The following is a 229,254-nucleotide window of genomic DNA, read 5'->3' as shown; positions in this document are numbered from 1 at the left end:
CCTGCCGGTCACCACCCACGCCACCACCGACGCCTGGATCCAGCGGGCCCTGCGCTGCGTGCACGCCTGCACCGCCGAGGCCGCCGCGCGCCTCGCGGGCTCGGCGACCGCCGACCCCGCTCCCCGGGTCGCCGAACTGGAAGCGCTCCTCGGGCGCGTACGGCTCTCGCTCGGCCCGCTCGTGCATCCGCTGAGCCCGCTCCGCGCCCGCAAGGCGCGGGCCGTGCAGGTGCTCGCCCTGCTCGACGTCTGCGCTCGCGAGGTGCGGGGGCTGGCCTCCGTCGCCGCGGACCCCGAGGCGTCCCACGACGCCCGGCTGGCCGCGGCCTGCTGGCGCGTGGAGGCCTCGGTGGAGGCGCTGACGGCCCCGGTGCGCGGGCGCCGCGCCTCGGCGGCGTTCGCCGGTGCCCAGGCCCCCGCCGGTGCCGCCGAACCCGCGCTGGCTCATCTCCACAGCTTGGAGCGGGCGCTCGCCGAGCTCGCCGCCCCGCTGCACAGCTCCCCGCGCGCCCCGCTGGCCGCCGCCTGAGCCGTCCCATGGAAGGCTCATATTGGTCTGGACCAAAAACCCCTGCCTGCTACCGTCGGTCGTGAAGATCGTGACGGAGCGAAGAGGGGTAGCGCGATGGGCGCGGACAGTGCCGTACGGGCGTTCATAGGGTCGTTCACCTCCGCGGGAGGCCAGGGGATCACCGTCGCCGACGTCGACAGGGACACCGGAGCGCTGTCCGTGCTCACGTCCACCGGCGTCGTCGCCGACCCGTCGTTCCTCGCCGTCGGCCGGGCCCCCGCGACGGGTGCCACCGTGCTGTACACGGTCAGCGAGACCTCCGAGGGTGCCGTCGCGGCGTTCACCGTCGACGAGGACGGCACGCCGCGGCCCCTCGGCGAGGCGCGTCCCGTGGACGGCAGCAGTCCCACCCACCTGTCCCTGGCCGCGGACCACCTGCTCACCGCCAACTACGGCTCCGGCAGTGTCACCGTGATCCCGGTGCGGCCCGACGGCTCGCCCGGCCCGGCCGCCGCCGTGCTGCGGCACGAGGGCAGCGGCCCGGACGCCGGACGCCAGGCGGGACCGCACGCGCACCAGGTGCTCCCCGACCCCTCGGGGAACTGGGTGCTGAGCGTGGACCTCGGCACCGACTCCGTGCGCGTCTGCGCCCTCGACCCCCGCACGGGCTCCCTGCTGCCGCACGCCGAGACGATGCTGCGTCCGGGGACCGGGCCGCGCCATCTCGCCTTTCACCCGTCCGGGGGACACGTCTACGTCCTGAACGAGCTGGAGCCGACCGTCACGGTGTGCCGCTGGGACGCGGCCGCAGGTCTGCTCGAACCAGTCGGTGAGACGCCCGTGCTGCCGCACGACGCGCACGGGGAAGAGGGCGGGGCGCGGACCTACCCGTCCGAGCTGGTGGTCTCCCACGACGGCAGGTTCCTGTGGACGGCCAACCGGGGGCACGACAGCATCTCCGTGCTCACGCTCGACGAGACGGCCGAGAAGCCCGTCCTGGCCGCCGCCGTGGGCTGCGGCGGGCGCTGGCCCCGCGACCTGGCGCTCGACCCCACGGGGCAGTGGCTGTACGCCGCGAACGAGCGCTCGGGGGACGTCTGCTGGTTCGCGGTGGACGCGGAGACGGGATTCCCGGCCCACGCGGGCTCCGTCGAGGTTCCGGCCGCTTCCTGTGTGGTCTTCGCCTGAGGAGACCGAGGCCCTGAGGGGCGGGGCCCTGGAACGGCATGCGGCGCGGACCGGCGGAAAGCCGGTCCGCGCCGCGTCGTTCGGGTACGGGTCAGGCGTGGATCAGTGGGCCTGGGCTCCCTGCGGCGTCGCCGGGGTGATCCCCAGCGTCGTCGCGTACAGCGAGAGCACGAGCTTGCCGATGGCCGGGTAGGCGCCGAGCGGCTCGGCGGTCGCGCAGCCGGCCTCCTTCGCGGCGGCGTCCAGCAGGCCCTCCTCGATCTCGGGGCCCACCAGGTACGGCGCGAGCGCGAGCTGCGCGGAACCGGAGTTCTGGAGCTGCGCGGCGATCGAGGCGATCGAGCCCTCGACGTCCAGGGCCGCGGCCATCACCGGCACCGCGAGGCGGGCGGCCAGCAGCATGCCGGTGATCCCGGCGGCCTGCACGGCCTCCTCGCCGCCGACCGTGGCCAGCACGATGCCGTCGGCCGCGGTCGCGACGGTGAACAGCCGCGCGCGGTCGGCGCGGGCCAGCCCGGCCTCCGAGAGACGCACGTGCAGCGCCTCGGCGAGCAGCGGGTGCGGACCCAGTACGTCGGTCAGTTCGGCCTGGGTGCCGCTGTCCATGACCGCCTGCCGTATGCGCCGCATCAGGGAGCTGTCGGGCCCCGCGAGGAGCGGCACGACGACGGCGGACGGGCCCGAGGGCTCGGCCACCTCGCGGCCGGCGGCGGTGGCCTGCTCGTAGCGCGCGGTGCGCTCGGTGGCGGCGTGGGCGAGCACGGAGGCGAGCGCGGGGTATTCGGCGTCGTCGCCGTCGAGATAACCGATCTGCGCGTTCAGGCCGGGCAGCTCGGAACGGGCAATGCTGATCACTTCCTCGGCCAGGCTGCGCGAGGCCGGGGAAGGGGTGCCGGGAACGGCGAGAACGAGCGCGGCAGCGCCCTCAGGTGCGACCACGGGCTCCGGGCGGCGGTGCCGTCCGGACTGGCGAGGTCGCGGCATTCGTACAGGCAGGCCGGAAGCGGGCCCAGTGGGGGTGCTCATGGCGCCGCATGCTACTGGTTTTGGGTACCCCTCTGTTCGGGGAGGGGGCGACCAGGCGTTATCTGTCCGTATATGTCTGTTGAACGGCATACCGGGCTACTGACCTGCTCTGTCCGTGCGTACGGGTGCTCGAATCGCCTACGTTACTCCCGGTACGAACAGCAGGGTCGGGTGGGGTGGGAGTCGCAGGCCGGACCCCGCCAGCGCCCGGGCGATCTCCAGCGCGCCGTGCAGCGGGTCACCGGCGGCGGGCACCACCCGCGCCTGCGGGACCTGCTGGGCCAGTTCGCCGCGCAGCGGCCCGAGAAGAGGCTCGCCCATACGGAACAGGCCACCGGTCAGGGCGACTTCGCACTCACCGGACCGGGGGTCCGGCGTCCGGGGGCACACCGCGGCGGCGGCCTCGGCGATGTGGGCGGCGGCCTCCCGCAGAATCCGCGCCGCGACCTCGTCGTCGGGGGAGCAGGCCGCGACCTCGGGGGCGAACGAGGCAAGCAGCGCGGGGCGGTCGGCACGCGGATAGAGCTCGCCCGGAAGGCCGGTGGCCGGTCCGAAGACGGCCTCGGCCCGCGCCAGCAGCGCGGGCGAACCCCCACGCCTGCCGTCGTGGGCGCGCATCGCCGCGTCGAGCCCCGCACGCCCGATCCAGGCGCCGCCGCCGCTGTCGCCCAGCAGGTGTCCCCAGCCGTCCGCCCTGCGCCAGGCCGTGAGGTCGGTGCCGAGCGCGATCATGCCGGTGCCGCCCGCGACGACCGCTCCGGGCCGCTGGCCGAGCGCTCCGGCGTACGCGGTCACGGCGTCGGCTGCGAGGGCGAGCCGCCGCACACCCAGCGCGTCGCCGAGAGCGGCGGGCACCTCGGCGCGCAGCTGGTCACCGAGCGTCGCCATCCCGGCGGCCCCGATCACCGCGGCGGAGACGGACGCCCCGGGACCCGCCCGCTCCAGCAGCCGTCGGGCCGCGGGCAGCAGCTGTTCCATCAGATGTCCGGCGTCGATGCCGCCCGGCCCCGTCCGCACCGGCTCGGCGCAGACGTCCGTACCGACCGGGTGCGTGGCGTCCGGGCCTCCCAGGGCCACTCGCAGCCCGGAGCCGCCCGAGTCCACCCCGAGGACGAACGGGCCATGGGGGCCGCTCACGGCAACCACCGCTCGGCGGGCCGTTGTTCGACCGCATCCATCACTGGGGACAACACCGCCTGGGCAACCTCATGGAACGGCTCCGGGACTGGAGGACTGACGACGCCGCGCAGCCTACCCCCGGGCGCCTCCCGGCGGGGACCGCATGATCACGTTGTCGGTGTAGGCCGGTAGGGTGACGCCTGTGGCAGCGCGACCGTTGAGTGAACTTGTGGAGCCCGGATGGGCTCAGGCCCTGGAGCCCGTGGCCGGCCGGATCGCGGCGATGGGGGATTTTCTCCGCGCTGAGATCGGAGCGGGCCGCACCTACCTGCCGTCGGGGGCGAACGTCCTGCGCGCCTTCCAGCAGCCCTTCGACGACGTGCGCGTCCTGATCGTGGGTCAGGACCCCTATCCGACCCCGGGCATGGCGATCGGGCTCAGCTTCGCGGTCGCCCCCGACGTACGGCGTCTCCCGGGCAGCCTGGAGAACATCTTCAGGGAGCTGCACGCGGACCTCGGCCTCCCGAGGCCTTCCAACGGAGACCTGACGCCGTGGACCCGGCAGGGGGTGCTGCTGCTCAACCGCGCGCTGACCACAGCGCCGGGCAGGCCCGCCGCCCACCGGGGCAAGGGCTGGGAAGAGGTGACCGAGCAGGCCATCCGCGCCCTGGCCGCGCGCGGCAAGCCCATGGTCTCCGTGCTGTGGGGGCGGGACGCACGCAACGTACGGCCGCTCCTCGGGGACCTGCCCGCGGTCGAGTCCGCTCATCCCTCTCCGATGTCGGCCGACCGCGGCTTCTTCGGCTCGCGGCCGTTCAGCCGCACCAACGACTTTTTGGTCGGGCTGGGAGAACAGCCGGTGGACTGGCGCCTCCCGTGAGCGGCCCCCGGGCCGTCGGCCGGACCCCGCACCAGCGGCGGTCCAAGACCGGTCCCCGGCGCCGTGCATAGGTTCCCGGGACCGGGGCACGCGACCCTGTGACCCGAGCTCCGGCAGGTGCACCCCCCCCCGCACCACCGTGAGCACCCGGCCCCACCGGCATCCCCCCGCCGGTGGGGCCGGCTTCTTCTCCGCATCCGGTCACGCCGACGGCCCGGACCGCACCCGGCACCGTCCTCGCCCCGAGGGCGGGGAGCCCGTCCGGGTGGCTCACCGGAGCCGAGGCGTCCCGGACACGGGACACCGGTCCGACGCTGCCCGCCGCCCGCGATCCGGGCTGTTAGCGTCCCCACTCCAACGGACCGGCCGGCCGGTCCGTGCCGTCGGCTCGGCAGAGGAGTGGTGTCCCATGCGTGTTCTCCTGGTCGGCGCGGGAGGGGTGGGCACGGCGATCACCCGGATCGCGGCCCGCCGGCCCTTCTTCGAGCACATGACGGTCGCCGACCACGACCGCGCACGGGCGGAGGCCGCCGTCGCCGCCCTCGGGGAGCGCGGGGAGCGCTTCGGAGCCGTACGGCTCGACGCCTCCGACCCGGCGGCCGTGCGCGCCGCACTCACCGAACACCGCTGCGACGTGCTGCTCAACGCCACCGACCCGCGCTTCGTCATGCCGCTGTTCGAGGCGGCTCTCGCCCAAGGGGCGCACTACCTCGACATGGCGATGTCGCTCTCCCGGCCCCACCCGTCCCGGCCGTACGAGGAGTGCGGCGTCAAACTCGGGGACGCGCAGTTCGACCGCGCGGCGGACTGGGAGGCCGCCGGGCGTCTCGCGCTGGTCGGCATGGGGGTCGAACCCGGGCTCTCGGACGTGTTCGCCCGCTACGCCTCCGACGAGCTCTTCGACGAGATCGAGGAGATCGGCATCCGCGACGGCGCCGACCTCACGGTGGAGGGCTACGACTTCGCCCCGTCCTTCAGTATCTGGACGACCATCGAGGAGTGCCTGAACCCACCGGTCGTCTACGAGGAGGGGCGGGGCTGGTTCACCACCGCCCCCTTCAGTGAACCGGAGGTCTTCGACTTCCCCGAGGGCATCGGGCCGGTCGAGTGCGTCAACGTCGAGCACGAGGAGGTGCTGCTCGTCCCCCGATGGCTGAAGGCCCGGCGCGTGACGTTCAAGTACGGCCTGGGAGACGAGTTCATCGGGGTGCTGCGCACCCTCCACAAGCTGGGCCTCGACCGTACGAACCCCGTCTCCGTGAAGAGCGGATCCGGCGATGTCCAGGTGTCACCGAGGGACGTGGTGGCCGCCTGCCTGCCCGATCCGGCCGGACTGGGGGATCGCATGCACGGCAGGACCTGCGCGGGCACCTGGGTGAAGGGCACCAAGGACGGGAAGCCCCGCGAGGTCTACCTGTACCACGTGGTCGACAACCAGTGGTCGATGCGTGAGTACGGTTCCCAGGCCGTGGTCTGGCAGACCGCGATCAACCCCGTGGCCGCGCTCGAACTGCTGGCGGGCGGCGCGTGGAGCGGCACCGGGGTGCTGGGCCCCGAGGCCATGCCGCCCCGGCCGTTCCTCGATCTCCTGGCGGAGTACGGCGCGCCCTGGGGCATGCGCGAGCAATGACGGCGATGAGAGGCCGGGGACACGTCTGTGGTGGCTCCGGGGGAGTCGTCGGACGTGCACACCAGGAATCAGGCCCATAGCATGCTGAAACACACATTCCGCCCGTGTGTCGTCCGCCTTTTCTGAGGCCTGTGACCCTAGTGAGGGAGCGTGGCAGAGGACCGTGCCGGGTCGGCACCGCCGGCCAGCTTGAAGCCGAACGCGATCGGCTTCGTCGACGCGCTCGTCATCGGACTGAACGCCACGTCGCCGGCCTACTCGGTGGCGGCGGTCATCGGTCCGATCGTGGCGCTCGTCGGTATCTACGCACCCGGAGTGCTGTTCGCCTCCTTCGTGCCCATGCTCCTCATCGCCGCGGCCTTCTACTACCTGAACAAGGTCGACCAGGACTGCGGGACGACCTTCTCCTGGGTCGCCCGCGCCCTGGGGCCGTGGACCGGATGGCTCGGAGGCTGGGCCATCGCCATGACCGGCGTGCTCGTCGTCGGGTCGCTGGCGGACGTCGCCGTCAGCTTCGGGCTGTTGGCCGTCGGCCTGGACAGCTGGGCCGAGAACACGTTCGTCCGCCAGCTGCTCACCGTGGTCCTGATCGTGGTGATGACCGGACTGTGCGTCATCGGGACCGAGCTCTCGGCCAAGGTGCAGAACGTCCTGATCCTGGCTCAGGTGGCGTTCCTCCTCGCCTTCGTGATCGTCGCGCTCTACCGCGTCTACGCGGGCACGACCGGCTTCGACTCCGTCACGCCCGCCGTCGAGTGGCTCAACCCCTTCGGGGAGGGTGGCGCGGCGCTCACGGGGGGTCTGTTGCTGGGGGTGTTCATCTACTGGGGCTGGGAGTCGTGCGTCAACCTCACCGAGGAGGTGAGGGACTCCGCGACCGCTCCCGGCCGGGCGGGCGTCTGGTCCACGGTCATCCTGCTGGTGACCTACCTGTCGGTCGGCTTCGCGGTCGTTGCCTTCGCCGGTCCTGCCTACCTCGCGGAGAACGCCGACGAGGAGGAGTTTATCTTCGCCCTGCTCGCCGGCGAGGTCATGGGGGGCTGGGACTGGATCGTGCTGCTCGCGGTCGCGACGTCGGCGCTCGCCTCGACCCAGACGACCATCATCCCGGCCTCGCGCACCGCTCTGTCGATGGCCCGCCGTCACGCGCTGCCCGCGCACTTCGCGCACATCAGCCCGCGGTTCCGGACCCCCGACGTGAGCACCTGGTGGGTCGCGGTCATCGCCATCGCCTGGTACCTCGTCGTCAACCAGATCAGCGAGAACGCCCTCTTCGACTCGCTGACGGCGCTGTCCCTCCTCATCGCCTTCTACTACGCGCTCACCGGAGTGGCGTGCGCGGTCTACTACCGCCGCCATCTCACCGAGAGCGCGCGCAACTTCTTCCTCATCGGCCTCGGCCCGGTGGTCGGAGCCGCTCTGCTGACCTGGCTGCTCGTCCGGTCGGTCATGGATATGTCGGACCCGGCCAACTCCTACAGCGGGACCTCCTGGTTCGGGCTGGGCCCGCCGCTCGTCATCGGCATCTGCGTCAGCCTTGTCGGTGTGGTGCTCATGGTGGTGCTGCGGTTCCGGTCGCCGGCCTTCTGGGCCGAGCGCCGCGGTGTGGTCGATCCCGGCCTCGTGCACGACAAGGAGCGCTGACATGTCCGTGGTCCTCGGGTACGACGAATCGCCGGGCGCCGCACGTGCCCTGAGGGCGGCGATCGAGGTGGCCTCCGCCTTCGGCGAGCGGCTCGTGCTGGTCTACGGGGCAGCCCCGCCCGGCCCCACCGGCGAGGAGTACCACGCCCACTACGACGCCATTCGCCAGGCCGGACGCACAGGGCTCGAGCGGGCGGTCACCGCGGCGGAGGCGGCCGAGGTGCCGACGACGGTCGAGGTCATCGACCTGAGTCCCGCACAGGCACTGATCGAAGCCGCCTCGCGCCACGCGGCGCGGGTCATCGTGGTGGGCAGCTGGGGCGAGAGCCCGATGCGGGGCGCGCTGCTCGGCTCGACCCCGCACAAGCTCCTGCACCTGTCGACCGTCCCGGTGCTCTGCGTGCCGACCGAGGAGTGAGCCGGCCGGAGGCCGCTGGGCGCGCCTACGGTCAGCTGAGCACCGCCGCCCGCACGCACAGCACGTCGGGCAGATGCGAGGCCAGCTGCTCCCAGCTGTCGCCGTCGTCCGCGCTCGCGTACAGCTCGCCGTTGCGATTGCCGAAGTAGACGCCCGCCGGGTCCGCGTCGTCCGTGCAGAGCGCGTCGCGCAGCACCGTGCCGTAGTGGTCGCCGTCCGGAAGGCCCCGGCTGAGCGGCTCCCAGGTCTCGCCCGCGTCGCGCGTACGGAACACCCGGCAGCGGTGACCGGCGGGGACGCGGTCCGCGTCGGCGTTGATCGGGAAGAGGTAGAACGTGTCCGCGCGGTGCGGGTGCGCCGCCGCGGCGAAGCCGAAGTCCGAGGGGAGGCCCGCCCCGATGTCCGTCCAGTGCTCCCCGGAGTCGTCGCTGCGGAACACGCCCCAGTGGTTCTGGAGATAGAGCCGGTCCGGGTCCGCCGCGTCCCGGGTGACCTTGTGCACGCACTGGCCGAACTCGGGGTCGGGGTCCGGCAGGAAGACCGCGGAGACGCCCTTGTTGGCCGGGTCCCAGCGCTCGCCGCCGTCCTTGGTGCGGAACACGCCCGCGGTGGACACCGCGACGGTCACCGCCGCCGGGTCCCTCGGGTCGGTCAGGATCGTGTGCAGGCCCTCGCCGCCCCCTCCCGGCACCCACTTGGACCGCGTCGGATGCTCCCAGAGCGGGCGGACCAGCTCGAAGGACTCGCCCCGGTCGTCCGACCGGAACAGCGCCGCGGGTTCGGTGCCCGCGTAGACGACGTCCGGGGCCTCGGGGCCCGCGGGGTGCAGCTGCCACACCCGCTCCAGCGACGCCTCGGTGAACGTGGGGAACTTCACGGCTGGTTGTTCCGGCTCGACCCAGGTCGCGCCCAGATCGTCGGAGTGGAAGACGGAGGGGCCCCAGTGCGCGCTGTCGCCGCCGGCCAGGAGCCGGGGCGTCCCGCCACGGGTGTCGATCCCGATCGAGTAGATCGCCTGGGCGTTGAAGTGAGGTTCACCGAACTCCCACGAGCCGCCGCGCCTGCGGCCGATGAAGAGCCCTTTGCGCGTGCCCACGGTGAGCAGGACTTCGGTCATGACAGAACCTCCCGAAACGCCGTTGTGCCGGACAGGTGCCAGTCTGCACCCGGGCACTGACAGCGGCCGGGAGATACGCCGTCGCCCCAGGTCACAGCGGTCGCGGCAAGGGCGAGGGTCGGTGGTCCGGGGTTGCTCGCCCCGGTCTCCCCGCAGTCCTGCGCGCACGGTCGGCCGACGGTCGCGCAGCGCGCAGGTCGGCACCCGTCGGCACTCACGTGCGCGGCCCCACACGGCACCCGTCGGCACTCACGTGCGCGGCCCCACACGGCACCCGCCCGTACCCAGCGGCGGCAGCCGCCCCGTACCCGGGCCCGGGCGGTCAACCCCAGGCAAGTCCGCCCGTATCCGGCCGGCGGAGGCAGGGGCCCGCGGCAGCCTGCTCGCCCCCCGTCAGCGCGCCGGCGGCGCCGTGCTGCTGCGGACCACCAGGCTCGTCGCCAGGTCCACCCTCGTCGTGGCCGGCTGCCTGCCCCGGCCGAGGTCGAGCACCAGACGGGTCGCGGTCTCGGCCATCTCTATCAGCGGCTGGCGCACCGTGGTCAGCGGCGGGCCGATCCAGCGGGTCAGCGGCAGGTCGTCGAAACCGACCACGCTGAGGTCGTCCGGGATGCGGAGACCCAGCTCGCGCGCGGCCTCGTACACACCGAGCGCCTGGAGGTCGTTCCCGGCGAAGATCGCCGTGGGCGGCTCCGGCAGGCGCAGCAGTTCCAGCGCCGCCGTATAGCCGTCCTCGTGGTTGAACTCGCCCTCCCGGACGAGCTCGGGGGCCATCGGGACGCCCGAGGTCTCCAGCGCGGCGCGGTAGCCGTCGAGGCGGGCGCGGCTGCACATCATGCGCGCCGGTCCGCCGACGATGCCGATCCTGCGGTGGCCCAGACCCGTCAGATGGCGGGTGGCGGCGAGGCCGCCCTGCCAGTTGGCCGCGCCGACCGAGAAGATGTCGTCCCCGGGGTCCCCCGCCGGATCGACGACGACGAACGGGATGGAGCGGCTGGTCAGCTGGGCGCGCTGAGCCGCGTCCAGGTCCGAGAGCACCAGGATCACTCCGGCCGGGCGGCGCGCCAGAACACCGTCCACCCAGGTCTGGCCCGGGGTCAGCCGGCCCGCGCTCTCCGAGAGCACCAGGCTCAGGCCCTCCTCCCGCGCGACGTTCTCGACGCCCCGGACGACCTCCATCGCCCAGGCGCTGTCCAGCTCGTGGAAGACCAGGTCGATGAGCTGGGACTGCTGGGAGGCGCCTCGCCTGCGGCGGTAACCGTGCTTCAGCAGCAGCTCCTCCACCCTCGTGCGCGTGGCAGGGGCGACGTCGGCGCGGCCGTTCAGCACTTTCGAAACTGTCGGAGCGGAAACTCCGGCCGCTCGGGCGATCTCCGCCAGCGTGGCGGTGCTCTCCGACGACTCGTCGACGGACGCCTTCTCCTGTTGGGGCTGGACCTTTGCAGGGCTCATGCACGAATCGTAGCTCCCTTGTCGCCGTACACACGCGTCCGGGCAAGGTTCGTAAATCCTTCCTCCCGCCCTCTTGACTGGCCCGAAACACGACCGTACGGTTCCGGCAACATTCGAAAGGCACGCCGAAACATTCGACAGAGGTGCGGTCATGCGGTCGGGGATATTCGCTCAGGGCACACGTACGACGAGATGGGCCGCAGCAGGCGCGGCGATGGCCATGGCCGGGCTGCTGGCCGGCTGCGGTTCAGGGGCCGGCGGGAGTGACAGCGGAACCATCACCGCCTACGTCTACGGCGACGACGCGGTCAAGGTTCAGCAGGCCGCGGTCGACACGTTCAACAAGACCTCGAAGGTCAAGGTGAAGCTGGTGTCGGTGCCCGGCACCGACTACGTCAACAAGCTGCGCAGCGCCATGGGGTCGCCCAGCGCTCCGGACGTCTTCTTCAACTGGGGCGGCGGCTCCATCAAGCCGTACGTCGACTCCAAGGACCTGGTGGACCTGACGTCGACGGTCAAGAACGACGCGACGCTGAAGGAGGGCTTCCTCCCCTCGATCATGACGGCCGGCAGCCTGGAGGGGAAGATCTACGGGGTGCCCATGCGCGGCATGCAGCCCGTGATGCTCTTCTACAACAAGACCCTCTTCGCCGAGCACAAGATCGAGCCGCCCAAGACCTGGGAAGACCTCCAGAAGGCCATCAAGACCTTCAAGGACGCCGGGATCACCCCCTTCGCGCTCGGCGGCTCCGACAAGTGGCCCGAACTGATGTGGATGGAATACCTGCTGGACCGGATCGGCGGTCCCGAGGTCTTCAAGAAGATCCAGGACGGCGACACCGACGGCTGGGGCGACCCGGCGGTGCTCAGGACGGCGCAGACCGTCAAGCAGCTGATCGACGACGGCGCCTTCGGCAAGAACTTCAACTCCGTCGACTACGGCAACGGCGGAGCCCCGACCCTGCTCAACAAGGGCAAGGCCGCCATGCACCTCATGGGCTCGTGGGAATACTCCACGCAGCTGGGCAAGGCCCCCGAGTTCGCCGAGAAGGACCTCGGCTGGACCGCCTTCCCGACGGTGGCCGGCGGCGTGGGCGACCCCGCGAACGTGGTGGGCAACCCGACCAACTACTGGTCCGTCAACGCCAGGACCAAGCACAAGGACGCCGCCGTCGACTTCCTGAAGGCCATGGCCTCGGAGTCCTACGCACAGGCCCTCGTCGACAACGGTGACGTTCCCACCACGTCCAACGCGGCCACGATGCTCAGCGGTTCCCCCAACCCGGAGTTCGCCACCTACCAGTACGAGATGGTGCAGAAGGCCCCGAGCTTCACCCTCTCGTGGGACCAGGCGCTCGAAGCCCAGTACGCCACGCCGCTGCTCACGGAGATCAGCAAGCTGTTCGCCGGCAAGAGCACTCCCGAACAGTTCGTCGAAGCGATGAAGGCCGCCAAGTAACGATGTCCCACCACACTCCGGTCGCGAAGAGGCACGGAGACGGGAAGGCGGCCGTCGGCAACGTCGGCCGCCCCCCGGTCGCCTGGGCCGTCCCCGGCATCCTCTTCTTCGCCCTCTTCGCGATCGTCCCCCTGGCGATCGCCGTCTACCTCTCCTTCTGCGAATGGGACGGGCTGGACTCCCCGACCCTGACCGGCCTGGACAACTGGACCAGGCTGTTCAAGGACTCCGAATTCGGCCAGGCCGCCTGGCTGAGCCTCCTGCTCACCACGATCAGCTGGGTCTTCCAGACCCCGGTGGCCCTGCTGCTAGGCGTGTGGGCCGCCGGCCGCCAGCGCAGCCGCGCCTTCCTGTCCGCGATCTTCTTCATCCCGCTGCTGCTCTCCACCACGGCGATCGCGATGCTCTTCCACGCCCTGCTGGACCCCAACTTCGGCGTGATCCAGACCATCGGACCCTGGATCGGCATCGACCCCAACGTCATGGGGTCGTCCACCGGCGCCCTGCTCGTGGTGGCGTTCGTCGGCGGCTGGCAGTTCATGCCCTTCCACACGCTGATCTACCAGGGCGGCGCCCGCCAGATCCCGGAAGTCCTCTACCAGGCCGCGTCCATCGACGGCGCGGGCATGGTGCGGCAGTTCTTCCACATCACGCTGCCGCAGCTGCGGCACACGATGACGACCTCGTCGGTCCTGATGATCGTCGGCTCGCTGACGTACTTCGACACCGTGCTCATCATGACCAAGGGCGGTCCCGGCACGGACACCACGATCCTGCCCTACCTGATGTACCGGACCGGCTTCCAGACGTACGACCTCGGCTACGCGGCGGCCATCGCCACGGCGCTCGTCGTCGTGGCCACCAGTATCTCGTTGATCATGGTCCGGCTCAGTGGCTTCGGGTCCATGCGGTCCACCCGGGAAGGTATGTGACGAGATGTCGATCGACACCCGCCCCGCTGCGCCGCAGCGCCGCGTGACATCCACCGCGCCGCGTCGCGACCGTACGGCCCGCCGGCGCAGGTCCCTGGGCAACCCGGTGGCCGGCATCGGTTCGCTGATCTGGCTGCTCATCGTCCTGGTGCCGCTCTACACCCTGGTCTCCGCGTCACTGATGCGGCAGGACGAGGCGCTGAACGGCGACCCGCTCGCGATTCCCACCGATCCCACGCTCGACAACTACAACACCGTGCTGGACAGCGGGTTCCTCTCGCTGATCGGTAACACCGCCGTTGTCGCAGTCGCCACGGTCGCGATCGTGCTGGTGCTCTCCGTCCCGGTGGCCTACGTGGCGGTACGCACCCGCAGCCGCCTCTCGTCGTTCGCCTTCCGGACCTTCCTGCTCGGCGTCGCGATCCCGGCGCAGGCGGTGATCGTGCCCCTGTACCTGATGATCGGGAAGATGGGGCTGTACGACACCCTGTGGGCGATCATCCTGCCCACCGCGGCCTTCGCGATGCCCGTCGCGGTCCTGGTGCTCAGCGGCACCATGCGCGATGTCTCCGAGGAGATGTACGAGGCGATGGCCCTCGACGGAGCGTCGCCCCTGCGCATGCTGTGGCAGCTGGCGGTACCGCTCTCCAAGGCGGGGATCAGCACGGTGGCGATCTTCTCCGCCCTGCAGGCGTGGAACGGCTTCCTGTTCCCGCTGATCCTGACGCAGTCGGAGGAGCAACGCGTCCTGACGCTGGGGCTGTTCAACTTCATGAGCCAGTTCGGAGTGAACATCCCCGCGGTTCTGGCAGCGATCGTCCTCTCCGTCATCCCCATCTTCGCCGTGTACCTCGTGGCCCGGCGGGCGCTGATCAACGGACTGATGGGCGTGGGCGGCAAGTAACACACCGACGCAGCCCCGGACCCACGCACTCATGAGAGGAACCCCTGCCGCCATGGCAATCCACCCTGTCCCGCAGGCCCGCCAGGCCGATCCGACCTCCGCCGTCGACGGCCCGTGGCGCGACCCTTCGCTCAGCCCCGAGGAGAGGGTGGCCGACCTGGCGGCCCGGATGACGCTCGAGGAGAAGTCCGCCCAGCTGTACGGAATCTGGGTGGGCGCCGACGCGGAGGGCGACGGAGTCGCGCCGCACCAGAACGACATGGTCGACCCGATCGACTTCGAGGACATCACCACGCGTGGACTCGGCCAGCTCACCCGGTCGTTCGGCACCGCCCCGGTGGACGCGGGCGTCGGCGCCGTCTCGCTGGCCAGGGCCCAGGCCCGGATCGTCGAGGGGAGCAGATTCGGCATCCCCGCGATCGCCCACGAGGAGTGCCTCGCCGGATTCACGACGCTGGGCGCGACCGCCTACCCGGTCCCGCTGGCCTGGGGCGCGGCCTGGGACACGGAGCTGGTCGCCGAGATGGCGCACCGCATCGGCAGCGACATGCGGTCGGTGGGCGTCCACCAGGGGCTCGCCCCGGTCCTGGACGTGGTGCGCGACCTGCGCTGGGGCCGCGTCGAGGAGACCGTCGGCGAGGACCCCTATCTGGTGGCCACCGTCGCCACGGCCTATGTGAAGGGCCTGGAGTCCGCGGGGATCGTCACCACGCTCAAGCACTTCGCGGGCTACTCCGCCTCGGCCGGCGCCCGCAACCTCGCCCCCGTCCGGGCCGGGTCCAGGGAGATGGCGGACGTGATCCTGCCGCCGTTCGAGATGGCGGTCCGTGACGGCGGAGCCCGCTCCGTGATGCACTCGTACGCCGAGATCGACGGGGTCCCCGTGGCCGCCGACCCCTCGCTGCTCACCGGACTCCTCCGCGACACCTGGGGCTTCCGCGGCACGGTCGTCGCCGACTACTTCGCGATCGGCTTCCTGGAGACCCTGCACAAGGTCGCCGCGGACCGGGGCGACGCCGCCCGGGTGGCCCTGACGGCGGGCGTCGACGTGGAACTGCCCACCGTGCGCAGCTACGGTGAGGCGCTCGTCGCCGCCGTACGGGACGGACTCGTGGCCGAGGAGCTGGTGGACCGCGCCGTGCACCGGGTCCTGCTGCAGAAGTGCGAGCTCGGCCTGCTCGACCCGGATCGGCAGGTCCTGCCGCCCGTGCTCGACGGCGTGGACCCGGAGCGGGCGCGCGGCACGGTGGACCTCGATCCGCCGCGGAACCGCGCCCTGGCCCGGCAGCTCGCCGAGCGGTCGTGCGTCCTGCTGGCCAACTCCGGGGGCGCTCTCCCGCTGAGCGGCACCGGACGGATCGCGGTCGTCGGCCCCCGCGCCGACGACCCGCTGGCCATGCTCGGCTGCTACTCCTTCCCGAGCCATGTCGGGGTCCAGCACCCCGAAGCGCCCATGGGCATCGAGATCCCGACGGTGCTGGAGTCGCTCCGCGAGGAGTTCCCCGGCGCCGGCATCGACTACGCGCAGGGCTGCGACGTGGACGGCACGGACGCCGACGGGATCGAGGCCGCCGTCGCGCTGGCCGCCGGGGCCGACGTCTGCGTGGCCGTTCTCGGCGACCGGGCCGGACTCTTCGGACGCGGCACGTCCGGAGAGGGCTGCGACGTGACCGACCTGGCGCTGCCCGGTCTCCAGGGCCGGTTCCTCGACGCGCTGCTCGCGACCGGCACCCCCGTGGTGCTGGTGCTGCTGACGGGACGTACGTACGCCCTCGGCGGGTACGCCGACCGGCTGGCCGGCTGTGTGCAGGCGTTCTTCCCGGGCGAGGAGGGCGGCCCGGCGCTGGCCGGGGTGCTCTCGGGGCGGGTCAACCCCTCCGGGCGCCTGCCCGTCGGCGTCCCCCGGGGCACCGGCGGGCAGCCGTGGACCTATCTGCAGCCGCCGCTCGGCCTGGCCAGCGGGGTCAGCAATCTGGACCCGAGCCCGCTCTACCCCTTCGGCCACGGACTCTCGTACACCTCGTTCGCCTGGGAGCCGGGCCCCGACGTCCCGGCCGAGCTGCCCACCGACGGCGAGACCGAGCTCGCGATCACGGTCCGCAACACCGGTGACCGCGACGGCGCCGAAGTGGTCCAGCTCTACGTCCACGACCCGGTCGCCCAGACCACCCGCCCCGAGGCCCGGCTCATCGGCTACGCCCGGGTACCGCTCGCCGCGGGGGAGTCCCGGAGGGTCGGTTTCCGGTTCCACCCGGACCTGGTCTCCTTCACCGGGACCGCGGGGCACCGGATCGTCGAGCCGGGCGACCTGGAGCTGCGTTTCGCCGCTTCCAGCGACCGGGCCGATGTCAGGCACACCGTACGGCTGCGTCTCACGGGACCGGAGCGCACCGTCGACCACCGGCGCCGCATGGTCTGCGAGACATCGGTCGACGCGCCGCTCGCACAGAAGTGACGTGCGGGGGGCCACGGCTCCCCGCACGCGCCCGCCCCGCGCACCCTCAGGGGTGCGCGGGGTGATGCCGAAACTTTCGAAAGCCACTCAGGCGCGCTCGGCCGGCGGCTTCGCGTCCGCGCGCCCTCACCGGAAGGTACCTGTCATGCTCAAGGCAACTCGCTCGGTCGCGGTGGGCTCCGCCGCCGCCGTGCTCCTCGTCTCGGCGTTCACCCTCTCCACCTCCGCCGCCGCCGACGACTCCGCGAGACACGGCGCGCAGGCCCCGCACAGCGCGGCACCGCAGACGCTCGGCGGCCTCGGGAAGAAGGCCGGTCTGCGCATCGGCACGGCCGTCAACACGACCGCGCTGGCCGAGAACGCCCCGTACCGCGCCAAGGTCGCGGGGGAGTTCTCCTCCGTCACCGCGGAGAACGTCATGAAGTGGGAGGCGGTCGAACCGCAGCGCGGCACCTACGACTGGGCCGCCGCCGACGAGCTCGTCGACTTCGCGAAGAAGAACAACCAGCTGGTCCGCGGCCACACCCTGGTCTGGCACAGCCAGCTGCCGGCCTGGCTGAACAACGGCGACTTCACCGCCGGTGAACTCCGGGAGATCCTGCGCCGGCACATCACCGACCAGGTCAGGCACTTCAAGGGCGACATCTGGCAGTGGGACGTCGTCAACGAGGCCTTCAACGACGACGGCACGCTGAGGGACAGCATCTGGCTGCGGAAGCTCGGCCCCGGCTACATCGCGGACGCCTTCCGCTGGGCCCACCAGGCGGACCCGAAGGCCCGGCTGTTCATCAACGACTACAACATCGAGGGCGTCAACGCGAAGAGCACCGCCCTCTACGACCTCGTCACCGAGCTGCGCAAGCAGCGCGTGCCGATCCACGGCGTGGGAGTCCAGGGCCACCTGGGCGTCCAGTACAGCGCGCCCCACGACATCGCCGACAACCTGGCGCGCTTCGACCGCCTCGGCCTGGAGACCGCGATCACCGAGGCCGACGTCCGGATGCCCATGCCGGCCGACAGCACCAAGCTCGAGGCCCAGGCCGAGGGCTACGGCGTCCTGCTGCGCGGCTGCCTCCTCACCCCGGGCTGCAACGACTTCACCGTATGGGGCTTCACCGACGCCTACTCCTGGGTGCCGGACACCTTCCCCGGCCAGGGCGCGGCCAACATCCTCGACGAGAACTACGCCCCCAAGCCCGCCTACGGCACCCTGCGCCAGACCCTGACGCTCGCCGCCGGCAGGCACTGAACCACACCATCCCCACAGGTACGGAAGAGGCGACGGAATGACGACGGACCTCCGGATCACCGGAGTGCGGATCACTCCGGTGGCCTTCCGGGACCCGGCGCTGCTCAACGCGGTCGGCGTGCACGAACCCTTCGCGCTGCGGGCGATCGTCGAAGTGGACACGGCCGAAGGGCTGGTCGGCCTCGGCGAGACCTACGCGGACGAGGGGCATCTGCGCCGGCTGCGGGCAGCCGCCGACGCGGTCACCGGCATGGACGTCCACGCGCTCGGCGCCATGCACCGCAAGGTGGCCGCGGCGCTGGCCGGTGACGACGGACCCGACGGGTCGGGGCTCACCGGGATGATCACCACGAGCAGCGCCGCCGACCGGGTCTTCTCACCCTTCGAGGTGGCCTGCCTGGACATCCAGGGCAAGGCGGCGGGCCGCCCCGTCAGCGATCTGCTGGGCGGCGCCGTACGGGAGTCCGTCCCGTTCAGCGCCTATCTCTTCTACAAGTGGGCGGGCCACCCCGGGGCGGAGCCGGACGACTGGGGCGAGGCCCTCGACCCCGGGGGGATCGTCGCCCAGGCCCGCCGCATGATCGACGGCTACGGCTTCTCCGCGATCAAGCTCAAGGGCGGCGTACGCCCTCCCGCCGAGGAGGCCGAGGCGGTGCTCGCCCTGCGGGACGCCTTCCCCGGGATGCCGCTCCGGCTGGATCCCAACGCTGCCTGGAGCGTGGACACATCGGTCGAGGTGGCCCGTCGCCTGGAGGGCGTCCTCGAATACCTGGAGGACCCCACGCCCGGTCTCGACGGGATGGCGGCGGTCGCGCGGGAGACCCCGATCCCGCTCGCCACCAACATGTGCGTCGTCGCCTTCGACCACCTCGCGCCCGCGGTCGAGCGGGGATCGGTCAAGGTCGTGCTCTCCGACCACCACTACTGGGGCGGCCTGCACCGGTCCAGGCTCCTCTCCGGGATCTGCGACACCTTCGGCATGGGGCTCTCGATGCACTCCAACTCGCATCTGGGTATCAGCCTGGCCGCGATGACCCATCTGGCCGCCGCCACGCCGAACCTCACCTACGCCTGCGACACCCACTGGCCGTGGAAGACCGAGGAGGTCGTGGCCCCCGGAGCGCTCACCTTCGCCGACGGCGCGGTGCGCGTCCCGCGTGGCCCCGGGCTCGGCGTCGAGCTGGACCGCGACGCCCTCGCCCGGCTGCACGAGCAGTACATCGTGTGCGGCCTGCGCAACCGGGACGACACCGGCTACATGCGCCGGACCGACCCCTCGTACGAGAAGAAGACGCCCCGCTGGTAATTCGCCGGGGCCCGCCGGTTCCCCGCCGGCCGCCCCGTCACGTACGCACACCGAGGAGTTCTGATGGCCCCGCTCGACTGGGCCGCCCTGGGCGGCTATTTCCTGGTGATGCTGCTCATCGGCCTCTGGTCGCACCGCCGTGTCGGCGATGTGAGCGACTACTTCACCGGAGGCGGCCGGATGCCCTGGTGGCTCTCCGGCATCTCCCACCACATGTCCGGCTACAGCGCGGCGGTCTTCGTCGCGTACGCCGCCATCGCCTACAGCTACGGCATCACCGTCTACGTCTGGGCCTTCCTGCCGCTCGCGTTCGGCACCGCGGTGGGCGCCTGGGTCTTCGCCCCGCGCTGGCAGCGGCTGCGCGCCCGCTACGCGGTCGCCTCGCCCCTGGAGTACCTCGCCAAGCGCTACAACGTGCCCACCCAGCAGGCCCTCGCCTGGAGCGGAGCTTTGCTGAAGGTCTTCGACGTGGCCGCCAAGTGGGCGTCCGTGGCCGTGCTGCTCAACGTCTTCACCGGCATGTCGATGACCACCGGAATCCTGATCACCGGCATCGTCACCCTGCTCTACTGCACCGTGGGCGGCCTGTGGGCCGACGCGCTCACCGACTTCGGGCAGTTCGTCATCCAGGGCGCCGCCGCGCTCGCCATGCTCTGGGTCGTGCTGGACCGTCTCGGAGACGGCCTCGCGGGTCTCGGCACCCTCTGGGACAGGCTTCCCGAGGGGCACGGGCAGCCGCTCGTCGGCCCGTACACCGCGGCCTTCCTCGGGGCGTACGTCGTGGTGAAGCTCTTCGAGTACAACGGCGGCATGTGGAACCTGGCCCAGCGGTACATGGCCACGGACTCGCCGAAGGCGGCCCGCCGTTCGGCCGGGCTCTCCGCCCTGCTGTACGTGTTCTGGCCGGCCGTGCTGCTGTTCCCGCCCGTCGCCGCGGCCGTCCTGCTGCCGGGCATCGCCGACCCCGAGAAGGTCTACGCGCTGATGGCGGAGTCGTATCTGCCCGCCGGGCTCGTCGGACTGACGCTGGCGGGGATGTTCTCCCACACCATGGCGATGGCCTCGTCCGACGCCAACGCGGTCTCCGCGGTCGTCACCCGCGACATCATCCCGGCCGTCGCCCGCCGGGCCCGCGACCTCTCCCCGGCGACCGGTCTGCTCGTCGCCCGGGTGTGCACGGTGGTCTTCATCGGCGTCAGCATGATCGTCGCGATCGAGGCGGACCACTTCGGCGGCGTACTGGGCATCATCGTCGGACTGGTCGCGGCCGTGATGGGCCCCATATCCATCCCGATGCTGCTGGGACTGCTGCCCGCCTTCCGGCGCTTCGGCCCACGGGCCGCCCTCTCCTCCTGGGCGCTGGGCCTGCTCGGGTACCTCCTGGTGAAGTTCGTGCTCGACAGCACGGACCAGACGCTCGTGATCGTCACCCCGCTCGCCACCTCGCTCGTGGTGTACATCGTCGTCGGGCTGATCACCCCGGAGCCCGACGACACCGCCGACGCGATCACCGCCGCGCTCTCGCCCTCGCCGGACGAGGGGCGCGCGCAGGCACCGGCCGCCGGCCGGCCCGCCGCGTCCCCCGCCGTACCCGAATGAGGGCGTAGGCCCGAACCGCACCTCCGCCAGGGGCTCACGCCCGTCCAATTTGTCATGTATGTGAACAAAATGGAGAGCAACATGGACAAGCACACCAGCCGCAGATCGGTCCTCGGGGCCGGACTCGGCATCACGGCGCTGACGGCGACACCGCTCGGAGCGCTGATGGGCCTGACCGGCCAGGCGTCGGCCGCGCCCGCCGGTTCCTCGGCGGTCCACCCCACCGACCCGGGCTCATACATCTCGTTCACCCCCAGCTCCGGTGCCTTTCCCCTGGTCAGGTCGGGCAGGGCGGCTCCGGTCGTGGTCAGCGCCACGGACCACGACGGCGTCGTACGGGTGGCGGGCGACCTCCGGGACGACATCGAGCGCGTCACGGGCGTCCGCCCCGCGCTCTCGAAGGACGCCGTGCCCCTGGGCCGCGAGATCGTCCTCGTGGGCACCATCGGCCGCAGCCCGCTGATCGACCGCCTGATCGCCGAGGGCAGGCTGAAGGCCTCCGGGATCACGGGCAAGTGGGAGACCAGCCTCCAGACCGTGGTCGAGAAGCCGTTGCCCGGAGTGGACCGCGCCTTCGTCATCGCCGGCAGCGACCAGCGCGGCACGATCTTCGGCGCGTACGACGTATCCCGGGGCATCGGGGTCTCGCCCTGGTACTGGTGGGACGACGTCACGCCCGTCCACCGCGACGCCCTGTACGTCCGGCCCGGCCTCCACAGCCAGGGCACCCCCGCCGTGAAGTACCGGGGCTTCTTCATCAACGACGAGAACCCTGCCCTGGGCACCTGGGCCCCCGCCTTCTTCGGCCCCGGCAAGGCTCCGGGCTTCGAGGGCGGGTTCAACGCCGCCTTCTACGCCAGGATCTTCGAAGTCATGCTGCGCCTCAAGGCCAACTACCTCTGGCCCGCCGTCTGGGGGCGCGCCTTCGCCGAGGACGACCCGCGGAACCACGCCACCGCCAAGGCCTACGGCGTCGTCATGGGCACCTCGCACGAGGCACCCATGATGCGGGGCATCGAGGAGTGGAACCGGCACGCAGTCGCCGCCGTGCGCGACAGCGCGGGCACCATCACCAAGCCCGGCCACGACCCCTACGGCGGCACCGGTGAGTGGTCCTTCCGCCGCAACGCCGACGCCATCAAGGCCTACTGGCGCGAGGGCATACGCCGCATGGCCGACGAGGACTTCGAGGGCGTGGTCACCCTCGGCATGCGCGGCAACGGCGATGTCAGCCTGCCGGACGGCGACGGCATCGAGCTGATGACCGAGATCATCGCCACCCAGCGCGAGATCCTCGCCGAGGAGCTCGGCGCCGAGGACGGCGTGCCGCAGGTGTGGACCCTCTACAAGGAGGTCCAGCACTACTGGGACCGCGGGCTGCGCGTCCCCGACGACATCACCGTCGTCCTCACCGACGACAACTGGGCCAACGTCCGCAAGCTGCCCGACCTGAAGAACGATGCCCGCGGCGGCGGTTACGGCCTGTACTACCACTTCGACTACGTCGGGGTCGGCCGCAACTACAAGTGGGTCGACACCGCGTCCCTCCCCAACATGTGGGACCAGCTCCACCAGAGCGCGGCCTACGGCAACCACGGTCTCTGGGTCACCAACGTGGGCGACCTCAAGGGCAACGAACTGCCCACCCAGTTCTTCCTGGAGTACGCCTGGAACCCCGGCCGCTGGCCCCTGGAGGCGCTCCCGGAGTGGGAGGAGCGGTACGCCGCGCAGAACTTCGGCGAGAAACAGGCCGAGGAGATCGCCGAGATCCTGCGCGCCTACGCCCGGCTGCAGTCCCGCCGCAAGCCCGAGCTGCTCAACCGGAAGATCACCCTCGACCCGGCGAAGGACCCGGCGAAGGACTCCTCGGCCATCGTCTACGACGACCGGGCCACACCCTTCAGCATCGTCGACTACCGCGAGCTGGAGCGGGTCACCGAGGACTGGCGGCGCCTGGACGCCGCGGCGGAACGCGTCCGGCGCGGTCTGCCGGCCTCCGCCCAGGACGCCTGGTACGAACTCGTGGGCTACGCCGTGCGGGCGACCGCCAACCTCTACGCCCTGCGCGAGGCGGAGTTCACCAACCTGCACTACGCACCGCAGGGCCGCGCGCTGACCAATCAGCTCGCCGCCACGGCCGAGTCGGGCCTCGCCGAGGACTTCGCCCTCGCCGACCGGTTCAATACCGAGGTGGCCGACGGGAAGTGGAACGGCTTCCAGACCCAGCCGCACATCGGTTACGGCGATGTGGACCGCTACGGCCCCAACGCCCCCTGGCAGCAGCCCGAGCTGAACAACGTCGCCCTCGCCGACGAGATCTTCCCCGCCGTCCGGCGCATCGAACTCCCGCACAGGGCCGAGATGGGCGTTGCGGTCGACGGCTCGTCCGCCTGGTGGCCGGGGGCCGGTGACGGGACCGAAGCGGTGCTGCCGGTCTTCAGCCCGTACCAGAGCCAGCCCGCGCAGTACGTCGAGGTGTTCAACCGGGGCACCGAACCCTTCGACTTCCGCATCCGTACGGGTGCCTCCTGGCTGATCGCCGACCGGACCCGCGGCCGGGTGGACGCCCAGACCAGGGTCACCTTCCGGGTGGACTGGTCGCGTGCGCCCAAGGGGGTCACGCGGGTCCCCGTCACGATCTCCGGACCCGGCGGCAGCGAGGTCGTGGTCCAGGCCGTGGCCGACCGGCCCCGCCTGGAGCGCGCGGAGCTCAGGGGATTCGTCGAGGCCAACGGTTACGTCTCCATCGAGGCCGACCACTTCCACCGGGCGGTCGGCCGCGACGGCATCTCCTGGCGGCGGATTCCGGACATCGGCCGCACCGGATCGGGCATGGAGCCCTTCCCGGTCACCGCCGGGCGCCAGGCCCCGGGCGGCCGGGGGCCCCGGCTGGAGTACCGCGTCAGCCTGTTCACCACCGGTCCGGTCACGGTCTGGGCGTATCTGTCGCCCCGCAACAACGCCCTGGCGTCCGACGGGCTCACGTACGCCGTCTCCTTCGACGACGAGGTGCCGCAGTCCGTCAACATCACCTCGGTCACGGGGGCGGACGACGGCACGATGAACACCCAGTGGGCCCGCAACACCTCGGACAACGTCAACCGCACCGGCACCGTGCACCACATCGGCCGGGCGGGGGCGCACGTCCTGAAATTCTGGATGGTGGACCCGACCGTGGTACTCCAGAACCTCGTGGTGGACACCGGCGGCCTCAAGCCCAGCTATCTGGGCCCGCCGGAGAGTCTCCGGCTGAGCTGACCGGAGCGGGACGAGCAGGACGAGGAGGCGGCAGGGATGAGCATCGAGATCCGGGACACCGAGGGACACGGTGCGACGCTGGAGGTGGCACCGGGACCGGCCGAGGGCCCCCTCCAGGTCGGAATCCTGATCAAGGGCACGCCCGCCGGCGCCTCCTGGTCCTGCACACCGGCCGCGGCCAGGGAACTGGCCGCGGCGCTCCTCGCGGCCGCCGCCGAGGCCGAGAACGCCCGCGCGGCGGAGCCCGTCACCGTCAAGGCGCGCGAGCTGCTGCGGGGCGACGTCCGCGACGCGGACCGGCTGATGACGGTGGAGGCGGTCAGGGCGGAGGGCGGACACGTCCAGGTGACATGGACATCGGGAAGCGGGCGCAGCTGGAGCCAGATGTACGACGCCGAGGCCGACATCCGTCTCCGGTGCAGGCTGCGGCCCGGGAGGTGACGGGCGAGGCACCCCTTCGTCATTCGACGATCGCCGTAGTACGGTATTCCTCGTAGTACGGTGAACTTCGTACGAAGCGGCGGTCCGGCATGCCCGGTCCGTCGTGCCGCCCTTCGCACCCCGTGAATCGGAGCCCCCTGTGAGTGCACTGTTCGAGCCCTACACCCTGCGGTCGCTGACCATTCCCAACCGCATCTGGATGGCCCCCATGTGCCAGTACAGCGCGGAAGGGACCGGCCCCGACGCGGGTGTGCCCAACGACTGGCACTTCACGCACTACGCCTCCCGCGCGGTCGGCGGCACCGGGCTCGTCCTCGTGGAGGCCACCGGCGTCAGCCCGGAGGGCCGGATCAGCGCCGCCGACCTCGGCATCTGGAACGACCGGCAGGTGGAGGCGTTCCGCCGTATCACCGCGTTCCTCGCCTCGCACGGCACGGTCCCCGGCATCCAGCTCGCGCACGCGGGGCGCAAGGCGTCGACCGGCCGCCCCTGGGCCGGCGGCGGCCCCGTCGCCGTGGACGACCCCGAGGGCTGGCGGCCGGTCGGCCCGAGCGCCGTCGCCTACGACGAGGGGCACACGGTGCCCGCCGAGCTCGGCACCGACGACATCCGGCGGATCGTGGGCGAGTTCGCCGACGCCGCCCGCAGGGCGCTCGACGCCGGCTTCCAGGTCGCCGAGATCCACGGGGCGCACGGCTATCTGATCGGCGAGTTCCTCTCCCCGGAAAGCAACCGCCGCACAGACGCCTACGGCGGCTCCTTCGAGAACCGCACCCGATTCGCCCTCGAGGTCGTCGACGCCGTGCGCGCCGTGTGGCCCGAGGAACTCCCGCTGTTCTTCCGCATCTCCGCCACGGACTGGCTGACGGAGAACCCGGAGGACCCGCGTGAGGGCTGGACGCCCGACGAGACCGTCCTCTTCGCCCGCGAGCTGCTCGCCCGCGGAGTGGACCTGCTCGACGTCTCGACCGGCGGGCTCGCGCCCCGGGCGAGCATCCCCGTCGAGCCGAACTACCAGGTGCCCTTCGCCGAGCGGGTGCGCACGGAGACGGGCCTCCCGGTGGCGGCCGTCGGGCTGATCACCGACCCCGTCCAGGCCGAGAAGATCCTGACCGAGGGCAGCGCGGACGCCGTCCTGATCGGCCGTGAAATGCTGCGCGACCCCTACTTCGCCCGCAACGCCTCGCGCGCCCTGGACGGCGACATCGAGCTGCCCCTGCCGTACGGCTACGCCGTGTGACCCGGCCTCAGTGGGTACGCTGAGCGGCGATGCCGATTCCCGAGGGCCCCACGCTGCGCGAACTGGCCGTACAAGCGCTCTCCTCGACGATGCGCGGATACGACCTGCTCGCCCCGAAGTTCGACCTGACGCCCTACCGGACCCCGGACCGTGTGCTCGACGCCGTCGCCGACGCGGTCCGGCCGCTCGGGCCCTTCGACCGGGGCCTGGACGTCTGCTGCGGCACCGGCGCGGGCGTGGGCGTCCTGCGGGAGCTCTGCCGGGAGCGGGTCACCGGCGTCGACTTCAGCGCCGGCATGCTCGGCGTGGCGCGGTCCGCGCACACCGGTCCCTCCGCACCTGCCCAGGGGCCGGCGGTGGACTGGGTGCGGGCCGACGCCCGGGCGCTGCCGTTCACGCCGGCGTTCGACCTGGCCCTGAGCTTCGGGGCGTTCGGCCACTTCCTGCCGGAGGAACGCCCCACGCTGTTCGACCAGGTGTACGCGTCGCTGCGGCCGGGCGGAGTGTTCGTCTTCCCGGTGGGCGCGCCGCCCGCGGTGGGTTCCCGGGCCTACTGGTCTCTCCTCGGCTTCGACGTGGCGATGCGGGTGCGCAACGCCCTGTGGCACCCGCGTTTCATCATGTACTACCGCACGTTCCCGCTCGCCGGTGTGGTGGACGACCTCGTACGCACCGGATTCGAGGTGCGGCTGCTGCCGCTGGAGGCGCTCGGCCGGAGGCCGGACGGCAGCCCCCGCGCCCGGCTCGTGGTGGCCGCCCGTGGATAAAATTACGATGACTCTCGTACAATGAAGGCCCCTGTACGAAGTGGAGCAAACGTGACGACGAACGCTGCTCGCGTGCTCGCCCATCCCTCGCGCGAGGAGATCCGCGTCGAGGGCGTGCTCCATGCCCTCTCGGACCCGGTCAGGCTCCGGATCGTGCGGCAGCTGGCCGGCGCGACCGACGACCTGGCCTGTTCCCGCTTCGACCTCCCGGTGTCCAAGTCCACCACCACGCACCACTTCAGGGTGCTCCGCGAGAACGGCGTCATCACGCAGTTCTACCGGGGGACGGCGAAGCTGAGCTGTGTGCGCACGGAGGACCTGGACGCCCTCTTCCCCGGCCTGCTGGACAGTGTCCTCGGGGCGGCCGACCTCCAGACGAAGCGGTTCGGCGAGGACTGACGCCGCGCCGGCGGGTCACCGGCCGGGTTCACCGCGTACCGCGACACCGGCCACATTCCTCGCGCCGTCCTCGTCGCGTCACCGGCCGCCTTCCTCGCACCGCCGCGGTCGTGCGACCGGCCGCCTTCCCCGCGCCGCCGCGGTCGTGTCACCGGCCGCCCTCGTCGCGTGCCGCGTCGAGCAGTCCCGGCCAGTCCGGGATCTTCACCTGCCCACGGCCCAGCGACCGGCCGAGCGCCGACTCGGCCCGCTCGATCGACAGCCAGCCGGCCCACTCCACAGGCCGCAGCCCCTGAGCCCGCAGCGCGGCCAGCGGGTCGGGGGAGACCTCCCGGCGGGCCAGCAGCGGAGCGTCCGCGAGCAGCGAGGCAACCGTCTCCTTCGCGCACGACCTGTTCGAGCCGATGACGCCCGTGGGGCCGCGCTTGATCCACCCGGCTACGTACTCCCCGGGCGACGCGACCCCGTCCCTGAGCACCCGGCCGCCCGCGTGCGGCACCGTGCCGCGCACCGGGTCGAAGGGCAGCCCGGGCAGCGGCGTCCCCCGGTAGCCCACGGCCCGCAGCACCAGCTGCGCCTCGATGTCCTCGTACGTCCCCGTGTCCCGCACGCCACCCGCCCCGTCCGGGACGGTCCGCGCGAACCGCACCCCGGACACCCGTCCGTCCCGCTCCAGCAGCTCGGCCGGGCGCAGGAAGAAGCGCAGCCGGATGCGGCGCTCCCGGCCGTCCGCCGGGGCGGGAGGCGGGGCGGCCGACCAGCCGCGCAGTACCTCCAGATTGCGCCGGACCACGGCGGGAAGGGGTGCCGCGCCAGGGCCGTCCGGGGGAGCGGTGCAGGCCGGATCCAGGGCGAGTTCCGCGCCGTCCACGACGATCCGTGCCCGCGGCAGCGCCCCGAGCTCGCGCAGCTCCTTGGTGGTGAACCTGGCCTGGGAGGGGCCGCGCCTGCCCACGATGTGCACCTCGCGCACCCGGCTCGCCCCGAGCGCGTCGAGTGCGGCCGGCGGCACGTCGGTACCCCGCAGCTCCGCCGCGCCCCGGGCCAGGATCCGGGCCACGTCCACCGCCACGTTGCCGATCCCGACCACCACGGCGGAACGCGCGCGGAGCGCGAAGCCCCCGGCGTCGGGATGGGCGCTGTACCAGGAGACGAACTCGGTGGCGGAGAAGCTGCCCGGCAGTCCCTCGCCGGGAACGGCGAGCGGCCGGTCGGCCGCCGCTCCGACGCAGTAGACCACCGCGTGGTACAGCTCCTTCAGCCGGGCGGGTGACAGCCCGCCCTCGCCGCCGACCTCCACATGGCCGGCGAAGGTGATCCGCTCGTCCTCCAGGACCGCCCGGAGGCTGCTCTGCAGCGACTTGATCTTCTCGTGGTCGGGCGCCACCCCGTAGCGCACCAGCCCGTACGGGGTGGGCAGCCGGTCCAGCACATCCACCCGCACGTCCGGAACCCGCGACTGCTGCAACAGGGCCTGGGCGGTGTAGACCCCGCTGGGACCCGAACCGACGACGGCGACACGGAGCACGGCGCACCTCTTCCCGCAGGATGCCTCCAGCATGGCACCGACGGGCGGAAGCGGGGAGGAGCGCGGGCCCGGTGGACCGGCGTGGTGCGTCAGGTCATCAGACCGCGCATCCGGTCGATCTCCACGGTCTGCTGGGCGACGACGTCGTTGGCCATCTCCTCCACCAGTACGTTGTTGCCGTCCGCCAGCGCCTCGGTCGCCATGGTCACCGCGCCCTGGTGGTGGGTGATCATCAGGTCCAGGAACAGCGTGTCGAAGGCCTTGCCGCGTGCGGCGCGCAACCGCTCGATCTGCTGGTCCGTCGCCATGCCGGGCATCGCGGCATGGTCCTCGTGCGTCTCCTCGCGGCCGTCCCCGCCGTTGTTCTTCAGCCAGCCTTCCATGGCGCCGATCTCGGGCTGCTGGCTTGCCGATATGCGCTTCGCGAGCCGTTCGACGGACGGTGAGGACGCCCGGCCGGGGACGAGTGCGGTGAGCACGATGGCCTGTTCGTGGTGCTCGATCATCATCCGGGCATAACGGAAGTCGGCGGAGTTGGGGGTGTCGTCGCCCACCTCCTTCGCCGCCTCCTCGGCCGACAGCGTCCTCGCGGGTTCGCCGGGCTTCCCCGGCGCCACGACCGAAGGGCCCTTGTCCGCCCCCGTGTTCGCCCCGGCGTCGTCGCTGCTCCCGTCGCAGCCCGACAGGACGATAACGGCAGCCGTGAGCGTGGCAGCCAGGGCGGCTGCGCGCGCGTGCGCGTTCCGACGGTGGATCAACACGCTGACCTCCATTGCCGCACGAGTGTGTCGCCGACCGTCCTAGCACCTTCCACCGGCCGGTGATCAAAAACTTCTATTACGTCTCTGTTGCCACCTGTTGGTGTGTACATGATATGGACGATACTGCCGGGGTCCATGCACCGTTCTTCGACGGACGGATACAAGGGAGGACACAGTGACCTCGTTGCACACCACCAGCGTGCGGCGCAGACGTCTAGGTGTGGCGGCAGCCGCGGCCGGGCTCATCGCCACACTGTTCACGGCCGGACCCGCGGCCGCGACCCCCGACCCGGGCGACACCGCCACCACCCGCAGCGGTGTCTCCGTGAGCGAGCAGGCCGAAGCACGCGCCGCGATCGAGAGCGGCGAGATACCCGGCGTGGACGAGATCGTCCACAGCTCCAACATCGAGCACCTCGCGAACATCCCCAAGGACGCGCTCAAGGGCACCAACTCGGACCTGGCCTTCCAGGGCGACTACGCGTTCGCCGGAAACTACGACGGCTTCCGGATCTTCGACATCCGCAACCCGAGGAAGCCGAGGACCGTCGCGCAGGTCCTGTGCCCCGGATCGCAGAACGACATCTCGGTCTCCGGGAACCTCCTCTTCCTGTCGACCGACTCCTCGCGCAGCGACAACTCCTGTGCCAGCACCACCCAGCCGGCCACGGAGAAGTCCTCCTGGGAGGGCATGAAGGTCTTCGACATCAGCGACAAGCGCAACCCGAAGTACGTCGCCGCCGTCGAGACCGCGTGCGGCTCCCACACCCACACGATCATTCCCGAGCGCAAGAGCGTCTACGTCTACGTCTCCTCCTACTCACCCAACGAGACGTTCCCGGACTGCCAGCCGCCGCACGACGGCATCTCCGTCATCAAGGTGCCGCGCAGTGCTCCCGAGGACGCCCGGATCGTGAACTTCCCCGTCCTCTTCCCGGACGGCGGAAACCCGGGCGCGCCGATCAACCCCGGCGTCTCGAAGACGACCGGATGCCACGACATCACCGTCCTGCCGTCGAAGGACCTGGCGGCCGGGGCGTGCATGGGTGACGGTCTGCTCTTCTCCATCAAGGACCCGGAGAACCCGAGGATCATCGACCGGGTCCAGGACAACGTGAACTTCGCGTTCTGGCACTCCGCGACCTTCAACCAGGGCGCGGACAAGGTGGTGTTCACCGACGAGCTCGGCGGCGGCGGTGCGGCCACCTGCAACGAGGCGACCGGACCGAACCGCGGGGCCGACGGTGTCTACGACATCACGGGCAAGGGCGACAACCGCAAGCTGGTCTTCCGCAGCTACTTCAAGATCGACCGCCCCCAGGCGGACACCGAGGTGTGCGTCGCGCACAACGGTTCGATCATCCCGGTCAAGGGCCGTGACCTGATGGTCCAGGCCTGGTACCAGGGCGGCGTCTCCGTGTGGGACTTCACCGACTCCTCCAAGCCGAAGGAGATCGCGTACTTCGAGCGCGGTCCCATCTCCACGGCGGCGGTCACCACGGCCGGCCCGTGGTCGGCGTACTACTACAACGGCTACATCTACTCCAACGACATCGCCAAGGGCTTCGACGTCCTGAAGCTCGACGACCGGCGGACGGACCCGGCGAAGAAGGTGCGGCTGAAGGAGCTCAACGTCCAGACGCAGCCGGACTACTTCGACCGCTGACCCACCCGCTTCCCACGCAGATGAACGCAAGCGCCCCGCCGGGAGTCTCCGCCCGGCGGGGCGCGTCTATCCGATTGACCCGTGGGCGGCACGGGGACATGCTGTACCCCTGATTCCGGCGATGCGGGGGATCGCCGGAATCAGGAGCGCCGTGCGCTGCCCGGAAGTCATCAGGGCGGGCGCGGAAGTCTTCGGAGGGCCGGACGGAAGGCAGGCGGCCGCGCGGAAGCTCAGGCCGCCGGGCGGACGCTCGTGCCCGCGGCGGTGGCCCACTCCACCAGCAGACGCTGGTACAGCCTCTCCTCGTCCGGGGACAGCAGTCCGCCCGAGCGCTGCCACAGGTCGCGAATCTCTTCGTTGACGACGGAGGCGGGGCGCGCGGTGACGGACGTGTTCGGATACGGGGACATGTCCACCAAACTAAACCCCCATCGGGTCGCGAGTCCCCTTCCGGGACAGGGATATCCCTCACACCGTCCGCCGGAATCCTTCACGAGGCGCGCGGAGCGTACCCCTCTCCCGTGCGATCGAGCAGGCCGAGGGACCTGAGCCCGTCCGGCCGCCGGGACACGGGCAGGTGGTCGACGAAACGCACCTCACACCCCACAGCCGCCGCCCCCGCGTCCGCCTCGCGGTCGTCACCGACCATGACCACATCCGCGGGATCGTGCCCCAGCAGCGTGCACGCCGTACGGAACAGCAGGGGGTCGGGCTTCTGGACACCGTGCTCGTAGGACAGGACATAGGCGTCGACCAGCTCGTCCAGGCCGTGCGCGCGGAAGACGGGGCGCAGATCCCAGCCGATGTTGCTCACGACACCGATCGACGTGCCGTTGTCACGCAGCCCGCGCAGCACGTCCGCCGCGTCGGGGTACGGCTGCCAGGCCGTCGGGTCCATATGGCGCTCGTACAGCGCGTCGTAGAGGACGGGGTCCGGAAGGGGGACCTGGCGCGCGGCGCCGGTGAAGGCCTCCCTGTGGGTCTTCGCGCTGCTGTCGCGAAGGGCCCAGACCTCGGCCAGCGCCGGGGGAACGGCCACGGGCCGGGGGCCTCCGGGCTGCGCACCGGCTTCCGCCAGCCGGTGCGCGAACCGCTCGAAGTCGTCCTGCTCCACGGCGATGCCCCGGGCGTCGAGGACGGCGCGCAGCCACGATGTGACCGGCTCGATCCGGAAGAGGGTCCCGGAGAAGTCGAAAAGTACACCCTTGATCCGCATGGTCCGATCATCGTGGCTCCGGGCGAGGCCCTACAAGGGCGGCTCCTCGCCACCCGCCGTGCGCCGCGCCGTGGACGCGCCGTATCCGGCGACGGAGAGCGCGACCACGGCTCCCGCGAGCAGCACCCCGCCCAGCACGTCGCTCATCCAGTGCACGCCCAGGTAGAGGCGTGTGAAGGCGACGCCGGCCACCGAGACCGCGGTGAGGATCAGTGAGCCCCACCACACGGCGGGAGGCGCACCGTGCAGGCGCAGCAGCCACATCAGGAGCCCGCAGGTCACCGCAGCCGTCATGGCGTGCCCCGAGGGGTAGGCCGCGTAGTTCGCCGAGTCCACGGGGTCGGGCCACCGGGGACGCTCCCGGCCCACCGCCGCCTTCAGGCCCTGCTGGAGCAGCGTCGCGAACAGGCTGGTCGCCGCCACCCACCCGGCCAGCACACGCGCCCCGCGCCACCACAGCAGGATCACGGCCGCGGCGGTCAGGGCGCGCATCGTCCAGGGGTCCCACACCCAGTCCGTCAGCACCCTGTTGACATGGACCAGCCCTGGTTCGGCCACCGCGTCACGGTGCAGGGCGTCGGCCACGACGCCGTCCAGAGACACCAGGGGGGACCAGCGCACCGCGACCAGCACGGTCAGGACGAGGGCCAGGGCGGCGCAGACCAGGCCGGTGACGAGGAAGGGAGGCCGGGCGCGCGGGAGATGGGGAGGGGAGTGCATGGGGACGATCCTCGCGGACGATGCGTCCGGGAGGCTAACCCAGCGCGCTGAGCCCCGGTACGAAGGCCACGAGCAGTGGCACGACGGGCACCAGCGCGGCAGCGGCCGTCAGCCGCAGCCGACGGCCCGCGGTGAGCCGCTCCACCGGCGCGAGCAGGCGGTTCACCCTGAGGGGCATGTGTGCGTCGGGCGTGGGACACGGGCCGAACACCCCGCGGTCCTCGTTGAGTTCGACCAGGGCGAGCGCGATCGTGAGGCGCCCGAAGCGCCTCGACGCCACGTCGTCCGCGGCCAGTTCGACGAGGTGGTGCATCTCGTCGCGGAACGCGGCGAACACCGGTACCTGCGGAAAGCCGGACGCGAGCGCGCCCGAGCAGTGCAGGAGCCAGTCGTGGCGCGCCTGAGCGTGCCCCTGCTCGTGCGCGAGCACCGCGTCGAGCTGACGGCCCTTGAGGCGTCCGAGTGCCGCGGTGGTGATGACCAGTTGAGGAGCCGCCCCCGGCAGCCACCACGCGTCCGGACGCTCGCCCTCCAGCACCACGAGGCGCCCGCTGCCGGGCTCCTCGCCGGGCATCAGCGGGGACCGGACCAGCAGTTCGCGTCGCCGCTGCCTGCGACGCACCCGGGCCCGGTGGATCTCCCGTACGAGCATGGCCGCGGTCCACACCCCGCCGAGTGCCAGCAGCACCGCGATGACCGCCGACCAAGGGCCGTACGCGCCCAGGGCGTACGCCTCGACCACGGCGTGCGGTGCGGGCGCGAAGACATGGCCGCGCACCGCCTGCCAGGCGGCTGCCGCGCTCAGCGTCATGGAGAGCCCGAAGGACAGCAGGACGCCCGCCACCACGCACTGCCAGACCCAGAGGGCCACGACCGGCTCGCGCTCCGGCCATCGGGCCCTCGCCATCAGGCCCGGGGCCACGACCGCGGCCAAGGCGCCGAGCAGCAGCAGCGCGAGGGAGACCAACATGGGCGTCAGCCTATGAGCGCCGCACTGTCCACGGGTATGGCCACGCGCGCCAAGTGACGCAGGACACGGTCCGACGGGCCAGCCGTCTCACAGGGTGAGCAGCATGGCGAACATGGCTATCCCCATCGTCAGCCTGCACGCCAGCGCCATCTCGGGCCTCGCGCCCCAGGCGGAGCCCGCCGTGCCGCCGGCGATCCCCCCGCCGGCCGGCACTCCGGCGGGTGCCGGAGCGGGTATCAGACGTCCCGCCGCACGCAGGACGTAGAGGGCGTAGTAGGCCAGCAGCGCCCCCGTCAGCACCGGGACGCCGCCGGCGGAGCCCGCCGCCCCCGCCCCGTGCGCCAGATGGCCGCCCGCCACGTGAGCCGCGCCCGGAGCCATCGCGACGGCCATGTAGACCATCGCCAGCGAACCGACCAGGTGATGCCAGTGGTGGCCGCCGCCCCGCGCGGCGTACACCAGCGCGCGCAGCGACGCGGCGCCGAACACGACGGCGTACACCGCCCACGTCCACTCCGGGAGGGGAAGCAGGGCGGCGGGCACCGCCATCGCGGCCATTCCGAAACCCATCACCGCCTCCCCGCGTGCCGCTCGGCGTTCCCGCTCGGTGCCTTCTCGGGTGCGCAGCAGGCAGTACGCCCCCGTGAACCCGCACAGCACCATGAGCAGCCAGCCGGACAGCGCCGGTCCGTGCACGGCGCACCTCCCCCTACGACGAATGACGCCGGTGTCGTCCCATCGATGCCCCGTTCCGCCTGCGCCTACCGGGGCGCATTGGAGTACTGGGGGAGCGCGCCCGGGCCTGCGGGGGGCGGCCGGGGCCGCGTTAGTCTCGGACGGCACCGTCGGCAGCAACACCACCGGAGAAAGCCACATGGACATCGCACCGGCCTCGGCCCGGGTACACCTCACCTTCCGCGACGCGACCGAGGCCGACGTGCCCGTCCTCGTGGGGCTCGTCGAATCCGCCTACCGGGGAGACGCGAGCCGGGCCGGATGGACCACCGAGGCGGACATCCTCCAGGGACAGCGCACCGACGCGGCCGGGGTGCGCGAGGTGCTGGAGAGCCCTTCGGGGCGGGTCCTCGTGGCCGAGCGGGACGGCGAGCCGGTCGCCTGCTGCCAGCTCGAACACCGGGGCGAGGCGGCCTACTTCGGCATGTTCGCGGTCCGGCCGGAGCTGCAGGGGGCGGGCCTGGGCAAGGTGATCATCGCCGAGGCGGAGCGCACGGCACGCGAGGACTGGGGTGTCGGCGAGATGCACATGACGGTGATCTCGGTCCGCGAGGAGCTGATCGCCTGGTACGAGCGCCGCGGCTACCGCCGTACGGGAAAGCTGACGCCCTTCCCGTACGGCGACGAGCGCTTCGGCATCCCGCAGCGCGACGACCTCGCCTTCGAGCTGCTGGTCAAGGACCTGTAGGACCGAGCGGGGCCGGGCGGCGCCGCGGACCGGGGTGGATCAGGCGGTGAAGCGGCCCGCCCTGCGGATCTCCGGATAGTCGGTCGTCGCGCCGTCCAGGCCCAGGGCGCGCACCAGACGCAGGTGGTCCTGGGTGTTCACCACCCAGCCGATCACCTTCAGGCCCTCCGTGTGCGCACGCTCGACCACCTCCAGGGTGAGGCGGCGGATGTTCAGGGCCAGGGTCGCCGCACCCACCGCCTTCGCCCGCTCCACCACATCGCTCTCCCAGCGGCTGGCGATGAGCACCGTCCGCACTCCCGGTACCAGCTGAGCGATCTCGGCGACCGCCTCGTCGTGGAACGAGGACACCTCGACCCGGCCGGCCAGATCGCGCCGCAGCATCACCTCGGCCAGCGCCCGGGCCGCGGCGACGTCCTTGATCTCGGCCTGGAGGGGTGAGCCGACCGCGTCGAGGACCTCCTCGAACACGGGCACCCTTTCGCCCCCGCCGGCGTCGAGCTCCCGGAGCTCCGCCAGCGTCTTGTCGGCGATCAGCCCCCGCCCGTCCGTCGTGCGCTCCACGTCGGCGTCGTGCATGACGGCGAGCGCGCCGTCCTTGCTCAGATGAAGATCCAGCTCGACGGCGTCCATGCCGGCCTGTTCCGCGCGCGTGAACGAGCGCAGCGTGTTCTCCGGCTCGACGCCCATGACCCCGCGATGACCGATGGTGAGAAAACTCAAGGCACTCCCGCTTTCCGTCCGTCGTTCCCGTCCAGCCTGCGGCTCCTACCCACAGGGAACCAGTTCTCGCGTGCGGGACCGAGTCCGCGCGGCCAGTCCGGCGGAAGAAGTTGTCCCAGGGATGTGTGGCAGGAAAAATAACGGTGACCATGGGGGGAGGGCAGGATAATTTTCTGTCCTCCACTTGTCCGAAGGAGCCGTACATGGATACGGTTACTTGACGCGAGGTTCTCCCGTGAAGGAAGTGTTATGACGGAAATTCTTGAGCATGCGACCGCCACCGGCGCGATAACTACTGCCCAGCGGGTCGTGGAGCATCCGGCATGGCCCTCGCTCAAGAGTGCCGTCGAAGAGCTCCGCCCCTGGCAGTCCAAGGACGGCTCCATCGACTTCACGGCGGAAGGAGCCCCCACCGCCGCGCAGGCCGAGGCCGTCGTCACCCGCGTGACCACCGCCGTCGAGCAGCTCTCCCCACTGCTCCCGCACGACGAGGCGTACCACCGCGCGCTCGTCGAGGACCTGCGCCGCTGGTCCGCCGACGGCTTCGGTGTCCCGGACTTCCTGGACTCGCTGCTCGCCTTCCAGCCCGCCCGGAACCGCGCCGACGGTGTCCAGCACCTGGTCGTTTTCGCGATGTACACCCAGAACGGCAACCCGGACCGCAACCTCGAAGCGGTCGTGCTGCGGATGGTCTGGCCCGAGTGGCTCGCCGATCTGGAGGCCACGCGCTACGACAACCCGCTGTTCTGCGGCATCACCTTCGAGGACTTCACCTCGGGCTACGACACCAACTCCGCGGTCCTCTTCCCCGAGACCATCGCCGTGCGCGAGGCGCCGGAGCGCTTCAGCTGGGGCGGCATCTTCTGCGACCGCGAGGCCGCCCGCTTCCGCCGCGTGACCGAGGCCTCCGTCGACCTGCTGGGCGTCGAGCTGCCCGACGACATCCGCGAGATGATCGGCGACCAGAAGCGCTGCGAGCAGGCGTTCGTGCTCTGGGACATGGTCCACGACCGCACCCACAGCCATGGCGACCTGCCGTTCGACCCCTTCATGATCAAGCAGCGCCAGCCGTTCTGGATGTACGGCCTGGAGGAGCTGCGCTGCGACCTCACCGCCTTCAAGGAGGCCGTGAAGCTGGAGAGCGAGGGCGTCGCCCAGGGCCGTGACGTCCAGTTCGCGGTGCTCTTCGACCGCATGTTCCGCTTCCCCGTCACCGGCGAGCGGGTACGCAACTACGACGGCCTCGGCGGTCAGCTGCTCTTCGCCTACCTCCACAAGCACGACGTCGTCCGCTGGACCGACAACACGCTCCGCATCGACTGGTCCCGCGCCCCGCAGGTCACCAACCAGCTCTGCGCGGAGATCGAGAAGCTCTACCGGGACGGCATCGACCGCCCCAAGCTCGTGCACTGGTTCGCGGCGTACGACCTGGTCGCGACCTATCTCGCCCCCCACCCGGGCTCCCGCTGGGCCAAGGGCCCGGACGCGCTGGACCTGGATCAGCCCCCTCGCAAGCTCGTCGACGACGTGCTTCCGGACGAGTTTCCCCTGAGCATGTTCTATGAGGCGCTTTCGAAGAAACTGAAGCATGTGATCGCCTCCACCAAGGGGATCACTGCGACGGATGCCGGGCGGGCAGCTGCGTGAGCGCGCGTTCCCAGGAGGCGGTGGCGATGAACGGAACAGGCAGGGCCGACAGCGGTGCGCTGGAGGGCGCGGTGGTCGCGGTGGCCGGAGCGGCGGGTCCCGCCGGCCGGGCGACGCTGCTCCGGCTCGCCGAGGCGGGCGCGACCGTGGTGGCGTCCGACGCCAATCCCGAGCGACTGGTGGAAGCCGTCGACGCGGCGCGGTACGCACACGGCGGGGCGACGGTCACCGGTGACACGGTCGACCTCCTCGATCTGGGGGCCACCCAGGAGTGGGTCGTCAAGACGGAGAAGGAGTTCGGCCGCGTCGACGGACTGGTCCACCTCGTGGGCGGCTGGCGCGGCGGCGCCGGCTTCGAGGACACCAGCCTCGCCGACTGGGACTTCCTCGAGAAGCTCCTGATCCGCACCGTCCAGTCCACCTCGCTCGCCTTCCAGGACGTGCTCCGGCGCAGCGACCGCGGCCGTTACGTGCTGATCAGCGCGGCCGGGGCGAGCAGCCCCACCGCGGGGAACGCCGCCTACGCGGCGTCCAAGGCGGCGGCCGAGGCGTGGACGCTCGCCCTCGCGGACTCCTTCCGCAAGGCGGGGGGCGACGCCGGCCCGAAGGCGGCTGCTGCGATCCTAGTGGTCAAGGCTCTGGTGCACGACGCGATGCGCGCCGAGCGCCCGAATGCGAAGTTCGCGGGCTTCACCGACGTCAAGGAGCTGGCCGAGGCCATCGCCGGAGTCTGGGACGAGCCCGCCGGAGAAGTGAACGGAAAGCGTCTGTGGCTGACCCCGCAACCGTAAGAACCGATGCGCGACGTCATCACGATCCGCAGGAGCGCGGCTTCGCGAGCGACAACTACGCGGGCGCGCATCCGGAGATCCTCGCCGCCCTCGCCCTCGCCAACGGCGGCCACCAGGTCGCCTACGGCGGGGACGACTACACGGAGCACCTCCAGCGGGTCATGCACAGCCACTTCGGCCCGACGGCCGAGGCTTTCCCGGTCTTCAACGGCACCGGGGCCAACGTCGTCGCCCTCCAGGCGCTGACGGACCGCTGGGGTGCGGTGATCTGCGCCGAGTCGGCCCACATCAACGTGGACGAGGGCGGCGCGCCGGAGCGGATGGGCGGACTGAAGCTGCTCACCGTCCCGACCCCGGACGGGAAGCTGACCCCCGAGCTCATCGACCGACAGGCGTACGGCTGGGACGACGAGCACCGCGCGATGCCGCAGGTCGTCTCGATCACCCAGAACACCGAGCTCGGCACCGTCTACACGCCCGACGAGATCCGCGCCATCTGCGAGCACGCCCATGAGCGGGGCATGAAGGTCCACCTCGACGGTGCCCGGATAGCCAACGCCGCCGCGTCGCTGGACGTGCCGATGCGCGCGTTCACCAATGTGGTCGGCGTCGACGTCCTCTCGTTCGGCGGCACCAAGAACGGCGCGCTCTTCGGCGAGGCGGTCGTCGTCCTGAACCCGGACTCGGTCCGGGCCATGAAGCACCTGCGCAAGCTGTCGATGCAGCTGGCCTCCAAGATGCGCTTCGTCTCGGTCCAGCTGGAGGCGCTGCTCTCGCGCGACCTGTGGCTGCGCAACGCCAGGCACTCCAACGCCATGGCGCAGCGCCTGGCCGAGGGGGTGCGCGCGGTGGACGGCGTGGAGATCCTCTATCCCGTCCAGGCGAACGCCGTCTTCGCGCGGCTGCCGCACGAGGTGTCGGAACGGCTGCAGAAGCGGTTCCGCTTCTACTTCTGGGACGAGGCGGCCGGCGATGTCCGGTGGATGTGCTCCTTCGACACCCGTGAGGAGGACGTCGACGCCTTCGTGCTCGCGCTCAAGGAAGAGATGGCCAGATAGCGAGGCGGAATATATATGCGGCCGACCGGAAAAGTATTGCACCTGGTCGGCCGCACCGCTACGCTTTCCGGGCATGGAGCTGATCCAGCACACTCCCGAAATTTCGGCGTATCTTGCCGAGGACGAGGTCATCGACCATCGCCATCCGCTCGTGCGGGATACCGCAGTGATCCTCGGGGCAGAGTCGGGTGATGCATATGCATACGCAGCTGCCGCCTTCGCGTTCGTACGCGACGTCGTGCCCCACTCGGTGGACACCGGTGACCCGCGGGTCACCTGGCGCGCCTCGGACGTGCTCGCCGCCCGTACCGGGATCTGTCACGCCAAGGCCCATGCCCTGACCGCCCTGCTCCGCGCCGGGGGCGTCCCCGCGGGCCTCTGCTATCAGCGGCTCTCCGACGAGGGCGCGGACCCCGTCGTCCACGGTCTGGTCGCGGTGCGGCTTCCCGGACGTGAGCGGTGGGTCCGGCAGGACCCGCGCGGCGGCGGGCCGGGGGGCGGTGTCCGGTTCTCGGCCGACGAGGAGCGGCTGGTCTGGGCTGCCCGGCCGGAGTTCGGCGAGATCGACTACCCGGTGGTCCACGACGTCCCGCATCCGGCGGTGCTGCGTGCGCTGCGCGGCGCGGGGGACCGGGCGGACCTGTCCCGGAACCTCCCCACCGAGCTCTGAGGCCGGGGCGTCCTCCGTCCGGTCGGAGGCCGGCGCACCTTCCACAGGCTCGCCTTCCACCGGCGACCCTTCCGCCAGGCGCCGTCCGTCGGTGCGCCCGCGGGAGGGCGGGGCCGCCGAGCCTCCGGTGGCGGTCACCGGCCTCGCCGAGCTGTCCGGGAAGCACACCGGCCCGTGGGGGCGCGATCCGCGCCCCCACGGGCCGGTGTGACGTTTCCTCCGCCTGTGGCGGCCGGGGTCAGCCGCGCTCGCGCACCTCGGCGGGCGTCGGAGCCGTACCACCCAGGTGGGCCGGGACCCACCAGGTGTCGCTCGCGTCCTTCGGGCGCACCGGGTAGGCGCGCTGGGCCGATTCGAGGAGCTCCTGGACGCGCTCGCGCAGCCGGCGGGTGATCGCGCCCGCGTACTGGTCGGCCGGGGCCTCCACGGCCTCGCCCACGCGGATGGTGATCGGGGTGTGGCTGCGGCGGAAGTTGCGCGGCCGGCCCTTGGTCCACAGGCGCTGGGTGCCCCACAGCGCCATCGGGATCAGCGGTACGCCGGCCTCCTGCGCCAGCCGCGCCGCGCCCGACTTGAAGCTCTTCAGGGTGAAGGACTGCGAGATGGTCGCCTCGGGGAACACGCCGACGATCTCACCCGCCCGGAGCGACGCGAGCGCGTGCGCGTAGGCGTCCTCGCCCTGGTTGCGGTCGACGGGGATGTGCTTCATTCCCCGCATCAGAGGGCCCGAGACCTTGTGCCGGAAGACCGAGTCCTTCGCCATGAAGCGGACGAGCCGCTTCTGCGGCAGGGCACCGAGTCCGGTGAAGATGAAGTCCAGATAGCTGATGTGGTTGCTGACCAGAACCGCGCCACCGGTCTTCGGGATGTGCTCCGAACCCTGGGTGTCGATCTTCAGGTCGAGCGCCTTGAACAGCGTGCGAGCGGCGCCGATGACCGGCCGATAGACGAGTTCTGCCATCTGGATGAAGACCCTTCTTCAATGCCTGGGGAGGGTTCTCCCGGCGGAAGTTACGCAGCCGTAGGTTTTCGGCATTGGGGCGATCGTGCCCCATGTGCGACGCCGTGGCCAGCCCCTAAGGCTCCGGCGCGAGAGATTCTCGTCACGTGAATCATCCGGGAATGTAATGAGGTCGCCCGGTGCTGACCCTCTGCGCAGAGCTCTCGGGAGGAGACAGGGATGGACGGGCAGATGGCGGACGGCAGGCTGGACGGGGTCCAACTCGGCGCGGAACTGGGGCAACGGGCGACTCTCGTCCAGTTCTCGAGCGCGTTCTGCCAACCCTGCCGCGCGACCCGGCGCACGCTCGCGGAGGTGGCCGGGATGGTCGAGGGCGTCGCCCATGTGGAGATCGACGCCGAGGCGCATCTCACTCTCGTGCGGCGGCTCGGCATCAGCCGGACGCCCACCGTCCTGGTGCTCGACGCGTCGGGCCGCATCGTCCGCAGGGCGGCCGGCCAGCCGCGTACGGCGGACGTGGTCGCGGCCCTGGGGCAGGCGATATGACGGACCGTGACGCTTCTCCCACATGACGGAACGCACTTGACTGTGCGCACCACGCATCGTCAGTCTGACGCTATGCCGCCACAACTCCTTCTCTTCGGCCGGGTCCATGTCGACCTGGTGCGCTACGCGAGCGCGCGCTGTCCGGGTGTCTGAAACACCCTCGGCCCCGTACGCCCCCTCGCAGAAGGACCTTTCCATGACGGCCTCGCCCGATCTCCGTTCTCCTCTCACGGCCACCCCCGAACTCCTCCGCTCCGTCTTCCGGCAGCACGCGGCCGGGGTCGCCGTGATCACCGCCGCGGGCGCGGGTCCGGTCGGCTTCACCGCCACCTCCCTCAACTCCGTGGCCGCCGAGCCGCCCCTCATCTCCTTCGGTGTGGGCACCTCGTCCTCCAGCTGGCCCGTGGTCGCGGAGGCGGAGCATGTGGGCGTGCACATACTCGGCGAGGGGCAGCAGGAGCTCGCCGCGAGGTTCGCCCGCAGTGGCGCCGACCGGTTCGGCCCGTCCACCGACTGGAGCACCGGTCCGGAGGGAGTTCCCCTCCTGGGCGGTGTGGTGGCCTGGTTGGTCTGCCGGGTGGTGGCCAGGATCCCGGCGGGCGACCACCGCATCGTGATCGCCCAGGTGGTCGCCGGGGACCCCTCGGGAGGCGGCCGCCCGCTGGTCTACCACCAGGGCCGTTTCACGGCTCTGCGAGACTGAGGGCGAGCAAGGCGTCACCGGGGCGCAGTCCGTTGGCTACGTCACAGTTCCAAGCGCTTGCTTATGGGTAACGTACTGGGTGTACTGGCGAGTAATATCGCACTGGGACCTCGGTCGCCCCGACCGGAAACCGCCCGATAAGGCGCCTATGCTGCGTGCAACAAGGCAGCCCAGAAATGACGATGCAGTAGGAGAGCCGGCGTGAGCTTGAGGATCGTTGTCTGTGTGAAGTACGTGCCCGACGCCACCGGCGACCGGCACTTCGCCGATGACCTGACCCTGGACCGTGACGACGTCGACGGTCTGCTGTCGGAGCTCGACGAGTACGCCGTCGAGCAGGCGCTGCAGATCGCCGACGAGGCGGACGACGCGGAGATCACCGTGCTCACGGTGGGCCCCGAGGACGCCAAGGACGCGCTGCGCAAGGCGCTGTCGATGGGCGCCGACAAGGCCGTCCACGTCGAGGACGACGACCTGCACGGCACCGACGTCATCGGCACGTCTCTGGTGCTGGCCAAGGCCATCGAGAAGACCGGTTACGACCTGGTCATCTGCGGCATGGCGTCGACCGACGGCACCATGGGCGTGCTGCCGGCACTGCTCGCGGAGCGCCTCGGTGTCCCGCAGGTCACGCTGCTCTCCGAGGTCTCGGTCGAGGACGGCACGGTCAAGGGCCGCCGCGACGGCGACTCCGCGAGCGAGCAGCTCGAGGCGTCCCTGCCGGCCGTGGTCTCCGTGACCGACCAGTCGGGCGAGGCCCGTTACCCCTCCTTCAAGGGCATCATGGCGGCCAAGAAGAAGCCGGTCGAGGCCCTGGACCTGGAGGACCTGGAGATCGAGGCGGACGAGGTCGGTCTCGGCGGCTCCTGGACCGCGGTCGACTCCGCGGCCGAGCGCCCCGCCCGCACCGCGGGCACGATCGTCAAGGACGAGGGTGAGGGCGGCAAGCAGCTGGCCGAGTTCCTCGCGGGCCAGAAGTTCATCTGAGCCCCGGCTGTTCCCTCCACCGCCCCGCACTTTCTCGCACGCAGGAGATTGAAGTCCCATGGCTGAAGTTCTCGTCTATGTCGACCACGTGGACGGTGCCGTCCGCAAGCCCACGCTGGAGCTGCTGACGCTCGCCCGCCGCATCGGTGAGCCCGTCGCCCTCGCGCTGGGCAACGGTGCCGCCGACACCGCCGCCGTGCTCGCCGAGCACGGCGCGGTCAAGGTGCTCACCGCGGACGCCGCCGAGTTCGCCGACTACCTCGTCGTACCCAAGGTCGACGCCCTCCAGGCCGCCTACGACGCGGTGTCCCCGGCCGCCGTGCTCCTGCCCTCCTCCGCGGAGGCCAAGGAGATCGCCGCGCGTCTCGCGCTGCGTATCGGCTCGGGCATCATCACCGACGCCGTCGACCTCGAGGCCGGTGCCGAGGGTCCGGTCGCGACGCAGTCGGCGTTCGCCGCCTCGTACACCACCAAGTCCCGTGTCTCCAAGGGCACTCCGGTCATCACGGTCAAGCCGAACTCGGCCGCCGTCGAGGCCGCCCCCGCCGCCGGCACCGTCGAGGCCCTCACGGTCTCCTTCTCGGCCACGGCGACCGGCACCAAGGTCCTCTCCCGCACCCCGCGCGAGTCGACGGGCCGCCCCGAGCTGACCGAGGCCGCGATCGTCGTCTCCGGCGGCCGTGGCGTCAACGGCGCGGAGAACTTCGCGATCATCGAGGCCCTCGCCGACTCGCTCGGTGCGGCCGTCGGCGCCTCGCGTGCCGCGGTCGACGCCGGCTGGTACCCGCACACCAACCAGGTCGGCCAGACCGGCAAGTCGGTCTCGCCGCAGCTGTACATCGCCTCCGGCATCTCCGGCGCGATCCAGCACCGCGCGGGCATGCAGACCTCGAAGACCATCGTCGCGGTCAACAAGGACGCCGAAGCCCCCATCTTCGACCTCGTCGACTACGGCGTCGTCGGCGACCTCTTCGACGTCGTCCCGCAGCTCACCGACGAGGTCAAGTCCCGCAAGGGCTGACCCGCGGGAAGCCAAGCCCGTACGACGGCCCGGGGCCGCGTGGTGTTCTCACCGCGCGGCCCCGGGCCGTTTCCGATCACCATTGACGCACGACCAGGCGCCTTATAACTTCACTATGCGGATGCAGGATTCCGGGAAGCGGAAATAGTCGAATCATGGAGGGTACGGTCATGGGTCAGCAGGAGAAGGTGGCAACGAGCCTCGCCGGCACGGTCGGTGAGGAGATCGGCGCCTCCCTCGCGGCGGTGGACGCCGAACTCGCCCGTCGTTACCCGGGAGACCCCGGCACACGCCAGCCCGTGCACACCGTCTACGTGTCCGCCGACGACTTCACCGCCACCACCCTGCGCTCCTGGGGCGAACAGGCGCTCGCCGCCCTCGACGAGCACGCTCCCGACGCCGCCGCTCTCGCCGGAATCCTCGGCATCCCGCAGGAGCTCGCCGGGCCCGTCCACGACCGGGTGCGCGCGAAGCTGGAGCGTGAACCCGTCGAAGACCTGCGCATCGACTTCGAGGACGGCTACGGGCCGCGCCCCGACGCCGAGGAGGACGAGGCCGCGGCCCGCGCGGCCCGACTGGTCGCCGCGGCGTACGGCGACGGGACCGCGGCCCCGTACATGGGCATCCGCATGAAGTGCATGGAAGCCGCCGTGCGTGACCGGGGCATCCGCACCACGGACATCTTCCTCACCGGGCTGATGCGGGCCGGAGGCCTGCCCGACGGGCTCGTGCTGACGCTGCCCAAGGTGACGTACCCCGAGCAGGTCACCGCCTTCGTGCGGCTGCTCGAAGCCTTCGAGGAGACCCATGGCCTGCCGGCCGGGCGCCTCGGGTTCGAGATCCAGATCGAGACCAGCCAGTCGATCCTGGCCGCCGACGGCACCGCCGCCGTGGCCCGCATGATCGACGCCGCGCGGGGCCGGGCGACCGGGCTGCACTACGGGACGTTCGACTACAGCGCCTGCGTCGGTGTCAGCCCCGCCTACCAGGCCAGTGACCACCCCGCAGCCGACCACGCCAAGGCTGTCATGCAGGTCGCGGCGGCCGGCACCGGCGTACGCGTCTGCGACGGCTCCACCAACGTGCTGCCCGTCGGGCCCGCCCAGCAGGTCCACGACGCCTGGCGCCTGCACTACGGCCTCACCCGCCGCGCCCTGGCCCGCGCCTACTACCAGGGCTGGGACATGCACCCGCGCCATCTGCCCACCCGCTACGCGGCCGTCTACACCTTCTACCGCGAGGGCCTGGGCCAGGCCGCGGCCCGGCTGGCCGCCTACGTCGCCAAGGCGGGCGGGGACGTCATGGACGAGCCCGCCACCGCCAAGGCGCTCAGCGGGTACCTGCTGCGCGGGATCGACTGCGGTGCCCTGGACGCCGAGGAGGTCACCGGGCTCACCGGTCTGACCCGCGCGGACCTGGACGGCTTCGCCTCACCCCGGCGCGGCGGTCTGACCGTGACGGCGCCGTAGCGGCTACGGCGCGGGAGGCAGTTCTCCCGAGCCACGGGGGATGAGCCGGGTCGGGAGCTCCACCCTGACAGGTGCGTGACCCGCGCCGTCGAGGCGGCGGAACAGGTGTTCCGCCGCCGTGCGGCCGACGGCCGCGGCGTCCTGGGAGATCACCGTGATGCCGAGCAGATCGGCCAGTTCGATGTCGTCGAAGCCGACCAGGGCGATCCGGCGTTCGCACTCCGCGAGGACACGCACGGCGGTGACCGTCACCCGGTTGTTGCCCGCGAACACCGCGGTCACCGGCTCGGGGCCGGAGAGCATGGTCTCGACCGCGGACCTGACCCGTGCCGGATCGGTCGGTCCGAGGGAGACCCAGGACTCGGCCACCTCGATCCCGGCGTCCGACAGGGCCTCGTGGTAACCGCGCAGTCGTTCCGTCGCGGTGTGGATGCGCGGCTGGTCGCCGACGAAGCCGATCCTGCGGTGGCCGTGCGCGATCAGATGGGCGACCCCGGCGCGTGCGCCGCCGAAGCTGTCCGACAGGACCATGTCCGCGTCGACCCGCCCTGCGGGGCGGTCGACGAACACCGTGGCGATGCCCGCCTTCATCTCGGGCTCCAGATAGCGGTGGTCGTCCCCCGCCGGGATCACGATGAGTCCGTCCACCCGGCGGGCGCAGAGCGCCAGGACGAGCTCCTGCTCGCGCTCCGGGTCCTCGGCGCTGGAGCCGTTGATCAGCAGGGCCCCGTGGGCGCGGGCCACTTCCTCAACGGCGCGGCTCAGCGGGCCGTAGAACGGGTCGGCGAGGTCCTCCAGGACCAGGCCGATGGACGCGGTGCGGCCCTTGCGGAGGACGCGCGCGCTGTCGTTGCGGCGGAAGCCGAGCGCCTCGATCGCCTCCTGCACGCGGCGCTCGGTGTCGGGGGTGACCCCGGGCTCGCTGTTCACCACCCGGGAGACCGTCTTGAGGCCCACACCGGCACGGGCCGCCACATCCTTCATGGTCGGCCTGTTGCCGTAGCGGGACTCGGAGTGACGGGCGGTCTCGGCCACGGTGCGCTGTCCTGTCGTCGGGAACGGGTGGTTCCGGCCCCCCGTAGGCGGGTCCGGGTGCTGTGGCGTCGAGCATAGGCCCTGGACAACGTTGTCAAGAGAATGGAGACTGGGTGGACCATAAGACTGAAGCCGCAGGTCCTGCGCCTCACCCCTCCGGAGAGTCCACACCGATGCATACCGACCTCGTCGCCGCGCTCGACATCGGCGGTACCAAGATCGCCGGGGCTCTGGTGGACGGCGGCGGATCCCTTCTCGTACGGGCCCAGCGGCCCACACCCGCACGGGAGGGAGCCGAGGCGGTGATGGGCGCCGTGAGCGACGTCCTCGCCGAACTCACGGCCTCCCCCCTCTGGCACCGGGCCGGCGCGGTCGGCATCGGCAGCGCCGGGCCCGTGGACGCCTCCGCGGGCACGGTCAGCCCGGTCAACGTCCCGGGCTGGCGCGGCTTTCCGCTGGTCGACCGCGTGGGCGCGGCGACGGGCGGCCTGCCGGTCGCGCTCGTGGGTGACGGGGTCGCGATGACGGCGGCCGAACACTGGCTGGGCGCGGCCCGGGGGTACGACAACGCGCTGTGCCTGGTCGTCTCCACCGGCGTCGGCGGCGGCCTCGTACTCGGCGGAAAGCTGCACCCCGGCCCCTCGGGCAACGCGGGCCACATCGGCCACATCAGCGTCGACCTGGACGGCGACCTCTGCCCGTGCGGTGCGCGCGGGTGCGTGGAACGCCTCGCCAGCGGCCCCAACATCGCCCGGCGGGCCCTGGAGAACGGCTGGCGGCCGGGCCCGGACGGTGACGTCACGGCAGCGGCCGTCGCCGCGTCCGCGCGGGCCGGGAACCCTGTCGCGGTCGCCTCCTTCGAGCGGGCCGCCCAGGCGCTCGCCGCCGGAATCGCCGCCACCGCCACGCTCGCCGACATCGACATCGCGGTGATCGGCGGGGGAGTCGCGGGCGCGGGCGAGGTGCTCTTCGCGCCGCTGCGCAGGTCCCTGCGCGACTACGCCACGCTCTCCTTCGTCGAGGGACTCACGGTGACCGCTGCCGTCATGGGCACCGACGCGGGCCTCGTGGGGGCGGCTGCGGCCGCTTCCACGGTGCGTCCCGGCGGCGCGAACGGCGTACGGGCCGTGGCCGCGCAGTAGGCGCGTGCGGGCCGGCGCTCCGCCCGATGGCGGGGACGGCTCCCGGTGGTACCTGTGGTACCTGTGGTGCCGGTAGTGAGCCTGTGGTGCTTGTGGTGCCGGGGTCAGCTGCTCCGGTCCGTGGGTTGCTGGGGCACCACCACCAGGAACGCGTCGCGCTCCATGTCCATCACCACCTCGGCGGGCGTCCCCTCGCCGCGGCGGGCCGCCGCGAACTCCTCCGCGGGCCGACTGCCGCGGGGCCCACCCGCGGGAAACTGCTCAAGTACCGTGCGGCGCACCGCGTACCCCCTCGTCGTTCCAGTGGCTGTCCGCTCCAACGACGGTCGGCGGCACCTCGTTACGGCCGGACTCGTACAGTGAACGCCCCTGCGGTCCTCCGGCGGCATCCCGGCGCAACCGCGCGCCCCGACGGGGTTTCCGCAGCGGGGTGTTGCGGGCAAGCCACAGGGGGCTACGGAAGAGGGGGACCCGTGATCGTCTGGATCAACGGTGCGTTCAGTGCGGGCAAGACCAGCGCCGCGTGCGAACTGATCGATCTGATCCCGAACAGCACCTTCTACGACCCGGAGCTGGTCGGAGCGGGACTGCGCGAGCTGCTTCCCCAGAAGAAGCTCGCCGAGGTGACCGACTTCCAGGACCTGCCGATCTGGCGGCGTCTGGTCGTCGACACGGCGGCGGCGCTTCTCGCCGAGCTCTCCGGGGTGCTGGTGGTGCCGATGACACTGCTGAGGCAGGACTACCGCGACGAGATCTTCGGCGGGCTCGCCTCGCGGCGGATTCCGGTGCGCCATGTACTGCTCTCACCTGAGGAAACGATCCTGCGTGAGCGGATAGCCGGGCGTGAGGAATTCCCCGGCGATCCCGAGCACAGCGAACGGATCCGGCAGTGGGCGTACGCGCACATGGAGCCCTACCGCGCGGCTCTCGGATGGATCGGCGCGGACGCCCTCACGATCGACACCAGCGCCCTCACTCCGTTCGAGACGGCGGAGCGCATAGCGGAGGCACTGCGCACCGGCGAGGCCAAGGAGTGCGGGATAGTCCAGACCCCCGAACCGCGTGCGGAGACCGTCGCGTCCGGGGTCCTGCTCTTCGACGAGCAGGACAGGGTTCTGCTCGTCGACCCCACCTACAAGCCGGGCTGGGAGTTTCCCGGGGGAGTGGTGGAGGCGGGCGAGGCCCCGGCCCAGGCCGGTGTCCGCGAGGTCGCCGAGGAACTGGGGCTCCGCCTCACCGCGGAGCCGAAGCTGCTGGTGGTCGACTGGGAGGCCCCGAAGCGGCCGGCGTACGGAGGGCTGCGCTTCCTGTTCGACGGCGGCCGACTGCACGGCGACGAGGCCGCACGGCTGCTCCTGCCGGGCGCGGAGCTGCGCGGCTGGCGGTTCGTCACCGAGGAGGAGGCGGCGCTCCTGCTCCCGCCGACCCGCTTCGAACGGCTCCGGTGGGCCCTGCGCGCCCGCGAGCGGTCCACCGTGCTGAACCTGGAGGCCGGAGTGCCGGTGGGCGACCAGGCGCACTGACGCGCAGCGTTGTCCACTTCACCGGCAGCCCGGCGGGTCCACCAGGCCCAGCGCGGATGGAGGAGATCTCCTCCGCCCGCAGCCACGTCACCGCGTGGCTGGACAGCGCCACCGGCCCCTCGGTGCCTCACGCCCGCCCGTTGGCTGCTGGCCGCCACCTTCGCGATCTGCGGCGCCACCACCAACGGCGTCATGTGGACCCACTTCACCCCCGCCGCCCACGACCACGGCATGGCCACCACCACCGCATCGACCCTGCTCGCACTCGTCGGCATCTTCAACGTCGCCGGCACCAGTGCCTCCGGCTGGCTCACCGCGGGGCCATCGGGCCACATCCCGGCGTCCACCCGCGCTGAGCGGGCGGACGCCGGGATCGGTCGATCAGCCGGCTCAGCCTCCGCAGCCACCGACCGAGATGGAGGACACCGAGTTGTCGTAGAGGAACAGAAGTTCCTGCTTGCCCCCCGCGGGGATGCTGAAGTGGTAGCCGTGGTAGTCGGCATCGGTGTAGATGCAGACCTGACCGCTGGTGAGGTTCCACACCGAACTGGCCCGGTCGTTCCACGCCCAGTCGATGTAGGGGATGTCCGCCGGCGCGAGTGCCAGTGCGTCCCCGGTGAGATCGTGGCCGTCGAAGAGGTAGACCTTGCCTCCCAGATAGCCGTCCTTGGGGTCAGCGGCGGACGCTGTCACCGGGGCCGCCAGCACGACGGTGGCAGCGATGGTAGCCGCCACCGCTGCACTTTTGACGGTCAGTTTCATGAGTAACCTTTCCCGTTGTTGCCTGTGGAAGAGCGGTCATGGTCGCCTCGTCCAGCTGTTGCTTCTCGAGGGTGTCCGGTCGTAAGACAGCCGCCGCGGGCAGGTGGTTCTCGCAGGTGATGTCGATCACAGATCTGGTCGTCGTGAGGGCGGCGACGGCCGGCACAGATCTGGTCGTCGTGAGGGCGGCGACGGCCGGCACAGATCTGGTCGTCGTGAGGGCGGCGACGGCCGGCCGGAGACAGCGCCTTCGACGGCGATGAACCGGCTGGAGCACAGGCCGGTGCGTGAGATCCTCACGCGCTTCGGGGACGGGCTGCCGGCCGGCCTTGTACTGGGCGTCGCGCACGTTCGGACGTTGTCGGCCTCGTCGACCACGACGCCCGGCGACGAGCCGGGCCGTCCGCACGCGGAGTGAGTGAGGTGCTCTCAGGTTGCCGCTTCGAGGAGGCGGTTGCCGACGGGGGTGGTGGTGTGGAGAGCGGTGTTGTGGTGCCTGGTGGTGTGCGAGAGGCCGGCAGTGCGGAGCACGGTCGCATGCTGGCTGGCACTGGCCGGAGAGATGCCGGCGTGGCGGGCGAGTTCGGTCGTGGTGCAGTTGGGGTGGCGGCTGATGGTCCACAGCACCACGGCACGGGTGTGGCCGAGGAGAGCGGTCAGGGAGTCGGGGATGGTGCTGAGAGCTCGTGCCGTGTCCGTGGGCGGCAGAAACGGGTCCGCGCCGTGGAGGCCGACGGGGTAGGTCACCCACGGCTGGGGTTCGGCGGTGTCGTCCACGGCGGGGTATTCCGATCCGAATACCGAGGGGATCAGGAGCAGACCGCGGCCTGCGAGATGGATGTCTCCATCGGTGCCGGAAGCCATGGTGAGTTCCAGCACTGGTTCTTTCCACCGGATGCAGCGGGGGTTGAGGCCGGCCAGCAAGGTGTGGAGTCCGCCCTGGGTGGCCTGGTGGGCGCGCAGGGCCCGATCCGCACGGCTGAGGGTATCGATGTGCTGCTGGTACGGGGCGATGACCTGCCGATGGGCGTGGGCGGCGGTGTCAGCCAATTCTGTGATCAGCCGCTTGTCGCTGCCGAGGGACCGCGTCCAGGCCGGCACGACACGCTGTTGACCGCGTTCGGACCAGGTCCTCATGTCGATACGGATACGGGTGGCAGGCGTAGCTCGCAGCCGGTCCAGCGCCTCTTCGAGACTGTCGGCAGTGGCGTGATCGAGAAAGCCTGCTGTCCACCCTGTCGGCGGGGTCAGATCGAACAGTCGACGCACCCTCGGCGAGAGACGACGCAGCGATTCCCTGCGCCAGGCACCGAACCGAACGGGATGGCTGCCTTCCTGCAGCAGTCGCAGCGCGATATCCAGCTCCAGCATGGGACGAGGAGCATCGGCCAGCCGGGTGCGGGCCAGATCTGCGGCTGTGAAGTGGATGCGTAAAGGCATACGCAGAGCCTGATCAAGATGTCGTTATTCGGGCTAGGCCAAATCACGTCGACCCTCAGTCGCCTGCTCAGCCAACCTTGCACGTGAGCGGGCACGGACACGGACTCGGAAACTGTCCTTTCGTGGCCGTTCGGGTTGCGGCGGACGGCCTTGGCACGGGGGGAGGGCCGTCCGTCCGCAGCCTCACCGGCTGCTCCTGCGCCGGATCAGGTGCGCAGGCGCGCACGCGGTGGACGGCCGCCCGGCTTCGGCGGGGACCGCTACAGGAGGCGCGACACCGTCGAGCGGGCGATCAGCCTCCCGACGTACTCCCGAGTGGTCGCCACTCGCTACGCCGAGCGCGGTGACGTCATCCTCGGCACCGTCACCGCGGCGGTCGTCGCGATCCGGTTTGGGGCATGAACGGTTAGGCGACCCAGCAGTAGACGTCCTGGTTCCGGCGCCGGGCGCTGCTGACGAGGGCAGCCAGACCGCCCACGATCACGTCGGCGATCTCCTCGCCGATGACCTCGCCGTCCTCCGCGCGCAGCCGAGTCCACGAGGCGGCGACGTCTCGCAACCTGGCGTGCCCGGCGTCCGCGAGTGCGGTGGACAGGCGGGGCGAGAGCGCGAAGACGACGCACCCGTCAGCGTCGTGGCCGGCGACGATGCGAGGCTCGCCGGCTTCGAAGAGTTCATGCAACGGGGCCCTGGGGGCTTGTCCGGGACGTCGCGGCGGTGGGGCGTCCGCCATCCGCCAGTTCCACCGAAAATCGTGCCCAGCGCAAGCGGTGTGGCGCACCATTCGTTCTGGCGGAAGTGACGCCCGGGGCCCCTCAGCGGGCGGCGGCGGCCCGCAGGACGGCCGCCGTGTCCGTGGTGAGCGGATCGCCGTGGCCGAAGCAGGCGACCGAGGGGGCCAGGGCAGCCAGCCGCCGGAAGGACGTCTGGGCCCGGGTGCGATCGGTGTTGAACACGCCGAGCATCACCCGGCCCACTCCGGCCACGGAGTCCCCGGTGAACAGCACTCCGTGGACCGGCAGATGAAGGCCGATGGAGCCGGGGGTGTGCCCGGGGGAGTGCGCCACCCTGGCACCGCCGCCGAAAGGTATGCCGGCGCCGTCCTCCAGCTCCCGGTCGACGCGGGTGGGAGGAGCCTCGGGAACCGTCAGCGCGTGGGCGTACAAAGGGCGTTCCCAGTCGTGCAGGTCGGGGTCGGGCGAGCGCTCCTCGCCCCGGACGACCGGGGCGTCGAGCCGGTGGGCCAGGATCTCGGCGCCGTGTCGGTCCGAGAGCTCCTGGGCCGCCCCGTAGTGGTCGCGGTGGCCGTGGGTGAGCACGATCCGCCGTATCCGGCCCGGGTCCAGGCCGAGCAGGCGGACGCCGCCCTCGATGGCGTCGGCCGCGTGCAAGTCGCCGGCGTCGACCAGGGTGAGGTCCCGGCCGTCACGCCAGAGATAGGCCTGCCCGATCGGGAAGCGGAACATGTGCAGGTGGGGTAGCACTTCGACGACGTCCATGCCATGAACGTACGCAGATGAAGTCGCCCACCGGCCGGAAATCTGCTGTGGGCGACTTCGCTCAGCGCGTACCCCAAGGGCCCCGCGCGGTGCCTCAGCTCTTCTTGGACTCCGCGTAGTTCCGCAGGAACAGAGCCTCGGCGACCGAGAGCCGTTCGAGCTCCTCGGGGGACACGCTCTCGTTCACGGCGTGGATCTGTGCCTCGGGCTCGCTCAGCCCGATGAGCAGGATCTCCGCCTGCGGATACAGCGCCGCCAGGGTGTTGCAGAGCGGAATGGACCCGCCCATGCCGGAGGACTGCATCTCCTCGCCCGGGTAGGCGAGCCGCATCGCCTCGGCCATCGAGGTGTACGCGGGGCTGCTGGTGTCGGCCCTGAACGGCTGCCCCTGGCCGACCTGTTCGACGGAGACCTTGGCGCCCCAGGGGGCGTGCGACCGGAGATGGGCGGTCAGCAGCTTCGTCGCTTCGGCCGCGTCCTGGCCCGGCGGCACCCGCAGGCTGATCTGCGCCCGGGCGCTCGCCTGGAGCGACGGCGTGGCTCCGACGACCGGCGGGCAGTCGATGCCGATGACGGTCACGGCGGGACGCGCCCAGATCCGGTCGGCGACCGTGCCCGTACCGATCAGCTCCACCCCGTCGAGCACCTTGGCGTCCGTGCGGAACTCTTCCTCCGGGTACTGCAGCCCGTCCCACGCCGCGTCCGTCGTGAGTCCGTCGACGGTGGTCGTGCCGTCCTCGGACCGCAGGGACGCCAGCAGCTGGATCATCGCGGCCAGCGCGTCCGGGGCCGCCCCGCCGAACTGCCCCGAGTGCAGATTCCCTTCGAGGGTGTCCAGCTCGACCCGCAGCATGGTCATACCGCGCAGCGTCGCGGTCACCGTGGGCAGTCCGACCCGGAAGTTGCCGGTGTCGCCGATGACGATCGTGTCGGCGGCCAGCAGCTCGGGGTGCGCCTCGGCGTACTGTTCGAGGCCGCCCGTCCCCTGCTCCTCCGAGCCCTCCGCGATCACCTTGACGGAGACCGGGACCCCGCCGTTCGCCTTGAGGGCGCGCAGCGCGAGCAGATGCATGATGAACCCGCCCTTGCAGTCCGCCGCGCCCCGGCCGAACCATCGGCCGTCGCGCTCGGTCAGCTCGAACGGCGGGGACAGCCAGGCCGCCTCGTCCAGCGGGGGCTGCACGTCGTAGTGCGCGTAGAGCAGCACGGTGGGAGCGCCGACCGGGCCGGGGAGGTAGCCGTACACCGACTGGCTGCCGTCCGGTGTGTCGAGCAGGGCGACGTCCTGGAAGTCCTCGGCCCGCAGGGCGTCGGCCACCCAGCCCGCCGCCGCCTCGCACTCGCTCCTGGGGAACTGCGCGGGGTCCGCCACCGACCGGAAAGCCACCAGCTCGGCCAGCTCCGCCTTCGCACGGGGCATCAGCGAGGCAACGGTCTCGGAAATCGGACGGGCGGTCATGGGCACGCTCCTCGTGGGTGCGACGTTAGGACTATGGCGCGGTGTGTACGCGACGGTGGGCGACGCCGTGGGTGCGACGTTCCGTGTACAACGAATTCATGGCTGATCCTCCCACAGCGGAGTTCGGCCGCGACGCGCCGTAGGATGCCGTGAGCAGCTGGGCCACTGGTCGGATCGGGAGCAGAAGCACATCGTGAGCAGCGAGAACGCAGACGCCGGACGTGAGCCGGAAGAGTCGTCGTCGGTACCGCAGGAGTCCTCGGTATGGGACGTCGTCGTGGTCGGCGCGGGTCCCGCCGGAGCTTCCGCGGCGTACGCGGCGGCCGTGGCGGGCCGTCGGGTGCTGTTGCTGGAGAAGGCGGAGATCCCCCGCTACAAGACGTGCGGCGGTGGAATCATCGGTTTCTCTCGGGATTCCCTGCCGCCGGGGTTCGAACTGCCCCTCAAGGACCGCATCCACGCGGTCACCTTCTCGCTCAACGGGAAGCTGTCCCGGACCCGCAGGTCCAAGCGCATGCTCTTCGGGCTGATCAACCGTCCGGAGTTCGACGCCGGGCTCGTCGAGGAGGCCCAGAAGGCGGGCGCCGAGCTGCGCACGGGTGTGGCGGTCTCGCGGGTGGAACAGCACGGTCCTGCCGTGCCGGACCGGCGCACGGTCGCCGTGGTGCTGGCCGACGGTGAGACGGTGCTCGCCCGCGCCGTCGTCGGCGCCGACGGAAGCGCGGGCCGTATAGGGGCTCATGTCGGTGTGAAGCTCGATCAGGTGGACCTCGGCCTCGAAGCGGAGATCCCGGTCCCGGAGACCGTCGCGGAGGACTGGGCGGGCCGGGTGCTCATCGACTGGGGGCCGATGCCCGGGAGTTACGGCTGGGTCTTCCCCAAGGGCGACACGCTGACCGTCGGGGTGATCTCGGCCCGCGGCGACGGGGCGGGCACCAAGCGGTATCTGGAGGACTTCGTCGGCCGGCTCGGCCTCGCCGGGTTCGAGCCGACGATCTCCTCCGGTCATCTGACCCGGTGCCGCAGCGAGGACTCGCCGCTCTCCCGCGGCCGGGTGGTGGTCTGTGGCGACGCCGCCGGGCTGCTGGAACCCTGGACCAGGGAGGGCATCTCCTTCGCTCTGCGTTCCGGGCGGCTCGCCGGTGAGTGGGCGGTGCGTATCGCGGAGGCGCACGACGCGGTCGACGCACGGCGTCAGGCGCTCAACTACGCGTTCGCGATCAAGGCGGGACTGGGGGTGGAGATGGGCGTCGGCCGGCGCATGCTCAAGCTGTTCGAGCGGCGCCCCGGTCTGCTGCACGCGGTCCTGACGGGCTTCCGCCCCGCGTGGAACGCGTTCGCGGGGATCACCCGGGGGACGACCTCGCTGGCCGAGCTGGTCCGTTCGCATCCGCTGGCCCAGCGCGCGCTGCATGTGATGGACCGCCAGGGATCGGATCGCGTCAGCTCTCGACAGTGATCCGGAACACCGGGTGGTCGGGGCAGGCGGCGAGGAGTTCGGCGTCGGTCGACTTCGCGGTGATGCCCTGGAAGTACTGGTTGACCTCCCAGCCCCAGCGCTGCAGATAGGCGCGGACGATCCGCACCTTCTGCTCGTCGTCCGCGATCTCCACGGCGGTGAACGCCCGGACCTTACGGCCGACCCTCAGCTCTCCGCCGCCGGCCACCCGCATGTTGCGCACCCACTGGGAGTGGCCGCGGGCGGAGACGAGGTACTGCGCGCCGTCGTAGGTGTGGGGGTTCACGGGGATGCGCTGGAGCTGACCGCTCTTGCGGCCGCGCACGGACATCTCGGCGGTGCCCAGCAGGCTGACCCCGAGGCGGGCGAGGCGGCCGATGTGGCTGTTCATCCAGACGTTGAAGGCGCTGCCCCGGAGGTAGTACGGCTGCTGCGACATGGTGGCTCCTGCCGATTGGGAGAGCGGTGCTCTCGCTTTAGAGCAGTGTGCACTGGTGTGGCGCTCCAAAGCAAGAGCAGTGCTCTCGTTTATGTTCAGTGATCTGATTTCGTGGCACACTTCTTCCCATGAGCACCATCCGAGGAGCCAGGGAACGAGCCCGCGTCGAAGTCACCGCAGCGATCAAGGACGAGGCCAGGAGACAGCTGGCGGAGGAAGGCGCCGCGAAGCTCTCCCTGCGCGCCGTCGCCCGTGAACTCGGCATGGTCTCGTCCGCGCTCTACCGCTACTTCCCCAGCCGGGACGACCTCCTGACGGCCCTCATCGTCGACGCCTACGACGCGGTGGGCGAGGTGGCGGAGGCCGCCCGGAAGACCCCCGGAGGCTCGGCCGGCCCCCACACCGGCCGCTGGGTCACCGTCGCCTGCGCAGTACGGGTCTGGGCGCTCGCCCACCCCCATGAGTACGCGCTGATCTACGGCTCGCCCGTCCCCGGCTACACCGCCCCGCAGGACACGGTGGGCCCGGCATCCCGGGTGGGCCTCGTCTTCATCGGCCTCGCACGCGACGCCCACCGCAGCGACGGCCTGGCCGTCCCCGAGGTCGACGCCGAGCTGCGTCCCGAGGCGGCGCGCATGGCGGCCGACCTGGCCCCCGACCTTCCGCCGGGCGCGGTGGCCGCCCTTGTCGCCGCGTGGGCACAGCTCTTCGGTCTGATCTCCTTCGAGCTCTTCGGCCAGTTCAACCGCGTGGTCGAGGCGCGTGAGCCGTTCTTCCGCCGGGCCGCCGGCGAGCTCGGGCGCTCGGTCGGCCTGCTGGACGGCGGGTCCGCCGGAGCCGCAGGCGGGGGAGCCTGAGGGGACAAGGCCCGGCCCGCGGCCCCGGCACGCGGAGCCGCCGGTCCGGGAGTTCGTGTGCGAGGAGGCGTCGGCTCGGAAGCCCGGTTCCGGACGAGCCGTTTGCTGGAGGCCGAGGGGCCGAGGTGAACCCGGGCCCTCGGACCCCGAGCCGGGCCCGGCCCCCGAGACCGCCCCGAGCCGAGGTGAATCCGGGCGCCCCCCGCCCCCGCGCCGAACCACCCCCAGGTCCGCCCGGGGTACTCCGCAGGGAGTACGCGGCACCACCACGCCCGGCTGACGCGCGCCGGTGCCCCGCGCGTCTAGCGTTGCCGGTATGCACCATCTGCGAGCGCACCCGCCCACGGACCCGGGCAAGGGCCCGGGCGGCCGTCCGGCCGGACACGGCCCGCCGTGGCGCCGGGGCTGCGCCGGCCGGCCGGTGCGCACCGGCCGCGGCCCAGGAAGACGCGCGGGCCAGGGCTCCGGAAGCTTCGGGGACACGCACCGGCGCGGCGTGCTCGAAAGGTTCGGCGGCCCGGGGCGGTTCGGGGACCCCGACCGGCGCGAGAACCGGATCCCGTGGGCCTCGACCATCGTGCTCGGAGTGATCGTGATGGTCGGGACGAACGTTGCCGCCCACGGTCAGGACAGGGAGCCGCTCGGCGTCGTCGCCGGGCTGCTGCTGTTCGCGGCGGTCGCCGTACTGCTCGTGCGTCATCGCCACCCCGTCCTCGCCGTCACCGGTACGTCGGCAGCGACGCTGGTCTACCTCGGGCTCGGCTATCCGTACGGCCCGGTCTTCTTCGCCGTGGCCGTCGGCTGCTTCAGCGCCATCGTCTCGGGGCACCGCAAGGCCGCATGGTGGTCGCTGGGCGCGCTGTGGGCAGGGCATCTGCTGTCCGCGCACTGGCTGTACCGATGGCTGCCGCCGGACGGCGACGGCCCCGCCCCCTGGGCGCAGGAGTTGGCCGTCACGGCCTGGGTCGCGGCGATCGTCGCCGCGGCGGAACTGCTCCGGGTGCGCCGCGAGCAGTGGGCGGCGGCCCGCGCGGAGCGTGCGGCGGCGGAGAAGCGGCGGGCCGACGAGGAGCGGCTGCGCATGGCACGCGAACTCCACGACGTCCTGGCCCACAGCATCTCCGTCATCAATGTCCAGGCCGGGGTCGGGCTGGCCCTGCTCGACACCGACCCCGAACAGGCCCGCACGGCACTGACCACGATCAAGTCCGCCAGCAAGGAGGCCCTCGGCGAGGTGCGCCAGGTCCTGGAGAACCTCCGTACCCCGGGCGACGCCCCCCGTTCCCCCGCCCCCGGCCTCGACCGCCTGCCCGAACTCGTCGACCAGGCCGCCGGGGCCGGACTCACCGTGACCGTCGAGCGGGACGGGACCCCGGGACCCCTGCCGCCGGGGACCGACCTCGCCGCCTTCCGTATCGTGCAGGAGGCGCTGACCAACGTGGTGCGGCACTCCGGATCGCGCACCGCCCTCGTCCGCATCACCCACGGGGGCTCGCACCTCGGGCTGTCGGTCGACGACGAGGGGCCCGCCACGGGCGGCGACGCGGGCGGCAGCGGGAACGGGCTCATCGGCATGCGGGAACGGGCCGCCGCGCTGGGTGGCACGATCGACGCCGGACCCCGGACCGACGGCGGTTTCCGGGTCACCGCGGAGCTTCCGCTGCGTCCCGGGGCCTCGCCGGACGGGGCGGAGAGGGAGGAGGCGCCGTGATCCGCGTACTGCTTGCGGACGACCAGTCGCTCGTCCGGGCCGGGTTCAGGGCCCTCCTGGACGCGCAGCCGGACATCGAGGTCGCGGGCGAGGCCGCCGACGGGGCACAGGCCGTACGCCTCGTCCGCGAACTGCACCCCGACGCGGTGCTCATGGACATCCGGATGCCGAAGCTGGACGGTCTGGCCGCGACCCGGGCCATCACCGGTGACGCCGCGCTGGGCGAGGTGAAGGTGGTCATGCTCACCACCTTCGAACTCGACGAGTACGTCTTCGAGGCCATCCGCTCCGGCGCCTCAGGGTTCCTGGTCAAGGACACCGAACCGGAGGAACTCCTGCGCGCCGTGCGCGCGGTGGTGGACGGGGACGCCCTCCTCTCGCCGGGGGTGACCCGGAGGCTGATCGCCGAGTTCGCCGCCCGCTCCAAGGAGCCCGCCTCGGCCACGGTCCTGGACGAACTGACCGAACGCGAGCGGGAGGTCATGGCCCTGGTCGGCATCGGCCTCTCCAACGAGGAGATCGCCCGCAGGCTCGTCGTCAGCCCGCTCACCGCGAAGACGCACGTCAGCCGTGCCATGGTCAAACTCGGCGCCCGGGACAGGGCGCAACTCGTGGTGCTGGCCTATGAGTCGGGGCTCGTACGGCCCGGCTGGCTGGGCTGAGCGAGCGGCTGGGCCGCACACAGGGAAGGGGCACGGCCGAGCAGGTCGTACGGCCCTGACACCCGCGCCCACGCCCCGCATGAGTGCACATGCATCTGTTTCCCGTGCATCTACCACGCGTGTCTCTGTTAGCGTTCCGCCATGGCAGTGAAGAAGTCCGAGCGTGCGCTCGTCGAGGAGTGGCGTGACCTGCTCGCGCTGCACGCCAGGACGCTGGGCGAGCTCGACCGCGCGCTCGACGGACACGGCCTGGGGGCCAGTGACTTCGAGGTGCTGGACATCCTCGCGGAGAGCACGGTGGCCGGCGCCGCCTGTCTCCGCGTCCAGGAGATCGCGTCCCGGGTCCATCTCAGCCAGAGCGCGCTGTCGCGTCTCGTGGCACGACTGGAGAAGGACGGTCTCGTACGCCGCGCGATGTGCAGCGAGGACCGCCGCGGTGTACGCGTGGAGCTCACGGACGAGGGCCGGGCCCGCCATGCGGCCGCCCGGCCCCTCCAGCGTGCGGTGCTGACCCGGATGCTGGGCGGCACCTGACCGCGAAGCGGCAGGAACGGGACCTCGGACAGGACTCCTGCGTTGCCCCCGCTGTCAGATGACCGCCGAGTTCTCGGCCCAGAGCGTGGCGACCGCACGGTCGCCCGACAGCTCGACGGACGAGAGCGGCAGGCGGTTCCACAGGGCCAGAAGCACGTCCTGGGCGGGCCCCGCCACCGTGCAGTCCGCCGGCGCTGCCGGCTCTTCGCCGCGTACCGTCCGGGGCGGATCGGCGGACAGGTGGACGGTCCACGCCGTGCCCGTGTCCGTGGCCCGCACCCTCATCGTGCGCGGGAAACCGGTGCGCACCCGGCTCTTGGCCCGGGAGTGGAAGCCGGCCAGCAGTTCGTCTATTCCGTCCACCGCGTGGCCCGGTGCCACGGGCGTCAGCGGGCCGCCGCGCGCCGACTCGGCGTCCACCCGGTGGATCCTTGTCTCGTGAGCCTGGCGGCGGGCCCAGAACGCCAGCGGGGACGGGGCGGCGAAGAACGTCCAGCACTCCAGGTCGGCGGGCGCCGCCCGCAGCGCCTCGACCAGCAGGCCGTGGCCCTCGGTGAACCAGTCCAGGAGCGCGTCGCCGTCCAGATCGGGTTCCCCACCCTCGGGGTGGTGCCTCCGATGCCCCTCGACGACGAAAGCGGTCGCCCAGCGGTGCACTGTTCCGGTGTGCCGCAGGAGGTCGCGCACGCGCCAGTCCGGGCACGTGGGGACAGGGGCGTCCGATCCCGCTTCGCGGGCGGCGGAGGCGAGTGAACGGCCCTCCGCGGACAGGGATGACAGGTGCTCCGATATCTCCACGCCCGCGATTGTGCCAGAACCGTCAGGCGCCCTGAGGGTGCGCCGAGCGGCCACCGCGGGGACCGCGCAACAGCCGCGAGAACCACCCCAGCGCGCATGCCTGCACGAGCACCGAGACGACCAGCGAGAGGTAGAGGAACCAGGCGGGACCGCTGTCCGCACCGGCCATGGAACCGCCGAGGAGGAAGACGAAAACGGTCGGCGCGGCGAGGAAGAACAGCCAGACGCCGGCGAACGAAGCGTCGTCGTGGGACACGAAGAGCGTGTCCACCGCGACGAACACCGCGACCGCCAGCACGAGCCCGAGATAGATCCGCGAAGCCGCGTTGCCGAAGGTCAGCCGTGCCGTCGCGTGCAGCCGCTGTCGTGCCGTCACCAGGTGACCCATGTCCCGCTCCCCTTGGATGGTCGGTGCTTCCATCGTGCGCCGGGGGAGCGGTTCGTGCCTGAGTACGTCTACTCAGTCGTTCAGGTGTTCGTCGCGTTGCGGGCCGTGTAGCCCAGTACGGCCGCCGTCGCGGCGAGCACCGTCACCGTCACGAGCGCCACCGGGAGCGAGATCCAGTCGGCGAGGAAGCCGATCACCGGCGGCCCCAGGAGCATGCCGCCATAGCCGAGGGTCGAGGCGGCGGCCACTCCGCTCGGGCCCGCCAGGGCGCCCGCCCTGCCGACCGCGACCGGAAATATGTTGGCCAGGCCCAGGCCGGCCGCGGCGAAGCCGAGCAGGGCGAGCCAGACGGTCGGGGCGAGCGCGCCGAGCAGCATGCCGGCCGCCGCGATCACCCCGCCCGTCACGAGCGTGCGGGTCTGCCCGAAGCGTTCGAGCAGGGTGGTGCCGCTGAGCCGGCCGATGGCCATGGCCAGCGCGAACAGGGAGTATCCGGCGGCGGCGAGACCGGCGTTCGCGTCCAGGTCCTGGCTGAGGTGCAGGGCGCCCCACTCGGCGAGTGCGCCCTCGCCGTACGCCGTGCAGAGTGCGATGACGCCGAAGAGCACCACGATCCGCCGTGCCCGCGCACTCATCCGCTGCGGCTTCTCCGGGCTGCCGGCCGACCGCTCCGGAGGGGGTGTGACGGCAGCCCGGCTGCTCAGCAGTACGGGCCCGGTCACCGCGGTGACGAGGAGTCCGACGCCGGTGAGGGCGAAGAGGTGGGCCGACGGCGAGAGGCTGCCCGCGACGAGTCCGCCGAGCCCGGCGCCTGCCATGCCGCCCAGACTGAACGCGGCGTGGAAGCTGGGCATCACGGGGCGCCGCAGTGCGGTGACCAGATCGACGGCGGCGCTGTTCATCGCGACGTTCATCCCGCCGTACGCGGCGCCGAAGAGCAGCAGTACGAGGCCCAGGGTGAGGGCCGAACCCATCTGTGCGGGAAGGGCGATACTCAACGACAGCAGCACACCGCAGACCACCGTGACGGCATGGCTTCCGTAACGCCGGCAGAGCCTGCCCGTCAGCATCATCGTGACCACCGCGCCCGCAGAGACGCCCAGCAGGGCGAGGCCGAGGGTGGAGGCGGTGGCGCCGGTCTGGTGCTTGATGGCCGGGATACGGACCACCCAGCCTGCGAACAGGAAGCCGTCGAGGGCGAAGAACACGGTCAGCGCGGTACGGAGGCGTGCGGACGGGGGTGGGGCGGTGTCTCCGCCAGATTCCCCCGACAGGGCCGTCCGCAGTTTGTTTAGTTGCGGCACAAAGTGAGCATAGAGGCGTCAGGACGCCGCACGCAAGACGGATGCCGCTGTGACCTCCCGGTGAACGCCGAGCGATGCCGGAGCGTCGGCAATGGCTCCGGATCATGGGAGACTCGCCCCCATGAACGGCAAGTCGACCACCACGCGGACGAAGTTGGAGAGGGGCCGCAGCGCGCTCGGGCCCGCCCTGGAGCTCGTGCACACCGGGCGCGCTCCCACTCGCGCCGTGCTCACGGCGGAGCTCGGTGTCACCCGGGCCACCGCCGGAGCGGTGGCCGCGGAGCTCGAAGCGCTCGGGCTCATCAAGGTCGACTCCAGCCCTGGTTCCGCGGCCGGTTCGCAGGGCCGCCCCTCGCACCGGCTCTCCGTCCTCGACAGCGGCCCGGTCGCGCTCGCCGCGCAGGTGCACTCCGACGGTTTCCGCGCCGCGCTCGTGGGGCTCGGTGGCCGGATCGTCGCGACCGCTCCCGGCTGCGTCGCCGTCATGGCCGACCCCGCGCAGGTACTCGGCGAGGTCGTCGACGCCGGTGCCCGCCTCCTCCGCGACAGCGGCCTGCGCTGCGTCGGCGCGGGGCTCGCCGTTCCCTCAGCCGTCGCGGAACCCGAGGGCACGGCCCTCAACCCCCTGCATCTCGCCTGGCCGGCCGGAGCACCCGTCCGGGAGATCTTCGCCGCCTGCGTACGTGAAGCGGGCATCGCCGGACCCGCCTTCACCGCGAACGACGTCAACCTCGCCGCGCTCGCCGAGCACCGGCACGGCGCGGGCCGCGGTGCCCAGCACCTGCTGTGCGTCGCCACGGGACACCGCGGCGTGGGCGGTGCGCTCGTCCTGGACGGCCGTCTGCACAGCGGGAGTTCAGGACTGGCCCTGGAGGTGGGCCACCTCACGGTGAACCCCGAGGGCCGCCCCTGCCACTGCGGAGGGCGCGGCTGCCTCGACGTCGAGACGGACCCCCTCGCCTTTCTGACCGCCGCCCGCCGCGAGCCCGGCCCCGAGGAGTCGCTGCTCAAGCAGTCGGGCGACCTGCTGCGCGCCGAGTACGGCGACCCGCAGGTAAGGGCCGCCGCCGAGGAACTGATCGACCGGCTCGGCCTCGGCCTCGCCGGCCTGGTCAACATCCTCAACCCGGACCGGATCATCCTCGGAGGACTCCACCGCGACCTCCTGGAAGCCGACCCCGAACGCCTGCGCGCGGTGGTCGCGGACCGCAGCCTGTGGGGCCGCAGTGGCAGCGTGCCGATCCTGGCCTGCACGCTGGACCACAACAGCCTCGTGGGCGCCGCCGAACTGGCCTGGCAGCCCGTGCTCGACGACCCGCTGGCCGCACTGGCCTGACCGGTCCCTACGTCCCAGAGGAGCGTGCGGGCCGGGCTCGGCCACACGTACTGCGGCGGGACCTTCCGGAGCGCCCCGGCCGTTGGGAGGCCGTTTCCCCGTCGCCCGCGGGGCGGTCACCCGGGCACCCCGGCCGACCACGCGCGTGCTGCGTCTCCCGCAGCCCCGGCTCCGGAGCTGGGTGGTTGGCACGGAAGCAGGCCCCAGGCCAGGGCGTACTCCCGCCGGTGTACGCGGACTGCCGCCGCCCGTACGACGCCCCGGCCCCTCTCCCGGAGACAGGCTCGTAGACGAAAGGAAGCGGACCGACCCCGACCGAGGAGCTGACCGAGATGAACACCCTGGCGCACACCGGAGGGCCCGGGCCCTGGATCCTCTTCTTCCCGTTCGTCTGGGCGGCCGTCGTCATCGGCGTCGTCACGCTGCTGCGCCGCACCGTCCGGCGCGGCCCCTGGCAGCAGCCGCACGGCGTCCGCCGGGGCGGCCCGCCCGGCGAGCAGTCGCCGATCGGCCTCCTGGGCCGACGGTTCGCCGCGGGCGAGATCGACGAGGACGAGTACTGGCGCAGGCTCTCCGTCCTGGACGAGCCCTACGGTCGGTACGACAACGGCGGCCCGTACGGCAAGGAGGGTCCGTAGGGCGACAGCGGCCCGTCGTGACGGCGTGAGCCATGGAACGCGGGAGCGCGTCGATCCGTTCGCGATCGACGCGCTCCCGTGCGCGTTCCGTGCGAGCGCCGCCCCGTTCCCGTCAGCCGACGACGGCCGACCGGGCCCGGATCCGTGCTGCCGCAGGCTCCAGGAGACCTCCGGGGGCAGAGTCGAACGGCCCGTCGGTCGTCGACCCGTACACCGGGAGAGGGGGAAGAGCGGTGGTGAAGGAGGGCGCGGGCAGGGTGAACCACACGACCTTCCCGGTGTCCTCGCTCGGTCGTACGCCCCAGCTCTCGCTGACCGCGGCGATCATCGCCAGTCCGCGCCCGGAGGTGGCGGAGAAGTCGGCGTCGCACACGGTCGGCAGCCGGGGGTCGTGGTCGTGGACGGAGACCGTCAGCCGGTCGAGCAGCAGCTCGATCTCGACGGTGCACGATTTGTCCGGCTGTGCGTGCCGGTGGACGTTGGTCAGCAGTTCGGTGACACCGAGCGCTGCCTGGTCGATCAGAGGATCGAGATGCCAGTAGCGCAGTTGCGCCGAAATTATTCTGCGGACCTGACCGATCCGCGACGGCAGAGCTTTGAGCTCCACCGCGCAGTGCCTGCTTGGCTCGCTGATCACGGCTGCGACTCCCCGAAATAGGTCCGGAAGAAGACGAAGGAACGGATCCAGCAGATGGCTGACTGCTGTTTCTGGTCATGCGTGGTCCGCCCTGAACGGCTTCCGGCGGGGCTGCTTCCGCTGTCACCGCCGGTGCACCATCAGTGACGTGTGACCAGCGTGACTCAGGGGGTTGGGCTCCGCAACTCGCGGTGCCCTTACCGCACCGTAGCGTCAGCTCCGGCGCCCCGCCGCGTTCCTCACCGCCTCCAGGAACCGCCGGACCGGTACGGCACCGCCCGGCCTGCGGTTGCGCTGGCCCATGGTCAGCCGGTAGCGCACCCCGTTGATGCGCGCGACCGCGGAGCCGGCGGCGGCGAACCACGGCCTCCCGGCGCTCACCGCCGTCACCGGGGCGCTGTCGATCTCGCGTCCGTTGCTCGTCAGCAGCGCGAGCCTGCCGTCCTTGATGATCACTTGACCCGCTCTGGTGAGCGACCGCGCCCACCGCCGGATCCGCACGTCGCTCGCGCTGAACTCCGCCGTGCTGAAATCCGCCGCGCTGAATTCCGTTTCGGCCATGGCGACTTCACCCCCCTTGTGCAGACTTCTGTAAGTCTGCCCCGCGCGAGGCGCGCGCACCAGGCCCCCTCGGGAACCGCTCCCTCCGGCGTACGGCTCCCGGACCGCGCGGAAGCCCGAGCCCTGGGCCAAGGGAGGGCTATGGGCCATCAAAGTAAACGTTTGCGCAGGTGGGGGGAATATCGTGGAAGTCGCGGAGCAGGACGTCACCCGAAGGAGAGCGCTGATGGACACCAGTGGGAACAGACCCGAGGGCGGCGTCATGGAAACCCTGGACGTCGACCGCAGCGATCCGGACTACCGGGCCTGGCTCAAGGAAGCCGTACGCAAGGTCCAGGCGGACGCAAACCGTTCTGCGGACACCCACCTGCTCCGCTTCCCGCTGCCCGAGCACTGGGGCATCGACCTCTATCTCAAGGACGAGTCGACGCATCTCACGGGCAGCCTGAAGCACCGGCTGGCCCGGTCGCTCTTCCTCTACGGACTCTGCAACGGCTGGATCCGGCGCGGCAAGCCGGTCATCGAGGCCTCCAGCGGCTCGACCGCCGTCTCGGAGGCGTACTTCGCGAAGCTGATCGGCGTGCCGTTCGTCGCGGTGATGCCCCGGACGACCAGCCCCGAGAAGTGCCGCCTGATCGAATTCCACGGCGGTCAGTGCCACTTCGTCGACGACTCGCGCCGTCTGTACGAGGAGTCGGCCGCCCTCGCGGCCGAGACCGGCGGGCACTACATGGACCAGTTCACCTACGCCGAACGCGCCACCGACTGGCGGGGCAACAACAACATCGCCGAATCCATCTACCAGCAACTGCGGCTGGAGCGGTATCCGGAGCCCGCCTGGATCGTCGCCACCGCCGGGACGGGCGGGACGTCCGCGACCATCGGGCGCTACGTCCGCTACATGCAGCACGACACGCGGATCTGCGTACCCGACCCGGAGAACTCCTGTTTCTTCGACGGCTGGGTCCACGGCGACCCGGAAGCGACCAGCGACTGCGGGTCGCGCATCGAGGGCATCGGCAGACCGCGCATGGAACCGAGCTTCGTGCCCGGAGCCATCGACCGGATGATGAAGGTGCCCGACGCGGCCAGTGTCGCGGCCGTACGGGTGCTGGAGCGCGCCATCGGCCGCAAGGCGGGCGGCTCCACGGGCACCGGGCTGTGGAGCGCCCTCAGGCTCGTCGCCGAGATGGTGGAGCGGGGCAGCACCGGGAGCGTCGTCGCCCTCTTCTGCGACCCGGGCGACCGCTACCTGGACAAGTACTACTCCGACGAGTGGCTGAGAGGGCAGGGCATGGACATCCGGCCGTACACCGAGACCATCGACCACTTCCTGGCCACGGGTGTCTGGCCCTGAGCCGGACGCAGGCCGGTCTAGTCCTCCAGCAGCGTGCCGAGCACCCGGCCGAAGATCCGCCGCCCGGCGCGCGCCACCAGAGGGTCGCCCCAGCCGGGGACCAGCCTCATCCGGACCTCCTCGACCCAGATCACATGCGAGCCCGAACCCGTCGGGCGCACGTCGATCGAGGCCCGGCCGCGCACCACGGAACCCCGCTTCTCCAACTGGCACAGCCCCGCCCGGCCCGCGGACGGCGGCGTCCACCGCACCACTTCCATCGGATCGTCGAAGCCCAGCGGCCCCACACCGGTCCGCGCCACGAAGACCGTCCCGGCCCGGGTGGGCAGCCCTGTGGGGACGGTGACCGAGGTGAACGGAACAGTGCCCCCGTGCCGCTCCCAGTCGGTCACCCGCCGCCACGCCTCGGCGGCGGGGAGGGGAGTGAAACGCTCGATGCGGAATACGGCCACACATCGATCCTAGGACGTCCGGGCCATCGCGGTACGCGGAGCGGAAGGCGAGCCGCCGACTACGCCTCCGGGGAGCCGCCCGCCACCATCAGGCCCGGCAGATGCTCCTCGATCTCCTCCCGGACCTCGTCCGGCAGGCCCGCGTCCGTGACGAAGGCGTCCACCTCGTCGAGCCCGGTGAAGGAACTCAGCCCGACCGTCCCCCACTTGGTGTGGTCGGCGACCACCACGACCCGCCGTGCGGCGCGTACGAGACGGCGGTTCGTCTCGGCCTCCGCGAGATTCGGCGTGGAGAGACCGGCCTCGACCGAGATCCCGTGCACCCCGATGAACAGCACATCGAAGTGGAGCGAGTCGATCGCACGGTCGGCGACCGGACCGACGAGCGAGTCCGAGGGCGTGCGGACCCCGCCCGTGAGCACCACCGTGGCAGCCCCGGCCCGTGCCGCGCCCGCCGCCGTCGGACGCTGCGCGCCGTGGAACACATCGGCGACCCGCACCGAATTGGTCACCACCGTCAGGCCCGGGACGTCGACGAGATGACGGGCCAGCGCGAACGTCGTCGTACCGCCCGAGAGCGCGATCGCGCTGCCGGGCACGACCATGGTGGCCGCCGTGCGCGCGATGTCCTCCTTGGCGCTCAGCTCCAGCGTCGACTTGGCCTCGAAGCCGGGCTCGTGCGTGCTCGCCTCGACGACCGGGACGGCTCCGCCGTGCACCTTCTCGATGACCCCCTGACGCGCCAGCGCGTCCAGGTCCCGGCGGATGGTCATGTCGGAGACGCTGAGTTTGCGGGTCAGCTCGTTGACCCTGACCCCGCCGCGCTTGCGCACATCGTCGAGAATGAGGGCGCGCCGCTGCTCGGCGAGCAGGTTCTGATTCTCGCTCAAGGCCGGGCCCGGTCCTTCCCTCTGTGGTACGCACGGTCCGGCAGCCGCCCTGCGGGACGTCCTCATCCTGCCACGCAGTGTCGCGGGCCGGTTCACTGGGGAGATTCGGTGAGAGCCCGGCGACGGGTGCCTTTCGTCCGCGATGGTGGTGACTGGGCATCAGCCCAAAACCCCAGCCGTCCCCCTCCCGCCGGCCGCGCGCCGGACGGTCCAGAGAGCGAGCCACCGAATTGGCCCCTGCCCCCCAGGCCGCGCCCGGCAGTGGCGCCGCGCTGGAACTGCTCGTCCACGGCGTCGGCGGAGCCACCCCGCAGGAGATGCTCGGCGATCCGCGTACGACCAGGATCACCGGTGACACCACGGCCGCGATCTACCGGCGTACCGAGGACGTGGGAGCCGAGCATCACCCGGAGCGACACCGGGAAGGACCGGTCGCCGAGGCATACTGCTGGTCCAACCTCACCTCCGGCAACGGCTCCCGGGCCCTCTGGCTGCTGCTGCTCCCGTTCATGGTGGTCAACCTCGCGCACTGGATGCGCCCCACCGCCCGGGGCCGCACCGGTGCGGTCCGGCTGTACGGGGTCCTGGTCAGGCTGGTCGCGCTCAGCCTCACCGTGCTCCTGACCGCCGCGGCCTGCGAGGTCGCGCTCGACCTGGTGGCCTGGCAGTGCGCGGGTACCCCGGGATGCGCCGGCCGGCGCTCCTGGCTGGGCTTCCTCTCCACCGAACAGGGCGGGTGGTTCTCCCAGCCCGGCCGCCGGCTCTCCGTCGCCGCGCTCGTGCCCGTCGCCGTGGTGGGGCTGCTCTGGTACCTGTCCAACCGCACCTGGAGCGCCTACGAGGCCCAGCGCCCCCTCACCTGGGAGGAAGAGGCCGAACCGGACGCCGAGGCCGCCGAGGCCGAGGAGGCGCAGGAAACGGCCGCACCACTGGTCCGCCCGGCCCTCGGCCGGCCCGGCTTCTGGTACGGCCGCAGGCTGGTGGCCCGGCTGCGCGCCGCGCACACCGCGGCCGGATTCCTCACGGTCGCCGCCGCCGTCGGAGGAACGGCGGCCCGGCACGACCGGGCCGCCGACAGCCCCGTACCCGAGGTGATCGGAGTCCTCTTCGAGGCAGCCCTCGTCCTCTGCGCCCTCTTCGTCGTCGCGGTCGTCTGCCACCGGGGGCGCAGCGAGCGGCGCGTCGACAACCTGCTCGACCGTGCCGTGATCACCTACCTCCCCGGCGCCGCCCTGGCCCTGCTGGCCACCGGCGTCGTGTACGCCGGATGGTCGCGACCCGGCTGGACGTCCTCGGGAACCCTGCCCGGCGAGACGGCCTTCCGTGTCCTCACCCTCGGCCAGGGCGTGCTCGTCGTCGTACTCGCCGCGGTGGCACTGACCCTGTACCGGCGCACACCCGAGCCGCGCACCACCCTGCGCGGACTCGGCGGCCCCGCCGTCGCGATGCTGGCCTGCGCGCTCGGCGGTGTGATGTCCGGGGGAATGTCCCAGCGCGTCGCCGACTGGCTCGACGGCCCCGGCACCCCCGGCATGGGTGCGGACTCCGCCATAGCGGGCCCGCCGGTGCTCCTCAGCTGGCAGGCCGCCGTCATCCCGGTCCTGCTGCTGCTCCTGCTGGTACCCGTCGTCTGGCTGGCGGCGCGCACCGTGCGGCGCGCCCGCCGGCTGGGACCCGTGATCGAGGCGGAGTACGAGGAGAAGCACCCCGAGCCCGGTCGCACCGGACAGATCGCGCGCATCAGGGCCGCCGCCGCCCTCACCGACTCCGCACCCGGCATCCTCGGCCTGCTCTCCGCCGCCACCCTGCTGCTCGGCGCCGCGGCGGTGACCGGGTCCTGGCTCACCGGAGAGGTCCCCGGCCTGGCCATGGACGGCACGGCCCCGTTCGTCGAATCGTTCGCCGAGGCGGCCCAGGCGACCGGCTCCTGGCTCATAGGGTTCGGCGTCATCGTGCTCGTCACCTGCGGCCGCCGCGCCTACCGGGACGCCTCGGCGCGGCGCACCATCGGCATCCTCTGGGACGTCGGTACGTTCTGGCCGCGCGCCGCCCACCCCTTCGCACCGCCCTGCTACGCCGAGCGCGCCGTTCCCGACCTCTCGTCCCGCATGTGCGCCTGGACGGGGAGCACCCGTGGCAGGCTCGTCATCTCCGGCCACTCCCAGGGCAGTGTGCTGGCCGCCGCCGCGGTCTGGCAGCTTCCCGACGCGGCCAGGCGCCGGGTCGCGCTGCTCACCTACGGCTCTCCGATCGAGCGGCTGTACGGGCGGTGGTTCCCCGCGTACTTCGGTCCGGCGGCCCTGGACGGGCTCCACAGGTCCGTCCACTGCTGGCGCAACCTCTGGCGTGCGACGGACCCGATCGGCGGACCGGTCAGGATCGACGAGGGGCAGGGCCCCGAGGTGGACCGCGGTCCGCTGAAGGACCCGCTCGTCTACGGCCGGACGCCCGAATTCCCGCTCCCCGAACCGGTCCTGGGACACTCCGACTACCAGGCCGACCCCGTCTTCGCCGTGGAGCGGGCCGCGCTCCTGGAGCGGCTCGGGCCCGTCGTTCCGCAGCAGGCGGCCGGCGGTGTCCAGGGGGCGGGCGCCGAGGCTCAGGGCAGCGCGGGAAGGTCCTCGGGATAGAGCATCGTCAGGTCGTCCGTGCTCGGCTCGGTGAGCTGGGCGACCCGGCCTGCGTGCCGCTCGACCATCGACTCGAAGGTCTGGCGGGCCGTCCGGCCGTTGCCGAAGGCCGGGCCCTTGGGAAGCGCCGTGAAGTACTTGAGCAGCGCTTCCCCGGTCCCCTCCGCCAGGCTGTACTCGTGCTCCTCGCTCTGCTGCCCGACGATCCGCAGGAGCTCCTCGGGCTCGTAGTCGCTGAAGGTGATGGTCCGGGAGAAGCGGGACGCCACACCGGGGTTGACGGTGAGGAAGCGCTCCATCTCGTGGGTGTATCCGGCCACGATGACCACCACCGCGTCCCGGTGGTCCTCCATCAGCTTCACCAGCGTGTCGATGGCCTCCCGGCCGAAGTCACGGCCGGAGTCCTCGGGCGACAGGGCGTACGCCTCGTCGACGAACAGCACCCCGCCGCGCGCCCGGTCGAACGCCTCCTGTGTGCGGATGGCCGTGGACCCGATGTGCTCACCGACCAGATCGACCCGGGACACCTCCACGAGGTGGCCGTGCTCCAGCACACCGAGCGAGGCCAGGATCTCGCCGTACAGCCTGGCCACGGTCGTCTTGCCCGTGCCGGGGGAGCCGGTGAAGACCAGGTGCCGGCGCACCGAGGCCGCCTTCAGGCCGGCCAGCTTGCGGCGGCGGCCCACCTCGATCATGTCGGTCAGCGCCCGCACCTCGCGCTTGACGCTGTCCAGGCCCACCAGGGCGTCGAGTTCACCGAGCACGGCGGCGGAGTCCCTGACCGGCTCGGCGGGCACCGGGGGCGCGGCGGCGGGCTCGGCCGTCCGCTGCCCGGGCATCGCCCCGAGCAGCCCGGGCGTGGTCTGCGTCGCCGTCAGGACCGTGGGCGGCGGCGCGGGCGCCGCACCGCGCAGACCGCTCTCGTCACTGGTGCAGTCCTGGGCCACCGGACCGCCCGTGTGCCCGTCGCCGTGCGCGGAGCCCTCCGGGAACTCGTAACCGCCGCGCGCGCACCGCTCGGTCCGGCAGCGGGTCAGGGTGGAGCGGCACCCGTCCATGACGTGGAAGCCGTATCCCTCGCTCCCCGTGACCCGGCAGCTGTCGAAGGTGCCCCGGCCCTCGGCCGAGACGTAGAAACCGGCCTCCGCGGGGGAGGTGACGGTGCAGCGCTCGATGGTCGGGTCGGCGCCCTTGGTGACGATGACACCGGTCTGCGCCGCGTCGATGGTGCAGTTGTTCAGTGTGCCGCCGCTGCCGTGGTCGCGGAACCACGCACCGGTCGACGCCTCGCGGATGCGGCAGTCGTCGAGCTGGGCGGTGGCCCCGTCGCTCACCGAGACCGCCGTGTTGCGGATCTGGGAGAGATCGCTGTCCACCACATCGGCGCGCGAGCCCCGGTCGAGGACGAAGAGGGCGTCGGGCACGTCGTGGACGCGGCACGAGTCGAGTATGACGGTGGCCCCGTCGCTGACCCAGACCGCCGGGTAGTCGCCCGTGCTGTCGTGGATCTCGCACTGGTTGGCGTCGACCCGGGTGCCCGGGTCCCACACGGAGAGGCCGTTGCGGCCGAACCTGCGCACGGTGGAGCGGGTCAGGGTGAGTACCGAGCGGGAGCGCAGATCGACCGCGTTCTCCGGGATGTCGTGGATGTCGCAGTCGGCGAGCGTGAGGACCGCGTCGGTGTCCAGGGTGACCCCGTCGGCGGAGGTGCGGTGCACCGTGCAGTCGGTGAGGTGCGCGGCGCCGCGCGAGGTGACCTGCACCCCGCTGCCCTTGATCTCGTACACCTCGCAGCCCACCGCCTCCAGGCCGCTGCCCTCCCCGGTCACACTCAGCCCCGCACCCGAGGAGTGATGCACCCGGCAGCGCTCCAGACGGGGATGCGCGCCGTCGCGCACGGAGACACCGGACTGCCCGGCCGAGACGATCTCGCACTCCTCGAACACGCCACCGGCGCCGTCGAGTACGGCGATGCCCACACCGGCCGGATTGTCTACGGTGCAGCGGCGGACCGTGGGCCGGGCCGCGCCCCGCACCTCCAGGCCGGCGGCCGACCGCGTCACGATGCGCAGATCCGTCAGCTCGGGCGCGCCCTCCTCGACCAGCAGGGCGGGGGCGGCCGAGTCCTGGCCCTCCACGTGCAGGTCCTGGACGACGGCGGAGGCGCGGACCGTCAGGGGCACCCCGTCGGCCGGCGCGATCCGTACGGAGCCCGAGGAACCCTCGGGACCGCGCAGGGTCACCGCCCGGCTGATGACGAGATTCTCCCGGTAGGTGCCGGGGGCGACGGTGAGCACGTCACCGTCCGCGGCGGCCTCCAGGGCAGCGGTGAGGGAAGCGTATTCGCCCGTGCGGCGACGCCATCGCGATGTGCCGGTGTGCGTCACCTGGACCGTGCCCTGTGCCATGGTGCTGCTGTGCCCCCACCTCGTGCTGTGTGCGCTGCCTCGTGCCCGTCCGCATGTGCGCGGTCCGCCCGTACTCCGGCAGACCGCCGCTCCGCCTTCCGAGGAGCTCGGCGGGCCGGTCCACCGTAGCGCGCATGACGGGCGCGAGTTGACGGGTCGGCCGCTGAAGCACCCTGCCGGGCCGAAGACGAGGGGGAGGGAAAGCGCTCCCGGTCAGCTACCGGTACCCGTTCTGCCCCAGTCCGGTCCCACTTCGGCCCAGGCGCGGTCGAGCCGGGCGTAGCGCCGCAGCGTCATGCGCCAGACCACGAGCCGGCGCGCTACTTCCGTCAGGCCGCCCGCGAGCAGGGTCACACCGATGCCCGCGAGCACCGCGTGGGTGTGGGCCGTGGAGGTGTCCATGGGGCGCATCGCGGGCCGCCCCTTCTCGTCCGTCCAGATCTTGATCCGGGTGCCGGGAGCGGTCTCCTCGGACGTGGTCGACACCGTGCCCGTGCGCGCCGTGCCGTCGGGGGCGCGCCAACCGGCCACCACCGAGGTGCGGGTGGACTCCTCCGTGACGGCGGCCTCGGGGTCCCGGGCGAAACGGGATGCGCCCGAGGACTCGCGGACCACGACGGCAGAGGTGAGACGGCGCTCCGCGTGCTGGGATCGCACCGCCTGCTGGAGCGCGTCGTCCGTCAGCGAACCGCACACCCAGCCGAGCACCGGCGCCGCCAGCACCATCACCAACAGGGCCAGCAGTGCCACCCACGCCTCGTGACGGTCGGTGGACCGGCACACCGGATTGTGCCTCCACCGCCGGATTCCCAGAACCGCTCGCACAGTTCATGCACCCCCTTCCCTGTCCGTGATAACCCGACGGACGCGCGAATACGTCCGCGGACGGAGAAGAGAGAGCAACCTCACGCCGCCAACACTCCCTCCGGCGCCGCTAGTTCCCCCAGCCGCGAGGCCCGGACCGTCAGCCGAGGACCCGCACCGGATCGCCCACCCGGATCACGCCGGTGCCCTCGGGAATCAGGTTCTGGCCGAAAAGGAGGTCCTTTCCGGCCCTGCGGTGGAGGGCGAGCGTACGCAGCGGCTCCTTGCCCCGCTCCGCCGTCCGCTGGTCGGTGGTCGTGATGACGCACCGGCCGCACGGCTTCACCACACGGAAGACGACCTCCCCGATCGCGATCCGCTTCCAGCCGTCCTCGGCCCAGGGCGCCGTGCCGTCCACCACCACGTTCGGCCGGAACCTGTTCATGGGCAGCGGACCCTCGTCGGGGTGGCCGCCCCGCGCGATCAGCGCGTTGAGGGCGTCGAGCGAGGCACGCGTGGTGAGCAGCAGCGGGAAGCCGTCGGCCAGCGACACGGTCTCGCCGGGCAGGCCGAACGCCGGATCGACGGGCCTGCGGTGCGACGGCGCGTCGAGATGGACGAGCCGGACCTCCGCACCGAGGCGCGTGCTGAACCATGCGTGTGCCGCCTCGGCGGCCTCCACCACCTCGACCTTGCTCCTGTGGAGCTGCGCGACGAGCAGGAGGCCCGGATCCGGCACCTCCACCCGCAGCGGCTCGCTCCCGGGTGCCGACAGCGACAACCCGCCACCGGGCAGCACCCGCGCCGACAGCTGCGCCATGCGCGGCTGCTGACGCTGGGTGACGACCGTGCCCTCTCCGTCGATCAGCATCCAGCGGCGGTCACCGTCGAGTCCCCATGGCTCGACGACGGCCTCGTCGGCCGCGCACGCGGCCAGCGACTTGACGGGATGGACGCGCACGGCGCTCAGAACTGCGGGAGGCATGCCCCCATCCTGCCAGCCGGCCCCCCGCCGAACGGGGCCCGGCAGCGCCGGTCAGTACCCCCGGCCCTGGTACGGACGGTTGTAGGGGTCCTCGTACGGCGACTGCGCGGGCGCCGGCCGCGGCGAGGCCGGGCGCATCGCCTCGTACCCGGTGCCGGGGCGCTGCGGCTGCTGCGGCGGCTGCTGCTGGTAGCCGCGCGGGGCGGAGGGCTGCTGGGGGATGTACGGCGCGGGCGCGTGCTGCAGCTGTGCGGGCTGCATCATCGGCGCCTGCTGCATCCCGGCGTTCTGGTACTGCGGCTGCGCCGCCTGCTGCGGGTAGCCGTAGGACCCGGTGTTCTGGGACGGGGCCGCGGGCAGGGCGGGCAGCGCCGAGGGAAGGGCCGGCAGGTAGCTGTTCCCGGTGTCGTAGGCGGCAGGGACCCGGATCGGTGCGATCTGAGGGGTCCCCCGCTCGGCGACCAGGGAGTCGTAGATCGGGGTGTCGGGGAACGACGGCGCGGCGTAGTAGCCGCTGCCGTAGGTGGAGCGGGGGGAGGTCATGACACATAAGTTAAGCCCACGATGTGCTGGTTGGGGAGTCCCAATCTTGGGGTTATCCGTTTTACGCTGGTTCTGTGTGCCGGACCCACCGAAATCGTTAATGCCTCTGTTAACGCGGAGGCTTTTCCGCGGGAGGGTCCGTGGTTAACGAGAAGTGGCGGAGAGGCTACAAAGGGCGACCCCCGCGCGCTCTCCCGGCGGAGGCTTTGATCGCGAGAGCCCGGAGGCCATGACCGTCGGACCCCGTCGCCCGCCCGAGCCGATCCCGCGCCTTCCCCGGGCTCCGGCACTGGGAAGACCCCGGGCGGAGTGATTCGCGTTCGTGCGCGACCATGATTTTCCCCGACGCCTCCGACCGCATACCGAGCCGTCCGGAGCGAATTGCGCGCGCGTTCGCGGAGCCCGAACTCGTCGCCGCCGAACACCCTTTGGCCGCGGGATGCACAGGGGCGGAAGCGGGGGACCCCGTCTCCGCCGGCCTCCGGGCGGGTCGGGCCCCGCGGAGCGTGCCGGGTAGGCTCGGCCGCGCACCGTCAGGAGTGGCGAAGCCGAGGGGGACGACACCGCCGTGCACGACGATCCGGCCTGGGGGCCGCTGCCCGTCCGCCACGCAGCCCTGCGATGGCTGCTGATCCCCGTGACCGTGGTGTTCCTGCCGTTCTGGTGGCTGGTGTGGATCCTCCTCGCGATCGCTTTCTCCGGCGTGGCGGCGGTGGCCCAGCTGATCGTCTACGTGGTGCCGAGGGCGGAGAAGGGCGCGGTACGCGTTTTCGACGCCACACTGGGTCAGGTGCCGTTCCTCCCGCTCTGGTGCGTGACCCCCGTGGCGTTGCTGAAGGAGGGCGACTCGGCGTACTACCGGGCGAGAGTGGACCGGCTCGTAGAGAAGAAGACCCGGCGGGTGGACACCCCTCCGTACGAACGCGATCTGGAACTCGGGGCCCACTTCTTCCGGGGGGCCGGGGCCGGTTACGTCCTGCGTGTCGCCTCGGAGCGGGGCTGGAGCCTCCACCCGGTGCTGCGCTCGCACCCCCGGCGCCGCCTCCGGCTGCGTCACAATGGCCGTCCACGGCCGGATCTGAGGACCTGACGGCCCGTCCGGGTCCCGGTACCCGCTTCGAAGGAGACGGCAATGAGACGGCACGCCGCACGGTGGCCGACAGGGATCGGCGCGTTCGTCCTGGGCTTGGCAGTCTTGACCGGCTGTGCCATCGACAAGGGCTCGGCACTTGCCGCGGACTTCGAGGAGAGCTGGGCCGGCACGCCGGACGTGGCGGACATCCGCACCACCAAGAACAACACCCTGCCCTTCAGCGGAACATCCACCGGCACGCTGGTTCTGGAGGACGGCACCCCGGCCGACCGCGTGAGGGAGCTGGCGGACGAACTGGGCGAGTACGTCGCCCGCAACGACGCGACCAGTGGCCGGATCACGGCGGGCGGCATCACCTTCTCCGTCGTCGCGGACAGGACCCGCACCCGTGAAGTCCTGGCGCTGTGGCAGTCGTTGGAGGCCGACGGCCAGGTCAAGGGCGCAGACATCGAGGACGCGCCGTGGAAGGGAGAGGCCGACCGCTGGCGGATCGACGTCGACGCGGCAGGGATGAAGGGCGGGATGGTGCTGTTCAAGGACATCTCCGCCGAGGGCGGCAGCCACCGGCCGCTCCCCGGAGTGACGGTCCTCAAGGTCGAGGGGCCGGGTCTCCTGGTGGAGAGTGCCTTCGGTGACCGTTTCCCCACCGAGGCGGTCGCCGCCTACGACGCGGTGAGCGCCCGGTATCCGGTCGCCGCGGCGACTCTGCGGCGCGACGCCGTGTCCGGATCGGCGGTACGCATCGTCGTGCCCCTGAGCGCGGACATCGAGCAGGCCGGGGAACTCGCCAGGAGTGCGGCGCCGAACCTCGGTGACGCCGTCGAGGTCGTCGGCGAGGGCCGGTGACACAGGGGGAACCGGTTCACGGGCTCTGAGCCGGCCGCTTCCCCAATGCGAGCGAACCCGGTCCGGACTGTGGGCTCACAGGTGGGCCGGGGATTAGGTTGACGGGAAACTCTCCGGGCATCCGGACTCGTGATGGGGGCGAGCATGACCATGCAAAAGGGAACCAATGTCGCGGTGCCGGCCCGCGCCGTGCGCGTCGAACTGGGCTGGCGTGCCTCCCCGGGCACGCCCGACGTGGATGCCTCGGCGCTCCTGCTCGTCTCCGGAAAGGTGCGCGGAGACGCGGACTTCGTCTTCTACAACCAGCCGGCGCACGCGTCGGGCGCGGTACGCCACGAAGGCAAGCGCACCGTCGGGGGCGGTGTCACGGACAGCCTCGCGGTCGACTTCGGGCGTATGGAGCCGGCGATCGACCGGGTCGTCGTCGCGGCCTCGGCCGACGGCGGGACCTTCGGCCGGGTGACCGGCCTGTACGTGAGGATCGTGGACGCGGCGAACGGCGCGGAGATCGCCCGCTTCGAGAGCGCCGACGCGACGGTCGAGACCGCCTTCATCCTCGGCGAGCTCTATCTGCGCCAGGGCGCCTGGAAGTTCCGTGCGGTGGGACAGGGCTACGACACCGGACTCGCGGGCCTGGCGACCGACTTCGGCATCTCCGTCAACGAGCCCCAGCCGGCGCCCCCGCAGACGCTTCCCCGGCCCCAGGCGCCCCCCGTCGCGCCCCAAGCGGCCCCCGCGCCGCCACCCGCACCCCCCGTCACCCAGGCCGTGAGGCTGACCAAGGTCACGCTGACGAAGGAAGCGCCCTCGGTCTCGCTCTCGAAACAGGGCGGTACCACCGGAGTGCTGCGCGTCAATCTCAACTGGGAAGTGCGCAAGCAGTTCAAGGGCTGGGGCGCGAAACTCGGCAGAGCTGTCGCCATGCACGGCGACCTCGATCTCGATCTCTGCGCGCTGTACGAACTCACCGACGGAAGCAAGGGGGTTGTGCAGGCGCTCGGAAACGCCTTCGGGTCTCTGCGCCAGCCGCCGTTTATCCATCTGGACGGCGACGACCGCACCGGCGCGGTCTCCACCGGAGAGAACCTCACGGTCAACCTCGACCACAAGGACCGGCTGCGCCGTGTTCTGATCTTCGTCACCATCTACGAAGGCGCCCGGAGTTTCGCCGATCTGCATGCCACGGTCACGCTCCAGCCGCAGAACGGTGCCGCGATCGACTTCTCTCTCGACGAATGCACCGTGCCTTCCACCGTGTGCGCCCTCGCTCTGATCACGGGCAACGGGGGAGACCTCACCGTGCAGCGCGAGGCCCGCTATCTCGTGCCCCAGCGGGGTGTGAGCCCGCAGCGGACCATAGACGCCGCCTACGGGTGGGGCATGAACTGGACCCCCGGACGCAAGTGACCCCTCCCGGTCCCCGCTGCCGTCCGGCGGGGCCCAGAGGTGCGGCGAGCGGCAGTGGGGGCCGCAGGGTGCCGTCGCCGTCGCCGGGTACGGCTCAGGGTTCCGGTGCGGCCTCGGGGCGGGCGTACGTACGCCCCTTCCAGGCCGCACCGAGGCCCCGGTAGTGCTGCACGGCGGAGTCCACCGTCATCAGGAGATAGAGGACCGCGGTGAACGGCAGCAGCGGTGCCAGCCAGAGAGACTGCCGGTAGTACCCCAGCATCGGCATGTACGTCCCCGCCATCACCGCCCAGGCCGCCCCGCCCGCCCAGGCCGCCACCGGGTCTCCCGTCAGCAGCCCGGCGAGCAGGGTGGCGGGCGGCGCGACATAGACCAGGCCCAGCCCGAACACCGTGCCCGCCAACAGCAGAGGGCTGTGCCGGAGTTGTGCGTAGGCGCTCCGCGAGACCATCCGCCACAGGTCGGCCAGCCGTGGATACGGCCGTACGCTGTCCACCCGCTCCGCGAGGCCCAGCCAGATCCTGCCCCCGGCGCGGCGGACCGCGCGGGCCAGCGACACGTCGTCGATCACCGCCTGGCGGATGGACTCCGGGAGCCGTGCCCGCTCGGCCGTTCCGGCACGCAGCAGTACGCAGCCGCCCGCCGCGGCGGCCGTCCGGGACCCGCGCCGGTTCACCCGCCGGAAGGGGTAGAGCTGCCCGAAGAAGTACACGAAGGCGGGCACGATCAGCCGCTCCCAGGTGCTCGCCACCCGGAGCCTGGCCATCTGCGAGACCAGATCGAAGCCGTCCGCGCCCTCGGTCCCCGCCGCGGCGACGAGCTCGCGCAAGCTGTCCGGCTCATGCGCGATGTCCGCGTCGGTCAGCAGCAGGAACTCGGGCTTCCGCTGCCGGGCCAGCGCCATCCCGTGCCGCAGGGCCCAGAGTTTGCCCGTCCAGCCCGGCTCCGGTTCGCCGGGCGACACCACCGTCAGTGGCAGTCCTCCGCAGCGTACGGACAGCGCGCGGGCCAGCTCGCCCGTGCCGTCGCCGCTGCAGTCGTCGACGAGGATGATCTCGGCCTCGCCCGGATAGTCCTGGGCGAGCAGCGACGGCAGGCTCCTCGGCAGGACCTCGGCCTCGTCGCGCGCGGGCACGACCACGGCCACGGACGGCCAGCGCTCCGGCTCGGCCTCGGTACGCACGGGCAGCCGCTGGTCGGTCCGCCAGAAGAACCCCTGCCCGAGCAGCAGCCAGACCCACACGACCAGCGAACCCACGGCGATCCAGGCAACGGCGCTCATCCGTCGAAGTGTGCACCACTCCGGCGGCGGCGCAAGGGTGGTCGACTATGGTGACCGGGTGAAGATCGCACTCATGGACTCGGGAATCGGCCTGCTCGCGGCAGCGGCCGCGGTACGCCGGCTTCGGCCCGACGCCGATCTGGTGGTGTCGTCGGATCCTGGTTCGATGCCCTGGGGGCCACGCACGCCCGAGGACGTGACCGGGCTTGCGCTCGCCGTGGCACGTGCCGCCGCGGCCCACCGGCCGGACGCCCTGATCGTCGCCTGCAACACCGCGTCCGTGCACGCCCTTCCCGCCCTGCGGGCCGAACTGGAGCCCGGCCTGCCGGTCATCGGCACGGTGCCCGCGATCAAGCCGGCCGCCGCGGGCGGCGGCCCCTTCGCCATCTGGGCCACCCCGGCGACCACGGGCAGTCCCTACCAGCGCGGGCTCATCCGTGAATTCGCCCGGGACGCGGACGTGACCGAGGTGCCCTGCCCGGGGCTGGCCGACGCCGTCGAGCACGCCGACGAGGAGGCGATCGACCGCGCGGTGGCGGCCGCCGCCGCCCTCACCCCGGCCGGGGTGACGGACCTGGTCCTCGGCTGCACCCACTACGAACTGGTCGCCGAACGCATCCGTGCCGCCGTGGAGGGCGACCGCCCCGGCCGCGCCCCGCTCGTGCTGCACGGCTCCGCCGAGGCGGTGGCGACCCAGGCCCTGCGCCGTATCGGAGCGGCTCCCGCTCCGTCGGCCGAACCGGTCGGCACCCTCACCGTGCTCCTCGCGGGACACGCCGGGGACCTGCCCGAACCCGCGATGGCCTACGCCGAGGGCCTGCTGCTCAAGGCCGTCAGCCCCGCGCTCTGACCGGTTCCGGCGCCCCGAGGGGCCGCGCGACCCCTCCCGGGCGCGCGGAACCCGGTTACGCTGCTTGGCATGACGGACCACCCCGGCAACGCGCGGCACGGTTCGAGCCAGGCCCCCAGTACGGTCTGGACGGGACGGGCCACCAATCGCTTCCAATGGCTGCTCGCGGCTGTGGGAGCCGGGTGCCTGGCGCTCGGCATCGAACTGGCGGTCGATTCGGCCTGGAGTGCCGGGATCGCCCCGCTGCTCATGTCCGTCATCGGCTGCGTCGCCGCAGGGCTCCTCATCCTCTTCGGCACCCTCGCCTTCGTGCATGTGGCCGTCAAGGTCGACGGCGACGCCCTCGAGGTCCGCTGCGGCCACGCGGGGCTTCCCCGGCGCCGCATCCTGCTCACCCATGTGGTGGGCGCGGACTTCGTCCCCAAGGTCACGCCCCGCCAGTGGGGCGGCTGGGGCTACCGCTGGCGCCCCGAGCAGGGCACCGCGGTCGTCGTACGCCGGGGGGAGGCGCTGGTGCTCCGGCTGGGCGACGGCAGGACTTTTACTGTGACGGTGGACAACGCGGAGGGCGCCGTGCGCTTCATCCGCGACCGGCTGCACCTCGCTCCCGCGGCGACGGGCCCTCCAGGAGCCTGAGGCCCGCACGGGCCGTGTGGTCCGGGCGCGCTCCGGTCGCCGCCTCGGCCTCGGGAGCGGGGCGTGCTCCTGTTGACCTGACCTGACCTGACCTGACCTCGGCCGTGGGATCAGGGCTAGGTCTCCTGCCCCGGCTGTGGGATCCGCCCGGGGCAGTCGTGCGTCTGCGAGGCGTACCGCGCTCCGGAGCGGGAGCGGCTGCCGCCCGCACAGCCGATCACCGTAGACTCCGCCAGGTGAGCGCCACCGTCACCACCGTCGATCCGCCGTCCGTCCCCGCGTCCCGCAGCAGGAAGCTGTGGCCGCGGCTCGTCCGGCCGGCCGCAGCCGTCCTCTCCGGTGCGCTGCTCTACGCGAGCTTCCCGCCCCGGCCTCTCTGGTGGCTGGTACTGCCCGGCTTCGCCCTGCTGGGCTGGGTCCTGAGCGCGCGCAGGCTGCGCGCGGCGCTGGGGCTCGGGCTCCTCGCGGGCCTCGGCTTCATGCTGCCGCTGCTGCACTGGACGGGCGAGGAGGTCGGCCCGGTCCCGTGGCTCGCGCTCGCGCTCGCCGAGGCCCTGTTCATCGCCGTGGGCTGCGTCGGGATCGCCGCGGTCTCCCGGCTCCCGTACTGGCCCGTCTGGGCCGCCGCCGTCTGGACACTGGACGAGGCGGTCAGGGCCCGGGTGCCGTTCGGCGGCTTCCCCTGGGGCAAGATCGCCTTCGGCCAGGCCGACAGCGCGTTCCTGCCGCTCGCCGCGCTCGGCGGCACGCCGCTGCTCTCCTTCGCCGTCGTCCTGTGCGGCTTCGGCCTCCTGGAGGCCGTGCGCCAGGTCCGCCGCTACCGCGCCGACGGCACCGTGCCGCGCGCCGCCGTGATCGCGGCGGCCGTCACCGTCGCCGCTCCCGTGGTCGCCGCGCTGGCCGCCCTCCCGCTGGTCGACGACTCGGCAGAGGACGGTACCGCCACCGTCGCCGCGATCCAGGGCAACGTGCCGCGCCTCGGGCTCGACTTCAACTCCCAGCGCCGGGCCGTCCTGGACAACCACGTGGCGCGTACGGAGCAGCTCGCCCGGGACGTCCAGGCGGGGAAGGAGCCCAAGCCCGACCTGGTCCTGTGGCCGGAGAACTCCTCCGACCTCGATCCGTACCGCAACGCCGACGCCACCGAGGCCATCGACCGGGCCGTGCGGGCCATCGGCGCCCCCACGGTCATCGGCGCGGTCCTCACACCGGACACCGGACCGCTGCGCAACACCCTGATCGAGTGGGACCCGAAGAGCGGCCCCGTCGACACCTACGACAAGCGGCACATCCAGCCGTTCGGCGAGTACATGCCGATGCGCTCCTTCGTGCGGATCTTCAGCAAGGACGTCGACCGGGTGCAGCGTGACTTCGGTCCGGGCAGCCAGGTCGGCGTGTTCGACCTGGCCGGAACCAAGGTCGGGCTCGTGACCTGCTACGAGGCCGCGTTCGACGACGCCGTGCGCGACACCGTGACGAACGGCGGCCAGTTCATCGCCGTACCGAGCAACAACGCGACCTTCGGGCGCAGCGAGATGACCTACCAGCAGCTGGCGATGAGCCAGGTGCGGGCGGTCGAGCACGGGCGGTCCGTCGTCGTGCCCGTCACGAGCGGTGTCAGTGCGGTGATCCGGCCGGACGGCACGATCGTGGAGCAGACCAGGATGTTCACCGCGGACGCCCTGGTGGACGAGGTGCCCCTGCGCTCCTCGCTGACGCCCGCGACCCGGCTGGGCGTCCTGCCGGAGGGCATCCTGTCGCTCCTCGCCGTGGCCGGTCTGGGCTGGGTGACCGTCCGCTCCGCGCGCGCCAGGAGGGCCCGCCGGGGCTGAACCTCTCCCGCCCGTACGGAATCCCCGCACGGTCGCCGTCTCAGGGCGTGCGCAGCCCCGTGACGAGGAATCCGACCAGGCGGCGGGGGTCGTACCCGGGATCGCTCTCCGCGCCGATGCAGAGGTTCCCGACGCCCCGCATCAGCTCGTACGCCGTCAGGTCGGCCCTGACCTCGCCCGCCTCGGCCGCGGCGTCGAGCAGCTCTGTGCACACGGGCACGAGCCGGTCGAGGAAGTAGGCGTGCAGCGCCTCGAAGCCGGTGTTGTCGGACTGCAGCGCGGCGGCGAGTCCGTGCTTCGTGACCAGGAAATCGACGAAGAGGCCGATCCAGCTTCCCAGCGCCGCGTGCGGGGTCGCGCTCGTCGCCAGCAGGGCCGGGCCCGCCTCGGCGCACGCCTCGACCTGGTGCCGGAAGACCCCGATGATCAGGTCCGCCCGCGTCGGGAAGTGGCGGTAGATCGTGGCCACCCCGACTCCCGCCCTGGCCGCGATGTCCCGTACCGGGGCCTCCACGCCCGACGCCACGAAGGCCGCCGCCGCGGCTTCGAGCAGCGTCATCTCGTTGCGCCGGGCATCCGCCCGCTTGCGCGGAGCCGTCCCTCCCGCGCCTGCCTCGCCGTCGTTCACCACGATCGCTCCTTCCGCCGCCGGCCCTTGCCAAGCGGAACCGTGTTCCGTATCGTTAGCGGAACCGGGTTCCGTTTGCTCATTCTGTCAGAGCGGGAGTCCCGGTACCAATCCATGCGTCGCCGTCAGGCTTCACCCGTGATGGAGGAACAGCTCATGCAGTACCGCACCTTGGGCCGCACCGGTGTGCAGGTCAGCACCCTCGCGCTCGGCGCCATGAATTTCGGCAGCATCGGCCGCACCAGCCAGGACGAGGCCACGGCGATCGTCGATGCCGCCCTGGACGCGGGGATCAACCTCATCGACACCGCCGACATGTACGGCGAGGGCGAGTCGGAGGAGATGGTCGGCAAGGCCGTCGCGGGCCGCCGGGACGACATCGTGCTCGCCACGAAAGCCACCATGCCGATGGGCGACGAGCGCAACCACAGGGGCGCCTCGCGCCGCTGGCTGGTCACCGAGCTGGACAACAGCCTGCGCCGTCTCGGCGTCGACCACGTCGATCTCTACCAGATCCACCGATGGGACCCGACCGTCAGCGACGAGGAGACGCTGTCGGCGCTGACCGATCTCCAGCGCGCGGGGAAGATCCGCTACTTCGGCTCCTCCACTTTCCCGGCCTACCGCCTCGTGCAGGCGCAGTGGGCCGCCCGCGAGCACCACCTGGGGCGTTACGTCACCGAACAGCCCAGCTACTCCATCCTGCAGCGTGGAATCGAGTCCCATGTGCTGCCCGTGACCGAGGAGTACGGGATCGGGGTGCTGGCGTGGAGCCCGTTGGCCTCGGGCTGGCTGTCGGGTGCGGTCCGCAAGGGCCGGCCGGTCACCACGAGCCGGTCGAAGGTCCTTCCGGAGCGCTTCGACCCCGCGATTCCCTCCAACAGGGCCAGGCTCGACGCCGTCGAGCGGCTGGCGGTGATCGCCGAAGAGGCCGGGCTGACGATGATCCAGCTCGCGCTGGGATTCGTGACCGCGCACCCCGCCGTGACCGCCGCCATCATCGGCCCCCGCACCACCGAACACCTGCGCACACAGCTCGCCGCCGCGGACACGGTCCTCCCCGCAGACGTGCTCGACGAGATCGACGCCGTCGTCGCTCCCGGCACCGACCTCGCCCCGCACGAGAAGTTCGACACCCCGCCGGCGCTGCTCGACCCGGCACTGCGGCGACGGTGACCCGCCGGGCGACCCCTCCGGATCCGAAAGGACCAACGACCATGCCGCACACACCCCGGCCGAGCTTCGGGATCATGACGGCGCCCTCGCAGGCCGACTACCAGGACATCCTGCGCGTCTGGCACGAGGCCGACGCGATCCAGGAGATCGAGCACGCATGGCTCTTCGACCACCTCATGCCCATCTTCGGCGACCTGGAAGGAACGGCCTACGAGGGCTGGACCCTGCTCTCGGCGCTCGCCGCCCGGACCCGGCGCCTGCGGCTCGGCGTGCTGGTGACCAGCAACCGGTTCAGGCCGCCCGCGATGCTGGCCAAGATCGCCACGACCGTGGACATCGTCTCCGGCGGCCGGCTGGACTTCGGAATCGGAGTCGGCTCACGCCCCGGTCATCCGGTGGCCCGCCGCGAGTACGAGGCGCACGGCCTGCCCTTCCACGATTCGGCACACGCCGTGGAGAGCCTCGCCGAAGCCTGCACGGTGATCCGGCGGCTGTGGACGGAAGAGAAGCCCTTCGACTTCCACGGCACCCACCACCGGCTCACCGGAGCATTCGGCAATCCCAAGCCCGTACAGCGGCCCCACCCTCCGGTCCTGATCGGCGGGCGCTCGTCCGCGACCCTCCGGGTGGTGGCCGAACACGCCGACCTGTGGAACATCCCGGGCGGTGACATCGAGGACGTCGTCAGCCGCAGCGCGCTGCTGGACCGCTACTGCGCGGAGATGGGCCGCGATCCCGCATCGATCACCCGATCGATCCACCTGCCCGTCTCCTACGACCGCCCCGGCGGGACGCGCGAGGCGATCGCGCAGGCGCTCGGGGCCGGCTTCACACACATCGTCCTCGGACTGCCGGCTCCCTGGCCCGCCGGCGTCGCACGGTGGGCGGCCGACGAGCTCATAGGCCCGTCGGCCCAGGTGCGAGGGCCCGGGTCCGAGACGCCACGGGCGGAAGGACCGCTGCCGGAACGCGCTCCGGCGGCCACGTAGGCTCGCCCCATGTCCACTCCTGAATTCATCCGCGACATCCGTGCCACCGCCGGTCACCAGCTGCTTCTGCTGCCGGGCGTCACCGCGATCGTCTTCGACGACGAGGGCCGGGTCCTGCTCGGCCGCCGGTCGGACACGGGCAAGTGGTCGGTCATCGGCGGCATCTCCGAGCCGGGCGAGGAGCCCGCGGCCACGGCGGAGCGCGAGGTCTACGAGGAGACGGCCGTGCACTGCGTCGCCGAACGGGTGGTGCTCACCCAGGCGTTGAAGCCCGTGCAGTACGCCAACGGGGACCGCTGCCAGTACCTCGACATCACCTTCCGCTGCCGGGCCACCGGCGGCGAGGCCAAGGTGAACGACGACGAGTCGCTGGAGGTCGCGTGGTTCGACGTCGATGCGCTGCCTCCGCTCAACGAGTTCTCGCTGTTCCGGATCAAGCAGTCCCTCACGGACGGCCCCACCTGGTTCGAGCCCACCGGGGCGGTCTGACGGATCCGGCTCCCGCCGGGGAGCCGGATCCGCCGGGCACCGTCGGTTCAGACGGAACGGGCGTCGGCGGGCAGCGCCGCGGACTCCGCGGTCTGCCTGTCGGTGCCCGGTTCGATGGCGGCGAGATCCCGGCTCCGGGTCTCCTTGGCGCAGACGATCGCCAGCACGGTGAGCAGCGCGGCGGCGATGACGTACAGGGAGATCGGGGTCGAGCTGTCGAAGTCGGCGAGCAGCGCGGTGGCGATGAGCGGCGCGGGGGCGCCGGCGGCGACCGACGAGAACTGGGCTCCGATCGACGCGCCCGAATAGCGCATCCGGGTCGCGAACATCTCCGCGAAGAACGCCGCCTGCGGTGCGTACATGGCGCCGTGGAAGACCAGGCCGATCGTGACGGCCAGGAGCAGGCTCCCGAAGCTGCCGGTGTCGATCAGCGCGAAGAACGGGAACATCCACACCCCCACACCGATCGCGCCGATCAGATAGACGGGCCTGCGACCGATCCGGTCGGAGAGCGCGCCCCACAGCGGGATCACGGCGAAGTGCACGGCGGAGGCGATGAGTACGGCGTTGAGAGCCGTCTGCTTGCTCAGCTCCACGGCCGTCGTCGCGTACACGAGGATGAACGCCGTGATCACGTAGTAGCTGATGTTCTCGGCCATCCGCGCACCCATGGCGATCAGCACATCGCGCCAGTGGTCCCGCAACACGGCGACCAGCGGCATCTTGTCCGCCGGTGCCTGGGCAGCCTTGCGCTGCTCCGCCTGAGCCAGCGCCGCCTTGAACACAGGTGATTCATCGACAGAGAGACGAATCCACAGACCGAGGATCACGAGTACGCCCGAGAGCAGGAAGGGAATGCGCCAGCCCCACGCCTCGAAGGCGGTTTCCGACATCAGGGCCGTGAGCGCGGAGAGCACTCCCGTCGCGAGCAACTGTCCTGCGGGCGCCCCGGTCTGGGGCCATGAGGCCCAGAACCCGCGCCGCTTCGCGTCCCCGTGTTCCGACACGAGCAGCACGGCGCCGCCCCACTCGCCGCCGAGGGCGAAGCCCTGGACCAGGCGCAGGACGGTGAGCAGGACGGGTGCGGCGGAACCGATCGTGGCGTGCGTCGGCAGGAGCCCGATGGCGAAGGTCGCACCACCCATCATCAACAGGCTCAGCACCAGCAGCTTCTTGCGCCCGAGCCGGTCTCCGTAGTGCCCGAACACCAGAGCGCCGAGGGGGCGCGCGGCGAACCCGACCGCGTAGGTGAGGAAGGAGAGAAGGGTACCGACGAGCGGATCGGAGTCGGGGAAGAACAGCTTGTTGAAGACCAGTGCGGCGGCGGAGCCGTAGAGGAAGAAGTCGTACCACTCCACGGTGGTCCCGACGAGGCTCGCTGCGACGATGCGGCGGAGGTTCGAGGGGGGTGGGGGAGCGGTTGCTGGGGCGGCCATGGATACCACTTCCGGACAGTTGGCGGGGACGTTTCCGTGTCGCCATACCGTAGGAAGGGCCAGGTCAGGGGCGTATGTGGCGGGACACCATAGTTCGAGGGCCAGCTATGAGTGCGGCCATCATGCCGGCGCGCGGAAGGGCGGTTCAGCGACGCGAAGGAGCCGTGGGCGGGTCCGGGCCCCCGTGGCTCCAGCCGTGCGCACGCGCAACGCCCGGTCCGACGGCGGTACCGGCCATGGGCCCGGGCGGAAGTCGCGGGCCGTGGAGCGGGTCGGTCCCGGCCGCACGGTTCCCTACACTCGCGGGGTGAACAACTACACCTGCACCCACTGTGGCAATGTCGGCTTGATGGACGGGTTCATCGAGGACGCCGGCGAGCACTCGCGCGGTTATGCGCGCTGGATCGAGGGTGCGTTGGAGCGGGGAGTCTTCGGCGGTGCCAAGAGGATGGGCCGGCCGCGTCGGCAGATAGAGGCGTTCCGCTGTCCCGGGTGCGGCCACCTCGAGTTGTTCGCCACCGGCCAGGTGTAGTCGGCCCTCGGGCGCACCGGCGTGTCGTGGCGGGCGTGTGGCATCAGCGCCCCCTCGCTCGGCCGTGGGTGAGGTCGCGGCGCCGTCCACGGGAATGGCAGGCTGTCCACCGACATCCATGAGGAAGGCCGGTCCGAACGCGGATGAACAGCAGTGCACTGACCGTCATGGAGCGTGCCGCGGGTCACCAGCAGCGCTTCGACTCGTCGTTCGAGAAGTACTTCGCCGGGCTCGGCGGTGACCTCAACGGCGCGAGGCTGGGCCGCTTTCCGCCCCGGTGCCTGGAACTGCTGGCGGAGTTGTCGCTGCGCGGCGGAAAGCGGGTGCGGGTCGCCCTGCTCCACGAGGCGGCTCGCCTCGTCGGGGAGGAGGAGATACCAGGGCTGCTGGAAGCCGCGCTGAGTCTTGAGCTGCTCCACAGCCACGCGCTCATCCTCGACGACATCATGGACGACTCACCCCTGCGCCGCGGGGGACCCTCGACGTTGTACGCGTGCCGCGCGGATCTCCCCGAGAACCCGCAGGCCGCGCTGGGCCTGGCCATGATGGTGGGGGATCTCGCCGGATTCCTGGCCCTGCGCGTGCTGTTCGATGCGGACCTCCCCGCCGATCGCAAACAGGCCCTGCTCGACGTCCAGCTCGGTGTGACGACGGATACCGTCATCGGTCAGATCCTCGACCTCGAACGCGACGTCATCTCCTCGGAGGACGAAGGCCTGTTGGAGACCGTGTGCGAGTACAAGACGTCCCGCTACTCCATTCTCGCCCCCCTGCGCCTCGGCCTGCTGGCCGCGGGCGAGGATCTGGCCGGGCACGAGGAGAGCCTGCACCGATACGCCATGCTGGCCGGCATCAGCGGCCAGATGCGTGACGACTACCTCGACCTCTTCGGCGACCCGGACGTCACCGGCAAACCCCTCGGTGCCGACCTGAGGGCCGGCCGCCTCACCTATCTGGTCCGTGACCTGCTCGCCGTCACGGACGCGGTGGAGCACGACACCATCAGGGCCGCTCTCGGGAGTTCCAGGTGCACACCGCGGGAGATCGACCGGATCCGCGACATCGCCTACCGCCACGACGTGCACGAGCGTCTGCAGTCGGCCATCGACCGCTACGCGGAAGCCGCCGCCACCGAGGCGGCCTCCTGGCGTCGGCACTGGCGTGAGGACGCCGTCGCCGTCTTCGAGCAACTGCCCGTGTGGAACACCAGGAGGGCCAAGTAGGCCCGTAGGTCCCACGCGTCGCCGCCTGGCGCATGGGTGGAGGGCCCGGACGTCGAGGCGAGGCGTCCCTCTCAGCCGTTGAACTGCCTGCCGTCCCACGGTGGCTCCCGGGCCGCCACAGCCGCAGGTTTCTCCATCCACCCCGGCCCTCACCCGGCAAAGCGCCCCGAACCGAGGAGGTCGGTCGGTCTACAGCGCCCTGAACGGGGGGAGTATGGGGGCATGGTCGGGGCGGGGAACACGCGCATTCTTCTTCGGGGTGGGTGGTGAGGCTGTGATTCTCACGGAAGAGCAGTGGGAGGCGCTGGATCCGGACAAGTACCTCGGATACGGACCACGGGAATTACCCTGCGCCGAGGACGCTCATGTCGACGCGGCGATCCGGGCGATCAACAGCACCGAGGACATGGAGGTGATCGTCAGGTTCACCCGGCATTCCACCTGGAAGGTATTCAAGGCTTTCGCCGCCCGCATGGCCTCACTCGGAGTGCGTCATCGAGACCCGGAGATCATCAGGCGCGGCGTGGTGGCATGCGGTGTCGCCCTGTCGAGGTCCGACGACCACCGCGAAGTGATCCTGTCCCTCGCGGTGCTCCATCGGGCCTGTGTCCTGATCGAGGAGGATCCCGCCGAGGTGTTCCGGGGCGCCGTCGGTGTCATGCCCCACTGGATTGCTGAAACAGTCGGTCAATTCCCCATGAGGGATGACCTTCGGATCGAGTCGTTCGGTTGGGCTGAAGGAGCGGACGGCTCAGGGTTCAGGTTCATCAACACGTGGTGGCTCCTCTACGGCCCCGCCCGATGACCGGCCGGCGCCTCACCCGTCACACGAGCCGGCCGCGCAACCCGGTGCGCCTACCGGCCCGGGGGTGACACCCAGGGAGCGAACCGCTGATCGGGCCCCGCGTCCTCGCGCCAGTACCGCAGAACCGTTTCCTGGACGATGTCGAGGCGCTCTGCTGCGATGAGGCACGTGGCCGACTCCTGTCCGCCGGCGTCGGCCTCGAAGGCGACCACGACGGGCGGCCTCTCTCCGAGCTCACGGCTGAGTTTCAGGAGCTCGTCGGGCGACGGGGACCGGAAGACCGGATCGTGGAAGCCGGACGGGCAGCGGACGAAGACCGGATCGCCGAAAACCAGTTCCAGGCCGTGATGGTAGGTCAAGTCGTGGCCGGCGGCCAGCCTGAGCTGTCCGCCCGTCCAGGCGACGACGTCCCAGTCCCACCAGGACCCTTCGGGAAGCTGGATCGCGGTATGCGCTCCTTCGGCGTCCACCGGCGGTCTCCTCGTCGCGTTCGAACAGGTCGGCACTCCGCACAGCGGACTGCGAGCCTACGGCTCGACGAGTGAGGACCCCGAGGTGCCGGGAAGCCTCGTCACCCGGCGGACCGGCCGGGGGTGATGCCGCCGACGTGCGTCACAACCATTGACAGTGCGGGGCCCCGCAGGAACACTCACATCGCCCCTCCGGTGAATGAAATTTCACCACGCGAACACTGTGAGCGAAGGGCCACCCGCACGCCACACCGCAGTGGCAGAAAGGGAGTGCTCCGTGACTCCGTCCCCACCCCCGCGCGATCGCTCGTTCCGTGGCGTCGCCCTGGTCATCGCCCTGTGCTGGATGGCCGTCTTCTTCGACGGCATGGACGTAAACATCTACGGCGCGACCATGCCGCACCTTCTCGCCGACGAGGATCTCGGCTTCACTCCGGGCCTCGCCGGCACCATCGGCAGCTGGACCACCTTCGGCATGCTGATCGGCGCCCTCGCCGCGGGTACGCTCACCGACTGGCTCGGACGCAAGCCCCTGGTCACCGGCAGCGTCGTGCTGTTCTCGCTGGGTTCCGCGCTGTGCGCGCTGGCCCCCGGGGCGGCCGTCTTCGGTGCCGGACGCTTCGTCTCGGGGCTGGGCCTCGGGGGTCTGATGCCGATCGGGCTGGCGATCGTCGCCGAGTTCGCCCCGCCCCGCCGGGCCGCGCTCGCGACCGGGCTCATGATGACCTCGTACCACGCGGGCGGCATGGCGGCCACCGGCATCGGTCTCGCGGTCGCCCCCGAGCACGGCTGGCGCTGGGTCTTCTGGGCGGGCGTGCTGCCCGCCGTCATCGCCGTACCGCTGGTGGTCAAGTGGCTGCCGGAGTCGCCCGGTGTGCTCTTCGCGCGGGGGCGTACGGAGGAGGCGTACGCCGTCGCCGACCGGTACGGCCTCGACCGCCCCGGTGTCCAGCAGGCGCCCGAGGCCGGCGCCAAGGGCCGCATGGCCGCGATCGGTGCGCTCTTCGCGCCGGGCACCCGCCTGGCCACCCCGCTGCTCTGGGTCGCGTCCTTCGCCGGTCTGCTCCTGGTCTACGGCGTCTCGACGTGGCTGCCCGAACTCATGCGCGCCTCCGGCTACTCGCTCTCCTCGTCCGTCACCTTCCTGATGGTGATCAACGCGGGCGGCATCGTCGGCATGCTCGTGGCGGGTCGTACGGCGGACCGCTTCGGCCCGGTGAAGATCTCGGCGATCTGGTTCCTGCTGACCGCCGCCGGTACGTTCCTGCTGCGCAACGAGCTTCCGCTGGGTGTGGCGTACGTGGTCGTCTTCGTCACGGGTGTCTGGCTGTTCAGCGCGCAGGTCATGGTCTACGCCGCCACCGCCCGCGTCTACGCCCCTCGTGAGCGTGCCACCGGCCTCGGCTGGGTCACCGGCGTCGGCCGCACCGGCGCCGTGGTCGGCCCGACTCTCGGCGGCGCGGTCCTGGCCGGCGGGAACGCGGGCCTGGGATTCACGACCTTCGCCGTGACCGCAGTCCTCGGAGCGGCGGCGATCTCCCTCGTCTCGCTGGTGACGGCGGGCCGCCGCCCGGTGGCCGAGACGTCGCTCGGCCGGTCGGCTCCGGCCGCGTGACGGGAGCCCCGGCTCCGACGGCCGCCTCCGCCCGGCCGGGCGGAGGCGGCCGTCGGCCTACTGCGGCTGGGTCGCGATCTGGATCAGGTTGCCGCAGGTGTCGTCGAGGACGGCGGTGGTGACCGGGCCCATCTCCAGGGGTTCCTGGGTGAAGCGGACGCCGAGGGCGCGCAGGCGCTCGTACTCCGCGTGCACGTCGTCGACGGCGAACTGGGCGAGCGGGATGCCGTCGCCGACGAGCGTGTCGCGGTAGGTCCTGACGACCGGGTGCCCGACCGGCTCCAGGAGGAGTTCCGTGCCGCCGGGCTCCTCGGGCGAGACGACGGTCAGCCACCGGTCCTTCTCGCCCAGCGGCACGTCGTGCTTCTTCACGAAGCCGAGGATCTCCGTGTAGAAGTGCAGGGCCCTGGCCTGGTCGTCGACGAAGACGCTGGTCAGATGGATTCTCATGGGGTGTTCTCCTCCGGTCCGGATGTGTCGTGCGCGAGCCACCGCTCGCCGATCTGCCGCAGCGGGGCCGTGTTGAGGTCGTGGAACTTGTAGCGGCCCACCCGCCTGGTCTCGACGAGCCCGGCGGCCTCCAGCACGGCGAGGTGCTGGGATATCGCCTGGCGCGAGATGCCGAGCCGATGCTTCATGGTCAGCCGCGAGCAGATCTCGAACAGCGTCTGCCCGGACTTCTCCGTGAGTTCGTCGAGGATGGTGCGACGGGTGGGGTCGGCCAGGGCTTTGAAGAGGTCGTCGGCCACGGCCACACCATAGGCAATCGTTCACTTGCCTATCAAGTCGCGATGTGCGTGTCTCCGGTCCAGACCAAAGCCTTGACAGGGTCGGCGTTCATTCCTTAAATCACGTGTTGAACTAAGTACTTCCCCGAAGGGAGAAGGAATGAGTTCCACGCGTTTCCCCAGACGCCTGGTCCTGTCTCTGGTCATGGCGCTCGGCCTCGCCTCGCTGTCCACCGGACTCACGCAGAACACTTCCACGTCGGCCACCGCGCCCACGACGGCCGCGGCGGCAACGGCGGCCGTCACGTTCGCCGACGAGTTCGACGGGCCGGCGGGTTCGGCTGTCGACGGTGGCAAGTGGCTGACCGAGACGGGCGACAACGTCAGCAACCACGAGCGGCAGTACTACACGGCGGGCACCAGCAACGCCGCGCTGGACGGCCAGGGCAATCTGGTCATCACCGCACGCAAGGAGAACCCTGGCAACTACCAGTGCTGGTACGGGAGATGCGAGTACACCTCGTCGCGTCTGAACACGTCGGGGAGGTTCACGTCGACGTACGGTCATGTCGAGAGCCGGATGAAGATCCCGCGCGGTCAGGGCATCTGGCCCGCGTTCTGGATGCTGGGCGCCGACATCGGCAGTGTGGGATGGCCCAACAGCGGTGAGATCGACATCATGGAGAATGTCGGCTTCGAGCCCGGCACCGTCCATGGAACCCTGCACGGTCCGGGGTACTCGGGTTCGGGCGGCATCGGCGCCGGTTACACGCTGCCGGGCGGGGCGGCGTTCGCCGACGACTTCCACACCTTCGCCGTGGACTGGGCGCCCGACTCGATCACCTGGTCGGTGGACGGCACGGTGTACCAGCGCCGTACGCCCGCCGATCTCAACGGCAACCGGTGGGTGTTCGACAAGCCGTTCTTCCTCATCCTGAACCTCGCGGTGGGCGGCTACTGGCCGGGCGACCCCGACGGCAGCACCACCTTCCCGCAGCAACTCGTCGTCGACTACGTCCGCGTGACCACCGGCGAACAGTCGGGCGGCGGGCCCATCACCGGCCTCGCGGGCAAGTGCGCGGACGTCGCGGCCGGCGCGACGGCGAACGGCACGGCGGTGCAGTTGTACGACTGCAACGGGACGGCGGCACAGAAGTGGACGGTCGGTTCCGACGGCACGATCCGTGCGCTGGGCAAGTGCCTGGACGTCGCTTCGGGCGGTACGGCCGACGGGACCCCGGTGCAGTTGTACGACTGCAACGGGACGGCGGCGCAGCAGTGGGCGACCCCCGCGGCCCGCGACATCGTGAACCCGCAGGCCGACAAGTGCCTGGACGTGAGCGGAGGCAACAGCGCCAACGGCACACGGCTGCAGATCTGGACCTGCACCGGAAGTGCCAACCAGAAATGGACGGTGACCCGGTGACGGTGGGCCGCCGGCGGTGACCCCGTGACGGCGGGCGGCCCGTAGGACCGCCCCGCGGGAAACACCGAGGCCGGTGCACCGGGACGAAGGCTCCGCGTCCCGGTGCACCGGCCGTCCCACTCCCTGTCAGAGCGGGTACTGCGCGGGCTCGCGGCGGAGCGTGATCCAGCGGGTCTCGGTGAACGCCTCGACATTCGCTTCGGCGCCGCCGTGGCGCGACCCGGTGCCCGAGGTCCTGACCCCGCCGAACGGGGCGTTCGCCTCGTCGTTCACGGTCTGGTCGTTGATGTGCACGATGCCGGTCGGAATGCGCTGGGCGAGTTCCAGGCCGGCCAGCCCGTCGGCCGTCACCACGCCGAGCGAGAGGCCGTACCCGGTGTCGGCGGCGAGGGCCACGGCCTCCTCGTCGGTCGAGTACGACACGACCGACACGACCGGGCCGAACACCTCCTCGCGGTACACCGTGGCCTCCCTGGGCGGAGAGGCGACCACCGTCGGGCGGTAGAAGAGCTCGTCGTAGGTGCCGCCGGCCGCGAGGGTCGCGCCCTGCTCCACGGCCTCCTCCACCCACGTGTGGATGCGGTCGCGCTGGGTCGCGTCGATCACGGGCCCCATGTGTACCTGGCCGGCCGCGGGGTTGCCGACGACCATCGAATCGGCCTTGGCGGCGAGCTTGGCGACGTAGTCGTCGAAGAGCGACTCGTGCACGATATGGCGGCCGATCGACATGCAGATCTGGCCCTGGTTGAGGTAGTTGCCCCAGGTGGCGAGGTTGACGGCCTTGTCGACGTCGGCGTCGTGGCGCACGATGAACGCCGAGTTGCCGCCCAGTTCGAGGTGGGCGCGCTTGAGGTGGCGCCCGGCCAGCTCACCGACCGCCTGGCCCGCCCGGGTGGAGCCCGTGAACGCGATCACGCGGACCCGCGGGTCCTCGACGATCGCCGCGCCCACCTCCGCGCCGCCCGGCAGAAGCTGCAGCAGGCCCTTCGGGAGGCCCGCCTCCTCGAAGATCCGCACCATCGTGACCCCGCCCGTGATGACCGTACGGGGGTCGGGCTTCAGCAGTACGGCGTTGCCGAGCGCGAGAGCGGGAGCGACGGCTCGGATGCCGAGGATCAGCGGCACGTTGAACGGCGAGATCACGCCGACGACACCGGCGGGAACCCGCTGGGCGAACGACAGACGGGGCTCCTCGCTGGACAGCAGCTGCCCCAGCGGATGGGACGGCAGGGCCGCGGCCTCGTAGCACTCCGACGCGGTCACCTTGACGGCGAATCCGGCGAACGGGGGGACCGACCCCACCTCGCGCACGTTCCAGTCGACGATCTCCTCGGCGTGCTGCTCCCACAGCCGGCCTGCCCGGCGGAGTACGGCGGCGCGCTGCGGATGCGGCAGAGCGGCCCACTTCTTCTGCGCGCGCTCGGCGCTCTCGGCGGCGCGGGCGACGTCCGACGTGTCGGCGAGGCCGATGGTGGCGAGAACCTCGCCGGTGGCAGGCTCGACCGAGTCGATCGTCCCGCCCGCGCCCTTGGTCCACTCGCCGTCGAGGTGGATTCGACCGGCGAACACCTGCGGGTCGATCAGCCGATCGGTTGTCTCCAGCACTGCGGTCATCAGAAGATCCTCTTCTCAGTGGTCGCCGGTGTTCCACTTCCAGGCTGTCATGGCCTGAACTGCTCTGCCGATGGCGGGACACCCCTCGGTTCCGCCGACAGCCCGGTGGACGTGGTTCCCCGCCTGGGCGTTCCGACCTGGCCGACAGCGCGAACTCCGTGGCGCGGGTGCGGGTTCCTCCCGGCCGAGGACATCGGCGTTTCGGCCAACCACCTTCACCGGGGATTCCTTGCGGGACAAGGGTCCGTGCACTCCGCACCCTCCGGCATCCGCTCAGGACCGGGGTTCTCGGAGCGGCTGAAAAACATGTGTTCGAAATCGGGCCCGGCTCGTTGGTCACCACGACGCAGCCACCACTGGAGGAGACACATTGACATCGGCTGGATCGAACCCGGTCCGTACCCTCCTGCACGCGTACCTGGATCACCATCCTGATGAGCGCGCCGTCCTGCGCCCCCTTCTGACGGCCCTCGACGAGGAGACCCAGGAGGGCGACGGACCCGGCATCACGTGTGGCGCCGTCGTCGTCGACCGTGATCGGCGCGTCCTGCACGTCCGTCCCGGAGGCATCGGACCCGCGGTCATACCGGGCCGCCGGGTGAGGCCGAGGGACGCCGCACCGGCGGCCGTGGCGCTCGGCGAGGTCGAGCAGCGGACGGGCCTGCGACGCGGCGACCTCTGCCACACCCCTCAGTACCTGGACGTGCCGATCGACATCGCGGTCCCGGAGTCCACCGGTCGGCACTACGACATCCGGTTCCTGTACTGCCTGGCCCACGAGGACCCCGTGACCCGGGGGAGCGGCACGGACGCGCACACGGACTGGCTTCCCCTCGACCAGGTCTCCTCCGCGTCACTGCGTACGAAGCTCCTCGACAGCGGCATCGACGGGATACCGCAGCCGGTGAACGCCTCGGCGCTGATCTTCGACGGCTGCGGACGGTATCTGCTGCACCTGCGTGACAACCATCCGCAGATCTGGGAGCCGGGGGCGTTCTCGCTGCTCGGCGGGGGCCGGGAGATCCAGGATCGGTCGCTGGAGGACACCCTCCGGCGTGAGCTCCGCGAGGAAGCGGGCCTGGACCTGCCTCTTCTGGAGCCCTTCGCGGTGGAGGGAGCCATCGGGGCGGACGGGCTGTGTGTGCCCATCCAGGTCTTCGCCGGCCGCTGGACCGGTGACCCCGACACCCTGCCGCTGACCGAGGGCGTCCTGCTGAGGTGGTTCCGTCCCGAGATGCTGCACCGGTTGCGGCTGAGCCCCTCGACGCGCGAACTCGTGCACAGGCATGCGGCCCGGCGCGGTGACGCCGCCGGCCGCCGTGAGGACGGCGCGCGCCCGCCGGGGACGGTGGAGGCGGCGGGAACGGCGGGGACCACGGAGGTGGCTGATGTGCCGGGCGTCCGGGGAACGGTGCCCAACGTCGTCGGAGCCCACCTCTACCTGGAGGACGACGAGGGGCGGGTGCTGCTCGGCCTCCGGCATCCCGACAGCGCGTACGCCGGGAGTACCTGGCACTTTCCGGCCGGGCACTGCGAGCAGGAGTCGGCCGTCTCCTGCCTGGTGCGGGAGGCCCGGGAGGAGACCGGCCTGGTCGTCGAACCGGCGGACGTGGAGTTCGTACACCTGGTGCACATCGTCCACACCTCGGGATCGCGCCCCCGGATGCAGCTCGTCTTCCGGGTCCGCCGCTGGCAGGGCACGCCGGAGGTCCGCGAACCCGACAAGTGCCTCGCCTGGCGGTGGTGGAGTCCCGACGCTCTGCCCGAGCCCCTCGTCCCGTACACACGGAAGGCGATCGAAGCGATCGGCGAAGGCCGGCTCTACACGGAGATGGGATGGGGAACGACATGATGAGCGCGACGACGGCGGGCAGCGGCCGCACGGGGGTGCCCGGTGCGCCGGTGGTACGCCGGGCCACGCCCGCCGACGCCGAGGGCATCGTCCGGCTGCGGTCCGACGTCGGCCTCTCCGGGCGCCTGGACGAGGAGTGGATCAGCCGGTGCAGTACCCAGATGACGGCCAGACTGGCCCCCGGCGGGGACGCCAGGGCGTTCGTCGTCGACGCCCCGGACGGTACGCCCGCCTCCTGCGCCCTCGGCCTGATCCATCCGGTGCTCCCGGAACCGTCCTGCCCCGGGGGACTCGCGGCGCGCGTGCACACCGTCGCCACACGGCCCGGCCACCGGCGCCGAGGGCTCGCCAGGGCGGTCCTGACCGCACTGGTCGACCGGCTGCACGCAGAGGGCGTCACCCTGTTCGAGTCGCACGCCGGTGACGAGGCGGCGGCGCTCCACCGCCGGCTGGGGTTCGCGGCAGGCCCCGCGCCGATGCGGATGACGCGGCTCGAGGAGCCGGTGCGACGGATCGACGAGCCGGAGACCGAGCGGACCTGGCTGCCCCCGGAGCAGTACGCCGAGACCCTCATGAAGGCCACCGGTTTCGCCTGTGTGTACTTCACCGACGCGGATGACCGGCCCCTCCAGCTGCGCTCCGTCTACAGCGCGACGCATCCGTGGCAGCTGGCCGGCGGCACGATGGACCCGGGCGAGCGGCCGTGGCAGACCGCCACCCGGGAGTGCCTGGAGGAGACGGGCATCGCGGTCGACGGCCCGCCACGGCTCCTGGCCGCGGTCTACGGGCTGCCCGGGGCGGAGTGGCCGTACAGCACCATGGGCGCGGTCTTCGACGGCGGCCGGCTCACGGATGAGCAGATCCGCCGCCTCGTCCTGGACCCGAGGGAGCACGACGAGGTCCGGGTCCTGCCGTTGCGCGAGTGGAAATCCCTGATGCCACGGCGGGACTTCGCCCGGCTGTGTGCGGTGGCGGAGGCCCGTCGTACCGGCGTGGCCGCCTACTACGACACATGGGACTGGGGGCAGGAGTGACCACGGCGCCGGACCGTCAGCGGTAGCCGGCCGTGTCGGCAGGCCTGCCGGGGTCCTGGACCTCCGTGAGATAGCGCCAGGCGTCGGGGCGGCTGCCGTCGAGGTCGGTGAAGCCGTACTCCTGGGCGAGGCCGCCGCTGGACAGCGACCGTCCGTTCCAGCGGCTCACCCGAGGGTCGGCGGCCAGGGCGGCGACGGCCCGGCCGACGTAGAAGGGGGTCTCGGAGATCCCGAAGTGCGGCTCGCGCTCCAGCGCGTCACGCCAGTTCTCCTCCTGGACACCGAAGTTGTCGAGCATGATCTCGGAGCGCAGCCACCCCGGCGTCAGGGCCACCGCCGTGGCGCCGCGTGGTCCCACCTCGTGGCCCAGGGCGAACGCCATCCGGAGCACGGACGCCTTGGCGAGGTCGTAGAAGAACGAGACCCGGTAGGTGTTCCTGTTGTACTCCGCGGTGCCGTCGGTCACCTCGACCACCAAACCCCCCTCGTGGCGCAGCAGCAGGGGCAGGGCGTGGTGGCTGGTGATCGCGTGGGTCTCGACCGCGAGCCTCAGCAGCCGAAGCCCCTTGTCGAGGTCGTGCTCCCAGACGGGTTTGTCCCATGCGAAGAGGTGCTCGCCGCCCCAGATGTCGTTCACCAGGACGTCCAGCCGGCCGTGCTCCGTCGCGATGCGGTCCACCAGCGCGGCGACCTGCGCCGGGTCCAGATGATCGGTGGGTACGGCGATGCCGAGGCCTCCCGCCTCCGTCACCAGTTCGGCGGTCCTCTCGATGGTCTCCGGGCGGTCGTACTCCGAACGCCTGGTCCGGGTCGTGCGGCCGGTGACGTACACGGTGGCTCCGGCCGCGCCGAGCTCGACCGCGATTCCCCGGCCCGCGCCCCGAGTCGCTCCCGCGACGAGGGCCACCTTGCCGTCCAGCTCTGCTGACATACGTATCCTCCGGGTCGTTGTGCGGCGCTGCGCCGGTGCACCGATGTTCGCGCCGAAACCGGACACCTTCTGTCGTGTTGGCGAAGGGCCCTTACCGGAACGGTCGAACGTTCCGGGAAGGGCCCTCGTCCTGGACGGCCGGTGGAGCGGGCGGTGGGTCAGCCGCGGCGCCTGCGCGCGACGACCAGCAGCGCCAGGGCGCCGGCCAGCACGCATCCCAGGGCGGTCAGGGCGAGCGCACCGCTGCCGCTCGCGCCGGTGTCGCCGAGTCCACCTTCGCCGTGGTCACCACCGTGGTCCCCACCGCCGTGGCCGCCCTCCCACGGGGGCTTCGTGGGGTGCGGGGACGGGGACGGATGCGGGGAGCCGCCCTCGTCCTTGTTGGTGAGGGTGCAGGTGACCGCGTCACCCCGGGCGATCGTCACCCGGCCGTCGGCGACCGGCACCTCGCCCCCGGTGCCGGTGCAGGCCCAGCCGGCCGACGTGTATCCCCCGGGGCCACCGGACTCGCCGAGCGTGTACGTCCCCCCGGGCACCGCCACGTCCGTGACCTCGGGGCTGCCGCTCGTACCGGAGAGGTCCCCGGGGCCGTCCGCCGTCAGGGTCCAGTCCTCGGGGCCGGCCGTCCCACCGTGCTTGTTGACGACGCGCTTGACGAGCGTCAGCCGCGCCTCGCAGCTCACGGTGTTGCGCACGGTGAACGCGTTCTCGGTTCCGGTGAGTTCGGCCTCGTAGGGGAGTGCCTCGTCGACCGTCCCGCCGTCGGCCTCCGTGACCCGGCTGCTCTCCACGGTGCAGGAGTCCGGCACGGTCGTGGTCTCGGCGATCGTCGTGGTGTCACCTACGGTGTACCCGTCGCGGGCCTCGCCCCAGTTCTGGGCGGTGGCCTCGGTTCCGGGGCCGGTCAGGGTGAGGTCCGCGCCGAAGCCGTCCGGCCTGTCCTCGTGGGCGTACGTCTCTCCGTCGATGCTCCATTCCTTCTCGACGGTGACCTCCGCGCCCGCGGTCTTCACGGGCCGGTTGTACATGACGCAGCTGATCGCGGAGAGCCGGGCGACATCGACGGAGAACGCCGGGGCCGCGGCCGTACCCGTGTTGGTGACCGGCACCGGTTCGCCGGTGTCGAGGTCGGTGCAGACGGCGTTCTGCCCGCGCCGCGTCACCAGGTCGAAGCCGGGCTGCTGGGTCTCGGCCACGCCGATGTCCGCCGAGTCGGTCCCGGCCGGGTAGGTGGGTTCGAAGGTCACGGCACCGGTGCCGTCCGACGAGGTCTCCTGGGTGTCGGGCAGCCCGCCCACGCCCGGTGTGGAGGTGGTCGCGGTGAACTCCCAGCCCTCGCCCGCAGGGCTCGCGCCGGTGACGTCCTCACCCGTGTTGTCCTCGGGCACGATCTGCTTGACGACCGAGAGCGTCCCGGCGCAGTTGGTGAGGGCGAGGTCGGTCAGGGCCTTGCCCGCGCCCGCGAAGTCGTCGGTCTGGTAGTAGTCGGCGGTCGTCGGGTTGGTCCCGTCGAAGGCCTCCGTGCCCGAGATCGCCCGGAGGTTCAGCCCGGAGACCCCTTCGACACCCTTGCCGACACCCACGGCGATGACGCGGGAGTCCTCGGCCTTGACGGAGTTGGCGGCGAAGATCCCGCCCTCGACGTCGGCGAAGTGGGTGTGCGAGCCGTCTCCCGAGCGCGGGTTGTTCCAGTACGTCGGGTTGCCGTCGGTGAGGACGACGACCGCGTCGTAGTGCGGCTCGGCCTTGGCCACCGCGTACAGGCCCTGGTCCCAGTTGGTGCCCGAGCCCAGGGTCCAGTCGCGGTACAGGTCCTTGAATGAGTCGGCGCCCGCCTGGGTCGAGACCGGCATCAGAGCGGGGTGGTTGGCCGTGCCCGTGCTCGGTGAACCCCGGTCGAAGGAGAAGAGCGCCAAGCGCGAGGGGGTCCCCGCCAGCGCATCCGTGAATCCGTCGGCCGCCGCCTTGAGGGACGGCAGCGCGCTGCCCACGGAGGCGGAGAGGTCCAGGACGAGCGCGATGTCCAGGCCGCAGCTCTCGGGCAGGCCGGGGTTCTGGCGCGACTGCTGCCAGATGCCGCCGGAGGCGACGTACGGGTTGGCGGCGTAGTCGGTGCTGAACATGAAGTCGCTGGTGGAGGAGTACGTCCGGCCGTCCTCCAGCGCCGGGGTGCGGAACCGGTACGGCGACCGCACCGAGTTCGACCCGCTGCCGTTGCCGGTCCGCAGATCGGGGTTCGTGTACCAGCCGTCGGGGACGCCGTCCTCGACCTGGCGGACGTAGTACCGCTCGCCCTCGTTGGCGCCGCCGTCGCCGGTGTCCGGGACGACGAAGCTGCAGTCGCCCTCGGCGTCCGAAGTGCACAGCGCCCAGGTGCCGTTGACGGGTGTGGTGGCGCCCTCGGACGCGTACAGAGCCAGTCGCACTCCGGCGAGCGGGCCGACGACCGAATCAGCCGTACGGTCGCCGCCCGTCCTCACCGTCACCACGGAACTGCCCGGCGTCGGCGCCGGCACGGTCGCGGGCGCCGCCCCCAGCAACGAGACGAGAGCGACGGCGCCCGCCAGGGCGCGTCCGGCCGCCCGGCGGGCGCCGGCACCGTGGCCGGAGCCCTGGACCACCGCATTGCTCAGCAAGCGCATGGGTTCCCCTCTGACGTTGTACGGGACACTCATGCAAGCAGGCGATATCAGCACTATGTGACTATTAGTCCGTTCGGGGGCGGTGGCGGGTTCACGGTGTGAACGCGTCACGGGACGGTGTACGGCAACCAGCTGAAACGGGAGCGAAGGCCCTTTGCCGCCTGTGCGATCCGGGGGGAGGGTCCTGGCTCATACACCCGAGGGTGAGGGTCCTGCACGCGTTTCGTGCTAAGCGCCGGGAGGAATGCGTGGTCGGCCTACGGTCGTGCCCATGCCTGATTCTCCTGACGCCACGTCACCGAACGCGGACCCCACGTCATCGACCGTTCCTCCGTCCCGGCGTGGAGTGCTGCGTGCCGCGGCCGTCGCAGGCGGAGCGCTCGCCGTCCCCGGAGGAGTCCTGGCGGCCGGTGCCCAGCCGTCCGCCGCGGCGACGCCGTCGGCCGTCCCCTCGGCGCCTCCCGAACTGCCCTCCGGGCTGGAGCCCTACCGCACCCCCTACATCAACTGGGCCGGAGAGATCACCCACCAGGGGCTCTGGGCCTGCGCTCCCCGCAGCGGTCAGGATCTCGCCGATCTCGCGAACTGGGCGCACGCCAACGGGTGGCGGCTGCGGGCGCGCGGCAAGGCGCACAACTGGTCGCCTCTGACCATCACCGGCCCCGCCGAATCGGACCGGCACGTGCTGCTCCTGGACACCACCGAGCACCTGACCCGCATGGAACTCGCGGACCCGCCCGCCGGTGCCCCCGGTGCCGTCCGGGCTCAGACCGGGGTGACCCTGGAGAGCCTGACGGCCTTCCTCGCCGACCACGGGCTCGGCGTCACGAACACCCCCGCACCGGGTGAGCTGACGCTCGGGGGCACGCTGGCCATCGACGCCCACGGCACCAGCGTGCCCGCGGTGGGGGAGGCCCCGCGTCCCGGCCACACCTACGGCACCCTGAGCAACCTCGTCCTCTCGCTCACCGCCGTCGTCTGGGACGCCGCCCGGTCCGCGTACGTGGTGCGTACCTTCCACCGGGGCTCCGACAAGGAGTGCGAGGCACTGGCCGCACACATCGGCCGCGGCCTCGTCGTCGAGGCGGTCCTCCAGGCCGGCGAGGAGGTTCCGCTGCGCTGCCGGAGCCGGGTCGATCTCACCAGCGACGAGCTCTTCGCGGCTCCGGGCAGCGCACTCGCCGCCCGGGGCAACACCTTCGCCGACTTCCTCGACAGCGCGGGCCGGGTGGAGGCCATCTGGTTCGCCTTCACGGACAAGCCCTGGCTGAAGGTGTGGAGCCTCAGCCCGGAGCGTCCCGCCACGGCCCGGGCCGTGCACCACCCGTACAACTATCCGTTCAGCGACTCGCTCCCCACACCGGTCGCACGGCTGGCCGGACGCCTGCTGGGCGAGGGCGCCTGGTATCTCGCCCCGGCCTTCGGCGCAGCGCAGTACACGGTTGCGGCGACGGGTCTCGCCGCCACCTTCTCCACGGACCTGTGGGGGGCCGCGCACAACCTGCAGTTCTACCTCCGCCCGACGACGCTGCGCGAGACCGCCAACGGGTACGCGATCCTCACCCGGCGCGCGGACGTGCAGCGCGTCATCTCGCAGTTCGCGGCCTACTACAGCGAGCAGCTGAAGACGCGGGCCGCGCGCGGCGAGTTCCCGGTCAACGGGCAGGTCGAGATCCGGGTGGGCGGACTGGACCGCCCCGAGGAGTCGGCGGCCCCCGGCGCCAGGCCGCCCCTGCTCTCCGTCGTACGGCCGCTCGCGGACCGGCCGGAGTTCGACTGCGCGGTGTGGATCGACGTCCTGACCCAGCCGTCGACACCCGGCGCCCACGCGTTCTACCGGGACCTGGAACGCTTCCTGCTCGCCACCTTCGACGGCGAGTACGCCCTCACCCGCGTCGAGTGGTCCAAGGGCTGGGCGTACACGGAGACGGAGGCATGGGCGGACCCGGAGGTCATCGGGACGACGGTCCCCGGCTCCTACGGGCCGGGGCAGTGGGCCGAGGCCGTCGGTGTGCTCGACCGTCTCGATCCGCACGGCGTCTTCGGGAACGCCTTCACCGACGGGCTGGTCCGCGTTTGACGCTGGTGCGTGACGTCCCCGCGGGGCCCGTATGTACGGGCCCCGCGTTGTCCGTGCCCCGCGCACAGGGGTGCCGGTGCGCGGGGCACGGACACGCGGACCGGGCCCGCGGATCACGCGTCGCGCCAGCCTCCGTCGACGCGGAGGGTCGTGCCGTTGATGTATCCGGACCCGGGGCCCGCCAGGTAGGTCACCAGCCGGGCGTAGTCGCCGACCCTGCCGATGCGGCCCGTGTCGTTGGGGGCCAGGTTGCCGACAGCGTGCGGTTCGATCTCCTCCCAGGTGTCACCCCATCCCTTCTCCCTGCCCAGGGTCGTCAGCATGTCCTCGGTGGCCGGCACGAGGATGCCGCCCGCCGCCACCGCGTTCGACGTGACCCCCGTGTGCGCGAGTTCGCGGGCGAGCGAGGCCGCGAGGTTGCCCCGGGCGGCGTTGGAAGCGGCGTAGTGCGGCTGGCTCGCCTGCGGCAGATGGCCGGTGACGCTGCTGATCTGGATCACCCGACCCCAGCCGCGCTCCCGCATTCCGGGGACGAGGCGCCGGATCATCCGCACGGCGGAGATGACGTTGATGTTGTAGATGCCGGCCCACTGCTCGGACGAGGTGCCCGACCAGTCCGCGGCGGGGTCGTAGACGCCCGCGTTGTTCACCAGGACGTCCACGGGGCCGGCGGCGAGCGCGGCGGCCGCGGCCTCGTCCGCTCCCGCGTCCGTGCCGATGTCGCCGATCGCGACGCTCGCGCTCCCGCCGGCCTCCCGGATGCCCTTCGCGACCGCCTCGGCCCGTCCCTCGTCACGTCCGTGCACGACCACCGAGGCGCCTTCGGCCGCCAGCTGTTCGGCGATCTCCTTGCCGAGCCCGGAGCTGGACCCCGTGACGAGGGCTCGCCTGCCTTCGAGTTGAAGATTCATCGGACGGCTTCCTTCCACCTGGACGATTCCCGACGGCGGCCCCGTGCCCGACGACGAGGGACCGGGCGCCGGGGTCCACGGTGCTCGGACAGAAATGGACCCGCAAGTCCAAAAGTGCCCCGGCCGGTGCTCACACCCTGCGGTGGAGGAGGAACTCGAGCAGCACCTCGATCTCGCACGCGGCCCGCGGAGCGAGGGGAACGCTCAGCAGACAGGCGCGGGCGGCGTCGAGGTGGTGACGGGCCTCGGTCAGGGTGGCGGTACGGCCGCCGCACGCCTCGACGAGCGCCGCCGCGCGGACCGTGCCCGCCTCGTCGAGGGGCTGCGGGGAGTTCAGCAGGGCGGAGAGCTCCCTGGCGTGGCGGCCCTGACCGGCGAGGGCGGCCAGCACGGGATACGTCTTCTTCCGCTGCCGCAGATCGCCGTGCACGGGTTTGCCCGTGACGGCCGGGTCGCCCCAGATGCCCAGCAGATCGTCCACGGCCTGGAAGGCCACCCCTAGATGGCGTCCCGCCCGGTCGAGCGCGGCGACGGTCCGGGCGGGGGCCCCGCCCAGCAGTCCGCCGAGCGCTGCCGAACAGCCCAGCAGGGTACCGGTCTTGAGCTCGGCCATGGCGCGGTACTCGTCGGTCCGGACCGCCTCGGGCCCTGTCCACGGGCGGGCCGCGAAGAGCAGGTCCTCCGCCTGGCCGCGCACGAGGCCGCTCAGCGTCCCGGACAGCCGGCCCACGGCCGCCGCGGTGTGCGGCCCCGGTGTCTCGGCGAGGGTCTGCACCGCGAGCGCGAAGAGCGCGTCCCCCGCGAGCACGGCGGGCCCGGTGCCGTATGCCTTCCACACGGTGTCCCGCTGCCGCCGCGTCCCGTCCTCGTCCATGATGTCGTCGTGCAGCAGCGAGAAGGTGTGGACCAGCTCGACGGCCACCGCACCGGCCACGGCGCTCTCCCCGGGCGCCCCGGCGGCCTCGGCGGACAGGACGGCGAGGGTCTGGCGCAGCCCCTTGCCCTCGAACGATCCGTCGGCGGGTCCTCCACCGACCTCGCACCAGCCCAGCGAGAACGCGGCCATCTCGCCCGGCCACGGGTGGAGCCGCTCTATCGCGGCGGACAACGAGGGGCGTACCAGGTCCCGGCAGCGGGCCAGTGTGCGGGCCGCGGCCCGCGCGGTCCCGGGGGCGTACGCCGTGCCTGTTTCGCGCGCCCCTTCGGCACGTACGGTCGTGGGCGAGGTCATCGGGCCGCCGCCTCCTCCACGCGGGGCGCGAGCCCGGGCAGCGGGCCCACTCCCAGCTCCGCCACCGCCTTGTCGACCATGTCCCGGGCGTGCCGCAGACCGATCCGGTCGAGGGTCCGCCGGAGCCCGGCCAGTTCAACCGCGGTCTCCGCCGGATTCCGCCCGAGCCGGGCCAGCGACTTGGTGAGCCCCAGCCGGGAGAGCGCGGCTCCCCGTGGTTCGTTCATCTCCTCGAACTCCCCGAGGGCCAGTTCGTAGGTGTCGCGGGCCTGCGTGTACTGCCCGGCCCGGTAGTGCACATTGGCCCGCATCTTGTGGTTGTACGCCAGCGCACTGGACAGCTTCATCTCGCGGCAGACGGCTTCGGCCTCGCTGAGCAGCGCCAGCGCACGCTCCACATCACCGTCGCGTACGGACACCACGTCGGCTATGCCGCGCAGCGCCCACGCCCGCCCCCGCCAGTCGTCGGCCCGGCCCGCCGTCACGGCCGCCTCCTCGAAGAGCGCCAGCGCCTTGTCGTAGGAGCCGGTGTTCCGGTGCATCTGGGCGATGCCCTCCAGAGCCCAGACCGTGTGCCTGGCCTCCCCGCGCTTCCTGGCCTCGGCGAGCAACCGCTCGTGCAGTTCGCCGACGGCCTGGTAGTCGCCCTGGATGCGCCCGGTCTCCGCGAGGCCGGCGAGCGAATAGCCGCGTACGACCACGTCGCCTCCCCGCTCGCCCAGTTCGGCCGCGAGCCCCAGCAGGCGGTACGCCAGTGCCAGCGAGCCCCGCTGGCGGGCGAGCGTGCCTCCGCTCCACAGTGCCCAGGCCATCGCCCCGAGATCCTCCGCCGAACGCGCCGCGCGGTAGCTCGACTTCCAGGCGGCGTCCGCCTCCTCCACCCTCCCCAGCCGTCGGCACGCTTCCGCGACGGCGAGTCCGCAGCGCGCCATCTCGCTCTGCTCCCCGGCGTGTTCGGCCGCTCTCAGCTCCTTGACGCCCTTCGCCAGTACCTCGGTGAGGGAGGAGTTCACCGACAACGAGCCGAGGGCTCCCTGATATTCGGGAGCGAACGCCTTGTCCGTCGGCCGATTCCGCTGAGTCACCCGTGCCACCCGCTCACTGTCTCGCTCGTGGTCCATATCGCTGATCAAGACGGTAGGAGCGCGCAGGGGTTCCACGAATCCGTCTCCGTGCCGGTCGTGGGTCATACCTGAGGGCCACGCAGGAGTGCCCCGGCTAGTCAGCGGGACGGACGTCGGCCGGGCGGGCCCGCCCGGCCGACGTCACCGGTGACCGACGCACCGGCCTGCGTGGAACGGGTGCCGCGGCCGTTCCCGGCCCACGCCCGGGTCCTCCCTGAGACGGACGCGCGGCAGGTCAGTCGTCGAGGTCGCCGAGGTCCACCGTGTCGCAGTAGATCACCCGTTCCTCCGGCTCGCCCGGGCCGTCGGCGCGGACCGACTCGGTCTCCTCGACCATCAGCCTCAGGCCCCGCCGCCGAGGCCCGCCGTGTCCGCCGGGCCCGCCGTGCCCCCGCCGTCCTCGGCGCCCGTGCCACCCGTGCCAGCGCTCCGGCAGCACGACCTCGCCGGTGAACACCGGCCGGTCGGACGTCTCCGCGTCCGCGGCCACGAGTTCGGTCCCGCTGCCCTCGACCGTCATCCAGCCGAGGTCCTCGTCCTCGACGGCCGGATGCCGCCGCTCCAGCCGGGCCCTCACCTTCGCGGGCGGGCTGCCGTCGGGGCGGTACGACGGTCCGGTCAGCGTGATGCCCAGGGACGGGTCCCCGCTGACGGTGAGTTCACGCCAGGGCAGCGTGCGCACGAGATCGCCCAGGACCACGGTCGAGATCTCCGCCCCCTTGATCGATTCGGGCTGCAGGCGCACCAGAGCGAGGCGTACGAAGGGGAGATAGGCATCACCGGTGTCGATGTCCAGGTCGCAGAACCAGCGTTGACGCGCCGTGTCGAACTGCGGGGTGAAGCCGAGCGCGGTGACCGTGGGAGCCCCTGCCGCCACGCCGCCGCCGGGGCCGGGAAGCGGGCGGGCCAGCGGGCCGACCGTCCTGACCGCGTTGGTGAACATCGCGGTCGTCGCGGGCCCCACGGGAGCGGAGCGGTGGATCGGGTCGCGTCCGATCAGGGTGATCACGGGCTCCATGTCGTGGGACGGGGAACCGGGCGCGTCGTCGATCAGGACGCCGAGGAGCTCTCCGTCGCCCGAGGAGTACCAGGGGCGGTCCAGGAAGACGCGGATGCCGCCGCCGCGCCGTCGCCGTACGACGGTTCCCGGTGGACTCTCCGGCTCGTCGAAGGCGAGGGTGGGCATGCAGTAGAGCACCCCGGGTGCGGCCGGCGGCGCGCTGCTGGGAACCGAGAGTTCCACCGTCCCGCCGGGGACGGTCAGCGCGCTCTGCTGGGCCGGGTCGGAGAAGGAGGCGGGGAAGTACTCGCCGAAGCGGCTGGTGGCCACCGGGTGGCAGCGCACCCGACGGTGCTTGGTGTCGCCGAACTCCAGTCTCCGGTAGGGCGGAGCGGAGGCGGCGTTGGCCGCCAGGGTCTCGGCCAGCTCGGTGCTGAAGGTCAGCAGCCCGTCGGTGAGGGTGCACGAGGGCGGAACCTTGTGCGGCTTGCCGTCGGGGCCGTTCGCGTCGGCCAGGGAGAGCGGCAGCGTGAGAGCCGGGGACGCGTTCGGCCGCTCGACGCGTCCGTCGGGTCCTTCGTCCGTGACATCGGTCCACTCGGCGAGCACATCGACCCGCTCGGTGCTTCCGGTGTGCACGGTGACGGCGCCGAGCAGGTGCTCGGTCGTCGCCGACGGGGCGCGGACCGGAGCGGTGCCGAACTGCAGCAGAGGCGCCGACAACGGGCGCTGCACGGCGTGGACCAGGGTGATCTCCTCGCCGGGGGTGAAGAGCCAGTGGCGGCTCTCGTGCGCCGAGGTCATCAGCCGGCCGACCTGCGCGTCATCGGTCGCGGACGACTCGCGGCACCATTCGGCGAGGCCGAGCACGGTGTCCTCGGCGGCGATCCGCGAACAGATCCTGACGGGCGCGACCGCGGCCTTCGGCAGCCGCACCGTCAGGACCCGCGTCTGCTCGTCGAACTGCGGCGGTCCCGTGCCCTCCGTGACGCGGATCCGGAAGGACGCGGGGCTGTGCCAGGTGTCGCCGTCCCAGCCCACCGCGAAGGGCTCGCCGGGAGGCAGGCCCGGAAGGCCGAAGAGCACGGCCCCGGTGGACAGCGGGTCGGGGAGGTAGGGCATCGGCACCTGGTCGCCGGTGTGCAGAACCAGGGGCGGGGTCTTCCCGCCGTCGGCCGAGTCGAGCCCCTCATGGGCCTGTGCCCCGGGCAGCGTCGCGTCGTCCAGCGAGCCGCTCTCGTGCAGGGCCAGCTGGTAGGCGGTGCTCCGCACGGCCGGGTCGCTCGAACCGATGGCGGCGTCCAGCAGCCCATGGCGTTCGACGCATTCGAGGGATGCCTTCGGCGCGACGACATGGCGTTCGTCGTGCGGCGCGTACGGACCGTGGGCGCCGCCGGTCACCAAGGGCGAGGCGTTGAAGTCGGCGGCGTACGCGTCCGGCGGCCGCTCGGGATCGCTGCGTACGACGAGCCGCTGGGTGCGGGCACCGTCGACCAGCGGAAGACGTGGAACCACCACGGGTGAGGGGACCGCTTCGAAGCGGCGGAAGACCTGCGGCCCGGCTGCCGGGAGTGCCAGATCGGCCCTCGCGGGCTCCTCCGCCATCAGGGTGTCGGCCTGGGCGGCGGTGAGCCCGTTGCCCGCCAGGTCGACGGTACGCACACGCACCCGGTAGGACCGGCCGAAACGCAGCCTCGGGAGTGTCCCCGGCCGGGCGACCGAGATGATCTCCAGCGGGACTCCGGGAGCGGCCGGGTTGCCGATGCGCTGGGGCTGGGTCGCCGGGTTCGCCGGGTCCGGGGCGTGCTCGTCGGCGCTCAGCACCTTGCCGGGGCGCGGGGCGGCCAGGGACCAGCCGTCCCAGGTGATGACGTTGTCGTGCAGATAGAGCCGCCCCTCGGTCTCGGGCCGGGTGGCCATGCTCACCTGGAAGAAGCCCTCGTCGGACGCGGTGAGCAGCGGGGCATGCGGCAGGCCCGGCGGGCAGTAGGCCACGTCGCGCTGCTGCAGCGAGAACCACCGGGCGCTGCCGTCGTCCCAGACGTCCAGCCGGTGCCCCCGGACCAGGTCCTCCGAGAACAGCTTCACCTGCCCCGTGGCGGCGGCGTCGGCCACGAGCTCGTCGGCCTTCCGCTTCTGTTCGTCGGCCGCCGCGAAGTCCTCGGCGATATGAGCCATGCGCTCGTTGCGCGCCAGGGTGAGACCTCCGGTCCGTACGACGGGCAGGCCCTTCGACCCCGGGTCGGTGGCGTCCAGTTGGAGGAGCGCCCCGTCCACGTCGGCCTGTTCGATCGAGAAGTCGGCCTGGGGGAGCGGAACCAGTCCCCGGACCGGCGGCGCCAGTGGGTCGGCCGGCTGGGTGGTGCGGGCCGCGGCGACGAACGCGTGCTTGGCCCGGTCGAGGACGTAGGCGGTGTGCGGGGTCACGTCGTGGCTCGGCTTCAGGTTCGGGTCGTCGCTCGTCAGCAGGGGCGTCCAGGTGGGCCGCACGGTGAGGAACAGGCTCCCCGCCGAGTCGGGAACCGCCTCCGCCGGGAGCTCGAAGTCCAGGATCAGGCCCAGGCGGCGCAGCAGCGCCGGGTGGTCGCTGAGCGAGGTGAGCATGCTGTGGAAGTCGGGCACCGGTGTCTCCAGCGGAGGATCGGTGTTCTCCGCGCCGGGTGCGAGGGTGGGGTGGTTCGAGGGCGGGTGGTGGAAGCCGAGCAGCCGCTTGTGGGTCTCCATCCCCTCGCCCGGCGAGGGCGCCAGGCCCTGCATCCCGCCTTCCGGGCTCATCGCGTCCAGCTCCTGGCGCAGGGGCGGTCGGTCGGGGAAGCGGGTGGCCGCCGTCGCGTAGATGTGCTGGGCGCTCCTGGTCATGGCCCGGGACGGACAGGTGGTCACCTCCCGTCCCGTGTACTGGTCGAAGGCGAAGGACTCCAGCACCGTGTCCGGGCGGAAGAGCCGCTGCCACAGCGACGGGTCGGGAGGCGTGCCGGACGGAGCGACCGGCCCGACGGGGAAGTCCTGCGGGGCCGTGACGCCGTCGGTGCTGGCGAACGCGAAGGAGACCGCCGCCACTTGCTCGGGCCAGCGCAGGAAGTCGGAGAAGGGGCCGAGTGTGCCCCGGTTGCCGGGCGGCGCGGCCTCGCCGGTGGAGAGCTGGGGCGCGACGAAGAGCGACACGAGGAGTTTCGTCCCGTCGGCGGAGAAACCGGCGGGGAGGACGGTCCAGGTGACGCGTTGCTGGAGGGGCATGGCTGGATGTCTCCTTTGACGGCCGGCTCAGGCCGCGAAGGCCAGGCAGTACGTGTCCCAGTCCTGCGGCTCCACGCACTGGGCGAATGTGGGGTCACCTGGCGCACCGGCGAAACTGCGCTCCAGGGTGAGGGAGACGGTCTTGCTGAAGAAGGCGATCCGCACGCTCACGGACAGGGTGCCTCGGCCGCGTATGACCGACTCGCCGCCCGACTTCTGGTAGGTCAGCTCCAGATAGAACTCCACCGTCACACTGACGATGCCCAGCACCGAGAGATAACCGGTGCACCGCAGATAGCCGCTCAGGGTGATGTTCTGGGACTGCGGGTCCGTGTTGTCGAGCTTGAAGTAGACGCCCGCCATGATCGAGACCCCGCCGCTGGCGATCCCCAGGTTCAGTGCGGCGGATCCTCCGAATTCGAGGGCTCCCTCGACGATCTCGATGCCCCTGGAGGAGACCTCCATGGCGAAGAACCCACCGCCGCCGAACAGGGAGACGCTGACGTTGAACGGGTTCCGGCGCTCGCAGACGGAGAACCTGAAGCGGATCGGGGAGTCCTCGAACGGGATGGTCAGGCCGGCGGACAGGGAGAGGTTCTGCAGGCTGAAGACGCCGACCCCGATGCTGGGTATCGCGAGGGTGTAGCCCGCTCTGATCCCGGCCGGGTCGATGTCGATGTACGCGCCCTTGCCGAAGCCGTCGGCGGGCAGGAGGCTCCGCAGGTTGTTGATGAACGACAGGGCGCCCTCGAAGACGAGCTCGAGGCCGGAGGCGTCGATGTCGGGCTTGCCGCCTGGGCTCGCGGTGAAGGCCAGACGGGCGATCCTCACCTCGACCAGTCCCGCGAACTTGATGACGAGACCCGTCAGTTCACCGCTGATGGACGACTTGTCCAGGGCGTCGGGTGAACGGACCGTGCGGGAGTCGAGGACGAGCGAGGCCTGGGAGAGGTCGAGGAACCCGGCGCTCTTGAGCGGTGGTTTCCACACGTAGCGGAGTTCCTTGCCCGCCCCGTCCGCCAGGTCGGTGACCCGCAGCAGGGGGACGGGCAGCAGGGACAGGGGATCGCCGCTGTTGATGATCTGGTCGATCCTGCTGTCGGAGAGCTGCGCGAGATCGGTCACCGCCGACTGAGGGATGACGCCGAGGATCTCGGGCAGGCTGACGAGCCCGAGCAGCTTCCCGATGTCGAACGCCTTCTTGATGTCGTCGAACGGCACATTCTCCGCGGCGGGAGCCTTCGAGAAGGTCTCGGGCAGTACCCCGGCCCGGCCGGTGATCTCGGAGACGGCGGCGTTGGGACTGGCGAGCCCGCCGGCCTGCTCCGCCTTGAGCAGCAGTTGCACCGGCGTGTTCATGGTCAGGTAGGCGCCCGAGGGGTTGTCGGTGAAACCCCGCTCCAGATAGGCGGAGTTCATACGGACCTGTACGCGCCCTCCGCCCGGCGCGAACGCCTCGACCGCCGGCTCACGCACCTCGGCCCCGGCCACGAACAGCACCGCGTCCAGAGGATGGTCCCCGCCGGCCGCGATGTGCTTCACGTCGAAGCGCAGCGCGTTCACGGGGTGGCAGGTGCTCCCCGGCATGTCCGGCAGGGGCTCCGCGATCGCCATCTCCTGGCCGTCCAGCGGGGCAAGAGCCTGCGCGTCGGCCGCGCCGAAGGAGGCGGGCGACGCCTGGGCGTGCGGGAAGGCCGGCTCGACGGAGCCGTCGCGGGCGTTCTTCCCCGGGACCAGGAGCAGGGGCATACGGAAGGTGACCTGGCGTCCCTCCTGGTCGGTTCCGGTCACCGGCAGCAGATAGTGCGTACCGGTCCCCTCCAGGGTCGCCCAGAAGGGGCCCTCCTGCTGCGGCCCGTTCAGCTTCGGGCTGACGCGCTCGTTGATGTGCAGGGAGCGCAGCGGCATTTCACGGCCCTGGTGGACGTATCCGGTACTCGCTCCGTAGGCGAGGTCGGGCTGCGGGAACTCCGCGTGGAACTCCGTGATGAGGCCGGCGACGACGCTGCCTCCCTGTGTCCCGGTGAAGATCCGCCGGGTCTCGGCGATCCACAGCGCCTGATGGCCCGTATGGCAGTAGTAGCGGTTCGCTGTCCGGTGGTACTGATCGCGTCCCAGGCCGGTGATGTGGTCGTATGCGGCCAGAGGCGGTTTCCTGCCGGCCTTGGTGAACTGAGTCTCCGACTCCGGGGGCAGCTCCCAGGCGCCGTGCAGATGGGCGGACGCGCCGAGCGGCGTGAGCCTGAACTGCTCCGCGTGCAGCGGGCCGTTGATGATCGTGATGGGCTTCCCGTCATTGTCGAACACCTCTTGCCTGCTGGTCTGGATGACGATGCCCTTCAGGTCGTCCTCCCTCAGGGGCTGCCCCTCGGGCATCGGCCCGCGGTCCGTCACCGTCGCCACCGCACGCAGCAGCGCCGCTCCGCCGCCCTCGGGGCCGAGCAGGCTGGTGTGCCAGAGCTCGGCGCGTCCGTCGGCTACGAACGGATCGGTCAGATGCTCCCAGCGGGAGAGAGCGTCGTCGTACGTGAGCAGGAGCCGCATGGGGAATTCGACGATCGTCCGCTGTACGCCGCCGAAGACGGACGTGGTGCCCGGGTCGGGAGCTCCGACGACGGGTACGGACTGGAGGACCAGCCGGGTCCAGTCGAGGAGTTCGGCGAGGGAGAGGCCGACACCGTCCATGTTGTCGGGCAGCGAGAAGGCGAGGGTGGAGGGCCGCGCGGACCACGCCTGCACGAGCGGTTCGCCGACCAGGGGAAGCGGCAGGGGCAGGGTTGCTTCGGCGACATGCTGGGGAGGCAGCGTCACCAGGATCTGGGCGGGGCCCGGTGCCCGGCGCAGGAGCCGACGGCCGTCGTAGCGGAGGTTCACCAGGGCGATGTCGAGGACCAGCAGGTCCTGCGGCCTGAGCACCCGGAACGGACCGCCGAGGGCCGGATCGTCCTCCTGGCCGGGGCGGTCGGGGTGGTCCGGGCGGTCGGGGTGGTCCGGGCGGCCGGGGTGGTCGGGGTGGCCGGGGTGGTCCGGCCGGCCCGGCCCGTCGTGCCGGTCACGGCCGTCCGGCCTGCCGTCGTGGGGACGGTCCGGGCGGAAGTCGCCGCCGCCCCGGTCGCCGTCGCCCCGGAAGCCGCCGCCGTCCCCGTCCCCGTGCCGGCCCCGGTCTCCACCCCCGCCCCTGCCTTCGCCTCGGCCCTCGCCCCTGTCCCCACGGCGGCCGTCACCGTCGTGGCCGCCACCGAACCCTCTCCCGCCTCCGCGCGGACCACCTCCGCCGCCCTGGGGCCGCCCACCTCCGTGCCGCGTCAGCAGAACCTCCCTCCAGAGCCTCAGGAGGGCGAGCTGGGTGCCGATGTGGAACATGCCGGTCTCCTGGCACGATTGGGGCCGGGGGCGCCGGCCGGTGTGCGGGGTGCGTCAGTCGAAGGGGACGGACTTGTGGGCCACGGCCCCGTTGCCATCCGCGTTCCGGACGACGTGGCCGCCCTGGAAACGGTTGTTGCGTCGCTCGGGAGGTCCCATCTCGTCGGAGACCGGGTAGCGGAGGAAGCTGCGCTCCCAGCCCATGTCCGCCCATGTCTGACGGATCGGACCGTGGACCTCGTGCGCGCCGGTCTCCGGGGTCCAGTAGATGGAGCCGCCCTCGAAGTGGTTGAAGCGGCCCACGCCGTCGGGGCACGGCGACTCGTCCGTCACCGGGTACCCGAGGAAGTTGCCGGAGCCCCCGAGACGGGCGTACTGGAGTCGGATGTCCCCGTGGACCTCGTGTGCGCCGGTCTGCGGCGACCAGTAGATCGAACCGTTCTGGTAGTCACGTGACCGGCCGCGCCCGTCGGGGTTCGCCCCCTCGTCGCTGCCCGCGCCGGTGTCGACCGGCTGACCGAGCCACTGGCTCTGTGCCCACTTCTCGTCGATGGCTGACATCGGACCTCCCTGTGACGGAAACACCGGCGGTACGAGCACCGGCGCCCTGGATGGATGAACTGCTGACGGGGCGTCATATGCCCTCATCTGAGGTCGGGGGAGTCGGCGGCCCTGCTGCCGGGCCCGCGGACGGAATCGAGCAGCGCCTGCCCCTGGTGATCGACGTACTTCGTGAACAACTGCTGCGAATAGCCGAAGACGATCGCCCACGCGATGATCTGCGCGGTGGAGTCGAGAGCGCTGAGGCCCGGAATGAACCCGCCGCGCATGAGCAGCAGGCCGAGTACGGCGGTCAGGGCGCCCAACGGGAGCTTGAGAAGGGCCAGGACCACGGGGACGTTGTACGGCATCGAGGTGCCCCGGATCCGGCGCAGCGCCGCCGCCGACGCGATGGCGGCGGAGAGTACACCCACGATCTCGATGACGAGGTAGTCGCCCGCCTGCGCGACCCCCGCGATCATTCCGCTCGTGAGGGGCTCGGACGGCGGATCGGGGACGACGACCTCGCTGGCCGTCGGACAGACGACGTTGAAACCGCCCTCGAACTCGGGCGTGAAGCAGAGCGGGACCAGCGCCTCCCAGACGACGGTGATCACCGCGACGGCCGCCGCGGCGATGGTCAGGCCGACCGTGACCGTGGCGACGATCCGTACGAAACTCCGCACCCGCAGACGCTCGTTCCACAGCAGTTTCCGGGCGAGACCGACCGTCTCGGCCAGGAACGCCCGCTCGCTGGGGCGGAGTTTGCGGTCGGCGTTGTGCTGCATCCCGCGCGCGATGTCGGTGACCCGGACCCTTCTGGGATCACTGGGCGCGAAGTGCTCCTCGACCAGGGCCACCATCTGGGGGAGCATCGCCTTGATGTCCTCGGCGGAAGCCATCCAGACCATGAGGTTCAGCGCCGCGTCCATGTGCGCCTGTGCGACGCCCAGATGGGCGGCGCGCCTTCTGCCGGGCCGGCTGACGAGAAGGGAGCGCTGGGCCTCCGCGAGCTCCCAGCGGGCTTTCGACGCGTAGTTCGTCACCACCCGCCGCCGGTCGGAATCGACGGACGCCCTGGTACTCAGGGCGTCGATGATGGCGTCGAGCTCCGTGATCCTCGCTCGCAGGCCCTCCTTCTGCTCCCAGGGGCCCACGTCGTCGCGGGGGGCGAGCCACTGCGCCAGGCTCTGCGGCTCGTCCGCGTCCGCGATGCTCCCGGCCGGTGGTGCGACGTCCGGTCCCGGCGGGACCTGGCCCGCGGCGGGCCCCTCGTCGGGCGCCGGCGTGCGGGCCGCTCGTCTCCTCGCGGCGCCGACGGTCCATGTGGCCATGAGGGTTCCTCCTCAGGAGACTCCCGGGTCTTCGCGGGAGCACGGGCGCGCGGTGGTCATACGCCGTCGGTCCGGTGTCCGGCCTCGGCGAGCCGTGCTGCGAGCGCGGTCAGCGTGTCACCGGTGCACTGTCCGGTCGGGGTCAGCCCCTGATCGCTCTGGAACGCGCTCACGGCGGCTCGGGTGTTCGGCCCGTCGATGCCGTCGGCCACCCCCGGGTCGTAGCCCAGCAGAGCCAGACCCTGCTGGATGCCCCGCAGGGTGCCGAGGTGGACGATCGTCCCGTCCTCACCGCCGCCTCCTCCGACGACCGGGGGTGAGCCGTCCTGGAGGAACTGGACGGACGTCGCCGCGTCGGAAGCGGCCGTACCCACGAAGAAGTCGTACATGTTGTCCACGCCCCGGTACTGGTCGTCGGGCGCGGGGGCGCCACCGAGGATCTCGGTCATCGCCATGTGGAGATGAGGGGTGGTGCCGCCGAAGCTGAGCACGGAGCCGAGCACATCGCCCCGGCTCACGGTGGTGTTGACGCCGATGCCGGGCGGGACGTCCTTCAGGTGCGTGTAGAAGCCGCCCATCATGTCGTTGGGCGAGCGCATGAACAGCTGTGCCCCGTAGATCTTGGGGGTGTCCGTGGAGGGGGCATGCGGCTGGAAGACGGTGACATGGGCGTCGAAAGCCGCACGGACCTGTGAGTCCTCCGTCGCGCCGAGGTCCATTCCGTATTCGATGTACCACTTCGCCGGGGGCGAATGTGTTCCGATGTGCGGTCCGCCGAGACCGCCGGTGAATCCTGCGGAAACGGGGCTGGACACTTCGATGTCGAACGCTGGCATGACGTCCTCCGGGCGATGGTCCACGTCGCGATGCGGTGGATGCTGATCCGGGTCCTTGCGCCGGACCAGGACGCCTTGCAAGCGTATGACGTCGGCAAGGTCGTCGCTACCGCATCGGACGCGGATTCCTCCTGCATTTCGACGCCAATTCAACTTTTACGGCAGAGAAGTTGGGGATTCATCGTTCGCGTGGCGTGGGAATCCATCGCGGGCAGGTCTATAGTCGGAATTGAACCCGCTTCGCCATTCCTCCCGCGCCGGAGAAGTGCCGGCGCGAGGGCGAGGTGACGGAACGTCAGTACGGGCAACTCCACTGGACCGCACCCGCACGTCGAGACGTCCGGCGGCTCCCGGTGGCCCTCGGCCGCCGCGGCGGCGGAAGGCACCGACATGGGATACGACGCGTGGAACGATCCGCCGTCCCGGACCCCGGTCTCGCGCGGGCCACGGCGCCTGGTGAGCGTCGAGCGGCCCGGTGTACGGATCGCTGTCCTGGGCGGCTTCGGAGTGTGGGTGGGCGGCGAACCGGTCGCCGTTCCCGGGGGATCGGAACGCGTGCTCGCCTTCGTCGCCCTGCGCTGCCGGGCCGCCGTCCCCCGGCACCTGATCGCGGGCACCCTGTGGCCCGAAGCCTCCGAGCACCGTGCCCACGCCGATCTGCGTGCGGCCCTGGCCCGCTCGCAGGCCGGCCGAACTGCCCTGGAGATCACCGCCGCCGAGGTGTGCCTCGCCCCCGGAACCACCGTGGACCTGCACCGCGCGCGCCGGACGGCACAATGCCTCCTGGACCCCGCAGGACCGCACCGGCTTCCCGAAGCCCCGCTGGACGCGGTCCGCGTCCTCTCGACCGACCTGCTGCCCGGCTGGTACGAGGACTGGGCGCTGTCAGAGGCCGAGGAGTGGCGCCAATTGCGTCTGCACGCCCTGGAGACGCTCGCCGCGCGGCTGGGGGCGGCCCGGCGGTGCGCCGAAGCCGTCACGGCCGCACAGGCGGCGGTGCACGCCGAGCCCCTGCGCGAGAGCGCCCAGACCTGTCTGGTCAGGGCCCATCTCGCGGACGGCAACCCCTCCGAAGCACTGAACGCGTTCACCCGGTACGCCCGTCGGCTGCACGAGGAGTTGGGCCTCGAGCCCACGGAGCGGCTGCACCGGCTGGCCGCGGGTGATGCCCGGCCCGCACGGGCGCCCTCCGCGTCACGGTCACGCGGCGGTCACGCGGAGGTCACGCGCCGCCGGGAAGAGTGGTAGGGGCAGAGGCAGGCCCGCCTCGGCTCCGGGGCGGGCTCGACATCTTCTTCCGAGGAGAACCATGGCCACCCCACTCTCAGCAGACCGGTTCCTCGCCGCGCTGCGTTCCGGAGGGCTCACCGTGGTCGAGCACCGGTCGTGGCGTACACACAACCGCAACCACAAAGGGCTCTGGGGTCCTGTGCACGGGGTGATGATCCACCACACGGTGACCTCCGGTACGACGGGGAGCGTGGACCTGTGCTGCAAGGGCCACTCCGCGCTGCCCGGACCCCTGTGCCACGGGGTCATCGCGAAGGACGGCACCGTCTACCTGGTCGGCTTCGGCCGTACCAACCACGCGGGTCTGGGTGACGGCGACGTCCTGCGCGCGGTGATCGACGAGACCGCCCTGCCACCGGACACGTCCGCCGACACGGACGGAAACGCACGCTTCTACGGCTTCGAGTGCGTCAATCTCGGCGACGGCCGCGACCCGTGGCCCGAAGCGCAGGTGGAGGCCATCGAGAAGGTGGCCACCGCCGTCTGCCGGGCCCACGGCTGGAGCGAGCGCAGCGTGATCGGCCACCGGGAATGGCAGCCCGGCAAGGTCGACCCCAGGGGGCTCGAGATGAAGGACCTCCGCCGGGGCACCCGCAAGCGCCTGGCCCTCGTGGTGCCCGGGGTCCCCGTGCACCACTAGCGGATCACCGACGGCCGGTCCCCGGACCGGCCGTCGGGCAGCGTTCCCGCCCGACGGCCGGATCACCGGGCTTTCCGTGGTCCGAGGACCGTCGGCCGGCCCCGGGCCGGTTCGGCCGGACCCACGAGCAGCTCCGTTCGGTCAGACCCCGAGCACCGTGAAGCCCGCGTCGGTGAGCCGTGAGCTCAACGCGGCGAGGGTCGCCGGGTCGTTGAAGGCCCCGTTCTGCTCCAGCCCGTGGTCGGCCTGGAACTGCCGGACGGCTGCCTGGGTCCGGGGCCCGTCACCACCGTCCTGGCGTCCCGGCCTGTAGACGATCAAGGCGAGCAGTGCTCCCTGCACCCCGAACACGTCGGAGAGGTCGAGCGCCAGCCGGTCGGCGGGCAGCCCCTGGTCCTCGACGCTCCGGGCCAGCAGGAAGTGCGACCGGTCGAGCTTGTTCCGGATCCTGATCGTTCCCTCGTCCGGAGTGAAGTGGCATTCGTCCGCCGCGCCGCTCCAGTCACGCACCGACACATGCTGCTGGAGCTTGGGGAACGTGAACGCGGGCCCCAGGGCCCAGCACATGCTCAGCGTCGCCAGCTGTGCGTTGGCCGGCCACGAGGCGAAGCCGGCGAAGTCGGGGCGGGCGGTGAGGAACGTCTCCATCTGGTCCAGCTTGGCGAACACATGGCGGTCGATCTCGTCGTCGTCCACGTGCAGCGAGGTGAACGGGGGCTGGAAGGCGAGGTGTCCCTGGGAGGCCAGATCGAGCCGCGCCTTGACGGCGTCCCACTCGGAGGCGACGAGGTCCGCCGAGACCGGGGAGCCGCCGGAGTCCCGCCACGCCAGCTCTTCGGCCAGCGCGAGCGAGGCCGACCGCTCCGCCGCGCTCGGGGCCGAGTTGGCCGCGGCGGTCTCATCGATCTTGTTGCCGATTCCCGTGCTCACCCAGCCCTTCTGGTCGAGGTACATGAAGTTGACACGGCCTTCGAGCGGGTCGTTGAACCTGATCCATTGGTCACGCACACATTGATGCATGGTGTCGTCCTCTACGTACCGCGTCGATGGGCGAATCCTTGGTCGGTGGTGCCCGGCAGTCGAGGGGAAGGACGATCAGCTCCACGGGGAGACGACGAGCCGGACGTTCGCACCCTCCCCGAGAATCGGCCAGGCGCTCTCGGGGAGGGGGATGTGCGCGATCCAGGTGCCGCTGCCGGGGTCCTCGTCGCTCAGCGGCTCTCCGCTGAGGTCGAGATCTCGTATGGCGCCGGGGACGGTGGAGTTCCACGCGGCCCAGATGCCCGCCCCGGACTGCCTCGTGCCGATGTCGACGATGAGTATGTCGTCGAAATCAGCGGCCTGTTCCAGGTGATCGTTGAACAGGAAGATTCCACGGCGCTCACGCAGTGTCAGCATCCGCAGATGCAGGGCGTAGCGCATCGCGGGGCTGTCGGGCGGACGTTCGAGCGCGCTGCCGAGGAACACGGTCGTCAGGGCGACTGCGCCGTCGGACCGCTCGTCGTCCGCCGCCTGTTCCGGCTCCTCCGGGGGCCTGCCCGACAGCTGGATCGGACACCAGTGGGACGCCAGCCGCTCGTGCATCACGATGGGCATGCCGCGCACGGACAGCTGCACCTCCGCCTGCCAGCCGACGCAGTCGCCCTCCGGAGGCAGCCGGTGGCCCACGAGGGAGGCCTCCACCCTGCGGTCGCCGAAGAGGAACCGGCGCAGGTTCTGGTACCCCTCCTCCGAGTTGACCAGCCCGTAACGGCCGCTGTGGCTGCGGTGCACGAAGGCGGTGTGCGCCCCCGGCACCCGGGCGTTCTCGATCTGCACCAGCCCGTCGCTCCTGGCCCCCACGGCAGCCGCCGAGAGGCCCCGCGCGACGTCGTAGTCCTGCGGATTCGTGCCCACCAGGCAGAACACCCGGTCCCTGGGGAAGGCTCCGTCGCCCTGGGGCATCTCGCGAGCGCTCCAGCCTTCGGGCGGGCCGTCCGGGTCCGTCTGCGCGGCGGGCGTCAGATACTCGTACATCCGCCGGGGGCCGAAGATGTCCGCACCGTTGATGCCCACGGCGTCGCGCACCTTCTCCAGCACTCCGAACCCGACGTCGAAGGCGATGCCGCCGTGCGGAGTGCCGTAGGTGAAGAGCTTGTCCACGCAGTCGGCGGGATCGCGGCCGAGGTCGGGCAGCACCTTCTGCAGCAGACAGCGGCAGATGAGACCGCCCATGGAGTGGGCCACGAGGTGGACGCGCGGGGCGCCGCTCTTGGCCTTGAGCGTGTCGATCAGTGTGAGGAGGTCCGACGCCGCGTCCTCCAGCCTGAACGCTGAGGGTTCGCCGCTCCAGGTGCTCGCCGAGGGGTCGTAGAAGCGATGTATCCAGACGCTGTCCGACGGAATCGTCTCGTGGCTCTGGAGATAGGCGTCCTGGCCGCCTTCGACGAGGATCTCGTATCCCTCGTCGAGATGCAGCCTCAGCAGGGGGCTTTCGAACTGGTGGAATCCGGGCTGGTTGTCGACGCCCACGCGCACATGGGTGGACCCCTCGTTGAATCCGTAGAAAGGGTCGTCGACAACGCTGTTGATCCCTGAAGTATCCCCGGCGAATCCGCGAACATAGACGAGGGGGAATTTCATCCGCTCAGATGTGACGTTCATGAGCTGCTCCGCGGCGTATGGCCGACGGTCCCCGAAATCGGGTGTCATGCGCCCGTTGAATCGTCAATCGGCAGCAGTGGGACCGCCGGGGGCGTCGAATTCATCTCAAGTGTATGACTCGGTTTCGGCCCGGACCACCGGGGGAGCCACGCCCTGACGAGGCGTCATATGCGGACCGGGGGCGTGCGCGCCACGCAGGGCCCTTCGCGAGTGCCGGGGCATCGAGTTCCGCGAACCGGAACGGCGCTTCGCGTCCTCCGGGCCGTCGCATGTGATCTCGCTCGGGTCGGGGGATGCCTACGAGAGCCGCCCGGTGCCGGGGGTTGCGGGCGGGTTGTGTAGCAGTTCCAGGACGCGGCGCAGATCGGGGTGTTTCCCGGTTCCCGCACGGCTGACGGTGAAGATGGTGCGGGAGACCGGCTGGAGCAGGGGGTGGAGGCTGAGGGACCCGGTGGTGTCGGGCAGGGCCATGCGCGGGATGAGGGCGGTGCCCGCTCCCGCGGCGACCAGGGCCGCCAGTACGGCGAAGTCGCTGCTGCGGGTTCTGATGTCCGGGACGAACCCGGCTGCGCCGCAGGCACGTTGGATCATTTCGTAGCAGGAGGTCTCCGGTCCTGGGGTGAGCCAGGGCAGGTGTGCCGTGTGGGACAGGTCCGCCGGCTGCCCGGGCGCCAGACCCAGCTCGCCGGCCTGGCGGGGGTGCAGGGCGAGCAGCACCGGTTCTTCCATGAGGACGGCCTGCTCGCACGTGGTGGGGAGGCTGCGGGGCAGCACGGTGTAGCTGTGGACCAGGGCGAGGTCGGTCGAGCGCTTGTGCAGTTCTTCGAGGGCTTCGTCCGGTTCCTGCACGGACAGCCGCAGCGACAGGCCCGGGGCCGGACCGAGGTCGGCCAGGTGTTGCCACAGAGGTGCGACGAGGGCGCGGGCGGCGGAGGCGAAGGCGGTGATCCGCACGATGCCGTGCCGGCCGCTCTGCAGGGCGGCCAGGCCGGCCTCGGCTGCCGCGAGTTCCGCCAGGATGATCTCGGCATGGGCCACCAGCAGTTCCCCGGCCGCGGTCAGCCGCAGGGTGCGTCCCCGCTTCTCCACCACCGGTGTGCCGGCCTCCTTCTGCAGGGCGGCGAGGTGCTGGGATACCGCTGGTGGAGTCAGGTGGAGAGCCTCCGCGGTGGCCGCGACGGTCCCGTACGCGGCGAGGTGCTGGAGGATGCGCAGACGGCGTACATCGAGCACGGTCTGCTCCTTTCCTGGTTTCGGGCCGGGCCGGAGCCGGTTCTCCGCGACGCGGTGCAGGGTCTCACCTCGTGGCGACCGGCCGGTCGGCCGCTGGGCGGCCGGGGGCGGCTCCCTGCTCCCCGCGGCGCTGCGCCGGCCCGCGCCGGTTGATCATGATCACTCCCGCGACGCCGATCGCTCCGCCCACCAGCTCGACGAAGTGGGGCACCTCGCCCAGCCAGACGAAGGAGATGATCAGGGCCGCTGGCGGGACCAGGTACAGGGCGGCGGTGGAGGCGGCGAGCGGCAGCCGGGCGACCGCGTAGGCCCAGATGACGAAGCCGAGAGCGGAGGGGAGCAGACCCAGATAGAGCGCCGAGGCCAGGGCGTCGGCCGGGGCGTGCAGGGTCGCGTGCCAGGTGGCGGGGCCCAGCGGCAGCGCGAAGACCGTGCCGGCGACCATCGCGTAGGTGGCGACCTCCAGGCCGGTGTAGTGGCGCAGCAGTGGCTTGGTGGCGACGTGGTACACCCCTTGGACCACAGCGGCGGCCAGGATGATGAGGGCGGAGGCGGTGAACCCGCCGGTGCCCCTGGCCATGCTGACGACGGCCGCGCCGGCCATCGCGACGACACTGCCGAGGACGATGTTGCGGCTCAGCCGTTCTCCGAGGAACAGACTTCCCAGCAGCACGCTGAAGGCGGGGACGATCGCGATCAACAGGCTCGCCGTACCGGCCGCGACCTCCACTTCGCCCCAGTTGAGCAGGAGCTGGTAGGCGGTGATCCCGGTCGCCCCGCACAAGGCGATCATGGGCAGATCGCGGGACCGGGGTATGCGGACCTTCGCGAACGGTGCCACCAGCAGCAGCGCACCGGCGGCGATCACGATCCGCAGGAACGACAGCGCCTGCACCCCCAGGCCGTCGATGCCGACCCGGATGGCGGGAAAGGCCGAGGCCCACAGGACCACGGTGCCGGTCAGGGCGAGGAAGCGGGGGGAGATCAGGCGTGAGGACATGCCGTCCAGCATCGCCGCCCGGAACGAAAAGTTCCATTTAGTCTTTGCGGTGGAAACCTTAAGTACTGCTTATTCGTGAGTCAGAGGTGCGCGGCTTGCTGCTCCTCGGTCGGGTCGTGGAAGCGCGGGGTGAGGCGGAGGCGGGGCGGCGCGAACGCGGAGGTCTGCTGTGCGCCCGCTCGGGATGCGGCGGGGCGTCACTGCGGTCAGCGTGGGGGAGTGCCGCAGCTGCTGAGAACCATGTGGATCCCCGTAGGTCTCATCGTCATGGCCGTGGTGATCGACCTCGTCACCCCGCAGGATGTGACGTCCGCGCCGCTCCTCATGGCGGCGCCCGTCGCCGCCGCGCCGCTCTGCGGCATCCGCGGGATCGTCGGGGTGGGGCTCGTCGCGATGGCCGTGCACGCGTTCCTCGCCTGGATCGACGGGACCTTCGGCTGGCGTGCTGGTGTGGCCAACCAGATCACCCTGGCGGGCGTCACGGTGCTCGCGGTGCTGATCCACCGGACTCTGCGCAGGCAGGACGCCCGCGCCCGGCGCGCCCAGTACGTCGCCGCGGTCGCCCAGCAGGCCGTGCTGCCCAGGCCGCCCTCCCGGCTGGGCGACCTGAGCATCGAGGCGCGGTACGTGCCCGCGGAGAGCGAGGCCGCGATCGGCGGGGACCTGTACGTCGTGCAGAGCACCCCGTACGGAATCCGGGTCATGGTCGGTGATGTGCGGGGCAAGGGGCTCGGGGCGGTCAGCGCCGTCAGCGCCGACCTCGGCGCCTTCCGGTACGCGGCGGACGAGGCCGAGGACCTTCCCCAGCTGGTGCGGCGACTGGAGCGGGCCCTGCTGCGGGAGGGGGAGCGGCGCGGTGGGCAGGAGCGGGCGGAGGGCTTCACCACCGCGCTCATCGCGGAGTTCTCCGAAGACCTGGCCTGGGTGCGGCTGATCAACCGTGGCCACCCGCCGCCCGTCGTCCTGGACGCGAGGGGCCGTGCGACACGCCTCGACTCCTCCGAGGAGGCGCCTCCGCTGGGAATGAGCGACCTGGGTGCCTGGTCCGCCCCCGTCGACAGCTTCCCGTTCCCGGCGGGCGCCACCCTGCTCTGCTTCACGGACGGCATCACCGAGGCGCGGGACGCCGCCGGGGACTTCTACGACCCCGTCGTCCGTCTGCCGCTCGCTCTCGGTGGGGTGCCGCGTTCCGGTCAAGGCCTGGCCCCGGGCCACATCCTGGACACGCTGATCGAGGATGTCCGGCGGCACACTGGCGGCCGGCCGCAGGACGATCAGGCGCTGCTCGCGCTGTCCCGTGCGCACTCCGGGGCGAATCTCGGTAAACCCTCTTGAATCGGGCGTAAATCTCCCCAACTGCCCTCCTCTCGTGCGCCCATAAGACGCTCGTTGACGTCCTCAAAGGAATTCGTATACTGGCCGAGCCCAATTGGGCAGTATCAATGGACATCTTGAGACGGGTGGTTCCTGATGAACGCGGAGCCGGGCGGCAGCCTCAGCCGACGGAACGTGCTGCGGATCGCTGGAGCGGGCATGGGCCTGCTGGCCGCCTCGGGTGTGCTCGCCGCTTGTGCGCCGCAGCCCGCGGCCTCCGGTGACGACGCCGCGGGGACCGGCTCCGGTACGGGGGCGCAGGGCGCCGACGTGAAGATCGACCAGCTCACGCTGGCCCTTCCCTCGTCCCTGTCCAGCCTCGATGTCGGCCGCGAATCCGGCGTGCTGAACTACCTGGTCGCCGCACTCGCCCAGGAATCACTGCTGTCGGTCAGCCCCTCGGGCGAGCTCGGACCCGGCCTCGCCTCGTCCTGGAAGCAGCCCGACGCCCGGACGTACGTCTACACCCTGCGCCGGGGCGTCGTCTTCGCGGACGGGACCCCGTTCACCGCCGACGACGTGGTCGCCTCCATCGAGGCCATCCGCGACCCGGACAACGGCTCCGCGCTCTCCTACGCCTACGCGGGCGTCAGCTCGGTCAAGGCCACCGGCGACCTGGAGGTGACGATCCGGCTCACCGCGCCCGACGCGATGTTCGCCTGGACCACCACCGCGGGCGGACTCCTCGTCAGCAGCCGTACCTTCCTCAAGCGCAACAAGGGCAAGGTCGGCACATCACAGACCCTGCTGCTCGGCACCGGTCCGTACCGCATCACCGAGTTCGCGGCCGACGACCACGTGCTGCTGGAGCGCAACGACGCGTGGTGGGGCGAGAAGCCCGCCGTGCAGAAGCTCAAGCTCTCCTTCGTCCCCGACGCCGGCACACGGCTCGTCGCGATGAAGTCCAAGGCCGTGGACGGCGCGCTCGGCCTCGCCTCGGACGAGGCCCGCAGCTGGGAGTCGGCCGCGCGTGTCACCTACACAGGTGACCGCTCGGTGGTCTCCCTGGCCTTCGACACCTCCAAGGCCCCCTTCGACGACATCCACGTCCGCCGCGCCTTCGCTCACGCCGCGGACCGCGCGGGCATGGTCAAGGGCCTGCTGCACGGCAAGGCCGAGGTCGCCGACGCCCTCCCGTCGCCCGACATGTGGGGCGACCTGATGCCGGCGGACCAGGTCCGCTCCGGTTACGACGCGATCCCCGCCCTCGGCTTCGACCTGGACGCCGCACGCGCGGAGCTCGCCAAGTCGGCGTCGAAGGACGGCTTCACGGCGGAGCTGCACTACCCGGGCAGCGGACCGCAGCTCGGCAAGGCGGCGCTGGCCCTGGCCGCGGCGCTGAAGAAGATCGGCATCACGCTGGACGTCAAGGAGATCACCCTCGAACAGTGGGTGTCGGAGCTCGGCTCCGGCAAGCAGCCGCTGCAGTTCCTGTGGTACTTCCCGGTCACCGGCGACCCGGCGGAGCTCGCCGACCCGTATCTCAACGCCGCCGCCACCGCCACGAACATCGCCCACTACGACAACGCCGCCGTGAACTCCGCGCTCGACAGCGCCAAGAAGTCCACGGACCCCGCCGAGCGCGGGAAGCTGCTGATGAAGGCGGTGCAGGAGGCGGGCCCCGATCTGCCCTACCTGCCGCTCTGGTGGGCCCAGAGCGCGACGGCGCTGTCCAAGGACATCGTGCTGCTGGAGCAGGGGCCGTACGCCCTCATCGGCCCCTGGGCGACCCGCGTCCGCAAGGCCGCCTGAGAGCCCGACCATCCCCACGGCGCCCCGCGCCGCGGTACCACGAACGGAGACACATGACCGGCACCGCCGTGCCATCGCAGCGGCACGCCGCACCCGCCGTGCGGCGTGCCCGCGAGGCGACGCTGCGGCTGACGCACCCGGTCGAAGCCCGGATCAGCCCCGACGGCCGGGCGGTCGCGGTCACCGCCGCGGGCCCGCTCCGCACCGAACTGGTGCTGTCGGCCGTCCCGGAGGCGTTCCACGACGCCCCCGGGGCGCCGGTGCCCGCGGGCCCCCGGGACGTCTCCGTGGACCGCCACAGCCCCCGCTGGCTGCCCGACTCCCGCACCCTCCTGCACATCGCGGAAGCGGCGGACGCCGGACACCCGGAGCTGGCCGCACTCGACACGAGGACCGGAGCCGTCCGCTCCGTCGCCACCGCCCCGGGCGCGGTGGAGGAACTCCTCGTCTCCGACGACGGCACCCGCGCGCTGCTCCTCTGCGCTGAGGACGGCGCCGAGCGCGACGGCATGAACCTGGGGCTGCCCGTGCGGCTCGGCGCCGCACCCGCCCCCGAACGCTTCACCGCGGGCAGCGGTCGCCGCTCCGTCTGGACGGTCGAACTGGCCGACGGCACGGTGCGCGCGGCGGGACCCGCCGGTCTGACGGTGTGGAACGTGGCCTGGCGCGGTGGCGCCACCGCCGTCGCCACGGTCTCCGAGGAGACCCTGCCCGCCGGCTACTACGACGCCCGGCTCGCCGAGCTCGACCTGTCGGCCCGCACCGCGCGCACCCTGCACATTCCGGACGGACAGCTCGCCGCGCCCGCGCTCTCCGCCGACGGACGGCTCGCGGCGGTGTGCGAGGGGATATCCATCGTCTCCGGCCGCCCTCTCCTGGCGGACCTCGGCTCCGGCACCGTTCGCACCCTGGAGGACGTCGAGGACGCCACCTGGCTCCAGTTCGACGACCGGGCCGAGCCCGGCACCCTCTGGCACGCGGGATGGGACGGCACCGGCTCCCTGGTCGGCCGCGCCGGCACACGGCTCTGGTCCGACGAGGCGACGCTGAGCGGAGCGGGCTTCCAGCCCGCGCTGTCGCTCGACGCGCCGGGCCGGCTCGCGGCGACGGTGCTCGACGCGCCCGGGCGCCCCGCCGAGGCGGTCGTCGCGCGCACTGACGGGCCCGGTGCCTGGGACTGGACTCCCGTCACCTCGCTCAACCCCGGTGCGGGACACGCGCCGACGCGGACCACCGCGACGACCTGGAGCTCCGACGACGGCCGGCAGGTCCGAGGGCTCCTGCTCCGGGCCGCCGGGCCCACCGGCGGCGAACCCCTTCCCCTCGCGGTGCTGGTGCACGGCGGACCGGCCTGGCTCTGGTCCTCCATGTACGCGCCGGGCGACGTGCTGGGCCTGGCCCCCGCACTGGCCGAGGCCGGCTATCTCGTCCTGCTCCCCAACCCGCGCGGCAGCAGCGGCGCCGGCCGGGAGCACGCGCGCGCGGTCGTCGGTGACGTCGGAGGCGGCGACCTGGAGGACGTGCTCTCCGGGGTCCGCCACCTCGTCGCCGAGGGCCTCGCCGACCCGGGCCGTGTCGCCGTGCTCGGCCACAGTTACGGGGGACACCTCGCCGCCCTCGCCGCCGCCAGGACCGACGTGTTCGCGGCAGCCGTCGTGGTGTCCGCCCCCACGGACTGGCTCAGCTTCACCCACACCAGCAACATCGGCGGCGGATACGACCGCACCTACCGCATCGGCTCCCCCCGGGACCCCCTGGAGTGGTGCCGGCGGTCCGCCGTGTTCGCCCAGGGCGGCAGCGGTACGCCGACGCTGATCGTGCACGGCGCGGAGGACCGGGTCACCCCGGTCGGCCAGGCCCACGAGCTCTACCGCTCGCTGCTGCGCGCCGGCCGGGCCCCCGCCGAACTGCTGGTGTACCCGGGCGAGGGCCACGAGTTCACCGACCCCGCCCACCTCCTCGACGCCGTCACCCGTGTCGGGGAATGGCTCGACACCCATCTCGGCGGGGCCACCCCGGCACCGCCGTCCCCAGCCGCCGCACCGGGGCCGGCTTCCCCCGGCCCGAACCCCCGTGCGGCTTCCCCGGCCGTGCCGGAGGACGACTTCCCCCGGTCCACCTCCGGCACGGCCACCCCCTCCGCCTCCGGCACGTCCGAGACGGTCTCCGGCACGTCCGAGCCGGCCCCCGGTACGGCCGATCCGCTGACCGGCACGTCCGAGGAGCGCCGATGACCGCCGTACGCGTGAGCGCACGTCTTCGCGCCGGGCTGCCCCTCGGCTTCGTGCTGCGCAGGATCGCGGGCACGGCCGTCCTGCTCCTCATCCTGTCCGTCGCCGTCTTCGCCCTGCTCCAGGCCGCCCCCGGCGACCCCGCGCAGACCCTGCTCGGCCCGCGGAGCGCGACCCCCGAGGCGCTGTCCGCCGTGCGCGCCCGCTACCACCTCGACAGCCCGCTGGCCGCCCAGTACTGGTACTGGCTCAGCGACGCGGTCCGGCTCGACCTGGGCACGTCCATCCGCACCGGCGAGAGCGTCGCCTCCGCGATCGGCGGCCGGCTCGTGCTGACCGGTCAGCTGGTCGGCCTCGGCCTGCTCGTCGCCCTCCTGCTCGGACTCCCGCTGGGTGTCCTGGCCGGGCTGCGCAACCGGCGCACCACCGACCGGGCGGTCCAGAGCCTGGGCGTGATCGCCCTCTCCACCCCTGCCTTCGCCAGCGGACTCGTGCTCATCTACGTGTTCTCGCTGATGCTGGGCTGGTTCCCCGCGTACGGCCCGGGCGAAGGCGGCGACCGCCTCACCCACCTCGTACTGCCCGGCGTGGCGCTCGGCCTCGCGGTCACGGCGGTGCTGCTCAAACTCACCCGCGCCGCGGTCGTACGCGAACTGGAGCGCGAACACGTCACCTTCGCCCGCGCCCGGGGCGTACGGGAGCGGGACATCCTGCTCCACTACGTGCTGCGCGGCACGCTGGTCCCGGTGCTCACCGGGGTGAGCCTCGTCATCGCCTACCTGCTCGCGGGCACCGTCATGGTGGAACAGGTCTTCGCCCTCCCGGGCCTCGGCTCGCTCCTCGTCGACTCCGTCACCTTCCGGGACGTGCCCGTCGTGCAGGCCGAGGCACTGCTGCTCGCGGCCCTCGTCTGCGCCGCCAACCTCGTCACCGATCTGGTCCAGCCCCTGCTGGACCCGCGTCTGCAGACGGCGCCGGCCCCGAAGGCGCCCCGGCCCGGAGCGCCCGAGGCGGCCCAGGGGCAGACCGTGCCCGCGCTCGCCGGAGCCATCGAGAAGGACGGCCGATGAGTACCCGCACACGCCGCTTCCCCGGCGCCTCCCCCCTGGTCCTGTGCGGCGGCGCCGTGCTGATCCTGCTGGCGCTCGCCGCAGCCCTGGGGCAGACGCTCCTGCCCGGCTGGGACACCCAGGACCTGGCCACCGGCGTCACGATGCCCGGCGCCGGACACCTGCTCGGCACCGACGAGCTGGGCCGCGACATCGCCTCCATGGTGGTCGCGGGCGCACGCTCCACGCTGGTCGGCGCGGCCCTCGTCGCGGCGGGCTCGATGGTCATCGGCAACGTGCTCGGGCTGCTCGCCGGCTACCGGGGCGGCTGGATCGACGCCCTCGTACGCCGATGGGCCGATCTGCTGCTCGCGCTCCCCGCCCTGCTGGTGACGATCGTCGTCGCGGGCATCGGCGGCGGCGGTTACACGCTCGCGGTCTGCGTGCTCGTGGTCCTCACCTCGCCCGCCGACATCCGGCTCGTCAGGTCCTCCGTCCTGGAACAGCGCCACCGGGCCTACGTCGAGGCCGCCGAGACGCTCGGGCTGTCGCGCTTCGCCGTGATGACCCGGCACATCTGGCCGAACGTCCTGCCGGTGGCCGTCGCCAACGCCCTGCTCAACTTCGCGGGAGCCGTCGTCGCGCTCAGCTCGCTCTCCTTCCTCGGCCTCGGAGTGCCGCCCGGCGCCCCCGACTGGGGACGCATGCTCTCCGAGAACCGCACGCTGCTGTACGACAACCCGTCCGCCGCGCTGGCACCCGCCGTGCTCATCGTCCTGGCGGCCGTGGCGCTCAACCTCCTCGGCGACCGGCTGTTCGAGGCGTTCTCCGACCGAGGGAGGTCCTGATGACAGCGCGCGGGGCAACCGTGTCCGCCGTCCCCACGAAGACCGCGGAGCCGGACGGGCCCCTGCTCGCCGTGGACGGGCTGAAGGTCGCGGCGACGGCGGGCTCCGACGGACCCGTCACCATCCTGGACGGCGTCTGTCTGACGGTCGGCCGGGGCGAGTGCGTCGGCATCGTCGGCGAGTCGGGCAGCGGCAAGTCACTGGCGATGCGCGCCGTCGCCGGACTGCTGCCCCCGGGCACGGCGGCCACCGGCGGTTCGGTACGGATCGCGGGCCAGGAGGTCCTGGAGCTCACCCCGCGAGCCCGCCACGCGCTGCGCGGACGCCGCGTCACCCTGCTGATGCAGGACCCGTTCACCATGCTCCACCCCCAGCTGACCTGCGGACGCCAGATCGCCGACGGTCTGCGCGAGCGCCACGGCGCACTCGGCGGACGCGCAAACGCGCCGGCCCGCCGCGCCGAGGTGGCGCGCAGGCTGGCCGAGGTGGGGCTCGGCCCCGAGATCGCCGACCGCCATCCGCACGAACTGTCCGGCGGCATGCGCCAGCGGGTCGCCGCCGCGGCGGCCCTCGCCGGGGACCCCGAACTGCTGATCGCCGACGAGCCCACGACCGCGCTCGACGCCGCGAACCAGCAGGCGGTCCTCGACCTCCTGCGCGGCCTCCAGCGTGACCGGGGCATGGGACTCGTCCTCATCAGCCACGACCTGCGGGTCGCGTTCTCCGCCTGCGACCGGGTGTACGTACTGTACGCGGGCGCGGTGCTGGAGCAGGGCCGGCCGGACGAGCTGGAGGCGTCGCCCGCTCATCCCTACACCGCCGGACTGCTGGCCTCCGAGCCCTCGGTCCGTACGCGCTTCGCCGAACTGCCCGCCCTGCCCGGCTTCGTGCCCCCGCCCGGGCAGCGCACCGGTGGCTGCCCGTTCGCCGGCCGGTGCGCCCACGCGGCGCCCGAGTGCCGGACCACCCCGCTCGCACTGCGGACCGTCGCGGGGAACCGGCAGTCCGCCTGCCTGCGGCTGCCCGAGATCGGCGACGCCCTGGCGGCGCCGGGCGACCGCGCACCCGCCACCGACGCCGCGCCCGCTCCCGTACGGGACGAGGAAGCGGTGCTGGCCGTCACCTCCGTGGACCGGACGTTCCGTTCGTCGGGCGGCGACCACCCTGCCCTGCGGGACGTGAGCCTCACGGTCGCCCCCGGCTCCGTGACGGCCCTGGTGGGGGAGTCCGGTTCGGGGAAGACGACGCTCGCCCGGATCGCCATCGGCCTGGAGACGTTCGACAGCGGAAGCGTACGGACCGGAGGCATCGCGCTGCCGCCGGGCCGCCGCCCCGGCACGGCGGACCGGCGCGCCCTCGCGGGCCAGGCGCAGATCGTCTTCCAGGACCCGTACTCCTCGCTCAACCCCCTGCGCACGGTGGGCGCGACGCTGCGCGAGGCGCTGGCCGCCCGGGCGGGAGGGCGTGCCCGTGACATCGCCGCCTCCGACGTGGAGCGGCTGCTCTCCCAGGTGGGACTGCCCCTCCCGTACGCCGCCCGCCGTCCGGCCGCGCTCTCCGGCGGAGAACGCCAGCGGGTGGCGCTTGCCAGGGCGCTGGCCGCCCGGCCCCGCCTGCTGATCTGCGACGAAGCGGTCGCGGCCCTCGACGTCTCGGTCCAGGCCCAGCTGCTGAACCTGCTGGACTCGCTCAGGCGCAGCGAGGGGTTCGCGATCCTCTTCATCACGCACGACCTGGCGGTGGTGCGGCAGATCGCCGACCGGGTGGCGGTCATGTACCAGGGGCGGATCGTCGAGGAGGGAAGCGTGACCGAGGTGCTCGACGCCCCGGTCCACTCGTGGACCGGGCGGATGCTCGACGCGCTGCCCGGACGGACGGCCGGCCAGGAGCCGACAGGCACCGACGAGGGCTGACGGCCCGACAGACGCACCGCTAGAGTGAGGGGCTGACCTGCGCCCGGCCGAGATCGCGAGGAGGAACGGAACGGTGGACACACCCGTCACGGCGACCCTGCCCGCACCGGCGCGCCCGCTGGCGCCGCAGGCCGGACCCGGGACCGTACGGTCGTCGCTGGCGTCCAACCTCAACCGCCGCAGGCTGGCCCGGGGGCTGAGCCTGCGTGAGCTCTCGGCCGCGACCGGGGTGAGCAAGGGGCTGCTCTCCCAGATCGAGCGCGCCGAGGCCAACCCGACGGTCGACGTGCTGGTGCGGATCGCCGACGTACTGGAGACCAGCGCCACGGACCTGCTGCGGCAGCCGATGCTGCGCCCCGAGATCGTCCGGGCCGGGGACCTGCACGAGCCGGACGACGAGACCTCGGTCAATCTGCTGTTCGCGGGCCGGGGCGAGGGCCGCATCGAGATCTACCGCTCACGGCTGCACCCGCACGACACCAGCCAGGTCAGCTCGCACGGCACGGACTCCGTCGAATACGTGACCGTGCTGTCCGGCAGGGCGACCCTGGTGGTGGACGACGTCCCCCACCAGCTGGAGACGGGCGACACCGCACGGTTCTCCGGGCTCAGCAGCCACTACTACACGACGCAGGACTCACCCGCCGTGACCCAGACGATCGTGAGCTACCCCGGCGACTGACGGTCACCGCGCCGGAGCGCCCGGCCGGGTCGGTCCCGGCCGGGCGCTCCGTGCGTCCGTCAGGCGCTTTCGGCGGTCGCGGTGCCCAGCGGGGGACCGGCGTCCTCGGACGCCGCCTCGTCGCGCCGTGACCGGTGGGCCATCCATGCGGCGACCAGGGCGCCCGAGATGTTGTGCCACACGGAGAACACCGCGGCGGGCAGGGCGGCCAGCGGGCTGAAGTGGGCGGTCGCCAGCGAGGCGGCGAGCCCGGAGTTCTGCATGCCGACCTCGAAGGCCATGGCGCGGCTGGCGGGCTTGCCCAGCCTGGCGGCCTTGCCCGCGGCGTAGCCCAGCGCGAGTCCGAGGCCGTTGTGCAGCACCACGGCTATCAGCACGGTGAGCGCGGCCGACTTGATCATGCTGGCGCTGCCCGCCACCACGGCGCAGACGATCGCGGCGACGGCCAGCGAGGACAGCCACGGCATGACGCCCAGCACCCGGTCGACGGCCTTGCCCGCGACGAGCCGCACCACCAGGCCGCCGAGGACCGGAAGCAGCACGGTCTTGAGGATGTCCGTGATCATCGAGCCGGCGTCCACCGGCAGATAGGCGCCGGCCAGCAGCAGCGTCAGCGGGGGCGTCACCAGCGGAGCCACCAGCGTGGAGACGGTGGCCACGGAGACCGAGAGCGCCACGTCGCCACGGGCCAGGAAGGTCACCACGTTCGACGCGGTGCCGCTCGGCGCGCAGCCGACCAGGATGAGACCGGCGGCGAGCTGCGGAGGCAGCCCGAGCAGATGGGCGATGGCCCAGCCGAGCCCCGGCATGATCACGTAGTGCGCGACGAGGCCGATCGCCACGGCCCACGGACGCTTCGCCACACCCCTGAAGTCGAGCGGGGTCATCGTCAGCCCCATGCAGAACATGACGATGCCCAGCAGGTACGGGACCGATTCCGTCCAGCCGGTGAACGTCCCGGGAGTGACGAGACCGGCCACGCCCGCCACGAGTACGAGGACGGGGAACACCGTGACGGCGCGCCTCGCCCCCTTGTCGTCGGACACGGCTTGATCAGGGGTTTTCTGTTCGGTTTGCACAGCCGCGATGAGACTCCCGGGGCCCCTGCCTCCGCAAACGCGTCTCATCATCCGGACGATGTGTCCAGGATGTGTGCAAGCGGCGAGCTCCTACTTGCCCGAACCGACCGGGTCCACCGTGATGCGCCGGGCCGAGCCCGTGTCCGCCGGAACGCTGACGGAGAGGGGCATGGTGTGCGAGTGGGTCTCGTCCGGCGGAGTCACGACCGCCGAGGTGAAGGTGGTGCCCGAACCGCCGCCGAGATTCGGCGGGAAGCGCAGGGAGAAGCGGGTGTCCTGACCGGGCGCCAGGATGACCGTCGGGGCCTTCCGGTCGCTGCGCACGGCGCTCACCGTGCCGTCCTCGCCCTTGAGGTCCAGGCCGGGGAATCCGCGCATCGAACAGGCACTGGGCCCGGTGTTCTCGAGGTGGATCAGTATCTCGCCCTCCGCCATGCCGCCGGAACTGCTGAAGGACAGGTGGGAGGTCAGGCAGAGGCCGCCCGCACCGGAGGAGGGCTCCCGCGCCGGTGCCGATGCCGTCGTGTCGCCGCCGCTGTCCGCACCCGGGCTCGCGGATCCCGGTGTGGATGGGGAGGCGGCGGAGGGTGAGGGCGGGGAGGCGGGTGCTTCGGCGGCGGCGTTGTCGCTGCCGCCCCGGCCGTCGCCGCCCTCGCCGTCGCACGCGGCGAGCGAGAGGGCCGCCGCGACGGCGACGACCGCTGCGGATGTCCTGTGAAGACGCATGAGCTCCCCCGGGGTGAGTCATCGGCTGTTCCGCACGGGCATGTACATGTCTAATACGGGCTCGTTCCCCTCCGGTGCGCTCCCATGCGCACCGAAGGCGGGCGGGTTCCCCGTTTGCCGTCCCGTACGCAGGACATGATCCGCTCGTGACGGAGAGTCGTGAAGCGCTGGAGTGGACGCCGAAGAGCGAGCGTCCCGGATTCGCCGGCCATCTGAGGGTGCGGTGCCGGACGTATGTTCAGCCCGACGGCAAGGACTCGGACTGGGACATCCTGGAGGGCTCGCCCACGGTCGCCGTCGTCGCGTTCACGGAGGACGGCGAGGGCATCCTCGTACGCCAGTACAGACCGGGACCCGGCAAGGTGCTGGCGGAACTGCCCGGTGGCGGGATCGAGCCGGGTGAGGACGTGCTGCACGCGGCGGTGCGGGAGCTCCTGGAGGAGACCGGATTCCGCGCGGGCACCGCCGAGGTCGTCATGCGGACGTACCTCGCGTCCTACGCGACCCACGTGCGGTACGGAGTGCTGGCCAGGGACTGCCGCAAGGTCGCCGAACCCACCCCGGACGCCGAGGAGTTCGTCGAGCCGGTCACCCTGGCGCGGGACGCGTACGTGGCCCACATCCTCGGCGGCGAGTACACGGACACCGACATGGGGCTCGCGGGCCTCCTCGCCGCCGGGCTGCTCCGCACGACGGACCGAGACACCCTCGCGCGCGGTGCTCCCCGCCGTGGTGCGAGGGTTGACCCGGGTGCAGAGGGCTGAGCCGGTCCGCCCCGCCCACCGCATCGGAGAGTGCACCAGCATGAAGATCGTCGACGCTACGGTGGTCGTCACCAGCCCCGGACGCAACTTCGTCACGCTGAAGCTGACGACGGACGAGGGCCTCACCGGCCTGGGCGACGCCACGCTCAACGGCAGGGAGATGGCCGTCGTCGGCTACCTCACCGACCACGTCGTCCCGCTGCTCACCGGTCTCGATCCGCACCGGATCGAGGACACCTGGCAGTTCCTCTACCGCGGGGCCTACTGGAGGCGCGGACCGGTGACGATGGCCGCGCTCGCCGCCGTCGACGTCGCCCTGTGGGACATCAAGGCCAAGGCCGCGGGGATGCCGCTCTACCAGCTCCTCGGAGGCGCGAGCCGTGAGCGCGTCCGCGCCTACGGGCACGCCAACGGCGCGGACATCCCGGAGCTGCTCGACTCGGTGCGGGCACGGCTCGCCGAGGGCTATCAGGCGGTACGCGTCCAGTCGGGCGTCCCCGGCCTGAAGGCCGTGTACGGGGTGCACACCACGGACGACGACGGCGCACCCGTAGCGCACCAGCAGGCCAGGCCGCTGGTCGAGGACTGGGACACCGACGCCTACCTGCGCCATGTCCCCGCCGTCTTCGAGGCGGTGCGCGCGGAGTTCGGCGCCGAACTGCCGCTGCTCCACGACGCGCACCACCGCCTCACACCGGCCCAGGCGGCACGGCTCGGCAAGGACCTGGAGCCGTACAGGCCGTTCTGGCTGGAGGACTGCACACCCGCCGAGAACCAGGAGGCCTTCCGCCTGGTGCGCCGCCACACCACCACTCCGCTGGCCGTGGGGGAGGTCTTCAACACCGTTCAGGACTACCAGACCCTGATCACGGAACAGCTGATCGACTACGTCAGGTCGGCCGTCACCCACTTCGGTGGCGTGACCCCGCTGCGGAAACTGTTCGACTTCGCCGCGCTGTACCAGATCAGGACGGCCGTGCACGGCCCCCAGGACATTTCCCCGGTGGGCATGGCGGCGGCCCTCCACCTCGACCTGGCCGTCCACAACTTCGGCATCCAGGAGTACGTGGGCCACCCGCCCCGGACCGAGGAGGTCTTCCGGCACGCCTACACCTTCACCGACGGGCACCTGCACCCCGGCGAGGCGCCCGGTATCGGGGTGGAGCTCGACGAGCGGGCGGCGGCCGCGCACCCGTACGAGGCCGCCTACCTGCCCGTCAACCGGCTCCAGGACGGCACGGTCCACGACTGGTGAGCGCTGCTCAGGCGGATGCCGGCCGCAGATCGGCGCCGCCCGCGCGCAGACCCTCGGCCGCCGCCTCCGCCAGGGAGCCGTCCGTCACGATGGTGTCGAACGCGCTGAGCGGGGCCACCCGGAACTTGCCGAACGTCCCGTACTTCGACGACCCGGCGACCAGCACGCTCGACCCCGTGCACTCCATCGCCGCCTGCTTGACCTCCACCTTCGCCGCCGACGGGGTGGTCACCCCGCGCAACAGGTCCCAGGAGCTGGTGCTGATGAAGGCGATGTCGAGCGCCAGCTGACGCAGGGTGGTGGCCGCGAGCCGGCCCACGCTCGACCTGTTGGACGGGTCCACCTGGCCGCCGATGTGTATGACGTCGAGGTGGGGCGACGCCATCAGCCGGTCCACGGTCGTGAAGTCGTTGGTGACGACCGTCAGCGACTCGTGGCGCGCGAGCAGCGGCACCATGGCCAGCAGCGTCGTGCCCGCGTCGAGATAGACCGTCATGCCCTCCCGGACGAGCCCGGCCGCCTCCGCGGCCATGGCCTGCTTCTCGGGCTGCTCCAGCAGTGCCTTGGCCTGGAAGCTGGGCTCGCTCTGGAGGTGGCTGGCGATCCGCGCGCCGCCGGGCACGGAGAACACCAGCCCCTGCCGCTCCAGTTCGGCGATGTCGCGGCGGACGGTCATGTGGGAGACGCCGAAGAGCTGGGTGATCTGCTGCACGCTCAGAACTCCGTCGCGGCGCAGATGCTTCAACAGGAGCTCGCGCCGTTGATCGGGGATCAGGGGCAACTGCTCTTCGTCGGCCACTGCTTCTTACCTTTCCTCACGCGGCCACCGCGGCCGCTGCTCGATTGTGCCGTCCCCGCGGGCGCGGCCCCAACAGGGCGCGGCGCTCAGGCCCCGACGAACGTGCTGAGCAGGAGCACTCCGCCGAGGCTGAGCAGCGACTGCAGCGACAGCATCAGCGTCCAGGTGCGGAACGTCTGGGCCACGGACAGCTGGTAGTACTCCTTGAACAGCCAGAACCCGGAGTCGTTGACATGCGACAGCATGACCGCGCCCGACGAGGTGGCCAGCACCAGCAGTTCGGGTGAGAGCCCCGGGTAGGCGCCGATGAGCGGGGCGACGATTCCGGTCGCGGCGGCGGTGGCCACCGTCGCCGAGCCGAGGCAGACGCGCAGCAGCGCGGCGACCAGCCAGGCCAGCAGCAGCGGGGGGATCGACCAGCCCACCGCGTAGTCCGAGATCAGCTTGTCGATGCCGGTCGCGGTGAGCATCGCCTTGAGGCCGCCGCCGGCGCCGAGGATGAGCACGATGCCGCCGACCGGGCCGAGGCCCTTGCCCGCCATCTTCTGGAGCTGGCCGAGCCCGAAGCCCGAACGCATGCCCAGGGCGAAGAAGGCGAAGATCACGGCGGCCAGCAGCGAGATGACCGAGGAGTCGCACGCCTCGAAGAACGCGTAGGGCAGCGAGCCCTCCGCGGTGTTCGAGGTGCCGACGGTGCCTATGAGCATCAGGACGGGCGGCAGCAGCACGGTGATCAGGGCCAGCACGAACGAGGCCGGCCGCTTGCGGTTCTCGGGCTCGGGACCCGTCTCGGGCACCGGGCCGTTGTCCAGGTCGGGGGCCGGACCGAACCAGCGGGAGGCCACCTTGGTCAGCAGTGGCCCGCTGACCACGGCGATCGGGATGCCGATGATCAGCCCGTAGAGGATGGTCAGCCCGGTGTTCGCCCCGTACGCCGAGACCGCGAGGGTGGGGGAGGGGTGCGGGGGCAGCAGGCCGTGCGAGATGTAGAGACCGGCGGCGAGCGGCAGCCCCACGTACAGCAGATGGGTCCCGGTGCGCTTGGCGACGGCGTACACGAGCGGTACGAGCATCACGAAGCTGACGTCGAAGAGGTGCGGCATCCCGATGAGCAGGGCGGCGGCCGTGATGGCCGTCGGTATCCACTTGACCGGCCGGGCGCCGATGAAGGCGGTGGCGATCCGGTCGGCACCGCCGGAGCCCAGCAGGATGCCGCCGAGGATGGTGCCCAGCCCGATGGTCGGCCCGGTGCTCTTCAGCGCGTCGCCGAAGCCGTCCTGGAAGTGCTCGACGGTGGCGCCCGGGCCGATGCCCGCGGTGAGCCCCAGCCCGAGCGCGGACAGCGCCAGGGCGAGGAAGGGGTGCAGTTTGGCCTTGGTGATCAGCAGGATCAGGACGACGACCGCGGCGGCGCCCAGCAGCAGGTTCTGGAGATCGTCGCTCATCATCGGCTCGCGTGGGGGACGGGGGACCCGGTGGCGCGGGAGGCGCGGCCGGCGGTCCAGGCGTGCAGCAGGTCCGGGTCGGTGCCGGCGAGGTCCCCGAGCGTGATCAGCTCGCCCGCGCGGACGTCACGCGCGAGCGTGGTGTGCGCGGCGAGGTACAGCGGCGCGGTGTCGGCGGGGGCGTCCTCGTCGCGCAGCAGGACCGCCTGGACGCCGGTGACGTCGTGGTGGTGGCCGCCCATGTCCAGCACGGTTCCGGCGGGCAGGTCCTGACGTGCGCGCCCTCCGAGCATCGCGTGGGCACGGGGCTCGGTGCCGCCCGAGGGGCGGCCGTGGAGGACGGCGGACAGCAGCGAGACGGGCGTCTCGACGCCCATCAGGTGGTACGGCAGATAGATCGCCGCGTAGCGGCCGTCCCCGCTGACGACGTGGCCCTTGCCGCGCAGGGTCTCCCACGTCACCGGGTCACCGGTCCGTACGACGACGAAGACACCGCCGGCGAACGATGCCTCGTCCGGCAGCCGCAGGGCGCTGAACACGTCGACCGCGCCCGCGCGGTGCAGCAGCCCGCCGTCCTCGCGCAGCGCGTAGACGTCGGCGAGCTCGGCGATGCGGGCGACCGGGTAGTGCAGGCGCTCGACGTCCGGCCGGAAGCCGGTGTTCGTCGCGACCACCGCCATCTCGCAGTAGTCGGCGGTTGCCCCGGTGGGCAGGGCGGCCACGGCCGCGGCCCGGGCGGCGAGCGTGGAGCGCACATCGGAGCCGAGGCTCAGCAGTCCGGCCAGCCCGGGGGCCGGGACCGTGGTGTCCAGCTGGGTCACCGACCCCGTGGCGGGGTCGAACACGAGGTCGTACTCGCTGGACTTGCCGATCGCCACGATGTCCAGGCCGAGCAGCTCGGCCCAGGTCACGAGGGCGATGAGGTTGGCGGGCTGGTCGCCGTCGGCGGTGGTGTAGACGACGCCGTGCTCGCGGGCGAGGTCGGCCAGGTGCAGCCCGGCCACGGAGTCGACCTCCTTGCTGACCATCGCGACGTGACGGCCGCCGGTCAGTGCCGCGCGGGCCATCGCGTATCCGTCGGCGGGGCTCCCGGTCGCCTCGACGAGGATGTCCCAGGGGGCGGCGGACAGCAGCGCGCCGTCCGCGACCAGCGCCACGGCCCCCGCCTCGACGGCCCGCGACACCTCGCCGGCGTCCGCGCAGACGCTCAGGCTCTCCGCCGCGTAGCCGAGCTCCACGAGCATCCCGCGCAGCCGCTCCACGTCACGGTCGCAGAGGACCGCGGGGGCCAGGCGCCCGATGCGCGGGGTCTGGGCGAGCAGGGTCCGGGCGAAGCCGCCGCCGGCTCCGGACAGTGCGTAGCGCACGGTCCGGTCGCCGGTTTCCGGCGAACAGATGATGCAGATTCATGGGCTCTCCTAGACGGGCACAAGCTCGGTTCAACGGCTCCGACGGCGCGGGCTCGGCAACGGCACGAGCACCCCAGGGGAGCGTGTTAACAAGAAGTATCAGCAGATCTCGCCTGCGTAAAGTCTGTTAACATTTTTTCACATCGAGGCTGCCGGGGAACGTCACCCGGCACCGCCCCCAACGCAAGGAGGTCCGATGCCGTCCCTCGGGGCCATCGCCGACGACTTCACCGGAGCAACCGATCTCGCCACCATGCTCGTCGCCCGGGGCCACCGGACCGTGGTGACCGTCGGCCCGGACGCCATGGACGGCGGGACGGGAGAGCCGGCGGTGCGTGACGCGGACGCGGTGGTGGTGGCCCTCAAGTCGCGCACCGCGCCCGTCGGGGAGGCGGTCGCCGCCTCCCTCGCGGCCCTGCGCGCCCTGCGCGGGGCCGGCTGCGAGCGCTTCTACTTCAAGTACTGCTCCACCTTCGACTCCACCCCGCGCGGCAACATCGGCCCGGTGGCCGACGCGCTTCTCGCGGAGCTGGGGGAGCGCCGCACAGTCGTCGTCCCCTCCTTCCCCGCCACCGGACGAACCGTCTACAAGGGCCGCCTCTTCGTCCACGAGGACCTTCTCGAAGAGAGCCCCATGCGGCACCACCCGCTCACCCCGATGCACGACTCCCACTTGGGCCGGCTGCTCGCCCCGCAGACCGGGCACCCCGTACGGCTCATCGGGCTCGACACCGTGCGCGCGGGCAGCGACGCGCTGCGGGCGGCCCTCGACGCCCCGGACCTCGCGGACGCGCTCGTCGTCGTGGACGCGGTGAGCGACGAGGACCTCGCGACCGTCTCCGCCGCCACCTCGCATCTCACCCTCGTCACCGGGGCCGCGGGCCTCGCCGTCGGACTCACCGGCCCGCACGCCGATGCTGCCCGTGCCATTCCCGCCTCCCGCCCCGGCGACCCGGGCGCCGTCCTCTCCGGGAGCGCCTCCTCCGCCACCCGCGCCCAGGTCGCCCACGCACGGGCCCGCCTTCCGCACCGCAAGCTCGATCCGGCCGCCCTGCGCGCCGACTTCGCCGGTACGGTCGCCGGCCTGGTGGGTTTCGCGCGCCGCGCCTGGGACGACGACCCGGCGAAGCCGCCCCTGATCTACGCCGTCGACGACCTCGCGGACCTGGAGCAGCCGGCTCCGCACGGAGGCCCCGCGACCTCGGAACTCGTCGAGCGGGCCCTCGCCGCCTGCGCCACCGACCTGGTCGCGGCGGGCCTCCGGCGGCTCCTCGTGGCCGGGGGTGAGACCAGCGGAGCCGTGGTCACCGCACTCGGAGTCCGCACCCTGTCCATCGGCTCGCCGATCGCCCCGGGCGTCACCTGGTCCCGCGCCGACTGCCGGGCGGGCGGGCGGGAGCACACCGTCGATCTCGCCCTGAAGTCCGGCAACTTCGGCGGGACGGACATCTTCACCGAGTCCTGGAGCGCGCTGGCATGAGCGACCCCCGCAACGAACTCGCCGCCGCGGGGGCCCGGCTGGCGGCGCTCGGGCTCAGCCCCGGCTCCTCGGGAAACCTCAGCGTCCGGTCCGGCGACCGGATCCTCATCACACCCACCGGCGCCGACCTCGCCCACGTCGACCCCGGAGGGCTCAGCGTCCTCGCGCTGGACGGCACCCACCTCGACGGACCGCGCCCGTCGAAGGAGTTCCCCCTGCACCGCGCCTTCTACCGGCGGGACGCCGGCACCCGGGCCGTCGTCCACCTCCACTCGCGGCAGGCCACCGCCGTCTCGTGCCTCCCGCCGTGGTCGCGGCGGAGCGCCGTGCCCCCGCTCACCCCGTACTTCGTGATGCGGGTCGGGCAGACCCCGCTCCTCCCCTACGCCCCGCCCGGTGACGCGGACCAGGCGGAGGAGCTGGCGCGGCTGCCCTTCCCGCTCCGCGCCGCCCTCCTCCAGAACCACGGCCCCGTCCTGGCCGGCACCACGATGGCCCGTGCCGTCGACGCGGCCGTCGAGCTGGAGGAGGTGTCCGCCCTGCTCCTCGCCCTCGGCGAGCGTTCCCCGCGGCTGCTCACGCCCGGGGAGGCGGCCGGGCTCGCGGAGACCTACGGCTCGCCGTGGGGTGATTGCTGAGGTCCCGTCGTGGCGGCGGCCGGGTGAGGCGTGTCTCACCCGGCCGTCGCCGCTTGCTATGCAACCAGTTGCATAGAACGATCGGGGTATGGCGCTCGAACACGCGATCCTCGTCTCCCTGCTGGAGCAGCCGGGCTCCGGCTACGAGCTGGCCCGGAGGTTCGAGCGGTCCATCGGGTACTTCTGGACCGCCACGCACCAGCAGATCTACCGCGTGCTCAAGCGCATGGAGAGCGACGGCCTGCTGGACGTGCGGGACGTCCCGCAGGAACGCAGGCCGGACAAGAAGGAGTACTCCGTCGCCGGCCCGGGCCGTGCCGCGCTCTCCCTCTGGCTGCACGAGCCGATCGAACCCGAGAGCCTGCGCCACGATCTCGCCGTGAAGATCCGCGGCGCGGCCTTCGACGACCCGGGCGCGCTGGTCCGCGAGGTCGAGCGGCACCACCAGGTGCACAGCGAACGGCTCGCCCACTACCTCGCCGGGGAACTGCGTGACTTCACCGGCCCCGAGGCCCCCGTACCGCTCGACGCCGGCCAGGAGCTCCAGCACGTCGTGCTGCGCGGCGGCATCGCGTACGAGCGGATGACCGTCGCCTGGCTCGACGACGTACTCGCCACGCTCGACCGGCTCGGCGGCGCACGCCCGCGCGCCTGAACCACCCGCACCCTCCCACCCGTACCCCTTCGGAAGGCGGACCACCATGGCCGACCCGCTGCTGTTCAACCCGCGTGCCTACGACCCGGCGCACTTCGACCCCGAGACGCGCAGGCTGCTCCGCGCCACCGTCGACTGGTTCGAGGCGCGCGGCAAGCGCCGGCTCATCGAGGACTACCGGTCCCGCGCCTGGCTGGGCGACTTCCTCGACTTCGCCGCGAAGGAAGGCCTGTTCGCCACCTTCCTCACCCCCGCGTCCGCCGCCGAGGGCGAGGACCAGCGCTGGGACACCGCCCGGATCGCCGCGCTCAACGAGATCTTCGGGTTCTACGGACTCGACTACTGGTACGCCTGGCAGGTGACCATCCTGGGTCTCGGCCCGGTCTGGCAGAGCGACAACGAGGCCGCGCGGAGCCGCGCGGCCCGGCTGCTCGCCGAGGGAGAGGTGTTCGCCTTCGGCCTGTCGGAGAAGGCGCACGGCGCCGACATCTACTCCACCGACATGCTCCTGGAGCCGGACGGCGACGGCGGCTTCCGTGCCACCGGCTCCAAGTACTACATAGGCAACGGCAACGCCGCCGGCCTCGTCTCCGTCTTCGGCCGCCGCACCGACGTCGAAGGCCCCGACGGCTACGTCTTCTTCGCGGCCGACAGCCGCCACCCGGACTACCACCTGGTGAAGAACGTCGTCGACTCCTCCAAGTACGTCAGCGAGTTCCGCCTCGACGGCTACCCGGTCGGCCCCGACGACGTCCTGCACACCGGCCGCGCCGCCTTCGACGCCGCCCTCAACACCGTCAACGTGGGCAAGTTCAACCTCTGCACCGCCTCGATCGGCATCTGCGAGCACGCGATGTACGAGGCCGTCACCCACGCCCACAACCGCATCCTCTACGGCCGTCCCGTCACCGCCTTCCCGCACGTGCGCCGTGAGCTGGCCGACGCCTACGTCCGGCTCGTCGGCATGAAGCTGTTCAGCGACCGCGCCGTCGACTACTTCCGCTCCGCCGGGCCCGACGACCGCCGGTACCTCCTGTTCAACCCGATGACGAAGATGAAGGTGACCACGGAGGGCGAGAAGGTCGTCGACCTGATGTGGGACGTCGTCGCGGCCAAGGGCTTCGAGAAGGACACCTACTTCGCCCAGGCCGCCGTGGAGATCCGGGGCCTGCCCAAGCTGGAGGGCACGGTCCACGTCAACCTCGCCCTCATCCTGAAGTTCATGCGCAACCACCTGCTGGACCCCGCGGGATACGAGCCCGTGGAGACCCGTCTGGACGCGGCGGACGACGCGTTCCTCTTCCGGCAGGGCCCGGCCCGCGGCCTCGGCTCCGTACGCTTCCACGACTGGCGCCCCGCCTACGACGCGTACGCCTCGGTGCCCAACGTCGCCCGCTTCCGGGAACAGGCGGACGCGCTCTGCGACTTCGTGTCCCGCATCGCGCCCGACGAGCGGCAGAGCCGGGACCTCGACTTCCTGCTCTCCGTCGGGCAGCTCTTCGCCCTGGTCGTCCACGGCCAGCTGATCCTGGAGCAGGCCCGGCTGACCGGTCTGGACGAGGACGTGCTCGACGAGTTGTTCTCCGTACTCGTCCGCGACTTCTCCGCGAACGCCGTCGAACTGCACGGCAAGGACTCCGCCACCGATGCGCAGCAGGACTGGGCCATCGCGGCGGTACGCCGTCCGGTCGTCGACGAGGCGCGCGCGGCCCGGGTCTGGGAGCGGGTCGAGGCGCTGTCGGGGGCGTACGAGATGAACGCGTAGCCCGGCCGGGGCTCTCCGTGCCGGCTCAGGGGCCGCGCACCACGTTCACCAGCGGTTCGCCGCGCAGCAGACGGCCGATGTTGCCGGCGATCTCCGCCGCACGGGCGGCGAAGGTGTCCGCGGTGTGGCCCGAGTTGTGGGGGGTCATGAGCACGTTGGACAGCTCGTGGAAGGGCAGCCGGCTCGGCGGGTCCGGCGGCCCCGACCACCACACGTCCAGGGCGGCGCCGCCGATGGTGCCGGAGCGGAGTGCCTCGTAGAGCGCCTCCTCCTGGACCACCGGGCCCCGGGCCACGTTCACCAGCAGCGACCCCGGCCCCATCGCCTTCAGCTCGTCGGGGCCGATCAGCCCGCGGGTGGCGGGGCCCAGGGGGACCGTCACCACCACGATGTCGGACTCGGCGAGGAGTTCGGGAAGCCGGTCGTCGCCACCGACCCAGTCCGGCCGCAGGCCGGTGGGGACCGGTGCGGTGGGGTCGCGCCGCACGGCGCGCACCCCGAGCCCGACCGCCTGGCAGAGCCGGGCGACCTCCGTGCCGGTCTCGCCGAATCCGATGATCCCGACCCGGCGGCCGCGCAGCGTCGACCCGAAGGGAAGTCCGGGGTCGACGGCGACGTTGCTCCAGCGCCCGTCGCGCAGCGCCCGGTCCGCCGTCAGCACGTCGCGGGAGAGCATCAGCGCGGACATCAGCACGTGCTCGGCGATGGAGGGTCCGTGGTGGTGGGTCGTCGCGACGGTCACCCCGGGGGCGAGCGCGTCGAACGGAATGCCGTCGTAGCCCGCGCCGACGACGTGCACGAGCCGCAGCCGTGCGGCCCGCCGGGCGTCCTCGGCCCCGAGCTTCGATCCGATGTACACCTCGACGTCGGGCAGGGCGCCGGAGATCCGGCCGGGGTCCCAGTCCCAGGCGTCCAGCCAGTCGTGCGTGCCCTCCGTGGCCGCCTTGAGCGGTTCGTGGAACCGGCTCAGGATGCGGTGACCGATCATGATGCGCACGACAGGGTCACCACCTGGGGGTCTTGGCCGAGAACGACGGGTCGAAACGCTGCATGTAGCCGGTGTCGTCGCGGTCGCGCAGTCCGCAGTCCAGGTACTGCCGGTGGAGCCGCGCGAGCGCCTCGCGGTCGAGCTCCACACCCAGGCCGGGGGCCGTCGGTACGGCGACGCCGCCCTCGCTGAACCGCAGCGGCGCGGTGTCCACCACGTCCTCGTCCTCCCGCTTCCAGGGCCAGTGCGTGTCGCAGGCGTACGTCAGGCGCGGGGTGGCCGCCGCCAGATGGGTCATCGCCGCGAGGCTGATGCCCAGGTGCGAGTTGGAGTGCATCGACATGCCGAGCCCGAAGGTCTCGCAGATCGCGGAGAGCTGGCCGCACCGCCGGAGCCCGCCCCAGAAGTGGTGGTCGGACAGGACGATGCCCACGGCTCCCTGTGCCACCGCCGGGGCCAGGTCGTCGAAGGAGACGACGCACATGTTGGTCGCCAGCGGGGTCGGTGTCCGCGCGGCCACGGACGCCATGCCCTCGATGCCGTCGGTCGGGTCCTCCAGATACTGCAGGACACCGTCCAGCTCGCGGGCGACGCGCAGGGAAGTCTCCGTGCTCCACGCGGCGTTGGGGTCGAGGCGCAGCGGATGGTCCGGGAACGCCTTCTTCAGCGCCCTGATCGCGGCCATCTCCTCGTCCGGCGGGAAGACGCCTCCCTTGAGCTTGATGGAGGAGAAGCCGTACACATCGATCATGCGGCGGGCCTGTTCGACCAGGCCCGCCGGGTCGAGGGCCGCGCCCCACTCGTCGTCGTCCTGCCCGGGGTGCCCGGCCCACTTGTAGAAGAGGTAGGCGCTGTAGGGCACCGAAGGACGGACGGCTCCGCCCAGCAGATCGGAGACGGGCCGGCCGACGAGCTTGCCCTGGACGTCCAGGCACGCGACGTCGAACGGCGACATGATCCGGTCCACGGTGCTGCTGCCGGTGACCATCCCCGACATGCCGTCGCCGCCCGCGGTGTCGGCTCCCAGTGCCCGCGTGGTGCGGGCGGTCAGATCGTTCAGGCTCCAGACGTCCATGCCGGTGAGCCCGGTGGCGGCGCGGCGCAGCCGCTCCAGGTGCACCGCGCCGCCGTAGGTCTCGCCGATGCCGCTGATCCCGCTCTCCGTGGTGATCTCCACGACGGTGCGCAGCGCGTACGGCTCGTGCACGCCGACGGTGTTCAGCAGGGGAGGGTCCCGGAAGGCCACGGGGGTCACGGTGACATCGGCGATGCGTTCGGAGGTGCGTGCCATGCAGGCCATCCTCAGGTGCTCGGCGTTCTCATGTGTAGACAGTATTTGTATGTGTGGATTCACTTCGGCGTCAATGGGACGAGGGAGAGGCTTCCGGTACCGGGGTCAGCAGGACTCCCTCGGTCATGAACCGCCGCACGTTGCGCAGGGCCAGATCGCCCATGGCCGCACGGGTCTCCCGGGTGGCGCTGGCGATGTGCGGGAGCAGGACCACCCGGTCCGACTCCAGCAGGGCCGGCGGGACGTGCGGTTCGTCGGTGAACACGTCGAGTGCCGCACCCGCGATCCGTCCCGTCCGCACCGCCGCGACCAGGGCGGGCTCGTCGACGACGCTGCCCCGCGCGACGTTGACCAGGAAGCCCTCGGGTCCGAGCGCGTCCAGCACCGCCGCGGAGACCAGCCCTTCGGTGCCCCGCCCGCCCGCGACGGTGACGACGAGCGCGTCGCACGCCTCCGCCAGGGCCTCGGCGGTGGGCAGATACCGGTAGCCGGTGCCGGGGACCGGTGTGCGCGTGCAGTAGGAGATCTCCGCGCCGAAGCCCTCGAGCCGCCGGGCGACGGCCCGGCCGATGCGGCCGAGGCCCAGGACCCCCACCCGCTTCCCGCTCATCCGGGTGGCGAGCGGGAAGGGGGCGGTGGCCCAGCCCCCGGCGCGTACGTACCGGTCGGCGGCCGACATCCGCCGCATCACGTCGATGAGGGCGCCCACCGCGAGATCGGCGACGCAATCGGTGAGCACGTCAGGGGTGTTGCTCACGTCGATGCCCCGCGCCCGGGCCCGGACCACGTCCGTCGTCTCGTATCCGACACCGAAATGGACGATGGCCCCCAGTCGTGGCAGCGCGTCCATCAAAGCGTTGTCCACCCCCGCCCGGGCGCTCGTCACCGCCGCCACCACGTCCTTGCCGTGGTCGCGCACGTAGGCCGCGGGGTCCGGCAGTTCCGTCAGCCGCACCGTGTGGAACCCGGAGGCCAGCGACTCCTCCAGGGCGGGGAGCAGGGGGGAGACCTGGAGGACGGTGTCCGGGGTGCTCGCGGGGGTCGATGAGCTCTGCAAGGTGGTGCTCCAGTCTTCGTCGAATGTTCCGGGAATGTGAGACGCCCGGCGGCGTCCGCTCCCCGTCCGGTGCGGGAGTCCGACCTTCCGCATGTCTTGACGCTGCTCCGGCGCCGGATTAGCTTCGCGTTCACGGATACGGACGGAGTGCGTAACTGTAGACAGCTTGTGGTGGTCGCCCTCATACCCCAGACCTCGGAACGCGACACATCAGCGATTCCCCGGAGACATGTGACGATGAAGTCCTTCGTTCCCCCCGCCCAGCGCGCCGCACCCAGGAAGCCCCGCAAGCTGACAGCGACACTGCTGGCGGGCGCCGTGCTGATGTCCAGCGGATGCGCCGTGGCGAACAGCGCCGCCGGCGAGACCGGCCGGGCCGACGGCAGCACCCTGCGGGTGGTGCTCACCCAGGAACCGCCCACCCTGGAACCCTGCGAGGCATCACTGACCGGCACCGGCGTGGTCGTCCGGTCCAACATCACCGAACCCCTGGTCGAACGAGATCCCACGTCCGGCGAGTTGAACCCCCTGCTCGCGACCGGCTGGAAGCGGACCGGGGACCGCACCTGGACCTTCGGCATCCGTTCCGGGGTGACCTTCCAGAACGGCGCGCCCTTCACCGCCGAGGACGCCGCCTTCTCCATCGACCGGGCGGTCAACTCCGACCTCGCCTGCAATGTCGAGGGCTATGTCTTCGGCAACGACGATCTCGAGGTGGAAGCGGTGAACGACGACGAACTGACCGTCACCACCGAGAAACCCGACCCCATCCTCCCGCTGCGCCTGAGCTTCGTGGAGATCGTGCCGCGCACGACCGACGCGGACGCCAAGGTGCGCATCCCGGTCGGCACCGGCCCCTACGCGGTGCGCTCCTGGCAGCCCGGAGCGGCGATCTCCCTCAGCCGCTTCGGCGACTACTGGGGCGAGGAACCGCCCTTCGCCCGGGCCCGGTACGTCTGGCGCAGCGATGCCAGTGTCCGCGCCGCCATGATCGACAAGCGTGAGGCGGAGATCGCCGTGGCGCTGGACCCGATGGAGGCGGAGAAGGACACGACGGCCGCCTACCCCAACAACGAGACGACCGCCCTGCGGCTGGACGGCCGCGAGGCACCGCTCGACGACCTGAGGGTACGCCGGGCCATCGACCTGGCCGTGGACCGCCAGGGCATCATCGACGCCCTGCTCGGCGGTCTGGCCGAACCGGCCGGCCAGCTGGTCCCGCCCGGAGTGGTGGGGCACAGCGACGCGATCGAACCCACCCGGCAGGACGTGGCGAAGGCCCGCGCCCTGGTCGAGGAGGCCTCGGCCGACGGCGTGCCCACCGGCAGGCAGATCACCCTGGTCGCCCGCAACGGCATGTTCTCGGGGGTGTCGGAGACCGCGGAGGCGCTCCAGTACCAGATGGAGCGGATCGGGCTGAACGTACGGGTGCGCATGGCCGACACCGCCACCCATCTCCAGTACCAGCTCCGCCCGCTGCCCGAGGACGTCGGCCCCATCGCCCTGCTGATCATGCACGGCAACCAGGCGGGCGACGCGGACTTCACCACCAGTCAGTACCTGCTGAGCGACGGCCCCCAGTCCACCTTCGGCACGAAGGCCCTCGACCGGCGCATCGCGGAGGCGGCCGGCCTCTCCGGGGAGAAGCGGCAGAAGGCCTACGCGGGACTGCTCGCGCAGCAGAACGCATCCGTCGTCCAGTACACCCACATCGCCCATATGAGCGGACTGCTGGGCCTGTCGCCGTCGATCCGGTACGAGCCGAACTCCGCCACCGGGGACGAACTGCGGCTGGCCGAGGTCGGCCCGGCCGAGGGGGCGAAGCACTGACATGATCACGTTTCTGCGCAAGCGCGTACTCTCCAGTGCCGTCCCCCTGGTCTGCGTCGTCCTCGGCGTGTTCCTCCTGGCCCGGATGACCGGCAACCCCGTCGACCTCTACCTCCCGCTGAGCGCCACGGCCGAGCAGCGCGCGGAGTTCTCCGCCGCGCAGGGCTTCGACCTCTCGATCCCGGCGCAGTTGTGGAACTACCTCGTCGACGCCGTGCGATTCGACTTCGGCACGTCGCTGCGGACCGGACAGTCCGCCGGCTCCATGGTGATCGACGCCTTCCCCGTCACCCTGCAACTCGCCGGTGTGACCATGCTGCTGGCGATCACCGGAGCGCTGGTGGTCGGCAGCCTCGCCGCGTACCGGCCCAACTCCCTGATCGACAGGATCGCCAGCCTGCTGTCCATGACGGCCGCGAGCATCCCCGACTTCTGGTTCGCCATCATGGGCGTGCTGGTCCTCGGGGTGAGCCTCGGGGTGCTGCCGACCTCGGGCACGATCGGGGGCCCCGAGATCTGGGTGCTGCCCATCGCGACCCTGCTGATCCGTCCCTTCGGCGTGCTGGTGCAGGTGGTCCGCGGCAGCATGGTCACCGCGCTCTCCGCGCCCTATGTGAAGGTCGCCCGGAGCAAGGGCGCCTCGCCCCGGCGGGTGGTCTTCGGCCACGCCCTGCGCAACGCCGTCACACCGGTGCTGACCGTGGCGGGCGACCTGACGGTGGGTCTGGTCAACGGCGCGGTGATCGTCGAGACGATCTTCGGCTGGCCGGGCATCGGCAAGCTGATGATCGACTCCATCCTCCAGCGCGACTTCGCGGTCCTCCAGGCGGCCGTCCTCATGACCGCCGTGACGATCTTCGCGCTGAACATCCTCGTCGACGTCTGCCACGCGCTGACCGACCCCCGAGTGCGTCAGGCGGTTCCGGCATGAGCGAAGGAAGCACCATGACCCGAGACGGCGCCCCCACCGCGGACGAGGACGCGCCCGCCCGCACGGTGCGGCCGAGCCGCTGGCGGATGCTCGGCCGGGACCGGGCCGCGGCCGTCGGCGCGGTGATCCTCGCCGTGGTCGCCCTCCTGGCCCTCTTCGGCGGGCTGTTCATCGGCGACCGCGCGCAGCGGCAGGACCTCGGCGCCTCCCTGCGGCCACCGTCCCTGGACGACGGGGTGTACGGGCTCCTCGGCACCGACGTCCTGGGGCGCAGCATGGTGGCCCGGCTGATCGAGGCGGCCGCCACGACGCTCTCCGTGGCGGTCCCGGCCGTGCTCTGCTCGCTGGTGATCGGTTCGGCGCTGGGCCTGTGGGCCGGCTACCACGGTGGCCGCCGCGAGAGCGTGGCCATGCGGATCGCCGACGTGATCCTCAGCTTCCCCTCGCTCCTGATCGCGGTGGTCGTGCTGTACGTCTTCTCGCCCAGCGCGCTGAACCTCGTGCTGATCCTGGCCGTGACGCGTGTCCCGGTGTATCTGCGGACCGCCCGCGCGGAGGCCGCTGAGCTGCGGAGCCGGCTGTTCGTCGACGCGGCCCGGACCTTCGGCACGGCCGGCCGGATGATCATCTACCGGCACATCCTGCCGGTCGCCCTGCCCACCCTGCTGACGGTCGCCACCCTCGACTTCTGCTTCGTGATGCTCACCGAGTCGTCGCTGAGCTTCCTGGGCATCGGGATCCAGCCGCCGGACGTGAGCTGGGGCCTGATGGTCGCCCAGGGGCGGCAGTACCTCCAGACCTCGTGGTGGATCACCGTGCTGCCGGGGCTGGCCATCGTGCTGACCACGGTGTCCGCCACGGTCCTCGCCGCCTGGGCCCGTATCGCCACCGATCCCGCGCAGCGCTGGCGCCTGACGCTGCCCAAGAAGCGCCGGACCGCCTCGGCCCCCGTACCTCCGGAGATGATCCCGTGACGACCACCACCCGTCCTTCCCCGTCCGGCACGGACACCCCGGCGCTCGCCGTCGAGGGACTCCGCGTGGACCTGGCCACGCCCACCGGGACGGTGCGCGCCGTCGACGGTGTCAGCTTCAGCGTCCGTCACGGACGCACCCTGGCCATCCTCGGCGAGTCCGGCTGCGGCAAGTCGATGACCGCCCTGTCCGTCGTCGGGCTGCTGGACCCCGCGGCCTCGGTGACCGGCGGCGCCGTCCGGGTCAGGGGCGAGGACACCCTCCGCATGAGTCCGGCACAGCGCCGCAAGCTGGCCGGTCCCGTCCTGTCGATCGTCTTCCAGGACGCCCTGACCGCCCTCAACCCGGTGCAGCCGGTCGGCAGACAGATCGGTGAACCCTTCCGCATCCATCACGGACTCTCCCGGCGCCAGGCCCACGAGAAGGCCGTCGAGCTGATGACGCGGGTGGGCATACCCGAACCGAGGCAGCGGGCCCGGTCCTACCCCCACCAGTTCTCCGGCGGCATGCGCCAGCGGCTGCTGATCGCGATGGCCGTGGCGCTCGCCCCCGACGTGCTCATCGCCGACGAACCGACCACCGCCCTCGACGTGACCGTGCAGGCGCAGATCATGCGGCTGCTGCGGGACCTCCAGGACGAGCGGGACATGGCCGTCGTGCTGATCACCCACGACCTGGCCGTGGTCGCCCAGCGCGCCGACGACGTGGTCGTGATGTACGCGGGCACGGTCGTGGAGAACGGACCGGTGCACGAGGTCTTCTCCGCTCCCCGCCACCCCTACACCCGTGGGCTCCTCGACTCCGTACCGGAGGACAGCGTGCGCGGGCGCCCGCTGCCCGCCGTCCCGGGCAGCCCGCCCGAGCTGAGCGCGGTGCCGTCCGGCTGCGTCTTCCAGGCCCGTTGCCCGTCGGTGCGGGAGCGCTGTGTCCAGGAACGGCCGTCGCTGCGTGCCGCGGGCGACGGCCGTTCGGCCGCCTGTCACTTCTCCGAGGAGCTCGCACGTGTCTGAGTCCCGTGCCATCACCGCCACGCCAGGGCCGGACGCGGCAGGTCTTCTGCAGAACCCCCCGCTGCTGGAGGTCCGGGGAGTCACCAAGACCTTCGGCAGCGCCCGGAGCCGGCTGACCGCTCTGGACGGTGTGGACATCCAGGTCGGCCGGGGGCAGACACTCGGGCTCGTCGGCGAGTCGGGCTGCGGAAAATCCACCCTGGCCCGGGTGCTGCTCGGACTGGAGCGCCCGGACACGGGCACCGTGCGGTTCGACGGGACCGACCCCTTCGCCCTGCGCGGCAAGGAACTGCTGGCCTGGCGCCGCCGCGTCCAGATGGTCTTCCAGGACCCGTTCGCCTCGCTCAACGCGCGCATGTCGGCCGCCGACCTGATCGGCGAGCCCTGGAGGACCCACCGCGACGTCGTACCGGGTGCCAGGGCCCGGGAGAAGCGGATCCTTGAACTGCTGTCCCTGGTGGGGCTCCGGGACAGCGACGCCCACCGCTTCCCCGCCGAGTTCTCCGGGGGGCAGCGCCAGCGCATCGGTATCGCACGCGCGCTGGCCCTCGACCCCGACCTCATCGTCTGCGACGAGCCCGTCTCCGCCCTCGACCTGTCGGTGCAGGCCCAGGTCCTGAACGTCCTCTCGGAGCTGCGCACCCGCCTCGGCGTCACCTATGTGTTCATCTCCCACGACCTCTCCGTGGTGCGCTACATCTCCGACCGGGTCACCGTGATGTACCTCGGCAAGGTCATCGAACAGGGGGACACGGAAAGCGTCTTCGAACGTCCCCAGCACCCGTACACCGCGGCACTGATGTCGGCGGCCCCGTCCCTGAGGCCCGCCCGCGACGCCCGACAGGAGATCCAGCTGAAGGGGGAGATCCCCTCACCCTTCGACATCCCCTCCGGATGCCGCTTCCGCACCCGCTGCCCGCGTGCCGAGGACCGGTGCGCGGTCCAGGAGCCACCGGTCGTCGTCAGGGAGACGGAGCATCCGGCCGAACCGCACACGGCACTGTGCCACTTCCCCCTGGAGGAAGGCGCCGCGTGGGCGTGAACGGTCCGGAGTTCGCCCTGCTCTGCGTCACCGTGGGGATCGGCGCGCTGCTCCAGGTCTCCATCGGCTTCGGCCTCGGCATGATCGCCGCACCGGTCTTCGCGCTCGTGGACCCGGAGCTGGCACCGGTCGCCGTCCTGCTGCTCGCCGGAGGGGTGACGGCCTCGGTGCTCGTACGGGAACGCGGCCGAGCAGATCTGCGCGGCTGCGGATGGGCCCTCGCCGGGCGGATACCGGGGGTGCTCGCGGGCACGCTTCTCGTCGTCGCCCTCCCCTCCCGGTACCTCGCCCTGCTCATCGCCGCGGTGGTCCTCGCCGGGGTCGCGGTGAGCATGGCCGGCTTCGTCCCGAGGCAGCGGCGGTCCGCCGTGGTCCTGGCCGGCATGGCCTCAGGAGTGATGGGCACGGCGACGTCCATCGGCGGTCCGCCCATGGCGATGGTGTGGCAGCGCCTGCGCGGTCCGGAACTGCGCGCCACGATGAGCGCGTTCTTCCTCGTGGGCTCCCTCATGAGCCTGGCCGCGCTGACCGCCGCCGGGACGGTCGGGGCGCATGCCCTGTGGGGCGCCCTGCTGCTCACCCCCGCCGCCGTCGCCGGGGTGCTCCTCTCCCGGCCGTTCACCCGCAGGCTCGACGTACGCCGCACCCGCACGGTCGCCACGGTGCTGGCGGTCGCGGGTGCGGCGGTGCTGGTGGCCCAGCAGTTCGTCTGACCGGCACGGCGCCTGTCGGTGACGGTCGGTCAGACGGTACGCAGGCGGGGTGCGGCTCCGTCAGCACCCGTGCCGGCACAGCGCTCTCCCGGCTGCTTGCCGACGGTCCGGCGGAGGGCGGGGGAGACCGCTGTCCGCATGCCGAGCATGGCGTCCGCGACGTCGAGGGCCTGCGGAACGGCCTGGGTGCCCGTCATCACGCACAGGGTGTAGGCGGCGTCCTCCGCCGCACGGGCGGTCGCGGCCGTGGAGCGGCGCGCGTCCTCGATACGGGCGTCGGCGTAGCGGGCCAGGGCCACTCGAAGGTCCTGAGGACCGGGTTTCAGCACAGCGGATTCCCCTCGTTCTGTTCGGATCCACGTCGGGTGCGGCGCGCCGGGACACGGGGCCGTCGTCCGGCCCGGCCGATCGGTGCGGTCACACGCCACTGTGTGACCAGGCGTCACGCGCCTACCCGCTCGCGGGCGGAGTACGCCCGCTCCTGCGTGTGCACCGTCGAACACCGGCCCGGGCGTTCTACCGTTCACCGATGCGGTCTGTCTCCTGGTGGGTCCTGTTCTCCTCGGTGTGTGCCCCGATCCTTCTCGTCGGCGGCTGGGCCGTCTCGGCGGAGCTCCAAGGGCCCGGTTACGATCCCGCGAGGGCCACGATCAGCATCCTCGCCGCCGACGGCGCCGACGGGTACTGGGTGATGACGTCCGCCCTGCTCGCCCTGGGAGCCTGCCACGTGGTCACCGCGTGCGGGCTGCGACCCGCCGCAGCGTTCGGACGGGTGGCGCTGGCCGGCGGCGGAGTCTCCGCGATGCTGCTGGCCCTGTTCCCGGCCCCGAGCAGTGGTGGCTCGTTCGCCCACGGCGTGGTCGTGGCCGTGGGCTTCTCGCTGCTCGCGGTGTGGCCGGTCCTCGCCGTGCGACGGGCCGCCTTCGTGCGCCGGAGCGCGCCGGCACGTGAACTGCCCGGCGGACCGCGTCCGGTGGACCCGCGCGCCGCGAGGACGGCGCCCTGGGGACTGCGGCCCGTGCCGTCCGTGGCGGCCGCCGCGCTGATGTGGATCGGGGGCGGCTGGTTCCTGCTCGCCCTGTTCTACCTCGACACGGCCGGGGCCGCCGAGCGCGTCATCACCTTCGCCCAGTCGTTGTGGCCGCTCGTCGTGGTCGTCTCGTGCTTCCGGCACGCCGACGACGAGGGACGGCTGGTGTGACCGTACGGCCGTGCGCGACCGGCCCGCCACCCGGTGGTGGGCCGGGGCGGCGGGCCGGTGGCACGGCGCTTCGTGCGGGTGGGCGGTTACGGCTTGCGGCCCACGGCCACGTATCCGGCGCTGACGATGTCGTCCTGGCCGGGAACGGGCTCACCGAGGCCGGGGTGCCAGGCCTCCGCCGCCACGATGCCGGGCTCGACGATGTCGAGCCGGTCGAAGAAGCGGGAGAACTGGTCGCGGGTGCGGGGCGCCAGGGTGAGCGTGTTGGCCTTGTACAGCTCGTCGACCTTGCGTGCCTCCTCGGGATGGAAGTCCGCGGTGAGGTGCGAGATCACCAGGTGGCTGCCCGGCGCCAGCACATCGGTCAGCCGGTCCACCAGCTCGTAGGCGCCGTCCTCGTCGCTCACGAAATGCAGCAGCGAGATCAGTGAGAGCGCGACGGGCTGGTCGAAGTCCAGCGTCTTCCCCGCGTGTTCGAGGATGGAGTCGACCTCCCTCGCGTCCGCCTGTACGTAGTCGATGGCACCCTCCGGCGTCCCCTTCAGCAGCGCTGCCGCGTGGGCCAGCACGATCGGGTCGTTGTCGCAGTAGACGACCCGGGTGGAGGGCGCCTCCTGCTGCGCCACCTGGTGGAGGTTGGGCTCGGTGGGTATGCCCGTGCCGATGTCGAGGAACTGCCGGATGCCCTGGCCGGTCAGCCAGCGGGTGGCCCGGTGCATGAACGCGCGGTTCACCTTCGCCATGACGGGGACGCCGGGTTCGACGAGGAGCATCTGCCTGCCCATCGCCTCGTCCACCGGATAGTTGTCCTTGCCGCCGAGGAACCAGTCGTACATCCGTGCGGGATGAGGTCTGCTGGTGTCGATGCGCAGGGCGGGGGCATCGTTCTCCGGTCGGGACATGGCGGACTCCTGGGTGTGCGCAACTGCGGATGATCAGCTTTCGAACAGAATAGGGAACCCGAGCGGTGAACGGGCCGGGGAGAGCCAACTCGCGGGCAGGAGACGGATAAAGTTTCGGTCCACCGGCCGGAAGCGGGGCGGCGTGTGGGGCCGCCGCCCCCGGGTGGTGGGTGGTGGTGGGTCAGCCGGCGGTGCAGGAGACGGTGGGCCAGGTCCAGTTGCCGTTGGCCTGGATGGTGGCGCCCCAGTTGTTGCCGTTGCCGTTGGGTTTGGCGGTGAGGACCTGGGAGCTGGGGTAGCTCGCGGTGGTGTTCCAGGTGGAGAGGACCTTGGCGGGGGAGGGGACGTTCATGGTGACGGTCCAGTTGCTGGAGCCGGTGACCGCGACGTTCAGGTTGTAGCGGTCGCTCCACTTCTGGCCGGCGGTCAGGGTGGCGGTGCAGCTCCCGGTGCCGCCCCCGCCGGTGCCGCCGCTGTCGGGCGCCACGGCGCGCCCGGTCTGCGGGGAGATCATGCCCGCGCAGAGTCCTCGGCTCGCCAGGCCCTGGGCGATGCGCGGGATCGCGGCGAGCGTGTTGGCCGGCCAGTCGTGCATGAGGATGACCTGGCCGTCGGTGAGCCGCGCGTTGGCCTGCACGATGGCGTCGGTGCTCGCGTTGTTCCAGTCCTGCGAGTCGACGTCCCAGATCACCTGCGTCAGACCGTACTTGGCGGCGACCGACTGCACCGTCGCGTTGGTCTCACCGTAGGGAGGGCGGAACAGCTTCGGCGTACCGCCCCCACCTGCGGCGACGGCCTGCTGGGTGCGCGAGATCTCGGAGTCGATCTGCGCCTGGCTCAGCTGGGTCAGATGCGGGTGGGTGTAGCTGTGGTTCGCGACCCACATCCCCGCGTCGACCTGGGCCTTGACCTGGGCCGGGTTGGCGGCGGCGTACTGGCCCTGGTTGAACATCGTGGCCCGCAGCCCGTTCTGCTTGAGGGCGTTGAGCAGCCCCGGGGTGCTGCCCGACGGGCCGTCGTCGAAGGTGAGGCCGACGTACCCGTTGCAGGCGGCGGCGGTGGCGGCGTGCGAGGGGGCGGTGTCGACGGCGACGGCGGCCGTCGCGGTCAGGGCGGCCACGGACAGTGCCGTGACCGCGGATCGTACGGACAGACGCGGGGTGGTCTGCATGGGGGTGGGTCCTCCTCGTCCAGGTGGGGCATCGGCGGGTCCGGAAGCGGGGCGGCGTGTGGGGCCGCCGCCCCCGGGTGGTGGGTGGTGGTGGGTCAGCCGGCGGTGCAGGAGACGGTGGGCCAGGTCCAGTTGCCGTTGGCCTGGATGGTGGCGCCCCAGTTGTTGCCGTTGCCGTTGGGTTTGGCGGTGAGGACCTGGGAGCTGGGGTAGCTCGCGGTGGTGTTCCAGGTGGAGAGGACCTTGGCGGGGGAGGGGACGTTCATGGTGACGGTCCAGTTGCTGGAGCCGGTGACCGCGACGTTCAGGTTGTAGCGGTCGCTCCACTTCTCGCCCGCCGTCACGGTGGCGGTGCAGCCTCCGCCGCCCCCTCCGCCGGTGCCGCCACCGCCGGAGGAACTGCCCACGGTGATATTGGAGTTGCCGCTGCTCTGGTAGCCCTCGGTGGCCATGATCATGTAGTTGAAGGTGCCCAGGTTCATTCCGTAGCGGGCCCACGCGTCGAAGTGGTTACCGGTGGTGATGGTGCCGCCGGTGCGCTTCGACTGCCGGACGCTCCAGAACTGCTTGAACGTCTTGGTGCCTTCGATGGACGGTGCGTTGACGCGCGTCGTCTCGTAGATGTCGTACGTGCCGCCGTCGCTGGTGACGGTGCCCTTGAACGTGCCGGTCGGGCGGTAGGTGCCCCAGTTGTCGACGATGTAGTACTCCACCAGCGGGTTCGTCGACCAGCCGTACAGCGTCAGATAGGCGTTGCCCGACGGGTTGAAGGTGCCCGAGTAGGTCACGCTCCTGCGGCCGCCGGTGCTCCAGCCCTTCCCGGCCACGAAGTTCCCGGTGTTGCTCCACGAGGTGCTGTAGCTGCCCGCGGACGCCAGGTTCATCGAGACCGAGCCGGGGCTGTCGGTCCAGAAGGAGTAGTAGTAGCCGTTGTCGGTGCCGGTCTGGTTGGAGTTCACGACCGTGTCGGCGTTGGCGGTGCCGGGCAGTGCCAGGACGGCCACGGTGGCCATCGCCAGGGCGAAGGCATTGCGGACGAACCGTCTGAACCTGCTGCTCGTACGGCTCGTCGACCGTGCGGGTGCGTCGTTCATGTGCGGCTTTCCTCCTCTTCCTCGTGGGGCCGGCCGGGTTCCGGGCGGCACGGGACGCCCTCCGCGGGGTGCCGGTGCGTGTGCGGCTGACGTCGGACCACGCGTCGTTCGGTGCGTCGGCGGTGCGTCGATCGAGCGGAACCCTGCCGGAGTGCCGGGCTCAAGTGGGCCCGGATCGACAGTGGTTGAGGTCTGTCGACGGCGAACAGTGTTGATCTGGCCCTGGCGGCTGTCAATGCTTTCGGCAGAGATTACGAAAGCGTCGATGTAGGGGCGAGCACAACGTCATTGCATTCCTGCAGTTCAGTAGAATGGTTGCTCGGTGTTGGCTCACTGAAATGCAAACGGGCGAGAGAATGTCGATCGGTTTGAGGGGCTAAGTAGTTCGAAAGTTTCGGTGTAATTTCGGTTCCGGATACGACGAACGACGGCCACCGCGCATCCCGATGCGCGGTGGCCGTCGTTCGTCGTGGACCCGTGCGGGCTGTCAGCCCTTGCCGAGGTCCTTGAGCGCGGTGTTGAGCTCCAGGACGTTGACCCGGGGCTCGCCCATGAAGCCGAGCATGCGGCCCTCGGTGTGCTCGGACACGAGATTCGCGACCTGCTCCACGGGAAGGCCGTTGCGCTGGGCGACGCGGTGGACCTGGAGCTCGGCGTAGGCCGGGGAGATGTCAGGGTCGAGGCCCGAGCCGGAGGAGGTGACGGCGTCAGCGGGCACGTCCTGCGGCCGGACCGTGTAGCCCGGGACGGAGTTGTCCGCCACGACGGCCGCCTTCGCGTCCGTGACCCACTCCACCAGCTCCGTGTTGTCCGCGGCCCGGTTGGTGGCGCCGGAGAGGATCAGCGAGTACTGGAGGTTGACGCTGTTGCTGCCCAGGCCGTTGGAGGGGCGCGGCTGGAACCACTTCAGATCCGGCCTCGCCGCCTCCTCCGGGTCGTCGGGGTTCTGCTTCGGCAGGTTGTAGGTCTGCCCGATCAGCGACGACCCGACGGTGCGCCCGCTCGCGTCGGTGATCTCGGAACCGTTGGCCTTGTCGTGGAAGAGCGCCTGCGCGACGCCCGTGACGGCGAGCGGGTAGAGGACGCCGCAGACGACGGTCAGGACGAGGAGGGCGCGCAGCCCCGCCCCCAGCAGCCGGGCGGTGTTCTTGAGTGAGGTGTTCATGGCTGATCAGCCGTTTCTGGGTCAGGAGAGCCCGGGAATGAGGGAGATGAGCAGATCGATGATCTTGATGCCGATGAACGGGGCGATCAGGCCGCCCAGCCCGTAGATCCCGAGATTGCGGCGGAGCATTCTGTCGGCGCTGGTCGGCCGGTAGCGGACACCCTTGAGGGCGAGCGGTACGAGGGCGATGATGATCAGCGCGTTGAAGATGACGGCCGACAGGATCGCGGACTCCGGTGACGCGAGGCCCATCACGTTGAGCTTGTCCAGACCGGGGTGGACCACCGCGAACATCGCCGGGATGATCGCGAAGTACTTCGCGACGTCGTTGGCGATCGAGAAGGTGGTCAGGGCGCCCCGGGTGATGAGGAGCTGCTTGCCGATCTCGACGATCTCGATGAGCTTCGTGGGGTTGGAGTCCAGGTCCACCATGTTCCCGGCCTCCTTCGCGGCCGAGGTGCCGGTGTTCATGGCCACGCCGACGTCCGCCTGGGCGAGCGCGGGGGCGTCGTTGGTGCCGTCACCCGTCATCGCGACGAGCTTGCCGCCCGCCTGCTCCCGCTTGATGAGGGCCATCTTGTCCTCGGGGGTGGCCTCCGCGAGGAAGTCGTCCACCCCCGCCTCCTCGGCGATCGCCTTGGCGGTCAGCGGGTTGTCGCCCGTGATCATGACGGTCTTGATGCCCATCCGGCGCAGCTCGTCGAACCGCTCCCGCATGCCGTCCTTGACGACGTCCTTGAGGTGGACGACACCCAGGACGCGGGCGCCCTCGGAGTCCTCGACGGCGACCAGAAGCGGTGTGCCGCCGGCTTGGGAGATCCGGTCGGCGAGCGCGCCGGCGTCATCGGCGACCTGGCCGCCCCGCTCCCTCACCCACGCGATCACCGAACCGGACGCGCCCTTGCGGGCCTTCTGACCCTCCAGGTCCACCCCCGACATACGGGTCTGAGCCGTGAAGGCGACCCAGGTCGCGTCGGCGAGCTCACCCTGATGGCGTTCGCGCAGGCCGTACTTCTCCTTCGCGAGCACCACGATCGAGCGGCCCTCGGGTGTCTCGTCGGCCAGCGACGACAGCTGCGCGGCGTCGGCCAGTTCGGCCTCGGTCGCTCCCCGTACGGGGATGAACGCGGCGGCCTGGCGGTTTCCGAGCGTGATCGTGCCGGTCTTGTCGAGCAGCAGCGTCGAGACGTCGCCCGCCGCCTCCACCGCGCGGCCCGACATGGCCAGGACGTTGCGCTGGACGAGCCGGTCCATGCCCGCGATGCCGATCGCGGAGAGGAGCGCGCCGATGGTCGTCGGGATCAGACAGACCAGCAGTGCGGTGAGCACGATCATCGACTGCCGGGCACCGGCGTAGACCGCGAACGGCTGGAGCGTCACGACGGCGAGCAGGAAGACGATGGTCAGCGACGCCAGCAGGATGTTGAGCGCGATCTCGTTGGGGGTCTTCTGCCGTGCCGCGCCCTCGACGAGGGCGATCATCCGGTCGATGAAGGTCTCGCCCGGCTTGGTGGTGATCCTGACGACGATCCGGTCGGACAGCACCTTCGTACCGCCGGTGACGGCACTGCGGTCGCCGCCGGACTCCCGGATGACCGGGGCGGACTCGCCCGTGATGGCCGACTCGTCCACCGATGCGACGCCCTCGGCCACGTCACCGTCGCCGGGGATGATGTCGCCGGCCTCGCAGACGACCAGGTCTCCGATACGCAGCTCGGTGCCGGGCACCTCCACCTCGGCACCGCCCTCGAGACGGCGGGCGAGCGTGTCGGTCTTGGCCTTGCGCAGGGTGTCGGCCTGGGCCTTGCCGCGGCCCTCCGCGACGGCCTCGGCGAGGTTGGCGAAGAGCGTGGTCAGCCACAGCCAGGCGGTGATGGCCCAGCCGAACCAGTCGCCCGGATCCCGGAGCGCCAGCAGGGTGGTGACCACGGAGCCGACGAGCACGACGAACATGACGGGGGACTTGACCATGACGCGCGGATCGAGCTTCCGCGCCGCGTCCGGAAGGGACCTGAGCAGCTGCTTCGGGTCGAAGAGCCCCCCGCCGACCTGGCCTGACGCGCTGGCGCCGGACAGGTCTTCGTGCGGGGCACGGGTGGGGGTGAGACTGCTCATGAGGCGAGTCCTTCGGCGAGCGGACCCAGCGCCAGGGCCGGGAAGTAGGTCAGTCCGGTGATGATGAGGATCGTGCCGACGAGCAGGCCCGCGTAGAGCGGCTTGTCGGTCCGCAGCGTGCCCGCGGTGGACGGCACGGGACGCTGCTCGGCGAGCGATCCGGCCAGCGCCAGGACGAAGACGATCGGCAGGAAGCGGCCGAGCAGCATCGCGATGCCGATGGTGGTGTTGAACCACTGGGTGTCGGCGTTGAGACCGGCGAAGGCGGAGCCGTTGTTGTTGGCGCCGGAGGTGTAGGCGTAGAGGATCTCGGAGAATCCGTGCGCGCCGCTGTTGGTCATCGAGTGGGGCGGAGTGGGCAGTGCCATCGCCACCGCGGTGAAGCAGAGCACCAGGGCGGGGGTGATCAGGATGTAGCACGCCGCGAGCTTGATCTGACGGGTGCCGATCTTCTTGCCGAGGTACTCGGGGGTACGGCCGACCATCAGACCCGCGATGAACACCGCGATGATCGCCATGATCAGCATGCCGTAGAGCCCGGAACCGACACCGCCCGGCGCGATCTCGCCCAACTGCATGCCGAGCATGGTGATGCCGCCGCCGAGCCCGGTGTACGAGGAGTGGAAGGAGTTGACGGCACCGGTCGACGTCAGGGTGGTCGCCACGGCGAAGATCGACGATCCGCCGATGCCGAAGCGGCTCTCCTTGCCCTCCATCGCACCGCCGGCGATCTCCAGCGCCGGGCCGTGGTGGGTGAACTCGGTCCACATCATCAGGGCCGTGAACCCGATCCAGATGGTGGCCATCGTGGCCAGGATCGTGTAGCCCTGCCGCAGGTTGCCGACCATGCGGCCGAACGTCCGGGTCAGCGCGATCGGGATGAGCAGGATCAGGAAGATCTCGAAGAGGTTGGAGAACGGGGTGGGGTTCTCGAAGGGGTGGGCGGAGTTGGCGTTGAAGTAACCGCCGCCGTTCGTCCCCAGCTCCTTGATGACCTCCTGCGAGGCGACCGCGCCGCCGTTCCACTCCTGGCTGCCGCCCATGAACTGCCCGACGTCGTGGATGCCGGAGAAGTTCTGGATGACACCGCACGCCACCAGCACGATCGCGCCGATCACCGCGATCGGCAGCAGGATGCGCAGGGTGCCGCGCACCAGGTCCGTCCAGAAGTTGCCCAGCTCGCCGGTGCGGGAGCGCGCGAAGCCGCGGACGAGGGCCACGGCCACGGCCATGCCGACGGCGGCCGAGACGAAGTTCTGCACCGCGAGGCCGCCGGTCTGCACGACGTGACCCATGGCCTGTTCGCCGTAGTACGACTGCCAGTTGGTGTTCGCCACGAAGGAGGCGGCCGTGTTGAACGCCTGGTCCGGGTCGATCGACACGAAACCGAGCGAACCGGGCAGGACACCCTGGAGCCGCTGGAGGCCGTAGAGAAAGAGGACGCTCACCGCGGAGAAGGCGAGAACGCCGCGCAGATAAGCGGGCCAGTGCATCGCGGCCGAAGGGTTGGCGCCGATGGCGCGGTAAATCCACTTCTCCGGCCGGTAATGCTTTTCGGAGGAGTAGACCCGGGCCATGTAGTCACCGAGCGGACGGTATGCCAGTGCGAGCGCGGCGATCAGCGCGAGCAACTGAAGCACACCCGCTGTTACGGGGCTCATATCGGTGCTCAGAACCTCTCCGGGTACACAAGTGCGAGGACGAGGTAGACCAGCAGGGAGACGGCCACGACCAGGCCGACGATGTTCTCGGCGGTCACAGCTTCGTCACCCCCCTCGCGATGAGAGCCACCAGTGCGAATACCGCGATCGTGGTGGCTACGAAGGCCAGATCGGCCATCGTGAGCTCCTGTGTGAAGTGAATGAGATGGAGTCGGCCGGTGCGGCCGATCAAAAGCAAACCGCAGGCTCGGTCACGTGTTCAGCGCTGTTGACGCCCTCCATACGGGGGTGGGGGACTTCTTGACGCGGTCCGTACGCGGAGATGGTGCGGCTGCGGTCGTTCCGGAATGCGAAGAGTGACGGCGGGAATACGCTGTCGGCGCCGCGTCGTCACTCTTCGTATCTCGCTCGTGTCCAGGAGCGGCCCTTTATCCGTAATGCTTTCGGCGGCGTCCTGATTTTCGGTGTCCCGGCCGGGGGAATCGTCCGGGGATTCCGGGCGTGCGCGTCCCCGACGCTTTCGCCGTACTGCCGCTCACCGGCCGGGCGGGCCGTCGTTCCCCCAGACGAACACCTCGGTGGCCGGTGCGCGTTCGGAGAACAGGCCACGGGGCGAGGCCTCGCGCAGAAGCCGCCGCAGATCCTCCTCGAACGCGTCCTGCCGCGCGCCGAACAGATGCGGGGCCGAGGAGGACAGCGAGAAGACGTAGGCGACGACGTCGTCGTGCGTACGCTCCAGGGCCTGCCCGGCGGGGACGACGAGGCGGCGGGGGCCTGTGAAGCCCGCGCCCGTGAGGACCGCCGCCTCGCCCCCGCGGGTCCCCTGGGGAAGCACTCCGCGGCCCGCGCGCCGTACCGGCCCCAGGAAATGCCTGATCGTCTCGTCGATCGCCGCGTACGGCACCGCCGGATACGGAAGCCCCTCGACGGGCCGGACCTCCGACTTCAGATCCGAGATGTGCACCAGCGATCCGCCGGGCCGCAGCATCTGCCTGAAGGTGCCCGCCACGAGCTCCTGGTCCATCCAGTGGAAGGACTGGCCGAAGACGGCGACGTCGAACACCCCGAGGCCCGCGGGCAGCTCCTCCGCGCGGGCGCGCACCCAGTGTGTTGTCCCTGCCAGGCCCGCCAGGTCCGCCGTGCGCGCCGCCTCGGTGAGCATTCCGGGGTCCGGGTCCACCCCGACGACGTCATCGAACAGATGCGCCAGTTCCAGGGCCAGTACGCCCGGCCCGCACCCCACGTCGATCAGGCGCCCTCGCCCATCGGGAGGCAGGGCGCCGGCGAGGGCGTCCGCCAGTCCGGGGGCGTACGGCAGCCTCCCGCGCCGGTAGTAGGCCGCCGTGCCGGAGAACAGCGAGTCGTCCCACTGCCAGTCGGCCCCCATGTGTTCCACCACCTCTGCCTCTCGCCACGGTGCCCCGCCCGCGAGGCGATGCGCCCTCGCCCCGCGAGGCGCCACCTTACGGGCGTGACCGCCGCGGAATCGGATGTGCGCCCCCGAGTGCGCGGGGCGCACATCCGCGCACCCTGAATGGCTGGACGCCTGCGTGCGCTGTCGAGGGCATGGTTCCGGCGAACGGCCTTGCCGTACGGGCCAGGCGTTCTTCCCCGGCCGTTGTCCTCGCGGCCGTGTGCCCCCGGTCGGGCCGGCCCCACGCTCCGACGGACGACGCGCGGTGACGCTCGCATTGCGATCGGTCACGCTATGTGCTCACATGTCACCGTCGGTTACGACTGGCCTATGCCCCATGCATATGCGTACCGCGCAGGTGTGCGGGCCGCCGTGCCTGCGCCGGGCCCGCACACCTCCGAGGAGTCCCATGTCCCGACCGCGTCTGTCCGCGATGATCTCGGCCTGCGCCGTCCTCTCCGCCCTGGCCGCCCCGCTGGTCCTCGCCAACCCCGTCGCCGCCCACGACGGCGGCTCCGATCCGCACGCCGCCGCCCACGACACCCAGCCCCGCCCCAGGGGCAAGGCGGTCGTGGACAAGGCGGAAGCCGCCGTGCTGGGCCAGGAGCACGCCGAGGAACACGCCAGAGCCCGTCTGCGTGCCGAGGACCTCGGCGACTACCCCCAGCCCATGCGCACCGGCCGGCTGAAGGAGCTCACCCGTTCCCAGGCGGCCCACAATGCCAGGTTCAGCCCGCGCGAGTACGGCGCGTTCAAGGAGTACTTCCCCTCGCCCGACTTCGCCGTGCATGTGGCCCAACTGCCCACCGGCAAGGTCCTGATGTTCTCCTTCGAGCGGATCGAGACCAATCCGACGAAGGAGACCGCCCCCACCCAGATCATCGGCAAGGCCAACGCGGGCCGGGCCTATCTCTGGGACCCGGGCGCGGGGAGCACCGCGAAGGCGTTCACCAAGGTGACCCCGCCGACGGTCGCGATGCCCGACGGCAAGGGCGAACCCCGGCCCGCCCCGTTCTTCTGCGCGGGCCACGCCTTCCTCCCCAACGGAATGCTCGGAGTGTTCGGCGGCAACCTCGGCGGCAACCACGGCGCCGGTGCGAAGCTCTCCCTCGTCTTCAACCCGTGGACCGAGTCCTGGTCGCTCAACGAGGAGATGTCCGTAGGCCGCTGGTATCCGAGCGCCGTCACCGGAGCCGACGGGCGGATCCTCATCATGTCCGGGCAGTCCGAGCTGGGCTGGGCCACCCCCACACCCCTCGTCGAGCGCTTCCCGGCGCTGAGCCGGCCCGTACCCACCGGCAGGAACGACGTCCCCACCGACGTGCCCGTCGACGTCTTCAAGGCGGACGCCCCCTACCGGAACGACTACCCGCACCTCTTCTCGTTGCGCGACGGCATGATCTACGGCCTCGGCCGGGACCAGGACCAGCAGTGGCGGTTCGATCCGGCCCGCGAGACCCGTACGAGCCTGCCCGACCGGCCGGGAGCGGCGCTGCGCACCTACGGCTCCGCCGTGCCGCTCCCGGCCGGGTTCAGGGGCCCCGACTCCGTCCTGGTCCTCGGCGGCGACCGCAAGGACCCGAACACGTACCAGCTGGTCGGCGACCAGTGGAAGACGAAGGAGGCGCGGGCGTTCGGCCGGACCCAGGACGACACCCTGATCCTTCCCGACGGCACCCTCTTCACCGTCAACGGTTCCTTCGACATCCGCGACTACGGCAACGGCCTCTACAACCCCAACGCCGACCTGAAGTACCGGCAGACCGAGACCCGTGACACCGACGGCAACTGGAAGCTCGGCCCCGCCCAGCGACTGCCCCGGGGCTATCACTCCAACGCCGTCGTCCTGCCCGACGGCCGGATCATGGTCACGGGCGACGAGGCCCAGCAGATCGCCAACGACCCCGACATCACCGACGACATGGACGGCAGCATCGAGATCTTCGAGCCGCCCTACCTGCACAACGGCGAGCGCCCCGACCTGTCGGCCGTACCGGGCCGGACACTCGCCTACGACAGCCGCTTCACCGTGCTCACTTCCACGCCCGAAGAGGTCGAGCGCGCCGTGTTCCTGGCCCCCACCACCGCGACCCACTCGGTCAACTTCAGCCAGCGCCACCTGGAGGCCCGCATCAAGAGCCGGGCCGACGGCTCCATCGAGCTGCAGGCGCCCCCGACGCCGGAGGCGGCGCCGCCGGGTTACTACATGCTCTTCCTCCTCAACGAGGACGGCGTTCCCAGCGTCGCCAAGTTCGTGTCCTTCGGGCCGCCCAGATGACCCCGTCCGGCTACGACGCGGCCGACCCACCCCGAGAGACGGAAGAAGAGGACCGCATGAACGATCTGGCGCTGCGGCAGAGCACGGAGATCCAGGGCGATGTGCTCGCCGGCTTCAAGAAGGACCACGTACAGCTGCTGTTCCTGAAGTTCGACGACGCCACACGGGCGCGCACCTGGCTGCGGCGGCTCAAGCCGCGCATCGCCACCACCCGGCAGGTCGCCACCTTCAACGCCGCCTTCAGCGCGGCCCGTTCCAACACCGGTGGTGACGACCCCAGGGCCATGAACGCCGTGTGGCGCAGTGTCAGTTTCACGCACGGCGGCATCCTCACCCTGACCGGCAAGGACCCCTTCCCGCAGACCTCGGAGGGCTCCACCCAGCACGCCTTCAAGCAGGGCTCGGCCGTGCGGGCAGGAATGCTTGGCGACACCGGCGACAACTCGCCCGAGAACTGGCTCTTCGGGGACAGCAACGCCCAGCCCGTCCACGCGGTGCTCACCATCGCCGCGGACAAGGTGGACGACCTGCGGGCCGCCCTCGCCCAGGAGCGGCAGGAGGCCTCGGTCCACAAGGTCGTCGTCATCTTCGAGCAGGACGGCGGAACCCTGCCCGGCGACCGCAGGGGCAAGGAACACTTCGGCTTCAAGGACGGCATCAGCGAGCCGGCCGTGAAGGGATTCGACCCACCCGACCCCGAGCGCCCCGAGTGGAAGAAGGGGAGTCCGGGCACCCGGATCATCCCCGGGGGCGAGTTCGTCATCGGTGAGGAGACGGTCAGCGGAACACCGTCCGACCTGCCGGAATGGGCGAAGAACGGCTCGTTCCACGTGGTGCGCAGGCTCGGCCAGGACGTTCCCGGCTGGTGGGCGCAGGTCGGGGCGCGGCTGAAGGAGCTGAAGAACGCGAAGGCCGTGCCCCCGGAGGCCACCACCGAGTGGCTGGCCGCCCGCATGGTCGGACGCTGGCGCTCCGGCACGCCCGTGGCGAAGTGCCCGTACGCCGACGTGCCGTTCGACCCGGAGTGTGCGAACGACAACGACATCAGCTTCGCGAACGACCTGGAGGGGGAGATCACCCCGCTCTTCTCCCACCTGCGCAAGACCAGTCCCCGCGACGGTCTCGCCCTGAAGGAGGGCGGCGAGCCCGTCCCCGAGAAGGGAGGTCTCGACGGCCGGCGCATCATGCGCCGCGGCATCCCCTTCGGGCGTCCCTTCGACCCGGCGGGGGACGCGGGTCACGGACCCGACGCCGCCCGGGGGCTGATCTTCGTCAGCTACCAGGCGGACCTCGTCCGGCAGTTCGAGTTCATCCAGCGGGACTGGGTGGTGGACACGAAGTTCCCCGACCGTGATCCCAGGGTCGGCGCCGACCCGATGATCGGCCCGACGACCGACGTCACCTTCGCGGGCAAGCAGGTGCGCTTCGAGCAGTTCGTCCGCACCGAGGGGGCGGTCTACGCCTTCACGCCCTCGCTCTCCACGCTCGACCGGCTGGCCGACGGCAAGCTGTCGGACGACTCCCCGAAGATCAAGGTCCGTGTCAACGAGAGGAACGGCAACCACGAGATCTCGGCCGTCTCCACCCTGGACATCGGGGACCGGATCGACGCGGGCAAGGCCAGGCTCGTCCTTCAGGACGACGGCAGACTCGTGGTCTTCGACGAGAACGAGGACCCCCGCTGGGCGTCGAAGAACCCCGCGACCAGGGGCGCTCGCGCCGTGTTCCAGGAGGACGGCAACCTCGTGATCTACACCCCCGACAACCAGCCCGTATGGGCGACGGGCACCGCCGGGAACCCCGGCGCGATGCTCGCGGTGCAGACCGACGGCAACGTGGTCGTCTACAACCGGGCGGGCACGCCCGTCTGGGCCACGAACACCCGGCACTGACCGGGAGGCCGCCGCACCGGCCCGCGCCGCGTCCCCCGCGGCCCGGGCCGGTGCGGTGTCCGCCGCTACCCTCCCGGCGGACACCGCACCGGTGTCCGCCGCTCCCGGCAGTCCCTCGTACTTAATGTCTCTGGCAGTTTGCCTAATACTCTTAGGTAAATGCATAATCGAGACAGCCGGAGGGGATGGTTGGCATGGCACGAGTGGGACTGACCGCGGAGCGCCTCACGCAGGCCGGAGCGGAACTCGCCGACGAGGTCGGCTTCGACAAGGTGACCGTCGCGGCACTCGCCCGGCAGTTCGGAGTGAAGGACGCGAGCCTCTACTCGCACGTGAAGAGCTCCCAGGACCTCAAGACGAGAATCGCCCTGCTGGCCCTGGCGGAGCTCGCCGACCGCGTGGCGGCAGCGCTGGCCGGGCGCGCGGGCAAGGACGCCCTGGAGGCGTTCGCGAACGCCTACCGCGACTACGCCGGGGAGCACCCCGGCCGCTACGCCGCGGCACAGCTCAGGCTGACCCCGGAGGCAGCGGCGGCCAGTGCCGGCGCGCGGCACTCCCAGATGACACGGGCGATCCTGCGCGGCTACGACCTCACGGAACCGGACCAGACGCACGCCGTCCGGCTGCTGGGCAGCGTCTTCCACGGCTACATCAGCCTGGAGAGCGGCGGCAGCTTCAGCCACAGCGCCCCCGGCACGGACGAGACCTGGTCCCGGGTCCTGGACGCGCTCGACGCCCTGCTGCGCAACTGGCCCGCGCCCTGACCCGGCCCCCTCACCACACGACAGGCCACCCGGAACGGACAGGCAGCGCACGATGAGCACCCACCCCGAGCTGATGACCACGCCCCTCACCGAGAAGCTCCTGCGCGGCGCCCTCGACCTGGAGCGGACCGAGCACGGCCTGCTGCCGCACCGGCTGCCCGCGCGCGCCCGCGCCCAGTACACCGACGGCCAGCTGGCCATGGCGGAGGCCCAGCCCTCCGGCGTACGGATAGCCCTGCGCACCCGCGCCACCGTCGTGGAGCTCGACACCCTGCCCACCCGGCGGGTGTACGTGGGCGCGCCGCCCCGCCCCGACGGGATCTACGACCTGCTGGTCGACGGCCGCCTCGCGGGCCGGGCCACCGCGACCGGAGGCAGGACCCTGACCGTCGACATGGCCACCGGATCCGCCGAGGTCCGGGAGGGCCCCGTCGGCACCCTGCGCTTCGACGGTCTCTCCGCCGAGCCGAAGGACGTCGAGATCTGGCTGCCGCACAACGAGGCCACCGAGCTGGTCGCCCTGCGTACGGACGCCCCCGTGGAGCCCGTGCCGGACCGCGGCCGGCCGGTCTGGCTGCACCACGGCAGTTCGATCAGCCACGGCTCGGACGCGGCGAGCCCGACGACGACCTGGCCCGCGCTGGCCGCCGCGCTCGGCGGTGTGGAGCTGGTCAACCTCGGCTTCGGGGGCAGCGCGCTGCTCGACCCGTTCACCGCCCGCGCGCTGCGCGACATCCCCGCCGACCGGATCAGCGTGAAGATCGGCATCAATCTGGTCAACACCGACCTGATGCGCCTGCGCGCCTTCACCCCGGCCGTCCACGGCTTCCTCGACACGATCCGCGAAGGCCACCCCGGTACCCCGCTGCTGGTCGTCTCACCCGTCCTCTGCCCCATCCACGAGGACACCCCGGGGCCCAGCGCGCCGGACCTCAGCGCCCTCGGCGAGGGGCGGCTGCGCTTCCGTGCGACGGGCGACCCCGCCGAGACCGCCGCGGGCAAGCTCACCCTGAGCGTCATCCGGGCCGAGCTCGCCCGCCTCGTCGAGCAGCGCGCGGCCGAGGACCCGAACCTGCACTACCTCGACGGCCGCGCGCTCTACGGCGAGGAGGACTCCGCCGAACTCCCGCTGCCGGACGGACTCCACCCCGACGCCGCCACACACCGCCGCATCGGCGAACGCTTCGCCGACCTGGCGTTCCGCGCCACCGGACCCCTCGCGGTGGTGGGACGCCGAGGCTGACACCGCACGGCCGCGGGCCGCGGGCCGCGGAACCGGCCCCGGTGCCACGCGGCCCGTGGCCCGTGGCACCGAAACGGCTTTCGCGCACGGCACACGGGCGCGTACCGTCGGGGCGCAGACCGACCCACGAGGAGCTGAGGCATGCCCGGTCGTCCCAGCGCGCGTTGACGTCGTAGGCCCTCACGGGCCCGTCATCGCGTGCTGCCCCTGTACGCGGCACAGCGATCCTTCCGGCCCCGGAGCTGTCGACGGGGCGGGCTTCGTTTCCCTGCGCCCCGAGGGGTCCTCGTGTCATCAGCTTCCTCCGCCGTGTCCGGTCCCGGCCGTCCTGCCCCGCCGGGCCTGTGGCGGGACCGCGACTTCCGCAGGCTCTGGGCGGGCCAGACCGCCTCCCAACTCGGCGAGCACACCGCCCTGGTGGTCATGCCGCTGTACGCCGTACTGACACTCGGCGCGGGTGCCGAGCAGGTCGGCGCCCTCCGCGCGGCGGGGCAGGTGCCGGTCCTGCTGCTCTCGCTGCTCGCCGGTGCGTGGGTGGACGGGTGGCGGACCCGGACCGTGATGGTCCTGACGGACGCCGGCCGAACCCTGGTGCTCGCCGGAGTCGTGGGGGCGGGCTTCCTGGGTGTGCTCGGTCTGCCGGTGCTGTTCACCGCCGCTCTGCTGGCCGGGGCCCTGTCCGTCCTCTTCGATGTGGCCTATCAGGCGTCACTCGTACGCCTGGTGCACCGAGACCAGCGACTGCGAGGCAACAGCGCGCTCGAAGGCAGCCGCTCGGCGGCGCAGTTCGGTGGTCCGGCCCTCGGGGGCGCGGCGGTGTCGTTCCTGTCGGCGACGGCAGGGGCCGCTGCCGCGGCGGGGTTCTTCGCCGTGTCCTTCCTCTCGATCAGGCGCATGCGACGCGACGAGGCCGTCCCCGCGCGTCCGGAACGGCCCCTCCGTGTGCGGCGGCGCATCAAGGAAGGGCTCGTCCTCGTCACCGCCGACGCCTCGCTGCGCACCGTGGGTCTCGCCTCGGCCGCCTTCCAGTTCTTCCTCGCCGCCACGACGACGGTCCATCTGCTCTTCCTGCCGCGCGAACTGCACCTGTCCGGCGCCGCTGTCGGTCTGGCGCTCGCCGCGACGGGGCCGGGCGCGCTGGTCGGCTCGCTGCTCGCCGCCCGGCTGCCCGCCCGGTTCGGGTTCGGACCGGTGCTGGTGACCGCCGCCCTGGCCGGCGACTCGGTGATGCTGTGCGTGCCGGCGCTGCGCGGATCCTCCGCCGTCACCCTCGGCGCCCTGATCGCCGTCAACTTCGTGTTCGGGGCCTCCGGCCAGCTGGTGAACGTGACGGTCATGGCGGTCCGGCAGGCACTCACCCCGGACGGCATGCAGGGCAGGGTGGCCGCGACGATCAACTTCGCCGGACTGGGCCTCGCCCCGCTCGGCTCGCTGCTCGGCGGACAGCTCGCGCAGGAGTGGGGGCTGCGCGGAGGCCTCCTGGTGGCGGCCTCCGGCATGCTCCTCTCCCCGGCGCTGATGGCCCTGTCCCCGCTGGCCCGCATCGGGCGGACGCTTCCGGCGGTCAGCGGACCGTGAAGACCCGTGGCTCGTACACCCGGCGGAGTCGAGGCGATAGCGCGCGTGCCGGCCACCGGTTCGTACGGTGTCCTGCCGGTGCAGGTGGAGGCTCCGGGCGGGGCGCGGTCGGGTCAAACGGCCGTGACGGGCAGAGGGGCGGTTGAGAGCCGGTAGCCGCACGCGCATGCTGGAACGGAGGAGGCATATCGATGTGTGTGGACGACCCGTCCAGGCCGTTTCTTTCGGATCGGGCCGGGAGCGGCGTCCGGTGCGTGCGAGCGCGCGGCGGAGGAGGGAGTCCATGCGGAGCATCGACGGCCGACGGCGACGCGGCGAGCGTGCGTGCCGGGCGTCGCGAGCCGGGCAGGATCCGAAAGAGACGGCCCAGGCGGGGAGGACGAGTGATGGGCCCATGAGCGCGGACGGGACGGGCCGCAGGGGCCCGCCTGCGGAGGGTGACGGGCCCGCACGGGCGGCCGTCGTCCCGCCGTCCGACGACGTGCGCTGCCGGATCCTGGAGCAGCTCCCGGTTCCGGTCGCCTACTTCGGCCGGGACCAGCTGCTCGCCATGGCCAACGGGGCGGCGTGCGTCTCCGTCGACAGGACCGAGGCGTCGATGCTCGGGCTGCGCCCCGGGGAGATCGAGCCCGGCCTGTATCTGGAGGGCGGGGAGGGCCTCGGGGAAGCCATCGAGCGGGTGATGCACTCGGGCGAGGGCGAGCCGTACGAGACGCACCTCGTGGTCCAGGACACCGAGCACATCTGGCAGGCGGCGCTGTCGCCCGTACGCGACGCCGCCGGCGAGGTGCAGGGTGTCTGCGTCGTGACGCTCGACACGACCGAGCAGTTCTGGGCGCGCCGGCGCCTGGCCGTTCTGAACAAGGCCAGCATGCGCATCGGCAGCACCCTCGACGTGGGCCGCACCGCCGAGGAACTGGCGGAGCTGGCCATCGAGGACTTCGCCGACTTCGTGACCGTCGACCTGCTGTCCGAGGTGCTGACCGGAGACGAGGCGCGCTCCGTGCTGCACCGGGAGAGGATCTCCTTCCACCGAGTGGCCCAGCGGTCCGTGCTCGCGGGCTGCCCCGAATCGGTCGTCCCGCTCGGCGAGACCCACGAATACAGCCGCAACTCCGTGGTGGGCGGCGCGCTGATCAGTGGAGAGCCGGCCCGCTACGCCGTCGACGAGGAGGCCCTGCGGAGCTGGACGGACGACCCCGCACGGGCGCGGAGCCTGCGCGTCAACAAGATCCATTCGGTACTGGTCGTCCCGCTGCGGGCCCGCGGCATCACCCTCGGCATCGCGCTGTTCTGCCGCCATCGGACCCCCGCCGGATTCGGCGCCGCGGACCTCCAGCTCGCGGCCGAGCTCGTCTCGCGGGCGGCCGTCTGCGTGGACAACGCCCGTCGTTACACCCGCGAGCGGGCCACGGCACTCGCCCTGCAGCGCAGCCTGCTGCCCCGCCGCGCCGCCCGTCAGAAGGCCGTCGACGTCACCGCGCGCTATCTCCCGAACACCGGGGGCGCGGGCTTCGGAGGGGACTGGTTCGACGTCATCCCGCTGTCCGGCGCACGGGTCGCCCTGATCGTCGGTGACGTCGTCGGCCACGGCCTGCACGCCTCCGCCACCATGGGCAGGCTCCGGACCGCCGTGCGGACGCTGGCCGACGTCGACCTCGCCCCCGAGGAACTGCTCACCCAGCTCGACGACCTGGCGACGACGCTCGACCGCGAACAGCCGCCCGACAGCGCCGAAGGCGCGACGGTCGCGGGCGCGACCTGTCTGTACGCCGTGTACGACCCGGCGACCGGGCACTGCACGATGGCCCGGGCGGGCCACCCCGAGCCGATGCTGGCCCGCCCCGACGGCACCGTCGAACAGCTCCGGCTGCCCCCGGGGCCGCCGCTCGGCACAGGCGGAGCGCCCTTCGAGGCGGCGGACTTCGAGGTGCCCGAGGGCAGCAGGCTCGCCCTCTTCACCGACGGACTGATCGAGGCGGCGGGCCGGGACGTCGACGACTCCCTCGCCGAGCTCCGCTCGCTGCTCGGCCGCTCCACACACTCCCTCGAAGACACCTGCGACGCCGTCATGGAGGCGCTCGTCCCCGAGCAGCCGAACGACGACGTCGCCCTTCTGCTGGCCCGCACCCGGCGCCTGGACGCGGGCCACTTCGTCTCGTGGGACCTGGTCGCCGATCCGGCCGTCGTGTCCAACGCCCGCAAACGCGCCTCGGCCCAACTCGTGGCATGGGGCCTGGACGACGCCGTGTTCACCACCGAACTGGTCGTCTCCGAGCTGGTCACCAACGCCATCCGCTACGGCGGGGACCCGATCCGGCTCCGGCTCATCAGGGACACCGCCCTCATCTGCGAGGTCGTCGACGGCAGCAGCACCGCCCCGCACCTGCGCCGCGCCCGGATCTTCGACGAGGGCGGACGCGGACTCCTGCTCGTCGCGAGCCTCACCGAGCGCTGGGGCACCCGCTACACCGCCACCGGCAAGACCATCTGGGCCGAACAGCCCCTGCCCGGGGCAGAGGAGGCGGAACTCGCCTGAGACCGGACGCCCCGTGGGGCGGGCGGGCGGCTCCCGGCGCGGGAGCCGCCCGCCCGGCGGTCAGGCCGCCGGTGCCGGGTAGGTCGGGTACTCCACGCCGGAGACGTGCTGGACGACCCGGATGACCTGGGAGGAGTAGCCGAACTCGTTGTCGTACCAGAGGTAGAGGATCGCGTTGTCGCCCTCGACCTTCGTGGCTCCGGCGTCGACGATCGATGCGTGGCGCGAGCCGATGAAGTCGCTCGACACCGCGTCGGGAGCGGTGATGAAGTCGATCTGGCGCCTGAGCGGCGAGGTCAGCGACACGTTGCGGAGGTAGTCGAGGACCTCCTCGCGGCTGGTGCCGCGCGCGAGCTGCAGATTCAGGATCGCGATCGAGACGTCCGGCACCGGGACGCGGATCGAGCTGCCGGTGATCTTCGCCTGGAGGTCGGGCAGCGCCTTGGTGACGGCGGAGGCGGCACCGGTCTCGGTGATCACCATGTTGAGCGGCGCCGAACGTCCGCGCCGGTCGGAGTTGTGGTAATTGTCCAGCAGGTTCTGGTCGTTGGTGAACGAGTGGACGGTCTCGACATGGCCGCGGAGTACGCCGTACTCGTCCGCCATCGCCTTCAGCGGCGGCACGATCGCGTTGGTGGTGCAGGAGGCGCAGGAGATGATCTGCTCGTCCGGCTTGATCATGTCGTGGTTCACGCCATGGACGATGTTGAGGACGTCCCCCTTGCCCGGGGCGGTGAGGACGACCTTCGCGATACCCGGGCGCAGGTGCTTGGAGAGGCCCTCGCGGTCGCGCCACCGGCCGGTGTTGTCGATCAGGATGGCGTCCTTGATGCCGTGCGCCGTGTAGTCGACCGAGGTCGGGTCGTCCGAGTAGATGACCTGGATCTCGTTGCCGTTGGCGATGATCCTGCTGTTCGCCTCGTCGACGGTGATCGTGCCCTGGAACTGGCCGTGGATCGAGTCGCGGCGCAGCAGCGACGCGCGCTTGACGATGTCCTGCCCGGCGCCCTGGCGTACGACGATGGCGCGCAGCCGCAGGCCGTTGCCCGAGCCGGTCTTCTCGATGAGCAGGCGGGCCAGGAGGCGGCCGATGCGGCCGAATCCGTAGAGCACGACGTCGCGCGACTCGCGGCGCTCCGTCTTGTTGGCGCCGGTGGCGCCGGCCACGGCCTCGGCGGTGAAGTCCTCCACCGAGAGGCCGCGGTCGTCGCTCCGGTAGGTCGCGGCGAGCATGCCGAGGTCGATCTGCGAAGGACCGAGGTCGAGCGCGGTGAGCGCGTGCAGGAACGGCAGCGTCTCGGTGACCGAGAGCTCCTCGCCGGCTATCTGCCGGGCGAAGCGGTGGGTCTTGAGAATGCTGACCACCGACTTGTTCACCAGGGAGCGGCTGTGGAGCAGGATCGTGACATCCCGCTCGCGGTGCAGCTTCCCGATGATCGGGATCATCGACTCCGCGATCTCCTCGCGGGTCTTCCAATTGGTGAACGAGTCCTCGGTGGCAGTCACAAGTCCATCTTTCGAGCTAGGCGGTGCTCATATGTTAACCGCACCCGATTTTGATCATGCAATCGGTGCCCTGACCTGTGCCCGCGCCCCCGGGTCCGGGCGCCTGTGCCCGAGTGCCTGACCGCCCCCGCACGCCGGCCGCTCCGGCTCCTACTCGGTGCGCAGAGCCGTGGCGGTCCGGGTCCTCGCGGCCCAGCCGGCGGGCAGGAGCGCACCCGTGGTGGCGATGAGCAGGCCGCCCAGGGCGAGCGGGAGCAGTTCGGCCGGGCCGTAGACGGCGATGACCGAGTCGGGCAGCCGGAGCCCCACGCCCTCGCCCATCTCGGGCAGCACCCAGCCGTGCAGGGCCACGCCGAGCGGCACGCCCAGGGCTCCCGCGGCCAGCCCGGTCACCACGACCGAGGTGACGACCATCGCGACGGTCTGCCGGGGCGTCATGCCCAGGGCCTTGTGGATCCCCAGCTCCCGGAAGCGCTCGCGGGTGTCGAGCAGCACGCTGTTGAGCACACCGAGCGCGGCGACGGCGACCAGCATCAGCGTGAGGACCACGGAGAGCGCGTTGAGCGTGACGGCCATGTCACCGCCGGAGCGGAGCCCGCCCTCCTGTGCCGTGGTCCCCAGCGGCGCGAGGTCCTCGTTCAGCGCGTCGACGTAGGCGGACACCCCGGTGCCCGGTGCGACCGCGATGTGATGGCTCGTGTCCGTCAGGTCGGGGTGTGCGGACGCGAGCGTCGCCACGTCGGTGAAGACCTGCATGCCGGCGTTGCGCGGGTCGAGGACCTCGCCGACGATCCGGACCGTGACCGGCTCGGCCAGACCGTTCACCGTGACGGTGTCGCCGACGCGGGTGCCGGTGGTGGCCAGGAAGGGGGTCGGGACCACGGCCTCGCCTGGCCCGTCGATCCAGCGGCCCGAGACCATCGTGTAGCCGCCCCAGGACGCGTCGTGGGTGAAGGCGATCACGTCGACGATGCCGGTCACGCCGGACAGGGTCGCGCGGATGGTCGCTGCGCTGTAGTACCTACCGGTTCCGGGATCGGCCTCGACCGCCGCGGCGACCGCGGCGGGGTCGGCCGCCGGCCGCTTCTCCTCGCCGGGGAGCGGGGGCGCGAAGTCCGGCGGGGGCGCGGGCACGGTGACATCGGCGACATCGTGCGCCCTGGCCTCCATCACCTCGCCGAGCGAGGCGGCCATCCCCACGGTGAACGTGACGGCGACGGTGCCGAACAGCACCGCGGTGCCCATGGCCAGCACCCGGGCGGGCCGTGCGAAGGGCCGGGTCAGGCCCAGTGCGACCGGCTGCGGCAACGGCAGCCGCCCGGCCAGGCGGGCGGCCCACCGCCCGCGCCCCGTCGAGGTGGTGCGCCCGACGGCGAGTGCGTCCACCGTACGAAGGCGCCCGGCCCGCCAGGCACTCGCCCACGCGGTCACCGCCACGAGGCCGAGCGCCCCGCCGGCCACCGTCAGGTCGACCCAGGGGGCGACGGTCAGGGACGAGGAGCCGTAGACCTCCCCGGTCTCCGCCAGCACGGGGACGGCCAGCAGATGGCCGGCCAGGACACCGAGGACCGTGCCGACGGCGGCCGGGACCAGCGCCTGGCCGACGTAGGCCCGTACGACCTGGGCCGGGGTGAAACCGACCGCCTTGAGGATGCCGATCCGGCGGGTCCCCGTGCCGACCGCCGCCGCGACGACGTTGCCGACGACGAGCACCGACATGACGAGGCCGAGCGTCCCGAACGCGACGAGGAACGGGATGTAGACGGCCGTGTCGCGCTCGGCGCTCTTCCTCACGGCCAGCCAGGACTGCTCGCCGACGACGGCCTCCGGCGGCAGGTCCCCGGCCACCGCCTCGCGGCCCGCGGCGATCGCGGCGCCGCTGTCCGCGTCGGCGAAGCGGTAGAGCATCTGGTAGCCGCCGCCCCCGGGAGCGGTGAGCGCCGGCATCTGGGACGGGACCACCCAGGCGTCGGCGGTCCCGGTGACCGACCGGGCCGTCCCGACCACCGTCAGCGCCGGGTCGCCGGGCAGGCCGGTAAGGACGACCTCCGCTCCCAGGACCGGGGCGAGCGGGGCTTTTGCGGACAGGACCAGCTCGCCGGGACGCGCCGGCCACCGCCCGTCGAGCAGCCTCACCTCGTCCACGTCCTCGCCGGGGCCGTCCCGGCCGACCACGGTCATCGGCCAGCCGGGGCTCCGCCCGTCCGGCTCCGGAGTGACCGTCGCCGTACGGAAGGGACCGGCCGCACCGCTCACACCTTCGGCGTCCGCGGACTCCGAAAGCCGCGCGGCGCTCACTTCGGCCGCGTCGAACTCGACGGACAGATGAGCGCCGTGCCGGTCCGCGAAGGCGTCGGAGAACGGCGCGCCGGAGACCACGAGCAGCGATCCGCCGAGGACGGACGCGGCCACCGCCATCATCGTGGCGAGCCCGATCACCAGCGTCTGCACCCGGCGCCTCCCCACCCCCGAACGCACCACCCTGCCGAGCGCACTCATCGGACGCCCTCGGGGGTGACGGCGTCCGACCGGACGTCGTCGGTGATCCGGCCGTCGGCGATCCGGACCGTACGGTTCGTGCAGGACCGGGCCAGAGCGAGATCGTGGGTGACCAGGACGATGGTCTGCCCCTCCGCGTTGAGGCCGGTGAGCAGCCCGGCGACGTCCTGTCCCGCCGCCGTGTCCAGGGCTCCTGTCGGCTCGTCGGCCAAGAGCACCGCGGGCCGGTTCATCAACGCCCGTGCCACCGCCACGCGCTGGCGCTCGCCGCCGGACAGCCGCCCCGGGCAGGAGCGCGCGTGCCGGGCGATGCCGAGCGTCTCGAGGAGTTCCGCCGCCCGGCGGTCCGCCTCCGCGCGGGACACACCCGCCAGCCGCGCGGGCAGGACGACGTTGTCGGCGACGGTCAGATCGTCGAGCAGGTTGAAGAACTGGAAGATCATGCCGATCCTGGACCGCCGGTACAGCGCGGCACCGGCCTCGCCCAGCCGGTCCACCCTCACCCCGTCCACGGTCACGGTCCCGGTGTCCGGCCGGTCCAGGCCCGCGATCAGGTTGAGCAGGGTGGACTTGCCGCTGCCGGAGGGGCCGAGGACCGCGACGGCCTCCCCGGACCGCACCGTGAACGATGCCTCGTGCAGCGCGGGCGGGCCGTCGCCGTAGCGGCGGCCCGCCCCCCGCAGTTCGATCACCGACGTGGTCATGGGGTGGCTCCTCGGGTCCGGGCTGCTGACCTCCCGAACGCTAGGAGCGGGCCCGGCCGTCACGCGTCGCCCGCCCGGACCCCGCGCGGTACCGCACCGGGATGATCCCCGGAGAAGTCATCCCTGCGATGTAGGCGGCTGATGCAGGCGCCGCGCCGGGAACGGTCACGGAGACGGACCCGAACGCCCCGCGCGGTGGCGACAATGAACCGGTGATGAACGTACGTACGGCGTCGACGTGGCTGCAAGAAGCGCTCCGTGACGCCCGGAGTCCGTCGGGCCCGCCCCCGCGGCCCACCCGGCGCGCCAGGCAGTTCGACGCGCTCCTGGCGCTGGTGCTCGGCATCACCACCCTCCACTACGCCGTCGACAACTGGAGGCAGCAGGCGGACGGGCTCCCACCCGGCGTGGTCCGCCATGTGCCGCCCTCCGGTCTCGACGGCCTGACCCTCATGGTGACCCTCGCGTTCGTCGCCTCGGCCGCGCTCGCGCTGCGCCGCCGCTACCCACTCGCCATTCTGTGCGTGGTGACGGCCGCGGCCCTGCTCACCCCGTACGACGTATCGCGGCTCACCTTCTACGCGTTCGTCGTCGCCGTCTACAGCGCCGCCGTCCACAGCCCCTACCGGGTGGCGACCCTGGCGGTGCTGCCGGTGGCGGTCGTGCTGGTCGGAACTGCCGGGAACTCGGTGAGACCGATCGTCCCCAACGAGTACGTCGCGCTGCTGATCCTGGCTCCGATGGCGGTGGCCGCCATCGGGGTGCGCACCTGGAGACTCCGGAGCGACGAGAGCCGCACCCGCCTCTCCGCCCTGGAACACGAGCAGACCGAGGCGCTGCGCCGGGCGGTCGAGCACGAGCGGGCCAGGATCGCCCGCGAACTGCACGACGTCGTCACCCACAACGTCAGCGTGATGATCATCCAGGCCGGTGCCGCGCGCACGGTCATGAAGACCTCTCCCGAGCAGGCCGGGGAGGCGTTGCTGGCCGTCGAGGCCGGCGGGCGGGCGGCCATGACCGAACTGCGTCACGTCATGGGCCTGCTCACCATGGGAGGCGAGGACCACGGCCCGGGCGAGGACGCGGACATGACCGGCACCGACGCGGGGCTGGCCCCGCAGCCCGGCCTCGGGCAGCTGGAGGCACTGGTCGGGCGGGTCCGGGACACCGGGCTGCCGGTCGGCCTCACCGTGACCGGTCCGCCACGCCCTCTCCCGCCGGGCGTGGAGCTCACCGCCTACCGCGTGGTCCAGGAAGCCCTGACCAACAGCGTGAAGCACGCGTCCGGCTCCACCGCCGCGGTGACCGTCGAGTACGGCCGGGAGCGGCTCCGCGTCGAAGTCACCGACACCGGTGGGCACATGGGCGAGAGGGCCCTCTCCGGGAACGGCCGGGGCCTGATCGGCCTGCGCGAGCGTCTCGCCGTCTACGAAGGAACCCTGGACACCGGCCGTCGCCCGACGGGGGGCTACCGTGTGGAAGCCCTGATCCCGCTGGAGGCACCGTGACCGAGCCGCTGCGCGTGCTCCTCGCCGACGACCAGACCCTCGTCCGTACCGGATTCCGGATGATCCTCGGAGCCGACGGCATCGATGTCGTCGCCGAGGCGGCCGACGGAGCCGAAGCGGTCGCAGCGGTCCGCCGCAGCCGGCCGGACGTGGTCCTGATGGACATCCGGATGCCCGGGACGGACGGCCTGGAGGCGACCCGCCGCATCCTCACGGGCGCCCCGGGCGAACCCCGCGTCATCATTCTGACCACCTTCGACCTCGACCGGTACGTCTACGCGGCGCTGGCCGCCGGTGCCAGCGGCTTCCTGCTCAAGGACGTCACCCCCGAACACCTGACCGCGGCCGTGCGTACGGTCCGTACGGGCGACGCCCTCCTGGCACCGGCCATCACGCGCCGGCTCGTGCAGCGGTTCGCCCGGCGCGGCAGCGACACCGATGCCCTCCACCGCGACCTCGCCTCGCTCACCCCGCGCGAACTGGAGGTCCTCGGCCTGCTGGCCCGGGGGCTGAGCAACGCGGAACTCGCCACCCGCCTCCGTCTGGCCGAGGCGACCGTCAAGACCCACGTCGCCCGCATCCTCGGGAAACTCGGCCTGCGCGACCGTGTCCAGGCCGTCATCGTCGCCTACGAGACGGGGCTGGTCAGTGTCGGCGGACGCGAGGCCGCCGGCCCCGCCGAGCAGCCCTGAGCCGCTGCGGCGGGGCGCCGGCGGACGGAGCCGCCCGCTCCCTCAGGCGTTCGACCTCTCCGGGGCCTCGGCCGTCGACGCTCCGGAAGCGATGCCGAACGAGGGGTCCGGCACCTCCTCGGGGCTGATCAGCGCGGAGGAACGGCCGTCCACGCCGACGGGGACGTCGCCGTCGATGGTGACGCGGCGCAGCTTGCGCTCGTGGGCGTCGGAGTCGTCCACGCCGTAGTGCTGGGTGGCACGGTTGTCCCAGATGGCGACGTCGCCGGTCTGCCACTGCCAGCGCACGGTGTTCTCCGGGCGCTCGATGTGGGACTGGAACAGATCGAGCAGCGCGCGGGAGTCGCGGCCGGTCAGTCCGCTGATGCGCTGGACGAAGTTGCCGAGGAGCAGGACGCGTTCGCCGGTCTCGGGGTGGACGCGCACCACCGGGTGCTCGGTGAGGAACTTCGTCGAGGTGAACACCTTCCGGTACTGGGCGAGCGCCTCGGGACGGGCCTCGGGACGCAGTGCCACGTAGTCGTAGTCGTTGGAGTGGACCGCGCGCAGGCCGTCGGCGAGCACCCGCAGCGGCTCGGGCAGACCGGCGTACGCCGCACCGGTGTTGGACCACAGGGTGTTGCCACCGTACGGCGGGATGACGACGGCCCGCAGGATCGAGAAGGCCGGGTAGGCCGGCACGAAGGTCACGTCCGTGTGCCACTGGTTGGCCCGGCCGCCGTGGTCGGAGTCGATGCCGAGGGAGTAACGGCCGTCCGCCGAAGGGACGGTGGGGTGGGCCACCGGGGTGCCGAGCAGCCGGCCGAAGGCCTCGTGGCTGTCCTCGTCCAGGTGGTTCTGGTCCCGGAGGAAGACGACCTTGTGGGCCAGCAGCGCGGCCCGGATCTCGGCGACCGTCGCGGGGTCGAGGTCTCCGCCGAGGCGCACCCCGGAGATGACGGCGCCGAGCCGGCCACCGATCTTCTGGACGGTGACGGTGGAGGCGGGGGCGGTGGTTGCTGAGGACATGAGACGGGATTCCCTTCGGGATTCGAAATCGCCGACGGCCGGCCTTTGATTGATCCTGGAGCGGAATTAATCGGCCGAGTCGGAGGCACATGATGGGGGCGCATGAGGTGCGGGGTGCCGAGGTGCGGCTGAACCGTGGTGCGGAGCGAGGACACCGAGTCGTACGGGACTTGGACGAGTCCTGGGGCGGTCGGATCGAGCCTTCGGGAGGCCGGATCGAGCCGGGGCGGTCTGATCAGGCCGCGGAACAGAGGCCCGGACACGCCACCGCGGTGGTGGGGCGGCCGGCGTGGGCGGGCCGCGCATCGGAAACGGCCGTCGCGAACATGCCCCGGAGACTTCCAGCGCCCCACCGCGGACGTCAAGCACCCGCCCCTGCCCCCGAGCGCGCCGGACGGTGGTTGAATCGGCGCTCGCACCACGTCGGCGCCACCCCGGACGACGCCCCGTCAAACCTGTTTTGAGCTGGGGTTCTTCCCTCGGTCGCGGAGGTGGTGCGCGGCCCGCAGGAGAAGCGGGCACGAGGCCCGGACCGATTTCACGCCGCCGTAATGCTGCGACCGCCGCGCGTCGCAGGACCTTTGAGGAAGGCCACCATGACAGCCGCCCCGCACATCTCCCGGGCGACCGGCGACGGCCGCCGCGAGGCCAACGCCGCCACGGTGCTGCGCACGGTGCTCGACCACGGGCCGGTCGCCCGCCGGACCATCGCCCAGCTCTGCGGGCTCAGTCCGGCCGCCGTCTCCCGGCAGTGCACCGACCTCGTCCGCCTCGGCCTGGTGCGGGAGCTGCCCGGACTGGTGGAGAGCCGCGGTGTGGGCAGGCCCCAGATCCCCATCGACCTGAACACCGGCACCGCCGGGGAGCACGGAACCGCCGGTCCGGTGGCCGGCGGCATCCACATCGGTGTGCCCGTCTCGACGTTCGGGCTGATGGACCTGCGGGGCCGGCTGCTCGCCCGGCGCCACCTCTCGCACGGCGGCCCGGCCGCCGGGGACCTGCCGCGCCGGGTCGCCGACGGGATGCGGGAGTTCCTCGACGACTCGGTCCGGGGCAGGCCGCTGCTGGGGGTGGGCGCCGCCCTCGGCGGCTGGGTCGACCCAGGCCTCGGGACGGCGGTGCGGCACGACGCGCTGGGCTGGCACCACCGCCCGCTGGCCGCCGAACTCGCCCGTGGCCTGGGCGGAACCGAGGTACGGATCGACAACCACGCCCGCGCGATCGCCCAGTCGGAGATCCTCTTCGGCCGGCCCGCGGCCCGTCGCAGCCTGGTCCACCTCTTCGTCGGGAACGTCGTCGACGCTGCCCTCGGAATCGCCGGGGTGGTCCACCAGGGGCCCGGGTCGGGAGCGGGCGACGTGGCCCACCTGCCCGTACCCGACTCCACGACTCCCTGCCCCTGCGGCAGGACCGGGTGCCTGGAGGCGACGGTCTCGAACACCGCGATCGCGCTGACCGCCGCGGGCCTGGGCATCGTGCCCGAGCCGGACGCGTTCCTCGTGGTGGACGCGGCGGCGGCCGGGGACAGGCGCGCGGACCGACTGCTGCGCCGGCGGGCCCGCGCGGTCGGCCGGGCGGTCGCTCTCCTCCTCGACGTCCTCAATCCCGACCTGGTCGTCGTCACCGAGCACTCCAGCCTGCTCAACCCCGCGTACCTGGAGGAGATACGAGGCGCCGCGATCGGCCTCTCCCATGTCTGCGGGGATCCCGAACGCATCGTGAGTCCGCATGCCGGGACGGCCGCCCTACCTGTCGCCGCGGGCACGATCCTGCTGAACCCGCTGTTCAGAAGCCCTCTGACGACCATCGAGCGCTAGGACTTGTCCGGTCGATCAAGTTCGTAGCCAGATGGTGAGGGCTGCCGCGGTCGCGGTGCCGAGGTAGACGTAGCCGCGCTTGTCGTAACGCGTGGCGACCGCCCGGAACTGCTTCAGGCGGTTGATCGCCCGCTCGACCGTGTTGCGCTTCTTGTAGCGGATCTCTGGGCACCCGGATCTTCTCCACGACCGGCTTGGACTGGGTGCAGTCCGCCCGCTGACCTGCAGTGACGATCAGGGACAGCGGACGGCAGCGGCCGTCCGCGCTCAGGTGCAGCTTGCTGGTGAACCCGCCGCGCGAGCGGCCCAGGCCCTCACCTCCAGCACCACCTCCACCAGGCGGGCGACCAGGCTCTGCCACAGCGTCTCGTCCTGGTGCTCCGGGCTTCCGGCCCCCTTTGAGGCAGGGGCCGGCGGTGGGTCGGTGCGGGCGCCGGCCGCATGCTGATGGGCGCGGACGATGGTGGAGTCGACCGAGATGTCCCAGTCGGTCTCGCCAGCCGCGTCGGCTGAGGCCTGGACCTGCTGGAGCAGTCGCTCCCAGGTGCCGTCGGCGGACCAGAGCCGGTGGCGTTCATAGACAGTTTTCCACTGTCCGAACCGTTCGGGCAGGTCACGCCACTGAACGCCGGTTCGCACCCGGTGCAGAATCCCGTCGATCACCTGCCGGTGATCACGCCACCGGCCACAACGCCTGTTGCTGACCGGCAGGAACGGCCGCAGCCGTTCCCATTCGGCATCACTCAGATCACCCCGCCCCATGCCCGCACTAACGCTCCGGCGGCGGAGCAGCCACTCGGTCGGGCTCCCGGGTACCGAGACATGCCAGAATCGGCAGATGGTGCTTGTAGGAGAGTTCTTCCTTGCCGGAGACGACGAGTCAGCAGTGCTGGTAGGACCGCGCAAGAGTCATGATTTTCCTGCCGTGACGTGTGACGGCATCTATCCGGATGACGCAGTTCCGAGGTGGGAAGCTCTGTTGACGGGGGCGGAGAGTCCGCTCCGGCACGTGGTGCCCATGGCCAACGATGGCTTCACTGTCTTCGCTGTTCCGCAGACGCTCTCGACGGCCTTGACCAGTGCAGGAACGGGTCAGCTCAGACGTACCGCTCTCACGTGGGCCGAGACCGTCTCCGAGATGGGCGATGAGTTTGGGCCGGGCAGTGCCGTTGACCTCCTTGAGCGTCTGTCAGCCCTAGCCGTGAGTCGTGCGGAGAGAGGCCTGAACCTGTACTGCTGGTACTTCGCGCCCTGACCTCAGCCCGTCGGCATTCCTGTAGTCGTGATCCCAGCCCTCGCTGGGACAGTGCGAGTGGCTTCTCGCCCCGGCGCACCTGGAGCGATCGGCCGGACAAGTCCTAGGTGTATTGCCCTGTGAGGTCGGGGACGCGGCTGGCGGTGCCGGGCGACGTCCGCCGTCAGAAGGGGAAACGCCTGCGTGCCCGGCGGCCGGCGGAGCCGCTGCTGCCCACGGCCTTGGAGCTGGAGCGGAAGGGCTTGCTGAAGATCCGGCCCAGGGCGCCCGGAGCCTTGCCACCCACACGCGATCCGACCCCCAGGGTCCGCTGCGTGCCGCGTTCGGGGTGGCGGGACAGGCGGGGCACGAAGAACGCGAGGACGGCCAGAACGATACAGACGGCGACTATGCCGACGATCACCATGATGCACTCCCGAGGTCGATGTGATCTGCCGTGTGCCCGGCCGGACGACCGGTATGCGCCGCCGGTACGGGCAGGGCCCGCACGGTGCAGGATGGGTCCGACCGCAGGCATCGGCCGTCGCGGCGCGGGCAGGTGTGAGACATGCTCGGAAGCCACGCACGGCCCGTGACGTACCCGCTCCACAGCCGGTCCCTTCCGGCACCAGGAGCGGCCAGGACCCCCGCACACCACGGCCGCGAGGGCCGACACCGGTTGCCCGGCCACCCCAAGGGGGCCTGGCACCGGCGCGTACTCGCCTACAGGCAGATCGAGTTGGTGCAGTCCTCGGGACGGAGCGCCGACGACCGCTGTCTGCTTCTGGTACTGGTGCGCAAGGTGGTCGGACACGTCGAATTCCGCCTCTGCGACTCCTGCTCGGAGGGGCTCATCACCGAGGTGAGCATCGAGAAGCGCTTCCACCGCAGCGGGCTGGGCACCAGGGCGCTCTCCCACCTCCGGGCCCGGTATCCCGGAGTCGTCTGGCGTACCACGCTCGACCGGCGCGTGACACGCGACCTCATGCGCCGGATGCGGGTCCTGCGGCAGGCGGAGGGCACCCGGTGCTCCCATGGGGGCGACCGGTCGGTCGAGTGATGTCGGGCTGATCGCCCGCGGCCACGCCGGTGATGCTCGGACACGCCTGCGGGCGGAGCAGGTTTCGCCGCGCCGGGCGGGAGTCCGGCCACCTGTGCGTCGCACGCGCGACCCTTCTGAGGGCTGCGTCCGAGCCAGGTGCGCACACTCGGCGGGCTTCCGTTCCTGTGCGCACTCACCGGGGTCAGGGCGGACCACAGCCCTTCGACTCGCTCATCCGGAGGGTCTGCTCCACCGACCCGCGGATGAAGCCCGGCCGGCCCGTCCGTCAATCCGCCGTCCGGCCGGACCCGCGCGGCGCGGCTCCGGTACGCGCGGGGAGCCTCCGGTCCGCAGAGGCGGAGGAGGTGTCCCGCACCGGCTCCTGCCCGTCCCGGGACGCCGTGCCGAGGATGGTGTCCAGGATCGTCCTCGAACTCTCCAGGAGGGCGATCGACTCGGTGACGCGGGCACGTTCGCGCCGAATCACCCCGACGAAGGTCGGGCAGCCGGCCGGCATCTCGAGCTCGCCCTTGCTGTGGACGCAGTGCACCACCTGGGCGATGACCGTGGTGGACAGCCCTGCGGCGAGCAGCGCCCGGACGTGGTTCACCCTCGCGACATCCGTCTCGGCGTAGTCGCGGTAGCCGTTGGCCGACCGGGTGGGCCGGAGCAGTCCCTGCTCCTCGTAGTAGCGCAACAGTCGCCTGCTCACGCCGGTTTCGCTCGCCAGGTCACCGATGCGCACCGGCTTCTCCTTGACCTTCACATGGATGTGACGCCCTACCGTCCTCAGTATCGCTTGTGGCGAAGTGGAGGAGTGCAATCATGTCAGGTGCGGTAATCATCGGGGCGGGGCCCGGGATCGGGCTGGCGGTCGCCCATCGGTTCGCACGGGAGGGCCTGCCGATCACGCTGATCTCGCGGCGTGAACAGCACGTGAAGGACGTGGCCCGCTCGGTGGCCTCCCACGGCGTTCCCGTCGTCGCGGTGCAGGCAGACAGCACCGACCGGGCCGAGCTGGACGCGGCGCTCGACGAGGCTGTCGACAGACATGGCGTTCCGCAGGTCGCCGTGTACAACGCGGCCCTTGTACGAGCGGACGTGCTGGGCGAGTTGTCGGTGCGCGAACACCTGGACGCATGGGCGGTCAACGTCATCGGAGCCGTCAACGCGGCAGCGCGCCTCGTGCCGGCCATGGCGGCCCGCGGGAGCGGCACGTTCCTCGCCACGGGCGGCATGCCGGAACCCAAGCCGCAGTACGTGAGCCTCTCCCTGGGCAAGTCGGGTCTCCGGACGCTGACCACACTGCTCGACCAGCAGTACGGAGCCGCCGGGGTGCATGTGGCCGCTGTCACCGTGGACGGCCCGGTGGCACCCGGCACCGACTTCGACCCCGACCGCATCGCGGAGCACTACTGGCGCCTGCACACACAGCCGCGCCGCCTCTGGACCCGGGAGGTGGTGTACTCCGGGGCCTCGTCGGCGCGTTGACACCCGGGCCCCGTCGTGCGCACCGCGGCGTCGTCGTCAGCCGGCGACTTCCCCGAGCTCCCGGGAGACTCTCCGCGCGCGGGTCCCCGTGCTACTGCGCCGGGTCGGGCCGTTCCCCCTCGGCGTCGAGGATCGAGATCTCCAGCTTGCGCAGCAGCCGGGCGATCTGCCGGCGCTCGGAGGGTGACAGCCCCGCGAGCATCCGGTTCTCGTTGTCGAGGTGCTCGGCGAACGCCGTGTCGACGGTGGCGAGGCCCTTCTCGGTGAGGCGGGAGTACACGACCCTGCGGTCCTGGGTGTCACGCTCACGGACGATGAGGCCGTCCTTCTCCAGGCGGTCGATCCGCAGGGTCACCCCCGCCGACGACACCAGCCCGGAGTCGGCGAGCTGCCCGGCCGTCAGCCGGTAGGGCTCGCCCGACCTGCGCAGCGCGGTCAGGACGTCGAAACCGGCGACCGACAGACCGTGCCGCTCGATGGACTCGGTCAGGCCGGTGCTGTAGCGCAGGAAGGAGCGGTGGAGCCGGGCGAGGACCTCGAGCGGACTCGTGTCCAGCTCCGGCCGCTCACGCGCCCAGTCCTCGATCACCTTCGCCACGGCGTCCTGGTCGCCAGGCCTTGATGCTGCCATCTCATCCCCTCGCACGGCTCCGGCCGGCGTCCCTCCGGCTTCTCACTGCACTGAGAATCTTACCGCTGAGGAGAAAGGTGGATCATCCGCGCGAGCGCCCCCGCAGCGCCCTGATCAGGACGACGGCCACGATCACGGCCGCCGCGGGCACGGCCGCCTTCCTGAGCAGCACCGGCAGCGCTGCCGCGCCGAGGTCCACGGCCTCCGGCTCGGCGGGGTGCGCGCCCGGAGCCGTGAGCCCGGCTCCCTCGACGCCGGGGCCGGGCTCGCGCAGGAGGTCCTCCAGACGTCCGGCGAACTGCTGGACCAGCCGGTCGCCGACCTCGGTCATGATGCCCCGGCCGAACTGCGCGGGGCGGCCGGTGATGTCGAGGTCCGTGCGCACATGGACCCGGGTGCCGTCGGCGCCCGGGGTCAGGGTCGCGGTGACCGTCGCGGACGCGGTGCCCGCGCCCCGGGTCTCGCTGCCGCTGAGGTCGAGGTGCATCGAGCGTGCCGCCTCGTCGCGGGTGACGGTGCCCTCGCCCCGGTAACTCATCTGGACCGCGCCGATCTTGACCTTGACGCGTCCGGTGAACGTGTCACCTTCGAGGGTGTCGAGCACGGCGCCGGGCATACAGGGTGCGACCCGGCCGAGGTCGTGGAAGAGCTTCCAGGCGTCGTCGGGGTCGGCCGGGACGGTGAACGAGTGGTCGAGCTGCATGGTGATTCCATCCTGAGGTTCAGAAGAGCGGTGGTGCGGTGTCAGGCGCCCTGGGCACCCGTGCCCGAGGAGCGGATCAGGTCGCGCACCCGGCTCGGTGAGAGCGGGCCACGGCGCACGATCACGCCGAAGGGGTGCAGGGCGTCCTCGACCGCGTTGGCGAGCAGGGCCTGCGGGGCTATCGCGCCGCCCTCGCCCAGTCCCTTGACGCCGAGGTCGTTCATCGGGCTCGGGGTGTGGAGCTCGTCCATGTCGAGATCGGGGATCTCCGACGAGGTCGGCACCAGGTAGTCCATGTAGGTGCCGGTCCGGGGCTGCCCGTCGGGCCCGTAGACCATCTCCTCGTACAGCGCGCCGCCGATGCCCTGTGCGATACCGCCGGTGACCTGGCCCTCCGCGATCATCGGGTTGACGATGACGCCCGCGTCGTGGACGACGACGTAGTGCAGGATCTCGACGCCGCCGGTGTGCTCGTCGACCTCGACGACGGCCGCGTGCGCCCCGCTCGCGACGGCGAAGCCCGGCGGACGGAAGTGGACGGTCTCGCTGAGCTCCGTGCCGTGCCGTCCGTCGGTGGGCTCGGGTGTGCCGGGCATCGGGGCCCGGCCGGCCAGCTCCGCCAGATCGATCGACGGGCCGCCCGGTTCCTTCGACGAGACCACCCCGTCGCTCAGGTCCAGCGCGTCCGCCGCGACACCGAGGCGGCGCGCCGCGGCGTCGATGATCTTCTCGCGGACCAGCCGGCCGGCCCGGTGGGTGGCGTTGCCCGCGTTGACCAGGGCGCGGCTGGCGATGGTGCCCACGCCGAACGGTGTGGCCTCGGTGTCGCCGCCGGTCACGTCGATGACGTCGACCGGCACCCCGATGGCGTCCGCGGCGATCTGCGCCATCGACGTACGGTGGCCCTGTCCCTGGGAGGGCGCCCCGATGGCGAGACGCACCCGGCCGCTGGCGGCGATGTCGATCCGGGCGGTCTCGAACGGCCCCAGGCCCGTGGCCTCGATGTACATCGCGAAGCCGATGCCGAGGTGCTTGCCGTTCCGGCCTCCCTCGCGCTGCCGGGCGCGCACCCCCTCCACGTCCGCCTTGGCCACGGCGCGGCGCAGGAGCTCGGGGAAGTCCCCGGAGTCGTAGGACTGCGGACTGCCGGAACGGTCCACCAGCCCGGTGGCGTACGGCATCTCGTCCGGACCGACGAGGTTGCGTGCCCTCAGCTCCTCGGGAGCCAGGCCCAGCGCGGCGGCCAGCCTGTCCATCGCGCGTTCCATCGCGAACACCGTCTCCGGCCTGCCCGCGCCCCGGTACGGCGTGGCGAAGGTGGTGTTGGTCAGGACACCGGTCACCTCGATGGCCACGTGCGGCACGCGGTAGGGGCCGAGCAGATGGCAGAGCGAGTTGTACGGCACGACGAGGCCCGTCATGTTGTACGCGCCGAAGTTCACCGTGATCCGGTCGCGTACGCCGACGATGCGGCCGTCGGCGTCCGCGGCGAGCTCGATGTCGTGGATCTGCTCACGGGCGTGCGAGGAGGCGGTGAGGTTCTCGTTGCGGTCCTCGCGCCACAGCACGGGGCGGCCGGTCAGCCGCGCGGCGTGCGGGATCAGGAGCTCCTCGACGTAGAGGATGCCCTTCTGCCCGAAGCCGCCGCCCACGTCGGCGGCGATGACATGGACCGCGTCGGTGGCGAGGCCGAGCGTGTGGGCGATGGCCTCGCGCAGCCGGTGGGGCGTCTGGGTCCCCGACCAGACGGTCAGCCGGCCGCTGTACGGGTCGACCTGGGCCGAGACCGCTCGGGTCTCGATCGGCGAGGCCACGTAGCGGTGCGCCTCGAAGCGCTCGCCGACCACCGTGTGCGCGGAGGAGAAGGCGGCGTCCGGGTCGCCGACGCGTGCGGTGACGGCCACCGCGGTGTTGTCCGGGAGGTCCTCGTGCAGCAGGGGCGCCCGTTCGGTCAGTGCCTCCTCGGGGTCGACGAGCACCGGCAGCGGGGCGTACCGGACGTCGATGAGTTCGAGTGCGTCCTCGGCGAGGTAGCGGTTCTCCGCCAGGACGAGGGCGACGGGCTGGCCTACGTACAGCACCTTCTCCGAGGCGAGCAGCGGCATGGGCGTCATCCGGACCGTCGGGTCCAGGATCCTGGCGAGGCCGGGGGGAGTGCGCAGCTCCTCCTTGTTGAGCATGTGCGGCAGCCCGGCCACGTCGTCGCCGGTCCACACGGCGACGACGCCCGGTGACTCCAGCGCGGCCTTCACATCGACGGACTCGATACGGGCGTGGGCGTGCGGGCTGCGCAGGAAGGCGGCCTCGACGCCTCCGGGGAGGGCGATGTCGTCGACGTAGCGGCCGTTTCCGCGCAGCAGCCTGTCGTCCTCGACGCGTGGGACGGACCGGCCGATCCAGTTGCCGTCCTGCCGTCCGGGGTCTCCATCGTGGGACATGCGGGTCACTCCCCGAAGCTCTCGTCGAGTGCCTGGCACACGGCACGGCGGATGTTGCGGTAGCCGGTGCACCGGCAGAGATGCCCGCTGAGGGCGTCGGCGACCTGCTCGGTGCCGGGCCGTTCGGGCTGTTCGGTCAGGGCCGTCGTCGTCATGACGAAGCCGGGGGTGCAGAAGCCGCACTGCATGCCGTGGCATTCGTGGAAGGCGCGCTGGACGGGGGTCAGCGGAGCGTCGCCCGGGGCGAGGCTCTCGACGGTGCGGACGGAGGCGCCCTCGCACTGCACGGCCAGCGTCAGACAGGTGCGCACCGGTTCGTCGTCGACGAGCACGGTGCACGCCCCGCACACCCCGTGTTCGCAGCCGACATGCGTGCCGGTCAGACCGAGCCGGTCGCGCAGGAAGTCGCTGAGCAGCAGCCGGGACTCGACCTCGGCGGTGATCCGCTCGCCGTTCACGGTGAGCGCGATCCGGTGCCAGCCGGAGGGCTCGGACAGCGGTGGGGTGCGGGCGGTGAGAGGGGTCGGGACGGAGGGGGTCATGAGCAGCGCTCCCAGGCGGTGGTACAGGCGCGGACGAGGAGATGGGCGGCGGTCTCGCGCCGGTGGGCGGCGCTCGCATGGACGTCGTCGGAGGGGGTGAGGCCCGCGAGCGCCGCACGCGCCGCCCCGGCCAGCGCCTCTTCGCCGGCATCGGTGCCGAGCAGCGCGTCCTCCACGGCGGCCAGGCGTACGGGGACGGGGCCCGCCCCGCTGAAGACGACGCGGGCACCTCCGACCGTGTCCGTGGTGGCGTCCCGCTCCAGCAGGACGGCCACCCCGACGGTCGCGAAATCGCCGTGTCTGCGGGTGAGTTCCTCGAACGCCCAGCCGGTCCGCGCCCCGGGCGCGGGCACGACGACCTCGGTGAGCAGCTCGTCGGGCTCGACGGCCGTGGAGAACGTGGCGACGAAGAAGTCCTCGGCGGACACGGTACGGCTGCCACCCGGCCCGGTGATCGCGAAGCGGGCGTCCAGTGCCCGTGCCGCGGTGGGGAGTTCGGCCGCCGGGTCGTGGTGGGCCAGGCTGCCGCAGACGGTGCCCCGGCTGCGGATCTGCGGGTGGCCGATGTGCCCGATCGCGGCGGCCAGCAGGGGCCATCCGCGCCGTACGGCCGGGTCGGCCGCGGCCCGGGCCTGCCTGACGGCCGCGCCGATGTGCAGGGCGCCCGAGGAGTCGACGGACAGCCGGGCCAGGTCGGGGATGCGGGTGATGTCCACGAGGAGTTCGGGGCGCGCGAGTCGCATGTTGAGCATGGGGATCAGGGACTGGCCGCCCGCCACGACCTTGGCGTCACGTGCCGGGTCGCCGAGGAGCGCGACCGCCTCGGCGACGGTGCGGGGGGCGGTGTAGTCGAAGGGTGTGGGTTTCAAATCTGCTGCCACCGGGCCTCTCGGATGGTCGTCACGCCGTGGCGCTCTCCACGTCCACGTGCGAATCGACACGCACAGATCTATCTAGTACCTGAAATGATTTACACTAAAGTTTCTCGTTGGCAAGAGGCTCCCGCAGATTTCACGTCCCGAAGTGAGCGAAATGCGACATGTCATCGACCAGGCGGCTGCCTGGCAGAGATCGGGCACCCGCTGTGTCATCGCGACCGTGGTGCGGACCTGGGGCTCGGCCCCGCACGGACCCGGAGCCTCCATGCTGGTGGCCGAGGACGGCCGCGTCGTGGGCAGCGTCTCCGGCGGCTGTGTCGAGGCCGCCGTCGTCGCCGAGGCCGAGGAGATCCTCTCGGGCGGACCGCCGGTCGTCCAGCGCTGGGGAGTCGGCGACGACGACGCCTTCGCGGTGGGCCTGACCTGCGGTGGGACGATCGAGGTGCTGATCCGGGAGGTGTGTCCCGAGGCGCCGCTCGGCCGGGTGTCGGCAGACCTCGCCGCAGGGGTCCCGGTCGCCCTGGTCACGGCGGTCGACGGCTCGGGGAGCCTCGCCGTGGGCGGCGGGACGGTGAGCGGCTCACTCGGCGATCCGGCCGTCGACCGCGCCGCCGTCCTGGCCGCCGAGGGCATGCTCGGCCGCGGCGCGAGCGGCCCGCTGACCGTCGGCGAGGGGCGGGAGGGCGGTGTGGCGGGCCCGGACTGCGTGCCGGAGCGCGAGCTGCTGGTGCAGTCCTTCGCACAACGGCCCCTGCTGCTGATCTTCGGCGCGGCCGAGTTCGCCCGGCCGCTGGCGCAGTTCGGCGCGGCGCTCGGGCACCGGGTGACGGTCTGCGACGCCAGGCCCTCCTTCGCGGACGCCGGGCGTTTCCCCGGGGCCGACGAGGTCGTCGTCGACCGCCCCGACCGCTGGTTCCGGGCCCACGAGGACCTCGTGGACGAGGCGACGGCGGTGTGCGTCCTGACCCACGACCACCGCTACGACCTCCCGGTGCTCACCCTGGCGCTGCGCAGCAGGGCGGGTTACGTGGGCGCCATGGGCAGCCGCCGGACGCACGAGGACCGGGTGGAGCGGCTGCTGGAGGCGGGTACGACCAGGGCCGAACTCGCCCGTCTGCGCTCGCCGATCGGCCTCGATCTCGGCGGCAGGGGGCCCGAGGAGACCGCGCTGTCCGTCCTGGCGGAGATCGTCGCCGTACGGCGCGGTGGCAGCGGTCTGCCGCTCGCCGCCGGCGCGGGTCCCGTGCACCGCGCATGACTCGTTTTGAACGACTGTTTTTATAAACATCCGTTTAATCTGATGCATGTGGATCCAGAGAGCAAGACCAAGAGCGGACGACGGCGCTCCGGCGGCAGTGCACGGGCCGAGGCCCCGGAGGCGGCCGCGCAGCGCAGGCCCGGCTCCCATGACCCCGAAGGCAACCGCCGGGCGGTGCTCGACGCGGCCCGGCGCCTCTTCGGCGCGCACGGCTACAAGGGCGTGGGGGTACGCGCCATCGCGGCCGACGCCGGGGTCACACCCGGCCTCGTGATGGCGTACTTCGGCACCAAGGACGGTCTCTTCCGCGAGGCGGTCGGCGACGGGGCGGGCGTCAGCGGCGATCTGCTCGCGGCGGCCGCCGGTGAGCCGGGAGATCTGCCGTGCGCCCTGGCCCGCGCCTATCTCGACCGCTGGGACCGGCTGCCCGCCGACGACCCCTGGCCCGCACTGATCCGCTCGGCGGTCAGCCATCCGCCGAGCGCCGGACTGCTGCGGACGATCCTCGACCGGCAGGTGGGCGAGCCGCTGGCCCAGGTGCTCGGCACGGGCGCCGATGCCGATGTGCGGACCTCGGTCGTCCGCAGTGTGCTGTTCGGCGTGATCATGGAGCGCTATCTCTTCGCGCACGAACCGGCCGCCTCCGTGCCGACCGAGGAGTTCGCCGCGGCACTGACGGACGTACTGGCCACGGCGTTCGGCGGGTCCCCGGACGGTCCCGGCGCCGGGACGCGCGCGCCGGGGGCGGCGGACCCCGGCCGGGGACCGCGTCCGGGACACCCCGCTCCCGGGGCGGCGGGGACGCCACCCGGGCAGCCGGCGGAGGAAGTCCCCGCGGCGCCCTCTCCGTCTTCCGGGGCGTCCTCCGAGTCCCCGGGGCCGCTCTTCGCGCTCCTGGACGACTGCGCCGCGCGTCATCAGCTCGCCGTCGGCCGGGCCGTGCGCGCGTACGGCATCAGCCTGCCCGCCTACGACGTGCTGGCCGCCCTCCGCGAGGCGGGGGCGCCCCACCGGCTGACGATGGGCGAGGTCGCTGCGGCCGGCGCGGTCCGCGCCGGAGGGCTCACCCAGCAGGCCGACAGGCTCGCGGAGGCCGGGCTCATCCGGCGGGAGCGCGACAGCGCCGACCGCAGGATCGTCCGGCTGTGCCTCACGGCCGAGGGCCTGGAACTGACCGGCCGGGTGGCGGCCGTCCGCGAGGCGCAGGAGCGGGAGCTGCTGGCCGGAATGGGGCCGGGGGAGAGGCGGCGGCTCACCGCGCTGCTGGGGACCCTGGGGCAGACGCTCGGGGCCGGTGGCCCGGAGCAGTGAACACTGCCCTCGGCCACCGGCCCCGGAGCGGAATCATCAGCTGTTCAGCTCCTCCAGCGTCCTGCCCTTGGTCTCGACGGCGAACCACGCGATCAGGGCGCCGACCGCTCCGACCACGGCGAGCTGCGCGAAGACCAGGGCCAGGCTGCCGCCCGCCCCGATGATCGCGCCCACGGTCACCGGGCCGAGGATGACGCCGATCCGGTTCCACAGGCCGCCGAACGCCGCACCCTTGGCCCGGTTGAACGTCGGGTACAGCTCGGGGGAGTAGAGGTACAGGCCCGCGTTGATCGCGTACAGGAAGAAGGTCGTACAGGAGGCGAACAGGGCGACCTGGCCGCCCGAGGTCGCGCCGGCGACGGCCAGCACGCCGAGCGAGAGCACGGTGCCGACGAACGCGCCGATGAGCGCGGGCCTGCGGCCGATGCGGTCGATCAGCATGGCCATCACGAAGGTGCCCAGCAGGCCGGTGACATTGCTGACCAGGGTGAAGACCAGGGCCGTGGTGAGGTCGAGGTCGAACTCCTTCGTGTAGAGCGAAGGCAGCCAGGTCGAGATGCCGTGGTTGACGTAGTACGCGACGAACCACAGGCCGGACAGCACCGCCGTACGCCGCAGATAGCGCCCCCGGAAGAGGTCCATCAGCGTGCCCTTGGGCTCGTTCTCGTCCGTGGACGGCACCGGCGCGGGAAGCTCCTCGGCGGTGGCCCGGGCGACCTCCGCCTCGATCCGGGCGATGGCGGCCTCCGCCTCCGCCGTACGCCCACGGGCCAGCAGCCAGCGCGGGGACTCCTCGACATGGCGGGGCAGCAGGGCGGCGATCAGCACCGGGAGGGCGCCGACGAGGAACATCGCGCGCCAGCCGAAGGCCGGCACCACCCAGACGGCGAGCAGTGTGGCCGCCGCGAGCCCGGCCGGGAAGATCATCTCGTACAGCAGGACGAAGCGGCCCCGCTTGTCGGAGCGGGCGATCTCGTTGATGTACGTGGCGGCGACCGGCACGACACCGCCGATACCGAGCCCCTGCACGAAGCGGAAGAGCGAGAAGGTCTCGATGCTGCCCGAGAAGGCCACGGCGAGACTGGCGAGGCCGGTCACCGCGACGCCCAGGGCGACGGTGCGCACCCGGCCGATGTGGTCGCCCAGCCAGCCGGCGGCGAGGGCGCCGAGCAGCATGCCGATCGAAGCGGAGGTGACCGCGAACGTGGCCTGCCCGGTGCTCAGGTGCCATTCCTTCATCAGGACGGGCAGCGCGGAGGCGGCCAGGAGCTGGTCGAAGGCCTCGAAGAAGGTCACGGCGCCGATGAGGAACCGGACCTTGATGTGCCAGCGCGAGTGCGGCAGTCGTTCAAGTCTCGCGGCAATGGAGCCTAGTGATGGCTTGCCGGCCACAGTCGTCATGGAGGGTGTCCTTCCGCGGGCAGTGAGTTGCGGAGACAGTAGGGTCCAATATCTAAGCGGTCAATAGTTAAGAGCTTAGGAAGCTGACTCCCGGCGACTCGGCCACCATCATCGGCGCCATGGATGTGGTGCTCAAGGACTTCCAGGCAACGATTTCACCTCGGGGTCTTGTGTCGAGAAACTTAAGCGCTTAGATTTCTAGCACTTCGGCAGTCCGGGGGCGGTAACCCGACGAGCCTGTCCGCACCCGGAGTCCACCCCCCTTCCCGCCTCGTCCGGAGGTCCACCCGTGCAGTTCCCCACCGAAATCCTGATCGCGGGCCAGTGGCGGCGCGGTGCGGGCGAGCCCGTCGACACCGTCGACCCGTCGACCGGCCGCGTCCTCGCCACCGTCCACTCCGCGTCGGCGGACGAGGTCGCCGAGGCGGCGCAGGCCGCCGCGGCGGCGGTGGCGGACCCGGCGTGGCGCGACCTGCTCGCCCACGACCGGGCCAGGCTGCTGCACCGGATCGGCGAGCTCACCGAGCAGTCCGCCGACGAGCTCTCCGCGCTCCAGACCGCCGACACCGGCAAGACGCTCACCGAGACCAGGGCGCTCGCGCTCAGCGCGGCGGGCACCTTCCGCTACATGGCGGCCGTCCTGGAGACGGCCGAGGACGCGGTCACCCCGTCCCGGGGCGCGTACGTCACCGTGAGCACGCACGAGCCGATCGGCGTCGTCGGCGCCATCAACCCCTGGAACTCCCCGATCGCCAGCGACGCGCAGAAGATCGCCCCCGCGCTCGCCGCCGGGAACGCCGTCATCCTCAAGCCCGCGGCGTGGACGCCCCTGGTCTCCCTGGCCCTCGGCCGGCTGATCTCCCGGGCGCTCGACGAGTTCGGGCTGCCCGCCGCGCTGCTCTCGGTCCTCCCGGGGAGCGGCCGGGTGGTCGGCGACGCCCTGGTGCGCCACCCCCTCGTCGGCCGCGTCGGATTCACCGGCGGCACGGAGACGGGGCGGTCCATCGCCGAGATCGCCGCCCGGAAGCTCATCCCCGCCTCGCTGGAGCTGGGCGGCAAGTCGCCGACCATCGTGCGCGCCGACGCCGACGTCGAACAGGCCCTGGCGGGAGTGCTGTTCGGGATCTTCTCGTCCAGCGGCCAGTCCTGCATCGCCGGTTCCCGGCTCTTCGTGGCCCGCGAGATCTACGACTCCTTCGTCGGCGAACTCGTCGAACGCGTACGCACCCTGCGCGTCGGGCCCGGCACCGACCCGGCCACCCAGGTCGGCCCGCTGGTGCACCACCGCCACCGCGACTCCGTCGCCGCCTACGTCGACCTCGCCCGCTCCGAGGGCGCCCGCGTGCTGTGCGGCGGATCGGCGCCCGAGGGCGAGCTCTACGAGGACGGGGCGTACTACCTGCCCACCGTGCTCGACGGGCTGGCGAACACCTCGCGCACCTGCCAGGAGGAGATCTTCGGCCCGGTCCTGGTCGCCCTGCCCTACGACGACGAGGACGACCTGGTCCGCCAGGCCAACGACTCCGTCTACGGCCTGGCCTGCGGCATCTGGACCCGAGACCTCCGGGCCGCCGGGGTGCTCGCCCGCCGGATCCAGGCGGGAACCGTCTGGATCAACACGTACAAGCAGTTCAGTGCCTCCACCCCCTTCAGCGGGTGGAAGGACAGCGGCCTCGGCACCGAGAAGGGCCGCGACGCGATCCGCGCCTACCAGCGCCAGAAGTCCCTGTACTGGGGCGTCTCGGACCACCCGCTCCCGTGGGCCAACTGACCCGGCACACCTGCCTTTCCCGGAGGAACCCCATGCAACCACCGCCCGGTCCGATCGCCCGGCTCCGCTCCCTGCGCTATGTCGAGCTGCACACCCCCGCCTTCACCGAGGCCGCCGACTTCTACGAGGACGTCTGGGGCCTGGAGACCGTCGAGTCCGACACCGGCGCCCGCTGGCTCCGCGGTACGAGCGACGAGCACCACGTGCTCCACCTCACCCAGCGGGACCGCGTCGGCCTCGGCCGGATCGCCTTCGCCGTCGCCACCCCGGCCGAGGTCGACCAGGCGGCCCGGCGCCTCGAGGCGCGCTCGATCGTGCCCGTCGCCGGACCCGGACCGCTGGACCAGGCCGGCGGGGGCTACGGGCTGCGCTTCACCGATCCCGAGGGACGCCTCATCGAGATCAGCGCCCAGGTCGAGGCCGTCACCCCGCGCGGCCGGGACGGCGCCGTACCCGTCGGCGTCACGCACGCCGTGCTCAACACCACCGACATCGACGCCGCCGTCGCCTTCTACTGCGATGTGCTCGGACTGCGCGTCTCCGACTGGTCCGAGCACCAGATGGCGTTCCTGCGCTGTAACAGCGACCACCACTGCATCGCCTTCAACCAGGCCGAGTGGACCTCGCTGAACCACGTGGCGTACGAGATGAGCTCGGTCGACCACTTCATGCGGGGCCTCGGACGGCTGCGCCACCACGGCATCACACCGCAGTGGGGGCCCGGAAGGCACGGGCCGGGCAACAACACCTTCTCCTACTTCACCGACCCCTCCGGGCTGGTCTGCGAATACACCTCGGAGGTCGCCCAGATCGTCGAGGACGCCTGGATCGCCCGGGTGTGGCGGCGGGTCCCCGAACTGTCCGACCTGTGGGGCACGGCCGGCGCGCCGTCCAAGGAGATCCGCTGCAGCATGGCGGGCTCCCCGGACCCCGGCCCGCTCGCTTCCCCCGACACCCCGGGCTCCGGCCCGCTCGCTCCCGTAGACGCCCAGGAGGCCACCGCATGAGCACCGTACGCAAGGTCGCCGTCGTCGGCTGGGGCGCCATCGGCCGGGTCGTCGGCACCGCGCTCGCCGAAGGGCGGATCGCCGGCGCCGAGCTCGTCCACATCATCGACAACCGCCCGCTCGGCGACGCCGCCCCCGTGCCCCAGGCCACCTTCGAGGAGGCCATGGAGGTCTGCGACCTGATCGTCGAGGCCGCCGGACAGGGCGTCGTACGCGAATGGGGCGAGCGGGTCCTGGCCTCCGGCACCGATCTGCTGATCGCCTCCACCGGCGCGCTGACCGACGACGAGCTCACGAAGCGGCTGCTCGCCGCGGGGCCCGGCCGGGTGTACTTCACGGGCGGCGCCGTCGGCGGCCTCGACCTGCTCCAGGCGGTTCGCTCACTCGGTCCGCTCGACGACGTCCGGCTGACCACCACCAAGCTGCCCTCGACCCTCGAACAGCCGTGGATGGACGCGGAGTTGCTGAACCGGATGCGGACGGCGACCGGCCCCGTCGAGGTCATGTCCGGAACCGCCCGCGAGGTGCCGGTCAAATTCCCCAAGTCGACGAACGTGGCCGCCTCGGTCGCGCTGGCCGTCGGCGACCTGGACACTGTGCGGGTCCAGGTCGTCGCCGACCCGGCGGCCCACCACACCCGCCATGTCATCGAGGCGTCCGGCGGACACGGCTCCTACCGCTTCGAGGTCGCGCACCTGCCCGACCCCGGCAACCCCGCCACCAGCCAGGTGGTGCCCTACGCCGTACTGCGCAGCCTCGCCGCCATAGCCGGCCGCACCGGGCAGATCCTGTGAGCGCCGCCCCCGTCCACGTCGAGGAGGCCGGCGACCGGGGCCCCCTGTTGCTCTGCCTGCACGGCATCGGCTCGTCCTCGGCGGCCTTCGCCCCGCAACTCGCCGAACTCTCCTCCTACGCACGGGTCGTGGCCTGGGACGCCCCCGGATACGCCAAGTCGCCCGACCCCGAGGCCCCGCTCGGCCTCGACGACTACGCCGACACGGCCGCCGCCCTCATCCGGGAGCGCGCCACCACCGCGCACGTCCTCGGCGTGTCCTGGGGCGGTGTGATCGCGCTGCGGCTCGCCACCCGCCACCCCGAGCTGGTCGCCTCGCTGATCATCGCCGACTCCAGCCCCGGATCGGGCACGGACGAGGCGAAGGCGCGGGGCATGCGGGCCAGGGCGGCCGACCTCGCCGAGCTCGGCCCCCGCGCCTTCGCCGAGGCCCGCGGCCCGCGCCTCGTCTCGCCTGCCGCGCCCGACGAGCTGGTGCGCCGCGTGGTGGACACCATGGCCGCCTCGGTACGGCTGCCGGGCTACGCCCACGCCGCCGAGTCCATGGCCTCCGCCGACCTGCGCGCCGAACTCCCCTCGATCGCCGCCCCCACCCTCGTCCTCTGCGGCGAACAGGACCGGGTCACCGGCATCGAGGCGAGCCAGGCCATCGCCGGGGCCATCCACAAGACCGCCTACGTGATCGTCAAGGACGCCGGTCACCTGGCCAACCAGGAGCAGCCGGGCCACTTCAACGCCTGGGTGCTCTCCCACCTCCACATCACCGCAGCCATCCCCGAACAGGAGCCCTCACCATGCCTCTGACCACCGACGCGTACGACAACGGCGACGACCTCTCCGCGTACACCGACTCCCTCATCGCCACCAAGGCCTCCCGGGTCGCCGACTTCGACACCCTCTCCTTCCAGGAGAAGGCCGGCCCGCAGTTCCGCCGCGGCCAGATCCGCTACGTCGGCTCCGGCGCCACCGGCAACCACGAGAGCGACAGCCGCATCCTCCCCTCCGGCGGCTTCACCTTCTCCAACATGCTGCTGCCGCCCGGCGCCGAGGGCCCGGCCCACACCCACCACGACGTCGAGGAGGCCTTCTTCGTCCTGGAGGGCGAGGTCAAGGTCGGCATCCACCGCGGCGCCGACGAGGCCGAGTACCGCACCCTGGGCTACCGCGACATGATCGTCGTCCCCGCCGGCGTGACCCGGTCCCTCAAGAACGAGGGCGACACCGACGCCCTGTTCTGCGTCGTCATCGGCACGCAGAAGCCGCAGGTGCCGACCTACCCCGAGTACTCGCCGATGCACGGCGTGACCCGTGGCTGACCTGCCCCCGGCAGGCCGGCGCACCGTCGTCGTCACCGGAGCGGGCCGTGGCCTGGGACTGGCCATGGCCCGCCGGGCGGGAACCGACGGCTTCCGGGTCGTCCTCGCCGAACTGGAGCGCGACCGGGGCGAGCACGCGGCCGACGGACTGCGCGCCGAGGGCATCGACGCCCACTTCGTGCGGTGCGACGTCGCCGACCCCGCGTCGGTCGGGGCGCTCGCCGAAGCGGTGCGCGGGCTCGGCCCGCTGTACGGCCTGGTCAACAACGCGGCGCTTGCCAACGGGGTGGGCGGAAGTGAGTTCCAGGACATCGACATCGAGGTCTGGGACCGGCTGATGGCGGTCAACGCCCGCAGCCCCTGGCTGGTGTCGAAGGCCCTGTACCCGCTCTTCACCGAGCCCGGCCGCATCGTCAACATCGCCTCGGACGCCGCCCTGTACGGCTCCCCGCGCCTCGCGCACTACATCGCCTCCAAGGGCGCCGTCATCGCGCTCACCCGGGCCATGGCGCGCGAGCTCGGTGAGAAGGGGATCACCGTCAACGCGGTGGCCCCCGGCCTCACCGAGTGCGAGGCGACCGAGACCGTGCCCGCCGAACGGCACGACCTCTACCGCATGAACCGGGCCATCTCCCGGCCGCAGCAGCCCGACGACCTCACGGGGATCGTCTCCTTCCTGCTCGGCGAGGAGTCCCGCTATCTGACCGGACAGGTGATCGCCGTCAACGGCGGCTTCACCATGAACTGAACCGCAGGAGAAACGAGTTATGGATCTGGGCCTCGCCGACCGCACGATCGTGGTCACCGGCGGCAGCTCGGGCGTCGGCCTGGCCACGGTCCGCGCCCTGCTCGACGAGGGCGCCCGCGTCGCCACCTGCGGCCGTGACGCCGACCGCCTCGCCAAGGCCGCCGCCGGCCTCGGCGCGGGGAGCGACCGCCTGCTCACCGGCGTCTGCGACGTACGCGACGCCGACGCCGTACGCGACTTCACCGCCCGCACCGCCGACGCGTTCGGCGGCATCGACGGCCTCGTCAACAACGCCGGGCAGTCCCGCATGAAGGGACTCGACGACTCCACCGCCGACGACTGGCGCGACGAGCTGGAGCTGAAGTTCGCCGGGGTGCTCAACCCGCTCCAGGCCGCGCGCCCCCACCTCGCCGCCTCCGGAGCGGCCGGCGTCGTCAACATCAACGCGGTCCTCGCCAAGCAGCCCGAGACCCGGCTGATCACCACGAGCGCCGCCCGCGCCGGCATCCTCAACCTCTCCAAGTCCCTCTCCGTCGAACTCGCCGGCGACGGGATCCGGGTCAATTCCGTCTGCCTCGGTCTCGTCGACACCGGGCAGTGGACCCGCCGCCACGCGGCCGCGGACTCCGGCCTGACCTACGAGGAGTGGCAGGCGGAACTGGCCGAGGACCGGGGCATCGCGCTGGGCCGCCTCGGCAGGGCCGAAGAAGTCGCCTACGCGGTCGTCGCCCTGCTCTCGCCCCGCGCCTCCTACATCACCGGCACCAGCATCGACGTCTGCGGCGGCGTCGGCCGCTCCATCCTCTGAGGAGACACCACCATGCGTCACGACAACGGAGGCGATCTCCTCGTCACCGTCCTGCGCGAACTCGGCATCGACACCGTCTTCGGCATCGTCAGCGTCCACAACCTGCCGCTCGTCGAAGCCGTCGACCGCGAGCTGAGGTTCGTACCCGTGCGGCACGAGGCATCGGCCGCCGACGCCTACGGCCGCGCCCGCGGCACCCTCGGCTGCGCCCTCACCTCGACCGGGACCGGCGCCGGCAACGCGGCGGGATCGCTGATCGAGGCGCTCAGCGCGGGCAGCTCCGTCCTGCACATCACCGGTCAGGTGGAGAGCGAGTTCCTGGGCAGCGGACGGGGGTTCATCCACGAGACCAAGGACCAGCTCGGCATGCTCACGGCCGTCTCCGCGTACGCCAGGAGCGTGCCGGACGCCGCACGGGCGGGCAGCATCCTGCGCGAGGCGGCCCGCGCGGCGCTCGCCTCACCGGGCGGACCCGCCAGCGTGGAATGGCCCATCGACCTCCAGTACGCGGCGCAGACCGACGAACCCGAGGACCACGCCGGGCCCGCGCCCCTCACCCCGGGCGCGGAGGAACTCGCCGCCGCCGGAGCCCTCCTGGCCTCCGCCCGGCGCCCCCTGATCTGGGCGGGCGGCGGTGCGAACACCGCGCGCGGCGAGCTGGCCGCCCTGCTGGAGGCCACCGGCGCGGGACTGATCACCTCGAACTCCGGGCGCGGCAGCGTGCCCGAGGACCACGAGCAGGTCATCGGCAACTTCGCCACCACGCCCGCCGTCCGCGCCTTGCTCGCCGACGCGGACGTCCTGCTGACCATCGGCACGCACTTCCGGTCGAACGAGACCGCCGACTACACGCTCGGGCTCCCCGGGGCGCACATCCAGATCGACGTCGACGCCGCCTCCATCGGCAGGGTCCACCCGGCCACCCACGCGCTGCACGCCGACGCGGCCGAGGCCCTCACCGGCCTGCTGCCGCACGCCGTGCCCGCCGAGCCCGGCTGGACGGACCGGATCGGCGCCGTACGCACCGAGGTGCGCGCGATCCTGCACGACAACATCGGCCCGCAGGCCGCGATCTGCGACGCGATCCGCGCCGCCCTGCCCCGCGAGGCCGTCGTCGCCCGCGACGTCACCATCCCCTCCAGCAGCTGGGGCAACAGGCTCCTGGAGATGTACGACCCCCGGGACAACGTCTTCCCGCGCGGCGGCGGCATCGGGCAGGGCCTGGGCATGGGCATCGGCGCCGCCCTCGCCCGCCCCGACGCGCCCACCGTCGTGATCGCGGGCGACGGAGGACTCGCCGTCCACCTCGGCGAGCTCCTCACCCTCGCCCAGGAGCGCCCCCGGCTGACCCTGATCGTCTTCAACGACGGCGGCTACGGAGTCCTGCGCAACATGCAGGACCGCCACAGCGAACGCCGCTCCGGGGTCGACCTGACGACGCCCGACTTCGCTCTCCTCGCCCAGGCGTGCGGACTGCCGTACGCCCGTATCGGTGCCGAGGAGGACGCGGCCCGGGTGATCGGCGAAGCCGTCGCCTCCGACGGACCGACGCTCGTCGAGGTCGACCTGGACTCGCTCGGCCCGATGAAGAACCCGTTCACCCCGCCCGTGCGCATCCCGGGCCAGTAGCCCGGCCGCCCGAACTGCCGGTAAGGAGGCAACAGACCATGAGTGAGGATTCGCTGCGGCTGATCGTCCGTCGTATGACCTGGGAGGCCGAGGGCGTCCTGTCCGTCGAGCTCGCCGATCCCGACGGCAAACCCCTGCCCGCCTGGACCCCCGGCGCGCACATCGACGTCCACGCCGGCGGTCAGGTCCGCCAGTACAGCCTGTGCGGCGACCCCCGCACCGCCGACGTCTACCGCGTCGGTGTGCTCAACGAGCCTGCTTCGCGCGGCGGTTCGCGCTTCGTGCACACCCAGCTGCGGCCCGGCCAGCAGATCACCGTCTCCGAGCCGCGCAACCACTTCGCGCTGGAGGACGCCGACGCCTACGTGTTCGTCGCTGGCGGCATCGGGATCACACCCCTGCTGGCCATGGCCAGGGAGGCCGCCCGCAGGGGCGCCCGGTGGCGCATGGTCTACGGCGGCAGGAGCCGGGCCTCCATGGCCTTCACCGGCGAACTCGACGCGCTCGGCGGCGACGTCACGCTCGTGCCGCAGGACGAACACGGCCACATCGACCTGGACTCCGTGCTCGCCGAACTGCCGGCGGGGACCCTCGTGTACTCCTGTGGTCCCGAGCCGCTGCTCGGAGCCGTCGAGGAGCGCTGCCCCGGTGACCGGCTGCGCCTGGAGCGGTTCGCCGCGCCGACGGTCGAACGCACCGGGGACGACGAGGCGTTCGAGGTCGAGTGCCGCACCTCGGGCGTGACGCTCACGGTCGGCGCGGGGACCTCCGTCCTGGAGGCCGCTGAGGGCGCCGGGCTCACCGTGGAGAACTCGTGCCGCGACGGGATCTGCGGCTCCTGCGAGACCCGGGTGCTCGAAGGAACCCCGGACCACCGCGACTTCCTGCTCAGCGAGGCCGAGCGGGCCGCGGGCACCTCGATGATGATCTGCGTCTCGCGGTGCGCCTCCGGCCGGCTCGTCCTCGACCTGTGACACCTTCCCCCGCACTTTCAGGAGACACCGTGAACGACACCTGGCCGTACCTGGAGATCCACCAGTCCCGTACGCACGAGCCGACGCCGTACGAGTACAAGCTCGCCGCGACGCTCGAGGACGTCTACACCCACGTGGGCCACGAGCTCGCCGACGTGGTGCGCGGACTCAACGCCCGCCAGGTCCACGCCGCCGACGGCAGCCCGTGGACCGAGGATTCCTTCCGCGCCGAGATGAACCGACTGGGAGCCTGACCATGACGCTGACGTCCTCCGCCACCGCGGAACACATCTACGCCACCGGTCTGCGCAACCAGTGGCACCCCGTCGTCCCCTCGGACTTCGTCGCCCCGGGCGCGATGCGCAAGGTGACCGCGCTCGGCGAGCAGTGGCTGCTGTTCCGCAAATCCGACGGCACGCTGTCCATGCTCGCCGACCGCTGCCCGCACCGCGGCGCCCCGCTGTCGCTCGGCAAACACCTCGGCGACCGGGTCGCCTGCTGGTACCACGGAGTCGAGGTCGAGACCGACGGCACGGTCTCCTCCGTCCCCGGGCTGCCCGGCTGCAGCCTGGAGGGCAAGCGGCTGGTGACCTCGCTGCCCGTGCGCGAGGTCTCGGGCGCGATCCTCGCCTACTTCGGCGACGAGGAGCACCCCGAGCCGGCCGAGCTGACCCTGCCGGAGCCGCTCACCGACCCGGACGTGGACGCCATCCTGTGCTACGCGGAGTGGAACGCGCCCTGGCGGTACGCCGTCGAGAACCTGCTCGACCCGATGCACGGCGCGTTCCTGCACCATGACTCGCACACGATGTTCGACGGCGACACCACGGCCAAGTTCCGCATCCGGGAGACCGCCCGCGGCTACTTCTTCGAGAAGACCGACCAGCGCGGTGTGAACTTCGACTGGGTGGAGCTCTGCCGCACCGGGGTGGACTGGGTCGACCTCTCCATCCCGTACCCGCCGTCCGCGGGGCCCGGCGGCGCGTTCGGCATCGTCGGGATGGTCTGCCCGGTGGACGAGGAGCGCAGCGGTGTCTTCTTCTGGCGCTACCGCCGTGTCCAGGACTGGCAGCGCGCCTCCTGGCGCTTCCTCTACCGGACGCTGATCGAGCAGCGCCACTGGGACGTCCTGGAGCAGGACCGCGTCATGCTGGAGTCCATGCCGGCCGACGCCGACCAGCGGGAGAACCTCTACCAGCACGACCTCGGCGTGGTACGGCTGCGCCGCCTCTACCGCGCGGCGGCCGAGGCCCAGTCGAAGGCGGGAGCCTGAGCGGCTCACCCCCGCCCGGTGACGGGAAGAGGGCCGGTGAGATCCCCGGCCCTCTTCCCGTCACACCCGGCGGACGAGGTGCGCGGCCCATGGACGGGCCCGTACGTCCCGTACTGGCACCCCTGAGCCACCCCGCTGCCGCCACTTCGTGAGCGGCGGCAGCACCGCGTCGGCGTCCCTCTCGTCCTCGCCGGGCCTCTCGCCCGGTCAGCCCGGTATCCGGCGGCCGCCCCTCGCCGCCGCCACCAGCTCCGGAACCGTCGCCAGCTTGACCCGGGGCCGTCCTTGCTTCAGCCCCAGCGCGAGTTCGGCCCGCTCGATCCGCGCCAGACCGCGGGCGTCCACGATCCGCCGGTTGCGGCGCCGTACGAGCCGCTGGAACGCCTTCGCCCCGTGCTCGGCCGACGGCAGCGCGCCGCCCACGGCATCCGCCAGCAGCGTGCCGACGGTCTCGGCCGCGCAGGTCCGGTTGGCCCCGATGCCGCCGGAGGGACCGCGCTTGATCCAGCCCACGACATAGGTGCCGGGACGGTCCTTCACACGGCCGCCCTCGTGCGGGACGGTGCCCGTCGCCTCGTCGAACGGCAGCCCGGCGACCGCCACCCCGCGCTGGCCGACGGCCCGCAGCAGCAGCCCGGCCGGGATCTCCCGGTCTCCGGCGCCGCCGGTGACCCGGACCGCGCGGACGGTGCCGTCGCCGAGCGCCTCCTCGGGCGAGGAGTGGAAGCGGAACACGATGCGGCGTCCCGCCGGAGGCGGAACCGACCAGTCGACCTCCTCGCGGGTGACCCCCTTCAGCAGCGCGGCCCTGTCGCCCGGCGCCGCGGCGTCGATCGCCGCACCGGTCCTCGGGTCGTGGTCGTCGACGACCAGCTCGACGCCGGGCAGATGCGTGAGCGCGAGCAGTTCGGACCGGGTGTACGCCGCGTCCCCGGGCCCCCGCCGGCCCAGCAGCACCACCTCGCGCACCGCGCCGTCGCGCAGGGCGTCCAGCGCGTGGTCCGCGATGTCCCCGGCGGCCAGCGCCCCGGGGTCCGAGACGAGGATGCGGGCCGCGTCCAGTGCCACATTGCCGTTGCCGACCACGACGGCCCGCTCCGCGGACAGGTCCACCGCGTCCGGAGCGACATCGGGATGGGCGTTGTACCAGGAGACGAACGTCGTCGCGCAGATGCTGCCGGCGAGGTCCTCACCGGGTATCCCGAGCCGCCGTCCGGCCGGGGCGCCGACCGCGTAGATCACCGCGTCGTGGTGCGCGGCGATCTCCTCCGGCGCGATCTCGCGGCCCACCTCCAGACCCAGGTGCATCCGCACGCGCGGATGCGTGTGGAAGCGGGCGAAGGTGTCACCCGCCTTCTTCGTCGACAGGTGGTCGGGCGCCACACCGTAGCGGATGAGCCCGCCCGCGACCGGCAGCCGGTCGATCAGCGTGACCTCGGCGGCGGTGTGCAGCAGCAGGTCCTCGGCCGCGTACATCCCTGCGGGCCCGGTGCCGACCACCGCGACCCGCAGCGGCGCGAAGTCCGCCGGGAGCTCGCGGTCGAAGGACGGCTCGCCCCACACGTGGAAGTTCGGCCCCGCGGGAGCCGGCGCGGCCTCCCGGTCCTCGAAGTACGCGGCGTTGAGCGGGCCGTACTCCTGCTGCGCGGCCGGCAGGCTGTCCAGGGGGAGGACGGCGTCGACCGGACAGGCGTCGGCGCAGGCACCGCAGTCGATGCAGGACCTCGGGTCGATGTACAGCATCTCCGTCCGGCCGAAGTCCGGCTCCTCCGGAGTCGGATGGATGCAGTTGACGGGGCACACCGAGACACAGGTGGCGTCGCTGCAGCACGTCTGGGTGATGGCGTAGGTCATGTCGTCCGCTCAGATCAGATGGGCGCGCTTGTAGAACACCAGGGCGGGCTTGGTCAGCAGCCGGGCCGAGGCCAGAAAGTCCATGAGGCCCGAGCAGCTGGAGCGCATCATCGACTTGTGGTGCTCATTGGCCTTGGCCTCGCCGATCGCACGCTCCGCGTCGAGCCCGGCGTTGGCGTAGACGCCCTTGTTCACCATGCTCGTGACGATGACGTACGACGCGATCGCGATGACCAGCGCGTTGATCCTGCGCCGGACGGGACCGGCACCGCTGAGGTGCTTGCGCGTCTCGGCGCGGGCGAACTTCATGTGCCGGGATTCCTCGACGACATGGATGTTGTTGATGGTGCGGACGAAGGGCACGACCCGCTCGTCCCGCATCCAGTCGCGCTGCATGACGTCGAGGACCTCCTCGGCGACGAGTATCGCCGCGTACGCCGCCTCGCCGAACGCCAGCGTCTTGAACGCCCGCCCCAGCTCCACCGCGAGCCGGTGCGGGCGGTAGGGCGGGGCGCCCAGCTTCTGCGCGCCCCGGGCGAACATGATCGAGTGCCGGCACTCCTCGGCGATCTCGGTGAGCGCCCACTGGACGTCCGCGCTCGTCGGGTCCTTCGCGTACACGTCGCGCAGCACCATCTGCTGCAGGATCATCTCGAACCAGATGCCGGTGCTCGCCACCGACGCGGCTTCCTGGCGGGTGAGTTCCTTGCGCTGCTCCTCGGTGAGCTCGGCCCAGTACGCCGTGCCGTAGAGAGTGCTCCACTCCGGGCTCGCACCGTGGAAGTCCTTGTCCAGCGGGGTGTCCCAGTCGACCTCGGTGGCGGGGTCGTAGGCGAGCACGGCGGCCGATTCGAGGAGACGACGGGTGAGGTCGTCCTCGGGCGGCCGGTCCTGCGCATCCGGTCGAACGGTGCTGCTTGCCATGGTGCGGCTCCTCGGTTCGTCAGCGGTGTTCCTTGGCGCTGTCACAATGCGTGGTTGCGGTGATGATTCGTCAACCGGCCTATGTCGCAAGCCCGTTGCTTCGGCAGCATGAGCGGAGGACCGGCGCCCCTTCCGCCGGGCAGCCGTCTCGTACCGCTTGTTAGACGGAAGGTATAGCAAGGATGCCGGGCGGGCCTACCCCCCAGTAAGAAATGTGCGCGCATCCCCGCGATTTCTCCCCGGGCAGCTCCGCGATTCCTCCTCGTGTACCCCGCCGACGGCACGCCGACCGACCCGATTCCGGGCGCGTAGGGGTGCGGGGAAGCGTTCTTGTTCGTGGTGTCGAACATTGTTCGCAATTTCAGCGCGAGTCATTGACGCCGGGTTGCACCGGGCCTACGGTCCCGTCCGAAGTAGCGGGCAGGCGTCGAGATTTCGAACATCCTGCCCTCCTTCGCCGCGTCCCCGCACCTCAGAGACGAGTCGAGACGAGCCGCCATGCAACCACCCCTTCTCAGCCGGCGCCGAGCCCTCGCGGGCGGTGCCGGCGCCCTGGCCGCCGCCGGAGCCCTGGGCTCCCTGTCCGGTTGTGCCGCCCCCGCCACCGCAGCAGGTCCGGGACAGACCCTGTTGCGGTTCTGGCATCTCTTCGGCGGCGGTGACGGCGTCAACATGCAGGGCATGCTGGACGACTTCCGCGGTGAGCACCCGGACATCGCCCTGGAGGCCTCGACCCTGCAGTGGGGCGCCCCGTACTACACCAAGCTCGGCATGGCCGGGGCCGGAGGCCGGGCCCCCGAGCTCGCCGCCCTGCACCTCGCCCGGCTCGCGGGCTTCGCCCCGGGCAGGCTCCTCGACCCGTTCGACCTCGATCTGCTGGCCGAGCACGGGGTGAAGGAGGAGGACTTCCCGCCGGACATCTGGCGCCGGGGCCAGGCGGGCGGCAAGCAGTACGCCGTACCGCTGGACACCCACCCCTTCGTCCTCTACTTCCAGACCGAGGTGTGCGAGAAGGCCGGACTGCTGTCGGGCGGGCGGCTCAAGCCGATCAACGGCGCCGAGGAGTTCGCCGACGCGCTGCGCGCCGCGAAGAAGGTGACCGGGCAGCCGGGGCTCGTGACCGAGACGCTCGGCCCCGACTGCATCACCCCGTGGCGGCTCTTCTCCAGCTTCTACGCCCAGACCGGCGGCAAGGTGCTCTCCGAGGACGGCAAGCGCCTCGCGCTCGACGACGCCAAGGCCCTCCAGGTGCTGGAATACCTGGCCCGGCTCGTCGAGGAGGGGCTGATGGTGCGCCGCGTCGACTACGCGGGGTCCATCGGGGTCTTCAACGGCGGGAAGACCGCCTTCCACCTCAACGGCGAATGGGAGATCACCACCTTCAAGACCACCGGGCTCCCGTTCTCCATGACCCGCATCCCCGCGCTCTTCGGCAGCGCGGCCACCCAGGCCGACTGCCACGCCTTCGTCCTGCCGCACCAGGCGGACCGCGGCGGAGCCACCAACGAGGCGGCCCACATCCTCGTCGCCTGGATGCTGAGCAACTCCGTGGCCTGGGCCAAGGGCGGCCATGTGCCCGCCTATCTGCCGGTGCTCGACGACCCGGCCTACCTCGCGCTCAAGCCGCAGTCCGAATACCGCGACGTGATCGACGACGTCGCCCTGGACGAGCCCGCCTGGTTCGCCGGCTCGGCCTCCCGGCTGTGGATCGAGCTCGGGGCCGTGTTCTCCGGGGTGCTCACCGGCTCCCGCAGCCCGCGCAACGCCCTGACCGAGGCCAAGGCCCGGCTGCGGACCCTCCTCGACACCCGCAACCCCCTTCCGGGAGCCGCGTCATGACCACGACCACCGCGGCGGCGACGGCACCCGCGTCGAAGCCCGCCGGGAGCACGGCCGGGCGGCCGGCCCGCTCCGTGCGCAGGAAGTGGACAGAACACGGCCTGGTGTTCATCGCGCCCTTCTTCCTCGTCTACGCCATGTTCCTGATCTGGCCGCTGATATCCGGCCTGGGCATGAGCCTGACCAGCGAGAACATCACCGGCTCCGGCGGTGAGTTCGTCGGCCTCGACAACTACGCCGAAGCGGTGCGCGACCCCGAGGTGTGGTCGTCGCTCTGGAACACCGTCTGGTTCACGGTGCTGTCCACCGTCCCCCTCGTCGTCGTCGGACTCGTCCTGGCGCTCCTCGCCCATCAGCTGCGCGTCGTCCAGTGGCTCTGGCGGCTCAGCTGGTTCGCCCCGTTCCTGCTGCCGTCCGGCGTCGTCTGCCTGCTGTTCGTGAACATGATCCTGCCGTCCGACTTCGGCCTCGCCGACCAGCTGCTCGCCTCCGTCGGGCTCACCCCGGAGATCGGCTGGCTGACCGACGAGCGCTACGCCATGCTCAGCATCGTGGCCACCACCGTCTGGTGGACCGTCGGTTTCAACTTCCTGCTGTACCTCGCCGCGCTCCAGGCCATCCCGGCGCATCTGTACGAGGCCGCGGAACTGGACGGGGCGGGCGCCTGGAAGCGCCTCCTGCACATCACCCTGCCGATGCTGCGCCGCACCACCGGACTGGTCGTCGTCCTCCAGGTGCTGGCCTCGCTGAAGATCTTCGACCAGGTCTACATCATGACCGGCGGCGGCCCCGACGAGTCCACCCGGCCGATCCTCCAGTACGTCTACCAGCAGGGCTTCACGGGCTACCGCATCGGCTACGCCTCCGCCGTCTCCTACATCTTCTTCGCCCTGATCCTGACCGTCTCCCTGGTGCAGCCGCTGCTGTCCCGGCGCCGAGCTGAGGAGGCCGCGAAGTGAGCGGTTCCGTCACCGTCATCCCGCCCCGCACCGGGGCCGAGGAAGCCGCGGGGCCCCGGGGGGCCGCCGCGGAAGGGGGCCGCCGGCCGCGGTGGACCCCCGGCAGGATCGTCCTGCTCGTCATCGCCCTGGTGCTGACGGCCGCCTGGCTCCTCCCGATCGCCTGGGCCGTCGCCACCTCCCTGAAGCCGGAGGGCGACACCGCGAAGACCCCGCTCTCCTGGATCGGTTCACGCGTCACCTTCGAGGCGTACTCCAAGGTGTGGGAGTCCGGCGACCTGCTCGTCTGGCTGATGAACTCGGCGTACATCTCCGTCATGACCACCCTGCTGACGGTCGTGACCTGCGCGATGGCCGCCTACGGCTTCACCCGCACCGACTTCCGGGGCCGTCGGCTGCTCTACGGCCTGGTGCTCGCCGGCATCATGGTGCCCCCGCAGGTCCTCATCGCGCCCCTGTTCCGCGAGATGGTCCAGCTCGGCCTGGTCGACACCTACTGGGGTGTGATCCTGCCCCAGGTCGCCGTGCCCGCCATGGTGTTCATCCTGGTCAAGTTCTTCGAGGGCGTGCCCCGGGAGCTGGAGGAGGCCGCCTTCGTCGACGGGGCGGGCCGCTGGCGGGTGTTCTGGACGATCGTGATTCCGCTCTCCCGGCCGGTGCTCGCCGCCGTGGCGATCTTCACCTTCATCTCCACCTGGAACAACTTCCTCTGGCCGTTCCTCGTGACCACCGACCCGGGCGGCATGACCCTGCCCGTCGGCCTCGTCAACGTCCAGTCGACCTTCGGTGTGCGGTACGCCCAGATCATGGCCTCGCTCGTGATCGCGGGGACACCGCTCCTGATCGTCTTCGCGTTCTTCCAGCGGCAGATCGTGCGGGGTATCGCGCACACCGGTCTCGCCGGCCAGTAGGGACCCGGCCCCATGGCCCGTACGGACGGCACGGCGTCCGTACGGGCCGTCACGCGTCACGCGATCGCCGCGCCCCTGGCCAGCAGCAGCGCCACGTCCACCGCCGCCACGGCCACCGTCCCCGCCAGTGCCGCCTTGCGCCATGCCCCGATCCGCCGCGAACCGGCGTACGCCGTCACCGCCACCAGGGCGCACAGGACGAGGGGGCCCCAGCCCCCGGGCGCCCCCGTGGGCACCGGTGCCAGCACCGCGGTCGCCGCCACCAGGGGCACCGGAAGCAGACGCCGCGTGCGCGCCTCGCCCCATCGCTGCGGCAGACCGCGGATGCCCGCCCGCAGATCCGCCTCGATGTCCGGCAGCACATCGGCGAGATGGGCCGCGACGCCCAGCAGCGCCCCCGCCGTCACCGCCCACCACGCGGGCCAGGGCCGGCCGGGCAGGCTCAGCGCGACCAGACAGGGCAGGCCGCCGAAGCCGATCGCGTACGGCAGCCAGGACAGCACCGTCTCCTTCAGCCTCAGGTTGTACGCCCAGGCCGCAAGGACCCCGGCCAGGTGCACCGCCCCGGCGGCGGCGCCGCACGCGAACGACAGCGCCGCGCACAGGACCAGGGCCGTGAACGCCGCGCCCCAGACCGTGCCGGCGCCCACCGCGCCCTGTGCCACCGGCTTGCCCGGGCGTGCGGCCTCGGCGTCGCGGCGGGCGTCGAAGGCGTCGTTGCACCAGCCCACCGAGAGCTGTCCCGCGAGCACCGCCGACGCGACCAGCGCGCAACGCCCGCCCCCGAGACCGGAGCTGACGGCCAGCGCGGTGACGAGCACGGTCACCGCCGTGACCGGACCCGGATGGCAGGACAGGGCCAGACCCCCGGCGAGCCGCGGCAGACGCGCGGCGGGGGAGGGGGACGAGAGCCCGTCCGTGGTGTCCACGGAGCGATCGTAGAGACGCCGGGGCGTACGAACATGGCAGCCGCGCTCCACATGTGCGCTGATTTGCCCCGTTCCGTAGGCAGGATATGGGCCATGACTTCTCCGAAGCGGTGGCCCGGATGACCCGCATCGCGGCCGTGCACGGAGTGCTGCCGCCGCACCGTCACAGTCAGCGCGCGGTCACCGACATGGTGGCGCGCACCTGCCTGCCCCCCGGCGCCGACCGCCGGGTGCTCGACCGGATCCACGCGAACGCCGGGGTCAGCGGCCGGAACACGGTCCTGCCGCTCGAGAGCTACGCCGGACTCGACGACTTCGGTGCGGCGAACGACGTGTTCATCGGCGCGGCCGTGGAGCTCGGCGCCGAAGCGGTCGGAGGCGCTCTGCGCAAGGCGGGGCTGCGGCCCGCGGACGTGGACCTGCTGATGTTCACCTCCGTCACGGGGATCGCGGCGCCCTCGATCGACGCGCGGCTGGTGGGGCGCGTCGGGCTGCGACCCGACGTGAAGCGGCTCCCCGTGTTCGGGCTCGGCTGCGTCGCCGGAGCCGCAGGGGTGGCGCGGCTGCACGACTATCTGCTCGGCAGACCGGACCAGGTGGCCGTCCTGCTCTCGGTCGAACTCTGCTCCCTGACCTTCCAGCGCCAGGACGCCACCCCCGCCAACCTGGTCGCCACCGCGCTGTTCGGCGACGGCGCCGCCGCGGTGGTCCTCGTCGGCGGCGACCGCCCCGCCCCGGCGGACGGACCCGAGGTGCTGGACACCCGCAGCCGGCTGTACCCGGAGACCGGGCACGTCATGGGCTGGGACATCCGCGGCTCGGGGTTCACCGTGGTCCTCGACCCGGCCGTCCCCGACGTCGTACGCCGGTATCTCGCCGACGACGTCACCGGCTTCCTGGAGGAGCACGGCCTGAAACCGAAGGACATCGCCCGTTGGGTGTGCCACCCCGGCGGCCCCAAGGTCCTGGAGGCCGTCACGGAGGTACTGGCCCTGCCCGACGGCGCCCTCGACGTGACCTGGACGTCGCTGGCCGAGGTCGGCAACCTGTCGTCGTCCTCGGTCCTGCACGTCCTGCGGGACACCATGGAACGGCGAAGGCCCGAGCCGGGGACCCCCGGTCTGCTGATGGCCATGGGCCCCGGCTTCTGCTGCGAACTGGTGCTGCTGCGCTGGTAGTCCGGAGGAACACATGATCTGGTACACCGCGCTGGTCCTGGCGGTCGCCGTCGAGCGCCTCGCCGAACTGGCGGTCGCGCTGCGCAACGCGCGCTGGAGCCTGGCCCGGGGCGGCACCGAGGCCGGACGCGGGCACTACCCCGCGATGGTGGCCCTGCACACCGCTCTGCTCGGCGCCTGCCTCGCCGAGACCTGGCTGGCACAACGGCCGTTCCTGCCCTGGCTCGGCTGGACGATGGTGGCGGTGGTGGCAGTCGCCCAGGGGCTGCGCTGGTGGTGCGTACGGACCCTGGGCCGCCGCTGGAACACCCGGGTGATCGTCGTCCCCGGCCTGCCCCTGGTGACCGGCGGCCCCTACCGCCTGATGCGCCACCCCAACTACGTGGCGGTCGCGGCCGAGGGCGCGGCTCTGCCACTGGTCCACGGCGCCTGGACGACCGCCGTCCTGTTCACCGTGCTCAACGCGGCGCTCATGGCCGTACGCATCCGATGCGAGGACGGCGCGCTGGCGGGCGTCGCCGGAACGGAGGCGCGCGCGTGATCGACATCCTGGTGGCGGGCGGCGGACCCGCGGGGCTCGCGGCGGCCATCCGCGCAGCCGCCGCGGGCCTGGAGGCCGTCGTCGTCGAACCCCGCCCGGCTCCCGTGGACAAGGCCTGCGGCGAGGGCATCATGCCCAGCGGAGTGGCGGCCCTGCGCGCCCTGGGGGTGACCCCGGAGGGCAGCGAACTGCGCGGAATCCGCTACATCGAGGGTCACCGGCGGGCCGAGGCGCCCTTCCGGGGCCACCCGGGCCTCGGCGTACGGCGGACCGCACTGCACGCGGCCCTGCACCGAAGGGCCGCGGACCTCGGCGTACGCGTCGTCGCGGGCAGGGTGGGGGAGGTGCGCCAGGGGCCCGGGGGCGTCACGGCGGCGGGCCTGACGGCGCGCTGGCTGATCGCGGCCGACGGTCTGCACTCGCCGGCACGCCGGGCCCTCGGTCTGGAGCGTCCCTGCGCGGCACCCCGCAGATACGGGCTGCGCCGCCACTACGGCATCGCGCCCTGGACGGACTTCGTGGAGGTGCACTGGTCGCGCCACGGCGAGGCGTACGTGACACCGGTGGGGGAGCAGCTGGTGGGTGTGGCCGTGCTCAGCCACCACCGGCGCAGCCATGAGCAGCACCTCGCGGCCTTCCCCGCTCTGGCCCGGGCGATCCGGGGACGCGAAGCCGGTCCCGTGCGCGGCGCGGGCCCCCTGCGCCGGACCGCGAGCGGACCGAGAGCCGGACGGGTCCTGCTCGTGGGCGACGCGGCGGGTTACGTCGACGCCCTCACCGGCGAGGGCGTCGCACTGGCCACGGCGACCGCCTCGGCGGCGGTCGACTGCCTCCTGGCCGGTCGGCCCGAGCTCTACCCCGCCCGGTGGCGGCAGCTGACGCGACGGCACCGTCTGCTCACCCAGGCCCTGCTGGCGGCCGCCCGGCACCCCCTGACCGCCGGGCTGATCGTGCCGGCCGCCCAGCGCATGCCCCCGTTGTTCGGCGCGGCGGTACGAGCCCTGCAATAGCCGCTCCGGCGCCAGGGCTGACATGCTGGCGGCGTGCCGACCTCCCCGCTTCTCCCGGAAGCGATAACCCCCGACCCGCCGCACCCCGGCATGCGTCCGCTGATGACCCAGTCCTGGCTGGACCTGGCCTTCCTGCACTGGGTGGCCGACCCCGCCGACGTGGCACCGCTGCTGCCCGCCGGAACGGAGCCCGACACCCTGGACGGCGTCACCTATGTCGGGCTCGTCGCCTTCCGCATGCACCGCGTCGGATGGCTCCGCCTCCCCGGAATCCCCTACCTCGGCAGTTTCCCCGAGACGAACGTACGGCTGTACTCGCGGGACGCCCGGGGACGGCGCGGTGTCGTCTTCCGCTCGCTCGACGCCTCCAGGCTCATCCCGGTGGCCGTCGCCAGGAGCGCCTTCCGGCTTCCGTACGTGTGGTCCCGGATGGATGTCAGGCGCGAGGCCGGCACACTCACCTACACCAGCAGCCGGCGCCTTCCCGGGCCACGGGGCGCCCACAGCAGGATCGTGCTGCGCACCGGCGGGCCGATCGCGGCCCCCACGGAACTCGAACACTTCCTGACCGCGCGCTGGGGGCTGCACAGCACCCTCCACGGCCGCCCGGTGTTCCTCCCGAACGCCCACCCCCGCTGGCCGCTGCACCGCGCCACGCTCCTGGAATGCGACGAGGACCTGGTGACCGCCGCGGGGCTGCCCGCACCCGTCGGGGAGCCGCGGAGCGTGCTCCATTCACCAGGAGTCGCAGTCCGCTTCGGCCGTCCTGTCCGCCTCTGACGCCGGTCGTGGTGGTTCCGGCCGGTCCGTCGTAGTGCGCAGCGAAGCGGCGAGGATGCGGGAAGCCGTGTAAAAAGGGGGGCATGGCCGGACGCTACGGCCGCCCGCGTTCGTTTCTCCGGATGAGAAGCCTCGCTGGTCAGGTCTTTCTCCTGCAGGTGGCGATCGTGGTGTTGCTCGTCGCTGCCTCCGTGACCGCACTCGTGCTGCAGTCACGGGCCGACAGCGAGCGCGAAGCCCGCAATCGCTCGGTCGCCGTGGCCGAGACCTTCGCCAATGCCCCCGGCACGGAGGCCGCCCTCCAGAGCCCAGACCCCACCGCCGAGCTCCAGCCGAGCGCCGAGGCGGCACGGATGGGCTCCGGCGTCGACTTCATCGTCGTCATGAACCTGGACGCCATCCGCTTCACCCACCCGCTGCCCGACCGGATCGGCAAGAAGTTCATCGGCGATGTGCAGCCCGCCCTGGAGGGCCACGTCGTCACCGAGAAGGTCGAGGGAACCATCGGCCCTCTCATCCAGGCCGTGGTGCCCGTGACCGGCGCGAACGGCGAGGTCGTCGGCCTGGTGTCCGCCGGGATCACCATCGAGAACGTCAGCGGGGTCACCCAGAGCCAGCTTCCCCTGCTCCTCGGCACCGCAGGGGGCATCCTGCTGCTGACCACGGGCGGCACCGCGCTCGTGACCCGACGGCTCAAACGCCAGACGCGTGGCCTCGGCCCGACCGAGATGACCCGCATGTACGAGCACCACGACGCCGTGCTGCACGCCGTGCGGGAGGGCGTGGTCATCGTCAGCGGCGACGGCAGGCTCCTGCTGGCCAACGACGAGGCCCGAAGGCTCCTCGGCCTCCCCCTGGACGTCGAGGGCGCGCCCGTCGACCGGCTCGGGCTCGACCCGGTGATCGCCGGGCTGCTCGCCTCGGGACGCAGCGCGACCGACGAGGTGCACTCCGTGGGCGACCGGCTGCTGGCGGTCAGCCAGCGGGCCACCGACCGCAACGGCGGACCCCCCGGCAGTGTCACGACCCTGCGCGACACCACGGAGCTCCAGGCCCTGTCCGGCAAGGCAGCCATGGCGCGCGGACGGCTCAAGCTGCTCTACGACGCCGGCACCGAGATCGGCACCACCCTGGACGTCATGCGCACCTGCGAGGAGCTGTCCGACTTCGCCACGGCCAGGTTCGCCGACTACGCCACCGTCGACGTGGCCGAGGAGGTGCTGCGCGGCGAGGAGCCCACCTCCGCCGGGGTCGCCGGCCGGGGGCTGAGGCGCTCCGCCCTCAGCGGCGCACGCGGCGACACGGGGCTCCATCCGCTGGGCGCGGTGATGCGCTTCCGGCCGACCACGGACATCGGCGCGGCGCTGCTCAGGGGAGAGGCCGTCCTCGACCCCGACCTGTCGGCCCGCTCCGGCTGGCAGGAGCAGCAGCCGCAACGCGCCGACCGCATGGTCGAGAGCGGCTTCCACACACTCATCGCCGTACCGATGCGGGCCAGAGGGGTGATCCTGGGCGTGGCCATGTTCTGGCGTGCCGAGAGGCCCGAGCCGTTCGAGGACGAGGACCTCTCCGTCGCCGAGGAACTCGTCGCCCGCGCCGCCGTGAGCATCGACAACGCCCGCCGCTACTCGCGCGAGCACAACGTGGCCGTCACCCTGCAGCGCAGCCTGCTGCCGCGCGGCCTCCCCGACCAGAGCGCCATCGACGCCGCCTACCGCTACCTGCCCGCACAGGCGGGGCTCGGCGGGCTCGGAGGGGTCGGCGGCGACTGGTTCGACATCATCCCGCTGCCCGGCGCCAGGGTCGCCCTCGTGGTCGGCGACGTGGTCGGGCACGGCCTCCACGCGGCCGCCACCATGGGGCGCCTGCGCACGGCCGTGCACAACTTCTCCACCCTGGACCTGCCGCCCGACGAACTGCTGTGGCACCTCGACGAGCTCGTCGCCCGCATCGACCAGGACGAGACCGCCGACGGCTCCGAGGGAAGCGGTGTCACCGGGGCCACCTGCCTCTACGCGATCTACGACCCGGCCTCCGGGCGCTGCACCATGGCGCGGGCCGGCCATCTCCAGCCGGTCGTCGTCAGCCCCGAGGGCGAGGCCGTCTTCGCGGACGTGCCCGGTGGCCCGCCCCTGGGCCTCGGCGGCATGCCCTTCGAGACCCTCGACGTACAGCTTCCGCAGAACAGCCGGCTGGTGCTGTACACGGACGGGCTCGTCGAGGACCGGCACCGCGACATCGACGAGGGCCTGGAGATGCTGCGCGAGGCCCTGGCCGGGCACCCGGACCGGCCGCCGGAGGAGACCTGCGAGGCCGTCCTGCGGGCCCTGGTGCCCGCCAAGGCCCGTGACGACGTGGCACTGCTCGTCGGACGCACCCTCCGTCTCGCCGCCGAGGACGTGGCGGAGTGGGACGTGCCGTCCGATCCGTCGGCGGTCGCCCGGGTCCGCTCCGACGTGTCCCGCAAGCTGGCGGAGTGGGATCTCGTCGAGGAGGCGTTCACGACCGAGCTGATCCTCAGCGAACTGGTCACCAACGCCATCCGCTACGCCACCGGCCCCATCCGCGTACGCCTGATCCGCGACAGGACACTGATCTGCGAGGTGTCCGACCGCAGCAGCACCTCGCCCCATCTGCGCCAGGCGGCCAGCATGGACGAGGGGGGCCGGGGACTCTTCCTCGTCGCCCAGCTGGCCGAACGCTGGGGCACCCGCTACACCGACGACGGAGGCAAGGTCATCTGGACGGAACAGGTGCTCCAGCCGGGGATGAACGGCCCGGAGTGACCGGCCGCGCGCCGTCCGGTCGCAGGGCCTCGGCCGTCAGGTCACCTGCGGCAGTGCAGGAAGAGATGGGGCTCGGGCACGGCCGCCGGATGGGACGGCGTGAACACCGTGTCCTCCTGGTGCGCGACGGCGAGCCCGGCTTCCGTCGCGAGCCTCCGGAACGCCTCGGGGCCGAAGCTCGTCACCCGTACCTCCTGGCCCATGAAGACGGCGCTCACGCCCTCCACGTCCAGCGGCACCGTCGCCAGGACCAGATGGCCGCCGGGACGGAGGACCCCCGCCAGACGGCGCACGAGCGCGCGCTGCTCCTCGCGCGTCATCTGCAGGAGCGAGAAGTAGACGCAGACCGCCTCGAAGCCCTCCTCCAGCGCGGTGTCGCGGATGTCGGCGCAGCGGAAGGTCGCCCCGGGGACGCCGCGCGTCGCGAGGTCCACCATGACGGGCGAGACATCGATGCCCAGCACCTCGTGCCCCGCACCGGCCAGGGTGTACGCGGTCGGCCGGCCCGTCCCGCTGCCGACGTCCAGGACCCGGCTGTGCGGGGCGAGCTGCTCCAGCAGCCGTTCCAGCGAGGCGCGGTGGGCGTCCGAGCCGGCGAAGGCCCGCTCGTAATCGGCACCGATGGCGTCGAACGCCTCGGCTGCCGGGTGCTGGTGGCCTTCGGTCATGGGACGTCCCCTTCCGGACCGGTCGTGCGCGAAGTCTGACACATCGGCACCCCGGCGTACGGGCCTTGCCGCGGCCCCCGGGAACACCTCGCCCGGGGACCGCGACGCGGGACGTATGTCAGGGAGCGGTCACCAGGTCGTGCTTGGGGACGGTCACCGTGCGGGCGCCGGGCCTGCCGCCCAGGACCACCTTCCGCAGCGCGCTGTTGTTGCCGAGGTTCGTCTCCTTGAGCCGGTTCTCCGGATTGGCCAGCACCTGGATGAAGTACGTCCCGTTCGGCAGACCGGTGATGTCGAAGGACTGGCCCGGAAGGTCCTGGGTGTAGGTGTCACCGGAACCCACGTCGAGCACCTCCCGCACGGAGATGGAGTTCTCCTGACCGCAGGCCGTGGAGAGATCGGTGTTGCCCGGGTGCCAGTTGGCGTTCTTCACCGTGTAGTCGACCGCGTCGGTGTTCGCCAGGCAGAAGGCCTCCTTGCCGCTGCGCACGGTCTCCTTCTTGTCCGCCTTCAGCAGCCGGTAGCTCGCGAAGTCCGTGAAGTGCCAGTGCTCATGACCCGGCCGGGGGTCCCACTCCATGGTGCCGGTCGGGGTGTAGCCGACCTGCTTGCCGGAGGCGTCGTAGAAGTACTGGTAGGCGTCCATCAGCGCGTTGCCCGGCTTGCGGAGGCCGTCCACCACCAGCTGCGCGGGGCCCGCGTTCCACACGTTGGCGCTGAAGGCCAGGTAGTCCTTGCCCGGCGCGCCACCGGTGGTCTGACCGATCGTGATGCCGTAGGCGGGCAGCGAACGCAGATCGGGCTTCGGCACGTCCGGCACGGAAGCCCTGCCCGTGGGACGCCGCGCCTCGGGCGCCGCCGCGGGGGCCTGCCGGGAGCCGTCCGTACGGCCCGGAGCGTCGCCCTGCGCCGACCGGAAGCCCAGGCGCTTGTCGGCCCACGGCACGGCCGCGGGCGCGGGCGGGTGGGGTCCGTGGCCCACGTTGTACGAGGGACCGGCTCCGGTGGTCGCGGACACCGGAGCCGGGGTGCGCGTCGCGGCGTGGCCGGCATGGCTCGTGTGTCCGGCGTGCCCGGACGCGTCACGGCTGCCCCGGGCGGTCGAGGAGGGGTTCTCCTCCTCCCAACTGCGCTCGCGCACCGTCACCTTGACGGTCTGCGGCTTGCCGGTGACCCCGAACAGCTTCCGGTAGCGCGGGGCCACGGCCACCTCGGCGGTGTACTGCCCGGCCGGCAGGACGACGGGCTGTGCGTAGTAGCCGGCGTACGTGTTGGACGCCCAGCCCTTCTCGACACCCCACACCGAGCCGAGCGTGAAGGGGTTCGTCGGGCAGCTCTCGGGATACTTCGACGTGGCCGGGGCCTCGGGCAGGATCCTGCCCGAGGCGTTGTTCGGGCAGAACGACTCCGAACGGTTCACCACGATCTTTCCCGCCGCGTCCCTGACCGTGATCCGGACGAAGCCCGGCAGCCCGGAGAAGTCCTTCACCGTGCCCGCGGGCAGGACCCTGGTGCGGGTCCTGGCCCCGGTGCGGATCACCTGGGTGGCGACGACCGGATCCTTGTAGCTCTTCCGGGTCACCCGCAGTTCCAGCGGGGCGCCGGAGGCGGTGAGATACGTCCCGAGGTCCAGGTAGACACCCGGGTCCTCCTTCCAGGAGTCGAGTGTCACCGACTTCGAGGCGGCGACCAGGCCGAGCTGCGGGACGCCTGACGCCTTCGCGGCGCCGGGCGTGGCGCCGGAGACTCCGGCGGTCACGGTGATCACCGCGGCGGCGGCGACCGCCGGACGCCACAGGCGGTTGCGGGGGGTTCTGGTGCTCATCGCTCTCCGATGTCCGAGTGCCCCGTGGGGCGGTGGATGCGCTCAGCCTGTGAGAGAGGACTTTCACGGCGGAGGTTGTCCGAAGGGACATGAGACATGGAATGTTGGCCGAAATCAGCCTGGAGGGGAACATTCCGGCATGGCTCGGCCGGAATTCCTCCCGATGAGCGACGGATGTGCTAAACGTCCAAGGCCGTCCCGTACAGCCGCTCCACCCTCAGCCGGATGACGATCCTGCGCTCGGCGACCAGCTGCTCGAAGAACGCGTCCTCGTCCTCGGGCTTCGCGGCCGTCGGGATCATCGACAGCAGCTCCCGGCCGACCGCGTCGCCGGGAGCCGTCGTGATCGCGGACACCTCCGCCGTGCCCTCGGCGACGGCGAACGACCAGACGTCGTCACCCTGGACATGCAGCGCCGCGTGCGGGTCGCGCCGCACGTGCTGGATCTTGACGCGGTCGGCCGTGGTGGACAGCCGCACCACGCGGGCCTCGGGGTCCCAGCTGTAGAGCATGGTGGTCAGGTGCGGGTGTCCGCTCTTCCTGACGGTGGCGAGCGTGCCGAACTGCTGCCGTGCGAGCAGCTCGGAGAGGGCTGCGTCGGACAGGGCGCGAGGTGCTGGTCCTTGAGTCATGCCGTGGTCAACTTCCTTGACCGCCACGGCATTCCGCGCGCTCCCGCCCACGTCCACCCTGGGTCCCCGCTCACGGATGCCGGCCTTCCCGGTGCGCGGTCCGGGCCCGTGTGAGCACCGTTCGGGCGGCAAACGGGCACGGTCATCGGCGAAGCGGGCACAGCCGGGCCGTCCCGCCACCCCCGTCACGCGGACCACCAGCGCGGGACCCCGAGGAGATTCGGGCACGAACGGGCACAGCCCGTGGCGCGAAGACGCTGGTCCAACAGCCGATGCTGCTTGTACAAACGATGCGTGGGCCCGAACGGACGCCGGGCCCACGGCAGATCCGCACTAGCGCAGGGATGGTGTCGTGGGCACCGAGGCACGCCGACGAGGAATTCTGGAAGCCGCCCGGCAGGACGGTTCGGTCGACGTGAACCGGCTGGCCGAACGGTTCCAGGTGGCCAAGGAGACGATCAGGCGCGATCTGCACACCCTGGAGGAGCACGGTCTCGTACGGCGTACCCACGGCGGTGCGTACCCGGTCGAGAGCGCGGGGTTCGAGACGACGCTCGCGATGCGCACCACGCATCACGTGCCGCAGAAGTCCCGGATCGCGAAGGCCGCCGCCG

202 protein-coding genes and 3 pseudogenes (2 of these 205 cut by a window edge) are annotated in these 229,254 nt (G+C 71.8%); 116 read left to right on the top strand and 89 right to left on the bottom strand.

The window, feature by feature from the left end:
* Together AMK10_RS23375 and AMK10_RS23370 are read left to right on the top strand one after the other, a co-directional pair.
* Window positions 1–529, top strand: the 3' portion of a protein-coding gene (locus tag AMK10_RS23375; RefSeq protein WP_073749856.1) for an FUSC family protein. 983 nt of this gene lie to the left of the window's left edge; 529 of the gene's 1,512 nt are visible here — the last part of the coding sequence; its start codon lies beyond the left edge, outside the window; the stop codon is at window positions 527–529.
* 96 nt (window positions 530–625) lie between these two features.
* On the top strand, window positions 626–1,699 hold the full coding sequence (locus AMK10_RS23370; protein ID WP_073749855.1) for a lactonase family protein: 1,074 nt from the start codon (window positions 626–628) through the stop codon (window positions 1,697–1,699).
* A gap of 102 nt (window positions 1,700–1,801) precedes the next feature.
* Here the strand turns inward: AMK10_RS23370 and AMK10_RS23365 are convergent, their stop codons facing one another.
* Complete coding sequence (locus tag AMK10_RS23365; RefSeq protein ID WP_079180840.1) at window positions 1,802–2,725, bottom strand: sirohydrochlorin chelatase; 924 nt, start codon at window positions 2,723–2,725, stop codon at window positions 1,802–1,804.
* A 138-nt stretch (window positions 2,726–2,863) separates the two neighbouring features.
* The gene (locus AMK10_RS23360; protein WP_073749853.1) at window positions 2,864–3,871 is read right to left on the bottom strand and encodes an N-acetylglucosamine kinase; all 1,008 of its coding nucleotides are present in this window, start codon (window positions 3,869–3,871) and stop codon (window positions 2,864–2,866) included.
* A 175-nt stretch (window positions 3,872–4,046) separates the two neighbouring features.
* Here AMK10_RS23360 and AMK10_RS23355 point away from each other — a divergent pair, with 175 nt between their 5' ends.
* From AMK10_RS23355 to AMK10_RS23340, 4 genes are all read left to right on the top strand, one after another.
* Window positions 4,047–4,724, top strand: a complete 678-nt coding sequence (locus tag AMK10_RS23355) for a uracil-DNA glycosylase (RefSeq protein WP_073749852.1) — start codon at window positions 4,047–4,049, stop codon at window positions 4,722–4,724.
* 409 nt (window positions 4,725–5,133) lie between these two features.
* Window positions 5,134–6,354, top strand: coding sequence for a saccharopine dehydrogenase family protein (locus AMK10_RS23350; protein ID WP_073749851.1), 1,221 nt, complete (start codon window positions 5,134–5,136; stop codon window positions 6,352–6,354).
* Between the two features lie 150 nt (window positions 6,355–6,504).
* Complete coding sequence (locus AMK10_RS23345) at window positions 6,505–7,998, top strand: APC family permease (protein WP_073749850.1); 1,494 nt, start codon at window positions 6,505–6,507, stop codon at window positions 7,996–7,998.
* A 1-nt stretch (window position 7,999) separates the two neighbouring features.
* Complete coding sequence (locus AMK10_RS23340; protein ID WP_073749849.1) at window positions 8,000–8,416, top strand: universal stress protein; 417 nt, start codon at window positions 8,000–8,002, stop codon at window positions 8,414–8,416.
* A 31-nt stretch (window positions 8,417–8,447) separates the two neighbouring features.
* Here the strand turns inward: AMK10_RS23340 and AMK10_RS23335 are convergent, their stop codons facing one another.
* Together AMK10_RS23335 and AMK10_RS23330 are read right to left on the bottom strand one after the other, a co-directional pair.
* Window positions 8,448–9,533, bottom strand: coding sequence for a WD40/YVTN/BNR-like repeat-containing protein (locus AMK10_RS23335; RefSeq protein ID WP_073749848.1), 1,086 nt, complete (start codon window positions 9,531–9,533; stop codon window positions 8,448–8,450).
* Between the two features lie 393 nt (window positions 9,534–9,926).
* A complete protein-coding gene (locus AMK10_RS23330) occupies window positions 9,927–10,985 on the bottom strand; it encodes a LacI family DNA-binding transcriptional regulator (protein WP_073749847.1) in 1,059 nt (352 codons plus the stop codon).
* A gap of 214 nt (window positions 10,986–11,199) precedes the next feature.
* Here AMK10_RS23330 and AMK10_RS23325 point away from each other — a divergent pair, with 214 nt between their 5' ends.
* The 12 genes from AMK10_RS23325 (at window position 11,200) to AMK10_RS23270 (ending at window position 26,994) form a co-directional block, all read left to right on the top strand.
* Entirely contained in the window at window positions 11,200–12,444 is a 1,245-nt protein-coding gene (locus AMK10_RS23325) for an extracellular solute-binding protein (protein ID WP_107428483.1), read from the top strand.
* Between the two features lie 2 nt (window positions 12,445–12,446).
* The gene (locus AMK10_RS23320; protein ID WP_073749845.1) at window positions 12,447–13,376 is read left to right on the top strand and encodes a carbohydrate ABC transporter permease; all 930 of its coding nucleotides are present in this window, start codon (window positions 12,447–12,449) and stop codon (window positions 13,374–13,376) included.
* A 4-nt stretch (window positions 13,377–13,380) separates the two neighbouring features.
* Window positions 13,381–14,280 (top strand): carbohydrate ABC transporter permease, encoded by a 900-nt coding sequence (locus AMK10_RS23315; RefSeq protein ID WP_073749844.1) that lies wholly within the window; start codon window positions 13,381–13,383, stop codon window positions 14,278–14,280.
* A 52-nt stretch (window positions 14,281–14,332) separates the two neighbouring features.
* Complete coding sequence (locus AMK10_RS23310; RefSeq protein ID WP_073749843.1) at window positions 14,333–16,735, top strand: glycoside hydrolase family 3 N-terminal domain-containing protein; 2,403 nt, start codon at window positions 14,333–14,335, stop codon at window positions 16,733–16,735.
* A gap of 145 nt (window positions 16,736–16,880) precedes the next feature.
* Complete coding sequence (locus tag AMK10_RS23305) at window positions 16,881–17,984, top strand: endo-1,4-beta-xylanase (protein WP_073749842.1); 1,104 nt, start codon at window positions 16,881–16,883, stop codon at window positions 17,982–17,984.
* 37 nt (window positions 17,985–18,021) lie between these two features.
* A complete protein-coding gene (locus AMK10_RS23300) occupies window positions 18,022–19,290 on the top strand; it encodes a glucarate dehydratase family protein (RefSeq protein ID WP_073749841.1) in 1,269 nt (422 codons plus the stop codon).
* Window positions 19,291–19,353: 63 nt separating this feature from the next.
* Window positions 19,354–20,889, top strand: a complete 1,536-nt coding sequence (locus tag AMK10_RS23295) for a sodium:solute symporter family protein (RefSeq protein WP_073749840.1) — start codon at window positions 19,354–19,356, stop codon at window positions 20,887–20,889.
* A gap of 81 nt (window positions 20,890–20,970) precedes the next feature.
* A complete protein-coding gene (locus tag AMK10_RS23290) occupies window positions 20,971–24,147 on the top strand; it encodes a glycosyl hydrolase 115 family protein (protein WP_382567576.1) in 3,177 nt (1,058 codons plus the stop codon).
* A 36-nt stretch (window positions 24,148–24,183) separates the two neighbouring features.
* Window positions 24,184–24,588 (top strand): hypothetical protein, encoded by a 405-nt coding sequence (locus tag AMK10_RS23285; protein WP_073749838.1) that lies wholly within the window; start codon window positions 24,184–24,186, stop codon window positions 24,586–24,588.
* 139 nt (window positions 24,589–24,727) lie between these two features.
* Window positions 24,728–25,828: an NADH:flavin oxidoreductase/NADH oxidase gene (locus AMK10_RS23280; RefSeq protein WP_073749837.1), complete on the top strand. Its 1,101-nt coding sequence runs from the start codon at window positions 24,728–24,730 to the stop codon at window positions 25,826–25,828.
* Between the two features lie 29 nt (window positions 25,829–25,857).
* Window positions 25,858–26,595, top strand: a complete 738-nt coding sequence (locus AMK10_RS23275) for a class I SAM-dependent methyltransferase (protein ID WP_073749836.1) — start codon at window positions 25,858–25,860, stop codon at window positions 26,593–26,595.
* Window positions 26,596–26,616: 21 nt separating this feature from the next.
* Window positions 26,617–26,994: an ArsR/SmtB family transcription factor gene (locus AMK10_RS23270; protein WP_198959766.1), complete on the top strand. Its 378-nt coding sequence runs from the start codon at window positions 26,617–26,619 to the stop codon at window positions 26,992–26,994.
* A gap of 148 nt (window positions 26,995–27,142) precedes the next feature.
* Here AMK10_RS23270 and AMK10_RS23265 read toward each other — a convergent pair whose 3' ends face one another.
* A complete protein-coding gene (locus AMK10_RS23265) occupies window positions 27,143–28,522 on the bottom strand; it encodes an FAD-dependent oxidoreductase (RefSeq protein WP_073749834.1) in 1,380 nt (459 codons plus the stop codon).
* 89 nt (window positions 28,523–28,611) lie between these two features.
* On the bottom strand, window positions 28,612–29,295 hold the full coding sequence (locus AMK10_RS23260) for a DUF305 domain-containing protein (protein WP_073749833.1): 684 nt from the start codon (window positions 29,293–29,295) through the stop codon (window positions 28,612–28,614).
* A gap of 163 nt (window positions 29,296–29,458) precedes the next feature.
* On the opposite strand from AMK10_RS23260, the gene AMK10_RS23255 reads away from it, so the two are divergent.
* Complete coding sequence (locus AMK10_RS23255) at window positions 29,459–30,949, top strand: LVIVD repeat-containing protein (RefSeq protein ID WP_073749832.1); 1,491 nt, start codon at window positions 29,459–29,461, stop codon at window positions 30,947–30,949.
* A 230-nt stretch (window positions 30,950–31,179) separates the two neighbouring features.
* Here AMK10_RS23255 and AMK10_RS23250 read toward each other — a convergent pair whose 3' ends face one another.
* From AMK10_RS23250 to AMK10_RS23230, 5 genes are all read right to left on the bottom strand, one after another.
* Window positions 31,180–31,359 carry a hypothetical protein gene (locus tag AMK10_RS23250; RefSeq protein ID WP_073750170.1) on the bottom strand — a complete coding sequence of 60 codons (180 nt, stop codon included), beginning with the start codon at window positions 31,357–31,359 and terminating at the stop codon, window positions 31,180–31,182.
* 80 nt (window positions 31,360–31,439) lie between these two features.
* Window positions 31,440–32,165 (bottom strand): HAD family hydrolase, encoded by a 726-nt coding sequence (locus AMK10_RS23245; RefSeq protein ID WP_073749831.1) that lies wholly within the window; start codon window positions 32,163–32,165, stop codon window positions 31,440–31,442.
* A 30-nt stretch (window positions 32,166–32,195) separates the two neighbouring features.
* Window positions 32,196–32,885 carry a phosphatase PAP2 family protein gene (locus tag AMK10_RS23240; protein ID WP_073749830.1) on the bottom strand — a complete coding sequence of 230 codons (690 nt, stop codon included), beginning with the start codon at window positions 32,883–32,885 and terminating at the stop codon, window positions 32,196–32,198.
* A gap of 34 nt (window positions 32,886–32,919) precedes the next feature.
* Window positions 32,920–33,855: a M56 family metallopeptidase gene (locus AMK10_RS23235; protein ID WP_073749829.1), complete on the bottom strand. Its 936-nt coding sequence runs from the start codon at window positions 33,853–33,855 to the stop codon at window positions 32,920–32,922.
* 87 nt (window positions 33,856–33,942) lie between these two features.
* On the bottom strand, window positions 33,943–34,551 hold the full coding sequence (locus AMK10_RS23230; RefSeq protein WP_073749828.1) for a DUF5134 domain-containing protein: 609 nt from the start codon (window positions 34,549–34,551) through the stop codon (window positions 33,943–33,945).
* 178 nt (window positions 34,552–34,729) lie between these two features.
* Here AMK10_RS23230 and AMK10_RS23225 point away from each other — a divergent pair, with 178 nt between their 5' ends.
* Entirely contained in the window at window positions 34,730–35,278 is a 549-nt protein-coding gene (locus AMK10_RS23225; protein ID WP_073749827.1) for a GNAT family N-acetyltransferase, read from the top strand.
* Window positions 35,279–35,317: 39 nt separating this feature from the next.
* Here AMK10_RS23225 and AMK10_RS23220 read toward each other — a convergent pair whose 3' ends face one another.
* The gene (locus AMK10_RS23220; RefSeq protein ID WP_073749826.1) at window positions 35,318–35,968 is read right to left on the bottom strand and encodes a glycerophosphodiester phosphodiesterase; all 651 of its coding nucleotides are present in this window, start codon (window positions 35,966–35,968) and stop codon (window positions 35,318–35,320) included.
* Between the two features lie 282 nt (window positions 35,969–36,250).
* On the opposite strand from AMK10_RS23220, the gene AMK10_RS23215 reads away from it, so the two are divergent.
* From AMK10_RS23215 to AMK10_RS23200, 4 genes are all read left to right on the top strand, one after another.
* Window positions 36,251–37,648 carry a DUF6421 family protein gene (locus AMK10_RS23215; RefSeq protein ID WP_073749825.1) on the top strand — a complete coding sequence of 466 codons (1,398 nt, stop codon included), beginning with the start codon at window positions 36,251–36,253 and terminating at the stop codon, window positions 37,646–37,648.
* Window positions 37,649–37,674: 26 nt separating this feature from the next.
* On the top strand, window positions 37,675–38,439 hold the full coding sequence (locus tag AMK10_RS23210; protein WP_073749824.1) for an SDR family oxidoreductase: 765 nt from the start codon (window positions 37,675–37,677) through the stop codon (window positions 38,437–38,439).
* Window positions 38,418–39,497, top strand: a complete 1,080-nt coding sequence (locus tag AMK10_RS23205) for a threonine aldolase family protein (RefSeq protein ID WP_073749823.1) — start codon at window positions 38,418–38,420, stop codon at window positions 39,495–39,497. The genes AMK10_RS23210 and AMK10_RS23205 overlap by 22 nt, the downstream gene beginning before the upstream one ends.
* Window positions 39,498–39,570: 73 nt before the next feature.
* Window positions 39,571–40,167 (top strand): transglutaminase-like domain-containing protein, encoded by a 597-nt coding sequence (locus AMK10_RS23200; RefSeq protein WP_073749822.1) that lies wholly within the window; start codon window positions 39,571–39,573, stop codon window positions 40,165–40,167.
* Between the two features lie 238 nt (window positions 40,168–40,405).
* On the opposite strand, the gene AMK10_RS23195 is transcribed toward AMK10_RS23200, so the two are convergent.
* The gene (locus AMK10_RS23195) at window positions 40,406–41,128 is read right to left on the bottom strand and encodes a lysophospholipid acyltransferase family protein (RefSeq protein ID WP_073749821.1); all 723 of its coding nucleotides are present in this window, start codon (window positions 41,126–41,128) and stop codon (window positions 40,406–40,408) included.
* 219 nt (window positions 41,129–41,347) lie between these two features.
* Here AMK10_RS23195 and AMK10_RS23190 point away from each other — a divergent pair, with 219 nt between their 5' ends.
* The 6 genes from AMK10_RS23190 to AMK10_RS23170 all read left to right on the top strand — a co-directional run bounded on the left by AMK10_RS23190 (window position 41,348) and on the right by AMK10_RS23170 (window position 45,854).
* Window positions 41,348–41,674, top strand: a complete 327-nt coding sequence (locus AMK10_RS23190) for a TlpA family protein disulfide reductase (RefSeq protein ID WP_073749820.1) — start codon at window positions 41,348–41,350, stop codon at window positions 41,672–41,674.
* A 72-nt stretch (window positions 41,675–41,746) separates the two neighbouring features.
* Entirely contained in the window at window positions 41,747–41,827 is an 81-nt protein-coding gene (locus tag AMK10_RS38725; protein WP_382567217.1) for a putative leader peptide, read from the top strand.
* Window positions 41,828–41,870: 43 nt separating this feature from the next.
* A complete protein-coding gene (locus AMK10_RS23185; RefSeq protein WP_073749819.1) occupies window positions 41,871–42,377 on the top strand; it encodes a flavin reductase family protein in 507 nt (168 codons plus the stop codon).
* A 201-nt stretch (window positions 42,378–42,578) separates the two neighbouring features.
* Window positions 42,579–43,364: an electron transfer flavoprotein subunit beta/FixA family protein gene (locus tag AMK10_RS23180; protein WP_073749818.1), complete on the top strand. Its 786-nt coding sequence runs from the start codon at window positions 42,579–42,581 to the stop codon at window positions 43,362–43,364.
* A gap of 58 nt (window positions 43,365–43,422) precedes the next feature.
* On the top strand, window positions 43,423–44,385 hold the full coding sequence (locus AMK10_RS23175; protein ID WP_073749817.1) for an electron transfer flavoprotein subunit alpha/FixB family protein: 963 nt from the start codon (window positions 43,423–43,425) through the stop codon (window positions 44,383–44,385).
* A gap of 170 nt (window positions 44,386–44,555) precedes the next feature.
* Complete coding sequence (locus AMK10_RS23170; RefSeq protein ID WP_073750169.1) at window positions 44,556–45,854, top strand: DUF6986 family protein; 1,299 nt, start codon at window positions 44,556–44,558, stop codon at window positions 45,852–45,854.
* A 3-nt stretch (window positions 45,855–45,857) separates the two neighbouring features.
* On the opposite strand, the gene AMK10_RS23165 is transcribed toward AMK10_RS23170, so the two are convergent.
* Window positions 45,858–46,889, bottom strand: coding sequence for a LacI family DNA-binding transcriptional regulator (locus AMK10_RS23165; RefSeq protein ID WP_073749816.1), 1,032 nt, complete (start codon window positions 46,887–46,889; stop codon window positions 45,858–45,860).
* A 173-nt stretch (window positions 46,890–47,062) separates the two neighbouring features.
* Between AMK10_RS23165 and AMK10_RS23160 the strand changes: the two genes are divergently transcribed.
* On the top strand, window positions 47,063–48,031 hold the full coding sequence (locus tag AMK10_RS23160; protein ID WP_073749815.1) for an ROK family protein: 969 nt from the start codon (window positions 47,063–47,065) through the stop codon (window positions 48,029–48,031).
* Window positions 48,032–48,135: 104 nt separating this feature from the next.
* On the opposite strand, the gene AMK10_RS37745 is transcribed toward AMK10_RS23160, so the two are convergent.
* The gene (locus tag AMK10_RS37745) at window positions 48,136–48,312 is read right to left on the bottom strand and encodes a hypothetical protein (RefSeq protein WP_198959765.1); all 177 of its coding nucleotides are present in this window, start codon (window positions 48,310–48,312) and stop codon (window positions 48,136–48,138) included.
* A gap of 192 nt (window positions 48,313–48,504) precedes the next feature.
* Between AMK10_RS37745 and AMK10_RS23155 the strand changes: the two genes are divergently transcribed.
* Together AMK10_RS23155 and AMK10_RS38170 are read left to right on the top strand one after the other, a co-directional pair.
* The gene (locus AMK10_RS23155) at window positions 48,505–49,554 is read left to right on the top strand and encodes an NUDIX hydrolase (RefSeq protein ID WP_073749814.1); all 1,050 of its coding nucleotides are present in this window, start codon (window positions 48,505–48,507) and stop codon (window positions 49,552–49,554) included.
* A 132-nt stretch (window positions 49,555–49,686) separates the two neighbouring features.
* Window positions 49,687–49,869 (top strand): annotated as a pseudogene (locus AMK10_RS38170) (MFS transporter); the annotation flags it as partial.
* 75 nt (window positions 49,870–49,944) lie between these two features.
* On the opposite strand, the gene AMK10_RS23145 reads toward AMK10_RS38170, so the two are convergent.
* Both AMK10_RS23145 and AMK10_RS23135 read right to left on the bottom strand, forming a co-directional pair.
* Window positions 49,945–50,289, bottom strand: coding sequence for a peptidase inhibitor family I36 protein (locus AMK10_RS23145; protein ID WP_073749813.1), 345 nt, complete (start codon window positions 50,287–50,289; stop codon window positions 49,945–49,947).
* A gap of 456 nt (window positions 50,290–50,745) precedes the next feature.
* Window positions 50,746–51,687, bottom strand: coding sequence for a winged helix-turn-helix domain-containing protein (locus AMK10_RS23135; protein ID WP_158070895.1), 942 nt, complete (start codon window positions 51,685–51,687; stop codon window positions 50,746–50,748).
* Between the two features lie 279 nt (window positions 51,688–51,966).
* Here AMK10_RS23135 and AMK10_RS23130 point away from each other — a divergent pair, with 279 nt between their 5' ends.
* The gene (locus AMK10_RS23130; RefSeq protein WP_079180837.1) at window positions 51,967–52,158 is read left to right on the top strand and encodes a hypothetical protein; all 192 of its coding nucleotides are present in this window, start codon (window positions 51,967–51,969) and stop codon (window positions 52,156–52,158) included.
* Between the two features lie 4 nt (window positions 52,159–52,162).
* On the opposite strand, the gene AMK10_RS23125 is transcribed toward AMK10_RS23130, so the two are convergent.
* The 3 genes from AMK10_RS23125 to AMK10_RS23115 form a co-directional block, all read right to left on the bottom strand.
* Window positions 52,163–52,438 carry a hypothetical protein gene (locus AMK10_RS23125; protein WP_241839639.1) on the bottom strand — a complete coding sequence of 92 codons (276 nt, stop codon included), beginning with the start codon at window positions 52,436–52,438 and terminating at the stop codon, window positions 52,163–52,165.
* A gap of 133 nt (window positions 52,439–52,571) precedes the next feature.
* Window positions 52,572–53,255, bottom strand: a complete 684-nt coding sequence (locus AMK10_RS23120; RefSeq protein ID WP_073749809.1) for an MBL fold metallo-hydrolase — start codon at window positions 53,253–53,255, stop codon at window positions 52,572–52,574.
* Window positions 53,256–53,349: 94 nt separating this feature from the next.
* On the bottom strand, window positions 53,350–54,714 hold the full coding sequence (locus AMK10_RS23115; protein ID WP_073749808.1) for a dipeptidase: 1,365 nt from the start codon (window positions 54,712–54,714) through the stop codon (window positions 53,350–53,352).
* 193 nt (window positions 54,715–54,907) lie between these two features.
* Between AMK10_RS23115 and AMK10_RS23110 the strand changes: the two genes are divergently transcribed.
* Window positions 54,908–56,173 (top strand): geranylgeranyl reductase family protein, encoded by a 1,266-nt coding sequence (locus AMK10_RS23110; protein WP_073749807.1) that lies wholly within the window; start codon window positions 54,908–54,910, stop codon window positions 56,171–56,173.
* On the opposite strand, the gene AMK10_RS23105 is transcribed toward AMK10_RS23110, so the two are convergent.
* Window positions 56,157–56,612, bottom strand: a complete 456-nt coding sequence (locus AMK10_RS23105; RefSeq protein WP_073749806.1) for a nitroreductase/quinone reductase family protein — start codon at window positions 56,610–56,612, stop codon at window positions 56,157–56,159. The two genes, AMK10_RS23110 and AMK10_RS23105, sit on opposite strands and share 17 nt — an antisense overlap.
* A 128-nt stretch (window positions 56,613–56,740) precedes the next feature.
* On the opposite strand from AMK10_RS23105, the gene AMK10_RS23100 reads away from it, so the two are divergent.
* The 4 genes from AMK10_RS23100 (at window position 56,741) to AMK10_RS23085 (ending at window position 60,376) form a co-directional block, all read left to right on the top strand.
* Complete coding sequence (locus AMK10_RS23100; protein ID WP_073749805.1) at window positions 56,741–57,469, top strand: TetR/AcrR family transcriptional regulator; 729 nt, start codon at window positions 56,741–56,743, stop codon at window positions 57,467–57,469.
* 316 nt (window positions 57,470–57,785) lie between these two features.
* Complete coding sequence (locus AMK10_RS23095) at window positions 57,786–59,180, top strand: sensor histidine kinase (RefSeq protein ID WP_382567196.1); 1,395 nt, start codon at window positions 57,786–57,788, stop codon at window positions 59,178–59,180.
* Window positions 59,177–59,842 (top strand): response regulator, encoded by a 666-nt coding sequence (locus AMK10_RS23090; RefSeq protein WP_073749803.1) that lies wholly within the window; start codon window positions 59,177–59,179, stop codon window positions 59,840–59,842. The genes AMK10_RS23095 and AMK10_RS23090 overlap by 4 nt, the downstream gene beginning before the upstream one ends.
* Before the next feature lie 141 nt (window positions 59,843–59,983).
* Window positions 59,984–60,376 (top strand): MarR family transcriptional regulator, encoded by a 393-nt coding sequence (locus tag AMK10_RS23085; RefSeq protein ID WP_073749802.1) that lies wholly within the window; start codon window positions 59,984–59,986, stop codon window positions 60,374–60,376.
* 54 nt (window positions 60,377–60,430) lie between these two features.
* Here AMK10_RS23085 and AMK10_RS23080 read toward each other — a convergent pair whose 3' ends face one another.
* From AMK10_RS23080 to AMK10_RS23070, 3 genes are all read right to left on the bottom strand, one after another.
* Window positions 60,431–61,174 carry a maleylpyruvate isomerase family mycothiol-dependent enzyme gene (locus AMK10_RS23080; protein WP_073749801.1) on the bottom strand — a complete coding sequence of 248 codons (744 nt, stop codon included), beginning with the start codon at window positions 61,172–61,174 and terminating at the stop codon, window positions 60,431–60,433.
* 22 nt (window positions 61,175–61,196) lie between these two features.
* On the bottom strand, window positions 61,197–61,562 hold the full coding sequence (locus AMK10_RS23075; RefSeq protein ID WP_073749800.1) for an SCO4225 family membrane protein: 366 nt from the start codon (window positions 61,560–61,562) through the stop codon (window positions 61,197–61,199).
* Window positions 61,563–61,642: 80 nt separating this feature from the next.
* A complete protein-coding gene (locus AMK10_RS23070; protein WP_073749799.1) occupies window positions 61,643–62,866 on the bottom strand; it encodes an MFS transporter in 1,224 nt (407 codons plus the stop codon).
* A 121-nt stretch (window positions 62,867–62,987) separates the two neighbouring features.
* Here AMK10_RS23070 and AMK10_RS23065 point away from each other — a divergent pair, with 121 nt between their 5' ends.
* Together AMK10_RS23065 and AMK10_RS23060 are read left to right on the top strand one after the other, a co-directional pair.
* The gene (locus AMK10_RS23065; RefSeq protein ID WP_073749798.1) at window positions 62,988–64,202 is read left to right on the top strand and encodes an ROK family protein; all 1,215 of its coding nucleotides are present in this window, start codon (window positions 62,988–62,990) and stop codon (window positions 64,200–64,202) included.
* 332 nt (window positions 64,203–64,534) lie between these two features.
* Window positions 64,535–64,840 carry an SHOCT domain-containing protein gene (locus AMK10_RS23060; RefSeq protein ID WP_073749797.1) on the top strand — a complete coding sequence of 102 codons (306 nt, stop codon included), beginning with the start codon at window positions 64,535–64,537 and terminating at the stop codon, window positions 64,838–64,840.
* A gap of 112 nt (window positions 64,841–64,952) precedes the next feature.
* Here AMK10_RS23060 and AMK10_RS23055 read toward each other — a convergent pair whose 3' ends face one another.
* Window positions 64,953–65,477: an ATP-binding protein gene (locus AMK10_RS23055; RefSeq protein ID WP_198959764.1), complete on the bottom strand. Its 525-nt coding sequence runs from the start codon at window positions 65,475–65,477 to the stop codon at window positions 64,953–64,955.
* Window positions 65,478–65,690: 213 nt separating this feature from the next.
* The gene (locus AMK10_RS23050) at window positions 65,691–66,038 is read right to left on the bottom strand and encodes a hypothetical protein (protein WP_073749795.1); all 348 of its coding nucleotides are present in this window, start codon (window positions 66,036–66,038) and stop codon (window positions 65,691–65,693) included.
* 226 nt (window positions 66,039–66,264) lie between these two features.
* Between AMK10_RS23050 and AMK10_RS23045 the strand changes: the two genes are divergently transcribed.
* Window positions 66,265–67,395 (top strand): PLP-dependent cysteine synthase family protein, encoded by a 1,131-nt coding sequence (locus AMK10_RS23045; protein ID WP_073749794.1) that lies wholly within the window; start codon window positions 66,265–66,267, stop codon window positions 67,393–67,395.
* 17 nt (window positions 67,396–67,412) lie between these two features.
* On the opposite strand, the gene AMK10_RS23040 is transcribed toward AMK10_RS23045, so the two are convergent.
* Window positions 67,413–67,847 (bottom strand): SRPBCC family protein, encoded by a 435-nt coding sequence (locus AMK10_RS23040; protein ID WP_073749793.1) that lies wholly within the window; start codon window positions 67,845–67,847, stop codon window positions 67,413–67,415.
* A 59-nt stretch (window positions 67,848–67,906) separates the two neighbouring features.
* Entirely contained in the window at window positions 67,907–68,737 is an 831-nt protein-coding gene (locus AMK10_RS23035; RefSeq protein ID WP_073749792.1) for a DeoR/GlpR family DNA-binding transcription regulator, read from the bottom strand.
* 317 nt (window positions 68,738–69,054) lie between these two features.
* Here AMK10_RS23035 and AMK10_RS23030 point away from each other — a divergent pair, with 317 nt between their 5' ends.
* Window positions 69,055–71,367, top strand: coding sequence for a hypothetical protein (locus AMK10_RS23030; protein ID WP_241839668.1), 2,313 nt, complete (start codon window positions 69,055–69,057; stop codon window positions 71,365–71,367).
* On the opposite strand, the gene AMK10_RS23025 is transcribed toward AMK10_RS23030, so the two are convergent.
* The 4 genes from AMK10_RS23025 to AMK10_RS23010 form a co-directional block, all read right to left on the bottom strand.
* Window positions 71,337–73,775, bottom strand: coding sequence for a right-handed parallel beta-helix repeat-containing protein (locus AMK10_RS23025; RefSeq protein WP_073749790.1), 2,439 nt, complete (start codon window positions 73,773–73,775; stop codon window positions 71,337–71,339). The two genes, AMK10_RS23030 and AMK10_RS23025, sit on opposite strands and share 31 nt — an antisense overlap.
* 213 nt (window positions 73,776–73,988) lie before the next feature.
* Window positions 73,989–74,600, bottom strand: a complete 612-nt coding sequence (locus AMK10_RS23020) for an Rv1733c family protein (protein WP_073749789.1) — start codon at window positions 74,598–74,600, stop codon at window positions 73,989–73,991.
* A gap of 139 nt (window positions 74,601–74,739) precedes the next feature.
* Window positions 74,740–75,564 carry an MOSC domain-containing protein gene (locus AMK10_RS23015; RefSeq protein ID WP_073749788.1) on the bottom strand — a complete coding sequence of 275 codons (825 nt, stop codon included), beginning with the start codon at window positions 75,562–75,564 and terminating at the stop codon, window positions 74,740–74,742.
* A 51-nt stretch (window positions 75,565–75,615) separates the two neighbouring features.
* Window positions 75,616–76,107, bottom strand: coding sequence for a DUF6643 family protein (locus tag AMK10_RS23010; RefSeq protein ID WP_073749787.1), 492 nt, complete (start codon window positions 76,105–76,107; stop codon window positions 75,616–75,618).
* A gap of 568 nt (window positions 76,108–76,675) precedes the next feature.
* On the opposite strand from AMK10_RS23010, the gene AMK10_RS23005 reads away from it, so the two are divergent.
* The 3 genes from AMK10_RS23005 (at window position 76,676) to AMK10_RS22995 (ending at window position 79,453) form a co-directional block, all read left to right on the top strand.
* Window positions 76,676–77,197, top strand: a complete 522-nt coding sequence (locus tag AMK10_RS23005) for a hypothetical protein (RefSeq protein WP_073749786.1) — start codon at window positions 76,676–76,678, stop codon at window positions 77,195–77,197.
* 96 nt (window positions 77,198–77,293) lie between these two features.
* Window positions 77,294–78,046, top strand: coding sequence for a hypothetical protein (locus AMK10_RS23000; RefSeq protein ID WP_143194978.1), 753 nt, complete (start codon window positions 77,294–77,296; stop codon window positions 78,044–78,046).
* A 132-nt stretch (window positions 78,047–78,178) separates the two neighbouring features.
* Window positions 78,179–79,453: a TerD family protein gene (locus AMK10_RS22995; RefSeq protein ID WP_073749784.1), complete on the top strand. Its 1,275-nt coding sequence runs from the start codon at window positions 78,179–78,181 to the stop codon at window positions 79,451–79,453.
* Between the two features lie 94 nt (window positions 79,454–79,547).
* On the opposite strand, the gene AMK10_RS22990 is transcribed toward AMK10_RS22995, so the two are convergent.
* Window positions 79,548–80,735 carry a glycosyltransferase gene (locus AMK10_RS22990; protein ID WP_073749783.1) on the bottom strand — a complete coding sequence of 396 codons (1,188 nt, stop codon included), beginning with the start codon at window positions 80,733–80,735 and terminating at the stop codon, window positions 79,548–79,550.
* Window positions 80,736–80,793: 58 nt separating this feature from the next.
* Here AMK10_RS22990 and AMK10_RS22985 point away from each other — a divergent pair, with 58 nt between their 5' ends.
* The 3 genes from AMK10_RS22985 to lnt all read left to right on the top strand — a co-directional run bounded on the left by AMK10_RS22985 (window position 80,794) and on the right by lnt (window position 84,053).
* Window positions 80,794–81,585: a glutamate racemase gene (locus AMK10_RS22985; RefSeq protein ID WP_073749782.1), complete on the top strand. Its 792-nt coding sequence runs from the start codon at window positions 80,794–80,796 to the stop codon at window positions 81,583–81,585.
* A gap of 69 nt (window positions 81,586–81,654) precedes the next feature.
* Window positions 81,655–82,221, top strand: a complete 567-nt coding sequence (locus AMK10_RS22980) for a hypothetical protein (RefSeq protein ID WP_073749781.1) — start codon at window positions 81,655–81,657, stop codon at window positions 82,219–82,221.
* Window positions 82,222–82,457: 236 nt separating this feature from the next.
* Window positions 82,458–84,053: an apolipoprotein N-acyltransferase gene (gene lnt, locus AMK10_RS22975; protein ID WP_073749780.1), complete on the top strand. Its 1,596-nt coding sequence runs from the start codon at window positions 82,458–82,460 to the stop codon at window positions 84,051–84,053.
* 40 nt (window positions 84,054–84,093) lie between these two features.
* Here the strand turns inward: lnt and AMK10_RS22970 are convergent, their stop codons facing one another.
* Window positions 84,094–84,681, bottom strand: a complete 588-nt coding sequence (locus tag AMK10_RS22970) for a TetR/AcrR family transcriptional regulator (RefSeq protein ID WP_073749779.1) — start codon at window positions 84,679–84,681, stop codon at window positions 84,094–84,096.
* A 156-nt stretch (window positions 84,682–84,837) separates the two neighbouring features.
* On the opposite strand from AMK10_RS22970, the gene AMK10_RS22965 reads away from it, so the two are divergent.
* The 3 genes from AMK10_RS22965 to AMK10_RS22955 are packed head-to-tail and all read left to right on the top strand — an operon-like array spanning window position 84,838 to window position 87,335.
* Window positions 84,838–85,857, top strand: coding sequence for an aldo/keto reductase (locus AMK10_RS22965; protein ID WP_073749778.1), 1,020 nt, complete (start codon window positions 84,838–84,840; stop codon window positions 85,855–85,857).
* Between the two features lie 41 nt (window positions 85,858–85,898).
* On the top strand, window positions 85,899–86,846 hold the full coding sequence (locus AMK10_RS22960) for an LLM class flavin-dependent oxidoreductase (protein WP_079180836.1): 948 nt from the start codon (window positions 85,899–85,901) through the stop codon (window positions 86,844–86,846).
* Window positions 86,847–86,855: 9 nt separating this feature from the next.
* Window positions 86,856–87,335, top strand: coding sequence for an NUDIX hydrolase (locus AMK10_RS22955; protein ID WP_073749777.1), 480 nt, complete (start codon window positions 86,856–86,858; stop codon window positions 87,333–87,335).
* A gap of 47 nt (window positions 87,336–87,382) precedes the next feature.
* On the opposite strand, the gene AMK10_RS22950 is transcribed toward AMK10_RS22955, so the two are convergent.
* Window positions 87,383–88,771 (bottom strand): MFS transporter, encoded by a 1,389-nt coding sequence (locus tag AMK10_RS22950; RefSeq protein WP_073749776.1) that lies wholly within the window; start codon window positions 88,769–88,771, stop codon window positions 87,383–87,385.
* 307 nt (window positions 88,772–89,078) lie between these two features.
* On the opposite strand from AMK10_RS22950, the gene AMK10_RS22945 reads away from it, so the two are divergent.
* From AMK10_RS22945 to AMK10_RS22935, 3 genes are all read left to right on the top strand, one after another.
* Complete coding sequence (locus tag AMK10_RS22945) at window positions 89,079–89,303, top strand: hypothetical protein (protein WP_073750168.1); 225 nt, start codon at window positions 89,079–89,081, stop codon at window positions 89,301–89,303.
* A 143-nt stretch (window positions 89,304–89,446) separates the two neighbouring features.
* A complete protein-coding gene (locus tag AMK10_RS22940; protein ID WP_073749775.1) occupies window positions 89,447–90,526 on the top strand; it encodes a polyprenyl synthetase family protein in 1,080 nt (359 codons plus the stop codon).
* Window positions 90,527–90,800: 274 nt separating this feature from the next.
* Complete coding sequence (locus tag AMK10_RS22935) at window positions 90,801–91,331, top strand: hypothetical protein (protein ID WP_073749774.1); 531 nt, start codon at window positions 90,801–90,803, stop codon at window positions 91,329–91,331.
* A 50-nt stretch (window positions 91,332–91,381) separates the two neighbouring features.
* Here AMK10_RS22935 and AMK10_RS22930 read toward each other — a convergent pair whose 3' ends face one another.
* Window positions 91,382–91,801, bottom strand: a complete 420-nt coding sequence (locus AMK10_RS22930; protein WP_073749773.1) for a hypothetical protein — start codon at window positions 91,799–91,801, stop codon at window positions 91,382–91,384.
* A 277-nt stretch (window positions 91,802–92,078) separates the two neighbouring features.
* Between AMK10_RS22930 and AMK10_RS22925 the strand changes: the two genes are divergently transcribed.
* Complete coding sequence (locus tag AMK10_RS22925; protein WP_073749772.1) at window positions 92,079–93,416, top strand: MFS transporter; 1,338 nt, start codon at window positions 92,079–92,081, stop codon at window positions 93,414–93,416.
* Window positions 93,417–93,473: 57 nt separating this feature from the next.
* Here AMK10_RS22925 and AMK10_RS22920 read toward each other — a convergent pair whose 3' ends face one another.
* Window positions 93,474–93,866 carry a VOC family protein gene (locus AMK10_RS22920; protein WP_073749771.1) on the bottom strand — a complete coding sequence of 131 codons (393 nt, stop codon included), beginning with the start codon at window positions 93,864–93,866 and terminating at the stop codon, window positions 93,474–93,476.
* Window positions 93,863–94,165, bottom strand: coding sequence for an ArsR/SmtB family transcription factor (locus AMK10_RS22915; protein ID WP_073750167.1), 303 nt, complete (start codon window positions 94,163–94,165; stop codon window positions 93,863–93,865). Before AMK10_RS22915 ends, AMK10_RS22920 begins: the two co-directional genes overlap by 4 nt.
* A gap of 139 nt (window positions 94,166–94,304) precedes the next feature.
* Between AMK10_RS22915 and AMK10_RS22910 the strand changes: the two genes are divergently transcribed.
* The gene (locus AMK10_RS22910; RefSeq protein ID WP_073749770.1) at window positions 94,305–95,570 is read left to right on the top strand and encodes a glycoside hydrolase family 16 protein; all 1,266 of its coding nucleotides are present in this window, start codon (window positions 94,305–94,307) and stop codon (window positions 95,568–95,570) included.
* Window positions 95,571–95,696: 126 nt separating this feature from the next.
* On the opposite strand, the gene AMK10_RS22905 is transcribed toward AMK10_RS22910, so the two are convergent.
* Window positions 95,697–97,184 carry a benzaldehyde dehydrogenase gene (locus tag AMK10_RS22905; RefSeq protein WP_073749769.1) on the bottom strand — a complete coding sequence of 496 codons (1,488 nt, stop codon included), beginning with the start codon at window positions 97,182–97,184 and terminating at the stop codon, window positions 95,697–95,699.
* 370 nt (window positions 97,185–97,554) lie between these two features.
* On the opposite strand from AMK10_RS22905, the gene AMK10_RS22900 reads away from it, so the two are divergent.
* Window positions 97,555–99,036: an NUDIX hydrolase gene (locus AMK10_RS22900; RefSeq protein WP_073749768.1), complete on the top strand. Its 1,482-nt coding sequence runs from the start codon at window positions 97,555–97,557 to the stop codon at window positions 99,034–99,036.
* On the top strand, window positions 99,021–100,070 hold the full coding sequence (locus AMK10_RS22895; protein WP_107428481.1) for a GNAT family N-acetyltransferase: 1,050 nt from the start codon (window positions 99,021–99,023) through the stop codon (window positions 100,068–100,070). Before AMK10_RS22900 ends, AMK10_RS22895 begins: the two co-directional genes overlap by 16 nt.
* Window positions 100,071–100,086: 16 nt before the next feature.
* Here AMK10_RS22895 and AMK10_RS22890 read toward each other — a convergent pair whose 3' ends face one another.
* Both AMK10_RS22890 and AMK10_RS22885 read right to left on the bottom strand, forming a co-directional pair.
* Window positions 100,087–101,001, bottom strand: coding sequence for an SDR family oxidoreductase (locus AMK10_RS22890; RefSeq protein WP_073749767.1), 915 nt, complete (start codon window positions 100,999–101,001; stop codon window positions 100,087–100,089).
* 158 nt (window positions 101,002–101,159) lie between these two features.
* Window positions 101,160–103,643: a VWA domain-containing protein gene (locus tag AMK10_RS22885; protein ID WP_073749766.1), complete on the bottom strand. Its 2,484-nt coding sequence runs from the start codon at window positions 103,641–103,643 to the stop codon at window positions 101,160–101,162.
* A 271-nt stretch (window positions 103,644–103,914) separates the two neighbouring features.
* On the opposite strand from AMK10_RS22885, the gene AMK10_RS22880 reads away from it, so the two are divergent.
* Window positions 103,915–105,723, top strand: coding sequence for a cholesterol oxidase substrate-binding domain-containing protein (locus AMK10_RS22880; protein ID WP_073749765.1), 1,809 nt, complete (start codon window positions 103,915–103,917; stop codon window positions 105,721–105,723).
* Between the two features lie 113 nt (window positions 105,724–105,836).
* Here AMK10_RS22880 and AMK10_RS22875 read toward each other — a convergent pair whose 3' ends face one another.
* The 8 genes from AMK10_RS22875 to AMK10_RS22840 all read right to left on the bottom strand — a co-directional run bounded on the left by AMK10_RS22875 (window position 105,837) and on the right by AMK10_RS22840 (window position 119,299).
* Complete coding sequence (locus AMK10_RS22875; protein ID WP_073749764.1) at window positions 105,837–106,634, bottom strand: SDR family NAD(P)-dependent oxidoreductase; 798 nt, start codon at window positions 106,632–106,634, stop codon at window positions 105,837–105,839.
* Between the two features lie 130 nt (window positions 106,635–106,764).
* Entirely contained in the window at window positions 106,765–107,865 is a 1,101-nt protein-coding gene (locus AMK10_RS22870; RefSeq protein ID WP_073749763.1) for a polyprenyl synthetase family protein, read from the bottom strand.
* Complete coding sequence (locus AMK10_RS22865; protein ID WP_241839637.1) at window positions 107,862–108,950, bottom strand: tetratricopeptide repeat protein; 1,089 nt, start codon at window positions 108,948–108,950, stop codon at window positions 107,862–107,864. The genes AMK10_RS22870 and AMK10_RS22865 overlap by 4 nt, the downstream gene beginning before the upstream one ends.
* Window positions 108,951–109,224: 274 nt before the next feature.
* A complete protein-coding gene (locus AMK10_RS22860; RefSeq protein WP_073749762.1) occupies window positions 109,225–113,226 on the bottom strand; it encodes a hypothetical protein in 4,002 nt (1,333 codons plus the stop codon).
* 27 nt (window positions 113,227–113,253) lie between these two features.
* Window positions 113,254–116,589, bottom strand: a complete 3,336-nt coding sequence (locus AMK10_RS22855) for a hypothetical protein (RefSeq protein ID WP_073749761.1) — start codon at window positions 116,587–116,589, stop codon at window positions 113,254–113,256.
* A 54-nt stretch (window positions 116,590–116,643) separates the two neighbouring features.
* Window positions 116,644–117,150: an LGFP repeat-containing protein gene (locus AMK10_RS22850; protein WP_073749760.1), complete on the bottom strand. Its 507-nt coding sequence runs from the start codon at window positions 117,148–117,150 to the stop codon at window positions 116,644–116,646.
* Between the two features lie 83 nt (window positions 117,151–117,233).
* On the bottom strand, window positions 117,234–118,463 hold the full coding sequence (locus AMK10_RS22845; protein WP_079180833.1) for a hypothetical protein: 1,230 nt from the start codon (window positions 118,461–118,463) through the stop codon (window positions 117,234–117,236).
* Window positions 118,464–118,519: 56 nt separating this feature from the next.
* Window positions 118,520–119,299 carry a peptidoglycan-binding protein gene (locus AMK10_RS22840; RefSeq protein ID WP_143194977.1) on the bottom strand — a complete coding sequence of 260 codons (780 nt, stop codon included), beginning with the start codon at window positions 119,297–119,299 and terminating at the stop codon, window positions 118,520–118,522.
* Window positions 119,300–119,689: 390 nt separating this feature from the next.
* Between AMK10_RS22840 and AMK10_RS22835 the strand changes: the two genes are divergently transcribed.
* Window positions 119,690–120,547, top strand: a complete 858-nt coding sequence (locus AMK10_RS22835; RefSeq protein ID WP_079180832.1) for an AfsR/SARP family transcriptional regulator — start codon at window positions 119,690–119,692, stop codon at window positions 120,545–120,547.
* Window positions 120,548–120,608: 61 nt separating this feature from the next.
* Complete coding sequence (locus AMK10_RS22830; protein ID WP_073749758.1) at window positions 120,609–121,229, top strand: N-acetylmuramoyl-L-alanine amidase; 621 nt, start codon at window positions 120,609–120,611, stop codon at window positions 121,227–121,229.
* A 141-nt stretch (window positions 121,230–121,370) separates the two neighbouring features.
* Here the strand turns inward: AMK10_RS22830 and AMK10_RS37740 are convergent, their stop codons facing one another.
* The 4 genes from AMK10_RS37740 to AMK10_RS22810 form a co-directional block, all read right to left on the bottom strand.
* Window positions 121,371–122,237 (bottom strand): peptidoglycan-binding domain-containing protein, encoded by an 867-nt coding sequence (locus tag AMK10_RS37740; RefSeq protein ID WP_073749757.1) that lies wholly within the window; start codon window positions 122,235–122,237, stop codon window positions 121,371–121,373.
* Window positions 122,238–122,324: 87 nt separating this feature from the next.
* Window positions 122,325–123,872 carry an esterase/lipase family protein gene (locus AMK10_RS22820; RefSeq protein ID WP_241839636.1) on the bottom strand — a complete coding sequence of 516 codons (1,548 nt, stop codon included), beginning with the start codon at window positions 123,870–123,872 and terminating at the stop codon, window positions 122,325–122,327.
* A 297-nt stretch (window positions 123,873–124,169) separates the two neighbouring features.
* On the bottom strand, window positions 124,170–125,105 hold the full coding sequence (locus AMK10_RS22815) for a LysR family transcriptional regulator (RefSeq protein ID WP_073749755.1): 936 nt from the start codon (window positions 125,103–125,105) through the stop codon (window positions 124,170–124,172).
* Between the two features lie 64 nt (window positions 125,106–125,169).
* A complete protein-coding gene (locus AMK10_RS22810; protein WP_073750162.1) occupies window positions 125,170–126,105 on the bottom strand; it encodes a DMT family transporter in 936 nt (311 codons plus the stop codon).
* Window positions 126,106–126,345: 240 nt separating this feature from the next.
* Here AMK10_RS22810 and AMK10_RS22805 point away from each other — a divergent pair, with 240 nt between their 5' ends.
* From AMK10_RS22805 to AMK10_RS22775, 7 genes are all read left to right on the top strand, one after another.
* Window positions 126,346–127,440, top strand: coding sequence for a PP2C family protein-serine/threonine phosphatase (locus AMK10_RS22805; protein ID WP_073749754.1), 1,095 nt, complete (start codon window positions 126,346–126,348; stop codon window positions 127,438–127,440).
* A 135-nt stretch (window positions 127,441–127,575) separates the two neighbouring features.
* On the top strand, window positions 127,576–129,231 hold the full coding sequence (locus tag AMK10_RS22800; RefSeq protein ID WP_073749753.1) for an ABC transporter substrate-binding protein: 1,656 nt from the start codon (window positions 127,576–127,578) through the stop codon (window positions 129,229–129,231).
* 53 nt (window positions 129,232–129,284) lie between these two features.
* Window positions 129,285–131,465: an alpha/beta hydrolase family protein gene (locus AMK10_RS22795; protein ID WP_073749752.1), complete on the top strand. Its 2,181-nt coding sequence runs from the start codon at window positions 129,285–129,287 to the stop codon at window positions 131,463–131,465.
* Window positions 131,462–132,532, top strand: a complete 1,071-nt coding sequence (locus AMK10_RS22790; protein ID WP_079180831.1) for an ABC transporter permease — start codon at window positions 131,462–131,464, stop codon at window positions 132,530–132,532. The genes AMK10_RS22795 and AMK10_RS22790 overlap by 4 nt, the downstream gene beginning before the upstream one ends.
* Complete coding sequence (locus AMK10_RS22785; protein WP_073749751.1) at window positions 132,529–133,359, top strand: ABC transporter permease; 831 nt, start codon at window positions 132,529–132,531, stop codon at window positions 133,357–133,359. The genes AMK10_RS22790 and AMK10_RS22785 overlap by 4 nt, the downstream gene beginning before the upstream one ends.
* Window positions 133,359–135,272 carry an ABC transporter ATP-binding protein gene (locus AMK10_RS22780; RefSeq protein WP_073749750.1) on the top strand — a complete coding sequence of 638 codons (1,914 nt, stop codon included), beginning with the start codon at window positions 133,359–133,361 and terminating at the stop codon, window positions 135,270–135,272. The genes AMK10_RS22785 and AMK10_RS22780 overlap by 1 nt, the downstream gene beginning before the upstream one ends.
* A gap of 73 nt (window positions 135,273–135,345) precedes the next feature.
* Window positions 135,346–135,954, top strand: a complete 609-nt coding sequence (locus tag AMK10_RS22775) for a helix-turn-helix domain-containing protein (RefSeq protein ID WP_241839635.1) — start codon at window positions 135,346–135,348, stop codon at window positions 135,952–135,954.
* A gap of 59 nt (window positions 135,955–136,013) precedes the next feature.
* Here AMK10_RS22775 and AMK10_RS22770 read toward each other — a convergent pair whose 3' ends face one another.
* Both AMK10_RS22770 and AMK10_RS36675 read right to left on the bottom strand, forming a co-directional pair.
* Complete coding sequence (locus AMK10_RS22770; RefSeq protein WP_073749749.1) at window positions 136,014–137,033, bottom strand: bile acid:sodium symporter family protein; 1,020 nt, start codon at window positions 137,031–137,033, stop codon at window positions 136,014–136,016.
* A 90-nt stretch (window positions 137,034–137,123) separates the two neighbouring features.
* Window positions 137,124–137,759: a DUF4232 domain-containing protein gene (locus AMK10_RS36675; RefSeq protein WP_079180830.1), complete on the bottom strand. Its 636-nt coding sequence runs from the start codon at window positions 137,757–137,759 to the stop codon at window positions 137,124–137,126.
* A 146-nt stretch (window positions 137,760–137,905) separates the two neighbouring features.
* Here AMK10_RS36675 and AMK10_RS22760 point away from each other — a divergent pair, with 146 nt between their 5' ends.
* Both AMK10_RS22760 and manD read left to right on the top strand, forming a co-directional pair.
* On the top strand, window positions 137,906–138,523 hold the full coding sequence (locus tag AMK10_RS22760; RefSeq protein ID WP_079180829.1) for an NUDIX hydrolase: 618 nt from the start codon (window positions 137,906–137,908) through the stop codon (window positions 138,521–138,523).
* Window positions 138,524–138,563: 40 nt separating this feature from the next.
* Complete coding sequence (gene manD / locus AMK10_RS22755; protein ID WP_073749748.1) at window positions 138,564–139,778, top strand: D-mannonate dehydratase ManD; 1,215 nt, start codon at window positions 138,564–138,566, stop codon at window positions 139,776–139,778.
* Between the two features lie 7 nt (window positions 139,779–139,785).
* Here manD and AMK10_RS22750 read toward each other — a convergent pair whose 3' ends face one another.
* From AMK10_RS22750 to AMK10_RS22740, 3 genes and pseudogenes are all read right to left on the bottom strand, one after another.
* Entirely contained in the window at window positions 139,786–140,577 is a 792-nt protein-coding gene (locus tag AMK10_RS22750) for a DeoR/GlpR family DNA-binding transcription regulator (RefSeq protein ID WP_073749747.1), read from the bottom strand.
* An 86-nt stretch (window positions 140,578–140,663) separates the two neighbouring features.
* The gene (locus AMK10_RS22745; protein ID WP_073749746.1) at window positions 140,664–142,022 is read right to left on the bottom strand and encodes a GntT/GntP/DsdX family permease; all 1,359 of its coding nucleotides are present in this window, start codon (window positions 142,020–142,022) and stop codon (window positions 140,664–140,666) included.
* Window positions 142,022–143,432 (bottom strand): annotated as a pseudogene (locus AMK10_RS22740) (homoserine dehydrogenase). The gene AMK10_RS22745 and the pseudogene AMK10_RS22740 overlap by 1 nt, the downstream one beginning before the upstream one ends.
* A 195-nt stretch (window positions 143,433–143,627) precedes the next feature.
* Here AMK10_RS22740 and otnK point away from each other — a divergent pair.
* From otnK to AMK10_RS22720, 4 genes are all read left to right on the top strand, one after another.
* A complete protein-coding gene (gene otnK / locus AMK10_RS22735; RefSeq protein ID WP_073749744.1) occupies window positions 143,628–144,911 on the top strand; it encodes a 3-oxo-tetronate kinase in 1,284 nt (427 codons plus the stop codon).
* Window positions 144,908–145,549, top strand: coding sequence for a class II aldolase/adducin family protein (locus AMK10_RS22730; RefSeq protein ID WP_073749743.1), 642 nt, complete (start codon window positions 144,908–144,910; stop codon window positions 145,547–145,549). Before otnK ends, AMK10_RS22730 begins: the two co-directional genes overlap by 4 nt.
* A gap of 88 nt (window positions 145,550–145,637) precedes the next feature.
* Window positions 145,638–146,204: a PadR family transcriptional regulator gene (locus AMK10_RS22725; RefSeq protein ID WP_073749742.1), complete on the top strand. Its 567-nt coding sequence runs from the start codon at window positions 145,638–145,640 to the stop codon at window positions 146,202–146,204.
* Window positions 146,205–146,250: 46 nt separating this feature from the next.
* Complete coding sequence (locus tag AMK10_RS22720; RefSeq protein ID WP_073749741.1) at window positions 146,251–147,969, top strand: acyl-CoA dehydrogenase family protein; 1,719 nt, start codon at window positions 146,251–146,253, stop codon at window positions 147,967–147,969.
* Between the two features lie 25 nt (window positions 147,970–147,994).
* Here the strand turns inward: AMK10_RS22720 and AMK10_RS22715 are convergent, their stop codons facing one another.
* From AMK10_RS22715 to AMK10_RS22705, 3 genes are all read right to left on the bottom strand, one after another.
* Entirely contained in the window at window positions 147,995–148,957 is a 963-nt protein-coding gene (locus tag AMK10_RS22715; protein ID WP_073750159.1) for a 2-hydroxyacid dehydrogenase, read from the bottom strand.
* A gap of 16 nt (window positions 148,958–148,973) precedes the next feature.
* Window positions 148,974–150,248 (bottom strand): glucarate dehydratase family protein, encoded by a 1,275-nt coding sequence (locus AMK10_RS22710; protein ID WP_073749740.1) that lies wholly within the window; start codon window positions 150,246–150,248, stop codon window positions 148,974–148,976.
* A gap of 70 nt (window positions 150,249–150,318) precedes the next feature.
* Window positions 150,319–151,305, bottom strand: coding sequence for a 2-hydroxyacid dehydrogenase (locus AMK10_RS22705; protein ID WP_073749739.1), 987 nt, complete (start codon window positions 151,303–151,305; stop codon window positions 150,319–150,321).
* Between the two features lie 237 nt (window positions 151,306–151,542).
* Here AMK10_RS22705 and AMK10_RS22700 point away from each other — a divergent pair, with 237 nt between their 5' ends.
* The 6 genes from AMK10_RS22700 to AMK10_RS22675 are packed head-to-tail and all read left to right on the top strand — an operon-like array spanning window position 151,543 to window position 157,805.
* Window positions 151,543–153,135 (top strand): ABC transporter substrate-binding protein, encoded by a 1,593-nt coding sequence (locus AMK10_RS22700; RefSeq protein WP_079180826.1) that lies wholly within the window; start codon window positions 151,543–151,545, stop codon window positions 153,133–153,135.
* A gap of 1 nt (window position 153,136) precedes the next feature.
* Window positions 153,137–154,066: an ABC transporter permease gene (locus AMK10_RS22695; protein WP_073749738.1), complete on the top strand. Its 930-nt coding sequence runs from the start codon at window positions 153,137–153,139 to the stop codon at window positions 154,064–154,066.
* 14 nt (window positions 154,067–154,080) lie between these two features.
* Complete coding sequence (locus AMK10_RS22690) at window positions 154,081–155,040, top strand: ABC transporter permease (protein ID WP_073749737.1); 960 nt, start codon at window positions 154,081–154,083, stop codon at window positions 155,038–155,040.
* Window positions 155,037–156,050, top strand: a complete 1,014-nt coding sequence (locus AMK10_RS22685) for an ABC transporter ATP-binding protein (protein WP_073749736.1) — start codon at window positions 155,037–155,039, stop codon at window positions 156,048–156,050. Before AMK10_RS22690 ends, AMK10_RS22685 begins: the two co-directional genes overlap by 4 nt.
* Window positions 156,043–157,092, top strand: a complete 1,050-nt coding sequence (locus AMK10_RS22680) for an ABC transporter ATP-binding protein (RefSeq protein WP_382567143.1) — start codon at window positions 156,043–156,045, stop codon at window positions 157,090–157,092. Before AMK10_RS22685 ends, AMK10_RS22680 begins: the two co-directional genes overlap by 8 nt.
* Window positions 157,083–157,805: a sulfite exporter TauE/SafE family protein gene (locus AMK10_RS22675; protein WP_107428479.1), complete on the top strand. Its 723-nt coding sequence runs from the start codon at window positions 157,083–157,085 to the stop codon at window positions 157,803–157,805. The genes AMK10_RS22680 and AMK10_RS22675 overlap by 10 nt, the downstream gene beginning before the upstream one ends.
* 29 nt (window positions 157,806–157,834) lie before the next feature.
* On the opposite strand, the gene AMK10_RS22670 is transcribed toward AMK10_RS22675, so the two are convergent.
* Window positions 157,835–158,134 (bottom strand): DUF5133 domain-containing protein, encoded by a 300-nt coding sequence (locus AMK10_RS22670; RefSeq protein WP_079180864.1) that lies wholly within the window; start codon window positions 158,132–158,134, stop codon window positions 157,835–157,837.
* A gap of 200 nt (window positions 158,135–158,334) precedes the next feature.
* Here AMK10_RS22670 and AMK10_RS22665 point away from each other — a divergent pair, with 200 nt between their 5' ends.
* The gene (locus tag AMK10_RS22665; protein WP_073749735.1) at window positions 158,335–159,006 is read left to right on the top strand and encodes a DUF998 domain-containing protein; all 672 of its coding nucleotides are present in this window, start codon (window positions 158,335–158,337) and stop codon (window positions 159,004–159,006) included.
* Window positions 159,007–159,092: 86 nt separating this feature from the next.
* Here AMK10_RS22665 and AMK10_RS22660 read toward each other — a convergent pair whose 3' ends face one another.
* The 8 genes from AMK10_RS22660 to AMK10_RS22625 all read right to left on the bottom strand — a co-directional run bounded on the left by AMK10_RS22660 (window position 159,093) and on the right by AMK10_RS22625 (window position 168,501).
* Window positions 159,093–159,908 (bottom strand): SAM-dependent methyltransferase, encoded by an 816-nt coding sequence (locus AMK10_RS22660; protein ID WP_073749734.1) that lies wholly within the window; start codon window positions 159,906–159,908, stop codon window positions 159,093–159,095.
* A 181-nt stretch (window positions 159,909–160,089) separates the two neighbouring features.
* Complete coding sequence (locus tag AMK10_RS22655) at window positions 160,090–161,079, bottom strand: polysaccharide deacetylase family protein (protein ID WP_073749733.1); 990 nt, start codon at window positions 161,077–161,079, stop codon at window positions 160,090–160,092.
* 95 nt (window positions 161,080–161,174) lie between these two features.
* Complete coding sequence (locus AMK10_RS22650; RefSeq protein ID WP_158070903.1) at window positions 161,175–162,092, bottom strand: glycoside hydrolase family 11 protein; 918 nt, start codon at window positions 162,090–162,092, stop codon at window positions 161,175–161,177.
* A gap of 568 nt (window positions 162,093–162,660) precedes the next feature.
* Window positions 162,661–163,338 carry a potassium-transporting ATPase subunit C gene (locus AMK10_RS22645; RefSeq protein ID WP_073749731.1) on the bottom strand — a complete coding sequence of 226 codons (678 nt, stop codon included), beginning with the start codon at window positions 163,336–163,338 and terminating at the stop codon, window positions 162,661–162,663.
* Between the two features lie 21 nt (window positions 163,339–163,359).
* Window positions 163,360–165,453, bottom strand: a complete 2,094-nt coding sequence (kdpB, locus tag AMK10_RS22640) for a potassium-transporting ATPase subunit KdpB (protein ID WP_073749730.1) — start codon at window positions 165,451–165,453, stop codon at window positions 163,360–163,362.
* The gene (gene kdpA, locus AMK10_RS22635; RefSeq protein WP_073749729.1) at window positions 165,450–167,114 is read right to left on the bottom strand and encodes a potassium-transporting ATPase subunit KdpA; all 1,665 of its coding nucleotides are present in this window, start codon (window positions 167,112–167,114) and stop codon (window positions 165,450–165,452) included. The genes kdpB and kdpA overlap by 4 nt, the downstream gene beginning before the upstream one ends.
* An 8-nt stretch (window positions 167,115–167,122) precedes the next feature.
* Window positions 167,123–167,212: a K(+)-transporting ATPase subunit F gene (kdpF, locus tag AMK10_RS36670; RefSeq protein WP_104790977.1), complete on the bottom strand. Its 90-nt coding sequence runs from the start codon at window positions 167,210–167,212 to the stop codon at window positions 167,123–167,125.
* 437 nt (window positions 167,213–167,649) lie between these two features.
* Complete coding sequence (locus AMK10_RS22625; RefSeq protein ID WP_073749727.1) at window positions 167,650–168,501, bottom strand: class I SAM-dependent methyltransferase; 852 nt, start codon at window positions 168,499–168,501, stop codon at window positions 167,650–167,652.
* Between the two features lie 436 nt (window positions 168,502–168,937).
* On the opposite strand from AMK10_RS22625, the gene AMK10_RS22620 reads away from it, so the two are divergent.
* The 6 genes from AMK10_RS22620 (at window position 168,938) to AMK10_RS22595 (ending at window position 178,822) form a co-directional block, all read left to right on the top strand.
* Window positions 168,938–170,806: a glyoxal oxidase gene (locus AMK10_RS22620; protein WP_073749726.1), complete on the top strand. Its 1,869-nt coding sequence runs from the start codon at window positions 168,938–168,940 to the stop codon at window positions 170,804–170,806.
* Between the two features lie 56 nt (window positions 170,807–170,862).
* Window positions 170,863–172,698: a Dyp-type peroxidase gene (locus tag AMK10_RS22615; RefSeq protein ID WP_241839632.1), complete on the top strand. Its 1,836-nt coding sequence runs from the start codon at window positions 170,863–170,865 to the stop codon at window positions 172,696–172,698.
* Window positions 172,699–172,892: 194 nt separating this feature from the next.
* Complete coding sequence (locus AMK10_RS22610; protein ID WP_073749725.1) at window positions 172,893–173,462, top strand: TetR/AcrR family transcriptional regulator; 570 nt, start codon at window positions 172,893–172,895, stop codon at window positions 173,460–173,462.
* Window positions 173,463–173,514: 52 nt separating this feature from the next.
* On the top strand, window positions 173,515–174,705 hold the full coding sequence (locus AMK10_RS22605; RefSeq protein WP_073749724.1) for a GDSL-type esterase/lipase family protein: 1,191 nt from the start codon (window positions 173,515–173,517) through the stop codon (window positions 174,703–174,705).
* A gap of 288 nt (window positions 174,706–174,993) precedes the next feature.
* On the top strand, window positions 174,994–176,283 hold the full coding sequence (locus AMK10_RS22600; RefSeq protein WP_241839631.1) for an MFS transporter: 1,290 nt from the start codon (window positions 174,994–174,996) through the stop codon (window positions 176,281–176,283).
* 394 nt (window positions 176,284–176,677) lie between these two features.
* A complete protein-coding gene (locus AMK10_RS22595) occupies window positions 176,678–178,822 on the top strand; it encodes a SpoIIE family protein phosphatase (RefSeq protein WP_073749723.1) in 2,145 nt (714 codons plus the stop codon).
* A 60-nt stretch (window positions 178,823–178,882) separates the two neighbouring features.
* On the opposite strand, the gene AMK10_RS22590 is transcribed toward AMK10_RS22595, so the two are convergent.
* From AMK10_RS22590 to AMK10_RS22580, 3 genes are all read right to left on the bottom strand, one after another.
* On the bottom strand, window positions 178,883–180,328 hold the full coding sequence (locus tag AMK10_RS22590; protein WP_073749722.1) for a glyceraldehyde-3-phosphate dehydrogenase: 1,446 nt from the start codon (window positions 180,326–180,328) through the stop codon (window positions 178,883–178,885).
* Window positions 180,329–180,478: 150 nt separating this feature from the next.
* Entirely contained in the window at window positions 180,479–182,827 is a 2,349-nt protein-coding gene (locus AMK10_RS22585) for an ABC transporter permease (RefSeq protein WP_073749721.1), read from the bottom strand.
* On the bottom strand, window positions 182,824–183,531 hold the full coding sequence (locus tag AMK10_RS22580) for an ABC transporter ATP-binding protein (RefSeq protein WP_073749720.1): 708 nt from the start codon (window positions 183,529–183,531) through the stop codon (window positions 182,824–182,826). Before AMK10_RS22580 ends, AMK10_RS22585 begins: the two co-directional genes overlap by 4 nt.
* 215 nt (window positions 183,532–183,746) lie before the next feature.
* Here AMK10_RS22580 and AMK10_RS22575 point away from each other — a divergent pair, with 215 nt between their 5' ends.
* Together AMK10_RS22575 and AMK10_RS22570 are read left to right on the top strand one after the other, a co-directional pair.
* Window positions 183,747–185,039: a sensor histidine kinase gene (locus tag AMK10_RS22575; protein WP_079180822.1), complete on the top strand. Its 1,293-nt coding sequence runs from the start codon at window positions 183,747–183,749 to the stop codon at window positions 185,037–185,039.
* On the top strand, window positions 185,036–185,731 hold the full coding sequence (locus AMK10_RS22570; protein ID WP_073749719.1) for a response regulator: 696 nt from the start codon (window positions 185,036–185,038) through the stop codon (window positions 185,729–185,731). Before AMK10_RS22575 ends, AMK10_RS22570 begins: the two co-directional genes overlap by 4 nt.
* A gap of 42 nt (window positions 185,732–185,773) precedes the next feature.
* Here AMK10_RS22570 and AMK10_RS22565 read toward each other — a convergent pair whose 3' ends face one another.
* Window positions 185,774–186,739, bottom strand: a complete 966-nt coding sequence (locus AMK10_RS22565) for a TauD/TfdA dioxygenase family protein (protein WP_073749718.1) — start codon at window positions 186,737–186,739, stop codon at window positions 185,774–185,776.
* Window positions 186,740–187,335: 596 nt separating this feature from the next.
* On the opposite strand from AMK10_RS22565, the gene AMK10_RS22560 reads away from it, so the two are divergent.
* Window positions 187,336–188,556, top strand: a complete 1,221-nt coding sequence (locus AMK10_RS22560; protein WP_073749717.1) for an ROK family transcriptional regulator — start codon at window positions 187,336–187,338, stop codon at window positions 188,554–188,556.
* A 15-nt stretch (window positions 188,557–188,571) separates the two neighbouring features.
* Here AMK10_RS22560 and AMK10_RS37735 read toward each other — a convergent pair.
* Window positions 188,572–189,318: pseudogene (locus AMK10_RS37735) on the bottom strand (IS5 family transposase).
* Window positions 189,319–189,394: 76 nt separating this feature from the next.
* On the opposite strand from AMK10_RS37735, the gene AMK10_RS22545 reads away from it, so the two are divergent.
* Window positions 189,395–189,811, top strand: coding sequence for a hypothetical protein (locus tag AMK10_RS22545; RefSeq protein ID WP_143194975.1), 417 nt, complete (start codon window positions 189,395–189,397; stop codon window positions 189,809–189,811).
* A 163-nt stretch (window positions 189,812–189,974) separates the two neighbouring features.
* Here AMK10_RS22545 and AMK10_RS22540 read toward each other — a convergent pair whose 3' ends face one another.
* A complete protein-coding gene (locus tag AMK10_RS22540) occupies window positions 189,975–190,217 on the bottom strand; it encodes a DUF6411 family protein (protein ID WP_073749714.1) in 243 nt (80 codons plus the stop codon).
* Between the two features lie 165 nt (window positions 190,218–190,382).
* On the opposite strand from AMK10_RS22540, the gene AMK10_RS22535 reads away from it, so the two are divergent.
* Window positions 190,383–190,850, top strand: coding sequence for a hypothetical protein (locus AMK10_RS22535; protein ID WP_241839630.1), 468 nt, complete (start codon window positions 190,383–190,385; stop codon window positions 190,848–190,850).
* A 268-nt stretch (window positions 190,851–191,118) separates the two neighbouring features.
* On the opposite strand, the gene AMK10_RS22530 is transcribed toward AMK10_RS22535, so the two are convergent.
* On the bottom strand, window positions 191,119–191,577 hold the full coding sequence (locus tag AMK10_RS22530) for a MerR family transcriptional regulator (protein WP_079180862.1): 459 nt from the start codon (window positions 191,575–191,577) through the stop codon (window positions 191,119–191,121).
* An 80-nt stretch (window positions 191,578–191,657) separates the two neighbouring features.
* Here AMK10_RS22530 and AMK10_RS22525 point away from each other — a divergent pair, with 80 nt between their 5' ends.
* Window positions 191,658–192,323 (top strand): SDR family NAD(P)-dependent oxidoreductase, encoded by a 666-nt coding sequence (locus AMK10_RS22525; RefSeq protein ID WP_073749712.1) that lies wholly within the window; start codon window positions 191,658–191,660, stop codon window positions 192,321–192,323.
* Between the two features lie 91 nt (window positions 192,324–192,414).
* Here the strand turns inward: AMK10_RS22525 and AMK10_RS22520 are convergent, their stop codons facing one another.
* The 5 genes from AMK10_RS22520 to AMK10_RS22500 form a co-directional block, all read right to left on the bottom strand.
* Window positions 192,415–192,954: a MarR family winged helix-turn-helix transcriptional regulator gene (locus tag AMK10_RS22520; RefSeq protein ID WP_073749711.1), complete on the bottom strand. Its 540-nt coding sequence runs from the start codon at window positions 192,952–192,954 to the stop codon at window positions 192,415–192,417.
* An 82-nt stretch (window positions 192,955–193,036) separates the two neighbouring features.
* Entirely contained in the window at window positions 193,037–193,657 is a 621-nt protein-coding gene (locus AMK10_RS22515) for an SRPBCC family protein (protein ID WP_073749710.1), read from the bottom strand.
* A 41-nt stretch (window positions 193,658–193,698) separates the two neighbouring features.
* A complete protein-coding gene (locus AMK10_RS22510; protein WP_073749709.1) occupies window positions 193,699–196,095 on the bottom strand; it encodes a xanthine dehydrogenase family protein molybdopterin-binding subunit in 2,397 nt (798 codons plus the stop codon).
* A 5-nt stretch (window positions 196,096–196,100) separates the two neighbouring features.
* Window positions 196,101–196,637 (bottom strand): (2Fe-2S)-binding protein, encoded by a 537-nt coding sequence (locus tag AMK10_RS22505; protein ID WP_073749708.1) that lies wholly within the window; start codon window positions 196,635–196,637, stop codon window positions 196,101–196,103.
* Window positions 196,634–197,506 carry an FAD binding domain-containing protein gene (locus tag AMK10_RS22500; RefSeq protein ID WP_073749707.1) on the bottom strand — a complete coding sequence of 291 codons (873 nt, stop codon included), beginning with the start codon at window positions 197,504–197,506 and terminating at the stop codon, window positions 196,634–196,636. The genes AMK10_RS22505 and AMK10_RS22500 overlap by 4 nt, the downstream gene beginning before the upstream one ends.
* 163 nt (window positions 197,507–197,669) lie before the next feature.
* On the opposite strand from AMK10_RS22500, the gene AMK10_RS22495 reads away from it, so the two are divergent.
* On the top strand, window positions 197,670–198,773 hold the full coding sequence (locus tag AMK10_RS22495) for an XdhC family protein (RefSeq protein WP_073749706.1): 1,104 nt from the start codon (window positions 197,670–197,672) through the stop codon (window positions 198,771–198,773).
* Window positions 198,774–198,821: 48 nt separating this feature from the next.
* Window positions 198,822–200,084, top strand: coding sequence for a TetR/AcrR family transcriptional regulator (locus AMK10_RS22490; protein ID WP_158070894.1), 1,263 nt, complete (start codon window positions 198,822–198,824; stop codon window positions 200,082–200,084).
* Between the two features lie 36 nt (window positions 200,085–200,120).
* Here AMK10_RS22490 and AMK10_RS22485 read toward each other — a convergent pair whose 3' ends face one another.
* Window positions 200,121–201,485: an MFS transporter gene (locus tag AMK10_RS22485; protein WP_073749704.1), complete on the bottom strand. Its 1,365-nt coding sequence runs from the start codon at window positions 201,483–201,485 to the stop codon at window positions 200,121–200,123.
* A gap of 289 nt (window positions 201,486–201,774) precedes the next feature.
* Between AMK10_RS22485 and AMK10_RS22480 the strand changes: the two genes are divergently transcribed.
* Genes AMK10_RS22480 through AMK10_RS22430 form a run of 11 tightly spaced genes read left to right on the top strand, consistent with a single transcriptional unit; the run spans window position 201,775 to window position 211,804 of the window.
* Window positions 201,775–203,256: an aldehyde dehydrogenase gene (locus AMK10_RS22480; protein WP_073749703.1), complete on the top strand. Its 1,482-nt coding sequence runs from the start codon at window positions 201,775–201,777 to the stop codon at window positions 203,254–203,256.
* A gap of 32 nt (window positions 203,257–203,288) precedes the next feature.
* Window positions 203,289–204,263 carry a VOC family protein gene (locus tag AMK10_RS22475; RefSeq protein WP_073749702.1) on the top strand — a complete coding sequence of 325 codons (975 nt, stop codon included), beginning with the start codon at window positions 203,289–203,291 and terminating at the stop codon, window positions 204,261–204,263.
* On the top strand, window positions 204,260–205,057 hold the full coding sequence (locus AMK10_RS38165) for an aspartate dehydrogenase domain-containing protein (RefSeq protein WP_073749701.1): 798 nt from the start codon (window positions 204,260–204,262) through the stop codon (window positions 205,055–205,057). The genes AMK10_RS22475 and AMK10_RS38165 overlap by 4 nt, the downstream gene beginning before the upstream one ends.
* Window positions 205,054–205,860 (top strand): alpha/beta fold hydrolase, encoded by an 807-nt coding sequence (locus tag AMK10_RS38160; RefSeq protein WP_073749700.1) that lies wholly within the window; start codon window positions 205,054–205,056, stop codon window positions 205,858–205,860. The genes AMK10_RS38165 and AMK10_RS38160 overlap by 4 nt, the downstream gene beginning before the upstream one ends.
* Window positions 205,851–206,372: a cupin domain-containing protein gene (locus AMK10_RS22460; protein WP_073749699.1), complete on the top strand. Its 522-nt coding sequence runs from the start codon at window positions 205,851–205,853 to the stop codon at window positions 206,370–206,372. Before AMK10_RS38160 ends, AMK10_RS22460 begins: the two co-directional genes overlap by 10 nt.
* Window positions 206,365–207,120, top strand: coding sequence for an SDR family oxidoreductase (locus AMK10_RS22455; protein WP_073749698.1), 756 nt, complete (start codon window positions 206,365–206,367; stop codon window positions 207,118–207,120). The genes AMK10_RS22460 and AMK10_RS22455 overlap by 8 nt, the downstream gene beginning before the upstream one ends.
* A gap of 19 nt (window positions 207,121–207,139) precedes the next feature.
* Window positions 207,140–207,928 (top strand): SDR family oxidoreductase, encoded by a 789-nt coding sequence (locus tag AMK10_RS22450; protein ID WP_073749697.1) that lies wholly within the window; start codon window positions 207,140–207,142, stop codon window positions 207,926–207,928.
* A 12-nt stretch (window positions 207,929–207,940) separates the two neighbouring features.
* Window positions 207,941–209,557, top strand: coding sequence for a thiamine pyrophosphate-binding protein (locus tag AMK10_RS22445; RefSeq protein WP_073749696.1), 1,617 nt, complete (start codon window positions 207,941–207,943; stop codon window positions 209,555–209,557).
* A 38-nt stretch (window positions 209,558–209,595) separates the two neighbouring features.
* A complete protein-coding gene (locus AMK10_RS22440) occupies window positions 209,596–210,531 on the top strand; it encodes a PDR/VanB family oxidoreductase (RefSeq protein WP_073749695.1) in 936 nt (311 codons plus the stop codon).
* A 29-nt stretch (window positions 210,532–210,560) separates the two neighbouring features.
* Window positions 210,561–210,785, top strand: coding sequence for a recombinase-like helix-turn-helix domain-containing protein (locus AMK10_RS22435; RefSeq protein WP_073749694.1), 225 nt, complete (start codon window positions 210,561–210,563; stop codon window positions 210,783–210,785).
* A gap of 2 nt (window positions 210,786–210,787) precedes the next feature.
* A complete protein-coding gene (locus AMK10_RS22430) occupies window positions 210,788–211,804 on the top strand; it encodes an aromatic ring-hydroxylating oxygenase subunit alpha (protein ID WP_073749693.1) in 1,017 nt (338 codons plus the stop codon).
* A 207-nt stretch (window positions 211,805–212,011) separates the two neighbouring features.
* Here the strand turns inward: AMK10_RS22430 and AMK10_RS22425 are convergent, their stop codons facing one another.
* Both AMK10_RS22425 and AMK10_RS22420 read right to left on the bottom strand, forming a co-directional pair.
* On the bottom strand, window positions 212,012–213,658 hold the full coding sequence (locus AMK10_RS22425; RefSeq protein ID WP_073749692.1) for an FAD-dependent oxidoreductase: 1,647 nt from the start codon (window positions 213,656–213,658) through the stop codon (window positions 212,012–212,014).
* A 9-nt stretch (window positions 213,659–213,667) separates the two neighbouring features.
* Window positions 213,668–214,582 carry an AurF N-oxygenase family protein gene (locus tag AMK10_RS22420; RefSeq protein WP_073749691.1) on the bottom strand — a complete coding sequence of 305 codons (915 nt, stop codon included), beginning with the start codon at window positions 214,580–214,582 and terminating at the stop codon, window positions 213,668–213,670.
* 498 nt (window positions 214,583–215,080) lie between these two features.
* Here AMK10_RS22420 and AMK10_RS22415 point away from each other — a divergent pair, with 498 nt between their 5' ends.
* The 3 genes from AMK10_RS22415 to AMK10_RS22405 are packed head-to-tail and all read left to right on the top strand — an operon-like array spanning window position 215,081 to window position 218,291.
* On the top strand, window positions 215,081–216,421 hold the full coding sequence (locus AMK10_RS22415) for an extracellular solute-binding protein (protein WP_073749690.1): 1,341 nt from the start codon (window positions 215,081–215,083) through the stop codon (window positions 216,419–216,421).
* Entirely contained in the window at window positions 216,418–217,380 is a 963-nt protein-coding gene (locus AMK10_RS22410) for a carbohydrate ABC transporter permease (protein ID WP_073749689.1), read from the top strand. The genes AMK10_RS22415 and AMK10_RS22410 overlap by 4 nt, the downstream gene beginning before the upstream one ends.
* A complete protein-coding gene (locus tag AMK10_RS22405) occupies window positions 217,377–218,291 on the top strand; it encodes a carbohydrate ABC transporter permease (protein ID WP_382566609.1) in 915 nt (304 codons plus the stop codon). The genes AMK10_RS22410 and AMK10_RS22405 overlap by 4 nt, the downstream gene beginning before the upstream one ends.
* 56 nt (window positions 218,292–218,347) lie before the next feature.
* Here the strand turns inward: AMK10_RS22405 and AMK10_RS22400 are convergent, their stop codons facing one another.
* Window positions 218,348–219,220, bottom strand: coding sequence for a UbiA family prenyltransferase (locus tag AMK10_RS22400; protein WP_073749688.1), 873 nt, complete (start codon window positions 219,218–219,220; stop codon window positions 218,348–218,350).
* Between the two features lie 119 nt (window positions 219,221–219,339).
* On the opposite strand from AMK10_RS22400, the gene AMK10_RS22395 reads away from it, so the two are divergent.
* The 5 genes from AMK10_RS22395 to AMK10_RS22375 all read left to right on the top strand — a co-directional run bounded on the left by AMK10_RS22395 (window position 219,340) and on the right by AMK10_RS22375 (window position 225,515).
* Window positions 219,340–220,398 carry a type III polyketide synthase gene (locus AMK10_RS22395; protein WP_073750150.1) on the top strand — a complete coding sequence of 353 codons (1,059 nt, stop codon included), beginning with the start codon at window positions 219,340–219,342 and terminating at the stop codon, window positions 220,396–220,398.
* A gap of 13 nt (window positions 220,399–220,411) precedes the next feature.
* Window positions 220,412–220,939, top strand: coding sequence for an isoprenylcysteine carboxyl methyltransferase family protein (locus AMK10_RS22390; protein WP_073749687.1), 528 nt, complete (start codon window positions 220,412–220,414; stop codon window positions 220,937–220,939).
* Window positions 220,936–221,949 (top strand): NAD(P)/FAD-dependent oxidoreductase, encoded by a 1,014-nt coding sequence (locus AMK10_RS22385; protein ID WP_073749686.1) that lies wholly within the window; start codon window positions 220,936–220,938, stop codon window positions 221,947–221,949. Before AMK10_RS22390 ends, AMK10_RS22385 begins: the two co-directional genes overlap by 4 nt.
* 90 nt (window positions 221,950–222,039) lie before the next feature.
* Window positions 222,040–222,729 (top strand): YqjF family protein, encoded by a 690-nt coding sequence (locus tag AMK10_RS22380; protein WP_198959780.1) that lies wholly within the window; start codon window positions 222,040–222,042, stop codon window positions 222,727–222,729.
* A gap of 83 nt (window positions 222,730–222,812) precedes the next feature.
* Complete coding sequence (locus AMK10_RS22375) at window positions 222,813–225,515, top strand: SpoIIE family protein phosphatase/ATP-binding protein (protein ID WP_073749684.1); 2,703 nt, start codon at window positions 222,813–222,815, stop codon at window positions 225,513–225,515.
* 41 nt (window positions 225,516–225,556) lie between these two features.
* Here the strand turns inward: AMK10_RS22375 and AMK10_RS22370 are convergent, their stop codons facing one another.
* From AMK10_RS22370 to AMK10_RS22360, 3 genes are all read right to left on the bottom strand, one after another.
* Window positions 225,557–226,183 (bottom strand): class I SAM-dependent methyltransferase, encoded by a 627-nt coding sequence (locus AMK10_RS22370; RefSeq protein WP_073749683.1) that lies wholly within the window; start codon window positions 226,181–226,183, stop codon window positions 225,557–225,559.
* Between the two features lie 118 nt (window positions 226,184–226,301).
* Window positions 226,302–228,008 (bottom strand): lysyl oxidase family protein, encoded by a 1,707-nt coding sequence (locus AMK10_RS22365; protein WP_073749682.1) that lies wholly within the window; start codon window positions 228,006–228,008, stop codon window positions 226,302–226,304.
* Window positions 228,009–228,187: 179 nt separating this feature from the next.
* Window positions 228,188–228,640: a PPOX class F420-dependent oxidoreductase gene (locus AMK10_RS22360; RefSeq protein ID WP_073749681.1), complete on the bottom strand. Its 453-nt coding sequence runs from the start codon at window positions 228,638–228,640 to the stop codon at window positions 228,188–228,190.
* 352 nt (window positions 228,641–228,992) lie between these two features.
* On the opposite strand from AMK10_RS22360, the gene AMK10_RS22355 reads away from it, so the two are divergent.
* Window positions 228,993–229,254, top strand: the start of a protein-coding gene (locus tag AMK10_RS22355; protein ID WP_073749680.1) for a DeoR/GlpR family DNA-binding transcription regulator. Its footprint extends 500 nt past the window's final position; only the first 262 of its 762 coding nucleotides appear in the window; its start codon is at window positions 228,993–228,995; its stop codon lies beyond the right edge, outside the window.

Source organism: Streptomyces sp. CB02058 (assembly GCF_001905505.1).
Lineage (GTDB): Bacteria > Actinomycetota > Actinomycetes > Streptomycetales > Streptomycetaceae > Streptomyces.
This window is presented reverse-complemented; position numbering and strand designations above follow the sequence as displayed.

Coding starts and splice junctions, on each gene's coding strand:
- AMK10_RS22415 (WP_073749690.1), top strand. CDS start 215,081: ATGCAACCACCCCTTCTCAGCCGGCGCCGAGCCCTCGCGGGCGGTGCC.
- AMK10_RS22920 (WP_073749771.1), bottom strand. CDS start 93,866: ATGAGAATCCATCTGACCAGCGTCTTCGTCGACGACCAGGCCAGGGCC.
- AMK10_RS22730 (WP_073749743.1), top strand. CDS start 144,908: ATGAGCGACCCCCGCAACGAACTCGCCGCCGCGGGGGCCCGGCTGGCG.
- AMK10_RS22690 (WP_073749737.1), top strand. CDS start 154,081: ATGACCCGAGACGGCGCCCCCACCGCGGACGAGGACGCGCCCGCCCGC.
- AMK10_RS22965 (WP_073749778.1), top strand. CDS start 84,838: ATGCAGTACCGCACCTTGGGCCGCACCGGTGTGCAGGTCAGCACCCTC.
- AMK10_RS22845 (WP_079180833.1), bottom strand. CDS start 118,463: ATGGCCACATGGACCGTCGGCGCCGCGAGGAGACGAGCGGCCCGCACG.
- AMK10_RS22830 (WP_073749758.1), top strand. CDS start 120,609: ATGGCCACCCCACTCTCAGCAGACCGGTTCCTCGCCGCGCTGCGTTCC.
- AMK10_RS23335 (WP_073749848.1), bottom strand. CDS start 9,533: ATGACCGAAGTCCTGCTCACCGTGGGCACGCGCAAAGGGCTCTTCATC.
- AMK10_RS23185 (WP_073749819.1), top strand. CDS start 41,871: ATGACGGCCTCGCCCGATCTCCGTTCTCCTCTCACGGCCACCCCCGAA.
- AMK10_RS22605 (WP_073749724.1), top strand. CDS start 173,515: ATGAGCACCCACCCCGAGCTGATGACCACGCCCCTCACCGAGAAGCTC.
- AMK10_RS22495 (WP_073749706.1), top strand. CDS start 197,670: ATGCGACATGTCATCGACCAGGCGGCTGCCTGGCAGAGATCGGGCACC.
- AMK10_RS22660 (WP_073749734.1), bottom strand. CDS start 159,908: ATGTCCCGACCGGAGAACGATGCCCCCGCCCTGCGCATCGACACCAGC.
- AMK10_RS23175 (WP_073749817.1), top strand. CDS start 43,423: ATGGCTGAAGTTCTCGTCTATGTCGACCACGTGGACGGTGCCGTCCGC.
- AMK10_RS22380 (WP_198959780.1), top strand. CDS start 222,040: ATGCGTCCGCTGATGACCCAGTCCTGGCTGGACCTGGCCTTCCTGCAC.
- AMK10_RS23045 (WP_073749794.1), top strand. CDS start 66,265: ATGGACACCAGTGGGAACAGACCCGAGGGCGGCGTCATGGAAACCCTG.
- AMK10_RS22430 (WP_073749693.1), top strand. CDS start 210,788: ATGACGCTGACGTCCTCCGCCACCGCGGAACACATCTACGCCACCGGT.
- AMK10_RS22505 (WP_073749708.1), bottom strand. CDS start 196,637: ATGACCCCCTCCGTCCCGACCCCTCTCACCGCCCGCACCCCACCGCTG.
- AMK10_RS23300 (WP_073749841.1), top strand. CDS start 18,022: ATGACGACGGACCTCCGGATCACCGGAGTGCGGATCACTCCGGTGGCC.
- otnK (WP_073749744.1), top strand. CDS start 143,628: ATGCCGTCCCTCGGGGCCATCGCCGACGACTTCACCGGAGCAACCGAT.
- AMK10_RS22905 (WP_073749769.1), bottom strand. CDS start 97,184: ATGACCGCAGTGCTGGAGACAACCGATCGGCTGATCGACCCGCAGGTG.
- AMK10_RS23170 (WP_073750169.1), top strand. CDS start 44,556: ATGGGTCAGCAGGAGAAGGTGGCAACGAGCCTCGCCGGCACGGTCGGT.
- AMK10_RS23220 (WP_073749826.1), bottom strand. CDS start 35,968: ATGGGCGTCGAGCCGGAGAACACGCTGCGCTCGTTCACGCGCGCGGAA.
- AMK10_RS22995 (WP_073749784.1), top strand. CDS start 78,179: ATGGGGGCGAGCATGACCATGCAAAAGGGAACCAATGTCGCGGTGCCG.
- AMK10_RS23195 (WP_073749821.1), bottom strand. CDS start 41,128: ATGGCAGAACTCGTCTATCGGCCGGTCATCGGCGCCGCTCGCACGCTG.
- AMK10_RS38725 (WP_382567217.1), top strand. CDS start 41,747: ATGCCGCCACAACTCCTTCTCTTCGGCCGGGTCCATGTCGACCTGGTG.
- AMK10_RS22420 (WP_073749691.1), bottom strand. CDS start 214,582: ATGGCAAGCAGCACCGTTCGACCGGATGCGCAGGACCGGCCGCCCGAG.
- AMK10_RS23275 (WP_073749836.1), top strand. CDS start 25,858: ATGCCGATTCCCGAGGGCCCCACGCTGCGCGAACTGGCCGTACAAGCG.
- AMK10_RS22910 (WP_073749770.1), top strand. CDS start 94,305: ATGAGTTCCACGCGTTTCCCCAGACGCCTGGTCCTGTCTCTGGTCATG.
- AMK10_RS22485 (WP_073749704.1), bottom strand. CDS start 201,485: ATGACGACTGTGGCCGGCAAGCCATCACTAGGCTCCATTGCCGCGAGA.
- AMK10_RS23015 (WP_073749788.1), bottom strand. CDS start 75,564: ATGCCTCCCGCAGTTCTGAGCGCCGTGCGCGTCCATCCCGTCAAGTCG.
- AMK10_RS22980 (WP_073749781.1), top strand. CDS start 81,655: ATGACGGACCACCCCGGCAACGCGCGGCACGGTTCGAGCCAGGCCCCC.
- AMK10_RS23050 (WP_073749795.1), bottom strand. CDS start 66,038: ATGGCCGAAACGGAATTCAGCGCGGCGGATTTCAGCACGGCGGAGTTC.
- AMK10_RS23330 (WP_073749847.1), bottom strand. CDS start 10,985: ATGAGCCCTGCAAAGGTCCAGCCCCAACAGGAGAAGGCGTCCGTCGAC.
- AMK10_RS22410 (WP_073749689.1), top strand. CDS start 216,418: ATGACCACGACCACCGCGGCGGCGACGGCACCCGCGTCGAAGCCCGCC.
- AMK10_RS23100 (WP_073749805.1), top strand. CDS start 56,741: ATGAGCACCATCCGAGGAGCCAGGGAACGAGCCCGCGTCGAAGTCACC.
- AMK10_RS23030 (WP_241839668.1), top strand. CDS start 69,055: ATGCTCGGCGATCCGCGTACGACCAGGATCACCGGTGACACCACGGCC.
- AMK10_RS23285 (WP_073749838.1), top strand. CDS start 24,184: ATGAGCATCGAGATCCGGGACACCGAGGGACACGGTGCGACGCTGGAG.
- AMK10_RS22880 (WP_073749765.1), top strand. CDS start 103,915: ATGCCTGATTCTCCTGACGCCACGTCACCGAACGCGGACCCCACGTCA.
- AMK10_RS23310 (WP_073749843.1), top strand. CDS start 14,333: ATGGCAATCCACCCTGTCCCGCAGGCCCGCCAGGCCGATCCGACCTCC.
- AMK10_RS23315 (WP_073749844.1), top strand. CDS start 13,381: ATGTCGATCGACACCCGCCCCGCTGCGCCGCAGCGCCGCGTGACATCC.
- AMK10_RS23115 (WP_073749808.1), bottom strand. CDS start 54,714: ATGACCGCCCGTCCGATTTCCGAGACCGTTGCCTCGCTGATGCCCCGT.
- AMK10_RS22450 (WP_073749697.1), top strand. CDS start 207,140: ATGGATCTGGGCCTCGCCGACCGCACGATCGTGGTCACCGGCGGCAGC.
- AMK10_RS22440 (WP_073749695.1), top strand. CDS start 209,596: ATGAGTGAGGATTCGCTGCGGCTGATCGTCCGTCGTATGACCTGGGAG.
- AMK10_RS22940 (WP_073749775.1), top strand. CDS start 89,447: ATGAACAGCAGTGCACTGACCGTCATGGAGCGTGCCGCGGGTCACCAG.
- AMK10_RS22720 (WP_073749741.1), top strand. CDS start 146,251: ATGGCCGACCCGCTGCTGTTCAACCCGCGTGCCTACGACCCGGCGCAC.
- AMK10_RS22795 (WP_073749752.1), top strand. CDS start 129,285: ATGACCGGCACCGCCGTGCCATCGCAGCGGCACGCCGCACCCGCCGTG.
- AMK10_RS22855 (WP_073749761.1), bottom strand. CDS start 116,589: ATGTTCCACATCGGCACCCAGCTCGCCCTCCTGAGGCTCTGGAGGGAG.
- AMK10_RS23075 (WP_073749800.1), bottom strand. CDS start 61,562: ATGGGTCACCTGGTGACGGCACGACAGCGGCTGCACGCGACGGCACGG.
- AMK10_RS22655 (WP_073749733.1), bottom strand. CDS start 161,079: ATGCAGACCACCCCGCGTCTGTCCGTACGATCCGCGGTCACGGCACTG.
- AMK10_RS22875 (WP_073749764.1), bottom strand. CDS start 106,634: ATGAATCTTCAACTCGAAGGCAGGCGAGCCCTCGTCACGGGGTCCAGC.
- AMK10_RS22615 (WP_241839632.1), top strand. CDS start 170,863: ATGAACGATCTGGCGCTGCGGCAGAGCACGGAGATCCAGGGCGATGTG.
- AMK10_RS22805 (WP_073749754.1), top strand. CDS start 126,346: ATGTGGATCCCCGTAGGTCTCATCGTCATGGCCGTGGTGATCGACCTC.
- AMK10_RS22395 (WP_073750150.1), top strand. CDS start 219,340: ATGACCCGCATCGCGGCCGTGCACGGAGTGCTGCCGCCGCACCGTCAC.
- AMK10_RS22700 (WP_079180826.1), top strand. CDS start 151,543: ATGAAGTCCTTCGTTCCCCCCGCCCAGCGCGCCGCACCCAGGAAGCCC.
- AMK10_RS22360 (WP_073749681.1), bottom strand. CDS start 228,640: ATGACTCAAGGACCAGCACCTCGCGCCCTGTCCGACGCAGCCCTCTCC.
- AMK10_RS23210 (WP_073749824.1), top strand. CDS start 37,675: ATGAACGGAACAGGCAGGGCCGACAGCGGTGCGCTGGAGGGCGCGGTG.
- AMK10_RS22890 (WP_073749767.1), bottom strand. CDS start 101,001: ATGTCAGCAGAGCTGGACGGCAAGGTGGCCCTCGTCGCGGGAGCGACT.
- AMK10_RS22955 (WP_073749777.1), top strand. CDS start 86,856: ATGTCCACTCCTGAATTCATCCGCGACATCCGTGCCACCGCCGGTCAC.
- AMK10_RS23290 (WP_382567576.1), top strand. CDS start 20,971: ATGGACAAGCACACCAGCCGCAGATCGGTCCTCGGGGCCGGACTCGGC.
- AMK10_RS23025 (WP_073749790.1), bottom strand. CDS start 73,775: ATGGCACAGGGCACGGTCCAGGTGACGCACACCGGCACATCGCGATGG.
- AMK10_RS22520 (WP_073749711.1), bottom strand. CDS start 192,954: ATGGCAGCATCAAGGCCTGGCGACCAGGACGCCGTGGCGAAGGTGATC.
- AMK10_RS22960 (WP_079180836.1), top strand. CDS start 85,899: ATGCCGCACACACCCCGGCCGAGCTTCGGGATCATGACGGCGCCCTCG.
- manD (WP_073749748.1), top strand. CDS start 138,564: ATGAAGATCGTCGACGCTACGGTGGTCGTCACCAGCCCCGGACGCAAC.
- AMK10_RS23120 (WP_073749809.1), bottom strand. CDS start 53,255: ATGGACGTCGTCGAAGTGCTACCCCACCTGCACATGTTCCGCTTCCCG.
- AMK10_RS23250 (WP_073750170.1), bottom strand. CDS start 31,359: ATGTCCCCGTATCCGAACACGTCCGTCACCGCGCGCCCCGCCTCCGTC.
- AMK10_RS23370 (WP_073749855.1), top strand. CDS start 626: ATGGGCGCGGACAGTGCCGTACGGGCGTTCATAGGGTCGTTCACCTCC.
- AMK10_RS23060 (WP_073749797.1), top strand. CDS start 64,535: ATGAACACCCTGGCGCACACCGGAGGGCCCGGGCCCTGGATCCTCTTC.
- AMK10_RS22810 (WP_073750162.1), bottom strand. CDS start 126,105: ATGTCCTCACGCCTGATCTCCCCCCGCTTCCTCGCCCTGACCGGCACC.
- AMK10_RS22445 (WP_073749696.1), top strand. CDS start 207,941: ATGCGTCACGACAACGGAGGCGATCTCCTCGTCACCGTCCTGCGCGAA.
- AMK10_RS22800 (WP_073749753.1), top strand. CDS start 127,576: ATGAACGCGGAGCCGGGCGGCAGCCTCAGCCGACGGAACGTGCTGCGG.
- AMK10_RS38165 (WP_073749701.1), top strand. CDS start 204,260: ATGAGCACCGTACGCAAGGTCGCCGTCGTCGGCTGGGGCGCCATCGGC.
- AMK10_RS22790 (WP_079180831.1), top strand. CDS start 131,462: ATGACCGCCGTACGCGTGAGCGCACGTCTTCGCGCCGGGCTGCCCCTC.
- AMK10_RS22650 (WP_158070903.1), bottom strand. CDS start 162,092: ATGGCCACCGTGGCCGTCCTGGCACTGCCCGGCACCGCCAACGCCGAC.
- AMK10_RS23365 (WP_079180840.1), bottom strand. CDS start 2,725: ATGAGCACCCCCACTGGGCCCGCTTCCGGCCTGCCTGTACGAATGCCG.
- AMK10_RS23200 (WP_073749822.1), top strand. CDS start 39,571: ATGGAGCTGATCCAGCACACTCCCGAAATTTCGGCGTATCTTGCCGAG.
- AMK10_RS22545 (WP_143194975.1), top strand. CDS start 189,395: ATGGTGCTTGTAGGAGAGTTCTTCCTTGCCGGAGACGACGAGTCAGCA.
- AMK10_RS22895 (WP_107428481.1), top strand. CDS start 99,021: ATGGGGAACGACATGATGAGCGCGACGACGGCGGGCAGCGGCCGCACG.
- AMK10_RS23240 (WP_073749830.1), bottom strand. CDS start 32,885: ATGCACTCCCCTCCCCATCTCCCGCGCGCCCGGCCTCCCTTCCTCGTC.
- AMK10_RS23105 (WP_073749806.1), bottom strand. CDS start 56,612: ATGTCGCAGCAGCCGTACTACCTCCGGGGCAGCGCCTTCAACGTCTGG.
- AMK10_RS22745 (WP_073749746.1), bottom strand. CDS start 142,022: ATGAGCGACGATCTCCAGAACCTGCTGCTGGGCGCCGCCGCGGTCGTC.
- AMK10_RS22695 (WP_073749738.1), top strand. CDS start 153,137: ATGATCACGTTTCTGCGCAAGCGCGTACTCTCCAGTGCCGTCCCCCTG.
- AMK10_RS22560 (WP_073749717.1), top strand. CDS start 187,336: ATGACAGCCGCCCCGCACATCTCCCGGGCGACCGGCGACGGCCGCCGC.
- AMK10_RS22820 (WP_241839636.1), bottom strand. CDS start 123,872: ATGAACGTCACATCTGAGCGGATGAAATTCCCCCTCGTCTATGTTCGC.
- AMK10_RS22860 (WP_073749762.1), bottom strand. CDS start 113,226: ATGCCCCTCCAGCAACGCGTCACCTGGACCGTCCTCCCCGCCGGTTTC.
- AMK10_RS22620 (WP_073749726.1), top strand. CDS start 168,938: ATGTCCCGACCGCGTCTGTCCGCGATGATCTCGGCCTGCGCCGTCCTC.
- AMK10_RS23340 (WP_073749849.1), top strand. CDS start 8,000: ATGTCCGTGGTCCTCGGGTACGACGAATCGCCGGGCGCCGCACGTGCC.
- AMK10_RS23305 (WP_073749842.1), top strand. CDS start 16,881: ATGCTCAAGGCAACTCGCTCGGTCGCGGTGGGCTCCGCCGCCGCCGTG.
- AMK10_RS23010 (WP_073749787.1), bottom strand. CDS start 76,107: ATGACCTCCCCCCGCTCCACCTACGGCAGCGGCTACTACGCCGCGCCG.
- AMK10_RS22710 (WP_073749740.1), bottom strand. CDS start 150,248: ATGGCACGCACCTCCGAACGCATCGCCGATGTCACCGTGACCCCCGTG.
- AMK10_RS22595 (WP_073749723.1), top strand. CDS start 176,678: ATGAGCGCGGACGGGACGGGCCGCAGGGGCCCGCCTGCGGAGGGTGAC.
- AMK10_RS22475 (WP_073749702.1), top strand. CDS start 203,289: ATGCAACCACCGCCCGGTCCGATCGCCCGGCTCCGCTCCCTGCGCTAT.
- AMK10_RS22870 (WP_073749763.1), bottom strand. CDS start 107,865: ATGACCTCGCCCACGACCGTACGTGCCGAAGGGGCGCGCGAAACAGGC.
- AMK10_RS22715 (WP_073750159.1), bottom strand. CDS start 148,957: ATGATCGGTCACCGCATCCTGAGCCGGTTCCACGAACCGCTCAAGGCG.
- AMK10_RS22840 (WP_143194977.1), bottom strand. CDS start 119,299: ATGCCAGCGTTCGACATCGAAGTGTCCAGCCCCGTTTCCGCAGGATTC.
- AMK10_RS23325 (WP_107428483.1), top strand. CDS start 11,200: ATGGCCATGGCCGGGCTGCTGGCCGGCTGCGGTTCAGGGGCCGGCGGG.
- AMK10_RS22780 (WP_073749750.1), top strand. CDS start 133,359: ATGACAGCGCGCGGGGCAACCGTGTCCGCCGTCCCCACGAAGACCGCG.
- AMK10_RS22725 (WP_073749742.1), top strand. CDS start 145,638: ATGGCGCTCGAACACGCGATCCTCGTCTCCCTGCTGGAGCAGCCGGGC.
- AMK10_RS22990 (WP_073749783.1), bottom strand. CDS start 80,735: ATGAGCGCCGTTGCCTGGATCGCCGTGGGTTCGCTGGTCGTGTGGGTC.
- AMK10_RS23065 (WP_073749798.1), top strand. CDS start 62,988: ATGAACGGCAAGTCGACCACCACGCGGACGAAGTTGGAGAGGGGCCGC.
- AMK10_RS23235 (WP_073749829.1), bottom strand. CDS start 33,855: ATGTTGGTCTCCCTCGCGCTGCTGCTGCTCGGCGCCTTGGCCGCGGTC.
- kdpB (WP_073749730.1), bottom strand. CDS start 165,453: ATGAGCAGTCTCACCCCCACCCGTGCCCCGCACGAAGACCTGTCCGGC.
- AMK10_RS22645 (WP_073749731.1), bottom strand. CDS start 163,338: ATGAACACCTCACTCAAGAACACCGCCCGGCTGCTGGGGGCGGGGCTG.
- AMK10_RS22885 (WP_073749766.1), bottom strand. CDS start 103,643: ATGCGCTTGCTGAGCAATGCGGTGGTCCAGGGCTCCGGCCACGGTGCC.
- AMK10_RS22625 (WP_073749727.1), bottom strand. CDS start 168,501: ATGGGGGCCGACTGGCAGTGGGACGACTCGCTGTTCTCCGGCACGGCG.
- AMK10_RS22540 (WP_073749714.1), bottom strand. CDS start 190,217: ATGGTGATCGTCGGCATAGTCGCCGTCTGTATCGTTCTGGCCGTCCTC.
- AMK10_RS22850 (WP_073749760.1), bottom strand. CDS start 117,150: ATGTCAGCCATCGACGAGAAGTGGGCACAGAGCCAGTGGCTCGGTCAG.
- AMK10_RS22390 (WP_073749687.1), top strand. CDS start 220,412: ATGATCTGGTACACCGCGCTGGTCCTGGCGGTCGCCGTCGAGCGCCTC.
- AMK10_RS23135 (WP_158070895.1), bottom strand. CDS start 51,687: ATGCTGGAGCTGGATATCGCGCTGCGACTGCTGCAGGAAGGCAGCCAT.
- AMK10_RS23245 (WP_073749831.1), bottom strand. CDS start 32,165: ATGCGGATCAAGGGTGTACTTTTCGACTTCTCCGGGACCCTCTTCCGG.
- AMK10_RS22565 (WP_073749718.1), bottom strand. CDS start 186,739: ATGTCCTCAGCAACCACCGCCCCCGCCTCCACCGTCACCGTCCAGAAG.
- AMK10_RS22950 (WP_073749776.1), bottom strand. CDS start 88,771: ATGGCCGCCCCAGCAACCGCTCCCCCACCCCCCTCGAACCTCCGCCGC.
- AMK10_RS23085 (WP_073749802.1), top strand. CDS start 59,984: ATGGCAGTGAAGAAGTCCGAGCGTGCGCTCGTCGAGGAGTGGCGTGAC.
- AMK10_RS22460 (WP_073749699.1), top strand. CDS start 205,851: ATGCCTCTGACCACCGACGCGTACGACAACGGCGACGACCTCTCCGCG.
- AMK10_RS22525 (WP_073749712.1), top strand. CDS start 191,658: ATGTCAGGTGCGGTAATCATCGGGGCGGGGCCCGGGATCGGGCTGGCG.
- AMK10_RS22785 (WP_073749751.1), top strand. CDS start 132,529: ATGAGTACCCGCACACGCCGCTTCCCCGGCGCCTCCCCCCTGGTCCTG.
- AMK10_RS22515 (WP_073749710.1), bottom strand. CDS start 193,657: ATGCAGCTCGACCACTCGTTCACCGTCCCGGCCGACCCCGACGACGCC.
- AMK10_RS23215 (WP_073749825.1), top strand. CDS start 36,251: ATGACGGAAATTCTTGAGCATGCGACCGCCACCGGCGCGATAACTACT.
- AMK10_RS22510 (WP_073749709.1), bottom strand. CDS start 196,095: ATGTCCCACGATGGAGACCCCGGACGGCAGGACGGCAACTGGATCGGC.
- AMK10_RS22835 (WP_079180832.1), top strand. CDS start 119,690: ATGGGATACGACGCGTGGAACGATCCGCCGTCCCGGACCCCGGTCTCG.
- AMK10_RS23260 (WP_073749833.1), bottom strand. CDS start 29,295: ATGGAGGTCAGCGTGTTGATCCACCGTCGGAACGCGCACGCGCGCGCA.
- AMK10_RS22375 (WP_073749684.1), top strand. CDS start 222,813: ATGGCCGGACGCTACGGCCGCCCGCGTTCGTTTCTCCGGATGAGAAGC.
- AMK10_RS23160 (WP_073749815.1), top strand. CDS start 47,063: ATGCATACCGACCTCGTCGCCGCGCTCGACATCGGCGGTACCAAGATC.
- AMK10_RS22585 (WP_073749721.1), bottom strand. CDS start 182,827: ATGAGTGCGCTCGGCAGGGTGGTGCGTTCGGGGGTGGGGAGGCGCCGG.
- AMK10_RS22665 (WP_073749735.1), top strand. CDS start 158,335: ATGCGGTCTGTCTCCTGGTGGGTCCTGTTCTCCTCGGTGTGTGCCCCG.
- AMK10_RS23190 (WP_073749820.1), top strand. CDS start 41,348: ATGGACGGGCAGATGGCGGACGGCAGGCTGGACGGGGTCCAACTCGGC.
- AMK10_RS22370 (WP_073749683.1), bottom strand. CDS start 226,183: ATGACCGAAGGCCACCAGCACCCGGCAGCCGAGGCGTTCGACGCCATC.
- AMK10_RS22365 (WP_073749682.1), bottom strand. CDS start 228,008: ATGAGCACCAGAACCCCCCGCAACCGCCTGTGGCGTCCGGCGGTCGCC.
- AMK10_RS23320 (WP_073749845.1), top strand. CDS start 12,447: ATGTCCCACCACACTCCGGTCGCGAAGAGGCACGGAGACGGGAAGGCG.
- kdpA (WP_073749729.1), bottom strand. CDS start 167,114: ATGAGCCCCGTAACAGCGGGTGTGCTTCAGTTGCTCGCGCTGATCGCC.
- AMK10_RS23350 (WP_073749851.1), top strand. CDS start 5,134: ATGCGTGTTCTCCTGGTCGGCGCGGGAGGGGTGGGCACGGCGATCACC.
- AMK10_RS22610 (WP_073749725.1), top strand. CDS start 172,893: ATGGCACGAGTGGGACTGACCGCGGAGCGCCTCACGCAGGCCGGAGCG.
- AMK10_RS23295 (WP_073749840.1), top strand. CDS start 19,354: ATGGCCCCGCTCGACTGGGCCGCCCTGGGCGGCTATTTCCTGGTGATG.
- AMK10_RS23095 (WP_382567196.1), top strand. CDS start 57,786: ATGCACCATCTGCGAGCGCACCCGCCCACGGACCCGGGCAAGGGCCCG.
- AMK10_RS22580 (WP_073749720.1), bottom strand. CDS start 183,531: ATGACCACGTCGGTGATCGAACTGCGGGGGGCGGGCCGCCGCTACGGC.
- AMK10_RS23225 (WP_073749827.1), top strand. CDS start 34,730: ATGGACATCGCACCGGCCTCGGCCCGGGTACACCTCACCTTCCGCGAC.
- AMK10_RS22425 (WP_073749692.1), bottom strand. CDS start 213,658: ATGACCTACGCCATCACCCAGACGTGCTGCAGCGACGCCACCTGTGTC.
- AMK10_RS22575 (WP_079180822.1), top strand. CDS start 183,747: ATGAACGTACGTACGGCGTCGACGTGGCTGCAAGAAGCGCTCCGTGAC.
- AMK10_RS23270 (WP_198959766.1), top strand. CDS start 26,617: ATGAAGGCCCCTGTACGAAGTGGAGCAAACGTGACGACGAACGCTGCT.
- AMK10_RS36675 (WP_079180830.1), bottom strand. CDS start 137,759: ATGCGTCTTCACAGGACATCCGCAGCGGTCGTCGCCGTCGCGGCGGCC.